At 43.2% G+C, this 230686-nt stretch carries 211 protein-coding genes, 3 tRNA genes and 2 pseudogenes (2 of these 216 cut by a window edge); 121 read left to right on the top strand and 95 right to left on the bottom strand.

Annotation, left to right across the window (positions count from 1 at the left end; all coding sequences use genetic code 11):
* From AAEO56_RS01530 to AAEO56_RS01540, 3 genes are all read right to left on the bottom strand, one after another.
* A protein-coding gene (locus AAEO56_RS01530) for a DUF4142 domain-containing protein (RefSeq protein WP_341695249.1) crosses the window boundary here: on the bottom strand, positions 1–271 show its 5' portion. The gene continues 329 nt to the left of window position 1, outside the view; 271 of the gene's 600 nt are visible here — the first part of the coding sequence; the start codon lies at positions 269–271; its stop codon lies beyond the left edge, outside the window.
* Between the two features lie 103 nt (positions 272–374).
* Positions 375–740 (bottom strand): helix-turn-helix domain-containing protein, encoded by a 366-nt coding sequence (locus AAEO56_RS01535; RefSeq protein WP_341695250.1) that lies wholly within the window; start codon positions 738–740, stop codon positions 375–377.
* Between the two features lie 5 nt (positions 741–745).
* Positions 746–1039 (bottom strand): type II toxin-antitoxin system HigB family toxin, encoded by a 294-nt coding sequence (locus tag AAEO56_RS01540; protein WP_341695251.1) that lies wholly within the window; start codon positions 1037–1039, stop codon positions 746–748.
* A 188-nt stretch (positions 1040–1227) separates the two neighbouring features.
* On the opposite strand from AAEO56_RS01540, the gene AAEO56_RS01545 reads away from it, so the two are divergent.
* Positions 1228–2427 (top strand): LETM1-related biofilm-associated protein, encoded by a 1200-nt coding sequence (locus AAEO56_RS01545; RefSeq protein WP_341695252.1) that lies wholly within the window; start codon positions 1228–1230, stop codon positions 2425–2427.
* A 121-nt stretch (positions 2428–2548) separates the two neighbouring features.
* On the opposite strand, the gene can is transcribed toward AAEO56_RS01545, so the two are convergent.
* The 4 genes from can to AAEO56_RS01565 all read right to left on the bottom strand — a co-directional run bounded on the left by can (position 2549) and on the right by AAEO56_RS01565 (position 5763).
* Positions 2549–3187: a carbonate dehydratase gene (gene can / locus AAEO56_RS01550; protein ID WP_341695560.1), complete on the bottom strand. Its 639-nt coding sequence runs from the start codon at positions 3185–3187 to the stop codon at positions 2549–2551.
* Between the two features lie 49 nt (positions 3188–3236).
* Complete coding sequence (locus tag AAEO56_RS01555; RefSeq protein WP_341695253.1) at positions 3237–4853, bottom strand: SulP family inorganic anion transporter; 1617 nt, start codon at positions 4851–4853, stop codon at positions 3237–3239.
* Between the two features lie 79 nt (positions 4854–4932).
* Positions 4933–5217 carry a hypothetical protein gene (locus AAEO56_RS01560; RefSeq protein ID WP_341695254.1) on the bottom strand — a complete coding sequence of 95 codons (285 nt, stop codon included), beginning with the start codon at positions 5215–5217 and terminating at the stop codon, positions 4933–4935.
* A gap of 45 nt (positions 5218–5262) precedes the next feature.
* Complete coding sequence (locus AAEO56_RS01565) at positions 5263–5763, bottom strand: Dps family protein (protein ID WP_341695255.1); 501 nt, start codon at positions 5761–5763, stop codon at positions 5263–5265.
* 108 nt (positions 5764–5871) lie between these two features.
* Between AAEO56_RS01565 and AAEO56_RS01570 the strand changes: the two genes are divergently transcribed.
* Positions 5872–6819, top strand: coding sequence for a LysR substrate-binding domain-containing protein (locus AAEO56_RS01570; RefSeq protein WP_341695256.1), 948 nt, complete (start codon positions 5872–5874; stop codon positions 6817–6819).
* A 286-nt stretch (positions 6820–7105) separates the two neighbouring features.
* Here AAEO56_RS01570 and AAEO56_RS01575 read toward each other — a convergent pair whose 3' ends face one another.
* From AAEO56_RS01575 to AAEO56_RS01590, 4 genes are all read right to left on the bottom strand, one after another.
* Positions 7106–7300 carry a hypothetical protein gene (locus AAEO56_RS01575; RefSeq protein WP_341695257.1) on the bottom strand — a complete coding sequence of 65 codons (195 nt, stop codon included), beginning with the start codon at positions 7298–7300 and terminating at the stop codon, positions 7106–7108.
* A gap of 135 nt (positions 7301–7435) precedes the next feature.
* Positions 7436–8098, bottom strand: coding sequence for a tRNA (5-methylaminomethyl-2-thiouridine)(34)-methyltransferase MnmD (gene mnmD / locus AAEO56_RS01580; RefSeq protein WP_341695258.1), 663 nt, complete (start codon positions 8096–8098; stop codon positions 7436–7438).
* Positions 8099–8551, bottom strand: a complete 453-nt coding sequence (locus AAEO56_RS01585; protein WP_341695259.1) for a hypothetical protein — start codon at positions 8549–8551, stop codon at positions 8099–8101.
* The gene (locus tag AAEO56_RS01590) at positions 8551–9192 is read right to left on the bottom strand and encodes a DUF4920 domain-containing protein (RefSeq protein ID WP_341695260.1); all 642 of its coding nucleotides are present in this window, start codon (positions 9190–9192) and stop codon (positions 8551–8553) included. The genes AAEO56_RS01585 and AAEO56_RS01590 overlap by 1 nt, the downstream gene beginning before the upstream one ends.
* Positions 9193–9392: 200 nt before the next feature.
* Between AAEO56_RS01590 and AAEO56_RS01595 the strand changes: the two genes are divergently transcribed.
* On the top strand, positions 9393–10460 hold the full coding sequence (locus AAEO56_RS01595) for a branched-chain amino acid aminotransferase (protein ID WP_341695261.1): 1068 nt from the start codon (positions 9393–9395) through the stop codon (positions 10458–10460).
* 235 nt (positions 10461–10695) lie between these two features.
* Here AAEO56_RS01595 and AAEO56_RS01600 read toward each other — a convergent pair whose 3' ends face one another.
* A complete protein-coding gene (locus AAEO56_RS01600) occupies positions 10696–11082 on the bottom strand; it encodes a nucleoside triphosphate pyrophosphohydrolase family protein (RefSeq protein WP_341695262.1) in 387 nt (128 codons plus the stop codon).
* 57 nt (positions 11083–11139) lie between these two features.
* Here AAEO56_RS01600 and AAEO56_RS01605 point away from each other — a divergent pair, with 57 nt between their 5' ends.
* From AAEO56_RS01605 to AAEO56_RS01650, 10 genes are all read left to right on the top strand, one after another.
* Positions 11140–11352 (top strand): hypothetical protein, encoded by a 213-nt coding sequence (locus tag AAEO56_RS01605; RefSeq protein ID WP_407934942.1) that lies wholly within the window; start codon positions 11140–11142, stop codon positions 11350–11352.
* Between the two features lie 103 nt (positions 11353–11455).
* Positions 11456–12007 carry a hypothetical protein gene (locus AAEO56_RS01610; RefSeq protein ID WP_341695263.1) on the top strand — a complete coding sequence of 184 codons (552 nt, stop codon included), beginning with the start codon at positions 11456–11458 and terminating at the stop codon, positions 12005–12007.
* Positions 12004–13812 (top strand): tetratricopeptide repeat-containing sensor histidine kinase, encoded by a 1809-nt coding sequence (locus tag AAEO56_RS01615; protein WP_341695264.1) that lies wholly within the window; start codon positions 12004–12006, stop codon positions 13810–13812. Before AAEO56_RS01610 ends, AAEO56_RS01615 begins: the two co-directional genes overlap by 4 nt.
* A complete protein-coding gene (locus AAEO56_RS01620; RefSeq protein WP_341695265.1) occupies positions 13809–14426 on the top strand; it encodes a response regulator transcription factor in 618 nt (205 codons plus the stop codon). The genes AAEO56_RS01615 and AAEO56_RS01620 overlap by 4 nt, the downstream gene beginning before the upstream one ends.
* Before the next feature lie 113 nt (positions 14427–14539).
* Positions 14540–14851 carry a hypothetical protein gene (locus AAEO56_RS01625; RefSeq protein ID WP_341695266.1) on the top strand — a complete coding sequence of 104 codons (312 nt, stop codon included), beginning with the start codon at positions 14540–14542 and terminating at the stop codon, positions 14849–14851.
* A 158-nt stretch (positions 14852–15009) separates the two neighbouring features.
* Positions 15010–15612 (top strand): penicillin-binding protein activator LpoB, encoded by a 603-nt coding sequence (locus AAEO56_RS01630; protein ID WP_341695267.1) that lies wholly within the window; start codon positions 15010–15012, stop codon positions 15610–15612.
* A 16-nt stretch (positions 15613–15628) separates the two neighbouring features.
* Entirely contained in the window at positions 15629–17956 is a 2328-nt protein-coding gene (locus AAEO56_RS01635; protein ID WP_341695268.1) for a hypothetical protein, read from the top strand.
* Positions 17957–17965: 9 nt separating this feature from the next.
* On the top strand, positions 17966–18346 hold the full coding sequence (locus AAEO56_RS01640; RefSeq protein WP_341695269.1) for a hypothetical protein: 381 nt from the start codon (positions 17966–17968) through the stop codon (positions 18344–18346).
* Positions 18347–18394: 48 nt separating this feature from the next.
* The gene (locus AAEO56_RS01645; RefSeq protein WP_341695270.1) at positions 18395–18880 is read left to right on the top strand and encodes a hypothetical protein; all 486 of its coding nucleotides are present in this window, start codon (positions 18395–18397) and stop codon (positions 18878–18880) included.
* Between the two features lie 70 nt (positions 18881–18950).
* On the top strand, positions 18951–20240 hold the full coding sequence (locus AAEO56_RS01650) for a GyrI-like domain-containing protein (protein WP_341695271.1): 1290 nt from the start codon (positions 18951–18953) through the stop codon (positions 20238–20240).
* Positions 20241–20482: 242 nt separating this feature from the next.
* On the opposite strand, the gene AAEO56_RS01655 is transcribed toward AAEO56_RS01650, so the two are convergent.
* The 12 genes from AAEO56_RS01655 to guaA form a co-directional block, all read right to left on the bottom strand.
* Positions 20483–21199 (bottom strand): tRNA threonylcarbamoyladenosine dehydratase, encoded by a 717-nt coding sequence (locus AAEO56_RS01655; protein ID WP_341695272.1) that lies wholly within the window; start codon positions 21197–21199, stop codon positions 20483–20485.
* A complete protein-coding gene (locus tag AAEO56_RS01660; protein WP_341695273.1) occupies positions 21192–21836 on the bottom strand; it encodes a TatD family hydrolase in 645 nt (214 codons plus the stop codon). The genes AAEO56_RS01655 and AAEO56_RS01660 overlap by 8 nt, the downstream gene beginning before the upstream one ends.
* A 42-nt stretch (positions 21837–21878) precedes the next feature.
* Positions 21879–22250: a hypothetical protein gene (locus AAEO56_RS01665; protein ID WP_341695274.1), complete on the bottom strand. Its 372-nt coding sequence runs from the start codon at positions 22248–22250 to the stop codon at positions 21879–21881.
* Between the two features lie 128 nt (positions 22251–22378).
* Positions 22379–23566, bottom strand: a complete 1188-nt coding sequence (gene mnmA, locus AAEO56_RS01670; RefSeq protein WP_341695275.1) for a tRNA 2-thiouridine(34) synthase MnmA — start codon at positions 23564–23566, stop codon at positions 22379–22381.
* 251 nt (positions 23567–23817) lie between these two features.
* Positions 23818–24519, bottom strand: coding sequence for a toxin-antitoxin system YwqK family antitoxin (locus tag AAEO56_RS01675; RefSeq protein ID WP_341695276.1), 702 nt, complete (start codon positions 24517–24519; stop codon positions 23818–23820).
* Between the two features lie 112 nt (positions 24520–24631).
* Entirely contained in the window at positions 24632–26527 is a 1896-nt protein-coding gene (gene yidC / locus AAEO56_RS01680) for a membrane protein insertase YidC (protein WP_341695277.1), read from the bottom strand.
* A 63-nt stretch (positions 26528–26590) separates the two neighbouring features.
* Positions 26591–28204: a CTP synthase gene (locus AAEO56_RS01685; protein ID WP_341695278.1), complete on the bottom strand. Its 1614-nt coding sequence runs from the start codon at positions 28202–28204 to the stop codon at positions 26591–26593.
* A gap of 168 nt (positions 28205–28372) precedes the next feature.
* Complete coding sequence (locus tag AAEO56_RS01690; protein WP_407934946.1) at positions 28373–28621, bottom strand: DUF3820 family protein; 249 nt, start codon at positions 28619–28621, stop codon at positions 28373–28375.
* Positions 28621–29025 carry an OsmC family protein gene (locus tag AAEO56_RS01695; RefSeq protein ID WP_341695280.1) on the bottom strand — a complete coding sequence of 135 codons (405 nt, stop codon included), beginning with the start codon at positions 29023–29025 and terminating at the stop codon, positions 28621–28623. The genes AAEO56_RS01690 and AAEO56_RS01695 overlap by 1 nt, the downstream gene beginning before the upstream one ends.
* Positions 29026–29027: 2 nt before the next feature.
* A complete protein-coding gene (locus tag AAEO56_RS01700; protein ID WP_341695281.1) occupies positions 29028–30950 on the bottom strand; it encodes a LysM peptidoglycan-binding domain-containing protein in 1923 nt (640 codons plus the stop codon).
* 99 nt (positions 30951–31049) lie between these two features.
* On the bottom strand, positions 31050–31454 hold the full coding sequence (locus tag AAEO56_RS01705; RefSeq protein ID WP_341695282.1) for a hypothetical protein: 405 nt from the start codon (positions 31452–31454) through the stop codon (positions 31050–31052).
* Between the two features lie 151 nt (positions 31455–31605).
* Positions 31606–33135, bottom strand: coding sequence for a glutamine-hydrolyzing GMP synthase (gene guaA / locus AAEO56_RS01710; protein WP_341695283.1), 1530 nt, complete (start codon positions 33133–33135; stop codon positions 31606–31608).
* Between the two features lie 208 nt (positions 33136–33343).
* Between guaA and AAEO56_RS01715 the strand changes: the two genes are divergently transcribed.
* From AAEO56_RS01715 to AAEO56_RS01735, 5 genes are all read left to right on the top strand, one after another.
* On the top strand, positions 33344–33553 hold the full coding sequence (locus AAEO56_RS01715) for a zinc ribbon domain-containing protein YjdM (RefSeq protein ID WP_341695284.1): 210 nt from the start codon (positions 33344–33346) through the stop codon (positions 33551–33553).
* Between the two features lie 79 nt (positions 33554–33632).
* Complete coding sequence (locus tag AAEO56_RS01720; RefSeq protein ID WP_341695285.1) at positions 33633–34415, top strand: glycine-rich domain-containing protein; 783 nt, start codon at positions 33633–33635, stop codon at positions 34413–34415.
* A 216-nt stretch (positions 34416–34631) separates the two neighbouring features.
* On the top strand, positions 34632–35642 hold the full coding sequence (locus tag AAEO56_RS01725) for a DHH family phosphoesterase (RefSeq protein ID WP_341695562.1): 1011 nt from the start codon (positions 34632–34634) through the stop codon (positions 35640–35642).
* Positions 35643–35646: 4 nt separating this feature from the next.
* Entirely contained in the window at positions 35647–36204 is a 558-nt protein-coding gene (gldI, locus tag AAEO56_RS01730; RefSeq protein ID WP_341695286.1) for a gliding motility-associated peptidyl-prolyl isomerase GldI, read from the top strand.
* A 15-nt stretch (positions 36205–36219) separates the two neighbouring features.
* Positions 36220–37317 (top strand): peptidylprolyl isomerase, encoded by a 1098-nt coding sequence (locus AAEO56_RS01735; RefSeq protein ID WP_407934943.1) that lies wholly within the window; start codon positions 36220–36222, stop codon positions 37315–37317.
* 74 nt (positions 37318–37391) lie between these two features.
* Here the strand turns inward: AAEO56_RS01735 and AAEO56_RS01740 are convergent, their stop codons facing one another.
* The 3 genes from AAEO56_RS01740 to AAEO56_RS01750 all read right to left on the bottom strand — a co-directional run bounded on the left by AAEO56_RS01740 (position 37392) and on the right by AAEO56_RS01750 (position 39821).
* The gene (locus tag AAEO56_RS01740) at positions 37392–37829 is read right to left on the bottom strand and encodes a hypothetical protein (RefSeq protein WP_341695288.1); all 438 of its coding nucleotides are present in this window, start codon (positions 37827–37829) and stop codon (positions 37392–37394) included.
* A gap of 6 nt (positions 37830–37835) precedes the next feature.
* A complete protein-coding gene (locus AAEO56_RS01745; RefSeq protein ID WP_341695289.1) occupies positions 37836–38567 on the bottom strand; it encodes a YqjF family protein in 732 nt (243 codons plus the stop codon).
* Positions 38568–38642: 75 nt separating this feature from the next.
* A complete protein-coding gene (locus AAEO56_RS01750; protein ID WP_341695291.1) occupies positions 38643–39821 on the bottom strand; it encodes an AIR synthase related protein in 1179 nt (392 codons plus the stop codon).
* Between the two features lie 210 nt (positions 39822–40031).
* Between AAEO56_RS01750 and parS the strand changes: the two genes are divergently transcribed.
* The 5 genes from parS (at position 40032) to AAEO56_RS01770 (ending at position 42472) form a co-directional block, all read left to right on the top strand.
* Positions 40032–40532 carry a type II RES/Xre toxin-antitoxin system antitoxin gene (parS, locus tag AAEO56_RS01755; protein WP_341695292.1) on the top strand — a complete coding sequence of 167 codons (501 nt, stop codon included), beginning with the start codon at positions 40032–40034 and terminating at the stop codon, positions 40530–40532.
* The gene (locus AAEO56_RS01760; protein WP_341695293.1) at positions 40532–40990 is read left to right on the top strand and encodes an RES family NAD+ phosphorylase; all 459 of its coding nucleotides are present in this window, start codon (positions 40532–40534) and stop codon (positions 40988–40990) included. Before parS ends, AAEO56_RS01760 begins: the two co-directional genes overlap by 1 nt.
* 91 nt (positions 40991–41081) lie before the next feature.
* Positions 41082–41324: a hypothetical protein gene (locus AAEO56_RS01765; RefSeq protein ID WP_341695294.1), complete on the top strand. Its 243-nt coding sequence runs from the start codon at positions 41082–41084 to the stop codon at positions 41322–41324.
* Positions 41315–41551: a type II toxin-antitoxin system RelE/ParE family toxin gene (locus AAEO56_RS19270; RefSeq protein ID WP_407934944.1), complete on the top strand. Its 237-nt coding sequence runs from the start codon at positions 41315–41317 to the stop codon at positions 41549–41551. The genes AAEO56_RS01765 and AAEO56_RS19270 overlap by 10 nt, the downstream gene beginning before the upstream one ends.
* A gap of 195 nt (positions 41552–41746) precedes the next feature.
* Entirely contained in the window at positions 41747–42472 is a 726-nt protein-coding gene (locus tag AAEO56_RS01770; protein ID WP_341695295.1) for an SIMPL domain-containing protein, read from the top strand.
* A 49-nt stretch (positions 42473–42521) separates the two neighbouring features.
* Here the strand turns inward: AAEO56_RS01770 and AAEO56_RS01775 are convergent, their stop codons facing one another.
* The 4 genes from AAEO56_RS01775 to AAEO56_RS01790 form a co-directional block, all read right to left on the bottom strand.
* Positions 42522–43421, bottom strand: coding sequence for an OmpA family protein (locus AAEO56_RS01775; RefSeq protein ID WP_341695296.1), 900 nt, complete (start codon positions 43419–43421; stop codon positions 42522–42524).
* Positions 43422–43566: 145 nt separating this feature from the next.
* Positions 43567–44088, bottom strand: a complete 522-nt coding sequence (locus AAEO56_RS01780; RefSeq protein WP_341695297.1) for a C40 family peptidase — start codon at positions 44086–44088, stop codon at positions 43567–43569.
* A 71-nt stretch (positions 44089–44159) separates the two neighbouring features.
* Positions 44160–45212, bottom strand: a complete 1053-nt coding sequence (locus tag AAEO56_RS01785) for an isochorismate synthase (RefSeq protein WP_341695298.1) — start codon at positions 45210–45212, stop codon at positions 44160–44162.
* A 92-nt stretch (positions 45213–45304) separates the two neighbouring features.
* Complete coding sequence (locus AAEO56_RS01790; protein ID WP_341695299.1) at positions 45305–45751, bottom strand: PaaI family thioesterase; 447 nt, start codon at positions 45749–45751, stop codon at positions 45305–45307.
* A gap of 214 nt (positions 45752–45965) precedes the next feature.
* On the opposite strand from AAEO56_RS01790, the gene AAEO56_RS01795 reads away from it, so the two are divergent.
* Both AAEO56_RS01795 and AAEO56_RS01800 read left to right on the top strand, forming a co-directional pair.
* Positions 45966–47552: a hypothetical protein gene (locus AAEO56_RS01795; protein WP_341695300.1), complete on the top strand. Its 1587-nt coding sequence runs from the start codon at positions 45966–45968 to the stop codon at positions 47550–47552.
* 108 nt (positions 47553–47660) lie between these two features.
* Positions 47661–48311 carry a DUF1579 domain-containing protein gene (locus tag AAEO56_RS01800; protein ID WP_341695301.1) on the top strand — a complete coding sequence of 217 codons (651 nt, stop codon included), beginning with the start codon at positions 47661–47663 and terminating at the stop codon, positions 48309–48311.
* A gap of 253 nt (positions 48312–48564) precedes the next feature.
* On the opposite strand, the gene AAEO56_RS01805 is transcribed toward AAEO56_RS01800, so the two are convergent.
* The gene (locus AAEO56_RS01805; protein ID WP_341695302.1) at positions 48565–49353 is read right to left on the bottom strand and encodes a DUF3592 domain-containing protein; all 789 of its coding nucleotides are present in this window, start codon (positions 49351–49353) and stop codon (positions 48565–48567) included.
* 209 nt (positions 49354–49562) lie between these two features.
* On the opposite strand from AAEO56_RS01805, the gene AAEO56_RS01810 reads away from it, so the two are divergent.
* From AAEO56_RS01810 to AAEO56_RS01830, 5 genes are all read left to right on the top strand, one after another.
* Positions 49563–50240: an OmpW/AlkL family protein gene (locus AAEO56_RS01810; RefSeq protein WP_341695303.1), complete on the top strand. Its 678-nt coding sequence runs from the start codon at positions 49563–49565 to the stop codon at positions 50238–50240.
* Between the two features lie 65 nt (positions 50241–50305).
* Positions 50306–50878 (top strand): hypothetical protein, encoded by a 573-nt coding sequence (locus AAEO56_RS01815; protein ID WP_341695304.1) that lies wholly within the window; start codon positions 50306–50308, stop codon positions 50876–50878.
* 172 nt (positions 50879–51050) lie between these two features.
* Positions 51051–51755 carry a hypothetical protein gene (locus AAEO56_RS01820; RefSeq protein ID WP_341695305.1) on the top strand — a complete coding sequence of 235 codons (705 nt, stop codon included), beginning with the start codon at positions 51051–51053 and terminating at the stop codon, positions 51753–51755.
* Between the two features lie 365 nt (positions 51756–52120).
* Positions 52121–55807: a phosphoribosylformylglycinamidine synthase gene (gene purL, locus AAEO56_RS01825; protein ID WP_341695306.1), complete on the top strand. Its 3687-nt coding sequence runs from the start codon at positions 52121–52123 to the stop codon at positions 55805–55807.
* Between the two features lie 103 nt (positions 55808–55910).
* Positions 55911–56795, top strand: a complete 885-nt coding sequence (locus AAEO56_RS01830; protein WP_341695307.1) for an STM4504/CBY_0614 family protein — start codon at positions 55911–55913, stop codon at positions 56793–56795.
* 287 nt (positions 56796–57082) lie between these two features.
* Here the strand turns inward: AAEO56_RS01830 and AAEO56_RS01835 are convergent, their stop codons facing one another.
* Positions 57083–57562: a zinc ribbon domain-containing protein gene (locus tag AAEO56_RS01835; protein ID WP_341695308.1), complete on the bottom strand. Its 480-nt coding sequence runs from the start codon at positions 57560–57562 to the stop codon at positions 57083–57085.
* A 7-nt stretch (positions 57563–57569) separates the two neighbouring features.
* The gene (locus tag AAEO56_RS01840; protein WP_341695309.1) at positions 57570–58067 is read right to left on the bottom strand and encodes a zinc ribbon domain-containing protein; all 498 of its coding nucleotides are present in this window, start codon (positions 58065–58067) and stop codon (positions 57570–57572) included.
* Positions 58068–58239: 172 nt separating this feature from the next.
* On the opposite strand from AAEO56_RS01840, the gene AAEO56_RS01845 reads away from it, so the two are divergent.
* Both AAEO56_RS01845 and AAEO56_RS01850 read left to right on the top strand, forming a co-directional pair.
* Entirely contained in the window at positions 58240–58425 is a 186-nt protein-coding gene (locus tag AAEO56_RS01845) for a hypothetical protein (RefSeq protein WP_341695310.1), read from the top strand.
* 87 nt (positions 58426–58512) lie between these two features.
* Positions 58513–59010: a hypothetical protein gene (locus AAEO56_RS01850; RefSeq protein WP_341695311.1), complete on the top strand. Its 498-nt coding sequence runs from the start codon at positions 58513–58515 to the stop codon at positions 59008–59010.
* A gap of 69 nt (positions 59011–59079) precedes the next feature.
* Here AAEO56_RS01850 and AAEO56_RS01855 read toward each other — a convergent pair whose 3' ends face one another.
* From AAEO56_RS01855 to AAEO56_RS01865, 3 genes are all read right to left on the bottom strand, one after another.
* On the bottom strand, positions 59080–59664 hold the full coding sequence (locus AAEO56_RS01855) for a dual specificity protein phosphatase family protein (protein WP_341695312.1): 585 nt from the start codon (positions 59662–59664) through the stop codon (positions 59080–59082).
* Positions 59661–61589: an LTA synthase family protein gene (locus AAEO56_RS01860; protein WP_341695313.1), complete on the bottom strand. Its 1929-nt coding sequence runs from the start codon at positions 61587–61589 to the stop codon at positions 59661–59663. The genes AAEO56_RS01855 and AAEO56_RS01860 overlap by 4 nt, the downstream gene beginning before the upstream one ends.
* A 243-nt stretch (positions 61590–61832) precedes the next feature.
* On the bottom strand, positions 61833–62720 hold the full coding sequence (locus AAEO56_RS01865) for a hypothetical protein (protein ID WP_341695314.1): 888 nt from the start codon (positions 62718–62720) through the stop codon (positions 61833–61835).
* A gap of 100 nt (positions 62721–62820) precedes the next feature.
* Here AAEO56_RS01865 and AAEO56_RS01870 point away from each other — a divergent pair, with 100 nt between their 5' ends.
* The 8 genes from AAEO56_RS01870 (at position 62821) to AAEO56_RS01905 (ending at position 70414) form a co-directional block, all read left to right on the top strand.
* Entirely contained in the window at positions 62821–63855 is a 1035-nt protein-coding gene (locus AAEO56_RS01870; RefSeq protein ID WP_341695315.1) for a formimidoylglutamase, read from the top strand.
* Positions 63856–63973: 118 nt separating this feature from the next.
* Positions 63974–65236: a DEAD/DEAH box helicase gene (locus AAEO56_RS01875; protein WP_341695316.1), complete on the top strand. Its 1263-nt coding sequence runs from the start codon at positions 63974–63976 to the stop codon at positions 65234–65236.
* A 125-nt stretch (positions 65237–65361) separates the two neighbouring features.
* On the top strand, positions 65362–67083 hold the full coding sequence (locus tag AAEO56_RS01880) for a WG repeat-containing protein (protein ID WP_341695317.1): 1722 nt from the start codon (positions 65362–65364) through the stop codon (positions 67081–67083).
* A 76-nt stretch (positions 67084–67159) separates the two neighbouring features.
* Positions 67160–67684 carry a hypothetical protein gene (locus tag AAEO56_RS01885; protein WP_341695318.1) on the top strand — a complete coding sequence of 175 codons (525 nt, stop codon included), beginning with the start codon at positions 67160–67162 and terminating at the stop codon, positions 67682–67684.
* A 128-nt stretch (positions 67685–67812) separates the two neighbouring features.
* The gene (locus AAEO56_RS01890; RefSeq protein ID WP_341695319.1) at positions 67813–68628 is read left to right on the top strand and encodes an EcsC family protein; all 816 of its coding nucleotides are present in this window, start codon (positions 67813–67815) and stop codon (positions 68626–68628) included.
* On the top strand, positions 68629–68907 hold the full coding sequence (locus AAEO56_RS01895) for a hypothetical protein (protein WP_341695320.1): 279 nt from the start codon (positions 68629–68631) through the stop codon (positions 68905–68907).
* 1 nt (position 68908) lies between these two features.
* Positions 68909–69577 (top strand): ATP-binding cassette domain-containing protein, encoded by a 669-nt coding sequence (locus tag AAEO56_RS01900; RefSeq protein ID WP_341695321.1) that lies wholly within the window; start codon positions 68909–68911, stop codon positions 69575–69577.
* 3 nt (positions 69578–69580) lie between these two features.
* On the top strand, positions 69581–70414 hold the full coding sequence (locus tag AAEO56_RS01905; RefSeq protein WP_341695322.1) for an endonuclease/exonuclease/phosphatase family protein: 834 nt from the start codon (positions 69581–69583) through the stop codon (positions 70412–70414).
* A 65-nt stretch (positions 70415–70479) separates the two neighbouring features.
* On the opposite strand, the gene AAEO56_RS01910 is transcribed toward AAEO56_RS01905, so the two are convergent.
* The 10 genes from AAEO56_RS01910 to AAEO56_RS01955 all read right to left on the bottom strand — a co-directional run bounded on the left by AAEO56_RS01910 (position 70480) and on the right by AAEO56_RS01955 (position 80214).
* Positions 70480–70908: a protease complex subunit PrcB family protein gene (locus AAEO56_RS01910; RefSeq protein ID WP_341695323.1), complete on the bottom strand. Its 429-nt coding sequence runs from the start codon at positions 70906–70908 to the stop codon at positions 70480–70482.
* 241 nt (positions 70909–71149) lie between these two features.
* Positions 71150–72283 (bottom strand): N-acetyl-alpha-D-glucosaminyl L-malate synthase BshA, encoded by a 1134-nt coding sequence (bshA, locus tag AAEO56_RS01915; protein WP_341695324.1) that lies wholly within the window; start codon positions 72281–72283, stop codon positions 71150–71152.
* Positions 72284–72396: 113 nt separating this feature from the next.
* Positions 72397–72549: a hypothetical protein gene (locus AAEO56_RS01920; RefSeq protein ID WP_341695325.1), complete on the bottom strand. Its 153-nt coding sequence runs from the start codon at positions 72547–72549 to the stop codon at positions 72397–72399.
* A gap of 78 nt (positions 72550–72627) precedes the next feature.
* On the bottom strand, positions 72628–73083 hold the full coding sequence (locus AAEO56_RS01925) for an iron chaperone (RefSeq protein ID WP_341695326.1): 456 nt from the start codon (positions 73081–73083) through the stop codon (positions 72628–72630).
* 75 nt (positions 73084–73158) lie between these two features.
* Complete coding sequence (locus AAEO56_RS01930) at positions 73159–76068, bottom strand: glycoside hydrolase family 3 N-terminal domain-containing protein (protein WP_341695327.1); 2910 nt, start codon at positions 76066–76068, stop codon at positions 73159–73161.
* An 86-nt stretch (positions 76069–76154) separates the two neighbouring features.
* The gene (locus tag AAEO56_RS01935) at positions 76155–76637 is read right to left on the bottom strand and encodes an ABC transporter ATPase (RefSeq protein ID WP_341695328.1); all 483 of its coding nucleotides are present in this window, start codon (positions 76635–76637) and stop codon (positions 76155–76157) included.
* 11 nt (positions 76638–76648) lie between these two features.
* Complete coding sequence (locus tag AAEO56_RS01940) at positions 76649–77443, bottom strand: (Fe-S)-binding protein (RefSeq protein ID WP_341695329.1); 795 nt, start codon at positions 77441–77443, stop codon at positions 76649–76651.
* 3 nt (positions 77444–77446) lie between these two features.
* Positions 77447–77899, bottom strand: coding sequence for an LNS2 domain-containing protein (locus AAEO56_RS01945; RefSeq protein ID WP_341695330.1), 453 nt, complete (start codon positions 77897–77899; stop codon positions 77447–77449).
* Positions 77899–79230, bottom strand: a complete 1332-nt coding sequence (locus AAEO56_RS01950) for a (Fe-S)-binding protein (protein WP_341695331.1) — start codon at positions 79228–79230, stop codon at positions 77899–77901. Before AAEO56_RS01950 ends, AAEO56_RS01945 begins: the two co-directional genes overlap by 1 nt.
* Before the next feature lie 36 nt (positions 79231–79266).
* On the bottom strand, positions 79267–80214 hold the full coding sequence (locus AAEO56_RS01955) for an MlaD family protein (RefSeq protein WP_341695332.1): 948 nt from the start codon (positions 80212–80214) through the stop codon (positions 79267–79269).
* A 524-nt stretch (positions 80215–80738) separates the two neighbouring features.
* Between AAEO56_RS01955 and AAEO56_RS01960 the strand changes: the two genes are divergently transcribed.
* A complete protein-coding gene (locus AAEO56_RS01960) occupies positions 80739–81620 on the top strand; it encodes a hypothetical protein (RefSeq protein WP_341695333.1) in 882 nt (293 codons plus the stop codon).
* Positions 81621–81688: 68 nt separating this feature from the next.
* On the opposite strand, the gene AAEO56_RS01965 is transcribed toward AAEO56_RS01960, so the two are convergent.
* Together AAEO56_RS01965 and AAEO56_RS01970 are read right to left on the bottom strand one after the other, a co-directional pair.
* On the bottom strand, positions 81689–82837 hold the full coding sequence (locus AAEO56_RS01965; protein WP_341695334.1) for an N-acetylmuramoyl-L-alanine amidase family protein: 1149 nt from the start codon (positions 82835–82837) through the stop codon (positions 81689–81691).
* Positions 82838–83062: 225 nt separating this feature from the next.
* A complete protein-coding gene (locus AAEO56_RS01970) occupies positions 83063–84163 on the bottom strand; it encodes an N-acetylmuramoyl-L-alanine amidase family protein (protein ID WP_341695335.1) in 1101 nt (366 codons plus the stop codon).
* Positions 84164–84221: 58 nt separating this feature from the next.
* On the opposite strand from AAEO56_RS01970, the gene AAEO56_RS01975 reads away from it, so the two are divergent.
* Complete coding sequence (locus AAEO56_RS01975) at positions 84222–86939, top strand: putative LPS assembly protein LptD (RefSeq protein ID WP_341695336.1); 2718 nt, start codon at positions 84222–84224, stop codon at positions 86937–86939.
* A gap of 450 nt (positions 86940–87389) precedes the next feature.
* Positions 87390–87770, top strand: a complete 381-nt coding sequence (locus tag AAEO56_RS01980; RefSeq protein WP_341695337.1) for a RidA family protein — start codon at positions 87390–87392, stop codon at positions 87768–87770.
* 75 nt (positions 87771–87845) lie between these two features.
* Here the strand turns inward: AAEO56_RS01980 and AAEO56_RS01985 are convergent, their stop codons facing one another.
* The 4 genes from AAEO56_RS01985 to AAEO56_RS02000 all read right to left on the bottom strand — a co-directional run bounded on the left by AAEO56_RS01985 (position 87846) and on the right by AAEO56_RS02000 (position 95545).
* Positions 87846–88697 carry an N-acetylglucosamine kinase gene (locus AAEO56_RS01985; RefSeq protein WP_341695338.1) on the bottom strand — a complete coding sequence of 284 codons (852 nt, stop codon included), beginning with the start codon at positions 88695–88697 and terminating at the stop codon, positions 87846–87848.
* Positions 88698–88849: 152 nt separating this feature from the next.
* Positions 88850–89851 carry a type I glyceraldehyde-3-phosphate dehydrogenase gene (gene gap / locus AAEO56_RS01990; RefSeq protein ID WP_341695339.1) on the bottom strand — a complete coding sequence of 334 codons (1002 nt, stop codon included), beginning with the start codon at positions 89849–89851 and terminating at the stop codon, positions 88850–88852.
* A gap of 36 nt (positions 89852–89887) precedes the next feature.
* A complete protein-coding gene (pfkA, locus tag AAEO56_RS01995; protein WP_341695340.1) occupies positions 89888–90874 on the bottom strand; it encodes a 6-phosphofructokinase in 987 nt (328 codons plus the stop codon).
* A 207-nt stretch (positions 90875–91081) separates the two neighbouring features.
* Positions 91082–95545 carry a translocation/assembly module TamB domain-containing protein gene (locus AAEO56_RS02000; RefSeq protein ID WP_341695341.1) on the bottom strand — a complete coding sequence of 1488 codons (4464 nt, stop codon included), beginning with the start codon at positions 95543–95545 and terminating at the stop codon, positions 91082–91084.
* Positions 95546–95701: 156 nt separating this feature from the next.
* Between AAEO56_RS02000 and tsaD the strand changes: the two genes are divergently transcribed.
* Both tsaD and AAEO56_RS02010 read left to right on the top strand, forming a co-directional pair.
* On the top strand, positions 95702–96724 hold the full coding sequence (gene tsaD, locus AAEO56_RS02005; RefSeq protein ID WP_341695342.1) for a tRNA (adenosine(37)-N6)-threonylcarbamoyltransferase complex transferase subunit TsaD: 1023 nt from the start codon (positions 95702–95704) through the stop codon (positions 96722–96724).
* Positions 96724–97428 carry a 16S rRNA (uracil(1498)-N(3))-methyltransferase gene (locus AAEO56_RS02010; protein WP_341695343.1) on the top strand — a complete coding sequence of 235 codons (705 nt, stop codon included), beginning with the start codon at positions 96724–96726 and terminating at the stop codon, positions 97426–97428. Before tsaD ends, AAEO56_RS02010 begins: the two co-directional genes overlap by 1 nt.
* An 11-nt stretch (positions 97429–97439) precedes the next feature.
* Here the strand turns inward: AAEO56_RS02010 and AAEO56_RS02015 are convergent, their stop codons facing one another.
* Positions 97440–99425: an ankyrin repeat domain-containing protein gene (locus AAEO56_RS02015; protein WP_341695344.1), complete on the bottom strand. Its 1986-nt coding sequence runs from the start codon at positions 99423–99425 to the stop codon at positions 97440–97442.
* A 186-nt stretch (positions 99426–99611) separates the two neighbouring features.
* Between AAEO56_RS02015 and AAEO56_RS02020 the strand changes: the two genes are divergently transcribed.
* The 4 genes from AAEO56_RS02020 to AAEO56_RS02035 all read left to right on the top strand — a co-directional run bounded on the left by AAEO56_RS02020 (position 99612) and on the right by AAEO56_RS02035 (position 103230).
* Entirely contained in the window at positions 99612–100250 is a 639-nt protein-coding gene (locus AAEO56_RS02020; protein WP_341695345.1) for a DUF4159 domain-containing protein, read from the top strand.
* 133 nt (positions 100251–100383) lie between these two features.
* A complete protein-coding gene (locus tag AAEO56_RS02025; protein WP_341695346.1) occupies positions 100384–100833 on the top strand; it encodes a GNAT family N-acetyltransferase in 450 nt (149 codons plus the stop codon).
* 139 nt (positions 100834–100972) lie between these two features.
* Positions 100973–102055: an AI-2E family transporter gene (locus AAEO56_RS02030; RefSeq protein WP_341695347.1), complete on the top strand. Its 1083-nt coding sequence runs from the start codon at positions 100973–100975 to the stop codon at positions 102053–102055.
* A gap of 2 nt (positions 102056–102057) precedes the next feature.
* A complete protein-coding gene (locus tag AAEO56_RS02035; protein ID WP_341695348.1) occupies positions 102058–103230 on the top strand; it encodes a class I SAM-dependent methyltransferase in 1173 nt (390 codons plus the stop codon).
* 387 nt (positions 103231–103617) lie between these two features.
* Here AAEO56_RS02035 and AAEO56_RS02040 read toward each other — a convergent pair whose 3' ends face one another.
* Positions 103618–105051, bottom strand: coding sequence for a PQQ-dependent sugar dehydrogenase (locus AAEO56_RS02040; protein WP_341695349.1), 1434 nt, complete (start codon positions 105049–105051; stop codon positions 103618–103620).
* A 151-nt stretch (positions 105052–105202) separates the two neighbouring features.
* Here AAEO56_RS02040 and AAEO56_RS02045 point away from each other — a divergent pair, with 151 nt between their 5' ends.
* The 5 genes and pseudogenes from AAEO56_RS02045 to AAEO56_RS19275 all read left to right on the top strand — a co-directional run bounded on the left by AAEO56_RS02045 (position 105203) and on the right by AAEO56_RS19275 (position 108261).
* Positions 105203–105775 (top strand): hypothetical protein, encoded by a 573-nt coding sequence (locus tag AAEO56_RS02045; protein WP_341695350.1) that lies wholly within the window; start codon positions 105203–105205, stop codon positions 105773–105775.
* 152 nt (positions 105776–105927) lie between these two features.
* Positions 105928–106011 (top strand) — tRNA-Ser (locus AAEO56_RS02050).
* Positions 106012–106022: 11 nt separating this feature from the next.
* A tRNA-Pro gene (locus AAEO56_RS02055) sits at positions 106023–106097 on the top strand.
* 297 nt (positions 106098–106394) lie between these two features.
* Positions 106395–107651: a site-specific integrase gene (locus tag AAEO56_RS02060; protein ID WP_341695351.1), complete on the top strand. Its 1257-nt coding sequence runs from the start codon at positions 106395–106397 to the stop codon at positions 107649–107651.
* A gap of 40 nt (positions 107652–107691) precedes the next feature.
* Positions 107692–108261 (top strand): annotated as a pseudogene (locus AAEO56_RS19275) (DUF1016 N-terminal domain-containing protein).
* Positions 108262–108365: 104 nt separating this feature from the next.
* On the opposite strand, the gene AAEO56_RS02065 reads toward AAEO56_RS19275, so the two are convergent.
* From AAEO56_RS02065 to AAEO56_RS02090, 6 genes are all read right to left on the bottom strand, one after another.
* Positions 108366–110234 (bottom strand): OmpA family protein, encoded by a 1869-nt coding sequence (locus AAEO56_RS02065; protein ID WP_341695352.1) that lies wholly within the window; start codon positions 110232–110234, stop codon positions 108366–108368.
* 28 nt (positions 110235–110262) lie between these two features.
* Entirely contained in the window at positions 110263–111198 is a 936-nt protein-coding gene (locus AAEO56_RS02070; RefSeq protein WP_341695353.1) for a PorP/SprF family type IX secretion system membrane protein, read from the bottom strand.
* Positions 111199–111326: 128 nt separating this feature from the next.
* On the bottom strand, positions 111327–114617 hold the full coding sequence (locus AAEO56_RS02075) for an Ig-like domain-containing protein (protein WP_341695354.1): 3291 nt from the start codon (positions 114615–114617) through the stop codon (positions 111327–111329).
* 111 nt (positions 114618–114728) lie between these two features.
* Positions 114729–118112: an Ig-like domain-containing protein gene (locus tag AAEO56_RS02080; RefSeq protein ID WP_341695355.1), complete on the bottom strand. Its 3384-nt coding sequence runs from the start codon at positions 118110–118112 to the stop codon at positions 114729–114731.
* A gap of 337 nt (positions 118113–118449) precedes the next feature.
* Entirely contained in the window at positions 118450–119901 is a 1452-nt protein-coding gene (locus AAEO56_RS02085; RefSeq protein ID WP_341695356.1) for a tetratricopeptide repeat protein, read from the bottom strand.
* Between the two features lie 646 nt (positions 119902–120547).
* The gene (locus AAEO56_RS02090) at positions 120548–122485 is read right to left on the bottom strand and encodes a sigma 54-interacting transcriptional regulator (protein WP_341695357.1); all 1938 of its coding nucleotides are present in this window, start codon (positions 122483–122485) and stop codon (positions 120548–120550) included.
* Between the two features lie 465 nt (positions 122486–122950).
* On the opposite strand from AAEO56_RS02090, the gene AAEO56_RS02095 reads away from it, so the two are divergent.
* The 3 genes from AAEO56_RS02095 to AAEO56_RS02105 all read left to right on the top strand — a co-directional run bounded on the left by AAEO56_RS02095 (position 122951) and on the right by AAEO56_RS02105 (position 125312).
* Positions 122951–123772, top strand: coding sequence for an alpha/beta fold hydrolase (locus AAEO56_RS02095; protein ID WP_341695358.1), 822 nt, complete (start codon positions 122951–122953; stop codon positions 123770–123772).
* 123 nt (positions 123773–123895) lie between these two features.
* A complete protein-coding gene (locus AAEO56_RS02100; RefSeq protein ID WP_341695359.1) occupies positions 123896–124807 on the top strand; it encodes an alpha/beta fold hydrolase in 912 nt (303 codons plus the stop codon).
* Positions 124808–124874: 67 nt separating this feature from the next.
* Positions 124875–125312, top strand: coding sequence for a Rid family detoxifying hydrolase (locus tag AAEO56_RS02105; RefSeq protein WP_341695360.1), 438 nt, complete (start codon positions 124875–124877; stop codon positions 125310–125312).
* A 100-nt stretch (positions 125313–125412) separates the two neighbouring features.
* Here AAEO56_RS02105 and AAEO56_RS02110 read toward each other — a convergent pair whose 3' ends face one another.
* From AAEO56_RS02110 to AAEO56_RS02125, 4 genes are all read right to left on the bottom strand, one after another.
* Entirely contained in the window at positions 125413–127662 is a 2250-nt protein-coding gene (locus AAEO56_RS02110) for a histidine kinase dimerization/phosphoacceptor domain -containing protein (RefSeq protein WP_341695361.1), read from the bottom strand.
* A 201-nt stretch (positions 127663–127863) separates the two neighbouring features.
* Entirely contained in the window at positions 127864–128784 is a 921-nt protein-coding gene (locus AAEO56_RS02115) for a hypothetical protein (RefSeq protein WP_341695362.1), read from the bottom strand.
* 77 nt (positions 128785–128861) lie between these two features.
* Complete coding sequence (locus AAEO56_RS02120) at positions 128862–129182, bottom strand: nuclear transport factor 2 family protein (RefSeq protein WP_341695363.1); 321 nt, start codon at positions 129180–129182, stop codon at positions 128862–128864.
* Positions 129183–129209: 27 nt separating this feature from the next.
* The gene (locus AAEO56_RS02125) at positions 129210–130004 is read right to left on the bottom strand and encodes an SDR family oxidoreductase (RefSeq protein ID WP_341695364.1); all 795 of its coding nucleotides are present in this window, start codon (positions 130002–130004) and stop codon (positions 129210–129212) included.
* Between the two features lie 123 nt (positions 130005–130127).
* Between AAEO56_RS02125 and AAEO56_RS02130 the strand changes: the two genes are divergently transcribed.
* Entirely contained in the window at positions 130128–130508 is a 381-nt protein-coding gene (locus tag AAEO56_RS02130; protein WP_341695365.1) for a winged helix-turn-helix transcriptional regulator, read from the top strand.
* 103 nt (positions 130509–130611) lie between these two features.
* Here AAEO56_RS02130 and AAEO56_RS02135 read toward each other — a convergent pair whose 3' ends face one another.
* Genes AAEO56_RS02135 through AAEO56_RS02145 form a run of 3 tightly spaced genes read right to left on the bottom strand, consistent with a single transcriptional unit; the run spans position 130612 to position 132190 of the window.
* The gene (locus tag AAEO56_RS02135) at positions 130612–130905 is read right to left on the bottom strand and encodes a GNAT family N-acetyltransferase (RefSeq protein WP_341695366.1); all 294 of its coding nucleotides are present in this window, start codon (positions 130903–130905) and stop codon (positions 130612–130614) included.
* A 32-nt stretch (positions 130906–130937) separates the two neighbouring features.
* Positions 130938–131807, bottom strand: a complete 870-nt coding sequence (locus tag AAEO56_RS02140) for a pirin family protein (protein ID WP_341695367.1) — start codon at positions 131805–131807, stop codon at positions 130938–130940.
* Between the two features lie 5 nt (positions 131808–131812).
* Positions 131813–132190: a DoxX family protein gene (locus AAEO56_RS02145; RefSeq protein WP_341695368.1), complete on the bottom strand. Its 378-nt coding sequence runs from the start codon at positions 132188–132190 to the stop codon at positions 131813–131815.
* Positions 132191–132283: 93 nt separating this feature from the next.
* Between AAEO56_RS02145 and AAEO56_RS02150 the strand changes: the two genes are divergently transcribed.
* From AAEO56_RS02150 to AAEO56_RS02170, 5 genes are all read left to right on the top strand, one after another.
* On the top strand, positions 132284–132643 hold the full coding sequence (locus AAEO56_RS02150; RefSeq protein ID WP_341695369.1) for a winged helix-turn-helix transcriptional regulator: 360 nt from the start codon (positions 132284–132286) through the stop codon (positions 132641–132643).
* A gap of 231 nt (positions 132644–132874) precedes the next feature.
* A complete protein-coding gene (locus AAEO56_RS02155) occupies positions 132875–133390 on the top strand; it encodes a hypothetical protein (protein WP_341695370.1) in 516 nt (171 codons plus the stop codon).
* Between the two features lie 2 nt (positions 133391–133392).
* Entirely contained in the window at positions 133393–134685 is a 1293-nt protein-coding gene (locus AAEO56_RS02160) for a hypothetical protein (RefSeq protein ID WP_341695371.1), read from the top strand.
* 150 nt (positions 134686–134835) lie between these two features.
* A tRNA-Arg gene (locus AAEO56_RS02165) sits at positions 134836–134909 on the top strand.
* A gap of 235 nt (positions 134910–135144) precedes the next feature.
* Positions 135145–136203 carry an NAD(P)-dependent alcohol dehydrogenase gene (locus AAEO56_RS02170; RefSeq protein WP_341695372.1) on the top strand — a complete coding sequence of 353 codons (1059 nt, stop codon included), beginning with the start codon at positions 135145–135147 and terminating at the stop codon, positions 136201–136203.
* A 72-nt stretch (positions 136204–136275) separates the two neighbouring features.
* Here the strand turns inward: AAEO56_RS02170 and AAEO56_RS02175 are convergent, their stop codons facing one another.
* Both AAEO56_RS02175 and AAEO56_RS02180 read right to left on the bottom strand, forming a co-directional pair.
* Positions 136276–139038 (bottom strand): BspA family leucine-rich repeat surface protein, encoded by a 2763-nt coding sequence (locus AAEO56_RS02175; protein WP_341695373.1) that lies wholly within the window; start codon positions 139036–139038, stop codon positions 136276–136278.
* 80 nt (positions 139039–139118) lie between these two features.
* Complete coding sequence (locus AAEO56_RS02180; protein WP_341695374.1) at positions 139119–140099, bottom strand: GlxA family transcriptional regulator; 981 nt, start codon at positions 140097–140099, stop codon at positions 139119–139121.
* A 122-nt stretch (positions 140100–140221) separates the two neighbouring features.
* Here AAEO56_RS02180 and AAEO56_RS02185 point away from each other — a divergent pair, with 122 nt between their 5' ends.
* The 3 genes from AAEO56_RS02185 (at position 140222) to lpxD (ending at position 143349) form a co-directional block, all read left to right on the top strand.
* Positions 140222–141283: an SRPBCC family protein gene (locus tag AAEO56_RS02185; RefSeq protein ID WP_341695375.1), complete on the top strand. Its 1062-nt coding sequence runs from the start codon at positions 140222–140224 to the stop codon at positions 141281–141283.
* A gap of 186 nt (positions 141284–141469) precedes the next feature.
* Positions 141470–142165, top strand: coding sequence for a VIT1/CCC1 transporter family protein (locus AAEO56_RS02190; protein WP_341695376.1), 696 nt, complete (start codon positions 141470–141472; stop codon positions 142163–142165).
* Positions 142166–142356: 191 nt separating this feature from the next.
* A complete protein-coding gene (gene lpxD, locus AAEO56_RS02195) occupies positions 142357–143349 on the top strand; it encodes a UDP-3-O-(3-hydroxymyristoyl)glucosamine N-acyltransferase (protein ID WP_341695377.1) in 993 nt (330 codons plus the stop codon).
* 285 nt (positions 143350–143634) lie between these two features.
* On the opposite strand, the gene AAEO56_RS02200 is transcribed toward lpxD, so the two are convergent.
* Positions 143635–144606 carry a hydrogen peroxide-inducible genes activator gene (locus AAEO56_RS02200; RefSeq protein WP_341695378.1) on the bottom strand — a complete coding sequence of 324 codons (972 nt, stop codon included), beginning with the start codon at positions 144604–144606 and terminating at the stop codon, positions 143635–143637.
* Positions 144607–144723: 117 nt separating this feature from the next.
* On the opposite strand from AAEO56_RS02200, the gene AAEO56_RS02205 reads away from it, so the two are divergent.
* Complete coding sequence (locus AAEO56_RS02205; RefSeq protein ID WP_341695379.1) at positions 144724–145140, top strand: OsmC family protein; 417 nt, start codon at positions 144724–144726, stop codon at positions 145138–145140.
* 98 nt (positions 145141–145238) lie between these two features.
* Here the strand turns inward: AAEO56_RS02205 and AAEO56_RS02210 are convergent, their stop codons facing one another.
* Positions 145239–145598, bottom strand: coding sequence for a hypothetical protein (locus AAEO56_RS02210; protein ID WP_341695380.1), 360 nt, complete (start codon positions 145596–145598; stop codon positions 145239–145241).
* Positions 145599–145926: 328 nt separating this feature from the next.
* Here AAEO56_RS02210 and AAEO56_RS02215 point away from each other — a divergent pair, with 328 nt between their 5' ends.
* The 5 genes from AAEO56_RS02215 (at position 145927) to AAEO56_RS02235 (ending at position 150348) form a co-directional block, all read left to right on the top strand.
* Entirely contained in the window at positions 145927–147105 is a 1179-nt protein-coding gene (locus AAEO56_RS02215; RefSeq protein ID WP_341695381.1) for an acetyl-CoA C-acyltransferase, read from the top strand.
* A gap of 91 nt (positions 147106–147196) precedes the next feature.
* A complete protein-coding gene (locus AAEO56_RS02220) occupies positions 147197–147571 on the top strand; it encodes a four helix bundle protein (protein WP_341695382.1) in 375 nt (124 codons plus the stop codon).
* 15 nt (positions 147572–147586) lie between these two features.
* On the top strand, positions 147587–148348 hold the full coding sequence (locus AAEO56_RS02225) for a C40 family peptidase (protein WP_341695383.1): 762 nt from the start codon (positions 147587–147589) through the stop codon (positions 148346–148348).
* Between the two features lie 319 nt (positions 148349–148667).
* Positions 148668–149510, top strand: a complete 843-nt coding sequence (locus tag AAEO56_RS02230; protein WP_341695384.1) for an alpha/beta hydrolase — start codon at positions 148668–148670, stop codon at positions 149508–149510.
* Positions 149511–149646: 136 nt separating this feature from the next.
* Positions 149647–150348, top strand: coding sequence for an alpha/beta hydrolase (locus tag AAEO56_RS02235; RefSeq protein ID WP_341695385.1), 702 nt, complete (start codon positions 149647–149649; stop codon positions 150346–150348).
* A gap of 31 nt (positions 150349–150379) precedes the next feature.
* On the opposite strand, the pseudogene AAEO56_RS02240 reads toward AAEO56_RS02235, so the two are convergent.
* A pseudogene (locus AAEO56_RS02240) lies at positions 150380–150853 on the bottom strand (putative polyvalent protein kinase domain-containing protein); the annotation flags it as partial.
* 342 nt (positions 150854–151195) lie between these two features.
* On the opposite strand from AAEO56_RS02240, the gene AAEO56_RS02245 reads away from it, so the two are divergent.
* The 7 genes from AAEO56_RS02245 to AAEO56_RS02275 all read left to right on the top strand — a co-directional run bounded on the left by AAEO56_RS02245 (position 151196) and on the right by AAEO56_RS02275 (position 156832).
* The gene (locus tag AAEO56_RS02245; protein WP_341695387.1) at positions 151196–151933 is read left to right on the top strand and encodes a carboxypeptidase-like regulatory domain-containing protein; all 738 of its coding nucleotides are present in this window, start codon (positions 151196–151198) and stop codon (positions 151931–151933) included.
* Positions 151934–151943: 10 nt separating this feature from the next.
* The gene (locus AAEO56_RS02250; protein WP_341695388.1) at positions 151944–152636 is read left to right on the top strand and encodes a carboxypeptidase-like regulatory domain-containing protein; all 693 of its coding nucleotides are present in this window, start codon (positions 151944–151946) and stop codon (positions 152634–152636) included.
* Between the two features lie 12 nt (positions 152637–152648).
* Positions 152649–153338, top strand: coding sequence for a carboxypeptidase-like regulatory domain-containing protein (locus AAEO56_RS02255; protein WP_341695389.1), 690 nt, complete (start codon positions 152649–152651; stop codon positions 153336–153338).
* Between the two features lie 9 nt (positions 153339–153347).
* Entirely contained in the window at positions 153348–154058 is a 711-nt protein-coding gene (locus AAEO56_RS02260) for a carboxypeptidase-like regulatory domain-containing protein (protein WP_341695390.1), read from the top strand.
* 11 nt (positions 154059–154069) lie between these two features.
* On the top strand, positions 154070–154753 hold the full coding sequence (locus AAEO56_RS02265; RefSeq protein ID WP_341695391.1) for a carboxypeptidase-like regulatory domain-containing protein: 684 nt from the start codon (positions 154070–154072) through the stop codon (positions 154751–154753).
* Positions 154754–154763: 10 nt separating this feature from the next.
* Entirely contained in the window at positions 154764–155501 is a 738-nt protein-coding gene (locus tag AAEO56_RS02270) for a carboxypeptidase-like regulatory domain-containing protein (protein WP_341695392.1), read from the top strand.
* Between the two features lie 68 nt (positions 155502–155569).
* Complete coding sequence (locus AAEO56_RS02275; protein WP_341695393.1) at positions 155570–156832, top strand: glycoside hydrolase family 5 protein; 1263 nt, start codon at positions 155570–155572, stop codon at positions 156830–156832.
* Positions 156833–157246: 414 nt separating this feature from the next.
* Here the strand turns inward: AAEO56_RS02275 and AAEO56_RS02280 are convergent, their stop codons facing one another.
* The 4 genes from AAEO56_RS02280 to AAEO56_RS02295 all read right to left on the bottom strand — a co-directional run bounded on the left by AAEO56_RS02280 (position 157247) and on the right by AAEO56_RS02295 (position 161317).
* On the bottom strand, positions 157247–157684 hold the full coding sequence (locus AAEO56_RS02280) for a hypothetical protein (RefSeq protein ID WP_341695394.1): 438 nt from the start codon (positions 157682–157684) through the stop codon (positions 157247–157249).
* Positions 157674–158813: an AAA family ATPase gene (locus AAEO56_RS02285; protein ID WP_341695395.1), complete on the bottom strand. Its 1140-nt coding sequence runs from the start codon at positions 158811–158813 to the stop codon at positions 157674–157676. The genes AAEO56_RS02280 and AAEO56_RS02285 overlap by 11 nt, the downstream gene beginning before the upstream one ends.
* Positions 158814–158901: 88 nt before the next feature.
* The gene (gene dnaK / locus AAEO56_RS02290; protein ID WP_341695396.1) at positions 158902–160794 is read right to left on the bottom strand and encodes a molecular chaperone DnaK; all 1893 of its coding nucleotides are present in this window, start codon (positions 160792–160794) and stop codon (positions 158902–158904) included.
* Between the two features lie 382 nt (positions 160795–161176).
* Positions 161177–161317, bottom strand: coding sequence for a hypothetical protein (locus AAEO56_RS02295; RefSeq protein ID WP_341695397.1), 141 nt, complete (start codon positions 161315–161317; stop codon positions 161177–161179).
* A gap of 139 nt (positions 161318–161456) precedes the next feature.
* Here AAEO56_RS02295 and AAEO56_RS02300 point away from each other — a divergent pair, with 139 nt between their 5' ends.
* Positions 161457–162959: a sensor histidine kinase gene (locus AAEO56_RS02300; protein WP_341695398.1), complete on the top strand. Its 1503-nt coding sequence runs from the start codon at positions 161457–161459 to the stop codon at positions 162957–162959.
* A gap of 377 nt (positions 162960–163336) precedes the next feature.
* On the opposite strand, the gene AAEO56_RS02305 is transcribed toward AAEO56_RS02300, so the two are convergent.
* Entirely contained in the window at positions 163337–163576 is a 240-nt protein-coding gene (locus AAEO56_RS02305; RefSeq protein ID WP_341695399.1) for a hypothetical protein, read from the bottom strand.
* Between the two features lie 52 nt (positions 163577–163628).
* Between AAEO56_RS02305 and AAEO56_RS02310 the strand changes: the two genes are divergently transcribed.
* The 3 genes from AAEO56_RS02310 to AAEO56_RS02320 all read left to right on the top strand — a co-directional run bounded on the left by AAEO56_RS02310 (position 163629) and on the right by AAEO56_RS02320 (position 167553).
* Positions 163629–165149 carry a sensor histidine kinase gene (locus AAEO56_RS02310; RefSeq protein WP_341695400.1) on the top strand — a complete coding sequence of 507 codons (1521 nt, stop codon included), beginning with the start codon at positions 163629–163631 and terminating at the stop codon, positions 165147–165149.
* A 521-nt stretch (positions 165150–165670) separates the two neighbouring features.
* Positions 165671–167155: a sensor histidine kinase gene (locus AAEO56_RS02315; protein ID WP_341695401.1), complete on the top strand. Its 1485-nt coding sequence runs from the start codon at positions 165671–165673 to the stop codon at positions 167153–167155.
* Positions 167152–167553, top strand: coding sequence for a response regulator (locus AAEO56_RS02320; protein ID WP_341695402.1), 402 nt, complete (start codon positions 167152–167154; stop codon positions 167551–167553). Before AAEO56_RS02315 ends, AAEO56_RS02320 begins: the two co-directional genes overlap by 4 nt.
* 178 nt (positions 167554–167731) lie before the next feature.
* Here AAEO56_RS02320 and AAEO56_RS02325 read toward each other — a convergent pair whose 3' ends face one another.
* From AAEO56_RS02325 to AAEO56_RS02345, 5 genes are all read right to left on the bottom strand, one after another.
* Positions 167732–168703: an endo alpha-1,4 polygalactosaminidase gene (locus AAEO56_RS02325; protein ID WP_341695403.1), complete on the bottom strand. Its 972-nt coding sequence runs from the start codon at positions 168701–168703 to the stop codon at positions 167732–167734.
* 14 nt (positions 168704–168717) lie between these two features.
* The gene (locus AAEO56_RS02330) at positions 168718–169170 is read right to left on the bottom strand and encodes a hypothetical protein (protein WP_341695404.1); all 453 of its coding nucleotides are present in this window, start codon (positions 169168–169170) and stop codon (positions 168718–168720) included.
* A 1-nt stretch (position 169171) separates the two neighbouring features.
* Positions 169172–171670, bottom strand: coding sequence for a M14 family metallopeptidase (locus AAEO56_RS02335; RefSeq protein ID WP_341695405.1), 2499 nt, complete (start codon positions 171668–171670; stop codon positions 169172–169174).
* Positions 171671–171836: 166 nt separating this feature from the next.
* Positions 171837–172367, bottom strand: a complete 531-nt coding sequence (locus tag AAEO56_RS02340) for a hypothetical protein (RefSeq protein WP_341695406.1) — start codon at positions 172365–172367, stop codon at positions 171837–171839.
* Positions 172364–172828 (bottom strand): N-acetyltransferase, encoded by a 465-nt coding sequence (locus tag AAEO56_RS02345; RefSeq protein ID WP_341695407.1) that lies wholly within the window; start codon positions 172826–172828, stop codon positions 172364–172366. Before AAEO56_RS02345 ends, AAEO56_RS02340 begins: the two co-directional genes overlap by 4 nt.
* A gap of 165 nt (positions 172829–172993) precedes the next feature.
* Here AAEO56_RS02345 and pheT point away from each other — a divergent pair, with 165 nt between their 5' ends.
* Positions 172994–175420, top strand: a complete 2427-nt coding sequence (gene pheT, locus AAEO56_RS02350; RefSeq protein WP_341695408.1) for a phenylalanine--tRNA ligase subunit beta — start codon at positions 172994–172996, stop codon at positions 175418–175420.
* Between the two features lie 66 nt (positions 175421–175486).
* On the opposite strand, the gene AAEO56_RS02355 is transcribed toward pheT, so the two are convergent.
* Both AAEO56_RS02355 and gyrA read right to left on the bottom strand, forming a co-directional pair.
* Positions 175487–176794, bottom strand: coding sequence for a tetratricopeptide repeat protein (locus AAEO56_RS02355; RefSeq protein WP_341695409.1), 1308 nt, complete (start codon positions 176792–176794; stop codon positions 175487–175489).
* Between the two features lie 16 nt (positions 176795–176810).
* Complete coding sequence (gene gyrA, locus AAEO56_RS02360; RefSeq protein ID WP_341695410.1) at positions 176811–179402, bottom strand: DNA gyrase subunit A; 2592 nt, start codon at positions 179400–179402, stop codon at positions 176811–176813.
* A gap of 278 nt (positions 179403–179680) precedes the next feature.
* Between gyrA and AAEO56_RS02365 the strand changes: the two genes are divergently transcribed.
* The 15 genes from AAEO56_RS02365 (at position 179681) to AAEO56_RS02435 (ending at position 191399) form a co-directional block, all read left to right on the top strand.
* On the top strand, positions 179681–182230 hold the full coding sequence (locus AAEO56_RS02365; RefSeq protein WP_341695411.1) for an ATP-dependent Clp protease ATP-binding subunit: 2550 nt from the start codon (positions 179681–179683) through the stop codon (positions 182228–182230).
* A gap of 151 nt (positions 182231–182381) precedes the next feature.
* Positions 182382–182813: a thioredoxin family protein gene (locus AAEO56_RS02370; protein WP_341695412.1), complete on the top strand. Its 432-nt coding sequence runs from the start codon at positions 182382–182384 to the stop codon at positions 182811–182813.
* A 12-nt stretch (positions 182814–182825) separates the two neighbouring features.
* Positions 182826–183749: an FAD:protein FMN transferase gene (locus AAEO56_RS02375; RefSeq protein ID WP_341695413.1), complete on the top strand. Its 924-nt coding sequence runs from the start codon at positions 182826–182828 to the stop codon at positions 183747–183749.
* Between the two features lie 5 nt (positions 183750–183754).
* On the top strand, positions 183755–183964 hold the full coding sequence (locus AAEO56_RS02380; RefSeq protein ID WP_341695414.1) for a DUF4266 domain-containing protein: 210 nt from the start codon (positions 183755–183757) through the stop codon (positions 183962–183964).
* A 21-nt stretch (positions 183965–183985) separates the two neighbouring features.
* A complete protein-coding gene (locus AAEO56_RS02385) occupies positions 183986–185167 on the top strand; it encodes a DUF3570 domain-containing protein (protein ID WP_341695415.1) in 1182 nt (393 codons plus the stop codon).
* A gap of 303 nt (positions 185168–185470) precedes the next feature.
* Positions 185471–186838, top strand: coding sequence for a 30S ribosomal protein S6--L-glutamate ligase (rimK, locus tag AAEO56_RS02390; RefSeq protein ID WP_341695416.1), 1368 nt, complete (start codon positions 185471–185473; stop codon positions 186836–186838).
* A gap of 135 nt (positions 186839–186973) precedes the next feature.
* Complete coding sequence (locus AAEO56_RS02395) at positions 186974–187339, top strand: DUF1304 domain-containing protein (protein ID WP_341695417.1); 366 nt, start codon at positions 186974–186976, stop codon at positions 187337–187339.
* 2 nt (positions 187340–187341) lie between these two features.
* A complete protein-coding gene (locus AAEO56_RS02400; RefSeq protein ID WP_341695418.1) occupies positions 187342–187671 on the top strand; it encodes a hypothetical protein in 330 nt (109 codons plus the stop codon).
* 17 nt (positions 187672–187688) lie between these two features.
* Positions 187689–188087, top strand: coding sequence for a hypothetical protein (locus AAEO56_RS02405; protein WP_341695419.1), 399 nt, complete (start codon positions 187689–187691; stop codon positions 188085–188087).
* A gap of 54 nt (positions 188088–188141) precedes the next feature.
* On the top strand, positions 188142–188708 hold the full coding sequence (locus AAEO56_RS02410) for a hypothetical protein (RefSeq protein WP_341695420.1): 567 nt from the start codon (positions 188142–188144) through the stop codon (positions 188706–188708).
* Entirely contained in the window at positions 188698–189243 is a 546-nt protein-coding gene (locus tag AAEO56_RS02415) for a GNAT family N-acetyltransferase (RefSeq protein WP_341695421.1), read from the top strand. Before AAEO56_RS02410 ends, AAEO56_RS02415 begins: the two co-directional genes overlap by 11 nt.
* Before the next feature lies 1 nt (position 189244).
* Positions 189245–189670 (top strand): hypothetical protein, encoded by a 426-nt coding sequence (locus AAEO56_RS02420; protein WP_341695422.1) that lies wholly within the window; start codon positions 189245–189247, stop codon positions 189668–189670.
* Between the two features lie 7 nt (positions 189671–189677).
* Positions 189678–190091: a DUF1801 domain-containing protein gene (locus tag AAEO56_RS02425; protein ID WP_341695423.1), complete on the top strand. Its 414-nt coding sequence runs from the start codon at positions 189678–189680 to the stop codon at positions 190089–190091.
* A 150-nt stretch (positions 190092–190241) separates the two neighbouring features.
* Positions 190242–190484, top strand: a complete 243-nt coding sequence (locus AAEO56_RS02430) for a hypothetical protein (protein ID WP_341695424.1) — start codon at positions 190242–190244, stop codon at positions 190482–190484.
* Between the two features lie 21 nt (positions 190485–190505).
* On the top strand, positions 190506–191399 hold the full coding sequence (locus tag AAEO56_RS02435; protein WP_341695425.1) for a carboxypeptidase-like regulatory domain-containing protein: 894 nt from the start codon (positions 190506–190508) through the stop codon (positions 191397–191399).
* Between the two features lie 92 nt (positions 191400–191491).
* Here AAEO56_RS02435 and hutH read toward each other — a convergent pair whose 3' ends face one another.
* Positions 191492–193000: a histidine ammonia-lyase gene (gene hutH, locus AAEO56_RS02440; protein ID WP_341695426.1), complete on the bottom strand. Its 1509-nt coding sequence runs from the start codon at positions 192998–193000 to the stop codon at positions 191492–191494.
* A gap of 492 nt (positions 193001–193492) precedes the next feature.
* Between hutH and AAEO56_RS02445 the strand changes: the two genes are divergently transcribed.
* The 5 genes from AAEO56_RS02445 to AAEO56_RS02465 all read left to right on the top strand — a co-directional run bounded on the left by AAEO56_RS02445 (position 193493) and on the right by AAEO56_RS02465 (position 203693).
* Positions 193493–197383, top strand: coding sequence for a T9SS type A sorting domain-containing protein (locus AAEO56_RS02445; protein WP_341695427.1), 3891 nt, complete (start codon positions 193493–193495; stop codon positions 197381–197383).
* Between the two features lie 402 nt (positions 197384–197785).
* Positions 197786–198223 carry a hypothetical protein gene (locus AAEO56_RS02450; protein ID WP_341695428.1) on the top strand — a complete coding sequence of 146 codons (438 nt, stop codon included), beginning with the start codon at positions 197786–197788 and terminating at the stop codon, positions 198221–198223.
* Between the two features lie 75 nt (positions 198224–198298).
* Positions 198299–200038 carry a tetratricopeptide repeat-containing sensor histidine kinase gene (locus AAEO56_RS02455; RefSeq protein ID WP_341695429.1) on the top strand — a complete coding sequence of 580 codons (1740 nt, stop codon included), beginning with the start codon at positions 198299–198301 and terminating at the stop codon, positions 200036–200038.
* A complete protein-coding gene (locus AAEO56_RS02460; protein ID WP_341695430.1) occupies positions 200031–200777 on the top strand; it encodes a LytR/AlgR family response regulator transcription factor in 747 nt (248 codons plus the stop codon). Before AAEO56_RS02455 ends, AAEO56_RS02460 begins: the two co-directional genes overlap by 8 nt.
* Before the next feature lie 279 nt (positions 200778–201056).
* Positions 201057–203693 carry an Ig-like domain-containing protein gene (locus AAEO56_RS02465; RefSeq protein ID WP_341695431.1) on the top strand — a complete coding sequence of 879 codons (2637 nt, stop codon included), beginning with the start codon at positions 201057–201059 and terminating at the stop codon, positions 203691–203693.
* Positions 203694–203746: 53 nt separating this feature from the next.
* On the opposite strand, the gene AAEO56_RS02470 is transcribed toward AAEO56_RS02465, so the two are convergent.
* Positions 203747–205246 carry an NAD(P)H-hydrate dehydratase gene (locus AAEO56_RS02470; RefSeq protein ID WP_341695432.1) on the bottom strand — a complete coding sequence of 500 codons (1500 nt, stop codon included), beginning with the start codon at positions 205244–205246 and terminating at the stop codon, positions 203747–203749.
* A 281-nt stretch (positions 205247–205527) separates the two neighbouring features.
* Here AAEO56_RS02470 and thrA point away from each other — a divergent pair, with 281 nt between their 5' ends.
* From thrA to AAEO56_RS02525, 11 genes are all read left to right on the top strand, one after another.
* Positions 205528–207975 carry a bifunctional aspartate kinase/homoserine dehydrogenase I gene (thrA, locus tag AAEO56_RS02475; RefSeq protein WP_341695433.1) on the top strand — a complete coding sequence of 816 codons (2448 nt, stop codon included), beginning with the start codon at positions 205528–205530 and terminating at the stop codon, positions 207973–207975.
* A 3-nt stretch (positions 207976–207978) separates the two neighbouring features.
* Positions 207979–208899 (top strand): homoserine kinase, encoded by a 921-nt coding sequence (locus AAEO56_RS02480; protein WP_341695434.1) that lies wholly within the window; start codon positions 207979–207981, stop codon positions 208897–208899.
* On the top strand, positions 208896–210176 hold the full coding sequence (thrC, locus tag AAEO56_RS02485; RefSeq protein WP_341695435.1) for a threonine synthase: 1281 nt from the start codon (positions 208896–208898) through the stop codon (positions 210174–210176). Before AAEO56_RS02480 ends, thrC begins: the two co-directional genes overlap by 4 nt.
* 298 nt (positions 210177–210474) lie before the next feature.
* On the top strand, positions 210475–211557 hold the full coding sequence (gcvT, locus tag AAEO56_RS02490) for a glycine cleavage system aminomethyltransferase GcvT (protein WP_341695436.1): 1083 nt from the start codon (positions 210475–210477) through the stop codon (positions 211555–211557).
* A gap of 4 nt (positions 211558–211561) precedes the next feature.
* Positions 211562–213595, top strand: a complete 2034-nt coding sequence (locus AAEO56_RS02495; RefSeq protein WP_341695437.1) for a carboxy terminal-processing peptidase — start codon at positions 211562–211564, stop codon at positions 213593–213595.
* Positions 213596–213605: 10 nt separating this feature from the next.
* Positions 213606–214628 (top strand): LIC11966 family surface protein, encoded by a 1023-nt coding sequence (locus tag AAEO56_RS02500; RefSeq protein WP_341695438.1) that lies wholly within the window; start codon positions 213606–213608, stop codon positions 214626–214628.
* Positions 214629–214822: 194 nt separating this feature from the next.
* On the top strand, positions 214823–215533 hold the full coding sequence (locus tag AAEO56_RS02505) for a YebC/PmpR family DNA-binding transcriptional regulator (RefSeq protein ID WP_341695439.1): 711 nt from the start codon (positions 214823–214825) through the stop codon (positions 215531–215533).
* Between the two features lie 473 nt (positions 215534–216006).
* A complete protein-coding gene (locus AAEO56_RS02510; RefSeq protein ID WP_341695440.1) occupies positions 216007–216558 on the top strand; it encodes an RNA polymerase sigma factor in 552 nt (183 codons plus the stop codon).
* Positions 216558–217112 carry a hypothetical protein gene (locus tag AAEO56_RS02515; RefSeq protein ID WP_341695441.1) on the top strand — a complete coding sequence of 185 codons (555 nt, stop codon included), beginning with the start codon at positions 216558–216560 and terminating at the stop codon, positions 217110–217112. The genes AAEO56_RS02510 and AAEO56_RS02515 overlap by 1 nt, the downstream gene beginning before the upstream one ends.
* A complete protein-coding gene (locus AAEO56_RS02520; protein ID WP_341695442.1) occupies positions 217093–218160 on the top strand; it encodes a DUF4097 family beta strand repeat-containing protein in 1068 nt (355 codons plus the stop codon). Before AAEO56_RS02515 ends, AAEO56_RS02520 begins: the two co-directional genes overlap by 20 nt.
* Before the next feature lie 182 nt (positions 218161–218342).
* Complete coding sequence (locus tag AAEO56_RS02525) at positions 218343–219071, top strand: head GIN domain-containing protein (protein ID WP_341695443.1); 729 nt, start codon at positions 218343–218345, stop codon at positions 219069–219071.
* A gap of 150 nt (positions 219072–219221) precedes the next feature.
* Here the strand turns inward: AAEO56_RS02525 and AAEO56_RS02530 are convergent, their stop codons facing one another.
* The 3 genes from AAEO56_RS02530 to AAEO56_RS02540 all read right to left on the bottom strand — a co-directional run bounded on the left by AAEO56_RS02530 (position 219222) and on the right by AAEO56_RS02540 (position 221384).
* Positions 219222–220661, bottom strand: a complete 1440-nt coding sequence (locus tag AAEO56_RS02530) for a ligand-binding sensor domain-containing protein (RefSeq protein ID WP_341695444.1) — start codon at positions 220659–220661, stop codon at positions 219222–219224.
* Positions 220662–220918: 257 nt separating this feature from the next.
* Positions 220919–221161: a hypothetical protein gene (locus AAEO56_RS02535; RefSeq protein WP_341695445.1), complete on the bottom strand. Its 243-nt coding sequence runs from the start codon at positions 221159–221161 to the stop codon at positions 220919–220921.
* 28 nt (positions 221162–221189) lie between these two features.
* Entirely contained in the window at positions 221190–221384 is a 195-nt protein-coding gene (locus tag AAEO56_RS02540) for a hypothetical protein (RefSeq protein WP_341695446.1), read from the bottom strand.
* A 203-nt stretch (positions 221385–221587) separates the two neighbouring features.
* Here AAEO56_RS02540 and AAEO56_RS02545 point away from each other — a divergent pair, with 203 nt between their 5' ends.
* The 5 genes from AAEO56_RS02545 to AAEO56_RS02565 all read left to right on the top strand — a co-directional run bounded on the left by AAEO56_RS02545 (position 221588) and on the right by AAEO56_RS02565 (position 225349).
* Positions 221588–222523, top strand: a complete 936-nt coding sequence (locus AAEO56_RS02545; protein WP_341695447.1) for a ring-cleaving dioxygenase — start codon at positions 221588–221590, stop codon at positions 222521–222523.
* 124 nt (positions 222524–222647) lie between these two features.
* Positions 222648–223283 (top strand): alpha/beta hydrolase, encoded by a 636-nt coding sequence (locus AAEO56_RS02550; protein WP_341695448.1) that lies wholly within the window; start codon positions 222648–222650, stop codon positions 223281–223283.
* A gap of 66 nt (positions 223284–223349) precedes the next feature.
* Entirely contained in the window at positions 223350–224243 is an 894-nt protein-coding gene (locus AAEO56_RS02555) for a pirin family protein (RefSeq protein ID WP_341695449.1), read from the top strand.
* A 10-nt stretch (positions 224244–224253) separates the two neighbouring features.
* Positions 224254–224529, top strand: a complete 276-nt coding sequence (locus tag AAEO56_RS02560) for a GNAT family N-acetyltransferase (protein WP_341695450.1) — start codon at positions 224254–224256, stop codon at positions 224527–224529.
* A gap of 19 nt (positions 224530–224548) precedes the next feature.
* The gene (locus AAEO56_RS02565; RefSeq protein ID WP_341695451.1) at positions 224549–225349 is read left to right on the top strand and encodes an alpha/beta hydrolase; all 801 of its coding nucleotides are present in this window, start codon (positions 224549–224551) and stop codon (positions 225347–225349) included.
* 48 nt (positions 225350–225397) lie between these two features.
* Here AAEO56_RS02565 and AAEO56_RS02570 read toward each other — a convergent pair whose 3' ends face one another.
* The 5 genes from AAEO56_RS02570 to AAEO56_RS02590 all read right to left on the bottom strand — a co-directional run bounded on the left by AAEO56_RS02570 (position 225398) and on the right by AAEO56_RS02590 (position 230346).
* Positions 225398–227668, bottom strand: a complete 2271-nt coding sequence (locus AAEO56_RS02570) for a cation:proton antiporter (RefSeq protein WP_341695452.1) — start codon at positions 227666–227668, stop codon at positions 225398–225400.
* A 117-nt stretch (positions 227669–227785) separates the two neighbouring features.
* Positions 227786–228505 carry a LytR/AlgR family response regulator transcription factor gene (locus tag AAEO56_RS02575; RefSeq protein WP_341695453.1) on the bottom strand — a complete coding sequence of 240 codons (720 nt, stop codon included), beginning with the start codon at positions 228503–228505 and terminating at the stop codon, positions 227786–227788.
* Complete coding sequence (locus AAEO56_RS02580; RefSeq protein WP_341695454.1) at positions 228474–229223, bottom strand: histidine kinase; 750 nt, start codon at positions 229221–229223, stop codon at positions 228474–228476. Before AAEO56_RS02580 ends, AAEO56_RS02575 begins: the two co-directional genes overlap by 32 nt.
* 217 nt (positions 229224–229440) lie before the next feature.
* Positions 229441–229824 carry a rhodanese-like domain-containing protein gene (locus tag AAEO56_RS02585; RefSeq protein ID WP_341695455.1) on the bottom strand — a complete coding sequence of 128 codons (384 nt, stop codon included), beginning with the start codon at positions 229822–229824 and terminating at the stop codon, positions 229441–229443.
* Positions 229825–229827: 3 nt separating this feature from the next.
* Positions 229828–230346 carry a thioredoxin family protein gene (locus tag AAEO56_RS02590; RefSeq protein ID WP_341695456.1) on the bottom strand — a complete coding sequence of 173 codons (519 nt, stop codon included), beginning with the start codon at positions 230344–230346 and terminating at the stop codon, positions 229828–229830.
* Between the two features lie 199 nt (positions 230347–230545).
* Between AAEO56_RS02590 and AAEO56_RS02595 the strand changes: the two genes are divergently transcribed.
* A protein-coding gene (locus AAEO56_RS02595) for a response regulator (RefSeq protein ID WP_341695457.1) crosses the window boundary here: on the top strand, positions 230546–230686 show its 5' end (the start). 294 nt of this gene lie beyond the right edge of the window; 141 of the gene's 435 nt are visible here — the first part of the coding sequence; the start codon lies at positions 230546–230548; the stop codon falls past the right edge of the window.

The following is a 230686-nucleotide window of genomic DNA, read 5'->3' on the forward strand; positions in this document are numbered from 1 at the left end:
CTAAAGCCTGTACATCGGCGTTAGTGCTTTTCTGCTGTGCCAGTTTGCCAAGCTCTATTTCTTTCATATCCACTTCGGCAGCTGAAACAAGATATTCGGAATCATCCTCTTTATCATCGTTTACATCGTCAAATTTAGCTTCGTTGGCATCTTCTGCTACTTCTTTGGTATCTTCTTCTTTATTTTCTTTTTTACAGCTTACGGTACCAAGTGACATTGTAAGTACAGCAGCACCTAAAAGCGTTTTACTAAACATTGAGATCTTTTTCATGACAGGTTTGTTTGATTATTTGTTATCATGCTAAATTAAAGCATAATAGCCTGTCAAGTTGTTAGCGTTATCACAATAAGTGTTAGCGAAATACTAAACATGATTAAACACCCAATACAATCATAGGGTCGATATCCAACTTTTGACTTATATCCCTGGCTATTTTTAACGGTGGCTCACTCTTGCCTGTCAAATATTCACTAACCCTTGATGTACTAACCCCTAATAGTTCAGATAAGCGTTTTTGATTTAAGCCGCGCTCATACATACGCAATTTCATAGCTTCAATAAGTGTAGGGGCTTTTACAGGTTCATGCACTTCTTCATAATCAGCGACAAGGTCAGAAAGCAAATCCAATTCAATAAAATTTTTATCGGTAATTGGGGTATCGTTGTTTACGATAGCTAACAGCTCTTCTATCCGCTTGCACAAAGCCTCATATTCTTTTTTTGTTTGTATTGTTCTCATAATTTCTAAATGTTTGAGCAATCTATTTTGTCATATTCCGAATGTGTTCCGATAAATCGAATATATACCTTTTTTGATGCAAAAATAATAATGGCTACTAGCCTGTAATCATTTCCTTTTATATTAAAAACATAACGGTTATTGCCAACATAATTTACACTATTGAATGTTTGCTTTATGTCACACAGATTATCCCATTCACTTCTTTTGGTTTTAAAATACCAGTCCCTTAAGGCAATATCAGCAATAGGATGTTTTTCTGTAAAGTCTCTAATCCTTGTAAACGTTACTATTCTCATATGCTAAATAATCTATTACAAAAATAAACAACAAATTTTTATTTACAATATTAAATTACAAAAAATGGAATTTTATCATAAGCGATAAAACCGACAGTCTGCTTTTTCGAAATGTTTTCATGAATATTTAATCAACAGGAATTATTTAACTTTTATCCAATACCCGAAAAATTCCATAGATTTGCCACATGATAAACCCTTCTGCCAGCGGCTGGATTGATAAGTTTTTAGCGCAGCTTAAGAACAAGCGGCCATTAGCCCAAAATTCGCACGAATTTTACAGGGCCGTCAGGGATACGGGGTTCATTTACGGGCATGTTGTATCATTCAACGACCTGGATGAAAACGAGACAAAAGGCTGGTCTACTGAGGAGGCTACGAAGGCGGCTCTGCTAAACACGCTTTATGATGTGCATACGCTGATAACAAATGAACAGGATAGCAAGGCGTTTGTCAGCAGAGCTGTTGCGTTTTATAAGCAAATGACACCCGGCGGCTCAGGCCTGTTACAAAAAGTGCTTCCCACATCGTCCAGGAGCCACCAGCTGGAAGAAATACTTGAAGAACGCATTAAGACCAACGACAACCTGTTCAGCCGCAGCTTTTCGCATATACTCACCAATGCCCTCATCGTAATGGATGTGCTGGCATTCCGCCAATACCTGCTTAACCGGGAAATCCCTAAAGATTACCTTAAGAAACTAGAGGAAACGGTACTCAGCATTGTTTCGCTTGCGCTAAAGAGCAAAAGCAGGACATCGGAGTATGACGAGCTCCTTATCAAGCTGTTCGAATCTTCTGTACGTTATACGAAGTTCTCAAAAATAAAGGCAGATAATTTCAGCAAGCTGGAACTGGATTATTTCCAGTCGAAGTCCGAAAAGAACTACCTTCTTGATATGGCCGGAATGGCGATATGGACCGATGGCAACGCAGAGCAAAGCGAGATCGAATTCCTGTACCGCCTTGCGGGGGAGCTTGGCATTGATGATGAGATCGCCGCCGAAAGTATCGCCTCATTTGATGTCTTCATCCGAAGGAACAGAAAGAATATACCGTATTTCAACTATTCTAACCCTGTAAAGCATTTTTACGACCATGCGGCACAAAGTGTAAAGCTGCTGATCAAACGCAATAAGAACAGGCTCATAAAAGAACTTTCGAATAATGGCGAGCTGGTGCTCCTCATCACCCACTCTACCCACCGAAACCTTGACGAAAAGGAAAAGAAAAAAGTTAAGAAGCAACTGCTTGAGATATGTAAAACGGTACCATCATTAACCATATTTCTTTTGCCCGGCGGAAGCCTGCTGCTCCCATTGCTCATTAAATTCATCCCACAGCTGCTGCCTTCTGTATTTAATGAAAATCTTGAGGACAATGAGTGAAGATAAAAAAGAATACGAGACAGGAAGAAAATCCGGTTTTTTTGAAACACTGATGGAATTTCTTGCAGCGTTACTTGAGTAACATAAAAAAACCGCCCGAAGGCGGTAACTATAAACATAACTAAAATTTCAAGCGGTCTACTTTTGCAAGCTCTTCATTGTCGCAATAGTTTACTTCAAGGTCTTTTACGATACCGGTATCCAGTCCGTACACCCAGCCATGAAGGCAAAGCTGCTGCCCGTTCCTCCATGCATTCTGTACAATAGATGTCTTTGCCAGGTCGGTTACCTGTTCTTTTACATTTAGCTCCACAAAAGCATTGAACCTGTCTTGCTCATTTATAATCGAGTCGAGGTATTGCTTGTTGTGCCTGTAGACATCCTTTATATGCCTGATCCAGTTGTCAATAAGCCCGATAGAATCGTTGCCCATAGCTGCCTTAACGCCTCCGCAGCCATAATGCCCGCATACGATAACATGTTGCACCTTTAATACATTGACAGCATAATCGAGTACACTAAGCATGTTCATATCGCTATGTATAACCATATTGGCAATGTTCCTGTGGACGAATACTTCACCCGGCTGCGCCCCTATTACTTCGTTGGCAGGAACGCGGCTATCGGAGCAGCCTATCCATAATAATGGCGGCGACTGGCCCTTTGAAAGCTTTTGGAAATAATCAGGGTCGGTTGCCAGTTTGGTTTCCGACCATATTTTATTGTTATCTAATATTTTTTTATAAAAATCGTCATTCATTGTCATTGTAAACTATTTTATATTACCCCAATTGCCGGGACTTTTATGTTTAATTTTTCTTTTCTTTTTTTTCTACGTGTTCAACAAACACATTCTGCCTGCCGTGGCCGGTATTGGCAAGTTCATAAGCTTCTTTAAACCCTACCAGCTTTACCTGCACATTAATCTCTTTCGACTTTATATCCCTGAACTCTTCTATCAGGTCCAGCACATCGTGTGCAATATATACAGTATCCGAAGCATCTATAACAACATTGGAATTTTCAGGTATGTCATTTAACGTATTCTTAATAGCCGCCTTGTTAAGGAACGAAACCTCCTGTGCAAGGTCAATATGGATCACATCGCCCTCGGCATATTCTTCCTTCCTGAAGTTATAAGCTCTTTTTAGATTGCCCCTGAGTACGAATATAATGCTAATTATCATACCAAGCGCTACGCCCTTTAGTAAGTCGGTAAATACTACTGCGATCAATGTAGCAATGAAAGGCACGAACTGGTACTTGCCTTTTTCCCAAAAATGCTTCACTGTAGCCGGTTTCGCCAGCCTGTAACCTATAAGTATAAGCACGGCAGCAAGTGTTGCCAGCGGTATCCTGTTAAGTACTGCCGGTATGGCAAGTACACATATCAACAGCAGGACACCATGGATGATGGTCGACATTTTTGTCCTTGCACCAGCGTTGGCATTCGCCGACGACCGTACTACTACCGAAGTAACCGGAAGGCCACCAATAAGGCTGCTGAGCATATTGCCTATACCCTGCGCCTTAAGTTCATTATTAGTATCGGTATAACGCCGCTGTACATCCATCCTGTCCGAAGCTTCTATACAAAGCAGCGTTTCAATGGAGGCGACAATAGTTATGGTAGCGGCAGTAATCCATACCTTGGTATTGGATATTGCCGTAAAGTCGGGCAGTACGATGAAGCCTTTAATATCTTCAAAAGACTGCGGCACAGGAAGGGTTACAAGATGTGCCGGGCCGAGCGCAAGGTGGCTGCCTGTAGCTATAAAAACCTGATTGGTAATGATGCCTGCTACAACGGCTACCAAAGCACCCGGAAGCAATTTGAGGTTTTTCAATGCAGGTATTTTATCCCACATGATGAGGATGGCGATCGAAACAAGCGCAATGATAACGGCTCCTCCTTCAAAACGGCCAATGATATCCGGAATGTCCGAAAACGGATTACCGCCATCTAGCCTGAAGAGTGATTCGTCACCCTCTTCGCCCTTGTCATAGCCAACAGCATGCTCAAGCTGGTTAATGATAATGATAATACCGATACCGGCAAGCATTCCCTCGATAACATTTGAAGGAAAGTAATTGGAGATGCTTCCTGCCTTGATAAAGCCGAGGGCCAGCTGGAAGATACCCGCCAGGAAGACAGCCATCAGGAAAGCCTGAAAGGAACCTAATGTACCTATCGCCGTCAAAACTATAGCGATGAGCCCTGCCGCAGGGCCTGAGACGCTTACATGCGATTTGCTAAGAACGCCGATAACGATACCCCCAACAACACCTGCAATAATACCCGAAAGCGGCGGCGCACCGGAAGCAAGAGCAATGCCCAGGCATAAAGGCAGCGCTACTAAAAAAACCACGAGGCCCGACGGAAAATCGGCCCTGAGGCTGCCAAAAAGATTTGTCTTTTTTGTCATACCGAAAAACTATATATAATGCAATTATGCTTTCAAATACCCGTGTATTTAAATAGCCGCCTGTAGAGGCAAAACTGGATTATATAAATTCCGGTGGCGGTGAGCATATCTCCCCTGCAACATTGTTGTGTTTTTGGAGGTTTGCCGATTGTATAAGCAATGTTTCTTTCGATTCTTTAAAAAAAGAAACCTGAAATTCCGTATACGGGGCGCCCTTTACTTCTTTTATGTCCTTCTGTATCTCTTCTTCAGTAAGGCTGTAAACTACAGACATATCTGCATCATCTTCTATAAGGCTCACAATTGTAGGAGCTGCAAGAAATGAGATAAATAGGAAAAGTACTATGTTTACAAGAATTTTCATTCCTGCGAAGGTATGAAATTTTTACTTGTATCGGTTTATGGGGTATTATATTTCTTCCTCGCTCCAGGCCTTCATCATCCACATGGTCTTCTCCTGCTCTTTTATAAAGTCGCTCATCATAGAGTTAGTACCCTCATCATTTATCTTTGCCGTTTCGTCAAGTATAACCCTTTCAATTTTCAAAAGGTCGGCCAGGGAAGTCATGATCAGGTGTACAGCCTCAGTATCCCTTGATATATTTTTACCTATCTGAAGCTTGTTGTTCTTAATATAATCCTCAAAAGTATGTAATGGGTTTCCGCCAAGCGTAAGAACGCGCTCAGCAATCATATCAATCTTTAATTGTGCATCATTATACAGCTCTTCGAATTTAACATGCAGGTCAAAAAAGCGCTTGCCGCGAATGTTCCAATGGATGCCGCGCAGGTTTTGATAATACACCTGGAAATTAGAAAGAAGTATATTAAGCTCTGCAGAAATAACTTCGGTTTCTTTTACAGGCAGGCCTAAAATATTTGTTGCCTGTTGTTTTTGGTCGGTTTTCATATTAAAATAGTTGTAGGTTTTTACATCGTTAAAAGTAAGGTAAATTTAACCATAAAATGTATAGTTTATATCAATCGTTTTTATAATTTTATCATAAAAATCTATACAATGACAATAACGCAGTTATATTATGTGCTGGCTGTCGCCGAACATAAAAATTTCACCCTTGCTGCCGAAAAATGTTTCGTAACCCAGCCAACGCTGAGCATGCAGATACAAAAACTGGAAGAAGAACTTGATATCCAAATATTTGACAGGGGTAAAAAGCCGATACAGCTTACAGAAGTTGGCCAAAAAATTGTTACCCAGGCCAAGAATATTGTAAACGAATCGGGCCGTATAAAAGATATTGTAGACCAGCAAAAAGGGTATGTAGGAGGTGAATTCAGGGTGGGCATAATCCCTACAGTAATGCCGACACTCCTGCCGATGTTCATGTCGAATTTTATCAATAAGTACCCAAAGGTCAACCTCATTATTGAGGAGCATACCACCGAGGAAATTATAAAAATGCTAAAAAACGGACAGCTCGATGCGGCTATTGCTGCAACCCCGCTGGAAGAAGAAAGCATCAAGGAAATTGTGCTTTATTATGAACCCTTTGTGGCTTATGTTCCTGAAAACAGCCCCGCTTACAGCAAAAAAGAGTTTGGTGTTGAAGACCTCGAAATGAACCTCAGCAATGTATTGCTGCTCCAGGACGGCCACTGCTTTACCAATAATGTATTAAATATCTGCAAGGCATCGATACTTCCCGAAGACAACCATTTCCAGATAGCGAGCGGAAGTTTTGAGACCATGATACGGCTTGTGGATGAAGGGCTTGGAATGACATTATTACCTTATCTCAACACCCTTGATATGAATACTAAATCGGCAGCCAAGCTCCGTCATTTTAAAGAACCGAGGCCATCGCGTGAGGTAAGCCTCATCTATTCTAAAAAGGAACTGAAGCTGCACCTTATAGAGGCATTGCGCAATACTATATCCGGTGTGGTGAAAGGCGCTATAACATTCCAGAATGTAGATATTACCAGCCCGCTGCATAAAAAATAGGCAGTATCACTTGTCAGACCCCAAAGGTCTTTGAGACACAAGTGTTTCGGAAGAGCTTGAATAATTTATATGCCGCTCTTCCGGAGCTCTAAATCGGTCATATTCAAAATTGCTATAAACATATCGCCCCGCTGGGGCTGCATTGATGAGTCCCGGAGGGATGGAATATTTATAGCAAAATTGATTGAAGTTCTTTCAAGCTCCGGAGGAGCGACATGTAAGACATTGCGATCGAATTCAAACTATACCTCATAAAAAAAGGAGCAATACAGCTCCTTTTACTTTATTATTCAACATAGATAAGACAGGCTTTTAGCTCGGGCTTTTCAGTTGTGAAATTATGAAGCCAGTCTATCAGTTGTTCAATCTCGTAAGGCAACAGTACTTTAATTGCCTTTTCGACTTCTTTACAAAACAGCTTGGGGTCAAAACTCACACTCTCCAAGATTTGCTTTGTATAGGTAAACATAGGTCTGGGCATAATCCTTTTTAGTATTAAAGGTGATTAGGTGATAAGAACGAATATGTAAATGTAGCAAAAAAATCATCACTAAATCGAAATAGCAATATATTTTATTTTGTTAAATTGAAAACTTGTTAAATATTTAACAATAACTTAAGGTTTTTTCGCACGAAGTATTTCTCTCTTCCCTGGTGGCCCCGGCAGTTTTTCGGTGGTAAATCCTGCTGCCTGCATGGATCTTTTGATAACCCCGCGGCAGGCATAAGTAACTAATATTCCGTCTTTTTTAAGTGCAGAATACATCTTTTTAAAAATTGCATCGCTCCACAGTTCCGGTTGGCTTGGATAGCCAAATGCATCAAAATAAATAAGGTCGTATGCATCTTGGTCAGTAATATCCTGAAACAGCTGCCGGCGTTTAATTAACGTAAAATTATCATCGATACCTATAGCCGACTCCCATTGTGAAGTATGCATAAGGGTAAATTTCCCGCTGAAGGCATCAGCATTAAGCTCAGTTACATAGTTCAGCAAAGCAGCTTCGGCCGGTTCAACAGGATAGGCTTCCACCCCGGTGTATTCTATAACCTGGCCGCTTTTAGCAGATTCCAGAAAAGTTATAAAAGCATTCAGGCCGGTACCGAAGCCGATCTCTAAAACAGCAATGGGCCGGCCTTTGGTTAAAGCCAGCCCATTTTGTATAAATACGTGATATGCCTCCTGTATAGCACCAAATTTCGAATGGTACGTTTCCTGCATTTCCGGCAGGTATATGGTTACCGAGCCATCATCAGTGGTGATAATTTCCCTTTTCAACTATTTTATGTAAAGTTTTTTGATCCTGGGTATAGGGCCCTCGCACTTTTGCTCATGGCATTTTACGCAGGTAGAAACAGCTTCATTAAAATGCTTTTTCGCATTGAGCGAATCCTTGTATATGAGTTCCTGCGCCTTAATAAACTTTGCGGCCTGCTCTTTAAAAAAGGCATCATTGTCGCTATCGTCGGTCATTACAGAAGCATGGATCTTTAAAAAATGCTGCGGAAATACACCTATGGTATCCCCTGCAACAATGCGCTCTTTAAGGCGCATATTATCCACATACATCTGCTCCATGAGGCCTGCCATTTCTGACATCTCATACATTTTGAATTCCTTCTTAGCGCATGCCTCTTTCTTTTCAGGCTCCGCCTTAACAGCCTCTTCCGCCTTTTTTTGGCAGGCAATAAAAGCGAGGGAAATTAAAGGGAATACAAATAGCTTTTTCATTATTTGCTGATTAGCACGCCGTCTGCCATGAATTTATACTCCATTTCAGGCTGGGTTATCTTTGCTATCTCTGCTTCCGACTTTCCGCCGTCTTTGGCGTAATGCCTAAGCTGTGCCACCGATGTTTCGCTAACAAAGGCCTTTCCGCTAACGATAGCTTCCTGTGCTGTTGCATTAAGCGGCACAAAAAATGCATAATCCTTAAACTTCACAAACGATTCTTTTCCACCCGGAAGCTCCATCGCCATCCAGCAGCCTTTTTTCTGGCACACATCCTTGATCTTCGATTTGAATTTCACGGCAACAGTATCTCCTACTTTGAGGCTTTTATATTTTTGGATCATCTGCTCTTTGGTAAGCGCCTTGTCTGCTTTAATCTTGTCGCCAAAGGAAGCATACGCCACTTTTACTTCTGCTGCAGGCGTTACTGCTTCTATCTTTTTTTCTTCAACAGGGGTAGCGCCGGCAGCCATATCTGTTGTATTTCCGGTTTGAACAGCTGTAACGGTGTCGGTATCGATGTGTACGGTATCCTTACCGGTCTCAATAACCGTTTCTTCAGTCTTTACTTCTGTTTCCTTGTTTTTCTGGCAGGCCGTAAATGCGATTAAAGCCATAGTCAATACAATTGATTTTTTCATTTTGAGCTGAAATTAATTTTCATTGGCAAATATACAGAAAGTTGAAACCTGCAATAGCAATCTGCCAATTATTTTGCATATTCTTCTTTCATTCAATGTTTTAATTTTTAATTCCCTATTATTTGGCGGAAAAGCCCCTGAGAGATGTTTTTTTATTAAATTTGCTTTAACACGACTAACCCTAACAACACTTACTTATAATGGGCGATAACTCTACTTCTGATATTATTATTAACAAGTCGGCAACCAGCCATATTGGCGCTGTTGATTTTGAAAACCTCTCATTCGGGAACACCTTTACAGACCACATGCTGGTTTGCGATTTCCGTAACGGAGCATGGGAACAACCCATTATAAAACCCTACGAGCCTTTCCTTATAGACCCTTCGGCTAAAGTATTCCATTACGGGCAGGCCATTTTTGAAGGCATGAAAGCCTACAAAGACACCAACGACGACGTATGGCTTTTCCGACCGGAAGAAAATTTTGACCGCTTTAATAAATCTGCCGAAAGGCTTGCCATGCCATCAGTACCGGAAGAGGTATTTATTGGCGGCATGAAAAAGCTCATTCAGATTGAAAAAGAGTGGGTGAAAAAAGGCCCTGGCAACTCGCTTTACATCAGGCCGTTCATGATAGCGATAGGCTCTGGCGTAATAGCAGCCCCATCTACACAGTACCGTTTCATGATCATACTCTCCCCTGCCCGCTCGTATTACTCCGGCGAAGTTAAGGTGATCATTGCCGAGCACTACAGCCGTGCCGCTAATGGTGGTATAGGCGCTGCAAAGGCCGCAGGTAACTACTCGGCACAGTTTTACCCTACCAAACTGGCCAATGACATGGGCTACCAGCAAATAATATGGACTGACGATGCCACGCATACCAAACTGGAGGAAGCCGGGACCATGAATGTATTCTTCAGGATAAATGACACATTATATACAGCACCTACCAGTGAGAGAATACTCGACGGCGTTACGCGTAAAAGTATCATCGAACTTGCGGCAAGGGAAAATATTAAGGTAGAAGTACGTTCGGTACTGGTATCGGAATTGATCGAGGCTGCCGATAGCGGATCACTGAAAGAGATATTCGGGGCAGGCACCGCTGCGGTCATCAACCCGATCGTAGGCTTTTGCTACCAGGACAAATACCACGAGCTGCCAAAATTGGAAAATTCCATGGCGCTGGAACTTAAAGAAAAGCTTACCAACATACAATACAAAGTAGCCGAAGACACTTTTGGTTGGACGGTGAAGATATAAGTTGCAGTTTTCATCTATATTGGAACGCGGATGACGCGGATCGGGCGGATTTTCGCAGATTTTCATCCTGATGTAAAAAAGCCCAAAGGTTTAAGAAATCTTTGGGCTTTTTTGTGCCTATAAATTTTGCCTGAATTGAAAGATTGCTTCGTCGTTCCTCCTCGCAAAGACGTATGCAGGTAGATTTACGTTCATCCTACTGGAAACTGAGACTGCGACTGCGACTGAAAACTAACTAATATTCCAATATCTTCGTAAAATCGGGTTTAAAATAATCCGGGCCTTTCATTACTTTGCCGTCTTCGCGATAGATAGGCAATCCGTTAGCGCAAAGCTTGCTCATGTTACTGCGCTGTATTTCATCAAAAACTTCTTCTATTTTATATTGCAGGCCGTGTTCTATAATTGTACCGCACAAGATGTAGAGCATATCTCCCAGTGCATCGGCAATCTCCACAAGGTCATTATTCTGTACTGCTTCCAGATATTCTTCATTTTCTTCCTTCATAAGATTGTAGCGCAACAGGTTTACGGCTTCGCCAAGGTCGGCTTTAGGGATCTCGCTAATGCCCAGCCCGAAAGAAGAATGAAATTGTTTTACAGAGTCAAGTTGTTTTTTCATGGTAATGTTAATTTATCCCTCCAAAATAAATAGAAATACACGCGTAAAATTGTAGCTTTGCAAAAAGATTTCAACATGTTTACAACAGGCCAATGGATTTTTGCAGGCACTTTTTTAGTGGCATTTATAATAACGATGATCTATGTATACCGTAAAGACCTTGCCCTTCACAAAATATATTATAAGGGCAGCTATTGGATACTTGTGGGCTTCCTTGCTTTTATAGGGATACTGTTATTTATCAAATATTTTGTGAAAGACAATTCTTAAAATTTCCTTAAAAATAAAAATCTCCAAATCCCCATTAATGGGGATTTTTTATTTAATTTAAGTTCCTGAAATTTGTTTTATTAACCAATAAAATATCAAAACCATGCCTACCAACGATTTAACGTACACCGTAGAGGGAACATTTTCAACGACGAAAATTAAGCTAAGCGCCAAGCTTCCCAGACTAGGAGCACATGAAAGCTATGCTTTCCCGGAATTTCACAACATTTCGAAAACTACCCCTACCGGCCAGGTAAATGCTGTACTCATTTACATGACCCGCAGCAACGAGAACGGCACTGCACTGGTATGGAACAGCACCACCGACCCGCTTGTGCCGTTACCCAACATCACGCCAACTACAGCAATGGTGCGCCATGCTTCTGCCCCAACTTTTGACTGGAATGCACAAAAAACACTTATTATACTTTACCATGAGCCAATAAAACAGGCCGATATCAATGATATGCAGGATGAGGCTGATACAATATTTGAGACGGTAAAAGAAGAAGGGCCTTTTTCTACCACCTGGCTGATGAATGCCGTCCAAAAAAGCAGGGGCCTGGAAAGTGCCCGCCTGAAAAGTGCACTGCTGTTTTTCGACCCCCGCAAAGCAGGAATGACGATTGTTAGCAAACCTAATATCAAACCGTGATAAAAACAGTAAATCCACTTTTTAAAATTATTATAGTCCTGCTGGCAGCCATTGGGTTTGCCGGCAGGGTTTATTCACAACATTCCGGACTTGCATCGATAGAAAACGCCATCCACACAGGCGAACATAAAAAAGCAAAAGCAGCGCTGGAAAACATGAAAAATAAGGCTTTTACAAAACCGGATAAGGCCCTATATAATTACCTCCTTGCACAATGTTACAATAAGAACAATCAGGAAGACAAGGCATATAGCCTTTATCTTGCCGCAAAAAAACTATACCTGGCCATTGACAGCACCGATAGGGCAATGGATATAAATTTCGACCTGGCCTACATGCTCCATGCCCAGGAAAAAAACAAAAGCGACTATAACAAATACCTCGACGAGTATATTGCTTACACCAAAAAAACGAACAATCCAAAAAAGCTGTCCGAACGCTATGCGAGGCTGGCGGTTTTTAAAATAGATACTGAAGAATATAAAGAAGGGCTGGCTTATTTTAGAAAGGCCAAATACTATTTAAAATTTTCCGATAACCCTGAGGTAGCGTCGACAATCGACATTAATCTCGCTTCTTTGTATATCAACGACCTGAATAAGCCGGATTCGGCGTTATTCTATCTCAAAAAAAACTTGCGTTACCTGACTGGGAATAAAGACCGTGAAAAACAAAAGATAACCCAGATATGCCATAATTACGTTAACCAGGCCGCGGCTTACTATTATCTTAATGACCATAAAAATGCGATTTCCTGCCTGAAAAAAGCAGACAGTGTGCCCCTTAAGGATGATATCCTGAAAACAAAGATGTTCATTTATGAATTCCTGTATAAAAACTATGAAGCCGCCGGAGATTACAGTAATGCGTACAATTACCTGCTGCTCAATAAAAAGTTTTCGGACAGTATAAAGACCGAAGACCAGAACATTGCCATAAATGATATACAGACAAAATACAGGACAAAAGAAAAAGAACTGGAGAACATTAAGCTAAAGCATAAAAATAAAAACAAGACAATTTTGCTATATATTTATACAGGGCTGCTGCTTTCTGCTATCGTAATCGGATGGCTGATCCTGAAAAATGCACGGCGAAGGGAAAAAATTTCCCGCCAGGAGAAGCTCATAGAGGAGCAAAAGTTTGAAAAGGCCCTGAAAGACTATGAGCTGAACAGTATAGACATTATGCTGGAAGGGCAGGAAAAAGAAAGGCAGCGCATTGCCAACGACCTGCACGACAACCTGGGGAGTATGCTGGCAACACTGAAGATCAACTTTGAAAACCTCAAGCTGCGAAAGAACGAGTTGAGGGATGAAGAAACAAGGCTATACGAGAAAACCGATGCGCTGATAGAGGAAGCCTACCAAAAGGTACGCCGCCTGGCCCACGCCAAGAATGCCGGTGTATTTGCCAACGAAGGGTTGATACCGGCGATAACAAAGCTGGCACAAAAAATTTCGGTCCCCGGTAAGCTGGTTATCCAGGTGTCGCCTTTCGGTTTTGATGAAAGGCTTGATAATACGCTCGAGATAGCTATATTCAGGATTGTGCAGGAACTTGCAACCAACATCATAAAGCATTCGCAGGCAACTGAGGCGACCATCCACCTCACCCACCATGATGACAACATCAATATAATAATTGAAGACAACGGGACAGGCTTCGATAAGGAAGCGATTGAAGGTTCGGATGGAATGGGGCTGCAGTCCATCCAAAAGAAAGTGGGGCAGCTGGGCGGGACATTCACAATAGATTCCACCCCGGGCAACGGTACAACCATTATAATAGACTTACCACTATGATAACAATAGCAATAGCAGAAGACCACCAGTCGCTTATAGACGGTATTAAGCTCTTCCTTGAATATGAAGATGATATAAAAGTTGTAGGCGAAGCCAATGACGGCGAAAGGCTATTGGAAATCGTACGCCTGAAAAAACCGGATGTGGTGCTAACCGACATCAGGATGCCAAAAATGGATGGAATAACCGCCACACGGCACCTCAAAAAAGAATTCCCTTCGTGCAAAGTAATAGCTTTCAGCATGTTTGAGCAGGATGAAGCTATTGCACAAATGGAAGCTGCAGGGGCATCAGGATATATCCTCAAGAACTCATCGCTTAAAACCGTACTTGCTGCGATACATGCCGTCATGAAAGGCGAAACCTTTTTTGACAGTTCCATTAAAAAAACCGATTACCGGAAAAAAGATACTGACGATATCCCTTTAAGCAAGAGGGAACTCGAAATCGTAAAGCTGATTGGGGAAGGCAAAACATCGCAGGAAATTGCCGACTTACTGTTCATAGGTAAAACTACGGTAGATACCCACAGGAAAAACATCCTGAAAAAACTAAGCCTCCAGGGCAAAAGCGAATTGCTACGCTATTCGATGGAAAAAAAGTATGATTTCTAGGTAGTTCGTTAAGACAATATTTGTAGTAAAAATACCCTCTGTTGGGTATTTTTTTGCTTTAAGCAATGACCCAAATTTGTTGAAATAATTAACAACCTTAAAAATCACCACTTATGAAAAAATTTAAAAAACTTTCGTTGGCATTCGCGCTTTCGGCAATGACCATGTTTGCAGTAGCGTGCGAAGAAGAAGAGGCAGCACCGGTAAATAATGCTGATTGCTATGAAGGGCTTGTAAGCTTGTCAGACATCCTTGTTGCGAAAAGCAATACATTTTCTAACAGCCCGACTACTTCGAATTGCAGTGCACTGAGGACAGCGGCGCTAAACCTGCTGGACGCAGCACAGGATTGCGATGAATACGGTTATTTATATGAAGAGACTGCCCAATACTGGATAGACCTGGATTGCAGCGAGTTCGATTAATAACCCCTCCATTAAGTAAAAATGATTAATTAGGGTAGCAAAAAAAATTAATGAGAATTTTCTATTATTTTTAAATTTTGGTACAACCTTTGCGTTGTGGAGAAATTAACAATAAAATTATTAGTATTTTTACCCTAATTAATCAATAAAAAGACATTATGAAAACAAATCCAATTAAATTCATTGCTGCCCTTGCTTTAGGTTTTACCCTTATCAATTGCGGATCTCCAAATGTTCAGCGCGTAAGCGAAACAACTGTAACCGACCTTAGTGGAAGGTGGAACGAAACCGACTCCAGATTAACCGCAGAAGAAATCACCGCCGAGCTTATGGACCACTCATGGTACAGCACCTTTGCTTCTGAAAATGGCAGCAAAAAGCCTGTAATCATTGTAGGCATCATCACTAATAAATCGCACGAGCATATCCCTGCCGAAACTTTTTCGAAAGACATTGAAAAAGCCATCATCAATTCAGGGCGCATAAAACTGGTGCAGGGCGCTGACAAACGCGAGGAAATAAGGGCGGAAAGGGCCGACCAGCAAAACTATTCGTCACAATCGACCATGAAAAAATTCGGCCTTGAAAACGGCGCTGACTTCATGCTTCAGGGAACGATCAACTCTATCGTTGATGAAAAAGGAAAAGAGAAAACGATTTTCTACCAAATTGACCTTGAGCTTACTAACATCCAGACGAACGATAAAGTATGGATTGGCGACAAAAAAATAAAAAAATATCTTGGCAACAAGAAAATGTAATTACTGATACTTATTCATGAAAGCATCCAAAAACACTATTACTACTATTCTCAGGACAGTACCGGTACTGTTGTTGCTTGCCTTTCAATCCTGCGGAACATACAACTCCAAAACTTCAGATATTGAAAATGACCTGGTAAACGGCAACTTTGATGGTGCTCTGGCCAACATTGACAAGAATAAATTTCTGCTGAAAGACAGGAACAGGCTTTTGTACCTGATGGAAAAAGGGAAACTGGAGCATTTAAAAGGCAATTATGAGGCGAGCAACAACCTTTTGGAAGAAGCTTATATCATGATTGACGACAGGATAAAAACCAATGTAGGGCAGGCCATTGCGGGTAAATTTACAAACCCTATGGCCGAGCCTTATAAAGGTGAGGACTTTGAAAAAGTTACCATCCATTACTACAAGGCGCTGAATTATTTCCAGTTGGGAATGCCCGATGAGGCGCTTGTTGAAGCCAAGAGGATCAATATAAAGCTTCTTCAATTCAACGAAAAATACACCGAAAACAAAAACAAATATACCGAAGATGCCTTTTCGCAAATTTTGCAGGGCATACTTTATGAAAGCACCGGAGATATCAATAATGCATTTATCGCCTACCGGAATGCTGAAGAAATATACAATAAAGACGGCGGCCGCTTTTTTGGCGTACCCATGCCGGAACAGTTGAAGCAGGACCTGTTGAGGACCACAAAACAACTGGGCTTTATTGAAGAATACAACCAGTATCGCAAAAAATTCAATGTAGCGCCGGATCCTGTCCCTGCCAAAAAAGAGGCACAGAAAAAAGGAAAAGGTAAAAAAGATGTAAAAGAAACACCCGCACCCGAGCCTGTAAAAATACCTGAGCCAACCGGCGAAGCCATTGTATTCTGGGAAAACGGCCTCGGCCCTGCGAAAGACCAGATCGTGATAACGGCATCCGGCGGAAGTGGTGTATTTTTTGGCAGCTATATGGACGGCGATGTTATGGAAGAAATATTGATCCCTATACCTCCCGGCGCAGACATAGGCAACGTTAATGCGATAGCCATACCAAAATACAGGCAAAGGGAAAACTACTACAGTAAGGCGGCGATAGTTGTCAATAATAAAGAGCAGCCCTTTGAACTATCTCAGGATTTTTACCCGATAGCCAAACAGTGCCTTAAAGACAGGATGCTAAGGGAAACCATAAATCTTGTTTTACGTTTTGCAACCAAAAAAGCAGGTAGCGCTATCCTTGGCGCATTGGCAAAAGAAGCTTTTGGCAGTGACGCCGGCGACCTTACCAAGCTGGGTGCCGATGTGGCAGGTGCTGCAACCGAAAAAGCAGATACGCGCAACTGGCAGTCGCTTCCGGCAACAATAAGCTATGCCCGTGTCCCCCTGAAAGAAGGAGATAATAAATTCCTTTTGCGAAAATATGGACCTAATGGTGTTATTGATACCGATACTCTCAGTATCCCATACAGAAGGGGACTACAGATCGTGAATTACTTCGACCTTGGCCGTACGCAAATTATACCTGCGGATAACATGTATGCGCATTCGGGTATGGTAGGAAGCTCATCAGGCAATAGCCAAAATGCTGTCAATACTACAAACAACAGCACTACTGTTGGACTGGTTGCCACAAACAATGCTAAACCTGTAACTTCGTCACCTGCTGTTGCTGTAAATTATAAACCTGCTCCCGCAGGTGTGAGTGTTGCAACGGTTGTAGACAAATATGTTGCAGCTATTGGCGGTGTTGAAAAAATACAGGCTGTGAAAACACAATATATGCGCGCTACTATGAACCACACGGTCAACGGGCAGCTGTACTCCAACGAAGTAGTTGTAAAAATTAGCGGAGATAATAGCTATACAAATGTTTTGACAAATGGCAAGAGTATCATGACAACCCTTATTAATAGCGAGGGAGCGTATACCATCAATGAAAAAGGCAAACGCAAAAAAATGGATAAATCCATGGCTGAAGCAATGAGGTCAGGGACTAAAAAAATATATGATACATGTATAATGCCGCTACAGAATGGTGCGAAACTTGATGGTATTACAACTATAAACAATGAAGACGTGTATAGCGTAACCTTTACAGAACCTATCTCGGGAGGTGCAGTGACAAATTATTACAGCATTAAAACCGGACTGATAACCGCGTCATCTTCGGAAGCAAGGGCTGTCGGGATAACTATTAAATCCACAAATCATTTCTCTGAATACAAAGATGTGAATGGGGTACTTTTCCCTTTCAAAATGACAACAGTATCTGACAAGGATACGTCTTCCGAAATGATTTACAGTGAAGTGAAATTCAACGAAGGCGTTTCAGATGCCGACTTTCAATAAAAAAATATCATGAAAAAAATTCTGACTTTATTATTCATTCTCGCCACAATGACAATGTCTGCCCAAAATCAGGGCGACTGGGAACCCTGGCAAAAAACGAGCTGCTACAGCAGGATATCCTTCAGGCTGAAATATGAAGGGATGAATGGGGAGCAACACAAATGGAAAGTGCAGTTTAAAAATGATTATCCGGAACTTATCTCTTTCAATTACAACATTACCGATAAGCTGCAGGAATACACCATTACTACACACAGGAAAACTCTTGATGCAAAAAAGACAAGCCCTGAGATAGAGCTTTTTACCAAAGAGGAAGATATTTTTCTTCTTGTGGATAAAGTTAGCCTTTCGCCCTACCCCGAGGATTTTGTTGACTGCGATACAAAATAATAATAATAATTAAGGCCGCTAAGGCCTTATTTTAATTTTAATTACCCCATGAAGAAAATACTATCGGTAGCACTTTTGTTTATTGCTGTTTTCAGCGGGCATGCACAGGAAGCAAAAAATTACAAAACATTGTTGAAAGACCTGAACAAGATGCTGAAATCTGCCGAAGAATTCAGCTGGATGTATGATGCGGATTTTGAAATCATACAACCTTATCAAATAGATAACCATGGGCACCTCTCTGTCATTATAAAAGGTAAAGCGCAGGATACTGTTGTAACTCATAAGTATGAAGCCCCGCTGAATGATATTTACGACTTTGTTATGGATATTTACTACGTAGCATCTTTCAAATCGGACGTTGTAATTGTATCGGAACTTCAGGAAGGTAAATGGATTGAGATTGACAAAAGAAATATCTTCCACTTGGGGAAGCCCAAGGAGAATGATGCGCACAAGTGGTCTTCGAAATTAAGGACTGATTTTAATGATCTTTTTCCGGACTTAAAGAATGAATATGAGTGGATGGATTAGCCTCCGAAAGTAATTTAGTTTCATAAGGGAAATATTTATAATTTTACGACAAACTAAAATTTTCAATTTTATGAAAATTGTAAAATACATATTTCTCCTGCTGCTATTGTCTGCTATAGCAGTAACTGTATTTATTGCTACCCAGGAAGGAAAATATGATATTCGAAAAGAGCGGGTAATTAATGTGCCTAAAGCGTTGCTTTACAACTATATAAATGAATACCGAAATTGGGAGAGCACAGGTATAATAACTAATACCGACACTACTGCAACGTATTCCTATTCAGAAAACACGTTTGGAAAGGATGCTTCCATGACCTGGAAAAAGGACGGAACGGAAGGCAAAATCAGCACCATAAAACTTATTGAAAACGACTCCATTTTACAAAAAGCAACCATCGACGGACTTGATTCAGAACTCGCATGGGGTTTTAAGGATACAATTGGGGGAACAAAAGTGACTGTAAGGATGCAGGGGCAGCTCAGCTTTAAAGAAAAGGCCTACGCCGTACTTAATGGGAATGTAAATGAGAAAATGGAGGCAGCACTTGACAATGGCCTTAAAAATCTCAGTACGTATCTGGTTGAGGAGCTTGGCAAATATAATGTCGAAGTAAAAGGCCTGGTAACAAAGACCGGTGTATCTTATGTTGGGCAACCTGTAAAATCAAAAATATCGGAACTGCAGAAGAAATCGGGAGAAATATTCCCTAAGCTGCTATCTTTTGTAAAAACCAATAAGATTGTGACTAATGGCGCGCCGTTTATACTTTATAAGTCATTCAGCAAGCAAAAAGACAGCGCCTCCTACGTTATCTGCATACCGATAAAAGAGGAAATGTATACAATGCCGGGAAGCGAATACGAAGGCGGTAAGGTTGCCTCGTTCCAGGCACTGAAAACCACGCTTAAAGGTGATTATTCCCACTTGGCTAAAGCATGGGATGCCGCTCAGAAACACGTAGCTGAAAAAGGCCTGCAGGAAAACACGACCGGGCAATATATCGAATTGTACAGTAAAGGCATACAACAGACAAAAAGGCCATCGGAATGGGTTACGGATATTTATATCCCAATAGGAGCACCGACGATAGTTCCGCCTACAGAAACGATGACAGAAACGCTTCCCGGGGGAGTACCCGCAGCTAAACCTGGCACTACAACTCCTAAACCGGCGGTAAACAAGCCTGCTACAGATACACAAAAGCCAGCAGCGGCTACATCAACCGGAAACAGCGCTACTGCACGACCGGCTGCAAACAAGCCCGCAGGGACAAAATCTGATGCAACAACAAAACCTACGGCCAAAAAACCGGCGCAATCAACAGCTACACCTGCACAAAAGCCTGCTAATCCATAAAACAAAAAAACCAAAGGTTTTAAAAAGGCGGTTGTTCGGAAGATTATTGACGAAGTCAAAAAAAGGTTATCTATGTCATTCTGACGAAGGAAGAATCTCTTTAGTATTCGATAATTTGAGATTCTTCACTCCGCAAGCTGTATTCAGAATGACAAAATGTGCTACATTCGGTTATAAAAAGTCTTTCGAACAATTATGTTGAAAACCTTTGGGGCTTGAAAAATAATTCCCAGGAAATATCCTTATTTCTTTATCAGGTACTTTACTACAGTTTCGGCAGAATGTAATCCAAACACTGCGGGTATCCAGCTATTAGTACCAAAGAATGATTTTTTGAAATTACTGCCATCCGTCATTTTAAGGCTTGTCTGGTCAGGCGCTTCGGTAGAGTAAACCACTTTCACCCCTTTGCTCACCCCTTCTTTACGAAGGCGCTTGCGAACGGTTTTTGCTAACGGACAAACATCCGTCTTACTGATGTCGGTCACTTTAACCTTACCTGCTTCATACTTGCCTCCCGCGCCCATGTTGCTGATGATCTTTACCTTTTTCCTTCGGGCGGAAATAATAAGGTTCAGTTTTGGCGTGATACTGTCAATGCAGTCAAGCACGTAGTCATATTCTTCCGTAACAAGCTCATAAGCACGTTCGGGTGAAAGGAATTCTTTTATGCGTATAAGGTTCAGTTCCGGGTTAATATCCATTAGCCTGTCCCCTACGATATCCACTTTCGGCTGCCCGACTGTAGAATGCAGTGCCGGAAGCTGGCGGTTGATGTTGGTAATATCAACCACATCGCCGTCAACAATGGTCATCGTGCCCACTCCTGCGCGTGCAATGAATTCGGCGGCAAACGAGCCTACGCCCCCCATGCCTACCACCATTACATGTGAATTCTTTAATTTCTCAAGGCCTTCCTTCTTAAATAAGAGTTCGGCGCGCTCTGTCCATTCAGCCATTATTAAAAACGGTTTTAAAATTAGTGCTTATCGTATTTTTCAAATCTTCAATATCTATTTTCCGTGCCAAAGCTGCTTTCTTATACACTTCGGCGATACCTTCTTCAATGGTGTCGGTCTCCAGAAAGAACCTGTCCTGCGGCACTGTTGCCAAAACCTCCGACAGTTCCGGGTTACGTAGCAGGTATTTTCCAAAGGAAAGATAAAAGCCGTTATCCAGCAGCTGCTTTGCCACTTGCGCATTTTTCGAAAAGCCATGAACGACCATGGGCACATCTGGCTGTATCCTGTTCTTTATTTCGATCAGTTCCTGGAACGCGGCAACAAGATGCAAAATTACGGGTTTTTGGTGTTTTTTAGCTAATAACAATTGTTTTTCGAAAACACTTATTTGGATATCCAGTGGGATTTCAATCCTTTTATCCAGTCCGCATTCGCCAAGAGCAAGGCAATTTGGAAGTTGCAGGCGCTCTTCAATTATTGAAAGATGTTCCTCCAGCTTATCTGTATCAATATGCCAGGGATGAATGCCTGTAGAAAAATAAGGCACATCAATAACTTCGTAAGGATAGCGGTTGACGACCTCAAAGACATTACTGTTCCCTGATGATGAATGGGTATGAAGGTTGTAGAGCATGTTGCAAATTTACTGCAAGATAGCAATTACACTTTGAAAGCATCACATCACATCTTCTTCCTTAGGTATTGCAGGTGCGCTTTTGTAATTCGTAAGCAACCAGACTAAAAATATAGCACCCGTGAAACCGATATAAAAATTACGTGCAGCATGCCCCTCAACAGAATCAATATAAAATGTCAATGCACCCAATGCTATAACTACAAAAAGCTCAATCCATCCATGGATTCGGAAAGGTATGATCTTCAGGGTACCTGGCTCATAGGCTGTAAGCATAGTAAGTACCAGGTGCATAGCCGCTAATCCGTAAGTAAATACCGTAGTTTGTGGTGGAAGGTGAAATATTGAAGGTGAAGCTACGAGGAACGCTACGACCAGATAATCCAATATCCCATGCAATTTCGAGTTTATCATAGTATTGATTTTATTTACAAGGTAATCAATACATTATAGATAATGAATTGTCTTATGAAAAGTTTAAAGATCAGAATAAAAAAGTCCGGGCACCAATGGTAACCGGACTGTATACCTATTTTTTACAACTACGATATCACGCCGCTACCCACAAGCTCCTCCCCGATATACCATGCAGCGAATTGCCCCTCGGTAATGGCGGACTGGGCTTCTTCGAACGATATGTACATACCGTTATCGAATTTGTGCAATGTCGCTTTCTGCAACGGCTGGCGGTAACGGATGCGTACCATTACATCCATAGTTTCGCCATCATTTAGTTGCAGGTCTTCGCGTACCCAATGGATCTCGCTTTCCTGTATGAACAATGCCTTGCGGAAAAGCCCAGGGTGGTTGTGTCCCTGCCCGGTGTATATGGTATTGGTGACAACATCGGTAGCGATGATGAAGAGCGGTTCTTTGGTGCCGCCCACATTTAGCCCTTTGCGCTGCCCTATGGTATAATAATGCGCGCCTTGGTGCCTGCCTACCATCTTGCCCATTTCGGGACTGTAGTCGATGTTCTTTGCCTCATAAGCCAACTGCTCTTTTATCGAGGTAAATTGCGGATGAGCACCGGAATAGGTTTCCGATTCTGCGCCCACTTCATATATGATGCCTTCTTTCGGTTGGAGCTGCTGCTGTAAAAATTCTGGCAGGCGAACTTTACCAATAAAGCAAAGCCCCTGCGAGTCTTTCTTTTCGGCGGTAACGAGATCCATTTTAGCAGCTATTTCGCGAACCTGCGGTTTGGTCAGTTCGCCGATAGGGAAAAGCGCTTTGCTCAACTGATCCTGCGAAAGTTGGCATAAAAAGTAGGACTGGTCTTTATTCCCGTCAGCGCCCGCAAGCAACTGGTATATTTCTTTTCCGTCTTTTTCGATAGTCCCTTTACGGCAGTAATGGCCTGTAGCCACGTAGTCGGCGCCAAGGCTGAGGGCTATCTTCATAAAGACATCGAATTTTATCTCGCGGTTACACAGCACATCCGGGTTGGGTGTCCTGCCTTTCTCGTATTCATTGAACATATAGTCAACGATACGCTCTTTGTATTGCTCGCTAAGATCGACGGTCTGGAATGGGATTCCCAGCTTTTCGGCCACAAGCAGTGCATCATTGCTGTCTTCCAGCCACGGGCATTCATTGGATATGGTTACCGAGTCGTCATGCCAGTTCTTCATGAAAAGGCCTATCACTTCATACCCCTGCTCCTGCAACAGATATGCTGCCACACTTGAATCCACACCACCCGAAAGACCTACTACAACACGTTTCATCTTAATTCCTTTCTTCTAAATTTTGTGCAAAAATACGGAATTTTTATTGGACACGGCTGACGCGATTTCTAAATTAGAAACCCCAAAGGTTTTTGAAACATTTGGGGTTTTACATTAATGTAAATATGACTTGAAACGCGCGTGAGGGATCGCAGCGGCATCCACGAGTCCCGAAAGCTTTCGGGAGAGGGATATATCCGCCGCGGCGGACCGATGCCGCAGCCTGCGGAGGTGGCACGCCCAAAAAGCAATTAGTTTGCTCGCTTGCCCTTATTTGCAGTACGCTTAACACTCATGTTCTCTTCCTTGACCACTTTATTTTTTTCGTAAAATTTCCAGATGCCGGTCTTTTTACCATTGGTAAACTGGCCTGTCGCAACGATTTCCCCCTGCCCGTTCCTATAAGTTGCCGGGCCGTGGTACTGGTCGTTTTTATATTTTGCATCTTCAAGGAGTATGCCCGTTTCGGTATATTTTTTATAGATGCCATCCTTGATGCCGTTCACAAAAGTGGTTTCCTCATTGATGTTGCCATTCGGGAAAAATACTTTCCGTATCCCGGTCAGCTTGCCTTTTACATACCTTTCAGTTGACATTAGTGCTTTGGAAGCGGGATGGTAAAATTTCCATTCGCCTTCATTAAGCCTGTTTACTTCCCTTCCTTCGCTTACCTTATTGCCTTTCTCATCGAAAAAAGTGGTATAGCAGGAACCATCGACAGCAAATACACGTGTCGCCATTAATGTTGATGCCTCATTATCTTCAAAGAATCTAAACGTACCGGTTTCCTTACCATGATTGAAAGTACCTTCATAACGCGGCTTTTTACTCACATCATAAATGCCTTTCCAAACCCCGTGGCGCTTGCCAGCTGCATCCATCTGATTTTCCTGAGCAGATGAGCCAAACGTTATAAGGAAGAATCCGAGAAGAACAAAAAATACATTTTTCATAATAAATGATCAATTTAAAATATAACCAAAAAAGGCCTTCTTTAGTATAGCCAAAAGTACGCCAAAAACACTGTATCATAAAAACATCCGCCGGGGCGGATGCTTCATTAATTTATTTTTTGCCTTTTGCTTTCTGCTGTTCCTGCGCCTGCTCCATCATTTCCTGCATTTTTTTCTGGAAACGTCCCTGCGTTTTAGGCTTTGCTTTATTGGCCTGGATCTGGGCATGTATCTTGTCGTCTTTCACGATATAGTTTTTGATAACAAGCATGATACCTATTGTGATAAGGTTGGATACGAAGTAATACAAACTTAGTCCTGATGCGTAGTTATTGAAGAAAATAAGCATCATAACCGGCGATATGTATATCATTATCTTCATGATCTTGCTCATATCCGGCATACCTTCCTGCGGCGGCGCTGCCATACTCTGGTCGCCTGTGGTCATTTTCATGTAGAAGAATATCGCTACCGAAGCCAATATAGGGAAAAGGCTCACGTGGTTGCCATAGAACGGAATGTAGAATGGCAGGTGGATTACCGCATCATACGATGAAAGGTCGTTTGCCCAAAGGAAACTTTGCTGCCTTAAGTCAAAATACGACGGGAAGAACTGAAAGAGCGCATAAAACACCGGAAGCTGCATCAACGCCGGAAGGCATCCCGCCATTGGGTTTACCCCTGCGCTGTTGTACAGTTTCATGGTTTCCTGCTGCTTTTTCATCGGGTCTTTCTTGTACTTCTCGTTCAGCTCCTGAATTTCAGGGCGAAGCACTTTCATTTTAGCCTGCGACAGGTACGACTTATAGGTTACCGGCGACATTACCAGCCTGATCAGTATCGTAAAGATTATGATACCAATACCGTACGGCAGGAATGTGCTCAGGAATGTAAATACCGGAATGAAGATATAACGGTTGATCCAGCCGAAAATACCCCAGCCCAACGGCATCACCTCATCAAGGTTTTTGTCGTAGTCATTCAATATCTTGTAATCAGCCGGGCCGTAGTACCAGTTCATGTTATAGCTCACTTCGCCGCCTTTAAATTCCAAAGGCATTTTGGCAGTGAACCTTTTGGTAAAAATTGTATCGGTCTTATCATCATTTACAAGGTTTTCCGATGTAAGGTCGGCAGTCTTGAACGGTGTGTCCGTCAAAAGTATCGAAGTAAAAAAGTGCTGTTTGAAAGCTACATAGCTCACATCCTCCACTTTTTCAGTATCATTCTTTCCTTGCCCAAGTTTGTCATCCTTACCATCTTCATATTCATAAACAAGGTCGGTATAGCGGCTTTCGTACGAAACGCTTTTTTCATTCCTGAATGCTTTTAGTTGCCACTCCAGGTCAATTGGTTTCGAAGTATCCAATACCTGCGCCATCCCTTGTGTACGGATGGAGAAATCAAGCATAAACTCATTTGGCTTAAGCACATAGCGGTACTCCAAAAACTGATCGGCACCGGCTTTAAGCCTCATGGTAAGCACCTGGTTTTTACCTTCTTTGGTAAGTACCGGCTCAAAATACATATCCCTTGTATTCAATATGCGGTTATCCTTGGTTTTAAACTGGAGGTTTAAATGCGCATTATTTTCTTTAATAAGTTCTACCCTTTTGTTAGAGCCTTTTTCAAATTGTTCAAAATTGTTCAGGTTTGCCTCGCTGATGTAACCTCCTTTGTTGGAAATGTGCAGTGTAAGCAGCCCATTCTCTATTTTGGTGGTATTGTCTTTGGCTGATGGCAAAGTAGCGCTGTAAGCAAAAGCCCCAAGCGAACTTTTTAGGCCGGCGATCTTTAAGGAATCATTTGCTATGGAATCCTGCGGCAGGGCAGCTGTCTTTTGCTCCGGGATTTGTTTTTCCTTTGCTTTGTCTATCTGCTCTTTTTTAGCTTTTTCTTTTAGCTCCGCTTCACGGTTCGATGACTGGTTATAAATCATCCATAATAGCAGTAATGCTATTATGCCAAAACCAACGATCGTTTTTAAATCTAACTTCTTTTCTTCCATTGAGTTTAAATTAATTCACTTAAATATTCCGGGCCGCCCGAAATTATAGTGCATAGCACTTGTTTATTCACTTTTTTTAAGCACTGCCGCCTTTACAAAACTAACAAACAGCGGGTGCGGATTGGCCACCGTACTCTTATATTCGGGGTGGTATTGTACACCGATAAAGAAAGGATGGTTTTCAATCTCTATTATTTCAACAAGCCCTGTTTCAGGGTTAATACCCGATGCTTTCAGGCCTGCTTTTTCCAAATCGTTTATGTAAGTACTGTTGAATTCATAACGGTGGCGGTGGCGCTCCATTATCTCTGTTTTTCCATATATCTTATGGGCAAGCGTACCTTCTTTAATATCGCATTTCCATGCCCCGAGGCGCATTGTGCCGCCTTTATCGGTTATGGTTTTCTGCTCTTCCATAATGTTAATTACAGGGTGCGGCGTGTGCTCGTTCATTTCTGTCGAATTCGCGTCGTTCCAGCCAAGTACATTCCTGGAATATTCTATAACCGACATCTGCATCCCGAGACATATCCCGAAGAAAGGGATCTTATGTTCCCTGGCATAGCGCACGGTCTCTATCTTTCCTTCTATTCCCCTGCCTCCAAATCCCGGGGCAACAAGGATACCGTCGAGGCCCGAAAGCTTCTCATCAACATTTTCTTTATCGATATATTCAGAGTGTATGCTTATTACATTCACCTTCGTCTCATTGGTCGAGCCGGCATGTATAAAGGCTTCGAGTATCGATTTATACGAATCCTGAAGCTCTACGTATTTGCCCACAAGGCCTATGTTTACCGTATGCTTCGGGTTCTTAAGCCTGAAAAGGAACTGGTTCCATTGCTTCAGGTCCGGTGTTTTCTTTTCAGAAAGGTCCAGTTTTTTCAGCGCTACCTTATCCAATCCTTCCTCAAGCATCAGGTTCGGTACATCGTATATGGTAGATGCGTCAATCGACTGTATTACCGCTTCCCTTTTTACGTTGCAGAACAGAGCCAGTTTTTGTTTAAGGTCCGATGATAATTCGTGCTCTGTACGGCATACCAGTATATCGGCTTTGATACCGCTTTCCATCAGCGTTTTTACCGAGTGCTGCGTAGGCTTTGTCTTCAATTCTCCTGCTGCGGCAAGGTACGGTACCAACGTAAGGTGGATAACGATGGCATTGTTCTCTCCCAAGTCCCAAACCAACTGCCTAACCGACTCAATATAAGGAAGTGACTCAATATCACCCACAGTCCCGCCGATCTCGGTTATCACAATATCATATTCGCCGGTATTACCCAGCTGCTGCATGCGCTCTTTTATCTCATTGGTAATATGCGGCACCACCTGTACCGTTTTTCCAAGGAATTCGCCGCGACGCTCTTTTTCTATAACCGAAAGGTACACCCTTCCTGTAGTAACGTTATTGGCCTGGGATGTAGGAACATTAAGGAAACGCTCATAGTGGCCAAGGTCAAGGTCGGTCTCAGCGCCATCATCAGTAACATAGCATTCGCCATGCTCATACGGGTTTAGCGTTCCGGGATCGACGTTAATATACGGGTCAAATTTCTGTATTGTGGCCCTATAGCCCCTAGCCTGCAATAGTTTTGCCAGGGAAGCTGCAATTATACCCTTCCCGAGGGAAGAGCTCACGCCTCCTGTAACAAAAATATACTTTGTCTGCTTCATTATTAGTGTTGTTGTTGTGTTGTAGTTGTTGTATCGCCGACCTAAAAAACGTGGCAAAAGTACGAAATTTATTAATTGTTCAATGTACCAATTTCTTAATATACCAATTATTTGCAGAACGTTCACGCACTGCGAATTGTTACATTATATAATTGATCCATTGCTAGTTTATTTGGGCTTAGAATATTGTGCTTTAATATTGCGTACAATATTCTCCAGCCCGTTGAGCTTAAGCTCATAGACTAAATGAAGCTGCTCTCCCAACAGCCCCTTAGGAAAGCCTTTGTTGTGGTACCACACGATATAATATTCAGGAAGGTCGATAAGGTAGCGGCCTTCATATTTGCCGAAAGGCATTTTGGCATGCGCGAGCTTTATAAGGAATTGTTTCTGCTGGTCAGGGGTGTGTTCCAAAATTAAGAAGGCCAGTTAATAACTACGTCCTGTTCAATATCGGGATGAAGGCTCAAAGATACAGGGCAGGTCATGGCGACACGCTCCATAATAGTCCTCGTTTTCTCGTCGGCCTGCAGGGTCATGTTGACAACGATGCCTATTTTAGCAATTTTCCTTGGTTCGGCCTGCATTACTTTGGTTACCTCAACGGTAGAGCCTTTCATGTCAAGGCCCATATCCATGGCCTTTATACCCATAATGGAGATCATGCAGGAACCCAAAGCATTAGCTACCGTGTCTGTTGGCGAAAAGGCTTCACCTTTTCCCCTGTTGTCTTTTGGCGCGTCGGATAAGATCTCAGTCCCCGATCCGATATGTATTGAAGAAGTCCTTAACTCTCCTAAATAAGTGATCTTTGATGTCATGGTTATTCTGCCTGTTTTACTGTTAGGCCCTCATCATATTGCATGATGTAAACGCCTGTATTATAATTCCCCCCGTTTTGGGAAGTGTAACTAAATTTATTTTCAACCTGTTCGGATGCTTTGGAGGCAATTCCTTCCGCAAAATCTTCCTCCTGAAAAAGCCTCAGTATCGTATCAAAGGTAACATCAAACCCACGCGTTGCAAACTGGCTTGGCATGATGCCGTTCTTCTCCTTGAACACCTTTGCAAAAATTGCCGCTTGCGGTGTATTATTATCCCGTGTTACCGACGGGTATAGCATTTTCAGTTTAACAAGCCTGTCCATTGGCATTTCGTCATTCTCAAGGGCATCGGTCAGTTCCGGGACTACAAGCTGTATCTTATAATCAGGAAGTGCGGCTGCCAGCAATTTCGTAGCCGTAAGCACCATGCCTGTATTTTCGGTTTCAAGGAAAACATAGTTCATCCTGTCTTTAACCAGATGTGTCCGTAATATGGCATCTGTCGGCGTGCCATCGATAAACCTTGCGGAAGGATAGTTGGCCCTAATAAAATCACGTGCAGCGGACTTTTTAGGGTCAACTATAGCTATCACATTCGCATCTTTCGATTTAAGGTAGGTCATCATTGCCATCCTGATCGTTTCATTTGAAGGGATAGAATTGAAAAGGTTGCTGTACGGCTTGCTTTTATCTTTGGATAATGGTGAAATGACCGGGATATTTTTAGAAGCCAGCAGCGCCGCCGCATTTTCAACATTTCCCTGGAAAAACGGTCCTATCACTGCGTTTGCACTGCCCAGGCTCGCTGCAAGGCCATTTACATCCGAGGTGTTCTTTGTTTCTTTAGAGTCCATTATCCTTACTTTTAAAGGAAGACCGAGCGCTTTCGCAGAATCGATCGCTATAAGTGCGCCTGCGTAAAAATCAAGTGTCATGTTCAGGAACCGGTCAGAGCGGAGCATGTGTTTGCGTAGGGTATCGCTCTCCAGTCTCGCCATATTGAATGGCAACAGTATAGCAATCTCTTTTTTACCCGATTTTTTAAGCGTTTTGGTAAGGTCAGTCACGCTTCCCGGGGCGCCTTTGCCTAATGTTACAACAATGTCCCCATTTGTACTGACAGCTTTTTCCAACGGCAACTGTAATACCATACCGTCTTTAAGCCCGTTTTTTAATTCGGGATTCATGGCAATAAGCTGCTCTTCGCTGATTCCTGCCTTTTTAGAAATGCTGTAAATTGTCTCTTTGGGCTGAACCGCATATTGCGTATAACTTTTAGTTTCCGGAGTAGTGTCCGGCTTCATAACGCTGTTATCAACCAACTTCAGGTTATATCCTAATGGCAGCGTATCCTTCACTTTCGGGTTGAGGTCCTCAATTAGCTGAACCGTGATACCGTGCTTTCTCGCAATCGAATATTTGGTCTCGCCTGCTTCAACAACATGGTATATATAGGCGTTGCTGTCTTTTTTGGCATCCTCTTTCTCAGCAGCTTTTACCTGTGCTGCTACACCACTGCCTTTAATAGGTATTATGATCTGCTGGCCCACTTTCAAGCCATCCTTAATCGCATCGCCATTAGCTTTTTGTATATCGTCAACAGTTACATTATACTTTTTGGAAAGGCTGTATAGCGTTTCCTTCGCAGTAACTTCGTGAATAGTATTTGCAACTTTAGTCGGCTTTTCTTTTGGTGCGGCAGCTTCCTTACCAGGGGCAGGTATAAGCAGCGTGGCATTTTCCTTTATTCCGTTCTTAGCATCAGGATTTATCCTGTAAATATCGTAGGGGGTGACTTTATATTGCTTGGCGATGCTTGCAACAGTCTCGCCTTTTGCAACCGTATGTTTCTTATAATCCTGTGCATAAGCAGATGTTGATAATAGGGCAAGCGAAAAAAATAAAACTACGAGATACTTCATACTAACGAGCGTTTATAAAACAATTAAGTCGTTACAAAGTTAGCTTTTGTAACGACTTATCGTATAAGTAATCTCTATAATTTTCAGTTAAAATATAAACTACATTACCCCTATTTTCATACGCTTCTGCGGGGCGGCAACCTGGGGCGTGGCGCCATTTTTCTTTTCCAGTTCTTTTATAAATCCGTCAAGGTCTTTCTTTTTAGATTTATGCAACGGAATCTTTATGGTCATTCCTTTTGTAATCCCGTTCACTGCATCATTATTATAAAGGTATATATCCCCGGGTGCAACCATATATTTTCGCGATATCATCGCCATCTGCTCTCCCTGCATCACTTTGTGGTCAATAAAAAACGCTCCCGGTTCAGCCTCCTCTTCCACATATACATCTTCGCTGCTCCTGTCGTGGATATTCGCAATATTTCCTGAATCATTTTCCACATCCTGCGCCATTGCACCGTACCCTAAAAAAATCAAACACATTAAAAATATCCTCTTCATAGTATAACTTTTTTACGTTTAAACTCTCCTGCATTTCCAAATTTAATCATAAAATAAATAGTACTAATATGAATAAAAACATTTAACAGCGTGTTAAAGTGTTAAAAATTAAGCCATAAAAAAAGCCCCTGTAATCACAGAGGCTTTCCAATTATTCCCACTCAATAGTGGCAGGCGGTTTCGAGCTGATATCATAAACAACCCTGTTTACGCCTTTCACTTTATTTATAATTTCATTAGAGATCTTCATGAGGAAGTCATACGGCAGGTGAACCCAGTCGGCGGTCATACCGTCTGTTGATTCTACGGCTCGCAATGCCACTACCTTTTCGTAAGTACGCTCATCGCCCATAACGCCAACACTGTTCACCGGAAGCAGTATCGCCCCCGCCTGCCATACTTTATCGTAAAGACCGTGATCCCTGAGCCCTTGTATGAATATATAGTCCACCTCCTGCAGTATGCGTACTTTTTCCGGTGTGATGTCGCCCAAAATGCGGATAGACAGCCCCGGCCCCGGGAATGGGTGCCTGCCAAGGAGTTCCGGGTCGATGCCTAAAGTAGCGCCTACTCTTCTCACTTCGTCTTTGAAGAGCATTCGTAAAGGCTCGACAACCTGAAGTTTCATGAAATCAGGAAGCCCGCCTACGTTGTGGTGCGACTTGATCGTTGCCGATGGCCCTTTTACCGAAACCGATTCGATAACGTCGGGATATATAGTGCCCTGTGCCAGCCATTTCACGTCGGTAAGCTGGTGCGCCTCATCGTCAAAAACCTCAATGAATACGCGGCCTATGGTTTTACGCTTGGTTTCAGGATCGTCAATTCCCGCTAATTGTGAAAGGAACCTTTCGGAAGCATCAACGCCTTTTACATTAAGCCCCATATCCTTATATTGGTGGAGCACGCTTGCAAATTCATCTTTACGAAGCAGTCCGTTGTTTACAAATATACAATACAGGTTTTTACCGATAGCTTTATTCAATAGCACTGCCGCCACGGTAGAATCTACCCCGCCGGAAAGGCCCAGCACGACTTTATCGTCCTGTATTTTCGCCTTAAGCTCTGCCACGATATCCCCAACAAAGGTATCCGGCGTAAAGCTTTGCGGAACATGCGCGATCTTCACAAGAAAGTTTTCGAGCATCTGCTTACCATCGGTAGAATGGTACACTTCCGGGTGGAACTGTATCGCATAGGTGGTTTCGCCTTCGATCTTGTAAGCCGCATTTTCCACATCCTTAGTACTGGCAAGTACCACGCCGTTTGATGGCAATTTCTTGATGGTGTCACTGTGGCTCATCCAAACCTGGCTGTTTTCTGAAACGCCCTCCAGGAACGGCTCACCTTCCTTAATGTAGGACAGGTTGGCACGGCCATATTCGCGAATGTTGCTTGGCGCTACTTCTCCACCACTGAAATGCGCGAGGTACTGGGCACCATAGCAAACCGCCAGCAAAGGCAGCTTACCGCGAATTTCAGCCAAATCGGGATGCGGGGCATCGTCGGCCCTTACAGAGAATGGGCTTCCTGAGAGGATTACAGCTTTATAACCTGATAAATCTTTTGGTGGGTTGTTGAAGGGGAAAATTTCGCAGAAGATATTCAGTTCGCGAACCCTTCGCGCAATAAGTTGTGTGTATTGCGACCCGAAGTCTAAAATAAGTACGTTGTGTTGCATGGGCAAAAGTAAAACAATCTATGGAAATTTGAAAATAGATTTTTAGAAATTTGGATTATGGATGTTTTTGCTACGAATTCAATAATCATATTTACTCCTATTACTATAACTTATAGTTAACCAGTGAATTTTTTGTAATTCGTAGCAAAGAATTTTCTTTCTCATCTATAATACTAACTTTGCATTTGTAATAAAACTAATAACAACCATGGACGTAAAAGACAGCAACGGAAACCTTCTTAGCGAAGGCGACAGTGTAACGGTAATAAAAGACCTGAAAGTAAAAGGGTCGTCATCGGTAATAAAAAGAGGCACGGTAGTTAAGAATATCAGGCTAACCGATGATGCAAAAGAGATTGAAGGAAAGGTAGGAGGCAGCATAATAGTGCTGAAGACCGAATTCATGAAAAAAATGTAACAAGCACACAAAAGAATGCAACGAAACGGCGACTCGAAATGGGCTGCCGTTTCGCGTTTTTAGTACCTTTAAAACAAAAATGACAACAGTTGAAAAACAACTTTGGGACAAGCTCGGTAGGTTCGGGTTTGACAGTGAAGGAACCCAATTGACATTTGCAAAAAGACTGGCCCGCGAGAATGGCTGGAACGATTACTACACCAAACGGGTAATCGAAGAGTACAAAAAATTCATCTTCCTGTGCTGCGTGTCCCCCACCCCGGTCACGCCCTCCGACCCGGTAGACCAGGCATGGCACCTGCACCTGACGTACACCAAATCCTACTGGGACGATCTTTGCGGAAACACCCTCAGCAGGAAAATCCACCACAACCCTACCAAAGGCGGCAAAAGCGAACAGCAGAAATTCGACGGATGCTACACTACGCTTAAAGAAACTTACACAGAGAAATTCGGTACTCCTCCCCCGCCGGACATCTGGCAGGACAACGATGAGCGGTTCAGCGACATCAATTTTCAAAGGGTAAACCTGCGCAACTACTGGCTGGTGCCAAGGCCGGGAAAGGCATTTTGGGATATCGCGGTCCAGTCATTATTGATTGCTGGTGGTTTACTGTGCATACAGGCATCTCCGGGAAATGTTTTCATAATCATCTTCGTAATTGCCTTCATCGTCTCTGCCGTACGCAACCGCAATAACAAAGGTAACGGAGGAAGCGGGAGTGGTGACATCGGGGGTGGATGTGCTGCTTCGTGTGCATCAGGAGACAGCCACGGCCATAGCGGATGCTCTTCCCATGGCGACAGCGGTTGCAGTAGTGGCTGTAGCGGCTGTGGAGGAGGTTGCGGGGGAGGTGATTAAACTCCTAATTTAAAAAATGAAACAAAAATTTGTACTATTCGGACATTTTGGGCAATCGCCCAATTTTTTTTGTGTTTTTATGTAGTTCTAAAATATCAGAATTAAATATATGGAGTTTGTGATTTGTTTTTGGAATTTACTCTTTGAAATTTGGAATTTACAGCTTTGGCACTGTTATTGGGCATTACGATAAAAAAAATGTAAATTCGCAGAATGATGACACCCGAAGATATCGCATCGGTGAAGCAACTGCTGGCTTCACCCAGAAAGATTGCTATAATACCTCACAGGAACCCCGATGGCGACGCTATGGGTTCTACCCTTGGCCTTTACCATTTCCTGAAACAGAAAGGCCATGAAGCCGCTGTAATTGCACCGAATGAATTTCCCGATTTTCTTGCATGGCTTCCCGGAGCGGATACCGTTAAGGTGTTCGAACGCGAAAATGATGTTGCTGTAAAAATACTGCAGGAAGCGGATATTATATTTACGCTCGACTTCAATACGCTGGGGCGCATTGGCGACCAGATGGAAAACCTGCTTAAAAGCCTTACGGTGCCTTTCATCATGATAGACCATCACCAAAAGCCCGATGATTATGCTGCCTATATGTTTTCGGACACAAGCTATGGCTCTACCTGCGAAATGATATACCACTTTATAAGCGCGCTTGGTGAAAAAGAATACCTCAATACAGCCGTAGCTACCTGCCTTTATACCGGTATTGTTACCGATTCCGGCTCGTTCCGCTACCCTTCCACTACCGGGACAACCCACAGGGTGGTTGCCGAATTCATTGATTTAGGGATTGATAACAGCAACATACACAGCCTGCTTTTCGATAACCACTCGCATGCACGCATCCAGATCCTGGCAAAGGCTTTGCAGAATCTTAAAGTGCTCCCTCAATACAAGACATCTTATACCGCACTGAGCCAGGAAGAGCTGGCCAGCTTCGGGCATAATAAAGGAGATACCGAGGGTATTGTAAACTACGGGCTAAGCATGAAAGGCATAAAGTTCACAGCATTTTTCACCGAAAATAAAGAAGAGGGCATTGTGAAGATATCTTTCCGGTCGAAAGGCGATTTTGATGTGAACCAGTTTGCAAGGGATCATTTTAGCGGTGGCGGCCACATTAATGCAGCCGGCGGAAAAAGTACTGAGCCGCTGGAAGCTACCATACAAAAATTTATTACTATTTTAGCGCACACGAAAATTGACTGATATAATGAAGAAGACAATAATAACCGCGATCTTATTGGGAGCCATTCTGGCCGGGTGCTCGCAGCAGCAGGCAAGGCAGCCCCTGAACAGGAGTTCCGGTACATTTATGAAAGAATCTATCGAGCGCAATAAAAAGCTTGTAGCTAATGAAGAATCGCAGATAGACTCTATCATAAAAAGCAATCCGCAGATTAAATATATCGCTTCGGATAAAGGCTATTGGTACCATTATGATATAGAAAATACTACCGATACCATTACCCCGAAACGTGGTGATGTTGCCTATTTTGACTATGAGATTAAAGACATTAAGGGCAATATCATTTACAGCGAGACAGAGTTGCGCCCGCAGGTATATTATGTTGACAAGCAAAATATAATGATGGGGTTGCGCGACGGCATCAAGCTCATGAACGAGGGCGAAAAAGTAACATTCCTTTTCCCGTCACATATGGGCTTTGGCTACCACGGCGACAACAAGAAAATTGGCACTAACGAGCCGCTTATATGTACCGTGATGCTCAATGATATAAAAACAGAACAGGAAGTAAAGCAGAATTAATTAATAATGAAATCAATGACAAGTCTTTTTTTAAGCTTAGTTGCACTGTTTTTTTCGTGCAAGAACACCAACACACCGCCACCTGCAGAGCTTGGTGATGGGCTATACGCAGAAATAACAACGAATAAGGGTGTTATAGTCGTACAGCTGGAATACCAGAAAACACCGCTTACCGTGGCCAACTTCGTGAGCCTTGCCGAAGGCAAAAACGATATGGTATCGGCCGACCTTAAAGGAAAGCCTTTTTACAATGGCCTGAAATGGCACCGTGTTATCAAGAGTTTTATGATTCAGGGTGGCGACCCTAAAGGCGATGGTTCAGGCGGGCCGGGTTACAAGTTTGCCGACGAGATCACTGACCTGAAACATGACAAACCTGGAATCCTTTCTATGGCAAATGCCGGAAAAGGTACCAACGGGAGCCAGTTCTTTATAACCCACGTACCAACACCGCACCTTGACGGCATACACACCGTTTTCGGGCATGTAGTCCAGGGCATGGATGTGGTGAACAGCATTGAGCAGGGCGATTCTATGGAGGCCGTTAAAATACTCCGCATAGGAAAAGAAGCTAAAAAATTCGATGCTCCTAAGGTTTTCAAGGAATATTACTCGAAAGCAGCTGCCGAACAGAAGAAAAAAGAGGAAGCTATAGAAAAAGTGAAGGCTGAAAAAGCTGCTTATTTCGTTAAGGAAAAAGCAGGAGCAACAAAAACAGCATCCGGCCTTTCTTATAAATTCCTTAAAAAAGGCAACGGTGCAAAGGCTGCCCAAGGTACAGAGGTTTATCTTGATTATGCAGGCTACCTTGAAAACGGATTCCTTTTCGACTCCAGCATTGCACAAGTGGCAAAAGACATGAACAACTATATTCCGCAGAAGGATGCTGCCGGTGCCTACAAGCCGATGCCGTTTAAAACAGGTACTAAAACGGGCATGATTCCTGGCTTTATCGAAGGCCTTGAGCTTATGGCGCCGGGCGATAAGGTTATCCTTTTCATTCCGTCACATCTTGCATGGGGCGAAGCCGGTTCACCAAGGGGCGGCATCACACCGAATGCCAATGTGGTGTTTGAGCTTGAAATGTTCAGCACAATGCCTGTAAAAAAATAATATTTTTGATATACAAAATAGAAAAAAGGGATTCCGCGAGGAGTCCCTTTTTTATAACTAATTATTAGAGATCATTACCCTTTAAACTTCCAGTCAAACTCATCTTTAGCATTAATGGTAGCACCCATTTCTATCTTTACTACTTCGCCAAATTCAGTTTGGAATATCACCCAGTTGGCTTCATTGAAATGGTTGTCCACTGTATCAAAATTCTCCTTTTCGAACGACTTTATTCCCTTACCTTCCAGTTGCTTCTCAACTTGTTCCCACTTCTCTCCTATTACCTTACCAGAAAATAATTCAGCATTCGGGTTTGAAGTGATCAGGTAGCCCAACCGGAACTCCTCATCCTGATAAAAGGTAAGCCTCAGTTTTTTGTCATTATATACGTAAATGACATTCGCATCTTCATCTTTATACTTCCTGTCGGGTTCGCCATATAGCGCTTTTACATCCTTTTCCTTCATCCCGAACAGTAATCCGTCTATCCCGTTTTTTAAATTTATTTTCATAATTGCTTATTTCTTTATTTTAATTTTCCGACCCTGCTTTACCAGTATTTCCGATCCTTCGGCAAGATACACCGATACAGGCTTCTCATGTTGCAGGAAGGCAAAATCGCTCCCGTATACTTTTTCAAAGTCAACATTCACCTCATGGCTTTTTATAGGGTAGATTTGCCACCTTGGGTGGGCCACCTCATATTCAGATGTCACCCTGTCATTGATTTTCGTATAACCCCAAAAATGCTCGGTGATGAATTCTTCCTCGCTCTCCGGCTTTATATCAACAGGGGTTTTATCAGTTACAACCTTTATTGTGTACCACTCCCCTTTCTTCCACCCATATTCCACAGTAAGGGTATCATCCTTTTCTTCCCACGAATGGCGGGTTTTCATGGTTTCGTAGTTTTCATTATACAACATATTAGCCACAAAGGTCAGTGCAGGTTGCGGGACAATTTCCTTTATGAAAACCACTCCCCTTTTATAGCCTTCGGTATCCTTATACTTTACGTAAAAGCGCAGGTTAATCTCCTCAAAATTTATATGGAAAGGAATGCGCAGCCCCAGCATTTTGGTATCTACAAACATAAAACCGATAAGGCTGACATAGCAGGTACCGTTCCAAAGGTCGAGTTCGGTTTCAAAGGGCAGGTGCTTTTTGAGTTTTTCAGGATCTACAGCATAGTTGATCATGATAAGTTTGCGCCATTGGGCATCAAGAAAGGTACGTTTTTTAGTTTGCATAATATTGCTGCGAATTATCTTCAATTACAGACTATAAAATTAGTGCAATTGGTGCAATTCGTGGCAAAAAGAACTTTAATATTCAAAAGTACCGTACTCACTCTCAATAGTCAGTTTTTTGGAATCAGAAGGTTCTACCCTTCCCACGATCTGAGCATCAACATTAAAGGACTTGGAAATAGCAATAATATCCTGTGCAATACTGTCAGGAACATACAGCTCCATCCTGTGGCCACAGTTGAATACCTGGTACATCTCTTTCCAGTCGGTGCCTGACTGCTCCTGTATCAGCCTGAAAAGCGGCGGGACAGGGAACAGGTTGTCTTTTATAATATGGACATTATCTACAAAATGCAGCACCTTGGTCTGGGCGCCGCCGCTGCAATGCACCATACCGTGAATATCCGCAGGCGTATATTTATCTAATATCGTTTTAATGATAGGCGCATACGTCCGCGTTGGCGAAAGCACAAGCTGTCCCGCATCTATTGGGCTGCCTTCAACGGTATCGGTAAGTTTTACCTTTCCGGAATATACCAGGTCAGATGGCACTGCCGCATCAAAGCTCTCCTGATATTTTTGTGCAAGGTAATTATCGAATACATCATGTCGCGCCGAGGTAAGCCCGTTGCTGCCCATGCCGCCGTTATAGCCTTTTTCGTAAGATGCCTGCCCGAAGGAAGCAAGGCCCACAATAACATCGCCGGGCTGTATGTTGGCATTATCGATTACATCGCTGCGTTTCATGCGTGCAGTAACCGTGGAATCGACAATTATTGTACGAACAAGATCGCCTACATCCGCCGTTTCACCGCCTGTAGAATGGATAGTCACACCAAACGACTTTAGCTCTTCAATAAGCTCTTCAGTACCGTTTATAATTGCAGAGATAACTTCACCGGGAATTAAATTTTTGTTCCGGCCAATGGTCGACGACAGCATGATGTTATCTGCAGCGCCCACACAAAGGAGGTCGTCTATATTCATGATAAGGGCGTCCTGCGCAATGCCTTTCCATACCGAAATATCTCCGGTTTCCTTCCAGTACATATACGCCAATGACGATTTTGTACCTGCGCCATCGGCATGCATGATAAGGCAGTAATCATTATCGCCGGTAAGGTGGTCGGGCACTATTTTACAGAAAGCTTTAGGGAAAAGGCCTTTATCGATATTCTTTATGGCGTTGTGCACATCTTCCTTGGAAGCCGAAACACCGCGCTGGCTATAGCGTTTACTGGTATCAGAACTCATGTAGTGTAGTTTGTGTTGTTACGGCAAAGATAAGGGAATATCATTTACTATTTTTTATTGATTATTGATTATTGATTATTGTTACCTCCATTAACTCGCATTCTGAATATTAAATTCAAGTACATTTCGCGTTAAAAATAAATTGGAGAAAATTTGCTTTATAAGGATAAAAAGTATAATTTTATACTTTAGTAAATATACTTTTATACTATGGCAAAAAGTAAAGCATATAAGCTTCCCGAAGAAAAACCCAAAACTGTGAGCGAGCCAGTGGCGACAGCTATACGCGGCAGCCGTGGCATTATGTTTTTAGGTGCTTTGGAAAAACCCGAATACAACATGACAGCCCTCGAAAAAATGGAAAAGCTGCGTTTGGGCCTTAGCAAACACGATCTTGAAAAATTAAAATCCAGGACAGAGCTCGACTATGATAAGCTTTCAAACGCCCTTTCCGTTACCCGTGCAACCCTTATCAATAAGAAAGGTACCGAAAAATTCAGCGCTACCATTAGCGAAAGGATGATAGGGCTTGCCGATATTTATTCTTATGGTTATGAGGTATTCGAGGATGAAGCAAAATTCAACGATTGGATGTTCCGCCCAAACCGCGCCCTTGGCGGCAAGCTTCCCTATGATGTCATAGACAACCAGTTTGGGCGAGAAGAAGTGAAGAATATCATTGGCCGTATTGATTACGGCGTTTATTCATAATGGTCGTTTTCAGGATAGGCAGGACAAAATACAGCCACGACCTTACCGGTGAAGGCGCCAGGCTGCATGGCGGGCGGTGGAATCATGTGCTTGTACCGTGCATTTATACTTCCGAAAGCCGTGCATTAGCGCTATTGGAACTCACTGTTAATGTGAATATCGATGATATTCCAAGGGCTTTGAGCATTTCCACTATCGAGATCCCTGAGGATATTATAAAAGAGCTGAGCGTTGCTGAGCTCCCAGGAGACTGGGACTATTCGCCATCTCCAACCTCCACAAAAGATATGGGGAGCGACCTGTTAAAGACAGCAGAAGCCGCTGTGCTGAAGATCCCGTCTGCGATTTTACCACTGGAATTCAACTACATCCTTAACCCATTACATCCTGATAGCGCTAAATTCAAATTGATTTTTGTTGAGGACTTTGTATATGATGTGAGGATAAAAACGAAATAGGTATACGCATAGTTCAGGTCGTTTAATGAGTGGTCAGAGTATTCATTAAATATTATTCAAATTTTGTACATTTGGACAAAGAGATCAGATCATGGATTTAGAAGCAAGAAAAATAACATTCGTACAGGAATTTCTCAGGCTCCAAAATGAGGAAATTATAAGTGCACTTGAAAAATTCATGCACACCCGAAAGGCTGAACTGACAGAGAGAAATATGTCACCTATGTCATTGGAGCAACTGAATGCAGAAACAGACAGATCACTGGATGACGCAAAAAGTGGCAGGATCATTAAAGCATCAGACCTCAAAGATAAGATTAAAAAATGGGGCTAACTGTTTATTGGACACAATTTGCAGAAGACAAGCTTGAAGATATATTCAATTATTATGCCTTTAAGGCTAGTACAAGGATTGCCGAAAATTTAGTGAATAACATTGTTGAAATTACGTTAGATTTGGATAAAAACCCTCTATCCGGGCAAATAGAAGAAAATCTATCACATCGTATTCAGGAATTTAGTTACCTGTATACAAGAATTACAAGATTGTATATTGGATAGATACTATTAATGAAATGGTTTTAATTTCAAATGTATTTGATACCCGTCAAAATCCACAGAAATTGAACCGGACACCTTAGTATGTGAATTGTCTATAACTACTTCCCTTATTATATATCCATAGGCAAAGTTTACTACATACAATATTCCTCGTTTACTCCCCGTTATCCTTTTCATAACCAAACCAATAAACATATGAAACTACACATTACGCTGCTTTGTGCACTTCTTTCCCTATGGAGTTTTACGATGGATGCCCAGGATATCAACGCTACTGATTCTCCCAAGATACAGGTGGAAGGCGTGGGTACTGTGTCGGCATTTCCAAATGCGGCTAACATTACGCTCGCCCTGAAATTTGTTAAACCTACCCTCAAGGAAGCTATTGCTGACAACGAAAAAGCCACAAGGCAGGTGCTTGCGGTTGTGAAGAAATATGTTGTGGATACTACCGGGATCAAGGTCAGCCTTATATCGACCGACAAGCAGATGCGCTGGAACAACCAATTGAAGAAAGATGTGTTCGTGGGGTTTGAATCAGGGCAACGCATCATTTTTACGCTAAACGACCTGAACCGCCTGCAGGATTTTACTGAGGAGGTAATGAAAACCAAAATTTATGAGATCGAGCAGGTTTCTTATTTCCATACACAGGGTGCCGATTTCATTAAGCAGGCACAGGAAATAGCCGTAGCCGATGCGATGGAAACTACGAAACGTCTGGCTAAAGCAGCGGGGGTACGGCCTGGAAAAATAGTACAGATTAGCACCAATTCTTCTCCCGCCAATGCAGGCGAAACTACCGAAGATTCCTATCGCATACAATCATACAGTAAAGCCATTGAAGTACGGACGGTAAGCTCGAGCGGGCAATTGCTCAACTTTACGGTAAGGGTAGCGTTACAAACACTAATTGAGTGATGCCAGTCTCACCATTGCTACATTTCAAAATTGAAAAATTGATACATTATTAAGGATTCTCCACAATAAATATCTCTACCCTCCTGTTCTCTGCGGCCTCTTGTGCGCTTTTTTCAGGGATGGGATGGATCGGTTTTGACACGCCGAACCCTTCAAAAGCCAGGCGGTTCTTTTCTATGCCATTGGTATTGAGGAACTGCATTATGGCCTTCGCCCTCTTGGTAGAGAGGTCCTGGCGGTCCGCTTTCATGCAGCATACGTGTCCTTGCAGCTTTATTTTAAGATAAGGATTGGCGCGCATGGTCTCCAGCAGCTCGTGCATACGATTCCTGGATTCCTTTACAACGGCAAAGGTATTCTCATAAAAATTAAGGTTATTGATCACGATCACGTCGCCCTGCTTTGCGTCGCCCACTTTTTTCATGAAGGCCACGTCCAGTTTCAGGGTTTCCTCCTTGCCGTCCGGATTGTGTACCGTGATCTCCGAAGGATATTCTATTATTTCCTTTACTTTCGGCTTAGGCGTTTCTTTAGGTTTTTCAGTAATACCCAAGATTTCATTCTCTTTGGACAGATCTTTTTCCAGAAGGTAATACAACGTCACTTTACGGTTCTCCGCTTTTACACGCGACATCTTATGTAATTTACCGAAACTGCGCGTCCTGAAATCCTCACGGGTATTTACCTTCCCTTTTATTTGCGAAAATACCGTCAGCACCCTGCGCTGCGCAAGAGAGTCATTCAGGCCAATGCTTCCGTCCTCATCCGTATAACCATTGATAGCTAATATTTTTGAAGCTTTGTTCCCTGCCATCCATTCCGAAAGCCTTTCCTGCTGGACTTTGGTCAGTTCGTGTTTATTAGTTTCAAAATAGACTGAGAACTGTTCCTGTGCGGTCAGCGTTAGAGGTAAAAGGAAAAGTATGGCGAATGAAAGCAGCTTTTTCATGAATGGTTTATTTATAAAACGAAAATAGGGAATTATTTATTATGAGTGGAACACTGATAAGACGGATGAGAGGGATTTATACGGATTTCTCATCGTTATTTATTGTCATTTCGCTGTGACTGAAAACTGCGACTGAGACTGAAAACTATTTCCCCCCGATCACATCAACACACTTATAAAACCGGCGCGTGTACATTTCGGAACCCAGTTCGCTAATGGTTACCGCCATTTCCTTTCCGGATGAGGAGTGTATGAATTTGGACTTCATCCCATTGGCTTCACAAATAATGCCAACGTGCCCGATCGATTTGCTGTCCTGATAGCCGTAAAATACAAGCACATCCCCTATTTGGAATTCCTCCGGCTTCAGTTTCCTGCCGATGTTGGCAAACCCTGAAGAGCTTCGCGGCAGGTCAATTCCAAAATTATTGAATACAAAATTCACAAACCCCGAGCAGTCAAACCCCTTTTTCGGGTCGGAAGAAGCGTAGCAGTACGCCGTGCCCATATATTTTTTAGCGAAAGCAATGATCTCGGCACGTTTTATCTCTTCGGCTTGCTTTTCGGTATTCGCAACAACGGGTGCCTGCACCGCAACGGGCCTGGGTTTTTCTTTGGCGCAAGCCAAAAGTATCAGGGCTAAAAAAGGTATGGCGAGTACTTTCATATAAAAACTTTGAAAGGCAAGTTAACAATTACTTCCCGGCCTTAAATGGGTTTTAACGCTTTTAACAGGATTTAAAGCACCCTTCGCATGGTCATGCTTTTGTTTACCGTCTCTATAAATTCCTTTTCGGGGTTACTGTCTTTGGTGATGCCGCAGCCAATGAAAAGCTGCGCTGTAGTGCCGTTTACCTTCATGCAACGCAGGTTTACGAACAGGTCGGTGGCTTTATTTCCGGTAGCAACGTCAATATTCAATTCACCTAAAAAACCCGAATAGTACTCACGGTCGTAGCCCTCATTATCCAAAAGAAATCGCTTTGCGGCTTGTTTAGGAAGCCCGCAAACGGCAGGCGTTGGGTGAAGGGTATTGATGATATTTTCAAGGCTTCCCGGACCGCTCAGTTTTGCAGAAATATCCGTTTTGATATGCACGATATTCCCTGCCCTGAACGTATATGGGCCGTTTGTTATGACATCAGACACCAGGCCTTTCAGTTCATAAAGTATGTAATCGGTTACAAATTGCTGTTCCTGCTGTTCCTTGCTTTCCCAAACCGCATCTTCCCCCTCTTTATACGGCTGTGTTCCCGCGAGTGCAACGGTTTGTATCGTTTTTCCATCCGACTTCAGCAATTGCTCGGGTGTCGCGCCCATCCATAAGCCTGTTTCGGGCGAATAAAAGCAATAGCGATAAGCATTAGGATAAGCGCTAAGCAGCTTTGTGTAGATCGTTGTTACATCAGTAGTGATTGGAACAAATTCCGTTCGCGAGCACACCAGTTTTTCGAAATCTCCCGACTGAATAGCAGTAACACTTTTCGCAACAAGCGCCTCAAAAGCAGTTTGTGCATTAGCGTCAATTTCAGTATGTTTTACTTCGGGTACAGTTGCAACTCCATTAAATTCTACAGTTATTACCTCTGAAAAATTGAGAGGTATCAAAACACGTTTTTCGTCAACAAAGGGAGCAAACACAAATCCGCTGTCGTTATAATTTTCCAAATAATGCACCCCGGGTTCCTTTTGGAAAATACCGTTAACCGCGTTTTTACCCGGCTTGCAAAAAACTGCAAACGGGAGTTCTGCACTGAGGTGGGATTCTACTTTTGAAAGAAGTTCTGTCAACTTTAGATTTTTGGATTGTTAGATTTTAGACTGTCAGACAAGATACAAATGTAACTGCCTTTTGGACTGAAAACTGTGACTGCGACTGTCAACTACTCCCCTTTCGGGGCTTGGGAGGCTCTTCTGGGAAGTATCATATTCGTGATCTTACATAGCGATATCAGTTTCCCCTGCTCATCGGTCACCCTTATTTCCCAAAGGTGCAGGCTCCTCCCCTGGTGGATGATCCTTGCCGTGCCGGTAACCACACCTTCACGCTTACTGCGCAGGTGGTTTGCCGATATCTCGATGCCTCGCACCTCCTGCAATTCGGGATTGACGAACATCAGCGAGGCAGCGCTGCCAACGCTTTCTGCCAAGGCTACCGTTGCCCCGCCATGCAGCAGTCCCATCGGCTGGTGTACCCTCGAATTCACCGGCATTTTGGCTTCCAGGAAACCTTCACCGGCATCGGTATATACGATCTCAAGGGTTTCCATCAGGGTATTCTTAGCGAAGTCATTGCACATTTTCAGCGCTTTTTCTTTATCGAAGGACATAGTGTTGATTTAGATTTGTAAAGATAGTAAAGCTGTACGAAGTATGGAAGCTTAATGTCGGAGGTCCGATGTCCGATGTCGGACGCAATGGCATCGGACTTCCGACATCAGACTTCGGACCAGTATAAACTAAAATCCATATTCCTGCGTTAGTAGTACATCGTTTTTAAATATTAAACGGAATTAGCTACTTTTACCAAAAATTGTTCCCGCTATGCGCCGAATCTTACTATTGCTCTTCATAGGCTTTGCCCTCTCGCTTACTTCCTGCCGCAACGACTTCGAGTTTGAGCGCAGCACGGGAGGCCTCGAATTTTCTAAAGATACTGTTTACCTTGACACTGTTTTCACCAATATCGGGTCGAGCACCTACACCCTGAAAGTGTACAACCGCAGCGACAAGGATATAAAGATACCGAGCATACGTCTTGGGGAAGGCGAGGCATCAAAATACCGCCTGATGGTCGATGGCATACCCGGAAAAGTTTTTAACGACGTTGAGCTTTTGGCAAAAGACAGCATGTTTGTTTTCATAGAGACGACCATCAATTATCAGGACTATGCCAATAACACGACTACCTTTTTATACAACGACAAAATTTTCTTTGATACCGGCGCCAACGAGCAAAAGGTGGAACTGGTAACTCTGGTACAGGATGCTATATTCATAAAACCCGACAGGCCATTGCCAACGGATGCTAAAGAGCTGCTTACAATAAATGGCATGGCATCCGACATACTTGGCCATAAACTACAAACCCCGGATGAGTTGCACTGGACGAATGCAAAGCCCTATGTGATATACGGTTATGCGCAAGTGCCAAACGGCAGTACGCTGAATATCGATCCGGGTACCAGGGTGCATTTCCATGCCGACTCAGGAATAATTGTAGATAATAACGGTACGCTCAAAATAAACGGCCTCCCATCTGCCGATGCTGACCTGCTTGAAAATGAGGTTATCTTTGAAGGCGACAGGCTGGAACCCGGTTTTGAAAATGCACCGGGACAATGGGGTACGATCCTGGTAATGTCAGGCAATGCAAATACCATCAGGCACCTCACGCTGAAAAACGCAGCGGTTGGCATAATTGTGCAGCGTGTAGAACCCGAGGCACCTACGTTACCACGACTGGATATTAGCGATTCGCAGATATACAATTGCTCTAATGTTGGGCTGCTCGGGCGCGGGGCTGTTATTAACGGGGACAACCTTGTTATGAACAATGCGGGCGAATCGGCGCTTGCCTGTACCTTCGGTGGCCTGTACCGCTTCAGGCACTGTACTTTTGCCAATTACTCCAATAACTTTAACCAAAGGCCGGTGGTGGTGACTGATTTTTTAAGGACAGAAACTGCAACATATGTATCGGCTGTCGATGTGCGTTTCGACAACTGTATCCTATACGGTTCTTCCAACTATGGTATTTATTTCCAGAAGGAAAGCGGCGATGACGTAACCTTTAAAACAGTACTGAATCACTGCCTTATCAAATTCAGCGACTTCAGCAATCAATATGCAGGCAACGCCTTTTATAAATTTGATGCCAGTACGGAGACCGACCCTGTATTTTATAGACAATGCATAAGGGCAAACAATTCAACTGTGCATAACCCAAAATTCTTCGACCCCGGCAATAACGACCTACGCATAGCGAAAGATGATGCCGCCCCGGGTGGTGCTGAAAATGCCGCCGACAACGCCGTTGCTGCCCAAATACCTTTGGACCTCGCCAACCAGTCCAGACTGATACCTGCCGACATCGGTGCGTACGAGAGCCAGGTTGCCCCTGAAGATTAGACTGCAAATTCAAAATATTTATCCGGCCCTGTGCCGGATTTTTTATGTCTTGCTTTTCGGTATAAAATTTCATAATTTTAACGTTACAAACTTTAAAACCAAACAATTATGAAAAAAGTATTTTTATCAATGCTAGTACTTTCGCTTTGCCTTGCTTCGTGCAAAAAAGAGACAAAAACAGAAACCGAAACCGATGTTACCACTACAAAAACCGACTCTGTAGCACCTGCAGAGGAAGCTCCTGAAAAACCGATGGATTCGGTAGCAATGCAGGAAGCCTGGAAAAAATATGCCACACCGGGTGATGCCCACAAAATGATGGCAGAAGAAGTCGGCACATGGAACTGCGAAATGACCTATTGGATGGAACCGGACGGAAAGCCTGAAAAATCGACTTCGGTGGCTGAAATTAAGATGGTACTGGGTGGGCGCTACCAGGAAGCAATTTATAAGGGTACAATGATGGGGCAGCCTTTTGAAGGGAAATCCACAATGGCCTACAACAATGCCAATGGTGAGATAACTTCTACTTTCATAGATAATATGGGCACCGGGATGATGGTAGGTATGGGTACCTATGACGAGGCAACTAAAACCACCAACATGAGAGGCGAAATGGTAAGCCCTGTGACAGGCAAAAAAACACCCTACAGGGAAGCTTATACTATTGTAGATGCCAATACCCGCACAATGGAAATGTTTGACACCAAAGATGGCAAAGAGTATAAGAGCATGGAAATTACTATGAAGCGAAAGTAATTTCGATTCGGATCATACTAAGTAACTGTTTAAATTTTGCAAAGATTAATTTTTAACCACATAGACATAGCTTTTAGATGACGGATATAGTGTGGAATTGAGTGACACAGAGCCTGAAGCTACGCTTCACTATGTTAGCTATCTCCACTTAGGATTAATAAAGAATTACAAATGCTATGTTTCTATGTGGTAAAATAAATTTTTAAACAGTTACTAAATGTACCAAATTATCCGGCTTCTATGCCGGATTTTTTTATACCCAATTGAACCTTATTGCTTCCGCCCGGGGAACAAGGCAGGACAATTTTTCATCTTCCGGGGACACAAATATCTTTACGGTATCCCCTACTTTTTTCTCGCCGAGGATAGAAAAATCGTTTGTCCGCGAGTTGCCATATATACGGTTTCCGTTTTTGTCCGTATAAAAATAATCCACCATGACAGCTCTTCCGATGCCTGTAATCGGCAAGCCAGAATTGGGAACCATAGCAGTGATTTGCGCTTCATTTATATCACCATTTTTATAGAGCCTGTATATTTTTAATGCCGGGATCACACCTATTACTAAAAATACCACACCAATAATTAAAAATGTAAGTGGCAGGATGAGAAATAAGAAGTAAGGAAAACGGAAAGGCTCCAACCCTGTTACAGTCGATTCGCCATCAAGTACCTTTATGCTGATGTTGCTTTCTTCTTCTATTGCATCAAGGTTATCCAAATCCATTGTTTGGAATCTATCGATTTTCTTTTCGCCTTCATTTCCATAAGCATAAGCTATAACCTTTGGGTGCCTGCCGTTAACAGATACATTATCCATACTGGAAATACTCTTAACCTCTGCAGTTGCCGAAACGCCATTTTCCTTTATATCGTCATGGTCGTACCTTTCATAGGATTCTCCCATAAAAGATAAAGATATAGTTATTGGAAATATTACAAGAACAGATATTGCAGTAAATAATATACCTATAAGACCTATTGGCCCCCTGCTCCTGATCAATTTAAATAGCGTCAATTTATTAACCTGTCTTTTATCCATCTTCGTGCAATTTAGTCTTCCAAATATAGAATATTTGTTCTTCCTGACACCTTGTTTTATTACTGATTCACATGTTCGTATTCCAAACATTCCTGACAATGACCTATGTCTCTTTTTTAATTTTAAAAACCTACCGGCCTATGACCACGATCATGTTTTATACAAATGCCCGCCTCTACTTTTGAGGTGTTAATTAAAACAAATACACCATGAAAAAAGTAGCTTTTATCGCACTGTCCCTGTCTTTGCTATGCACAGGATTTGCGAATGCCCAGGAAGAAAACAGTAATAGTTTTAAAAAATGGATGGTACGGGTACGCGGCGTAGCAGTAATTCCGTCAGAGTGTGCAGATATCGGAATTATCGGTGGAGATGCCAGCATTTCGAATACCGTTATCCCCGAACTTGACTTTACCTATTTTTTTACCAAAAATATTGCGGCTGAGCTTATCCTGGGTACCAGCAAGCATGATGTGCATACAACCGCATCAGACATTTCTGCTATAGGGGGACCTTCTAAAACCGATGTTAACCTGGGTAGCGTGTACCTGCTGCCTCCTACGCTGACACTGCAATACCATTTTATGCCTGAGAAGTGCTTTAAACCTTATGTGGGCGCAGGTATCAACTATACGATCTTCTATAATGTAGATGGAGGAAATACCGTAAAAGACGTAAAATACGACAATGCTTTCGGTTTTGCACTACAGGCAGGCCTTGACTACAAGATCAACGACAAATTTTTCATTAACATCGACGCAAAAAAAATATTTCTGAAAACCGATGTCACTGTTGATGCTTCAAATCTGTCACCGGGCCTTAGCATACCGGCGAGCGTGAATATCGATCCATGGCTGCTTGGGGTTGGCGTAGGGATGAAGTTTTAAACTAGATTTGTAATAGTTTTTATAAGGGCTGTCCAGTGGGGCAGCCCTTTTTTTTATATTTGTCTATGCTAATAAAATTTGAAGAACAGATAATCGATAACTATTTAATTCCGGAATTTACATTATCGGCCGGTGAAATTGTGGTAATTAACCTTCATGGCCATTTTTACGATCTTATCAAGAAACTAAATGATTTACTGGCTAGTAAAGTAACAAGTAATAAGGTCCAAATTACCGTTCCCCTCACTTATGCCCCGCACATAAAGTTTAACCGCTTTTGGCATTTCCTGTTTCCCATGACGGTAGGAAAATGGATAAATAGACATGCGGATAAATCAAATCCCATTTATAAAAAAATATATGAAAATGATGATTGGTTAACTTCAAAAACGAATATTGATAACCTTGCCGGAAGCCCGAGAAGATTTTTGTCTGTTTGTTGTACGCTATCCAAAACCAATACCATTATTTTCGATTTGGCCGGCGTAGATCCCGTCGGGGGAAAGCAGATCTATGAACTTGTTAAGGCTGAAGTAGAAAAAGGCGGTGCAGCAATCCTTTACGACATTTGCAATGAATTCAGGAATGACTGTACAACTTATTTGGAAGCGAAACCTACGATGATAAGGGCAATATAATTCCATTTAAACCTCACAAACCAACGATAAATTTTAAATTATAAGCTATAAATTCAACGCTGCAATCTCGCGCCCGATTAAGAGTTAGGTACAGTGAGAGATGATCTTATTGATATCAATTAGCCTTTGCGCCTGATTTTTTGGTACTATTGCAATATAAAGCAAAAAGAAAATGGGACGTGAAACGATCCTTCATGGCAGGATAGCCTTAACCTATGATAAAGCGGAACAAAACGCATCAAGGAGTTTTATCAGCACATTAAAGAATGATGATAGCTATCCATGGATACGAAAAGGGATGTTCGGTTTCGGCCCCAAAGAACGCCCTTATTATTACGAAAGGCCGATCATTGGCTTTGCAGCTAATTATAAAGCGTTGGAGCCACATTTTACAGCATTCATTATTAAGTTTGAGCATGTGTTGCGGAATATTCATTTTCTGGATGTAAAACTCCAAATGGAAACTGAATATTTTGGTACTTATAATTTCTATTGGAGGTCGAAAACGCACTATGCAGATGCTAAAGTTGAAGACAAGCTTGTCGAAACCGATGAGTGGTTTTTTGGCCAGGGCTATAGAAGTATGCATGGTACTTTAGGTGATGATGCAAATGAATACTTTGGTGCCGATCTTGGTTTTATTTACCCTGTAATTTTCGAGAAGGAAGTCCTTGACCATTTTGATAAAGCTTTTGAGGATTCGGAAAATCTAACCGTTGGGGAAAAAATTTATATTCCGCGCCTATTTGAATATAAACCAGACACTGAAAAGTCAAAAGATGATAAATTGTATGATGTCATTGTAAATTACGCTGTAAGCACAGGGACAGAATATGGGTGGGAGCCGGGAAAAGGGTATTGGGTAAAAAAGACCTGACGGAGATAAATAAGCCTATGGGGGAAACTGGCTCTTATCCATCCCGAGTGAAGCTCCGCGTGAGGGACAGCAGCGGCATCCCCGGTGCGCAGCGGAGGAATATATTCGCCGCGGCGAACCGACGGCGTAGTTTACGGAGCCGGCACGCCCAAAAAAGTTTTCAGTCGCAGTTTTCAGTGGCAGTCTTTATTTGTAGAGTTGGTCTAAGTTTTCAGTTTGCCAGGAAAGATCGCTTCATCATTCCTCCTCGATGACGGTGCGGAGAGAATTTGTGGAAATTAGTGTAATTCGTGGCAAAATAATATCTTGTCACTTTGGTAACAATTGCCTAATTTTGCACCTCACAACTACAACACAACAACACAATGATCCATTTCTTCGGAAACCAGACCAAGACGGTTTTTGCGGTACAGGCGCAAGGCGAACTTTCGGCAGAAGACACATCAAAATTAAACTGGCTTTTTGGCAACGCACATAAAATAGAAAAATCCGCACTGACGGATTTTTTTGTTGGCCCCCGTGCCACCATGATCACCCCGTGGAGCACCAATGCCGTGGAGATCACACAAAATATGGGCATTGCCAGCATTATCCGTATAGAGGAATTTGAGCAGGTGCAGGAAGCCGATGCAAAGTTCGACCCGATGCTTTCGCAGAAATACAACGGGCTTACACAGGATATATTTACCATCAACATAAAGCCGGAAACGATCCTTGAAGTCACCGATATCGAGGCCTATAATAACAGCGAAGGCCTGGCCCTGAACGCTGAAGAGGTGGATTACCTGCGTAAACTTGCCCTTAAATTGGGCCGCCATCTGACGGATTCGGAAGTATTCGGGTTCTCACAAGTGAACAGTGAGCACTGCCGCCACAAGATATTCAACGGCACGTTTGTGATAGACGGTGAGGAAAAACCTTCGTCGCTGTTTAAAATGATCAAGAAGACGTCGCAGGAAAATCCGAACGACATCGTTTCGGCCTATAAAGACAACGTAGCATTTGTAAAAGGGCCACGCGTGGAGCAGTTCGCCCCGAAAAGCGCCGACAAGCCTGATTTTTACGAAATAAAAGAATTTGATTCGGTGATTTCCATTAAAGCCGAGACGCATAACTTCCCGACCACAGTAGAGCCTTTCAACGGCGCAGCGACGGGTTCGGGTGGTGAGATACGCGACAGGCTTGCAGGTGGGCAGGGGTCGCTGCCATTGGCCGGAACAGCGGTCTATATGACTGCCTATTCCCGCCTTGAGGAGAACCGTCCGTGGGAAAACGGTATGGACGAGCGCAAGTGGCTCTACCAAACCCCAATGGATATCCTGATAAAAGCATCTAACGGTGCGTCTGACTTTGGGAACAAATTCGGACAGCCGCTGATCACGGGGTCGGTGCTAACCTTTGAGCATGAGGCCCCCTCCGTCTCCCCCGAAGGGGGAGAGAAGCTGCACAGGCTGGGATATGACAAAGTTATCATGCTTGCCGGTGGTATAGGCTATGGCAAACAGGAACAGGCAGTTAAGAAAAAGCCGCAAGCCGGCGACAAGATCGTAATACTGGGCGGTGAGAACTACCGTATCGGGATGGGCGGAGCAGCGGTATCGTCGGCTGATACAGGCGCTTTCAACAGCGGTATCGAGCTGAATGCCATACAACGATCCAATCCCGAGATGCAAAAACGGGCTGCCAATGCCATCCGTGGCATGGTGGAAAGTGAGAATAACCCTATAGTTTCGATACACGATCATGGTGCGGGTGGACACCTCAACTGCCTCTCCGAACTGGTAGAAGAAACAGGGGGTAAAATAGACCTTGACAGGCTGCCGGTGGGTGACCCTACCCTCTCTGCTAAGGAGATAATAGGTAACGAGTCACAGGAACGAATGGGACTTGTAATAGGACAAAAAGGACTTGACACCCTGAAACGCATTGCCGACCGGGAGCGTTCGCCAATGTATGAAGTCGGAGACGTGACCGGCGACCACAGATTTACTTTTCAGTCGGCGACCACGGGTGCGAAACCTATGGACTTCGCCCTCGAGGATATGTTCGGCAGTTCGCCAAAAACGATCATGACCGATAAAACGGTTGCCGTCAACTACAGCGCGCCGGAGTATTCGCAGGACAGGATACACGAGTACCTCGACCAGGTACTGCAACTGGAAGCCGTAGCCTGCAAAGACTGGCTGACTAACAAAGTGGACCGCTGCGTGGGCGGGAAAGTCGCCAAACAGCAATGTGCCGGGCCACTGCAGCTTCCCCTGAACAACGTGGGCGTTATGGCGCTGGATTATGCCGGGAAAGAAGGCGTTGCCACCACCATAGGCCACTCCCCTATTGCCGCACTGGTTGATCCCGTTGCGGGTAGCCGCACTGCCATTGGCGAGGCGCTGAGCAACATTATCTGGGCACCGATGAAGGACGGCCTGAAAGGCGTGTCGCTATCAGCCAACTGGATGTGGGCGTGCAAGAACGAGGGCGAAGATGCAAGGCTGTACGAGGCCGTGCAGGGCTGTTCGGAGTTTGCGATTGAGCTGGGTATCAATATCCCGACGGGTAAGGACTCCCTTTCTATGAAACAGAAATACCCTGATGGCGATGTGATCGCGCCGGGAACGGTGATCATATCGGCGGCAGGCAACTGCAACGATATTACCAAAGTAGTCGAGCCGGTACTGAAAAGAAATGGTGAGAATATTTACCACATCAACCTTTCGGGGGATGCGTATAAACTGGGAGGTTCATCGTTCAACCAGGTGTTGAACAAAGTGGGTAATGAAGTGCCTACGATTACCGATGCGGCTTCATTCAAGAATACATTCAACGTAATACAGGACCTCATTAAAGCAGGCAAGATAGCAGCGGGTCACGACATCGGCAGCGGCGGATTGATAACTACCCTGCTGGAAATGAGCTTTGCCGAAGTGAACCTTGGCGCGGAATATGACCTTACCGGATTGGGTGAGGCTGATACCGTAAAAGCGTTGTTTGCCGAGAACATTGCCATCGTGATACAGGCAGATGCTTCGGTTGAAGTGGAACTAACTGCAAAAGGCGTGGCATTCACCAAAATAGGCCAGCCGAAAGAAGGCAACACCATTACCGTGAAAAATGGTGATGCCAGCCTTGAATTTGACATCATAAAAACACGCGATACCTGGTTTAAAACTTCCTACCTGCTTGACCAGAAGCAAAGTGGTAAAGAGAAAGCGACCGAGCGTTACAACAATTATAAGAGCCAGCCTTTACGATATACATTCCCTGCACATTTTCGTGGGAAGAAAGTCGCAATTGATGCATCGAAGCCAAGGCCAAAGGCAGCCATCATACGTGAGAAGGGTTCGAACTCGGAGCGGGAGATGGCCAACGCCATGTACCTTGCCGGTTTTGATGTGAAGGACGTCCACATGACCGACCTCATATCGGGCCGTGAGACACTGGAGGACATCCAGTTCATCGGCGCGGTGGGCGGCTTCTCCAACTCGGATGTACTGGGTTCGGCGAAAGGATGGGCGGGCGCGTTCCTTTACAATGAAAAAGCGAAGACCGCGCTGGAGAATTTCTTTAAGCGTGAGGATACGTTGTCTGTAGGTATCTGCAACGGGTGCCAGCTGTTTATTGAGCTTGGGCTCATCAACCCTGACCACGAGCAGAAACCGCGCATGCTGCACAACGACAGCCGTAAGCACGAGAGCGGTTTCACCTCGGTAAAAGTGCAGGAGAACAGCTCCGTGATGCTGTCGACCCTTGCGGGAAGTACGCTGGGTGTTTGGATTTCGCATGGTGAAGGTAAGTTCGACCTCCCTTACGAAGAAAGCCGCTATGACGTGGTTGCCAAGTACGCCTACAACGGCTACCCGGCCAACCCGAATGGCTCGCACTTCGACATCGCCATGATGGCCAGCAATGATGGCCGCCACCTGGTAATGATGCCGCACATAGAGCGCTCGATGTTCCAATGGAACTGGGCCTACTACCCGGAAGGCAGGAACGATGAAGTGAGCCCGTGGCATGAGGCGTTTGTGAATGCGAGGTTGTGGATTGAAAAACGTTGATTTGTTGATAGGTTGATTTGGTTATTTGACGGATAGATATATGAACGCTCTCAGGAATGGGGGCGTTTTTTTTGTAAATTTGAATTTCTAAATGTTAATTTATATGGCAATATTCAATATTTTTTCAAAACGTCAAAAATCTTTAAGGGGGGAAATCCCTGAAGTTTATCAACATAATAATATTCCTCAAAAATTGCGCATACAAATTGGGCATATATTTAACGAACTAATCACTGACAAACATTATATATATGATGACGCACATAATATTTTATGCAGAGAATATGGTAAATACACTTTAGATTCTAATGCAAATAGTGGATTTGAAGCTGTTTTGAATTATTTGGTAATCACTAAAAGTACTGAAGAGGTAATAGATATTGTTGAAGTTGTATTAAAATCTATTGAGATTTTTAATTATTCATGCAATATTTGGGATAGGATTAACCCACAAGATGCTATTGAAGAATTAAATATAAGATTCAAAGAAAGTGGCGTTGGATATTCTTATGAAAATGGTGAAGTAATCCGAGTTGATTCAACATACACACATATTGAAATTACAAAACCGACAATAGCTTTATTGTGGAATAATAAATTTTTGGGAGCAAATGAAGAATATATGAAAGCTCACCAACATTATAAAGACGGACGAAATAAAGAGTGCTTAGCAGACTGTCTTAAAGCATTCGAAAGTACACTTAAAATTATTTGTGATGAAAAAGGTTGGATATTCGGTGCAACTGATACTTCCAAAAAACTTATTCAAATATGTTTTCAAAACGGCTTAGTTCCAACTTTTACACAAAATCAATTTACATCCCTCCAAAATTTGTTAGAAAGTGGAATTCCTACCATTAGAAATAAACTAGGTGGTCATGGACAAGGTAATATACCACAAAAAGTCGATGATGAAATGACTAGATATGCTATGAATTTAACGGGTAGTAATATTATATTTTTAATAGAACAAAGTAAAATAATATAGCCGTTTCTCGCGTTGTGGTTACATTTTTGCAACAAAATCAGTGTCAACACATGAATGTCAAAAGCCTTAAAATCGCTTTGTTCCAACACTGCCTGCAGCTCACTCAACTCACCAAACACACTCCCACCTCTCCTCTTTAGCCCTGATTGCAGCGGCATCCCGCGCCTTTTTCGGCGCGGATAGAGCGGAAAGCAGGAATGACTACTGCCGGTAAAGCCCAAGCCATTCGCTCCTTATAAAGAAAGATTGCTTCGTGCCTCGCAATGACCGCACGAGAGCGTGTAGATTTACCTCAACCCCTTCTTACACTCATCCGTCCAAAAGACAATAAGGAATAGGATTGCCGGTACTACAAACACGGCTGCAATGGTAAGCAAAAGCCCCGTTGCATCTCCGGCTTCTTCCATATATACTGATGTCGCCCAAAAGCAAGTGAGCAGGTAAATTATCTGTCCTACGGTATAAAGGTACAGTCCGTTAAGCTGTTTTTGGAGCATCATTACGGCCCCGGCAAGTGTCATTACACCGGTTATGCCGTATATCCAGCCGCGGATGTATTCGTTGTTGTTACTGTCGTTGGCTACCATTTCATAGATCAGCCCCCGGAACAGCTGGAATACGGAACCAACGATAGTCAGGATACAGAGCACTTTAAGCGTTATAGTGGTCGCTTCGGGTCTGTAAACAAAGCGTTGGTCGGTGCCGCAAACCGGACAGAAATTTGTTCCGGGTTCAAGGGCGGCATCGCATCGTATACATTTTTCCATAATTAATTTAAGACAGTACTTTCCTGTTTACAGGCAGCCAGTACATTACTAAGAATCCGATAGGGAAAATAAGGGAGAATATAGTCAGTGCAAGTCCAAAGTCACTACCCATACCTACACCGCCTGCTAAATTAATAGCCGACCACAGGCCGACACCGATTGTCGCAACGCCTGCCATGGTATAAATATAAAGGCCTATCACCTTTTTCTGGAGCATGAATATGGCCCCGACCAATTTACCCAAAACGGTAAGAAGGCTGATTCCCTGAACGAGATATAAAGAATTGTCATATAATTGCAATCCTTTTAACATACCGATAGGTATGGAGATAAGGCTAAAGCAGGCGCCCACAATGGTAAGTACATAGAGTACCCTCAGGAACGTATCGTCCTGGCGTGGCTGCGGGAATTGCATTTTAAAGTCGGTTGGCTGGCTTGTTCCGCAATAAGAGCAAACGGCAGCGGTATCGGCAATGGTGTTTCCGCAATTGGTACAAAATTTCATAGGCTTGGTTTATGGTTACGGTAAATATAAGCATTATGCCTACAGGGCGAACGCAGCAAGTGCGTTTTAGGAAAGTTTAGCCACGAATTACACTAATTTCAACTGATTATATTTCTTTCCGATAATTTCATGAGGCAAGTAAAAGGAAATATTGCCTTATTTTTGCCGTGCCATGGTTTACAAATATCTTCTTGTCATCATTATTATCTTTCTCCTTACGCTGCTGCTATCGGTTGTGCAAAGCAGGAAGCGGCTGTGGCGTGCCAATGCTTCGCGCAACGCCAGGATATTTACGCTTCGTGCCATCTTTGTGTTAGTGATACTGGTAATCTTCCTGTTTTTTTCGCTTGCACGTTAAGCATCTGCTAAAGCATGTGGCTCCGGACGTCAGGGAAATGTATGGGTATTGCATCAAAAAATACTACTTTTACAAAAATACAGTTCTATGCGCATTCAAAAATTAATGCTATTATTAGTAAGCGTTCTCCCTGTCCTTTGCCATGCTCAAAAATTTGAGCTGAAACAACCGGATATCAAAAAGATAGTGGCTGCGGTTAAAGCATCTGAATATACCAACGATGAAATGCTCATTTACCTTAAGCAGAATTACAAAACAGCAGAAAAGCCCACCGGCGTTAAAAAGGATGTGGAATTTGAGAACCAGCCAATATGCTCGTTTAAGCAAAAATTTGAAGGAGGCATCGAATATTTTATAGATAGCTGTGGCGAAAGTAAAGGAACTAATGTATTATTGACACTGCCTAAAACCGATACCGCCACTCTTAAGAAATGGATTGAAAAAATGTATAAAGTAAATGGTACTGAAATAAAAAATGTGTGGGACGGGCTAATTTACCGGCCGGAAGATGAAGGGGCGGGGTGCTATTATGAGATAAAACAATCGAAGAATAAAACCGTTGTGGAAATGTACTGCGGCTGCTAAGCTGCTTTTAGTTACCTTGAAAAATATTAAATGAAATAAACGAAAAACGCCCCATTCCCGGGGCGTTCATTATTTTTTAGCTTCTTCCTCTTGCTGCTTCCGTGTCTTATAATTCAGCAGGTACTCGCCTTTCTCTTTGCCTTTCGCAAAAGGGCTCAGGTCAACAAACCAGCGCGATTCCTTTCGCGCCTCGTCATTGGGCACCCCTTCGTATTCTATTTTATATATCGCGCTGAACAAAGGCGCCCTGCCCTCTCCGTGGTAACAATGGATAAGTACCGGGTAATTGTCCGGGTTGTCCATTACTGCATAAAATTTATCCAGTGTCACCTGGTTGGGTATCTGCTCAGAGCCAACGTCAAAATATTTTGCACCGGCAACACTTTCTACCGCCTTTTTTTCGGCAACAAGCTCCGGGCTTACTTCAGGGTTGTTTATAAGGTCGTTAGTGCCCGGCTTGCGAAGGTCGACAACGCTTTTGATATTGTATTTTTTAATATAATCAGTCAACTCATCCGGTGGAATGGTAGCTGACCGATACACCTTACCTTCAACTACAGGCTCAAAGTTATGGTCGATATTCACATCATACACATATTTCCCCACAGCGGCGAGGATAATTATGCCAAGTACGATTAAAATCTTTTTTTTCATCTTTTATAGTATAATTTTTTATCAATAATCCGCTCAAAATAATCCTGCAGGAATGCTTTACAGGCTATCTCAGTTTCCTCCATTTCCTTATTTTTTTTATCAATAAGGTTATGTTCCAAGCCTTTGTCGTTAATGTCGTAAAAGCCAACCACGTTCTTCCCGTCAAAGGTACAAATGTATTTGCCGCGCTGCAGCATAAAAAGGTTCCCGTTATAGCTAATCGCAAAAGGCTCCACCTGCTTATCGCCCACCAGGCTCCTTCCCCAGCTCATAAAAGGCTTGTCATACCCTATAAGATCGAGTATTGTAGGATAAATATCAATCTGCTGGCATATCTGGCTGTCGACACCCTTCAGGCTGCCATCAGGCCTAAATATCAATATTGGCGTTGCAGAGCGGTTCAGTACCTTGCGGTATTCGTCATACGCTATCTGGTTCCCATGGTCGGCCGTAATAACAAAGATCGTATTCTTATACCACGGTGATTTTTTGGCCGCTTCAAAGAATTTTTTAAACGCATAATCGGTGTATCCTACAACCTGGTGCATCGGCACAGTGCCTTTCGGGAATTTCCCGGCATATTTTTCCGGCACTATATAAGGCTCGTGCGAGGATACTGTAAAAATCGTGCCAAAGAAAGGCTGCTTCTTCTGGTCGAGCGTATTCTTCATGAACTGCATGAAAGGCTCATCCCAGATACCCCACGACCCATCAAAATCAGCATCATTGTTATACTCTGTTTTTCCGTAATAATGGTCAAAGCCAAGGATGTTGCCAAACCCAAGGAAACCCATAGAGCCGTTTGGCGCCCCATGGAAAAACGAGGTGTCATACCCCATACTTTCAAGTGTAGATACCAGCGATTCTATCCTTTGCTTAGGGTATGGCGATGAGGTAAACGCATCTTTAAACGAAGGGATCCCCGCTAAAATAGACGACATCCCGTGTATCGACTTACTGCCGTTTGCATAGCTGTTATCAAAAATAAGGCTGTGCTGCGAGAGCGAGTCCAGGAATGGTGTATAGCTCACAAATCCCGGGATGTTACGGCTTCGGTTCATGCAGCCCCAGTATTCGCGGCCCATACTTTCGGTAATGATAAGCACCACATTAGGCGTTGTCTTCGGGTTGTTATTGTAAAATTTTATCGGGTGGAAATCGTCCATTATTACCTTCTCATCCACAAAACTGACTTTCTTAAAGCTTGTAACATTGAATGTCCTGATTATGGAAAAGGGCGTATTCAGCACAATGTCGGCATGCTCAGGCTGGGTCACATGGCGGTTGGCATCGATTATATTGATGGGCCTGGTGCTCTTTTTGAAATCACCCCGTATGCCCCCGATTATCATGGTTCCGATGAATATAAAGGCAACGGCAGAAAAGGCGAAGTACTTCACTTTGCTGTCAGGCCTGAGCCCCGGCTGCACTTTAACCTTCTTATAGAGCCATATCCAAAGGAAGGCCATAATGAAAAACAAAAGGAAAACATGCCAGTAGCTTATCATGAACCGGAAAAGCATACTGCCTTTGTTCTCTTCATTTTTAAGTACGTCGATAACCGCGACGGTAGTACGGGCATAAATATATTTATAGTAAATAAAGTCGCCAAAATTAGTCGCGTACGAAATCAGGTTCGTTATAAAATACAGCCACATCAGGAATTTCTGATAGCCTTTCCTGGTGTTTACCGTAAGTGGCAGTATCGAAAAAAGTATAAAAAGGAGGTTGGTATACAGGATGGCTGTTGTATCAAAAGCCAGCCCGTGGTAAGCGAGCCTGAGGTATTCGGAAACCGAGTCCACCTTCAGCAGCTTATAATTATAGATAAAAAAAAGCAGCCTTACGATAAAATAGAAAAAGTATGCTAAAAAAAGCCTGTATAACAGCGCTTTATACTCCCCCATACGGTATGTACTATTCATTGAAGATGTATTGTTTAACAGCAATTTAACAAAACCGCTAAATTAGTGAATTTCGGTTTTAAATTTCAATTATTATTTTAAATGAAGTGAGCACATTTTTTATTCAGTACCAAAACCGCTATCAGGCGACCTGTTGTGCATTCCAGACATTTCTGGCGGAAAAACTCATTTTGATAATGCCTGTAGCAAAAAACAAAAAAAGGGAACCGAACCCGGCTCCCTTCTTCACTAATAAACAATATTTTATCGTAATGTAAATGTCGTGTTGGCAACAAGCGTGCCTTTATCGAAAATATTTACAGTGTAAAGCCCTTTGGCAAAATCTTTACCTGCAACAAGTTCATTAACCGTAATTGTTTTATTTTGGAAAATAGCATTGGTTATGAAGCTGTAGGTAAGCGTTTGGTCGCCAAATACTTCTGTAGCTTTATCACCTATCACATTATTTTTGCTGTCGATGATCTGCACATAATACGTCCTGTTACCGGCTGGCGCAACTTCGTTTGCAGCGATAGTAAAGGAAATCTGTATCTTGTCTACTCTCCTAGCCTTATCGGTCTGTATAAGCTTACCTGAACTTCTTTCTTTAAACGGTTGGGTATGCAGGTTAAGTATCTGTAATTTCTGCGCCTTCTCAACTGTTTTGGAAAGGTTTTCGTTTTGGTTAACCAACGTGTCGTTGTACCTTTTAGACTCACCCAAAGCAGTCCTTGTACTATCGCGCTGTGTAGTCAGTGTCGCGTTCTCGCCTTTCAGCTTGTCATTTTCAGCCAGCAATGCATCATGCTCACGTTTTAGCCTCCTGTAGTCATCTTTAAACTGCTTGATAGCTACTTTATTATCGTCCTTGGTTTTCTGAACCTGCGTCAAAAGGTCAACAACTTTTGCCCTTTCGGCTTCAAGTTCTCCTTTTATGCTTGTGTTATCAGCAATAGCCGCATCATAACTGGCTATCTTCTCTTTTAAGTCAATTTCAAGTTTTTGCTTTTCAGAAAGCGTAGTTTCCAGCTTTTTCTCAACATCCTTATTATCGGTACTCATTTTGTACATAAAGATGAGGCTGCCAACCAACAAGATAGACAATACTATTATTATAGCTTTTAAACTAGAATTATTTTTTTGATTCTCCATGTTAAAATATTTTTTCCAAATTTATATATATTTTAATTTACCATCATCTTTTTAACGCAAAATTAAGTGAAAATAGTACTTTTGAAGTAAGAAAATATAAATGGAAAATATCATCCTGTTTACGGTCAGCGACCTGGCAAAATTCACTTCATACAGAAGCGGCGAGATAAAATTTGGTGAGAGAATTCACACGCTCCCCAAAGATACGGCTACATGGGACCATGTAAGGGCAGACGAGGCAGAATTTGTTTTGTTCGGAATACCCGAGGATATAGGCGTAAGGGCAAACCACGGCCGGCCGGGGACAGCGTCGGCATGGGAATCGGCTATTAAAAGCATCATAAACCTGCAGCATAACAAATTTTTTAAGGGTGGCAGGCTGCTGATATTGGGCAGTATAGATGTAACCGTGGCAATGCAGGAAGCAGCGAGCCTGGATGCAACATCAATAGAAGGCCGCAAAAAGCTCTCAGCGCTCATCGAAAAGATCGACAAAGACGTTTCGCATGTGGTGCGCCAAATACTCCTTGCAGGCAAAACCCCCATAATCATTGGCGGAGGCCACAATAACGCATACGGAAACATTAAAGGGACGGCACTGGCAAAAGGAAAACCGGTAAACGCGATAAATTTTGATGCACATACCGACTTCAGGATGCTCGAAGGCCGCCATAGTGGCAATGGCTTTTCGTATGCCTTTGAAGAAGGCTTCCTTAAAAACTACTATATTTTCGGGCTGCATGAGAATTATGTCTCAAAGGGCGTTATGGAGACCATCAAAAAAAACCATGACCGTATAAAATACAATACCTACGAGCAGATAGCCATACGGGAGGAAAAGGTTTTTACTGCCGAAATGCACCATGCGATAGATTTTATTAATAATGAGCCATTCGGGGTAGAGCTGGATCTCGACTCGTTGCCTGATGTAGCCAGCAGCGCCATGACGCCAAGCGGGTTCAGTATCGAAAAGGCAAGGAAATTCATCCATTATATGGGGCGGCATGAAAACGCGGCCTACCTGCACATTTGCGAAGGCGCACCGGAACTGGGCAGCGAAAGAAACCCACACCTGGCAGGCAAGCTGATAGCCTACCTGGTAACCGATTTTATGAAGGCAAAGTCACATATCTAATTTTGATACCCGGCATCGCACCGCAACATCATTGTAATGCCGCTGTTTCACCTTAATTTTAAAAGCGTATCTTTGCAGCTTCTTAGCGCACTAACTATAAGCGCTTAATACATTTAAAATGACATTTGAAGATCTTAATTTAATTAAAAATATCCATCAGGCCCTGATCGAAGAAGGGTATGAATCACCAACCCCGATACAGGAACAGGCAATACCGATTATCCTTGAAGGGACAGATTTAGTAGGCTGCGCACAAACCGGTACCGGTAAAACGGCCGCTTTTGCAATCCCTATACTGAACTCGCTGCACCGCATTGTGGGCTCTATAAAAAAGGTAAAACATATCCGTGCCCTGGTAGTAACGCCAACACGTGAGCTTGCCCTGCAGATAGGCGCCAGCTTTGACACGTACGGAAAATATACCAACATCCGCCAGCTGACCATTTTTGGCGGCGTAAACCAGGTTTCGCAAACCGACCAGCTGCGCAAAGGCGTTGATATCCTTATCGCTACGCCCGGAAGGCTGCTGGACCTGCACAAGCAGGGATTCATCAACCTTGACCACCTGCATACATTGGTACTTGATGAAGCCGACCAGATGCTGGACATGGGCTTTATCAACGATGTGAAGAAGATTATCAAGCTTACGCCAACCAACAGGCAGACATTGCTGTTCTCGGCTACCATGCCGATAGCGATACGCGAACTTGCCGATACGTTCCTTACCACTCCGAAATACGTTTCGGTAACGCCTGTATCATCTACGGCTGAAAAAGTAAAGCAGCAGGTGTATTTTGTAGATAAAGGCGACAAGCGCAAACTGCTGTACCACCTAATACGCAATGAGAACCTTTCGAACGTACTTGTTTTTACCCGTACCAAGCACGGTGCCGATAATGTGGTAAAAGCCCTTAAAAAGAACGGCGTGAACGCTGAAGCCATACACGGTGACAAATCGCAGAATGCAAGGGTACGTGTACTGGAAGGCTTTAAGAACAAAGAAGTATCTGCACTGGTAGCCACCGATATTGCCGCACGTGGTATCGATATCGAAAGCCTGCCGTATGTAATCAATTTCGACCTCCCGAATATCCCTGAAACGTATGTACACCGCATTGGCCGTACAGGCCGTGCCGGGAACGAAGGCCTTGCAATATCATTCTGTGCGAAAGATGAGCAGCCTTACCTGAAAGATATCGAGAAGCTTATCCGTATGAAGATCAAGGTGATCGAAGGCCACCCCTATCCTTACGGAATGGGAGAAGATGCAGAAAAGCCGGATGCCGAGAAGAAGCCCGACCTTCGCAACAAGAAAAAGACGGGCCAGGGCAATTCCAGAAAATCGGAAGCCTCAAAACAAAATAAAAAACGCTGGTATTAACCGGCGTTTTTTGCTTTATGTATTTAAGCATTATGGATCAATGGCACAAAGTTTGAGTGTTGCTTAGTCTATGTGGGCCTATGCAGGTTGAATATCATTAAATTATTTTGTTAATCGCTTATTACATGAAAAACATTCTGCTCGTCCTGCTGTCGATCCCCTTATTCTGCGCCGGGCAGGACGGTTTTCCTTTTTCTGTCGGAAAAGAAATAAAGCCTACAATAATTTATTACAACTTCTACAACGGTACGCAGATCATAAAGGTCGATATGCTCAACTATTCGCGTATGCAGGTTGCGCAAATGCCACCACGCGCCCTTCCGCCCGAAATGATATTGCGAAGTATGCCGACTTTAAATATTTATTTTATCCGCGACACGTCAGGAAAAATACTTCAACGTTATGTCCCTTATCCCTTTGATGAGGCGCAGCTGCTTGCGACCGGAAAGGTAAAAACGGTGGCGCATTCGCAGAATCTGCTGCCTGGCATGAGGGGCTCCGAGGAAGAATTGGGCAGCTCCATTTACTATATACACGATGGCGCAAAAACAGGCGTGATGGACACACTGGGAAGGGTATTATTAGAACCAAAATTTGACAGGCTTGTCCGGACAGACTCGATGTATATCGTAACAATTGCCGGCAAACATGGTGTATACAGCAATGAATACAAGGTAGTACTACCGCTGGAATATGACATTTTGGAATACAAAGGCCACGGCATGTTCCTTACTTATAAAGACGGACTTTATACTTTCATTGACCGAAACGGCACGGTTCACCGCAAAATGGAATATGACGACATTGATATAGTCAATTATCCTATAGGAGATAACAACCACTACATTTACAGGAAGGGCGACAAGTTAGGGCTGCTCGATTCGCTTTATAACGAAGTGACACCCTTACGGTATGATGCCATAGAACATTATGAAAATGGGTTCGGTGTAAGGAATGAGGACAGGTTGTGGGCGCTGATGGACAATGAAGGGAATCAGCTCACCGATTTTAAATACTACGAGGTTTACAATTCCATTAACGGTGATGCACACCTTGCAGCAAAAGAATATCAGGGAAAACGGTTTTTTGGCCTTGTGGGTAACGACGGGAAAGAAATATCCGAATTCATTTATGACAGGATCGAAGCTTTCAGCAGCACGCATTTCTTAGTGGCAGTTGATAACAAATATGGATTGATGGACCGGAATGGCAAGGTTACAGTAGCGATGATGTATGACAAGATTGACAAGCTGGACGATTATATCGTTGCAGAGTTGCCCGAAGGTATGTATGGCATTATTGACGGAAACGGGAAGGAACTGCTTCCGTTTAAAAACCAAAGAATTAAAAGAGTGTATAACGGCTTTGCGCACGTGTCTGTTGATGACAAACAATTCCTCGTGAACCTGCAGACCAAAAAAGAATACCCGTTTCCTTATGAGGACATAAGGTGGTTTGAAGGCGGCCTGGTGGGGGTCTATCATGATGGGAAACTTGGGGTTGTAACGCTCGACGGCAAGTTTATAGTCCCGATACAATACCAGGGAGCGTACGCTCCACAAAACGGCCTGCTGCGGCTGGTACTCAATAATAAGTTTGGCTATGCGGATATTTCGGGAAGGATCGTTATACCTGTTAAATATGATGAGGTATACGAGCGCGTGCAGGAGGGAACGATAATTGCACGGCTTAACGGCGATTGGGGCTGCCTGGATTACAAAGGCAGGATACTGATCCCATTTAATTATGAAAGCTTTATCTACACCGAAAAACGCAATATGCTGTTCCGAAAAGGAAGTGAAACATTCCTGTTCAATTCAAAAGGAAAACTTATCACCAAAGAATAGGAACATTCCTTACGCATTTTTTCATATCAAAATAAATCCTACTTTTGACGTTATATAGTAAATGCCAAAAAAAGCAATGAATAAGATCATAGTACTGTTTTGCCTACTGATATCCGGTTTTGCCCATGCGCAAAATCCTGCCCCGACAAAAGTCACTACCCAAAAGGAATGGGACGAACTTGATAAAAATTTCATAGCCCTTGTAGATGCTCTTGTAAAAGGCAATAAAACAGCATTCCTTGCCCTGAGCTGCAAAGAAGTCGACTGCGTAGATTGCGTTGGCGCTGTCGAAGCTGCAAAAGGAGCGGTATTTGTTCCCGCTGAATTTTTCTTTACCGTAATCTCCCAAAAATTCACTGAGTCACCTGTGTATCTGGCAATGGCTAAGAAAGGCTATTCTTTCAGCTCCGTAATTGTAGAGAATTTTAAGCCGAAAGTCGTGCCGAAAGATTACCCAAAGGACCTTAAAATATATGAGGTATGGGTCGAGACGTATAAGAAAGATGAGTTTGCCAAAGGCCATACCGGCACCAGCCACAGTTTCCGCTTCATAAAGATAAACGGGAAGTTCCGGTTTTACGGGATGACATCGATACCATAGATATAAGTTAAATGCCGCTTCAGAGCGGCATTTTTTATTCAGCTAAATCCGGTACTTTTTATAAAGACAATGTATTTTAGCTATATTTGTTTTGATGCTAAAAATCAACCGCAAACAATACATACGCTATGACAATTGACACAAAAGACAGCTACGAACAAAGGCAGCTACAGGAAATACAGAACTGGAAAGATGAAAAGCCCGGTGTGGTAAGCGAATTCATGGGTTCGCTCTTCAAGCCACTATCAAGGCTGTTCGATAATGCATTGCCCACAAACACAATACAAAACGCGATCGAGAGTTGTAATGGCGCTTCGAAATCGCTCATTGATATGGAAGCCTTCAAAAGGGAAGCAAATGTGACTGAAGCTGCCGAGTTACGTTCGCGGTCACTTCCCGAAGTTGATATGCTGGCCAACGAGGCGCACAACTGGGCAATCGGTATTGCTACTACCGAAGGTGCGGCTACAGGAATGGCCGGACTGGCGGGTATGGCGATTGATATCCCTGCGATTATAACCCTTTCGTTCCGTACCATCAACAAAATAGCAATGTGCTATGGGTTTGAGAACAATTCTGACGAAGAAAACCAGATAGTGCTTTCGATATTAGCTGTAGCGGGTGCGAATTCGACCGAAGAAAAAGAATTGGCGCTTACCTCACTTCAAAATATGGTTTCTAAAAATCCGCATAAGCAAGTAGCCGGAAAAACCCTTGAAAATGAAGTGACCAAGGAAGCAGCCAAGATTCTTATTAAAGCCCTGACCAAACAACTGGGCGTCAACCTGACCAAACGCAAGGCATTACAGGCAGTTCCTGTCATCGGGGCAGCTGTAGGCGCTTCAGTAAACGGTTATTTCATTAAAGACACAGGCTGGGCTGCCCGTCGTATTTACCAGGAACGATGGCTGAAAGAAAAATATAACAGCGGACAGGCCTTATAAATGAAGGCTTTCTGGAACTATTATATAACTGTAAATGTCTTCAATTGCTGTTTTAGTTTTATTGCAGCATTCTTTTCGGCGAAAGCGGTATGGTTTCCAATACTTTTTTGTTCGATGGGTATTGCAGTGGGTATACTGGCGTTCAATACGTTTTACAAAGCCCAATATTACTTTTACCATAATTTAGGCTATACAAGGCAACGGATGGCTTTTATGACCTTTGCCGTTAATCTTGTTCCGGGGCTTTTGATACTGCTTTTAATCCTGCAGTTCTCTTAATATGCATACGCTCAGCGCAACTAATATTGTAAAGGCATTTGGCACTAAAAAAGTGCTTGACAATGCAGTTCTGGAATGCAGCACCGGTGAGGTAGTGGGTATTTTCGGTCGAAACGGTTGCGGCAAGTCCACAATGCTGAAAATTCTTTTCGGTACTGTAAAAGCTGATTCTATTGACCTGGCTATAAATGGGCAACCTCTCCCGGTAAATGAAGTAATACCACAGGGTAAAATCGGGTACCTTCCACAAGATCCTTTCCTTCCTAAGAACCTTAAAATACGGGATATAATTCCACTTTATTACAGCGGAAATGAGCAGGACAAGCTCTTCTATGCCCCCGGAATGGATAAAATAGCCAATACCCGTGCCGGCAACCTGTCGATAGGTGAGCTGCGGTATTTCGAATTGCTGCTGGTAGGCAACCTCTCCCATCCGTTCCTGATGCTGGATGAGCCATTCTCTATGATCGAGCCTTTATATAAAGAACTCATCAAAAGTTTTTTGACCGGGCTTAAAGCAAAAAAAGGCATAATCATTACCGACCATTATTATAATGATGTATTTTCGGTAACGGATAGGAACCTCCTGCTTAAAGACGGCAAACTTATCAATGTTAAAAATGAACAGGAACTGGCAGCCTACGGTTACCTGCCATCTGAAAAACCATAGATTATGAAACGATTTTTAATTATTCTCTCAATGATTGCAGCATTTACTGCCACCGCGCAGACGTACAAGGTTATGACCTACAACATCCGACTGGACATAGCCAGCGATGGCGAGAACCGCTGGGACAATCGCAAGGAAATGCTGGCAAAGCAGGTGCAGTTTTATGAGCCTGATTTCCTCGGGGTACAGGAAGCGTTGCCGCAGCAGATGCAGTACCTTGACAGTACGATGACGGACTATAATTTTATAGGCGTAGGCCGGGATGACGGGAAAAGCAAAGGCGAGCACTCAGCAATTTTTTATAAAAGTAAAAAGTTCAAAGTGCTGCAGCAGTCAACGTTTTGGCTGTCCGAAACGCCTGCTGTGCCTTCTAAAGGCTGGGATGCCGCGTATAACAGGGTTTGTAGTTATGGGCTTTTCGAAAACAGGGACACCAAACAGAAGATATGGGTCTTCAATACGCATTTCGATCACATAGGCGATGTGGCAAGGGTGGAAAGCGCAAAGCTTATCCTCAAAAAGATAAAAGAACTCAATAAGGAAAACCTGCCATTCATCGTGATGGGCGACTTCAATCTGGAACCGGATGCCGTCCCTATTACGGTAATTAAAAAAGAACTGCTGGATACCCGGGACGTATCCGAATTTGTATTTGGTCCAACAGGCACGTTCAATGCATTCGAATTCAATAAGCCGGTTACAAAACGTATCGACTATATTTTTATCCCAAAGACTGGTCTTGAAGCTAAAAAATATGCGATCCTGAGCGATTCTAAAGATTGCCGCTATCCGAGTGACCATTTACCTGTTTATGTTGAATTGATCGTAAAAAAATAAAACCCCTGACGAATTAGGGGTTTAAATATTTATTCAGACTGTCCAACAATCCAATATCTAATAATCTATTCCACTATCACCTTTTCCGTTTTCGGGATGAGCGCAATGCAGTAAGGGTTGGTGATCGCCATGGTCGCCATTCCGCTTGGTACGGTTTCCAGTACCTTGATGGTAGCAGTGTCATCATTGATATTAATGCTTTTCACGCTAATGCTATAACCTCCTGTACTCTTCTGGCCCATAAATAGCGCTACAACATTCTGCTTTTCAAAATCTACGGGAGGTACATCGCTCCATCCAAGCTCATTATATAAAGCAATGAACTGGCTTTGCGAAGTGATGACCGCAGCCGATTCTTTGTCACGGCCGCCATAGGCTTCCTGTTTCAGTATCTCAAAAGTAATCGGGGCAGCAACTGCAATGTGGTTCACAACGTTGATCTTGCAGCTTGCAAATGCCAGTGCCAGTAAAGCGAGAGTAAGTAATTTTTTCATAAGTGTCGTTTATTTAATGATTGTTGTAAGGAACAATACAAATACAATACCAAAAATTTTCTGACTAAATATACATCTCCCCAAATCACAGCAGGCACAATCAAACAACGTTAATTCCACTTGCGTGAGCGATCGCAGCGGCATCCCCCGCTTTTTCTGCGGGGATACAGCGGAGAGCGCGACGGCTTGTCCCGATAGCGATCGGGAGAGCCGACACGCCCGAAAATATAGCTGGCAAGTATTACAAATTCATCTTCAATGCCTTCCTGTACAGGTTCTCATACATCGGAAGGATATTCTGTATATCAAACTCCTGTGCCACTTTCAGTGCATTCTCCTTGAATTCCAACAGCTTTTCATCGTCCGATAGTATTGATATCGCTTTTTCGGCCATATCCTGTATATCGCCCACATCGCTAAGGTAACCGGAGTAGCCTTCGCGGTTCACTTCCGGAAGCCCGCCTGTATTGGTCGATATTACCGGCACACCGCTCGCCATGGCCTCAAGTGCTGCAAGCCCAAAGCTCTCCGTTTCCGAAGGCAGCAGGAACAGGTCGCTAAAGCAAAGTATCTTATCGATTTCGTTGCTGTTGCCAAAGAAAATTACCTTGTCGCTGATACCCAGCTCTTCACATAGCTCTTCGGCTCCAGCCCTTTCGGGGCCATCGCCCACCATCATTAGTTTGGCAGGAAGTTTTTTCTGTATTTCAAAGAATATCTTAACGATATCCGGGATACGTTTCACCTTGCGGAAGTTGCTTATGTGGGTAACTATCTTTTGCGTTTCGGTCGCCATCATCGATCGGTGGCAATCCGATTTTGCATCCAGCTTATTCTTATCGATCTCAATAAAATTCGGGATCACATAGATCTCGCGTTTAATATCAAAAAGCCTGTAAGTGGCATCCTTCAGGTCCTGCGATACTGAGGTCACAATATCCGAATGGTTGATACTGAAGCTCACCGCAGGCTTGTAAAACGGGTGGTTACCCACCAGCGTAATATCGGTTCCGTGCAGCGTGGTCACCATCGGTATCCTGATGCCCTGCTCTTTCAGCATTTTTTTAGCCATGTATCCGGCATAGGCGTGCGGAATGGCATAATGTACATGCAGCAATTCTATCTTATGCAGTTTTACCATATCCACCAGCTTGCTCGACAGCGCCAGTTCATATGGCTGGTAATGGAACAGTGGGTATTCCGGCACGTGTACTTCGTGGTAATGGATATTGGGGTTCAGCAAGGCCAGGCGTACCGGCTGGCTGTAGGTGATAAAGTGTATCTCATGGCCTTTTCGTGCCAGTTCCAATCCAAGTTCGGTAGCAACAACGCCGCTTCCGCCAAAGGTTGGGTAACATACTATTGCGATTTTCATATAATTTCAAAATAAAGCAACGAAATTAAATAAAAAAAGCAGGCGAAAATTCGCATTAACACGAATTAACGTAATAATTATTGTGACAATTTAATGCGTTGGAAACAGCCGGCTTAGGGCATTTTTACTATCATCGTCCCGCCATTCGCTTTATCAGCTCCGTGCCTCCGCAGGATATCGCTGCTGTCGGGGTTAAAGGGAAAGGCTTGTTTTGTATTTGGTATCTTTGTCATTCTGAACGCAGCCTGCGGAGTGAAGAATCTCAATTTATAAATTTTAGAGATTCGTTGTTCGTTAGAATGACACAGCGGAACTGAAAAATGTGATTGAGACTGAAAACTAAATTACCCTTTCAGGTTTTTCTCATACAGATCGATCCACTCCTGCATTGTGATTTTGGAAACCAGTTCGCCGATAAGTTCAAAAGGAATTATCTCCGGCTTTTTAAAACGGATACAGCTTTTACCCATATCCAGCTTTGTATTCACGTGGTTCGGATATTCTGCCACAAACCAGTCGTGGAGCTTCTTGTTGGCGTAAACACCCATGTGGTAAACCGCAATAAAATTCTTTTGTGAAGCGATGCTTAAAAAAGGCAACGGCAATTTAGGGTCGCAATGATACCCTGCCGGATACGCCGAATGCGGCACTACCCAGCCCAACATACCATAACCCATGCCCTCCTTAAATCCTTTTGGAAGGTTTTTATTTATGGTATCCCTGAGCTTTTCCATAGCTGCTCTCCTGTCTTCAGGAAGTGAAGCAATATATTCGTCCGGTGTTGCTGCTGGTGACTGCATTTTTTGGTTTATTTGTTGGTATTCTGATTTGGTTGATTGGGTATCGCATAAACAAATAACCCATCAACAAATCAACTACTCTATAATAGCCTCTTCTATCACCTTCTGTATATCTTCCCTTATATTCTCTTTCGAAAGGCGGTTCTCCCCTGCTTCGGGATAGGTCCTGTTCGATAAGAATACATAAACGATCCCTGTTTCGGGGTCGGCCCAGGTCATTGTACCCGTAAAGCCGGTATGCCCAAAGCTCGATTTAGATACGCACCCGCAGGTCGGGCCGGGGTTATTGCCTATCTGCGGCTTGTCGAAGCCCAGTCCTCTCCTGTTGCCTTCCTTGCAGGCATAGCAGGTATTAAAGGTATCAAACGTTTTAGCAGAAAAATATTGCTTGCCGCCATAATTGCCTTGCTGCAGGTACATCTGCATGATCTTGGCTACGTCCATTGCGTTAGAGAAAAGCCCTGCATGTCCTGCAACACCGTCTTCCATCGCGGCAGCCATATCGTGCACATACCCCTGTATCACCTGGTAGCGGAAATATTTATCGATCTCCGTAGGCGGAATAACAGCCATATCGAATTTGCGCAACGGGTTGTAAGTGGTATGGGCCGCACCCAAAGGCTTGTAGAATTGCTGGTCGCTCAGCACATCGATCTTCTTACCGGTATGCCTTTCTATATATTCCTTAAGCAGTATGAACGAGAAATCACTGTACTTGTATTCTTTCTTTTTCAAAAGCTTGCTATCTGCAATGCGGGCTATTATGGTATCCGGATAGTCTTTCCTGAGATAAAGATTCTCTGCCACCTGGTGGGGGAATTCGTCACTATAGCTCCTGCGGTAGTACAGCGAGTCAGGATGCTTTTCACTATCCAGTGTTTCCTGGTAAAAAGGTATCCACGCCTGGAACCTTGCCTGGTGCAGCAGCATGTCTTTTAATAATATCTTCCTCTTGTCGGTTTTGGCAAATACAGGGAGTAGGTCGCCAAGCCTGTCGTCCAGCTTCAGCTCTCCCTTATCAAACAATTGCATGATGTTCGGCAGTGTCGATAATACTTTCGTCAGCGAAGCCACATCATAAATATCCGTGTCTTTCACCTTCATATCGTTCTCGTAGGTATGATATCCAAATGACTTCTGGTAGATCACCTTGCCCTTTCTCGCAACGATCACCTGCAATCCCGGGGTCATTTTCTCGTCTATCGCTTTTTTTGCCAAAAGGTCGATCTTTTGAAGCACGACCGAGTTCATGCCTGCGTTTTCAGGCGTAGTAAAGCCCAGTCGGTTCGTTGTCTTCGTAAAGATTCCGTGATTCACTTTATACGCCGTCCCGATAGATACCGGCAGTTTACCTTTTGAGCCCAAAGCACCGAATACGATCTCAGCCGCTACGGTTTGCGAAATGGCATTGTTCTGGTAGGCCAGCACTACGCTCTCGATATTGGCAAAATTCTTTACGGCATTCAGCGTGTAAGGCTTTGCAAAAACCGTGAATATCACCCTTTTATTTTTGGCAATGGTATCCAGCCAAACCAGTTCTTTGGCAGAAAGATCATGCTTTTTCCAGGCGCCATCGGCTTTATGGTAGCCCACGATAACCGTGCTGTAGTCCTTAAGCCTTGTAGTAAGCAATTGGAGGCTGTCTTCCTTCACTTCGGTTACATCCGCATATTTCTGCAGGGTGCTCAGGTAAACAGAACCATCGTCGTCACCTAGTTTTACATAGGCGATCTTCTCGTTCTCGAGTTCCATGACCGGTACTATTTCCTGGTCGTTCTTCAGTACAGTTACTGCATTTTCATACAGCTGGTAGTTCAGGTCGTCATACTCATGCCCGTTCAGGTCACTGTAAAGGTTATTTATGTCGATAGGTGTGTACTTATTAAGCCCAACCCTGTATTTGTAAGCCAATATCTTTTTTACCGAATGCTGCAATCTTTCTTCCGACAATACACTATCGGTATACGCCTGACGGAATTTCTCTATCGCTACCGGAACATTTTCGGCGAACAGGAGCACATCATTACCGGCAAGGAATGCCTCAAGGTCAATATCGCCCGGCGCCATAAAGTTACTGGCACCTTTCATGTTGAGCGCATCCGTAAATATAAGGCCTTTAAAGCCCATTTCTTTTTGCACAATATTGGTTATCACATTGTACGAAAGTGATGTGGGATAGTTGGGCGTAGGCTCTATGCTGGGCACATTAAGGTGCGCCACCATAATGCTCGACAGCCCTTCTTTAAACAGTTTTTTATAAGGATAAAACTCTACATCTTCCAGCCTTTCTTTAGAAAAAGGAAGGTATGGCAATGTGGTATGTGAGTCGGTACCGGTATCGCCATGGCCCGGAAAGTGTTTGCCGGTAGCAAAAACGCCTTCACTCTGGATGCCTTTCATAAGTGCCAGAGCCCTGTCGGTTACGTTAATTTTATCTTCTCCAAACGAGCGGTTACCAATAATCGGGTTGGACGGATTCGTATTTATGTCGAGCACCGGGCCAAAGTTGAAATGGATGCCCATGCGCTTCGCCTGGATCGCCATTTGCTTACCCTGCTTTTCGATGAGCTTCATATCCTGTACTGCCCCCAGTGTCATATTCCACGGATAGCGATACGTAGAGTCAAGCCTCATGCTAAGGCCCCATTCGGCATCAATACCAATAAACATCGGCACTTTCGATTCTGCCTGGTAGCGGTTAGTAAGCCTTGCCTGCCGCGTTGGGCCGCCCTGAAAAAAAATTAGCCCGCCTACTTTGTAATCCCTTACCAGCTTATCAATGCCTTTTATGTGCGTGGAATCTTTATTAGAATAGGCCGCAACCATAAACAGCTGCCCTACCCGTTCGTCAAATGAAAGGCTGTTGTAGATGCTGTCTACCCATTTCCTTTCCCCTGGCGACGCGTAATCGTCAAACCCTGCCGCCTTCTGCGCCGATGCTGCCCCAATGACAAACAGGAATAGTATAACCAATAATCTCTTCAAAACTGTTGTATTTTTTTAAATGATAAAATCACCATTACCTTTTACATAATGATGATTCCTTACTTGTCCCGACTATGCAAAGCCTGTTAAAAAAAACGGCTGTGCCAGCTCTCGCCTGCGGGTACTTCCCAGTATTCTTCCCACTCGCCTACGGTGTTTACCAGGTTGTTAAAAACTATAGTATTGGCCGAAACTGATTTCTCTTTGGCCATTTTCTTAAAATCAATAAGCGGTTTATAAGCAATATGCTCGCCATTCTTAAAGGTGACGTTCATCTTGTCAAGCAGGTCAACGCCGTATTTCTGTTCGATAGACTGAATGAACTGTACCGATGCATCAATAGAGCAACCGGTGGCAGCCTGAGTATCCTGGTTAACAGCAATAATAATGAATCTGTTGTATTTTATCTGGTACGAAGCTTCAAGCCCGGCGCCATGTGCCTCCCAGTTTTCAAGGAAGTGCTTAAGCGCCGACTCTATTTCGGCAATTTCCTCATCGGAAAATTTTCTGTTCGACTGGTAAATCCATATCCTGGATTCTTCAGGCAGTGTATCAAAAGGAACGTACATAATTGTTTTTCTTATAAATCCTTAGCATTAGCGATCAATTCCGCCACATCCATTACTTTAATATCGTGTTCCCTGTTCTTTGCCTTAACGCCATCTGTGAGCATGGTATTGCAGAAAGGGCATCCGGCCGCGATTATCTCAGGCTGCGTTTCCAGGGCATCTTCTGTCCTTTCCACATTCACATCCTTATTACCCGGTTCCGGTTCCTTGAACATCTGCGCACCGCCTGCACCACAGCAAAGGCCGTTGGCACGGGAACGTTTCATCTCAACCAACTCAGCATCCAGCTTCTCAATGAGGTCGCGTGGCGCTTCGTAGATATTGTTTGCCCTTCCCAAATAACATGGGTCGTGGAAGGTTATTCTCTTGCCTTTAAACTGGCCTCCTTCTATGGTAAGCCTGCCGTCATCCAGCAGTGACTTCAGGAACTGCGTGTGGTGAACCACCTCATACTTTCCGCCCAGTTCCGGATATTCATTCTTTATAGTATTAAAACAGTGCGGGCATGCCGTCACTATTTTCTTTACATCATAGGCATTCAGCACTTCAATGTTGGTCATTGCCTGCATCTGGAACAGGAACTCATTGCCTGCCCTTTTTGCCGGATCGCCTGTACAGCTTTCCTCGGTCCCTAATACAGCGAACGGCACATTGGCACGGTTTAGTATCCGCACAAATGCCTTGGTTATCTTTTTGGCCCTGTCGTCAAAACTACCCGAACAGCCCACCCAGAATAATACTTCCGGCTGCTGCCCTGTAGCCATCATTTCGGCCATAGTAGGAACTATAATGTTTTCCTGTGTCATAACTTAATCTTCATCGTGTTTGCCATCATCAAAAACCTGAATGGTAACCTCTTTCTCAATCAGGTCGGTAAATTTTCCCCTGTAACGTGTTGCCTTTACAAGGTGGTTGTCTATCCAGTGGTAATTTCCACCGCGGGGTTTGCCCATAAGCATCCCATGGTATTTAAATCCGAATTTATTCAGCCATGCCTCTGTTATTTCCCTGTGTGCTTCGGTACGGGAAGTAAAGAAATAGATTACATGCCCCTCGTCATACCACCTGTTCAGGGTTTCAAGGGCATCGGGATAAACCGCAGCGGTTACCATCCTTTCCGGCTCCTCATTTGGTATGTCGTCACAAATAGTCCCGTCTATATCGATCAGGTAATTCTTTATACCCGGCGGAAGTATCGGGCTCAGGTGTTCGCCGTTCTCTGTTATCGGCTGTAAATTTTTGTCTATATCTTCCGTATTCATTATGCTTCGTCTTTCCAGTTTAACCTGTCCATCTGGCTATACTGCCATGGCGCACCATTGTTCTCTATATTGGTCATCATACCATTCAACTCTTTAGGCGCAGCGCTCTGCTCCATAACAAGGTATCTCCTCATATCCATAATAATGGAAAGCGGGTCTATGTTTACCGGGCAGGCTTCCACACAACCATTACAGGTGGTGCAGGCCCATAGCTCTTCGGGAGTGATATAATCATTGAGGAGCATTTTGCCGTCGTCTACAAATGTCCCTTTGTTTTTATCGATGTTGCGGCCTACTTCTTCAAGCCTGTCACGGGTATCCATCATTATCTTCCTTGGCGAAAGTTTTTTGCCGGTCTGGTTCGCCGGGCATACCGATGTACACCTGCCACATTCCGTGCATGTATAGGCATTCAGCAATTGCACCCAGTTCAGGTCCTGTACATCGCTTGCGCCAAATTTTGCAGGCGCTTCGCCTTCTGCCATAGGAGGCGCTGCCGCAAACGGGTCGGCATTCGGGTCCATCATGAGCTTTACCTCATTAGTAACCGATTCCAGGTTTTCAAGCTGCCCTTTAGGTTTAAGGTTGGCAAAATAGGTATTAGGAAACGCAAGTAATATGTGCAGGTGTTTAGAGAAATAGAGGTAATTCATAAAAATTAGAATACCTATAATATGCATCCACCATGCAGTTCTTTCAATGATCATTACCGTACCGGCATCCATCCCTTCAAAAAGCTGTGCTATAAATCCTGAAACAGGAAAAGCCCCTGCATGCGTGTAATGTTCTGCATTAATGGATTGAAGATAGCCGTCGGCGCCGTTCATTGTTAAGAACAGCAGCATCAATACGGTTTCAAAATAAAGGATGATATTCGCATCGCTTTTCGGCCAGCCTTTAAGGTCGCCGTGAACAAAGCGTTTAAGTTTTACCACGTTCCTGCGCAGCCAGAAAATGACAACCGCAACGATTACGCCAAACGCAAGCACTTCAAAAAAGCCGATAAGAAAGCTGTAAAAGCCGCCCATAAAAGAAAAGAGGCGGTGTGTACCGAATATACCGTCAATAATTATCTCAAGCAATTCGATATTAATGATCACGAAGCCGACATATACTATAATATGCAAGATGCCCACAACAGGCCGCTTCATCATTTTTGACTGGCCAAGGGCAATCATAGCCATGTTGGCCCAGCGTTCACCGGGGTTGTCGCGCCTGTCGGTATCACGCCCAAGCCTGATGTTGCGTACCAATTTTTTTACATTGAGGGCAAAGTACCCAAATCCTAATGCAAGGACTATAACAAAAATAATATTGTCTATATAAGCCATAATAACAAGGTGATCGGTCGGTCTTTATCCCTCAAGCTATTTCTTCGGGGCCTCCTCATAAGGCGTACCTTTCTTCCCGAATACAGAAAAATGAACGTAGCGTTTAGGGTTATTCTTCAAATCTGCAAGCAACAATTTCAACTCATTCGACGCATCGGCGAGGTTATTATACATAGCCTCATCCTTCAGCAGCTTACCCAGTGAGCCTTTGCCTGACTGTACATCAGCCACCATCTTGTCTACTTCTGCCATAGAATGCTCCAGGCTGTTTATTGCCGATGCCAGCTGCTCAGGGTTAACAGAGTCTGATATTTCAGCAAAGTTAGCAGAAGTCTTATTAAGATTTGCCATAGTGGCATCAATATTTGATTTATTTCCTGAAATTACACCATTCAGTGATTTGGCTGCCTTATTAAATTCCTGCATGGTAGCGCTCATTGCGGCAATACTGCGGCGCAGGTTTTCCTGAGTCTGCTTGTCCACAACATTATTAAGGTTGTGCAAAAGGCTGTCTGCTGTAACTACGGTTGCCTCTACTTTTGTTTGTAACGGCGAAAGTTTTTCCCCTACTACAGAGAGCATGCCCGGCTTAAGCCCTGCTTTCAGCTGGTCGCCATCTTCTGCAGGCGTCTGGTTTTTAAGATCGGGAATAATCGCGATCTGCTTGCCGCCTATAAAGCCCGGCTCATACAACGTTGCATAGCTGGATTTAGATATCGGGAAATCTGTCTTCACCTGCATCTCTACTTTCAGCAGGCCCGTTTCATGGTCCGTAAAAGTTATACCGGTTACTTTTCCAACTACCAACCCGTTAAGCGTAATTGGTGCAGATGGCGAAAGCCCTTCCACATCCTTATATATAACATAATAGGTCTTGTAAGAATTAAAGAGGTCCCTTCCTTTCAGGAAGCTGTATCCCCAAATAAATAATAGTATAGCGCCTATAACTAATATTGCCGTTTTTGCTTCTCTTGTTACTTTCAAAATAGATTATTTTTTAACAAATGTAGGGCAAATATAAATATTACAATGTGAATATTATGGTAAAAGCCTTATAAAAGAAATTACAAAAATTTAACGGTATTGTTTTTAAGGATTTGAGATTTAAACCCAAAATAGCTAAGGCAATCTGTAAATAGTAGCCTATTGAATAATACATGCAACGACTTTCAGATGCATCTATTCAACTGCCGTTTATTCACGTTGCATTTTATGTTTTTGACGCTAAAAAACATAGACAAAGCATAGATACGATGCGATAATGCATAAAACGAATATTTATAAAACACTGATTACCAATAACTTTGAACCTGTTATCAGGATGCAGATGATCAGGCACTAAAATGCATCGACGTAGCTCCAGAGTATCATGGGTTACCCCAAAAATCTCAAGTATTTTCTTTTTTTAAAGATTCTATAGTCAAAAAAAGTGAAGTTCCTGAACACTATAAAAACGGGGGCGGAATCCGAAAAGCCTTATGAGTAGGAAAAATTAAATCATAGTAACCATGAAAAATTTACAACAAAAACTAGGAATCAACCTAAGCCACAAAAGCTTTAAAGCGCAGCTGGGAGAAGCTGAAGATTTTTTCAATGTTCCTGAATTTGCCGGCAAAGAACTTGCCTTTGGAGGAGACGATCCGTACGCGGATAAAGACGGACTGATCCAGTTTATTTGCGGTGTCGAACTGCTGCAAGACCCTATTGTAACGGCAAAGCTGGCCGAATTGAAATCACTGCTGATTTCACTGACATCGGTGGTAACTTCTTACATAAACCGGTATGCTGCGGCAAAAGGGCCTCAGTATAAAACCGATGCCGATCTTTGGGAACTGGCCCTCTCAAAGCTTCCGCTGATGGGGCCATCCAAAATAGATATGCAAACTTACACCAGAAGGACGAGAGGTGTAGAGATAGCGGGGGATTTCATCAACCTTGTACTGGACATAGCTACAGGCGAAGGCCAGGCGCTGCAATCCTTTAAATCGTTCCTTGAAAAACAGGGTGGAGCCCTGAGAGCCGGAATCGAAGCCAACAAGGATAGTTATAAAACCATCACCGTTGGCGTTTGCGTGGAAGTACTAAAGATCGGCAGCCAAATAATGTACATTCCAAAAATAAAACAGTACAAAGTACTATTTACACGTGAAAACACTAAGTGGAGCTCCTCCTGCGCCAGCTATGAGGAAGTCGACATGCATTTCGAATACCTGTATGCCAGCAATGTTTTTGACTATGAAGCATTGAACAACCCGGATATAAAACGTGACTTCGAAAAATTTGTCACCGGGGCCCAAAAGGCACAGATAGAAGATGCCTCAACCTTCTTTAACGATGATTTTGAAGATGTGAAAAGCAAAACGGCGAATGCGATGCAGGCTTCGGAATAAAAACAATACATAATAATAAAAGGCTGCAAGATAGATTCCTGCAGCCCTTTATCAATTTCAGATCATATCTAATTGACCTTTTTACCGTCCTTAAATGTAGCTATGAAAGCAGAAGTATATCCTTTTGCTTTTGCTTCCGCCAAAAGTGTTTTAGCTTCTTCACGGTTGTCCGTCTCCCCATAAAAATATTTTATAACAGATGCGCCCTTTTCTTTGGTAATATTGCCAAGCCCGTTGAAATTAGAAGGCACGGTTTCGAGGTCTTTCCCACTGGCAGCGATCTGTACCCTGTAGCTTTGGCCTTTAGACGATGCAGGAGTATTGTCAGTTGCAGGTTTCGTTACAGGTTTATCGGCCTTTGGTGTCGCTTTTGGCTCATTAACAACAGCCGGCTCTGAGTAATCAGAAGTTCCCGGGATGAAATATTCTTTTTTATAGGCAAGGATCGCTTTTGCTATCGATTCGGCAAGCTCGTCCTGCCCCGCGTCGGAATTGAGGTACTCCCCTTCCGGCTGGTAAGAAAGGAATCCAAGCTCTATCAGTATGCTGGGCATCGCTGTTTTATGCAGTACTAAAAACGGAGCCTGCTTTACGCCGCGTTTCTTTCTTTTAAGGTTGTCTGTAAAGTTCTCCTCTACTTTGCTGGCAAGGTCGATGCTTTGGTTGATGTATTCTTCCTGCTGGAGCATGAGTCCTATCATGCTTTCGGGCCTGTTGGGATCATAACCTGCATATTTCACCTTATAATCCTGCTCGAGGCTGATAACAGCATTCTCCTTTTTAGCCACCTCAAGGTTGGAAGCATTTTTGGTCGTACCAATAACAAATGTCTCGGTGCCATAAGCCGTCTTCTTGCTTTCGCCATTACAGTGTATTGAAACAAAAACGTTGGCATCGGCCCTGTTGGCAATATTGCAGCGCTCACCAAGTTCAATAAAAACATCGGTCTTTCGGGTGTATATAACCTGGACACCCGGGTCTTTTTCCAATATCTTTCCTACTTTAAGCACTACATTAAGCGCTATGTTCTTTTCGATGAAACCATGGTAAACGGCACCGTAATCCTTGGCGCCATGCCCCGGATCCAAAACAACCCGGAATTTCGAATTACCCTGCGCAAAAGCAGCGCTGCAGCATAAAATAAATGTAAAGAAAGCCAGTTTTAGCTTCATGTTCCCTGTCATTGCAATATCCATTTTCCTGATCGTGTTATGCATTTTATAGCTGATTTCGATTAAAATTGATCAACTTCCTCCTTAAAAATAAGCTATTTTTTACAAAAATAGTATTAATCATATTGGCTGCAAACAAATTTAAGACCCTTTTATAAGTAAATTTCCTATAAATTGCAGTCGGCACTGCCACACTTTACAGGTATCTTCTGAATAACAACGCACTAGGATTATCTTTATTATTTGATAAGTGCCATACTTCACGCTACATTAAAAAGCCACTATAAATGCGTCGCGATATCCCTTTGCCTTTGCCTCCGCCAAAAGTTTATCGGCTTGTTCCCGGTCTGTGGTTTCTCCGTAAAAATATCTTATGGTTGACGAACTCTTATCCTTAGTGACATTCTTAAGACCCTTAAAATTGGATGGCTTCAGTGCCAAGTCCTTGCCTCCTGTGGCAATCTGTATCCTGAAGCTCTCCCCTTTTTTTGGGGCAGCGGCCACTTTGGGAGCCGCCGCTGCTTTGGGAGTCGAAATTTTCGGTGCAGGCTTTAAATCCTCATCATCGCGCGTGTCTGTATAACTAACATCCCCGGCAATAAAATATTCTTTTTTATAGTCCATTATTGATTTTGCTATCGCTTCGGCAATTTCGTCCTGGCCCGCATCAGAGCTCAGGTATTGCCCTTCCTGCTGGTAAGAAATAAAACCAAGCTCAATCAGTACGCTTGGCATGGCCGTTCTGTGCAATACCCAAAATGGCGCCTGCTTCACTCCCCTGTCCTTCCTTTTAAGGCTCCTGTTGAAACCATCTTGTATCTTTATGGCGAGATCAATACTTTGGAACGCCGACTGTTCATTTAACAGTGTAAGGCCGATGATCGTTTCGGGCTTAGCCGGATCAAAACCTTCATATCGCGTTTTATCTGCCTCGAAACTAATAACCGAGTTTTCCTTTTTTGCCACTTCAAGGTGCGACGCATTTTTCGCAGTACCCATTACATACGTCTCGGCACCATACGCTGTTTTTTTAGTTTCGCCATTACAGTGGATGGAAACAAACAGGTCAGCCTCTGCTTTGTTGGCAATATTGCAGCGCTCGTCTAACTCAATAAACACATCGGTTTTACGGGTATATATCACCTGCACGCCTTCCTTTTCAAGTAGCTTGCCCACCTTCAGCGCTACACTCAGCACGATATCTTTTTCTTTAAAGCCATGGTATGATGCGCCGGTATCCTGGGAACCATGCCCCGGATCCAGCACCACCCTGAATTTAGAATTTCCCTGCCCAAAAACTGTACCCATGCATGCAATAAAAGCAAGGAAAGCCAGTTTTAATCTGTTATTTGTTATTATTGCAATATCCATAATACCTTGCTTGCGTTATAATTACATTTAATGGTTAATTGACAAAATTATTGTAAGTTTGACACTTCAAAAAACAGGCCGCATTTTTACAAAAATAGCATTAACACCGTTGCGTACGAACTTATTCCATATCGTTTTATCAGCAATTTTCCTAACAATCGGAATTTTCGGGGCTTCGGCTCAGGAAGTCCCGGTAAAGCCGGCAACCACGACCGCTACAGAAAAACCGGTTGACAGCCTGGTAATTAACCCTGTAGCCTTCGCTGAAGGGGATTCTGTTAAGAAAAAGAAAAAGGGCCTTGATGCAATTGTAAAGCGTACAGCCAAGGGTTACGAAAAGCTTGACCAGAAAAATAAAATGCTTATCCTTCATGATGAAGCCGAGTTGAACTATACAGATATACAACTCAAATCGGGGCAGATTATTATGAAATATGATAAAGATGAAGTCTTTGCCGGAAGGCTTAAAGATTCATTGGGCAACTATACACAATACCCCTATTTTAAGCAGGGCAACAACGTAGTTGAAGCCGATTCGATACACTTTAATACCGTGAGCAAAAAGGCCCGGGTATGGAACTCCCGTTCCGACCAGGGGGAATTCAGGGTACGTGGCGAACTGACAAAAAAAGAAAACGATTCGGTTTACTTTATAAAGGGTGCACGCTTTACTACTGCCAAAGACATCAACAATCCGGAATATTATTTTTATTCGCCCAAGATCAAATTCGTTCCCGGCAAAAAAGTAGTCGTAGGGCCTACCAACCTTGTTATTGCCGATGTTCCTACGCCATTAATGCTCCCTTTTGCCTTTTTCCCAATGACCACCAAGGCAGAATCGGGCTTTATTGTACCAACATTCGGAGATAACAACCGGCAGGGCTACTTCCTTCAAAATGGCGGGTATTATCTTGCACTCAGCGAATATTATGATCTTGCCATTCTCGGAGATTATTATACCAACGGAAGCTACGGCCTCCGGTTCCAGTCCAGCTATGCCCAACGCTACAAGTTTAACGGTAACGTAAACCTGCGTTTTGAAAATAACCTTCAAAGTGAAAGGGGTTTCCCTGATTATGCCAAGTCAAAGCAATACAACATCCAGTGGTCCCACAGCCAGGATGGAAAGGCCAACCCAAATTCCCGCTTCTCGGCCAGTGTGAACCTCGGTTCCAGCCAATATTACAGGCAGTCGCTTAACCTTAATAATATAGGTGCAAGCCTTAATAATACAATGCAGTCTTCGGTTTCGTATTCGAAGACCTTCCAGACCGTTCCACAGGTAAACTTTTCCCTTAGCGCCACACACAACCAGAATACCAATACCAAAGCCATCAACATGACCCTGCCTACCCTGCAGGCCAGCGTTGACAGGATTTTCCCTTTCGCACCGGGCGATGCTCCCAAGAAAGGCCTTATAAAAAATATCAACCTACAGTACAACCTTCGCGGCGAGAACAGGATAGCCACTTACGATTCGCTTTTCTTCAAGCCGGAAATGTTCCGCGACGCAAAATCAGGGCTGCAGCATACCATACCGCTGAGCACGAACTTTAAAATATTCAAATATTTCAGTGTTACGGCAAGCACCAACTACCAGGAAACATGGGTAATGAATACTGTAAAAAGGGAGTTTAATGCCGATAGTGCAAAGGCGCTTACAAGGGATATTAAGGGGTTTGACTCCTTCCGTACCTATAACTTTTCATCAAGCATCGGTACAACGATATACGGTACGTTCCCTTTTGGAGAAAAAAGCAAGATACAGGCCATACGCCACGTAATGCGCCCGTCGGTATCATATAGCTACTCCCCGAGTTTTGACCAGTATTATGATTACTACCAGTATGATGCATCAGGGGCATTAAAACAGTACAGCCGTTTTGACGGAGGCCTTTTTGGGGCGCCCGGCCAAAGGTATGCCAGCAATGTAGGTATAGCGGTAAACAATACATTTGAGGCAAAGGTGCGCAACGACGACGAAAAAGACAACAAGGGCGAACCAAAAAAAGTAATGCTGCTTAACAACCTAAACTTCACTACCAGCTATGATATGGCTGCCGATTCACTGGCATGGCAGCCGTTAAGGGTTTCCGCGGGTACCAACCTTTTTAAGGAAAAAATGAATATCAACTTTGGTACTACACTCGACCCTTATGCCATAAACAATGCCGGAAATCGAATCAATACCTATAATATTGATAATGGCGGAAGCCTCTTCAGGATGACCAGTGCCAATGTAACGCTTAACTACTCGATCACGAGCGAAGACGGCAAATCGGGCGATGGCGAGGATGAAGACAGCCAGACGGCGCGCAACGGTGGACGCGAAGATGACCTGTTTGGACGGGCAACCGACCTTAGCGATAGCCGTAAGAGCATGTTTAACGAAGAAGACGACACGAAGGAAGGCAAAACCGAAGGAGGCTTTTTTAATGCGAAACTCCCATGGGACCTTAAGTTCGCCTATTCCCTTACCTATTCTAATAATGCCAGGGAACGAAAGATAATAGGCAACTCGATCATGCTTTCGGGCAACCTTGACATTACGCCAAGGTGGAAAATGGGCTTTTCTTCGGGATATGACTTTGTACAGAAAGGCGTTACCTATACCCAGCTCCGCTTTGAGCGCGACCTCCTTAGCTGGAGGATGGATTTCAACTGGATCCCTATTGGACAGAATACTTCCTGGGGGTTCTTTATTGGAATAAAATCGTCGGTACTTAGCGATATCAAGTGGGATAAGCGCCAGGTGCCTGACAGGGTAATCAGGTAGTATGAGGACTTTTTACAGAGGGAATCCATATGTAAATGGTAACACGATTATAGTGGCTTGTCTTTCTTCAATGCATATATATATTATTTTTTCCGTTTCAATTAAATCTCTGCTAACCAGCATTTTTGTTTTATCATTACCATGCATCGCAATGTTTTTTATCTTCAGTTTTGAAATGTATTATTTTATAATTGAAGATAATTCCTTAATAATAAGAAACCATTATCTTTCCTGGATAGATGTGACCATCCCTTTTCAGGACATACAGAGAGTAAGTTTTGAAAAACGCTACAAAAGGGCATATTCACTCAAATTGACCGCAGAGTCCGAATCAACTCATTATTGTGGCAGTACACTTACGACTAAAACGTGGCTAATGCTAAAAAGAGATTTAGAAGAGAAAGGTATAATGGTCAGCAACGAATGTATATCTGAATAAACTTAAATAATATGAAAAAAATAATATTTACAGAAAAGGCAACGGCTCCAATAGGGCCTTACAGCCAGGCAGTATTGGCAGGCAACACACTTTATACCTCAGGCCAGATAGCGCTGCACCCCGAGACAGGTGACCTTATTACAGGCGATATCGAAACCGAGACTAAACAAGTTATGGAAAACATGAAAGCAGTACTTGAAGCTGCGGGCATGGGTTTTGGCAATGTAGTTAAGGCGACCATATTCATTATGGATATGGATGACTTTGCGAAGATAAACGGCGTTTACGGAAGTTATTTCGATGAAAGCAACGCACCCGCTCGCGAAACGGTACAAGTGGCAAGGCTGCCTAAGAACGTGAACGTAGAGATTTCGATGATAGCAATACTTTAAAAAACATTGAATGTTTCATATCAAAAGGCCCCGCTAATGCAGGGCCTTTGTCATTTGTTATATTGGTATACCGTATCAGTTAACCTCGTGATATTCAATAAGTCCATCGATAGGCCTCCTGAGCACATTGCCCAATTTCAGGTTATTTTTGCTTAATACCTCGGCCAGTTCGGCTTTCAGGTAAAAAGCTATCGAGCCTACAAAGTGAACAGGCACCTCATGGGCGTTCTCATATTGTGTAATGTAGTTGTCTACAAATGTCTGCATGGCATCAACGATAAGCGATTTAAAAAACGGCTCTTCGCGGTGCTGTATAAGGAACTTTGCAAAGGTAGCCAGATACGCATTCGGGTTAGGTTCTTTGTAAAGATTGTGTTTTATAGTATCCGGGTCAAGTTCATATTCCGCTTCGAATTTTTTAGCCAGGTGGGCAGGCATTTTATTGAAGTAGTAGGCACGTAATAAGTCCCTGCCAAAACGGTTACCGCTGCAATCGTCCATCGCTATGTAGCCCAGCGATTGTACCTTCTGGTGTAGTTTCTCGCCGTCAAAATAACTGCAGTTAGAGCCTGTACCAAGGATACAGATGATGGCCTTATCGTTGGTGGGATTGGTAGCATAGGCGGCAGCGTAGGTGTCTTCTTTAACGCTTATCACTTCAGCATTCGGGAAAAACTCCTCGAAAATATCCGTCATAAAGTCCTTCATCCTGTCGGTACCACATCCGGCACCGTAAAAATAAAGGCTGCTTACCTCCATACGGTTGTTATAAATATCAAAACGGGCTTCAAGCCTTTCTATGGCCTCTTCCCTATTGATGACTTCAGGGCTCAGGCCCAGCGTTTGTGTGTTAAAAAGCCTGTTGCCATCATCATCCAAGGCAATCCAGTCAGCTTTTGTGGCACCACTGTCAACTAGTAATTTCATAAATATATTGGGTTTGTTTTGGGTTAGTCGCTTTTGTGTTTGCTATGAAAATTACCTTATAGTTATGTTTCCGCCATCATAAGGTTAACTCCCTTTATAAAAAACAATAAGTCCCGGCCTTCGAAAAGAAAACCGGGACAAATATAAAAATATTACAAAGATGCAATATGCACCGAAAGGTCGATAAGTTTGCTGGAATAGCCGTACTCGTTGTCATACCATGAAACAATCTTGAAGAACGTTGAGTTAAGCCCGATACCTGCTTTGGCATCAACAATGCTAGTCCTTGAATCGGATATGAAATCCTGCGATACCACATCGTCTTCTGTATAGCCAAGGATCCCTTTCAGGTTGGTTTCAGAAGCATTTTTAAGCACTGCCATGATCTCCTCATAGGTAGTTTCTTTAGCAAGCTTCACGGTAAGGTCTACTACCGATACGTCTGCTGTAGGAACGCGCATCGACATACCTGTAAGTTTGCCGTTAAGTTCCGGGATTACTTTCCCTACTGCTTTTGCAGCGCCTGTACTTGCAGGGATGATGTTAAGCAATGCCGCCCTTCCGCCACGGAAATCTTTTCTTGACGGTCCGTCAACGGTAAGCTGTGTTGCTGTAGTAGCGTGTATTGTCGTCATAAGGCCTTCCACAATACCGAAGTTGTCATTGATCACTTTTGCAAGCGGTGCAAGGCAGTTGGTAGTACATGAAGCATTCGACACGATAGTATCAGCAGCAGTAGCTTTGTCATGGTTTACACCCATAACGAACATTGGCGCATCTGCAGACGGAGCCGAAATGATCACTTTTTTAGCGCCACCTGTAATGTGGGCCTGTGCTGTTTCAAGTGTTGTAAAGATACCGGTACACTCTGCAACCACATCAACACCAACCTCATCCCATTTAAGGGTCGAAGGGTCTTTGGCAGCAGTTACCCTGATATGTTTTCCGTTTACATAAAGCTGGTTGTCTTTTACTTCAACTGTGCCTGCAAAACGGCCGTGTACTGAATCATATTTTAAAAGGTAGGCCAGGTGATCTACATCAAGCAGGTCGTTTATGGCTACCACTTCTACATTATCCCTATTAAAGGTTTCGCGGAAAACGATACGGCCAATACGGCCAAAACCGTTTATTCCTAATTTAACTTTTGTCATTTTAAATAGATGTTTTTTGGATTTTTTTATTTGAATTTAGATAGAAACAATGTCAGAAACGCGAATGAGTTCCTTGTCCACCTGAGTTTTGCCTTTCACAGCCTGCTCAAGTGGTGTAAGCGTAATCTCGTCTTTTATAAGCCCTACCATGTAGTTGGATTTTCCTTCAAGAAGGGTTTCCACAGCTTTAACGCCAAGCCTGCTGGCCAGAACCCTGTCAAAACACGATGGCGACCCGCCGCGCTGCATGTGTCCTAATATGGATACACGAACGTCATACTCCGGCATATTCTCCTCTACATAGTCTTTGAGTTCAAAGGCGCTTTTGCCTATTTTATCACCTTCGGCAATCACCACAATACTTGATGATTTGCCCGAAGCCTTACTTTTCCGTAACGAATCCAGGAGCCTGTCAAGCCCCATGTCTTCCTCTGGGATCAATATCTCTTCTGCACCTGCTCCAATACCGGCATTAAGCGCAATATGGCCTGCATCGCGCCCCATAACCTCTATAAAGAAAAGCCTGTTGTGCGAGCTTGCCGTGTCCCGTATCTTGTCGATAACTTCTACTACAGTATTAAGTGCAGTATCGTAGCCAAGCGTAAAGCTGGTACCGAAAATATCATTGTCAATAGTGCCGGGTATTCCGATCACGGGGAAGTTAAACTCTTTGTTGAACAGCAATGCCCCAGTAAAGCTGCCGTTCCCTCCTATTACTACAAGCGCATCTATATTGTTCTTTACCAGATTGGCATGGGCTTTCTTACGGCCTTCTTCAGTCATGAATTCTTTAGACCTTGCCGATTTTAATACAGTACCTCCTTTATTAATGATGTTATTTACGCTGCGGGGGCCCATTTCCTTAAAATCCCCCTCAATCATTCCCTGGTAACCCCTGTAAACACCTGCGCATTCTATGTTATGAAAGGCACACGTACGAACAACGGCCCTGATGGCGGCATTCATTCCCGGGGAGTCACCACCGGATGTCAGCACACCTATTTTTTTTACGTTAAGTGACATTTTTTAGTATTTGATTGTAAAATTAATAATTTAATATCAATTATTTATTTGATTTTGCATTCCATTATTAAATCTGCAACATTTCAAACGTTTTCGTTAATAAGTTTTTCTTTATGATATGTTAAAAAACATAAAAAGCAGCTGCATCACTAAAATACAGCTGCTTTTTTTCCACATTACAAAATTTTAAACTGTTATAATTATGGATTAATCAGTCTCAGGTACCCTGGCAGGTTCGCTATTATCTCCCGAAGGCTTCTTTTTACGCCTGTTACTGTCATCAAATTTTATGTAATCCGGAGCAAGGTCAGAGTCAGGCATGTCATTTTCATTATTAGTGGTTGCTTCAACCTTTTCTTTTTTACTGAATATCTTACGCATCAGCTCGTTAAAGGTATCAAAATCCACATCATAAGTAAGGCCGATACCCTGCGTATAGTTGATGCCCTCACCCAGGAAGTTAATATCATTCTCGCGGTTAAACGCCCGTCCTTTCAAGGTTCCGTCTTCATTAATACGGTATTGCACCTCAAAATTCCCAACAATGCCTGCATCGTTTACACCGTTTACCGGCACCCCAAGCTGCCCATTAACAGTAATGCGGTCGTTTATCTGCGACTGGAGCGTAAGCCCTATCTGCGAATTTGTTTCTACATAAGGGTTTTTATCTGCCTGTACATAGTTTACACCTACCTTAACTTTGCTGTCACCATCGGAGAACAGGTCATTGAACAGGCTGCTCGCCCTTTCGAAAAGGCTGCCATATACCGCTGTATTGGCATTCGTAGGGCTAAGGAAACTACCTGTCGAAAGCAATGCAAGCGCCTGTGTCTGCCGCGTATCCATGTCGCTAAGCCTGTATTCAAGGTCGGCTTTAAGCACAGAGCTCACTCCCGGGAAGTTAATTACAAAGTCGGGCTCTGGCGCCGTGATGTTACCGTTCAGGAGGATAACCACCTCTACCGGTATATTCCTGCTAAAAGTAGGCGCTTCCAGCAGTACCGATGGGTTTGCCTGGGTTTTATAAACCGCTTCAAGATTTAGCCTTGCGCGTGTAGGGTCGCCTTCCCAGTTTATAGATCCGCCGGGCTTCACGATAAATTTCTTGTCAAGCAAACCTGCATACTTAAAGTTATATAGTCCCTGTACCACACTAAAATCCCCATACATATTGAATTTTCCCAGTGTGTTGATATCAAGAAGCAATAAGCCGTTTCCTGTTGCCGTAAGGCTGTGGCCGGTATTCTTATCAATGATAACCTCCAGTTTTGCATCCGGGGTTACATCAAGGTCGAATTTCATCTCAAGGCCTTTTATCGTCTTCGTTTCCTTAACAATCCCATTTAGATTATTTTCCTTTTCCTTAGGACTCAAAAAGTGGATAAAGGCAGCGGTATTTCCCGAAGCGCCGGCATTGTTTATCGGTATTTTTATATCCGTTCCTTTTTCCGATTTCGCCTGTACTTCTATAAACAATCCGGTAGCAGGCCCATTAATGGTTGCCGTACCTTTTATAAAGGCAGTTCCATAATACATGGCATCATCAGAATCCTCGGTGTCCAGCACCAGCATCCTGTCCGATTCTATTTTCAGGTCCAGCGCCCAGTCTTTAAACACCTTGTGCTGAACGCTTCCGTTAAGCCTGCCTTTTGTTTTGTATTTTGTATCTGTAAGCTCCACATTCCTGAAAAAGATTGTCTCTTCGGTAATATCTACTACAGCATTCTGCTCAAAGTTATAGTCTGTATTCAGGTAGCCGACTTTCAGCCCCGCGTCTTTCAGGTAAAGCCGCCCATCTATCTCCGGCTCCTTCACATTGCCCACAATGGCCGCACGCCCGGAAGCCTTGCCCCTTATCTCGGGGAAAATGGATTTGAGGAAAACCCCAAGAGGGGAAATATCGAAGTTAGTGAACCCGGCATCTATAGATAACAGGGTCTGCTTGTCGACTATTTCTATATTTCCGTTAGCAAAAAAGGTTTCTTCCTCATTCCTGATCAGCGAGGTATTAACATTAAATTTCCGGAATGCCCTGTCGCCGGTAACCTGCAGGCTCATATCGCCAAGGTCGAACTTATTAATGCGCAGGCTGTCGATAGTGAGCGATGAGGCCGGCTGGAATTCCTGGTCTTCCTGCTTAAGGCTTACCTCGCCGTTTAACCTGCCTCCAAAGCTGAGGCTATCCAGGTTAGGGGTAATCTTGTGCAGGTCTACATCATCAAACGTGAGCTTGAGGTCTTTATAATCCTTACCTTTTATCACGCCCATAAGCTCCACCATCTGGTCGTTGTGAGACATAGTAAGCTTATCGACAGAGAAATCGGTTAGTTTTTTATTGAAAACAATTTTATTATCATCTGTGTCATGCTCATTGATAAACCATTGATAATTCTTGAAATTGATCTCTGATTTCTTAAACCCTACAACCGAATTATTATTTTTATCAATCGTGTGGTACAGGTTCAGGTTAAAGGCATCTTTAGCCTGGTTGCCCCCTTTAAACTCGGAGCGCAGGAAGAGGGTATCATTTTGTGTTACATTAATCAGGCTAAAATCGGATATCTTATAATTTTTCATCCGTATGCTGTCCATACTCACGTAGGCATTGTACAGCGGATTCTTATTATTGATGTCGATCGCAATATTGCTGAACTGGTTATTGTAGGCGGTTATATTTGGCGAATCGAATGCCAGTACAAACTCACCCTTATCGGCATTTATCCGCCCCCGCAGCTTGGTGTTTGGCCCGACAATAACGTCCGGAAGCACAATCTCGATTATCTTATTATAAATGGTAAGGTCAAAGTCAATAAACTGCCCTTTCTTAAGCCTGTGCGGCGAGTAGTTCGTATAAAGGCTGCCCAGCGCATTCTCAATTAGCTTGGGAAGTTCCTTTGTATCATATTTACCCGTAAACCTGCCCTCAACAATATCGGTAGAGTTAAATGTTATTGTCCGCACATTATCAGCATCAAAGGCCGATTCTATAAAAAAGTCCTCAAAATAATAGCTGTCCCTGTTGTTTTGGTAGGACAGCCGTGATATCTGGAGTTTACCCGCCATATCATTAAGGTTGTTTCCGTTAGCATCAAAAAGCAGGTCACCCTTAAATATAGAAATAGAGTCATTTTTCATGAAGTTAAGCACCTTCAGGTCGGCATAATCAATCTGAGCATGAAAGTCGTAACTGTTCCTCTTCCTGCTCATATCCACAAGCCCGTCAAAGCTCATAAGCAGGTTAGTATCATTGCTGTTAACTGTCCCCTGGAAAAACGGCCATTTCAGCCTTCCGTCAATCGTTATGTTTTTGTAGTTATACCTGTTCAGGGCCAGGCGGGAAATATCGCCTCTCAATGTGGTATTAAGCGATTCCTTATTAAATCCTTTCCCGTCGATATCCAGGTGCAGCGTGGTAGTGCCCACTATCTTTTGGCCGGTAAGGCTGCCTACATTAAAATTATCAAGGTCTATAATACCTTTATAGGTGGCGATATCTTTTTGGTTATAATTTTTCACGGCAAGGTCGGCCTGTGCCTCCCCAAGTTCTGACATTATATAGAGATTAGTCGTGAGGTCTTTTTTGGTCAGCATCACATCACCCACAAGGTCTATGCGGCCAAATTTCTCAAGCATTTCAGGAAGGCTCTTGCCAAGTATCCGTGGCATTATGCCTTTAAGGTTGGTGTAATTCGAGGTTACCCTGTCGAAATTACCATTCATATAAAAGCCGGGCCCTGCCTTATCGAACAGGTGCCGGAAATTGATGGTGCCTATGATTTCAGATTGTCGCGAATCCAATAATTTCAGATCATGAAGCACAAAGTTATTCATAGGCCCGGTAAGCCGGGTAGAAAGATAAAATTTCTGGTTTTTGCCGAATTCGTTATAAAACATATTCAGCTCGTTAGACGATATTGTAGCCCTGTTCACATTAAAATCGAATTTAACGCGGTTCACAAAATCCTTCATATCGTCCTTACCATAGGTAAGTGTCACCTTGCCTTTGAGCGCCGACTGACTCGTGGCCAGCTCAAGGTTTTCCAGCTTCATGTTGGTTTTGGTATAGGTAAACGCTGCCTTCAGGTTTTCGACAAATAAACCCCTGTGATCCAGCAAAGAGAGCTTTTGGATATTTGCGGTAATGTCGCTGCCTTTTATATAGAAATCTTCAAGCTCTCCATTAAGTTTTTTAAAATCAAGTATACGTGGAGTAACCGCATTTTCATTCGTCAGCCGGAAACGCCCATTGGTTACGGCAAGGTCGCCTGCCCTTAAGCGAAATTTACCCTTACCAGGCTTTCCGTCATCAAATATTTTTACAAAATGATCCAGGTTGGATGTCTTTTCGCCCTTATAGGTCTTCATGTGGAAATTCAGCCTTTCCGCTTTCAGTGTACCAAAACGCAGGTCGCTGTTGGCAACAGCCTTGAAATTGAGTATATTGGTTTGCAGCCTGTCGGCAGAAATGAGGGTATCTTTATGATGGTCGAGTATGAGTACGCCCTTCAGCTTCACGCTCCCGAATATTGAGATGGCTATCTTATCGATCTTTATATTGGTTCCAAACTCCTTATTGACCTCACCGGCAGCATAATGCGCTATTTCTGTCTGGACAAACGGAAGGGATAAAGCGATGCCCAGCAGTAACAAAAACAGGACGATCCCTATCAATGTCCGAACAAGTATTTTTTTAAGTTTTTTGATACTGCTAATTGTTTTAAATTTGTCGGCTGGCGCTTAACGGCAATTTTGAACAAAAGTAGGAATTTTTACTAATGTTAAATTTGCTTTAACCCTTTTTTATAACTCAAAATCCGTGCCTTAATTATGACCGAGCAGCCTGTTTACATTTTAGCCATTGAAAGTTCGTGCGACGATACCGCTGCAGCCGTGCTCCAAAACGGCAAAATGCTGTCGAATATCGTGGCCAGGCAGGATGTACACGAGCAATACGGCGGTGTAGTTCCCGAGCTTGCCTCACGTGCCCACCAGCAAAATATCGTACCCGTTATTGATGTTGCGCTGAAAAAAGCAGGTGTAGAAAAATCACAGCTTTCCGCAATTGCCTTCACACAGGGGCCAGGGCTTATGGGATCGCTTTTAGTAGGAAGTTCGTTTGCCAAATCGCTTGCCATAGCGCTTAACATTCCCCTGATAGCCGTAAACCACATGCAGGCGCACATCCTTGCCCATTTTATAGATGAGGAAGGATTCGACAAGCCGGAGTTCCCGTTCCTTGCAATGACCATTAGCGGCGGGCATACGCAGATCGTGAAGGTGAACGACTTCTTCGATATGGAAGTCATAGGCGAAACCACCGATGATGCCGTGGGTGAAGCCTTCGATAAAAGCGCCAAGATACTCGGGCTGCCTTATCCCGGCGGACCATTGGTAGACAAATATGCCAAAGAGGGCAATCCGAAAGCGTATGCTTTTACCAAACCAAAAATGCCCGGGCTTGATTTCAGCTTTAGCGGACTGAAGACACAGATACTTTATTTTGTACAGAAAAATGTTGCGGAAAATCCCAATTTTATTGAGGAGAACAGAAACGACATCTGTGCCTCGATACAATATACGATCATCAATATCCTGATGGACAAGCTGAAACTGGCCGTAAAAGAGACAGGCATTACACAGGTGGCTATAGGCGGAGGTGTGTCGGCCAACAGCGGCATCCGCAATACGCTTAAAGAAGCCGAAAAGAAATATGGGTGGAAAACCTTCATCCCAAAATTTGAATACACGACCGATAACGCTGCCATGATAGGCATAGTAGGCTACCATAAATACCTGCAGCACATGTTCAACGATGCGGCTGTGGCATCAAAAGCAAGAATAGAATTATAATGCAGTTATTTTACAACCCCGACATACAGCCCAAGGCAAGCACTTTTGTTTTTGATAAGGAAGAAAGCCGTCACATAGTGAAGGTACTCCGCAAAAAAGAAGGCGATAAGATCCAGATAACTAATGGTGCAGGCCATGTGTTCACATCTGAGATCGTGTTTGCTAATGAGAAAAAATGCGAAGTAAAGATCACCGCCGAGCAAGCGTTTGATCCTACTCCGTATTCACTTCACCTGGCTGTAGCCCCTACAAAGCTTAATGAACGCTACGAATGGTTTTTGGAAAAAGCGACAGAGATAGGCATCCACGAGATAACACCCATCATCTGTGAGCACAGTGAGCGCGTTAACTTTAAAGCCGAAAGGTTTGAGAAGATCGTGCAAAGCGCCATGAAGCAGTCGGTGCAGTTTTATTTGCCAAAGCTAAATGAACCTATAGCCTATAATACTTTTGTAAGTGAGCAGCGTGAAGGCCAGCTTTTCGTAGCCCATTGCGAGGAAACAGAAAAGCAATTGCTTAAGAATGCTTTACAGCCAAAGCAAAAGGTTACCATCCTCATCGGTCCGGAAGGTGATTTCTCTTCAAAAGAAATAAAGCTGGCACTGGAGAAGGATTATGTTCCGGTATCTTTAGGCAACACACGGCTGCGTACGGAGACGGCAGCTGTAGTTGCGGCGCATAGTGTGGCGTTTGTGAATGAGTGAGTAATTCCCCGTTACAATAGCACTGCCTCATTACCTATCATTGCGGCAATTTCTGCGGCTGTAGCCCCGGCAGGAATTTTAGCCTTGGCGTAAGTCCTTTTTTTCTTTGCCTGTATCGTTTCATCAATGCCTTTATCCCTCAATAGCTTAACGAGGTCCCTGTTTTTATGGAAAGCGGCATAGTGTAAAGGCGTCCACCCAAATTCGTCGGTAAGGTTGATGTTACCTGTTTTTTCAAGGCATTTGGCCAGCATGGCGGTAGTGTTCATTTTAGCGGCAAGGTGCAATAGTGAAAAGCCTTTTTCCTCTGTTTCATAAGGATCAAGCCCGTACTCCAGCATTTTAAATATGGCATTCGTTTCAAAAGGCTTCAATTTTGCAGGTTTTTTCAGGCTTTTGAGGAATTCCGGGGCTATAGGTTCAGGGTTTCCTTCGGGATAAAGCGTGTAGCCTTTGTTCATTAGGAATTTTATTTTTTCCAATGCAAGGGCTGTAGCCTCTTCGGAGAAATTAAGGACAATGTCGGTAACTACCTGCATGGTGCTCCGTCCACGATAATCAGGCCTGTTGATGTCGGCGCCAAGCCTTATCATTGTTTCAAGGCTTTCTATCGAACCACTACGCAACGAGTAATGCACCGGGATAAAGCCGTCTTTTTCCTGCGCATTGATGTCTAATCCAAGCCGGAACAAATATTCGATGGTTTCGGGTGTACCTTTCCAGGCCGCCATAGACATTGGTGTGCGCCTGCTTTTATCAAAATCCAGTGTTGCGCCTGCTTCTAAAAGCAGGTCTATGATCTCTATCGCATTTTTCTCTGCAGATGCCGCATCGTGCATGGGTGTATGGCCATTTTTTGATACGGCGTTTACATCCATGCCTTTTGCAATGCATTCCTTTACCAGCCACGTAAGACCGCTCGTGCATGCCGATTGCAGTACCGTATGGCCATCCGTATCCCGGGACAGGGTTATATCTACGCCAAACTCCATGAAAAGGTGTATCATTTCCTCCCTTTGGGGCATGTAGCAAATGCTCAGGAACATTGGCCCATACTGTCCTGTGTTGGGATTGGCGCCATGCTCAAGCAACAATCGCGAAATGGCAATGTCCTTGTCGGTTACATCCCTCCAGTTCTTGGATGCTTTTTCGAGTACGGCTGTTTTATATTTATCGAGACAGGTATTGGGGTCAACGCCTTTCTCCAAAAGCTGCCTTACTGTTTCTACATCTTTATCTCCTACAGCTTTGAACATAGCGTCTATATCCGCCTGGCCCGACTTTTCCCTTCTTGCCTGCCGCATGGGTGCCAGCACTTTGTCCTCAAAACTATAATCGGTTTCAAAATTCTTATAAACTAATGTATATCCTTTGGCCAGCTTTTCATTCACCTTTTTCAGGGCGGATTCCGCATTTATCCTTTGTACATTCTCAGTGCCTTCAGAGCCGATCCTGCCGTAGGTAAACCTCCAAACATCTACCGCCCTCCGGGTCGCACGGTAAAATTTACGGCTCGTGTCATCCTTCAACTCCAGGTAATAGGTAAGACCGTCAATATTATAGGATTTGGTCTCCCACACATCTCCCGGCTGAAGGTGCTCTATCCAGCGGGCATCCTTTACTTCTAAAGTATAAACTGCGCCCGGCAAATATTCTTCTGCATGGAACTTGCCGCTATCCTTATTAAACCCATGCCAGTCCTTATTCAAAAACTTATCGCTAAGCGGGAAATTTTCAAAATTATCCACTTCCAGGCTTTTAATGTAATGTTGTGCGACTTTAAAGCTGTTATTAATATGGTTTTCTTCCTCCTCATAATCCTTTTCTTCGATATCCTGCTTCAGGGGAAAGCTACCCGGCCTGTCCATAAGGAGCTGAAGGGCAAAGCCATGAGTGCGGGGAAGTTCTTCTGCGCCGTAATAAATAAGATAGGTTTTGAAAGTAAGTATTGTTCCCTGCTTTGAAAGCACCCGGATACCGTGAGGCATAAATGACATAATAGTTGTTTTTTCTGTTGGAAAAATAGGAAATATATCACAACTATCGCTTTATTACACATCAAATTTTTAGTAAATTTTCTTTGAAAGATCAAAAGCTGCTCTTTTACGAGCAACTAAAAACACGACACTGCAAATACTTTTGTTTTCCTATATTTACATTCGAATTTCCACGTTATACCAAACATGAAAAAACTTCTCTATATACTACTGCTTTCCCCTGCGCTGCTGATGGCGCAGGAAATCGCTGTTTTAAAATACTCCGGCGGGGGCGACTGGTACGGCAACCCGACCTCCCTGCCCAACCTCGCTAAGTTCTGCAACCAGAATATTCATACAAAAATAAACGCCAAAACCGGTGTTGTAGAAGCCGGGAGTTCCGACCTGTTCTCCTACCCTTTCGTACACATGACAGGGCACGGCAATGTGGTATTCAGCGATAATGATGTCATCAACCTGCGCAGCTATCTTACTTCAGGTGGTTTCCTGCATATCGATGACAACTACGGTATGGACCAATACATCCGCAAAGAGATCAAAAAGATATTCCCCGATAAGGAACTGGTACAGGTGCCTGTAAGCCACGAGATATACAAAGGCCCTTACGCCTTTCCGCAAGGGATGCCGAAAATACACGAACACGACAACAAGCCGCCGCAGGCATGGGGCATTTTTGTAGAAGGCCGGCTGGTACTGCTCTACACGTATGAAACCGACCTTGGCGATGGCTGGGAAGACCCCGAAGTGCACAACGACCCGCGCGAAGCAAGGGAAAAAGCGTTGAAAATGGGAGCGAATATATTGAACTACGCTTTTAATAATTAGGCCATTGGTTATTCCGCAAAGTCGCACAAAGAAGACACAAAGATTCGCAAAGGAGTATTGAGTTCTTAATTTCTATAAGTTGCATTTTTCTTTGCTCTCTTCGTGCATCTTTGCGAAACAGCAATCATTAAAAATGACAATCGAAAGAGCCATCCCATCCGACCATACCACCCTGACAGTAATCACGAAGCAGTCGAAAGCCTATTGGGGTTACAGTACCGAACAGATGGAAGACTGGAACGCGCTTCTTACTATTACTCCTGATTATCTTGCCAATAACGAAGCCTGGAAACTGGTTTCAGGCGGGGAAATTATCGGCTATTATTCTATTTTTGAAATTGACCCGCAAAGCCTCAAGCTTGACAACCTTTTCATTTTACCTGAATTTATTGGCAAAGGCCTTGGCAAAAAACTGATGGACAATGTTTTTGAAAAGGCTGCCTTAAACAACTACTCCTCGATTACTCTCGATGCCGACCCCAATGCAGAAAGCTTTTACCACCATTTTGGTTTTGTTACTATTGGGCAGATTGAGACTTCTGTACCCAACAGGTTTTTACCGGTGATGAGAAAGTTGCTTTAGCTATTTTCACAATACCGCCCGGCATCGGACTCCGGACATCCGACCTGCAACTACCGAATCTCCTTTCTTAATCTTGTATTAAAGCAAAAGGCATTCGTGAAATTTTTCATACATTCGGTGTAACAAACACCGACACTATATGATTACCTCTAAGATTATTGCCAACGGCATACTTCGCGCCCTCGGTATTATTGCCGCTGTATTTTTGCTTTTGCTGTTCCTTTATAAGGTACAGTCGGTGATCATTTACCTGTTTGTGGCGCTTATAGTGAGTATGATCGCAAGCCCGATAGTCTATTTCCTGAAGAGGAAACTTAAGTTTCCCCATATATTGGCGGTCATCACTACATTGCTATTGTTCCTAGGGATGCTTGCCGGGTTCGTGATGTTGTTTGTCCCGCTTATCGTTTCGCAGAGTGAGAATTTATCGCTGCTTGATACTGCCAAACTGGAGCAGGATTTCAACAGCCTGCTGCTGGAAGTCAATAATTATTTCGGCATCGATACGAAAAAAATGATGCAGGAAGCGGACTTTACCAAAAAACTCAATTTTACGTTCATACCAAATTTTATCAATTCCCTGCTGGGCATTCTTAGCGGCTTCGGGATGGGGTTAGCCTCTGTATTATTTATCACCTTCTTTTTCCTTAAAGACAGGAAACTGTTTACCGTCAGTGCAAAAAAGATCCTGCCTGATGCCCATGAAGACAAGATACTCAATTCGTTCCGCAAGATCAATTACCTGCTGAGCCGTTATTTCATTGGCCTTATAGTTCAGATGGCCATACTTTTCACGATGTACCTTACGGTGCTGCTTATCTTTGGCGTGGAGAATGCATTTATCATTGCGTTTACAACGGCATTGCTTAACATAATCCCTTATATCGGCCCGATCATCGCAACTGCATTGGTTATAATCCTTACCCTGCTGGGTCACCTCGGCCCCGACATGCAGGCCGATATGTTCTCCACCACACTGTATGTGGTTATAGGCTACTGTGCGGCGCAATTTGTAGATAACAACATAAGTTCACCGCTCATATTTTCTAACAGCGTTAACTCCCACCCGTTGGAGATTTTTATTGTAATTTTGGCAAGTGGTTTTGTTTTCGGGATACTCGGCATGATCATCGCCGTTCCGGTTTATACTATTATTAAAGTGGTAGCAAAAGAATTTTTCCCTAAAAACCCGATAGTCAAGATACTTACAAAAGACATATAGCTTTGTTTCCACAGCTTTTAGACCCAAAGGTCCAGCAATTTATAAAGGATAACACAGGCAGCCCGCTGGATAAGCTGGCGCTGCAAAAGAACCCGTTTCCCGATATCCCCTGGCCGGAAACCCTGAACCAGATCGCTGCCCGCAAAAGGGCAAAGGACAAGCTGCCTACCTGGTTTGCAACCGAAAATATCATTTACCCGGCTACGATTTCTATTGAGCAAACCTCATCAGAGGCTGCCGCACAGTATAAAAGTGAAGTCGTTAGCGGCAATAGCCTTATCGACCTGACTGGCGGCTTTGGTATTGACGATTATTACTTTTCAAAAAAAGTGAATCATGTAACCCACTGTGAGCTCGACCTGGAACTATCGGCTATAGCTAAACACAACTTTCAGATACTGGGCGCAGGCAATATCGAATGCCTGCCCGGTGACAGCCTTGATGTGTTAGAATTGCTCGAAAGGCAATGGGCCTGGATGTACGTAGACCCGTCGCGTCGAAGTGATGCCAAAGGCAAGGTATTCCTGCTGAAAGACTGCCTCCCGAATGTACCTGAATTACTGAAGACTTACTTTAAATACACCAATAATATCCTGATAAAAACCGCACCCCTGCTCGATATAACCGCCGGGCTGGGCGAGCTGCACTCTGTTAAAGCGATACATATTGTAGCCGTTAATAACGAAGTTAAGGAACTGCTCTGGATATTGGAAAAAGGCTTTACAGGCCCACCAATGCTGTATGCCATCGCCTTAGGTAAAGACAGCCGCGAAGTATTTGAAACGCATTATGACACCGAAGAAGAAGCTTTCTACGAACTTCCCCGCAACTACCTGTACGAACCCAACAGTGCCATTATGAAGTCGGGCGCATTTGATGCAGTCAGCCGCCATTACAATGTTGCAAAGCTTCACAAGCATTCACAGTTATATACGTCTGATGTACTTATCGATTTCCCCGGAAGGAGGTTTGTTATTAATGAAATTATCCCTTTCCAAAAAGCAGGCATGAAGCAAATGGAAGGCAAAAAGATGAACATCACAGTACGTAACTTTCCTGTCTCTGTAGAAGAGCTCCGCAAAAAATGGAAGATAAAAGATGGCGGGGATGTTTATGCCTTTTTTACTACCAATAAAAAGGATGAAAAATTGGTACTTGTTTGCTCAAAAGCCTGATTTTTTTGGGCGTGCCGCTTCCGCAAGCTCCAGCGTCGGGCCATCGCTGTATCTGCTCCGTTCCTCCGCAGGATGCCGCTCCTGTCCCTCACGCGGGCTACACTCTTGCCGGATTGTTACGCCCTTTCAGGGCTAACGTAAGCTCGCTATAAATGTCCACGGGCGATGCCCATGGCTAATTTGTTTAACCCCGTTGGGGTTGTGGAATCGAAAACCTGAAATTATTGAAAATTTGATGAATGTCCGTCCTGGCTCCCCTCTCCTTTGGAGAGGGGTTGGGGGTGAGGCCCGCGTGAGGGACAGTAGCGGCATCCCCGACGCAGGAGGGATACAGCGGATGACCCGACGGCGGAGGCACGGAGCCGGCACGCCCAAAAAATTATCGTATTATTCTACCGGAATTAATTTATAAATTGCTGCTGCCGGAGCCTCTACAGCAACATAGATATAACCGTCGGGTCCCATTCTTACATCGCGTACACGCCCGATATTTTTGAGGAGCTTTTCTTCTTTTACAATTTTAGTGCCGTCCAGCCAGGACAGGTTAAGGTACTGGAAACGAAGCGAGCCTGAAAGCACCGCGCCCTTCCACGGCTTATATTTATCTCCTGTTACAAACGCCATCCCCGATGGGCCAATAGACGGAATCCAGTAATGCTGCGGGTCGGTTATACCAGGTGCGGTGGTTTTATCGGTAATAGTCGTACCGTTATAATTAATGCCATAACTCGTAACGGGCCAGCCATAGTTTTTACCGGCCTGCATTATATTGATCTCGTCACCACCGCGGGGACCATGTTCATTCTCCCATAATTCTCCCGTAAAGGGGTTAAGCGCTAATCCCTGAGGGTTACGGTTGCCATAGGTGTAAAGCGATGTTACTTTCCCAGATTTGTCCTTTATAGGATTATCAGCGGGAATGCTGCCATCATCATTGATACGGTGTGTCTTGCCCAACTGGTTATTATCGGTAGTCTGCGGATTTTCTTTTTCATTGCCCCGCTCCCCTACCGAAATAAACAAATGCCCCTTGCCGTCAAATACCAGGCGGCTGCCATAATGGTGACGCGTTGGCGCATAAGGAAGCGCTTCGAAGATTATTTTTTGTTCTGACAGTCCGCCCCTGCCCAGTTTGGCACGCATTACAGCAGTTGTGGCGAGGCGTTTGTTATCGGGATGGGGTTTTGAGTAGGAGAAATAGATCAGCTGGTTTTTTCCGAAATCGGGGTGCAGGGCAATATCCAGCAGCCCGCCCTGCCCTTCGGCAACTACATCCGGCACTCCTTTAATTTCCTGTTTCTGCTTATTAAAGACTTTGTAAAGCTTACCGCCCCTTTCGGTAACGAGCATGCCGCCATCAGGGAGGAAGGCCATACCCCACGGCACATCGATGCCCGTAGCAACCGCTTCGAGCTTTACCGTCATGCTTTCGCTTTTAAAAATATCGGATGTGGGCCTGTCGTTGAAATCGTATTCTTTACGGTTTTTAATTCCCGTAAGGATATATTCCGCAAGTTCCTGTACCTCAGCATCATTAAAAGTTTCTGCAAACGCAGGCATTCCCTCATCGGGCCATCCGGCCTTTATGCTTTTCATTAAATCTTTCAGACCATTGCCGTGCTTCCAGTCGCGATCCACGAAGGCATTCATTTTTTCGCCATGGCATCCGGCGCAATAGGTGGCATAATTTTCTGCCGGGTTGGCAATAGAAACCATCGTTTCGTTACTATTAGCAACGGTATAGCCCTCATTCCTCCTGATATAGAAAATTGACGTAACCGCTATGAATAATGTGGCAGATATAAAATAATGACTTCGCATAGAATAAGTTTAATGAATTGGAACCTTTGATAAAACTACCACATTCTGCGGTAATTGCCAACCCGGCAAAATTAAATTAACATTGGCATTACATTTGCCATTTGCAATACGCGCTAAATAACTATATTTGGCACCTATACATAGCACATTAATGAAAAAAATCTTACTATTTACCCTTCTTTTCCTATCATCATTTGCCGTAACCGCACAGGAAGAATGCAAAACCAATGAAGTGACCAATGAAGATGGTACCATCGTAAAATCGACAACTGATTACATGATGTACGAAAAAGTGTTTGCAGGCACTTCGCAATTCATATTCTTCTCGCTCTCTAATAGTGACGGCGTACCGATGCTTAACTTCCAGATGCTCTTTAAAAGCAAGGAATTCCCAAAGGCCTATTGCCTTGACAAAGCCTCCAGGATATATATACAGTTGAATAATGGCAAGATCGTGACCCTCATTAGCGCGCTAGACGAGCAATGCGCCGGACTGGTTTATGATGCAGCCGAAAAGAATAATATCAGGGTGCTTACAGGAGTTTTCCTGTTTACTATGGGATCGCTTGAGGACCTTGAGAAATTCCCAATATCATTCATAAGGATCAAGTATTCTAATGAAACTGTAGATTATCCCGTGAAGAAAGAGCTGAATAGCGAAACGATGTCAAAAAAGTACTATCCGGAGAGTTATTTCATCAATTCGCTGAAATGCATAAAATAAGCGGGCGTCAATTACAGATGTATAGCATTGACTGTTAAATACTTTAAAATAGTATTTCAAAAAAATCAAAAAAACCTTAAAAAATAGTTGCAGATAATAATATCAACTGTTACATTTGCAACCGCAAAAAGGCTAAAGCTTTTGAGCGAGCAGGAGAGGTGCCGGAGTGGTAACGGAGCAGATTGCTAATCTGTCGACGTGCAAACGTCGCCAGGGTTCGAGTCCCTGTCTCTCCGCTTTTTTCTTTCGGGGTGTAGCGTAGCCCGGTCATCGCGCCTGGTTTGGGACCAGGAGGTCGCAGGTTCGAATCCTGCCACCCCGACAAAATAGAGGTCAAAATACCTCAAAACCCGTAAATTGTAAGTATTTACGGGTTTTTTTGTGCCTTTTTGGTATCAAAATACCCCATAATAATCAAAGTAAATGTGAGTTATTCGGTGAGTCTTTTTCAAGTTTAAAAAAAGACTCACAAAAATGCGTTTAAAATACTGCTGTACAAATTGTTACATCCGTTTCTTTAACACTTTTTAACGCCGTATAATGCCTATCAAAGCCACCTGATGTGAGCAATTAAATTGAATCGGTACTTAATGTAAGTTTAATTTAATAGTACATTGGTATGAAAAGCACAAACACCTTCGGTATTCAATTTATCATAAGATTACCGAGAAATGAAAACAACTTGCAGGCTCTCGTATACGCCCGCATTACAGTAAATGGCCGCAGGGCCGAAATTTCCTTAAAACAAAAAGTCGATCCAAAAGCCTGGGATGAGGCTAAGGGCCGCGCTAAAGGAAAGAGCGAAGAAATTATAAAGCTAAACAACCATCTTGAACGTATACGTACGCTTATTGCCGATGGCTACAACGACCTGGTGCAGCAGCGAAAGCCTGTAACGGTTGATACTGTTAAGGCTCTATTCCTTGGTTGTGACGAGGAAATAATGACTCTAGTGAAACTTATGGACTACCATAGTGAGCAGTCAGTACATAGGCTCGCTCCCGGTACCATGAAGAATTATACAACAACACAGAAGTATCTAATTAAATTCATCCGTGAGAAATACTACAGGAACGATATCGTGCTCTCAGAACTTAATTATAAATTCTTACTGGACTTCGAGACCTACCTGAATAATTATACTCCCAAAGACCATCAAAAGCCACTTAATAATAATGGTATTATGAAGCATATTGAAAGGCTTCGTAAAATGATAAATATGGCTGTATTATTAGATTGGCTGCCCAAAGATCCTTTTGCCAACTTTAAAAAACATTATGAAAAGGTAGAACGCCACTGCTTAAATACAGCTGAGATAAACACATTAGCACAAAAGGAATTTAAAATAGACCGTTTAAAAAACGTCCGTGATATGTTCCTTTTTAGCTGCTATACCGGGCTTGCCTATATTGACCTTGCGAAGCTGAGAACTGAAAATATCGTAACCGGCGTTGATGGTGAGCTTTGGATATACACCAACCGGGCAAAGACCGATACGAACGTACGCGTACCGATACTGCCACAGGCAAGGGAATTGATGGAAATGTACTTTGATGACCCTCGGGCACAAAGCAACGGTACAGTCTTCCCTGTGATCTCTAACCAGCGTATGAACGGCTACCTTAAAGAGATTGCTGACCTAGGCGGCATAACTAAGACTTTGACCTTTCATATCGCGCGGCATACCTTTGCCACTACTGTTACCCTTAGTAATGGGGTGCCAATTGAAAGCGTATCGAAAATGCTGGGCCACACTAGTATCCGCACAACGCAGATCTATGCAAAGGTTGTAGAAGCTAAGCTTAGTGAAGATATGGGAAAGCTAAAAGATCGTTTGTCACAGAACATGGCTTATAATGTTAACCTTAAAAATTAGCCATGGAAAATATAGCTTCAAATGAATTGGCGCAAAGAATATCAGGTTTACTAATGATGCTAGGCACAGAATTGTCCAATCGGTCAATCACACAATGGTGCTGACGTACTTTGAAATTGGGCGCATGATTGTCGAAGAAGAGCAGAACGGAAATGTTCGGGCGGATTATGGAGCCCAACTATTAAAAAACACTGTCAATAAAGTTGACGGTAGATTTTGGAAAAGGTTTTTCACAGCGAAATCTTGAGCAGATGAGGGCAGTTCTACCTTGTATACTCAAAAGCGCAGACACTGTCTGCGGAATTTGAGTACGATAACGAAACTGTCAAAAAAATTCCAATTAAGCTGGTCCCACCATCTCAAACTGATGCGTATCGAGGATGTAAACGAAAGAAATTTTTATGAAATTGAATCCTATAAGAATAACTGGAGCCTCAGGGAACTGGAAAGACAATATAATTCGGCACTTTATACACGTCTGTCACTAAGCAGAGATGGACCGCAGGTTCGAAGGCTAGCCAAAGAGAGCCAATTCTTGAAAAAACCTCAGGATGCAATTAAGGATCCCTACATCTTAGAATTTATAGGCCCGCCGGAACAATTTATTTAAATTACTTATATCAGGTGAGCATGTAATTTTTTTTGGAAAATGAAAAAACCGCCTCAATTGAATATTGGGACGGCTTCACAGGTATTGAATCGGTTTGCTAAGAACTATTTCTTCACGATAATGAACTCTGAGCGGCGGTTTTGTGCGTGCTGCTCTTCGGTACACTCGGTGCAGGCAACCTTAGGCTGGCTCTCACCATAGCCTTCGCCGGAGATGCGCTCCTTAGCAATGCCTTTGGAGATCACATACTGCACGGTTGATTTCGCCCTGCGGTTAGACAGCGCCATGTTGTATTTGTCGCTGCCACGGCTATCCGTGTGCGATTTAGCCATGATAACCATTTCAGGATTAGCTTTCATTGCTTCCACTAGCTTGTCAAGTTCGAAAGCAGCTTCTTTAGTGATGTTGCTTTTGTTGAATTCGAAATAGATTTCATTAAGCACCACTGCTACCGGGGTCACGATATCCTGTATCGGCTCAAGGTCAAGGTTTATGTTAGCCTGTGGCCCTTTGCCCGCAGGTATCTTCGCTGTGCCGTTGCTGTATTTCTCCATGCTGCCCTGAAGGCCATAGCCCCTGTTGCAGTCTACATTGTAGGTCACCATACCTTTAGCATCGGCTGTCCTGGTTTCAATAACATTGTTCTTTTCGTCAAGTATCGCTACCCTTGCACCCGCAATTGGCTGCATGGTCTTTTTGTCTCTTACCTGTACGATCGCTTCTACTGCACACAATGGTGTTGCGCTGTAGATCTTGTCGAAGCCGTCACGGTTTGAGGAGAAGAAACCCATGTTGTTCTTGGTATTGAAGGTAAAGGCGAAGTCGTCTTTAGGGCCGTTTACAGGAGCCCCTACGTTGATGGCATCAGTGCCTTTATTCAGGTCGATCATAAATACATCCAGTGAGCCAAAGCCTTTGTGGCCGTCCGAAGAGAAGAACAGTTTGTTGTCATCGGTGATGAACGGGAAGCTCTCGCGTCCTGTGGTGTTTACTTTAGGGCCAAGGTTTACCGGCTCGCCAAAAGTGTTCTTGCCCGTCACTTCTACTTTCCAGATATCGTTGCCCCCCATGGTGCCTTCCCTGTCTGATGAGAAGTATAATGTCTTGCCGTCTTTACTGATGGCAGGGTTGCCTGTTGACCATTTCTGATTATTGAACGGTACGGGTTCTATATTCCCCCATTTGCCGTTTTCTTTGGTGGCTACATACAAATAGACCTGCCCCAGCTTAAGGTTGTTTTCCTTATCCCTTTCGTATTGCTTGCGCTCCTTGAAGCTCTCGCTCGAGAAGTACATGGTGTTGCCATCGGCGGTTACCGATGCCGGGCCGTCATGGTAGCGGCTGTTCACCTCCGGCAATAGTGCCGGCTCGCTGTAGGTACCGTTAGCATTGTAGGTTGCGGTATACAAGTCAAGGAAGGGCTCTTCGCTCCATCCGTAGTTCCTTCTTGCGGTATTCCTCGCGCTGGTAAAGTACAGGGTGTTGTCATCGGCAAGCACTGCCCCGAAGGAACCGTATTTCTTGTCGTTGATGTCCAGGGCTTTCTCATCATAAAGCTTCGCCTGGTTCCTTAACTTTGGAAGGTAGTTCGGGTCTTTTTTGAACTCCACCGCCCTTGTATCACCAGGGGCCATTGATGCAAATTTCTGCATTTGTGCATTGGCTTCCTCATACTTGCCTTCGGCTTTCAGCATCTGGGCATAGCGCCAGTACACTTCGGCGTCCGTGCTGCCTTCAATGGCTTTTGGGTACCATTTTACGGCTTCCTTGCTGTTGAATACATTGTAGTAGCTGTCGGCTATCTGACCGTAAACATAAGTATCTTTCTGGTCCAGCTTTTCGTAGGCCTTGGCTGCATCCACGTATTCATAACGGGCATACAGCTTGTCGGCTGCTTCCAGGTCTTTGTTATCCTGTGCCGTTACTGCCATAGTGGCGAGCATAAAACTAAGGGTAATATATAATTTCTTCATTGTCTTATCTTATTATGTCGCTTTTAGGTTAGAAATAACGTGGGGAACGGGATACTTTTTTCGGGAAGTTCACATCAAACAAAAGCATGATCTCGTGCGAGGCAGGGGTCGTTACTTTCAGGTCTGATACGATGTGGTCGTACGCATAGCCGATCCTCAGGTTAGGGGTGATCGCATAGTTCACCATCCCACCGTAAGAATCGTCAAGGCGGTAGGTCGCGCCTATCTCAAATTTGTTGAAGAACAAGAAGTTCAGCGAGCCGTCGATCGATGGATCTACCCCAAAGGCCGACTTGATCATGAACGTGGGCTTCATCTTAAGGTTGTCGGTCAGGTCGAATACATAACCTCCCGTAAGGAAGTAATGCGATACTTCTGACCCGAACTGGTAAGCTGTGCCGTTGTTGGTCACATCAAGGTGCTTGCTCTTTAGCATGTTCGGTACCGAGAAGGCCAGATAGTATTTGTTGGTATAGTAAAACACACCGGTTCCTATGTTCAGGTAGGTATTATTAACGTTTTCCTGGAAGGCAGGGTCACCCGGATCCGGCACATAGCCGTTACCGATGTCGTCATACAGGCCTACATTGTGCATCGTGGCGCCTGCTTTTAATCCAAGGGCCAGCTTGTGCTCGCCGCCTAATTTAAGGGTGTAGGAGAAGTCGGCATAAACGTTGGTTTCCTGTACCGGCCCGATCTGGTCGACAATCGCCGATAGGCCCAATCCTACGTTCTTCCCTACAGGGCTGTGCCCTGAAAAGGTACCCGTGCTCGGGGAATCCTGGATGTCTACCCATTGTTTGCGGTACAACAGTCCAAAGGCAAGGTTTTCCTTTGAGCCTACATACGCCGGGTTGATCACGTTCATGTTGTACATGTACTGCGTGTAGTGCGGGTCCTGCTGGGCGCTCGCGTCCAACAGCCCTCCTAGAGCTAATAATGCTGCAAGGTAAAATTTCTTCATGTGGTTAATTTTGTTATTTTACTATAAGCAATACCGGCCGCAAAGATCTTGTTATTACAAAAACTACTACATAAATATAAAACTGATCTTTCCTTGCGGCCTGGGTATTACAATTCTTTTTTTATAATTTAACGCAACAGCGAGAAATGAGCCCTGAATTCCCTGTTGTTGCCATCAACCATAAATGTTACCGTGAACCAGTAATCAGTTGCAGGAAGCGTGTTGCCGTTATAGGTACCGTCCCACCCTTCTCTCAAAGGGTCGAATTGTTTTATCAGTTTTCCATAGCGGTCGAAAATATTGATCTGGGCTTTGTATTCCCGTGTGAAGCCCCAGATATTCCACAGATCATGGAGCCCGTCTCCATTCGGGCTAAAATAGCGCGGATAATCGATCACTCTTATTTCTGTCGTAAATATCTTGGCGCACTGATCTGGATCCGGTATAAAAGTATAGCTCCTTTTTCCCGAAACGGCCATGTCAATATAGGGGTCGTACCAGGTACCCGATACCCCATTGTTGGAAACGGTGGGCAATTCCTGCGATGCTCCTTTAAAAAAATACACGGCCTCCAAATTAAATTCCGGTGTTATATTCTCTGTTACCTCAACCTGCAATACTACCTGTTCGACCGTACATTGACCAATATCGGGGGTAAATATATATGTTAGTATACCTGCATTCGAAGTGTTGATTACAGCGGGGCTCCAGGTCCCATGGATTCCGTTGTCGGATATAGCTGGCAATCGTATTGGCTGAGAGCCTAAACAATATACCTGCTGCAGATCAAAAAGCGAAGCCGCTCCCTGTATCACGATAACTTCTATTTCAAGTAGTCCTGAAATACATCCCTGCGGGCTTACAGCCTCTACCCAATAGCTTGTAGTTGCTGAAAGTGCAGGTGTGGTAAATACTATCCCTGTCGCTACCGGCAGCGCAGCGGTTGCATCGCTGTACCAATTTATAGTATTTCCAGGTGATGATGCAGTAAGCACTGTTGTTTCGCCTGTACAGATGGTAATATTGGTGTCTTCCACCGTTACATCAGGAGTGGGTTCGACGATAACAGAAACTTCTGCCCTGCCCGAAAAGCAGCCCTGGGGAGATCTTGCTTCTACCCACCAGGATGCGGACTGTATTAGCTGTGGGGTCGTGAAAGCCGTTCCCGTCGCTACAGGCTGGGCTGCTGTTTCGCTGCTGTACCAGTTTATGATATTTCCCGTAGAGGATGCACTAAACATTACTACCGAACCTTCACATGCTGTAACATTGACATCCGCTACCGTCACAATAGGCAATGCATTGACAGTAACAGAGACCTGTGTCCTGGCTGAGAGACATCCTGAGGGAGCTACCGCTTCTACCCAGTAGCTAGTATTTGATGTGAGTATAGGCGTAGTAAATTGCGTTCCTGTTGCAACAGGCAGGACTGCTGCTGCACTGTTGTACCAGTTTATAGTATTTCCTGGTGACGATGCTATTAATATAGCTGTAGTACCGGAACAGGTCACTGCATTTTGCGTGGAGACTGACAGGGAATTGACCGTAACAGTAACCTTTGTCCTTCCGGAAAGGCATCCTGCCGGGGATACGGCTTCTACCCAATAGCTCGCGTTTGCGGTAAGCACAGGGGTTTCATAATTATTCCCTGTAAAAATGGGCGTTGTCCCGTTTTGTGTAGCATACCAGTTTATGGTGTCAGATGGCTGTGCAGTTACCTGCAATACCACTGTGTTCCCGCTACATAAAGTGACAACGGCCTGTGTGTTTAACACCGGGGTTTCGTTCACTACCAATTGCATCTGCCTGATCGTATAACATCCATGTTCATTTTCTATTCGTATCCATAAGCTTTTAGATACTGGTGTCGTATAGCCCGAAGGCAATGCATCTTCTTTATCTTTTGCTTTTTGTTCTGTAGCATGAAAAGTGATCGTTACATCTTCATTGTTCGGGTTTATCTGCGAATAACTCTCTGTAAGGTTAAAAGTATGTGTTGCCCCCTGCGGGACACATATATCCTGCTCAGCATTTTCAGCTTCAGGAGCAGCAATAATAGTAATTTCCGTAGCGGAAATATAGGCTTTTCCGCCAATGGTCACGCTTAAGGTAACAGTATATGTCCCTGCTGCTGCATAGGTATGTTCCGGCGCTTCATCTGTTGAAGTATTGCCGTCGCCAAAGTCCCAAAGCACGGTCGAAGTGGTCGTGGCCCGGTTCACGTGGCAGTAACTAAAAGCCAAAGATGAACCTTCACAAGCTTCGGTAATAGTATCAATATCATTTATAAAAAGCTTTACATGGTACATGTAAGGAATAAAATTCGGCAACCCGAAACCCCGCCTCCGCCCCAGCGATACAGCATCGTGCACATAGCCCGGGCTGCCAAAATTATCGGGGTCATTGATCACAGAAAGATATTCATCAATAGCATATTGCTTTTTATCAGCATAATATATTTTATTATCCGGCCCTAATTGTAAAGCCCCCTGCATATTACCATTGTTGGTAGCTAAAGTAACTTCAGAATTTACAGGCATCGAAGTAAGGTCATACTGGAGCAGATTATTAGCGGTAGAAGCATATAACACCGTATTATCGGGGGAGAATTCCACACCATAGTATTGCCTTGGAAGCGCATACAATATGTTTTCATTACTCACGGTGCCATCGTTATTATTAAAATCATACACCCTTAGCCCACCGTTTTCTGTAAAGGAAGTATAGGCAATTTTTTTACCATCGTGTGAAGCCCGAAGGTATCCGGCACCGGGAAGTATTGAATTTGGTCCTCCTGCAGACACCACAGGATTTGCATCAACCCCTCCTGAAGTTACAGAAAATGAGTAGAATTTCCCAAAATAACTGGTAATTACCCAGTAGCCGGAACAGTCTGCCCTGGCAACGGCAGTAAGCTGTTCATTACATCTTTGCAAACCGCTAAGCGGTAAAGGGATATTTTTTACAGTTACTTCCCCATCGACCCCAAGAGACATATCTACAATACTATAGTTCAATCCTTTCGATTGCGATCCCAGGGGCAATTCCAAAAAACGCTCAATCGCATCGGTTGTAAAAATATAATACAAACCGGCAGTATTGGGGGCCGGTACGATAATGGATGACTGTGTACTCGACCTATGCCCGTGCAACCCTGTCCCGTTTGGCATGATGGCATGGTTACGGGTATATACAGTACTGCCATCCGTATAAAAAAGTAAGTTCCCAAATTCATCTGAAAAACTTGCTGTACCTTCATTGGCATCCATCTGGCTGCTGTTATCTATAACTAGTACGCCCGATGTAAAGTCCAGGCCTGCATTTTTGCCAAAATACCAATGTGACGTTTCTAACTGCCCATATACAGCACTATGAGCGCATAGCAGCAACACAATTGCAATACGGTATTTATGTATCATTTTCATTAGGTTACTATTAAAACCTTTACTTTTTTATAAGCGGGGTATTTGGGAGCTTTTGTGCTCCCATTCCCGCTAACAACTACAACGTAATTAAAAAAACTGCTGTCTTTATTTTTCCCTGTTGATGTAAATCCAGCCCGTAAGCTGTCGCCCATCATTTTTGCTGATGCAATAAAAATAAGTGCCAGAGGGCAATTCGTTACCGCTCTTATCCTGGCCTTCCCACTCTTTAACATAGTTCGACGCGCCGTACACTTCCTGGCCGTAACGGTTAAAGATGGCAAGCTGCCTTACTCCGATGCCTGTCAGGTCTAAGGCCTGGTTGTAGTCATCTCCATTAGGGGAAATACCCCTCTGAATACCGTCGCAGGCTTCAATAATTACCTGTGTTTCAAACCTTCCGTATAAGATGCACGATTCCTCATCACTAACTTCATAGGCAATAACATAATTACCGGGCTGGCTGTTGCGCAGGTCAATCTCTCCCGTAACTGTATCCAGCGACAAGCCTGATACAGAACTGAAGGTACCTCCTTCGGTAAAACCTGCTGCGAGTGCAGGCAAGGGGTTATCGGCACTGAAACAATAAGTGCTTTCAGGATAGTGGAACTCTGCCACGGGTACCGTATTGTTTGTAATTGTTATAACAAATCCTGTTTTAGCCGATATACAATTCGTTTGCGGATTATAAGCCGCGGCCCAATATGTTGTTGTTTCCGTAAGCACAACTGTAGTATAGTCTCCCCCGGTTGCAATAGGTTGCGTATCATCTTCATTGGCGAACCAAAGTATTGTGTTTCCTGCTGAAGTTGTTGCCGAAAGCACTGCACCCGAACCCGAACATACGCTTACATTGAGTGCGCCTGCACTCAATATTGGCAGCGGGTTGACTGTAACAGTAACCTCTGATCTGGCCGAAGTACATCCTTCAGCGGATACTGCTTCGACCCAATAGCTGGTAGATGCCGACAGCGCGGGGGTAGTATACGCTGTGCCCGTAAAAAACAGTGTAGTGTCCGTTTGAGACGTATACCAGTTAATCGTATTTCCTGCAGAAACTGCTGTAACAGTTGCTGAAGATCCTTCGCAAACCGACGTGCTTTGTACCGTGAGCACCGGCTGGGCATTTACAGTCACAGTAACCTCGGCCCTGGCAGATGTACACCCTTCCGGAGATACCGCCTCTGCCCAATAGCTTGTATTTGCTGATAACTGTGGTGTGGCAAAATTAGTGCCTGTAAATAAAACTGTTGTATCTGTCGCGCTGCTGTACCAGTTGATGGTATTGCCTGCCGATGACGCAGTAATTGCCGTTGCATTGCCTGCGCAAATGGCTGGTGGATTGCTTACTGTTAGTACCGGAATACCATTTACAGTCACAGCAACCTCAGCCCTGGCAGATGTACACCCTTCCGGAGATACCGCTGCTGCCCAATAGCTTATGTTTGCTGATAATTGCGGTGTGGTAAAGTAAGTGCCTGTAAATATTATAGTTGCATCTGTCGCGCTGCTGTACCAGTTGATGGTATTACCTGCCGATGACACTGTTATTACCGCCGAACCACCGGTACATACGGCTGTACTGGCAGGTACTGCAACAACAGGCAGGGCATTTACGGTTACAGCTACCTCCACCCTTTCTGAAACGCACCCCTGAGGGGATACCGCTTCAACCCAATAGCTTGTAGCGGAAGAAAGTGATGGCGTGGTGTATGCAGACCCGGTAAACAGGATGGCAGTGTCGGTTTGATCCGTGTACCAGTTAATTGTATTGCCTTCCGATACAGCCGTTAGCGTTGCCGGCGTACCTGCGCACACTGAAAAAGCCTGGGCAGTTACCATCGGGACCGGATTTATTGTTACAGTAACCTGTATCCTTGCCGAAACGCAACGGCAGTTAGTTACCTCTACCCAATAGCTGGCGTTAGCGGTAATATTGGCCAATGTCCATGAGGCTCCGGTATGTACGGGCACAGTAGCATCTGCACTGTCATACCAGCTTACCTTTTGGCCGGTAGTTGCTACAGAAAGCGTTATATCGCCGCCGTTGCATACATCCACCGAAGTATCTGTGGTAAATTGGGGCACCTCACAATCAGGGCCCAATTTTATGATCCAGTTGTCATACGTACCAAACCATTCCGAATATCCCGGCCATAACTCATAGTAACCGTACACCGAATTGTTCCCTGTTGCCTCTCCGTCGGCAGAATTGGTATTCCCAACCGTAACAAAGCCACCGTCGGGCGTTAGGGCGAAATTCCATATTTTATCATTTTGGTAGCCTCCCATAGTTTTGACCCAGCCCAACGTGCCATCTTGCCCTATCTTCATTAAAAAGCCGTCGCTTGGTATTAAGGTAGGAGCTAAAGGGTCGGTCCTGTTGGGTTCGCCTTCAAAAGCATTGTAAAGGTAAAAACCTCCCACGGCATACCCGCAGTCCGCTGTAAGGTGTATTTGGTAAGCCGCTTCGTTGCCGGTACCTCCGTAAGTTTGTTCCCAAACTATATTTCCTGTAGTGTCCAGTTCTGCAACCCATACGTCCCGTAGTGACCAGTTGCCCGGTGCGGTATGGTTAAAACTTATATCCCCGTCATTGGAATCGGTTAATCCTGCAGTGATATAATTTCCGTTTTCCGTTATCTTTATGGATGTAAAGCTGTCTATACCGCTTCCCCCATAAAGCTTAGACCACTGAATGGTACCCGTATTATCTGTTTTTATCACCCAGGAGTCGAGCAGCCCATGCGGCGTTGGAGGTACATCGCCTCCCAAGGCCTCGGTTTCTCCTACAAATACATAGCCTCCATCGGGAGTAGGTTGTATCGCTGTTAAGGTCGTAACTCCCAGCCCTCCATAGCATCTTTGCCATTCTATATTGCCTGCACCGTCCAGTTTTACCACCCATCCATCTGTTGCAAAACCTGAAAAATTGTGGTTCCCCACTACATCACCATTATTGGAGGCTGCTGAACCTGCCAGAATGTAGCCGCCATCTTGGGTAGCTATCGCGTCAAACAGATATTCATTGGATGTGCCTCCCAAATTTTTATCCCAAATGAGTACCCCGTTTTCATCGATTTTTACAATCCACCAGTCGGAAAAGATGTCATCTCCGTAATGCCCTGCCACATCACCGTCACTGGATTGTGAAGTCCCGGCCAGAAGATATCCCCCATCAGGCAATTTTACTATTCTTTTTACCTGGTCAGATCCGCTTCCCCCATACGTTTTCTGCCAAATGATAGCGCCTCCTGCATCTAACCTGGCCACCCAATAATCCACCTGGCCAACTTCGGTATTTATATCTCCCTCCCACTGCTGGCCCGAAACCATATACCCACCATCCTCCAAAGGCAGGATATCCCAACTCCCATCACCGTCATCCAGTCCCGATCCAAGGGTCTTTGCCCATTCAATAGTTGGAACAGTATTTTGTGCATTTGCAAATACACAAGCAAGCATGATCAATAGCGTAATTATTTTTTTCATAAGTAAGTAATGTTGCAATGATTGGTTATATAATAGTCCAGCAAAAATAACCACTACGCCGAAAGTCCATAAAAAAGGAATACCTCACTTACACCTCATTATATCTTTTTTTAAATTAATGTTCATCAACAGCATTATTTAAGTAATATTTATATATTGAATATGTAAAAAACAAAAAAATATCACACAGGTATCAGGAAATTAATATAAATAACAACAAACCCACATAACACACAGAAGTGGATCGCAGGAAGCGTGCATTGCCGAAAAGTGTTTTTTAGCAATGGGAATATGGTGATGAGGTGCAAAAGCAGTCCCGTGATGAGAAGGTTCCGGGTTAAAATTTATTGAACCAAAAATAAATATCCACGTCATCCGGGATATTTAGTTTTTTCCGGATGCGGTATTTTTTATTCTGGACCGACTTTGGTTCTATATTCTTATAGCGTGCGATATCCTTTGTCGATAGGTTAAGTTTCAGCAACGCACAGAACTCTATTTCAGACGGCACGATCGCAGGGTGTATCGCCCTCAGTTTTTCCAAAAAAGTTGGAAAATGAGTATGGAAAGCCGTCATAAACACCGCGTCATTATTTTTAACCATTTCCATTAGCCTTGACAGGGTGGTCTCATCAACGGTCTTAACTTCCGGGTGTTCTTTGAGGTACTGCTCACTGGCCTTTTCCTGTAGCCTCAAAAGCCTGTTCTTCCTTTGCAAATGGACTAAAAAAACAAGCATAAGGATAATTATCACCACTGACCCGATAACAATATACAGCGAGTAATTCTTTTCTTTCAGTAATTCGTCATCTATTATTTTGTGCAGCGACTTATTTTTATTCTGCTCCTGCTGTAGCAGGCTGTGCTGTAATTTTTGAAGGTATTGATTAGCCTGTTCCAGGCTATCCATGCTTTTATAAATTTCAGCCAGGTCGCCATAGATAAGATTAATATTCTCCAGGGTAGAATTTATGTAAGGCAGCTGGCTTTCTGCTTTCTTATAATTCATTATCGCCTGCCCATAGTCCTTTCTCTTCTTATATATATAGCCTAAATGAAGATGATTGTTGAACTGGATAATATCCGATCTTCCATCTCCATTTCCCAATAACACAGATCTGTTCACATAATATTCTGCCGAATCAATATCAAATCCTATATACCCACCTGCAATATTTGTGTAATTAGCCTTTAAAATGAATTGTTTCCTTTCCGAATCCTCAAGACTTTCGATCTCTTTATTCGCTTTCAGCAATACCTGTACGGCCTCACGGTATTTTTTCTTCGCGGTATAGGCTTCGTTAGCTATTGTATAAACATTTACCTTATGCATGACAACATCGTGCCTTTTAGACTTGTCACTTACCTGGTCCAGCAATTTTATAGCAGCTTCAGATTCTTCCAAAGCTTTATCCGGCAACTCGCTCCTTGCATATATCACCGAAAAATATTCATGCACTATACCCCTATAATAAGTGCTTTCATACTCTTCAGCTTTTACCTGCAGCTCTTGGGTGGCGGTGATCGCTTTTTTTAAGTCCTTATTGGTAAAATACCAGCATTTGATCACTAATAGGGTAAGTTCCCCTTCCCTGTATCCCTCTTTTTTAACTTCCTGCATCAAGCCATCGATCTGAGAAAAAGCTTTGTCAGGATTTTTTGTACTTAATTTTTGGATCTCGGTAATTTTATCCTGCAATATTTTGATCTTTGCAGCGTTGCCTTCCTGGGCAAAAGCAAAGATCGTACTGAAAAATATAAAAATAAATATTGCCAGTGTCCTGTTCATTCTTTCGATATAATATAAGGTAATTTACTTGATCTTTTTTGTTAAAAGCAAATATCATTATATATATTGGAAGAGTAAAATTTATTTAGTAGTTATGACGGGCTTATTTTGTCTGTTTGTGCCTGTTTTATCTCATCAATGCAGCTTCTTACTGCAAATCTTAATACACAAGTAAGCTGGGTTTGGAATGATTCTTAAATATCCCTGGCGGCAAACAGATACCACCTCTTAGGAAGAGTAGTGCGCAGCAAGGAAGTTGCCTGCTATTAGCTATCTCTTTCATTATTTCAGATAGTAGTTGCACGGACCTTACACAATGATCGGTTGCTTACGGCCATCAATTCATCGATAAATGTAGCGATAACAAATTTATTAAGTTGTAGCGACTGATCCCTTCCTGCCCCACAAATGACTATCTGAGCATCTCGTATACCGGAGGGTTTGTGCCGTACCATCATCAGTCCATCGGTCATTACCATTGGTAGCTGCAACCACGTTTAAGGGTAAGTCCCGCCAGGAACAAGCTTCTAAAGTTGGTGTTTTGATTTGAAATTGAAATGCCAATTGCAATACATACGAATATTCATACAATTACTCTGTATATCGCTCTGTCAAAACAGCGATCGTCGTTTCCGGCAAACAGATACTATGTAAAATCACGCTTAATACCCAGCTTTTTTATTTTGGAATTTAGCGTGGACGGCGGAAGATTTAACAGTTCGGCGGCGCCTCCCGCTCCCCATACCTTTCCTTTACATTTTTTAAGCGCGTTTAAAATATGATCGCGCTCATTCTGTACTATGGATTTGAATACGTCAGCACTGGATTCATCCACAGCCGCTTCAGTGTTAGCTGACACGGGAATGGCCAGTCTTTTTATATTATTTGCCTGTGAAACAAGTACAGCTCTTTCTACCAGGTTTTCAAGTTCCCGTATATTCCCGGGCCAATCGTACTCCATGGCATCCTGTAACCCACGAGCGGAAATGCCGTTAATATTTTTTCCAAACCTGAAATTAAAACCACATATAAAATGGTCTATCAATAACGGGATGTCGTCTTTTCTTTCTCTTAGAGACGGGAGTGTAATAGGAAAAACATTTAGCCTGTAATATAAATCGAGTCTGAAGCGACCGGCGGCAACCTCCTTCTCGAGATTACGGTTAGTTGCTGCAATTACCCTGACATCTATCTTAATTGGTGCGTTACCTGCTATCCGTTCAATTTCCTTTTCCTGTAAAACCCGTAGTAATTTGGCCTGGAGATCATAAGACATATCACCAATCTCATCCAAAAAGATGGTTCCTTTGTGTGCGCGCTCAAATTTTCCGATATGCTTGTTTACCGCTCCGGTAAACGCTCCTTTTTCGTGTCCGAAAAGTTCTGATTCTATAAGGCTTGAGGGCAGGGCTGCACAGTTAACTTTTACAAAGGGGCCTTCCTTACGTCCCGAAGATGCATGTATACTATGGGCGATTCTCTCCTTTCCCGTGCCGCTTTCGCCTAAAATTAGCACCGCTGTATCTGCGGGAGCCACCTGTGTAATATTGTCAAATACATTTAGCAGTAAATGGCTTTTACCTACTATGCCCTCAAAAACCGGTGCTGTATTCGCGTTCCTGCCAGTAAGCTTTTTTTTATGTGCAATGGTATCGGGGGGGCGCTGGGCATCAAGTGCCAAAACTTCGCAAATAGCAAAAGATATACTTGCATTTAGCCTGTCCAGTAATGCAACATGGCCGGAATTATAGGCATCTGCCCGACGGCTGTAGAAATATAAATGAATATTTGAATACCCGCGGCAATCCAAAGGATATGCTACCAGCGAATTGACAAGAAAGGTATTGGCAATCTGGTTTCGGAGTTTAAATTTACCCAGCATCTTTTTAAAATCATCGCAGATGAAAAAAGATGGCTCTTTACCTTCTCCGGCGTCCTGCACTACATATAATTCAACAAAACTGGTTTTTGTAATAACATGAAATTCCTCAAGCCCAATAAATTGATATTCTTCAAATCCGCTGCGTAAATAACTCATCAGGTTGACAGCCACCCTACCGTTATCTATGCAAATGGCTAAATAGTCATAAGGAAGTACTGCCTGCATGGCTTTGGAAATTTGGTACATTTTATCTGTAACAGATCCCTCCGTCTTAACAATATCCTGTAGCGATTTCCGAAATTTATCTTCTTTTCCCAGGGCAGCTTCGAGGCTGTTCTCATGTCTGTATTGTGCTATTTCAAGCGTTACTATCAAATCACGCTCCCTGAATGGTTTCACTATAAATCCGTAAGGATGTGTAGCCTTGGCCTTTATAAGGGTATCGTGATCTGAATTGGCTGAGACATAGATGAAAGGTATATTCCTCTGCTGTAAAGTTGCTGCTAAATCTATACCGGACACGCCTCCTTTAAGTTGAATGTCTACCAGTGCCAGATCAGGAACCGTCTTGTCGATCATCTTTATCGCTTCCGGAACAGACTTTGCCATGCCACATACTAAATAGCCAGCCTCTTCAAGCATAATTTCCAGATTATTGGCCTCAATAAACTGGTCTTCAACTATTAGAATTTTTAATGCCATAAGTTCATCAAAGAGGTTAAATACTGAACAGGTTACCTGAAGTTTGATTTTGCTGTCACAAATATAAATTCAATATCGCGATTTACCACGCTCCACTATATATTAATCAACGCCGAACTATAGTTACTATTATATGAGCATAGTTGACGCAAAGAATGTTTAGTAGGTGTCTATATTTTTTTGTTCCTTTCTCACACTGGCGGTGCTAAATCTTTATGAAATTTCGCTGTTTTATTAGCGATATATAACAAAAATAAAAAAGTCAAAAATCTAAATTACTGAATTTTAATATTTTAAGAAATGGGTTTAATTATTGCCTATCCGTGGTTGTATAGATAACCTGAAAATATTAAAAGAAAAAAGCAGCTAAGGAAAAATGTGCAATTCAAAGAGAAAAGCATCCATTGTTGCCAAATCAGTATATCCGCAACTTTGCAATAAATAAACAACATTAAATATAAGATCATGAACAAATTTACATTAAAAGACGGGACGGAAATTTATTTTAAAGACTTTGGAGAAGGGCAGCCAATTTTCTTCCATCACGGGTGGCCATTGTCATCAGATGATTGGGATGCACAGATGATGTTTTTCTTAAACCAGGGATACCGGGTAATAGCCCACGACAGACGCGGCCATGGCAGATCTACCCAAACATACAAAGGGAATGCCATGGACACTTACGCATCAGATGTGGCCGAATTAACTGAATTCCTGGACTTAAAAGATGCCATCCATGTTGGCCATTCTACAGGAGGAGGCGAAGCAATCCGCTATGCCGCCCAATATGGCAAGGACAGGGTAGCAAAAGTGGTGCTTATCAGTGCCATTACACCTTACATGATTGCAGATGACAGAAATCCAGACGGAGTGCCATTGTCAGTATTTGATGATATCCGGTTCAATACGCTAAACAACAGGCAGCAATTTTACCACGATCTCACTGTTCCATTTTATGGCTACAACAGAGAAGGAGCCAATGTAAAAAAAGGGATTCAGGACAACTGGTGGCGACAGGGAATGATGGGCGGTATAAAAGCGCATTATGATTGTATCAAAGTGTTCTCTGAAACAGACTTTACAGAAGATCTTAAAAGCGTGGAAATACCTGTATTGGTCCTTCATGGAGATGACGATCAAATTGTGCCCTACGCCACAACTGCGGTGAAAGCGGCAGAACTTTTAAAAAATGGTAAACTCATTATTTATCCGGGGCTGTCTCACGGGATGCCGACAACTGACGCCGACACTATTAATACCGACATTTTAGAATTCATTAGATCATAATATAACTAATGGAAAAAGTGCAGTGCAAAGCCTCCATTGTCAGCCCGCACAAATACGAAAAACATACAATATCAAATTAGTAACATAATTATAACCAATAAATAACATCTTAAAATTCACAAAATGAAAAATCTAATTTTATCAGTAGCGCTGTTTACTACGCTATTATTCAGCATCCAATCCATTGCCCAAACAAAAAGAACTCCAGCTTCTTACGGAAGGGAAGAGTACATAGAGGTTGAAAAAAATGTAAAACTTCACGTAACCGACCTTGGAGAAGGGCAACCGATAGTTTTAATTCACGGATGGCCGTTAAGCGATGCCATGTATGAATACCAGTATGCCTACTTTGTTGAAAAAGGATATCGCGTAATCGGTATCAGTTTAAGGGGGTTTGGACTATCTGACAAACCGGGCGGCAAGTATGACTATGATGTTTTTGCCGACGATATCAAAGTAGTACTGGACAAGCTTAAAATTGAAAAGGCAACGCTGGGTGGTTTCTCAATGGGAGGCGCAACAGTAATTCACTATGCCGCAAAATACAATGCAGCCCACATTTCTAAATTAGCCTTATTTGGGGCAGCAGCACCAATCTGGAGTAAAAGGCCTGATTTTAATTATGGCTACTGGAGCAAAGCTGATGTTGACGGATTGATTAAATTAAACAATACGAACAGGCCACAACTTTTGGAGAATTTCGGGCAAATATTCCCGGCAAATGCAACCAGCGTATCTCCCGGATATGGCGCATGGTTAGGAACAATTCAGGCACAGGCATCTCCTTACGCAATGGCTGAATGTTTAAAAACTCTTCGAGACACTGATTTGCGTGATGATTTGAAAAAAATTAAAATCCCAACCCTAATACTGCACGGTAAACTGGACAAAATTTGTTCTTATGAATTGGCGGAGCAAATGCACAAACTGCTGCCAAACGCTACATTGGTTCCGTTGGAAAAAAGCGGCCATGCTTTATTCATTGAAGAGTTAGAAAAATTTAACTCAGAGTTACTGAATTTTATCAAAAAATAAAAATCTTTAAAAGGGGGTACTTTAAAATGGTTACCCCCTTTTTTAACTACCTAATAGTTATATTAACATGAATAAAATCGCATCGCTTTTTCTCCTGATCGTTTTTTCATCTTGTGGCAATACTAAAGATATAGTAAGTGTTAATCATTCCAATTTACCAACGGCCATCGGTCCGTACAGCCATTCTGTAAGTTATGAAGATTTACTATTTATTTCAGGCCAAATTGGAATTGACCCCCAATCAAACATCTTAAGAGAAGGGATTCAGGAGCAGACCCTCCAGATTTTTGAGAATTTAAAGACTATCCTTAAAGACAACAACTCCGACCTGGATCACATTGTCAAAACAACTATTTTCATTAGGGACATGAAACAGTTCGAGGCTGTCAATAAAATATATGGCAGCTACTTTGACAAACGCTTTCCAGCCCGGAGTACGATTGAAGTTGTGTCATTGCCACGGAATGCAGCGATTGAAATAGAATGTATTGCTATTAAAAAGTAGTTGTAGCTTACTGTTTTAAAGGATAAATTCGGCTATCTCAAATTGCAATAATAATCGTAGATTTTTGGAAAATCAGCTACAATAAAATGTAAAATTCCAGTTACTGATGGTATGGGAATTCAATGTCGATGAGCAGTCCATTTTCACTATTTATCAATAGTTTAGCGTCCAAATCTGTACTGAAACCCTGAATCAGCTTCATCCCTAATGATGTAAAATCTAAATTCTTAAGATCTGCTGAAATTCCGACTCCATTATCCATGATGGACATTCTTATGTGATCCGGACCGGAACGTTTAAAAAATAAAGTGATCAAACCGCTTTCCTTATCTACAAACGCATGTTTTATAGAATTAGTAATGGCCTCATTAAGTATCAGCCCTAAAGGAACCGCCTGGGAAGTATCCAGGTCGATCGCTTCCAGATCCAAACTGAATTGGATTCGTCGGTCCATATCAAAGGTACTTTGAAAATACGCTACCAGTTCCTGTATATAAACAGCCATGTTTACTGACATTACATTCTCAGACTGATAGAGCTTTTTGTGGATTAGCGACATAGAATGTATCCTGTTCTGGCTCTCTTTAATGGCATGTATCACGGCAGGATCTTTGAGATGGTGAGATTGTACTTTTAGCAGGCTCATTACCATTTGAAGGTTATTCTTTACGCGGTGGTGTATTTCTTTAAGCAACCATTCTTTTTCAGACACTAATTTTTGGAGCGCCATGTTTTTCTGATTGATCTCTCCTTTTTGCGATTCCAGGATCCTATTGGTTTTATGCTTAATTCTGTAACCTGCAAACAATAAAACAACTATAATCAGTAGCAACATCATGCTTCCAAAACCAATATTCTTTAAAAGGTTTGCCTTGGAGAGTTTGGTTTTTTGGAGTTCACCCTGTTTTCTCAGCAGCTTGTTTTGCTGATCTTTGAGCACTAGGTCTTTGTCTTTTTTTTCTGTTTCATATTTAATTTGCAATTCAGCGATTTGCCTGTTTTTTTCCTGGCTGAATAGCGAATCTTTATAGGCTTCCTGTAATTTATATTCGCGGATAGCCGAAACAAATTTAGATTCAATTGAATCAAGCTGGAATAATATTAGGTGTATTTCCTGAAGTCTTTTCCTGTCTTTGTTTTTTTCGCTTATCTTTTTATAGTTTGCCACATAATTACGTGCTTTGTCATATTGTGCAGATTTGATGAAATACCTGATAATTGAAGGATATAATATTAGTTTGATGTTATTGCCTGATCCCTGTTCTCTTGCCTTCTTTATTGCTTCATCGTTATATTTTTTGGCAGATGTAAAGTCAGATACCTCCGTATAAACCCTGAGTGCCCTGGCAATTAGCATCGTACGCGATGATTCGTCCATTTTGTCGATATCCTTTTCTAATTTTTTAAGGTAGTGAATTGCTTCTTTGTCCTTGTTTAAGTTGATGAACGTTTGAATAATATTGGTAAGGATCATCGTGTTTAGTTCCCTCTCATTAAACCTGCCTGATATGCGGTACGCTTTTTGAAAATATTCGTTCGATATTTTAATTTCCTTTAACTGGTTGTAGGTAATTGCAACATAATTATAGATTTCTGCAGCTAAAACAGAAGTGTCATTGTTGTCCTCTAAGATTTTAACTGCCTTAAGGCTATTCTCTAACGACTCTTTGTACGCGCCCATTTGTGAGTAGGTCACGCCTAAAAGCGAATATGCACGCTGGGTTTTCTTGTAATTGCATTCATGGTAAAGCGTCAGGCTGGACTCTAAATCTTTTTTTGCGGCTTCCATATTTCCAAGCCCCATTTTTAAATAGGCAATTTCAACTAGTGCGTGCGCCTGTTCTAGTTTTTTCCCCGATTGTTTATATAATGTATATGCTTTTTTCGCAAGCGAGATACTTGCACCCATATCCTCCTGAGTACCTCTTGCTTTTACAAGCGCCATATAAGATCGTGCTATGTTGCTTTTGTCTTTCAGCTTAGAAAATAGGTCTACAGCTTGCTGTGCGCATTGTATCGCCTTATTTGCCTCGCCGGTGTTAATGTAAATTTTACTGCTAAGAAGATATGATTCTCCAATCCCAATCTTGTAATTTATAGCTTCGCTAAGATCTGCCAGTCTTTTTGCGTAATAGAAGGCACTATCAATGGACCTGGCATAAATATGTTGATTGGATATTGAATAATGATATTCTCCCAATTCTAATAACGCTTTTATTTTTTGCCTGGAATCTTTTGCTTTTAATACTTCGTAGTGGCTTTTAACAGGGGTTGCCTGTTTGTCATTTTGACCCCGTACCGGGGAAATGACAAAAAAAAGGAATGTAAAAATCAGGATAATTTTACCCATTGATAATTATATTAAGCAACCATGGTTAAGCGTACATTAAAGGCATATAATAAGAATAAAATTACAAATAAAACGAGTTGAATTAATATAATAGGGTATCTAAATTTAATAAGTAGTATTGTTTAACAAACAATGTTAGATATTATGACGCTCGACACTGATTAATATATTTTTCCCGGTACAGAAAACTTACAACTTGTGTTATGCATAAAATATCGCCAGATTAGCTTGCCTTTCTACAACCTGTTTATTGGAAAAGGGCTCATAAGTAAATATGCTAAGTCCATTTTTTTTAACTGTTATTTTATAGGGCTGGTTCATCTTCTGGGTTAAATGGTAAATAGTAAGTATTTCTGCAAGGTCCTCATGCCATGAGGCCATACTGTACAATGACGCAAATGGTGTTTTATTAAGTGATTCGTAAACAGAAGCGGCAGATGAAATTGGTAACGGCTTACCGCTCCTGAACCGTGTTGTTTCTAAAAGTGGACTTGTGGCATTTTGCTTTGGCTCGTTTATCGTATCCCAAACATCTGCGGTAAATACTGTAGGTGCCAAATTTGTTTCTCCAGCATCGGAATGTGGCGTAATATTTAAAACGCCATCTACAACATGGGTAGCCTCATGAAGTAAAACGTACACAATGGCATCCAGATTACCGGCATCAATAATTACCTCATAGGCGTTATTTTCAGACGAAACATAACAGGTATTTTCTTTCCATGTTGCCCACTCAGAAATGGTTTCGTTTAAGATCTCAGCCCTAAAAGTTATATTAAACATTTTTTCAGGGCCGGAAGTTTCTACCGGCGATGTAAGTGCGGTGTTGGGCATATTATCCATAAAACTAATACTATGCAAATGACCCTTTAAAATTTTTTGATGTAAGGGAGGCAAATAAGATAACGCTTTGCTTAGCTTTTCTTTTTCGGTAGCTGTTAGTGTATGGTTAACGGGCTTCATACCGGCCTCACGAAATTTTTTAAAAACGCTTTCCGGAGCAGGTTGGGTACGTTCTGCTAATGCTTCGTTTAGCGAACTGTCAACCTGCTGTGCGTAAACATTAGTTGCCGCTAAATACAAGTACAGAAATATGCGTAAAATTTGTTTTCCTGCCATCATTATAATTCTTTTTTAATTGCACTGCCAATTTACATACATTCTATGCAAATAAAGATCAGATCATTATACTATTTTTATCAGCTAATTTCTAACGACTTAATTTTCTCCCCATCAAATTCAAAATTGTAAGTAAAGATAAACGGACTTCCGGGAAATGTTCCGGATACTTCTGTCTTTAAAACACCTTTTTCGTTATCGCCTTCAAAGGCTAGAGGTTTCATCACCGTTTTATATTCCGCTGTGGTTTTTTCTACCCAGTCTTTTATTGCTGCTTTACCTGTGTGGGTTCTGGCTTCATCAAACACCTTGGCGTTTTCTGTAAATAAATTGGCGTAAGCTGCGCTATCAGTGTTGTTTTGAGCGTTCACTAATTCCTGGATCAATTGTGGTAAGTTCATAATTTATATTTTTTTAGTTACTATTTTTTATACGGTTGGTATGGTGCCGCCATCTATTACAAATTCGGTTCCTGTTAGATAACCAGCCCGCGGTGAAACAAGAAAACCCACCAGCTCGGCTACTTCTTCCGGCATTGCAGGCCTGCCGTAGGGTATCCCTCCTAAGGCATCCATTACACTCTTCTCTGCTTCTTTAACAGATGTTTGGTTACCTTCAGCAATACGCTCCATCATTCTTTTGGAGGCTTCGGTCATAATCCAGCCCGGAGAAACAGTTAACACACGCACACCATTAGGCGCTACTTCTTTAGACAGGCCCTTGCTGTAATTAATTAGTCCGGCTTTTGCAGCGGCATACGGCAGTGTAGATTCATGAAGGGGCAATTTTCCCTGAATTGACGCTATATGAATAATTACGCCGCTTTTACGCTCAAGCATGTGTGGTAAAAAAGCCCTGTCTAACCTTACCGGAGCCAGTAAATTGGTTTGCAATGTATCTTCCCAGTCCTTATTAGTTAGGGCAGCGAAACCTCCTGCGGGCGTTTCCGATCCCCCAAGGCTGTTAACAAGAATATCAAGGCTGCCGAATTTTTCAATTATCTGGTTAGCAACGCTGTCGGCACTTTCCGGATTGCTTAGATCTGACGAAATAAAGTGTAAATTATCATCAGCTCTTTCCGGTTGCGTTCTTGCAGTAATAATTACAGTGGCGCCTGCTTGTTGTAAGCGCTGCGCAATGGCCCTGCCAGCACCCTTTGTGCCTCCGGTTACCAAGGCAATTTTACCGGATAACTCATTGTTATAATCCATGTTATTGTGCATATCGATTTCTTTTGTACAAATTTCGGAAGTATGTTACTTCCTCACAAGTACGGAGTTACGATTCGTATACGGATAAATTTTTCCCCTATTGTACATATAGGAACATAGGTTTACTTTTGTAATATGTATGAGAGAAAAACAATACCCAATTTAAACTGCGGGCTTGACCTGATTGGTGAAGTACTGTATGGCAAGTGGAAAATTCGCCTGCTCTGGTTTATTAACGAAGGACATAAAAGACCGAGCGAACTGCAACGTAAAATACCCGATGCCACGCGCAGGGTACTAAACATCCAATTAAAAGAATTAGAGGAGCATGAACTTGTTATTAGGAAAATATATCCGGTTGTGCCACCAAAGGTAGAATACACCCTTACTGATTTTGGAGAGAGCCTTATTCCTATTATAAGCAGCTTAGGGAATTGGGGGGATACGCACCAGGAACGCCTGAAGACCTTAATTAGTAAAAAATTTCCCCAGGCAGGCAACGGCATAATTGATTGATGCAATCAGCAACTAAGATATACAGCAAAGGCTTTCAAACCAATGGGATATACGTATACAACATTCATTCAAAGAACCTAACTAAAGGGTATCCCCCCATAACTTAATAGCCCTCCGCCAAAAGATGTTTTAGTTCGGGATGCCGGGCAAATGTTTTGGCTACGAATGGGCATTGCGGCTGGATCCTGACGTTCTTTTCTTGCGCAAAATCCACCAATCTACTGAAAAGCGGCATACCCAATTTTTGGTCCCTGAACTCTTCGTAAACCCGTGTACCACTTGCAAGCAGGTTGCCGTCCTCCAACCATTGATATTGGATCCATCCGGCTTCCATTCCATTGTCTAATAAGATAAAAAACCTTCCTTCTTTACCATCGTCATACTGTTTGAAATTCATTGTATTTTTCTTTATAATTGATAATATATTTCTTATTCCCCTTTTATCCCAAAAGTGATCTTTTGTTCGGGAGAAAGATCGTTCAAATGTGGGAATCCGCCATTGCGAAAATCCCTGTAGAGTTGTGTGATATCTTCCATTGAATCCGCTACAAAAGGTCCGTGATGCACAACAGGAACATTATGGGGCTGCCCTGCATACAGCACAAAATGAGTATCGTTATCTAATGCCTCAAACGTAATTTGTCCGTTGCCTGTTTCTGATGTTGTCTCTAGCCAACCGGCCTGTTCGGCTCTGATCGATTTGTCGCCGACTTTTACGGTGCCTTTCAAAACATAAATAAGGCCGTTGTAGTGCAATGGAATTTCCTGTGTTACAATTGCACTTTTAGCAAGCCTAAAATCAACGAGGGTAAAAGGAGTGAGATTTTTTAGTGGTGACGTTAGCCCGTTACTGCTTCCACTGTAGATGCGAATTTCGTAGGCATCGGCTATAACTTTAGGCACGTCTTCCAACAGTATTTTTTGCAGGAACGGCTGTGCATATCGTCTGTCGGGTGGCAAAACCAGCCAAACTTGCAGGATACGCAGTTTCTGCTTTGATGTGATCTCTTCGGTGTGGATAATACCTTTTCCAGCAGTCATCAGTTCAAAACTTCCCGTTTTCCAATCTTTCTCATTGCCTTCCAAAACCAGGGTTAAAGTTTCAAATCCTGCATGTGGATGTGCACCGCCTACAGGCTCTCCGCCCGGTAGGTTTAAACTATCATCCATAAACAAAATGAAAGGGTCGCTGTATTTATAACGTACACCCTCCAAAACAGCAAGTGCTCTGTGCCCTGCACCCAAAAATCCTTCATGCCAATGATTTTCGGTAATCGTAGAAACGTTTCTTACTTTCATAATTATTATATGCTTTTACTTAAAAAAAGCCTTTGCTTCAATTCCGGGAAACGGACAAATGCAGTTATCCAAAGTAGAATTTGAATAGTTATAGCCATTGCTACCGGTTGTTGGTGCTGCAGGTGGGTTACGATAGCACCACCCAAATAAGCCACTAACAGCATAGTTCCCAATACTCCTGTTCTGGGTATAATGAAAAGTAGGAGCGAGATGATCTCCAAAACCCCGATGAACCGGTACGTTGTGGCATTTATCCCGAAGGAAGAAGCTTGTTCTAAAGCTGTTTCGTTTAGCGAAATTTTCATAAAAGCGCTCATTGCAAATAGAAGTCCTAAAATGGCAGTAAGTGACCATCCTGTAATTTTGATTGTTCTTTGTGACATATTTTTAAATTTGATTAGCAACAAAGTTCTAAATAAACACTATACCTTTGTTATCTGTTACAAAAAGGATAGTACTTACAAAAAGAATAGCACATGGAAAAACACACTGCTGAAAGCTGCTCAAAAGCGAGGATGGCTATACGGGATACATTGGATGTAGTAGGTGGAAAATGGAAATTGGTATTGATTGCGGTATTACAAAGTGGCAAGAAAGGGTTTAATCAACTGTCAAGAGAAGCTGAAATTTCTCCACGCATATTGTCTAAAGAATTGCAGGAAATGGAAATGAATGGATTGGTTAGCAGAAAAGTTTGTGATACTAAACCCGTAACGGTACAATATGAACTTACACCCTATAGTGAAACGCTAACGGATGTATTACTTTCTCTGGAAAAGTGGGGCTATCAGCACAGGAACAAAATTATTCAGGGAATTGAATTAACTTCAAAGTGATTTACCAATTTAAATCGTTATAATTTATGCCAATTGCCTCATTGTAAATTATATATGGATAAAAATTCCGAATTCTTTACTGAAGGGAAAGTCACTTTACATTTTATTTAGCATCTAAAAATGCTGATTCTGCAACAGGCAAAACTAATAATCTCCCTGTAAGGATACCCAGTCATAAAATGAAAAAACATAAAAAATAATCATGGGAATTTAACTTATTAAGAACCAATCATGGGAATATACGCACATAGTTTTTACTACAAAGAGCGGCTGCCTAAAGTCAAAGAAATAAAAAAGAAATTTCTTGAGATTACGGGCTTGCAGCTAGACTACCATTCAATTGTCGAGGTAAACGATCTGGCAACCGAGCATGATGATATTTTATATGCCATCATGAAAGTAACTGAAGAATTAAAAAACCCATTTCCTCTGGGCCGCCCCCGCTTTACCTGCCAGGAGTTCGAAACGGTCTACCTGGATGAATATATGCAACCTGAATCAAGGTCATTTTCTATTATATGCGGGATACGGACTGAAAATATGTATTTTTTTAACGCCCTGATCAAAACCTTTCTGGAATTGGGTGGATTCACCTACACTTATTACTGCCACCCACCGCCTGAAAACCTTGATATTGACAAGCATTTAGAGCCTTATAATCCACATGAAAGAGAATGGAAAAGGATTAAAAAATGGAAGGAGATGTGTGATGTTGAAAAGGCAGCTTTTAAAGGAAAACACAGTTAGTTATGAAAAGTATTATTAACGATAGATTGAAAAGTTTCTTATTAGGGCTTCTTGTAAGAGAAAAAGAAACACAGGCAGAAACATGGAAACATCTGAAAATGCTGGATCTGGATTGTGACGATCTGTATATTGTCATTACCGAAACTGCATTTGCCGATGAGGCCTGGGAATTGTACCAAACAAAAAATCCCACCAAAGATGATTTATTGTATTTAATGGAAGGGACATCGAAAAGTCAGGAAGCCGAAGCCTGTCTGATGGAACGTTTTGAATTGAAAAATGAAGACTTAGACTGGCTTGTTGAGAAAACCGGCCAGGATAAATTTGCCCAACTATTGCTTCGGCAAAACCCAAATAATGAGCAACTTGTAACTATTATTAAGCATAGCAGCCTTAAAGAGGAAGCTGCAATAGAATTATTGAAGGGACCTTTGGACAATTATGATCTGCGGGATATAATTTATAATTCCAATTTAAAAAAAAGAGAAGCCCTGGAACGGCTGTTTCAACAAAACCCAACGAATGAAGATCTGAGCGAGATGATATGCTATACAGACCTTGGAGATTTGGAAGAACTGGTATGGAATCAGTTTTTATCACAAAACCCTAATAATGAGGAACTATTATACTTTGTGAAAGATTATTCAGAAAGAGGCAGGAAGAAAGAAGAGGCTGCGGCATTGCTGATAGAACGGAATCCTGACGCAGATGCATTAGCTGAACTTATCGTTGCGGATCAATTTGCTGATATAGCATTAGAAAAATTGAAAGAAATAAAGCCTGATCCCGAAGAACTGGAATTTGTAATCCGTCTAAGAAAAAGAGGGATGAATGAAGTGGCAGAACTGTGTTTGTCGTTGAACCCCAACAAAGAACAATTATTTGATATCCTGGAAAACAGCGATAAAAAAGCAGAAGCCGCCTTACAACTCATTCAGTTGCCATTGGAGTTGCATGAATTAGCAGACCTGATTGTAAACACTAGTATAGAACCTGTTCTTGAATTGATAAGCGAGCGCGTACAGTTTGACCGAAGCCAGGTAAATGAAGATGACTTACTACGGGAGATCTCTCAAAAAATCGTTAAAAACCCTGAATTATTAGATGTCAATCATTGGCACAACGAGGAAAGACATTGCCTGGGAGGTTGGGCAATCACTTTAAATGAAGCGTCACAAAAAATAGAACAACAATTTGGTTCCGAAATTGCTGCCGGTCTTTTGCTGCCTAATTACACTCACCTGTTTTTTGCAGATAAAGAAACTGTTATGGAGGTGCTGAAAAAAAATGCATAGCATAGTTTAACGTGTACAGGATCTTTAGTATTTTGTTCTGCATAGCAAAAATCGAATTCTGCCTGTCAAAACCTAAGGTCCGCGATTTATGAAATCTTATTATCCGTTAGCTTATATCAAATCTTTTACTATCTTTGCACCCGCAAACAGGGTCGCGTAGCTCAGCTGGATAGAGCACCTGCCTTCTAAGCAGGCGGTCTCAGGTTCGAATCCTGACGCGATCACTTTGTAAACCCACTCCAATCAGAGTGGGTTTTTTATTGGATATTATTTATTCATAGCTCAACCGGATAGAGTATCCCGCTCCGGGCGGGACGGTCTCTGGTCTGAATTAATTATCAGTAAATTAACATCTGTCCAGCATAGTAACAATACGTTTTTCTTTCTTTTCTCACTACCTTTATTTTTCCAAAATTTCTGCCTTTAACGGAAATAAATTCTAATACATCATTACACATTATGAACACAACACAAGTAAAAGCCTTTGGTACAGAAAATACCACAGCGCCTTTAGAACAAATGAACATTGAAAGAAGGCAGGCTACTGCAAAAGATGTTGAAATCGACATCTTGTACTGCGGCGTATGCCACTCCGACCTGCACACGGCACGCAACGACTGGGGCGGATCGGTCTACCCTGTTGTTCCCGGCCACGAGATTGTAGGTAAAGTGACCTCCGTTGGCAGCGATGTCAGCAAGTTTAAAGTGGGCGAAATGGTAGCAGTAGGCTGCATGGTAGACTCCTGCAAGCATTGCTCCAGCTGCGATCAGGGACTGGAACAGTATTGCCTTAACGGATTTACAGGGACGTATAACGGCAATGACAAACACCTGGGTATCCAGACCTTTGGAGGCTATTCTGAAAAAGTGGTAGTTGATGAAAGTTTCGTACTTAGCGTACCCGCAAATCTTGACCCTGCTGCTACCGCTCCCCTCTTATGTGCCGGCATTACTACATGGTCGCCGCTACGCCACTGGAACGTGGGCGAAGGCAGTAAAGTTGCTGTTGTAGGACTTGGCGGACTTGGCCACATGGCGATTAAGCTGGCAAAAGCCCTCGGCGCACACGTTACCCTGTTTTCAAGGACACCGGGAAAAACGCAGGATGCACTGGATCTTGGTGCCCACGAGGTAGTTATCTCTACCGACAAGGATGATATGGCAAAGGTTACAGGCAAATTCGATGTCATCATCGATACCGTACCTTATGTGCACGACCTAAACCCTTATGTTTCGACACTTGCTGTCAACGGAACACTTGTGGTAGTGGGTTACCTTGGGCCGTTGGACCCTATGCTCAATACTGTACCGATGATACTTGGGCGCAAGACAGTAGCGGGATCTGTAATTGGCGGTATCGCTGAGACACAGGAAATGCTCGACTTCTGTGGTAAGCATAATATCGTATCTGAAATAGAAGTGATAAAAATGCAGGACATCAACGAAGCCTATGAGCGTATGCTGAAAAGCGACGTTCGGTACCGTTTTGTGATCGATATGGCTTCGCTGAAAGGATAAAATTACATTGCTATAATAACCAAAAAACCCACTCTGTTACGAGTGGGTTTTTATGTATAAACGAATAGTATATTATTTCCTTACCAGTTTGTGTTTTACTATTTCGGCATCGGTCTTTATCACCAGGATATAAACGCCGGAACTTAAATTTTCAACGTTAATGCCTTCTGTACTATTGGTGAAAGACATTAGCTCACGTCCCTGCAGGTTGATAACTTCCACCTCTTCAATAGTAATCCCGTTTGACGCGTGGAGGTAAAGCACATCGCTAACAGGATTAGGGTATATTGTAACACGGTTTGCAATGTTGTCATTTATCCCTGCGGCATCCATCACTTCAGTTGTTGCGAAGTTAGTTACGATAGGCAGGTTATAATCAAAATAGATTTCGGCATTGCCTGTAATGATATCGCCAAAAGCTATGGTCTCCAGAGGTTTAATTTTATAAGCAATAAACCCATGGCTTCCCGGCTCGTCAGCTGCCTCATGAGGAAGGTTGATGTTGTCAAAGATAAACTCAACAGTATTGTCATCCTTTAGCTTTAACGTGTAAGGATGGCTTGAGCTTACCGGCCTTAGCGTAGTCCAGTCTACATTTTCAGGAAGATTATCCTCTATACGTACTGTAATGGCACTGGCGCTACCTGTATTCTGGAACCTGATAAGGTAATCCAGATAACCCTCGGCCTGCTCAAGGGATATCTCATCGCCCTGCAGCACCTGCTTATCATTCGGGTCGAATGAATTCACTACGGTTTGTGCAAGTGCAAAGGTATTATCGGCAGCAGTGAAATCTCCGGTATTAGGGGTGACAGATGCCGTAAAGTTTATCACTTCTCCCCCATTTACAGTAGGTGGTGCAAGAGTTTGCATAGTGATGGCTATAACCCTGCTTTCAAAAGGCTGCAGGTTGGTTAGATCAAATGTCAATTGCCCTGCTGTTGCAGATGTAGCAGCCGGAATAGCACTTGCAAATGATTGTATAGCATTATCATAAGCAAGGCTTACCGATGCATTAGCAACGGTTTGTGTACCAATGTTCTGTGCTATCAATTGGTAATGGGATGTAAAGCCGGGACGTGGCGTGCCGGTTATAGGCAAGAGGGTAATATTCAAGTCCTGTACGGATTGGTTAGCGGTTAAACAGAAATTCACTTCTTGCTCGCCTCCAAAACCTGTAAAAGCTACAGTTTGTTGTTGCGGGGTTACTGTGTAATAATTGGGTACATTGATAAGTGTTGTGGTGTAAGTGTTTTCCATTACCCTCACATTGTAGGCTCCGGTAGCATTTGTTGAAGATGCATAATCGAAGGTACCATCATTGGCTTTTATCAGAAAATTTCGCACGGGTATATCAGTTGCTTCACAGCCATTATTATTCTGATCAAAATGCACGGTACCGGAAATAGTATTACCCTGGCATTCTGCTCCCAAACTGTCTCCGACAATGTTCCAGTTCAATGTATTAATTAAGTAATCCCGGACACCAACATTGCAATAATGTAGTCCAGTTGCATCAAAGAAAGTATCATTTTCAATCTCTAACTGTGCGAATTTCAACAATACTGCGTCATAATTATTAATATCTATTCCACTTTGTGCCAGAAAGCCAGGGAGATACACATCGCTATTAAAACTCCAATCTGAAATATTTTGATTAAAAATTAACGCGTAAAAAAACATAGAATTCATATATATTACATTCGAAACGTCCCAATTGTTTAATGGCTGATTGAACGCGGTTGCTGATCCAAACATACTTTCCATGTCCGTAACATTAGAAACATCCCAATTATTCAAAGGCTGATTAAACGAATCCGCACCATAAAACATTGAATACATGCTAGTTACATTTGAAACGTCCCAGTTATTTAACGGTTGATTAAATTCTCCATTTGCAAACATATGAGACATGGTGGTTACATTAGAAACATCCCAACCATTTAACGGCTGATTAAACGGTGAACCACCAAGCATGCCACTCATATCGTTTACATTAGAAACATCCCAATTATCCAGCGGTTGATTAAACGATGTACCTCCCAACACAGATCTCATATTGGTTACATTAGAAACATCCCAATTATTTAATGGTTGATTAAAATCATGTGCTTCACCAAACATATTGCTCATATTTGTAATATTGGAAACATCCCAATTATCTAAAGGCTGATTAAAATCATATGCATAATTGAACATACCACTCGTATTTGTAACATTAGACACATTCCAAGTATTTAGAGGCTGATTAAATCTGTATGCATGACTGAACATACCGCTCATATTTGTGACATTGGACACATCCCAATTATCCAAAGGCTGATTAAAGTTAAATGCGTTACTGAACATATCACGCATATCTGTAACATTAGAGACATCCCAATTATTTATGGACTGATTGAAGTTAGTGAAACTAAACATTTCTTTCATACTGGTAACATGGCTTAAATCAGGACTATCGGCGGCATTGATAACCATATTGGCACAATTTTTAAATGCCTGCTCCATGGATGTCCACTGTGCATCCCCCCATTGTTCTATTGTTTTTAATCTGAACGAATAAGAATCACTTTCAGATTTAAATTGATAATAATTTCCGGATATAGTTACAGTGTAAGTTCCCGAAATAGTATAAGTATGGTATATTGGCCCGGTTATATTATGAAGTATAGTTCCATCGCCAAAATTAACTGTATAGTTTACGCCTGTACCCGCTTGTATTGGAACTGATATCCCCGAATTATTATCTGGTACCTCCCACGTAGTAATAAAAGGCTCCTGCCCATAAGCAGCACTAAAAAACACAAAAGCAAAAAGCAAGTATAATTTTCTCATAATAAGGTTGGGTTTGACGGCGCAAGATACTATTTATCCAATAGTTAATTATGAGAAATATTCTTACGGTAAAAAATAATTTATACTGCCGCCTCCCTGTTGTATTTATTTCGGTATTCCAACGGCGATATTCCCGTGATCTTTCGGAATACCTCACGGAATGCCTTCATATCCGAATAGCCAACATCATACATCACCTCATTGATGGTTTTGCGCGTGGTCTCAAAGGCGCGCTTTGCAGACTCCATTTTTAGCCGTTGCAAATATTCGAGGGGTGTGTTGCCGGTCGCTTTTATAAAACGCCTGTCGAAGTGCCGCCTTACCACTGAGAAACGTGATGAAAGTTGCTCTACCGATATTTTTTCCCTGAAATTCTCTTCCATATAGGTTTGCGCCTCGGCCACTATCGTGTCGCCGTGCTCCTTCTGCCCTTTGAAGATAATGAATTCCGACTGGCTGTTCCTGTCCATCCCGATTTGGAAAACTTTCGAGCAAAAAATCGCTGTCTGCCTGTCGAAATATTTTTCGACGAGATAAACCATAAGGTTCAGGAAGGAATAAGCGCCGCCATTGGTATAGATACCGTTCTCATCGGTAATGAGCTTGTCGGCCTGTAGCTTTACTTTCGGGAAACGGCTCCGGAAATTATCGGTAGCCAGCCAGTGCGTAGAGCAGTTTTTCCCATCAAGGATTCCTGCCGATGCCAGCAGGTAAGCCCCGGTACAAACACTTGCTATCTCGGCGCCGTCTCTATATTGTTTAGCTATCCAGTTGATAATTTCGGAGTTATCTTTTACAGCCTGGTCATAGTTATGGTTCAGCGACGGGATAATCACAAGGTCGGTTTTACTTACGGTATTTATATGCACATGCGGCTTTACGCTGAACAGGCCACCGTAAAAATCTACTTCCGTAGAAATTCCCGCCAATTGTATTTTAAACTGTCCCTTGCCTCCATTGGCGGCCCAGTATTCATAAGCCCTTGTAAGTATTTTATACGAACCCACTATACTGCTCAGGTTGTTCGGGCCGTCCGGTACGAGTATGGTAATATGTTTCATAGTGCAACTGGTTTACGGCAAAGATAAAATTTTACTTTGTCCAAATCAACCCGTCACAAAGTCTATTTTACACCCTCATCAGGCTATTCAAAGACAATACCTTTGCTTTAAACAAATTACTTATGAAAGCAAAACTGCATCCCTTATTAATTTTTGTAATGCTGCCGTCTCTGAACAGCATTGCTGCTAACGATATGAACAATAAAGACATACTAAAAACTACGACCATGGAAAAACAGAATTTCACAAAAACATTTTTATTTGAAAAGACACCGCAACAGGTATTTGATGCCATAAACAACGTATCGGCGTGGTGGGCTGAAGATCTTCGCGGAAACTCTACAAAACTGAACGATGTATTCGAAGTGCGCTTTTTTACCGATGTACATATATCAACCCAAAAGCTTACAGAAGTTATCCCTAATAAAAGGGTGGTCTGGCTTGTTACGGACAGTAAGCTGAATTTTCTGAAAGATAAAAGCGAATGGACCCGCACACGCATTATTTTTGACATTAGTGAAAAGAATGGCAAAACTGAACTCCGCTTTACGCACGAAGGCCTCCAGCCACAAATTGAGTGCTATAAGGATTGTACCAATGGCTGGACACAATTCCTGGAGCACAGCCTGGTCCCATTGATCAATACAGGAAAAGGCAACCCCAAAGTCCTGGAAAAAGAAGTTGCTGAAAAAGCCGTACAGGGTTATACTACATCCTTTGCTGTGACGCAAAGCCCTGAGAAAGTTTTTGATGCCGTCACCAATGTTCGCGGCTGGTGGTCAGAACAGGTAGAAGGCGGCACAGCAAAGCAGGGCGACGAATTCACCTACCAATACAAGGATGTCCATATCGCCAAGATGAAGTTGGAAGAAGTGATCCCGAATAAAAAAGTAGTTTGGCATGTGCTGAATAATTATTTTGATTTTACAAAGGACAAAAGTGAATGGACAGACACCAGGATCATTTTCGAAATAACGGAAAAGAATGGAATGACCGAACTTCGCTTTACCCACGAAGGGCTTGTACCGGATTACGAATGCTACCAGGTTTGCAATGATGCATGGACAAGCTATATTCAGGGCAGCTTGAAGAACCTCATCACTACAGGCAAAGGCCAGCCTAATACCCGTGAGGAAGGCCTCAGCAACGAACTGGTAGAAAAGTGGGGACTGCCTAAAAAATAGACCCTACACACTTACTCCAGATCAACCCGCCACGAGCGGGTTTTTTATTGGTGGTCTAATGTGTAAGTTGCCATAAAAACGTACTAAATTGCTTACTCACATAAATATTCATGAAGGCATAATTTTAATTGCAATTATAAGGCTGATTGTAGTAAATTGCTTTAATTATAAAAACAACTGTAACCCATGAATATCCCTATCGAAAAGCATTTTATCACTCGGAGCGGCTGGTTACGGGCGGCCGTTTTAGGCGCTAATGACGGTATACTGTCCACTACCAGCCTTGCTATAGGTATCGCAGCTGCCAGCCAGACAAGGGATCCTATTGTACTTGCTGCCGTTGCAGGTGTGGTTGCCGGCGCTTTGTCTATGGCGGCGGGTGAGTATGTTTCGGTAAGCTCCCAGTCAGACATCGAAACATCGGATCTGGAAAGGGAAAAGAATGAACTTGCCACTATGCCAGAGTCGGAGTTGCTGGAGCTCACGGAGATTTATATTAATAGGGGGCTTGACAAGGAACTTGCAAAAGAGGTCGCTATACAGCTCACAGCACACAACGCTTTGGAGGCGCACGCAAGGGACGAACTCGGCATCAATGAGATCACCCAGGCAAGGCCACTCACAGCTGCTTTCGCTTCCGCCGTAGCATTTACAGTGGGCGGCGCGCTTCCCCTATTGGTTGCCTTCTTCGCACCGGTACGCGATATGATATTTTACCAGTATGGGTTCTCTATCATCTTTTTGGCCTTTTCAGGTGCGGTTGCCGCAAAGGCAGGTGGGTCCAATCTCCTAAAATCGATTTTACGCATTTGTATATGGGGAACTTTTGCGATGGGTATGTCAGCGTTGGTCGGCCATCTTTTTGGCGTGCAGACGGCATAGCCAAAATCCGTTGAGATTATAGGACAGTCCGACACCTCTTTAGCATATCATGTGTATGATTCCTATATTGTTTTCCGTTAAAAATCTCCAACCCAAACATTTTCTCATTTTTTGTACTAAAACATTATATTTTATATATTTTAGCCATCACATAAAACATACAATAAACAATTATTCTAAAAATCCCCCTCATGAGATCGTATTCGTTAAAGGAAATTAGTGAGCTGCTGGAAGGAGAAGTCGTAGGTACGACAAATGATGCTATCACTGCGCCGGAGCAGGTAGAGCTGGCGAAAAACGGCCAGATAACATTCATAGGCAACAAAAAATACGAGAAGTTTTGGGAAGGATCCAAAGCTTCTGTCGCCGTTGTCAATGAAGATATAAGCATTGCACCAGGCGATGGTCGGGCTTTTATAAAAGTTAAGAATGCAGATCTCGCTATGTCGAAGGTGCTGGAGCTTTTCAACCCTCCCCCACCGCGATTTGACGAAACCATCCACCCTACCGCTGTAATACATCCTACAGCTACAATCGGAGAAGGCACAAAGATCGGCGCGGGCTGCTATATAGGCCCCAATGTAAAGATCGCAGAAAATGTGACTATATATCCCAATGCCACGATACTTGACGATTGCACGATCGGCAAAAACACGATTATATGGTCGGGCGTTGTGGTGCGCGAAAGGTGCCACGTAGGCGCTTACTGTACGCTTCATCCAAATGCTTCTATAGGAGCCGATGGTTTCGGCTTTACGCCATGTGCCCAGCGCGGATTGGTAAAAATACCGCAAATAGGTAACGTGATCCTTGGCAATGGCGTTGAAATAGGCGCTAACTCATGTGTGGACCGCGGTAAGTTCAGTTCTACGATCTTAGGCGATGGCTGTAAGATCGACAACCTGGTACAGATAGGCCACAACAGCATTTTAGGCAAATTCTGCATCATGGCGGGCAACAGCGGGCTTGCGGGCTCGGTAACGCTTGGCGATGGTGTGATTATTGGCGGAAGCGCTTCGATAAAAGACCATAGCACATTGGGTGACGGCGTAATTATAGGCGCCGGTTCCGGAGTGACCGGTGATGTGCCTGCCGGGAAGACAATGCTGGGCTATCCTGCCGTAGAAGCGCGTACTGCCTTAAAACAATGGGCTGTACTGAAAAGACTGGCAGAGAATAGATAATTTTATAAAACTTTGTTGAAATTTCTCCTTCGTCGAAATGGAAATACGTTGTTCCATTCAACGAAGGAGAAATGTTTTTTAAGATACTAAGTAACTGTCTGAATATAAAAGAATAAGATTAACCACATAGGCACATAGCCTTAGAAAATCATTTAAGGCTCTCTAAAGCAACACAGAGCATGAAGCTTCGCTTCACTATGTGCGAATATGCCTCCTTCTGTAGTAATGAATCGCTATAAATCCTATGTATCTATGTGGTTAATTAAAAATTTAATCAGTTACTAATTATTTCAAACCACTCACCGCATTGATAAAATGAGGCGAATCGTTCCACTGTATCCTTCGGTATTTCTTCCCTTCTTTTAAGGAATCAGGCAACGAATCCCAAATCGCTTCCTTCATTTTTTCGAGCAACAGCTTGCGGATAAAATTATCAGAAACTACAAGACTTATCTCCCGTGATGGCACAGGTTCCTTAAAGCGTTTGTACTGCAGGGCGGTATCATTGGCTAATGAAAGTTCGGGTACGATGGCAAAGCCTAAACCCGCACGCACCATATTCTTAAGCGTCTCCACCGAACTTATATCATAATTGAACTGCTCGCCCATAATATTGTTCCCTGCATTGATACCGCAGATGTCGAGTAGCTGCGCGTTAAAGCAGTATTCCTCCCTTAAAAGCAACAGGTTTTTCGTGTCACCCGGTTTTATTTCGTAAAATGCATTATCCCGATTGGGATGGCCTTCATTAAGGAATGCTACGAATGGCTCGTTGAAAACCACATGCTCCCTAAGCAGCGGATACCCTGTAGGCGTGGCCATCAGCGCGACATCAATAGCCCCTGTCAATACGCTTTCAATAAGCTGTCCTGTGTTCATTTCTTTTATTACGAATTGCATTTTCGGCGCTTTGGCACGCACAGCCTTCATGAATTGCGGAATAAGATAGGGCGACAGCGTACTAATGACACCAAGCGTTACCGTACCTTCAAGGTTGTCCTTCTGCCCTATCACAAAATCACGGATACCATCGACCTCATGCAAAGTCTTTTTCGCCCGGACTATAATCTCTTTGCCTGCTTCTGTGGGTTTTAGGGGCACTTTATCCCTATCGAATATTTTGATACCCAGCTCCTCTTCAAGGTTCTTCAGTTGTATGGTTAGGCCCGGCTGTGTAACCAGGCATACCTCGGCAGCCTTGGCAAAATGCCTGTGTTCATCTAAGGCTACTATATATTTTAATTGCTGAAGTGTCATGATTATAAAATTTATTAATAAAGATATAAAATTATTAATTTGATTACATAACATAACTGCCGTAAATTTGTCTTGTTAATAGCAAGTAATTAATCAATAATTATAAAAACTGATATCATGAAATTTACAAGAAGAGCAAACGCAAACTGGAAAGGAACAGGAATGGAAGGCGCAGGGACTATCAGCACCCAAAGCACAACATTAGACAAAGCACAATTATCGTTTAAAACACGCTTTGCAGATGGCGTAGGCACCAACCCCGAAGAGCTTATCGCTGCGGCACATTCAGGATGTTACACAATGCAGTTGAGCTTTTTGCTTAGCGAGCTTGGCTTTACACCTGAAAACCTTGACACCGAAGCACAGCTTACATTTGAGGACGGAACGATCACAACAATCCACCTGAAACTGGAAGCTACTGTTCCCGGAATCACCGAGCAGGATTTCCAAACCGCAGCACAAAAAGCAAAAGAGATATGCCCGGTATCGAAACTGCTGAAAGCAGAGATTACACTATCTGCTACACTGGTATAACCGTTGTCATTTATAACGTAGTGGAGAAATCTCAGGAGCCACGAATTACAAATTTCACAGATGTGACATTGCGTAATTCGTGGCTATTTTAATAGTCGCTAAATGTATTTGAACTCAAGTGTAACCACATCGCCATTGATGGCATATATCTTAGCTTTGGCCCTGTTGGTGCTAACTTTGCTGTAAAGTTCGTAGTCGATAATATTGCCGAGGTGCACCGGGGTCCATGAGGTACCGCTGGCATGCACACTTACAGTTTGTATTTCCCCTGTCAGCTGAAGGGTGACCGGATCATCTGCCTCGATACCCGACGCTTTTACGGTTTCTACAGGCACTTTGAGATTGGCGGTTACAAAGTATTCTTTCGGCTTAGCTTCGTGTTTATCCCCGCCGCTTACCAGTTTTGCGATCCCAATACCAAGGGATATGACTGTAAGTATGATCGAAATAGCTTCCATAATAGTCGATTAGTCTGCAAGTATAAGAAGAAAAATTTTAAATATTATCTGAAATTAAAATTGCATCCATTCAATTGTTCATTCGTAAAGGTTTTTCTTTAATTCGCCCAAAACCCTGACATATTCGCTTTGCATATCTTACACTACCTTATTTCTCTACCCTGATCGTACAGATCAAAATGAAATCAGCATACATAATTAGTACTTGGGTTTTTACCCAATATGCAACAAACCAACGTTTTCACACAATATTTTTACACACTTTATTTTTATCTGTACCAAAATTCATTAATTTCGCAACTTAAACAACAAATAGATACGTAATATTATGAATAAGAAAGTAGTTATCGTTTCGGCGGTGCGTACACCAATAGGAAGCTTTATGGGCGCTTTATCAACCGTTACGGCTTCACACCTTGGAGCGGCTGCCATAAAAGGAGCGCTTGAAAAAATAAGCCTTGACCCTAAGCATGTTGACGAAGTATATATGGGCAACGTGGTTCAGGCTGGTGTAGGCCAGGCTCCTGCACGCCAGGCTTCACGCCACGCAGGCCTTCCGGACAGCGTTATTGCCACTACAGTAAATAAAGTTTGCGCATCGGGTATGAAAGCCGTAATGCAGGCTGCACAGGCCATTCAGCTTGGCGATGCTGATGTGGTTGTTGCCGGCGGTATGGAGAACATGAGCCTTATACCACACTATGTTCAGATGAGGACAGGCGCTAAATTTGGCCCTGCCACAATGATCGACGGTATGCAGAAAGATGGCCTTAGTGATGCGTATGACAACAACGCCATGGGTGTTTCAGCTGACCTTTGCGCTACAGAATACAAGATTTCCCGCGAAGACCAGGATGCTTTTGCTATCGAGTCATACAAGCGTTCTGCTAATGCATGGGATGCCGGAAAATTTGATAACGAAGTAGTCCCTGTAGCGGTTCCGCAGCGTAAAGGCGACCCGATAATGGTTACCAAAGATGAGGAATATACTGCTGTTAAGCTTGACAAGATACCTGCACTAAATGCTGCTTTCACTAAAGAAGGTACCGTTACGGCTGCCAATGCTTCTACCATCAACGATGGCGCTGCGGCATTGGTACTGATGAGCGAGGAAAAAGCAAACGAGCTTGGTCTTAAGCCACTGGCTTACATTAAAGGCTATGCCGATGCTGAGCAGGAGCCAAAATGGTTTACCACATCACCGGCGAAAGCATTGCCTAAAGCGCTTGACAAAGCAGGCATCTCTAAAGAAGATGTTGATTTCTTCGAATTTAATGAGGCATTCTCTGTAGTGGGCCTTGCCAACATGCAGATATTAGGCCTTGATGCCAGCAAAGTGAACGTGAACGGCGGTGCTGTTTCCCTTGGTCACCCACTGGGATGCTCTGGCGCGAGGATCATCGTAACGCTTATCAATGTACTTGAGCAAAACAACGCGAAAATCGGCGCAGCAGCTATCTGTAATGGCGGCGGTGGTGCATCTGCAATAGTGATCGAAAGAGCATAATAATTGATTATTTTTTATTTTCTATTTTTTATTGGCCGGTCGTTGTCTATAAATTTTTAATTTATTAATTTGTACCTACAACTACTGGCCAATGAAAAAAATACTTTCGCTAAGGACAAAAACATTTGCACACGAATGTGTCAAGTTTTCCCTTCAGCTTCCAAATACTTATCTTGGCAATCATATAAAAGGGCAGCTGATACGCTGCGGCACTTCTGTTGGCGCAAACTATCGGGCCAGTTGCATTGCCCAAACAAAAAAAAGTTTTATTTCCAAGTTAAGCATTGTCATTGAAGAAGTTGATGAAGCCGCTTTTTGGCTTGAATTCATTGTTGATGAAAATCTTCTTCCCAAAGAATTTTGCGCCACTCTCCATAAGGAAGCTTCAGAATTAACCGCTATATTTGTTGCCTCGAGAAAGACAGCATCATTAAGCATTCCACCGCCAATAGAAAATAAAAATTAAATAATAATAAATTAAATGTTTGGTATTTGCAATCTTGCCATTGTCCCATTAAGGTTAGAGCCTAACGACAGGAGCGAAATGACCTCTCAGGTTTTATTCGGGGAGCATTTTAATATCCTGGAGCAAACCCATAAATGGTCACGCATCGAAATGGGTTTCGACGGCTACAACGGATGGATTGACAACAAGCAGTTCAGGATCATCTCTGAATCCGATTACAATACCCTAAACAACACCCCGGCTGTACTCAATGCCGACCTGATAGAATACATTACCGGGCCGGACAACGGGCTTATGCCTATACCACTTGGAAGCGCAATCACCTTTTTGGACATTCCTTCGTTAAATACTGAAAAATTCACTTTTGAAGGCCTCAAAGCCTCAGGCGTTACCAACAAGGAAAGCCTTATCCAGACGGCCTATATGTACCTCAACACGCCTTACCTGTGGGGTGGCAAGACACCTTTCGGCATCGACTGCTCCGGCATGGTGCAGATGGTGTACAAACTCAATGGCTACAACCTGCTCAGGGATGCCTCGCAGCAGGCCACACAAGGCGAAGCGCTCAGTTTTATTGAAGAGAGCGAACCCGGTGACCTTGCGTTTTTCGATAACGAGGAAGGCCGCATAATCCACGTAGGCATCATTATGGAGGACAACCACATCATCCACGGGCATGGCAAAGTGCGTATCGACCGCCTCGACCACCTTGGCATTTATAATGTGGATACCAAACGCCACACGCACAAGCTTCGGGTGATAAAGAAAATTATATGATTTTGTTTCATAGTTAATTTCGGACCCGAAAAACACCTCTTTAATCCCAATTCGGGCAAATCATTTTTGAAACAAAAATTTGTACTATTCGGACATTTGCTTTCCGAAATTTGAAACTGCATGTAAACATTTTTTTTCAAAACCCCGAATGCGACACTATCCGGACCTGGATTTACCCTAACCGCCTCAAAACAAATTTTTGGTTTGTGTCCATTGCGAAAAACTTTGTGCAACGTGGTAAAATTTAATCAGCAGCTATTATAAAACAAAAAGGCACGGAGTTTGTTATGGTTACGTTGCTATGAAAATTCAAACAACTATGAAAAAATACCTTCATTTTATACCGGCGCTGCTATTATTCCTGATAACGGGATGCAGCTCTGACGACATGACAACCGCTGCACCGCTTACCGCAAGAAACATTACAAATGTTGCCTATGGCACCGATAGCGAACAGACCATGGACGTTTACCTTCCTGCCGGGAGGAACAATGCAACAAAAGTTGTCGTGCTGGTACACGGTGGCGCATGGGCATCGGGAAGCAAAGATGATGTAACGTCCTTAGTCCCGATTTTGCAGCAGCGCTTTCCCGACCATGCCATCGTGAATATCAACTACAGGCTGGCAACGGACACGAGCCCTGCCATGCCTAAACAGATCGATGACATACAAAATGTGCTGGACTACATTGCCGGCAGCGATTACCATGTCTCTGATGATTACGCCTTTATAGGCTTTAGCGCCGGGGCGCACCTTGCCATGCTGTACAGCTATGGATATGATAATGAGCATCACGTAAAAGCAGTTTGCAACGTGGTAGGCCCTGCCGATTTTACCGACCCCTCCTACCTGTCCCACCAGCTGTATCCCATTGCCTCACAGTTCCTTTTAGGAACCACTACCCCTACTCCTGCGCAGATTGCGTCGATCAGCCCAACAAACTATATTACACCACAGTCACCGCCAACCATAACCTTCTATGGCGGGCAGGACCCATTGGTACCCGCAAGCCAGGGCCCTAGGCTCAGGGCAAAGCTGGATCAGGAAAGCGTGTATAACGAATTCAACTTTTATCCCAATGGCGGCCATGGTGATTGGGATGCTGCGACTTTTCAGGAAGTATACGCCAGGATAGATACCTTTTTGAGACAAAGGCTGTAATAACCTGACGCTGATATTGTAGAAAGATCAGTAGAAAGAAAACGCTATTTACAACTATTTTACACATACCTATCTGGAAAATATACAAACACAAACACTGTCGGATATCCATTACGGGAATGACCCCCAACAGCGAATGGATATTTACCTGCCCGCCAACAAGAATGAGGGCACCAAAGTAATTATCCTGCTGCATGGCGGGGGATGGAGCGGCGGTTCGAAAGTGCAGCTGAATTATCTAATACCAATAGTACAGGAGGAATTTCCGCAGCATGCCATAGTAAATATGGATTACAGGCTCGCATCCTTTGACAGCCCCGCCTTTCCGAAACAGCTGGAGGACATCGAAAAAGCCATCGCTTTTATACAGGACAGTGATTATAACATCGGGACGAAATATGCTTTCATAGGACTGAGCGCAGGAGCCCATCTTGCCATGCTGCACAGCTATAAGAATAATAGTAACCATACCATTAACGCCGTATGCAGTATTGTTGGCCCCGCCGATTTTACCGACCCGTTTTATGCAAGGCACCCATATTACAACTATGCGGCCATGTATCTGTTAGGCAATTCGAAAAACGATAATGAAGCCATTTTAGGTATAAGCCCAACGAACTATATCAACCCGAAATCGCCTGCCACGCTACTGTTCTATGGTGGCAAAGACCCTGTAGTACCGCAATCGCAAGCCACAAGATTAAAAGCAAAACTGGATGAGAACGGTGTTTATAATGAATACTACCTCTATAAAGAAGGCGGCCACAGCAACTGGAATGCAAAAGCGATGGATACCTTCAGGCAGAAGCTGGTAACGTTTTTGAAAAACAGGTTTTAAATCTTTTAATGATCCTGATTCTTTCGCGTCTTTATTTTTGCCAAAATCTTTCGGTTAAATAAAACACCGTATCAATAAAGTACAGTATATCATTCCGGGTTAGCACATTTTCGTCGTGTAAGTCTTCCAGTATGATTTGTAGTTGTGGATTGAAGTAGTCATTGTTTCGTGTATTTTCAAATCCATTTTCCTCAAGGAAAGTTTTAACACGTGACAGATCCGTTTTATCGGTGATTGACACATACGCTTGTTTAACAATAGCATATAAAACATTTTTATCTTTGGTGAATCCAAGTAAATTGTAGGCTGTGTCCGGGAAGAAGTAATTGTGTAGCAACAAATTATAAAAATAATCCTCCCACGATTCATAGTAAATTGCATCATTTAATTTTAGCACATGCTCTGCATCTTTGAGATACACTTTTTGTTCCGCACCTTCACTAACATACTGGGAAAAATCCATGTCCTCAATCCAAAGATTTGCCTGAAAAATGTAATCCTCTAATCGCGCTGTTTCCTATTTTTTGTAGTGCTCATCGCTTTTAATTTCTTCACTTGCCGGAGCGCCATTTTTAAGGTTATGGGTGATTGACTGGATAATTGTTCCATACCTAACCTCGCTCTTTCCTGAAAGGACATCCTGTAGTTCATTTTTCAGGGGTTACTTTACATCTGCAAATATAAGAATTGTATTTGAGATCGGACTAATTGATGTCCCGGCATGATACACATAATCTGTTTGAGAAAAGCTTTGTTAGCTCAGGCTCAAACCTGAAAAATTGGGAGGGATGAAAATATATTTTTCATCCCTCCCAACCTTTTTACACATAATAGTATCTGTATATATATGAAGAAGCCGATACAGATATCCATCCCCACCCCGTGCCACGAAAACTGGGCAACAATGACACCCGCCGAAAAAGGCCGCTTTTGTGGCATGTGCCAAAAGAACGTACATGACTTTACTAAATCGTCCGATAGGGAAATAGCTTCGGCATTCGCCAAAGAGGCCGATCTCTGCGGGCGTTTCCTGCCATCGCAGCTTGAAAGGGATTTGTTTATTCCGAAAGAAAAAAGTGCGGGTTGGGGCATTGCTGCTGCCGTAAGCCTCCTGACATTAGGAGCGACAGAAACTACTGCCCAGACACCGGTGCAAACAGAGCAGTCGACACAAGTTAATGAAGCCATGGTAGGCAAAGTGGCCATGCCCGCTACAGTGGTAACCGGTACCATAAGAGATGCTGCCGGACTGATGCCCGGAGTTGTAGTAGCGATCGAAGGCAGCACCGTAACCACACAGACTGATTTTGATGGCAGGTATTCCATTGAGGCTAGGCCGGGGTTTACGCTGGTATATTCCTTTCCGGGTTATGTATCGCAAAAACAAATTGTCGATTCTAAAACAAGTGTTATTGATATTATCCTAAAAGAAGAAAATATGCTGGACGAAGTAGTGGTTACCGGCTACACGACTTCTACACGTCCCATTTCCGGAAAACCGGTATGCGTCCTCCAAAGCGTAGAAGAAAAAAAACGCACCTTCTTCGGGCGCATCTTTCATTCTATAGGCAATTTATTCCGTTAAAACATATACTATGAAAAAACCAATCCAAATATCCATCCCCACCCCCTGCCACGAAAACTGGGCAAACATGTCCCCTACAGATAAAGGCCGTTTCTGCGCTTCCTGCCAAAAGACCGTTCGCGACTTTACACAGGCATCCGACAGGGAGATTGTCGAAGCCCTTAAGACTGGTATACATGCCTGCGGGCGCTTTCGGGCTTCCCAACTGGGAAGAGACCTGGTTATCCCAAAAGAAAAAAGCAAATTTTGGGCGGCAGCAAGCGCGGCGGCTATAAGCCTGCTGGTATTAGGAACCAATGAAGTTTCGGCGCAAACTCCTGTAAATACAGAACAGCATGAAACTAAAACCGGAAATACAGATACAAACATTCTGCCGGAGGGCATAAAAATAATTACAGGCACTGTACTTGATGAACAGCATATGCCTATCCCGGGTGCCAATGTGAAAGTAAAAGGAAATTTGGCACCGGGAGTCCAAACCGATTTTGACGGCCTGTTTTCAATCAAAGCAAAAGATGGCGATGTCCTGGTGATTGAATTTATTGGAATGAAAACCCTGACAATAAAGGTGTCTGAAAACGGAAAATATTCTGTGGTAATGAAAGATGACACATACCTTGGAGATGTTTTTGTTGGAGGTATATCTTCAGGATATGACAGCTCCAAAATTTCCGTAGCATCCCAATATATGTTTGACTATTAATATTTCTAAATCATGAAACACCCGATCCAAATATCCATCCCCACTCCATGCCATGAAAACCGGGGCAAAATTAACCCTGCTGATAAAGGCCGCTTTTGTGTTTCCTGCCAAAAGACCGTTCGCGACTTTACACAGGCATCCGACAGGGAGATTGTCGAAGCCCTTAAGACTGGTGTACATGCCTGCGGGCGCTTTCGGGCTTCTCAACTGGGAAGAGACCTGATTGTCCCAAAAGAAAAAAGCCAATTATGGATTGCGGCAAGTACAACGGCTATAAGCCTGTTGGCATTAGGAACCAATGAAGTTTCGGCGCAAACTCCTGTAATCACATACCTGCAGGAACCTGGTCCAATAGACATAAACACAAATAACTTACCCGACGGGTTTAAAATAATAGCCGGCATTGTAGAAGATGAAATGGGCATGCCTATACCAGGAACTGATGTCACAGTGAAAGGAAGCGATGCGCCAGCAGTCCAAACTGATTTTGATGGAAGGTTTTTTATAGAAGCAAAAGAGGGTGATGTTATAGAATTCAAATATATTGGAATGAAAATGGAAACGATAAAAGTGTCCGAGCATGCAAAATTTTCTATAGTAATGGAGGAAGCCCAGCCAAATCTTGAAAATGTAATTGTAGAAGGCTATATGCATTATAATTTTCACATTTCAGTCGCTTCAGAATTTTTATTTAATCGTTAATCTGTTGCCATGAAAAAACCAATCCAAATATCCATCCCCACCCCCTGCCACGAAAACTGGGGCAAAATGACCCCAGCCGATAAAGGCCGCTTTTGTGCTTCCTGCCAAAAGAACGTACGGGACTTTACACGGTCATCCGACAGGGAAATTGCAGAAGTGCTTAAGACCGGCGGGCATGCCTGCGGGCGCTTCCGGGATTCGCAACTGGGAAGGGAGCTATATGTCCCTAAAGAAAAAAATAAATTTTGGGCAGCGGCAAGCGCGGCGGCAATAACTTTACTGACTGTTGGCGTTACCGAAGTTTCAGCACAAACTCCTGTGCAGACAGAACAGCATGGAAGCAAGACTGATGATACTGGCAAAAGTGTTCCGTCAGGTGAGCTTAAAATGATAACAGGTACTGTATTGGATGAACATGGATTCGTCATACCTGATGCGAAAGTGAAAATAAAAGGGCATAATGGGCAGGGAGTGCAAACGGATCTTGACGGCAGATATTCTATCAATGCAAAAGATGGCGATGTCCTGGTGTTTGAATATATTGGTATGAAAACCCAAACAATGACAGTGATTAAAACGCCTGCATCTAATGTGATATTGGAAGATGAGCTTATATATTTGGGCGATGTTTCATTTGAAACCGTGCCTGAAGTTTCCCCTGAAGTTGAAGACAAAAGACTCCGTATTTCTGTAGCATCTCAATATATGTTTGATCGTTAATACTCCCAACCATGAAAAAACCAATCCAAATATCCATCCCCACCCCATGCCACGAAAACTGGGCAAACATGTCCCCTGCAGATAAAGGCCGTTTCTGCGCTTCCTGCCAAAAGAACGTGCGGGATTTTACAAGGTCATCGGACAGGGAAATAGCAGACGTGCTTAAAAAAGAAGGAAAGCTTTGCGGGCGTTTCCGGGCTTCGCAATTGGAAAGAGAATTATATGTTCCGCAAGAAAAAAGCAAATTTTGGGCAGTAACAAGTGCGGCAGCAATAACGTTATTGACCGTCGGCGTTACCGAAGTTTCAGCACAAACTCCTGTACAGACAGAGCAGCATGAATCTAAAATTGATGATCTAAGCAAGAAACCCAATGGTCTTAAAACAATAACCGGAACCGTTACAGATGAACAGGGTTTTACCCTGCCTGGTGTTAACGTGACGGTAAGAGGTACAAACAGAGTGGTTCAAACAGATTTCGACGGGGTATATTCAGTTGAGGCAGAGAATGGGCAAATTCTGGAATTTGCTTACATAGGAATGAAAACCCAGACTATTACAGTTTCAGAAAAGGCGAATTATAAATTTGTTATGAGAGAAGAATATGGTGAACTAATAGGCGAAATAATTATCAAAAACTCTGGTGATACAAGGCCTCATATTTCAGTAGCATCCCAATTTATGTTTGGCTATTAATGTGTCAGCTATGAAAAAGCCTATTCAACTATCCATCCCCACCCCCTGCTACGAAAACTGGGCAAACATGGCTCCGGCAGATAAAGGCCGTTTCTGTGCTTCCTGCCAAAAGACTGTTCGCGACTTTACACGGTCATCGGACAGGGAGATTGCATCGGCATTCGCTAAAGGAACAGACCTTTGCGGGCGCTTCCTGCCATCACAGCTTGACCGAAGCATCTCTGTTCCCGAAGACAAAAGCCCTTTATTGGCGGCAGCTGCTGCTGTTGTGGCAATGATGTCGCTTGGCACTTCGGGGGTATCGGCACAAACTCCTGTAGTTACTGAGCAGCAGATTTCCTGCGATGAGTCATCATTGGAAACAACTGCATCATCGACACTGCTTGTAAGTGGCACGATAACTGATTTTTCAGGGCCATTGCCAAATGTAGCTGTAATTGTCAAAGAAACACAGGCATGCGAAATGACGGATAGTAACGGCAGGTATTCGATTGCAGCCTGTTCGGGGCAAACACTTATATTTTCCCGCCAAAGCTTTGTCCTGCAGGAAAGCAAGATTGCAGATTCTGAGACTGGGGATTTAGACATTTCTTTTGAAGCAGGACAAATATTACAAGAAATAGTTGTAAACGGCTATGGGAATTCAAGGCGACAACTATCAATCGTAGGTGTTGTTTCACTTACCAGCACAAAAAGGCGCACTTTCTTCGGGCGTATCTTTCATGCTATAGGAAACGTCTTCCGGTAATCATATCACTACATTTTATATCTTTAAGGCAAATTTTCCAACTATTCTATTCACAAATTTGCTTTACAATGACAAACAAAACCAAACTGATCCTTTTATTATTAACCTTCGCAGGATTTCTTACATCCTGCAAGACCTACTCGACCTATGGCGATAACGGCAAAGTGTACAAAGGCGCTATTTCAAAAACAAAGGGTACAGATATCCTGGATTCTGAAGGGAAACCCATTACCCTGAAAGGTACCAACCTTGGCAATTGGCTGGTTCCGGAAGGCTATATGTTCAAGATGGGAAAGGTGAGCTCCCCAACTAAAATAGACGAATTGCTACACGAAATGATTGGTCCCGACAGCCTTAAAGTGTTTTGGGATAAATACCTTGACAATTACATTACCCTTGAGGACATCAAATACCTGAAACGAACCGGATCCAACCACATACGCCTCCCCTTCCATTACAAGCTGTTTACAAAACAAACCTACATGGGTGGGCGCAATGACGGTTTTGAATACATGGACCGCGTGATCGAATGGTGCCGTCAGGAAAACCTCTATGTACTCCTAGACATGCATTGCGCACCGGGCGGTCAGACGGGCGATAATATCGACGACAGTGCAGGCTATCCCTGGCTGTATTTCAGCAAATCGGCTCAGGACGAAATGAGCAATATCTGGAAAAATATCGCAAGCCATTATAAGGACGACCCTGTAGTATTGGGCTATGACGTTATTAATGAGCCGTTTGCGCATTATTTTGCCAAAGACATTCCCGACTACAACCACAGGCTTTTCGTGTTGTATGAGCGCATGGTGAAAGACATCCGCTCGGTAGACACAAAGCACACCATATACCTCAACGGCTCCATGTGGGCAGGCGATTTTGGCGTCTTTGAGCGCGTGCTGGATGACAATGTAGTATATGAGTTCCACAAATACTGGTTCGACGTAAACCAGGAAGCGATACAGAAATACATCGACTTCCGTGATAAATACAACGTGCCCATATATATTGGCGAGACCGGCGAAAATACCGACGAGTGGGTAATGCAGTTCCGTAAACTTCTTGACGACAACAAAGTGAACTGGGCATTCTGGCCCTACAAGAAAATGGACAACCTGCGCGGCATCATGAACTTTAAGCAGCCGGAGGATTACCCGCTTATAACAAAATACGCCGATAGCGACCGCAGCTCCTACGAAAAAGTACGCGAAAACATGCCCGACAGGATTAAAGTACAAAAAGCCCTGAATGAGTTTTTAGAGAACTGCAAGTACAAGAACAACTTCCAGAATAAAGGGTATATCGAAGGATTAGGGTTTACGGTGGAGTAGTTTTTTGTTTATTTGTTTATTTGTTGATGAGTTGATGCGTTGATGCGTTGATGTGTTGATTTGGCCTCACCCCCGTCGCTTCTCCGAAGGAGAGGGGAGCAAAGCTACACCCATATTTATGCCAGGGTGGATATTAGATTATTTCGTTACGTGTGTCATTCTGACGAAGGAAGAATCTATACCATCATGGTCTTTTTTGAGATTTCTCTCTCTGCAAACTCCGTTCGAAATGGAAGAACGTTTCATTATCAGATGCGTGTGTCATTCTGACGAAGGAAGAATCTCAATACCCATCCCTGCGCTCGATGTGACAACTGTACATTGTATGAAAATGTAAACAAGAAAAACCGTTGTCAGTTCGAGCGCAGTCGAGAACAGTAAAAAGCAAAACGCTCCACAATTGCGGGGCGTTCTCTATTTTGGCGGACATCTTAAATCCTTATTTTTTATTTCCAGTATTTTCCCATACTTCTTTGCGAAATCCTGCTTTAGATTATTAACGTCAGTGCCACCCGGTACTTTAGAACTTACTATTATACCTATCCGTTTGTTTTTTGGTATATTGACGAGGTGCTGTTGGAAATAATTAATTGTAGTTACCAACTGGTCATACCCTTTTTGAATTCCTTTCCCTTTCAATTCAATGAAGTAAAAATCGTCATTGGATATTCTGTGTATCCCATAATCGCATTTTTCGGTCTCATGAGAAACTATTACACAGTTATCTATCTTGATCTTTGTAAAAGATTCGGATGATTCAATTTCAAATCGCTTTCCATTTTCTTTAACCACCCTGTTACTTTCACAGCAATTTGGATATGTACCAATAAATTCTTCAATACTACTGTGCATACCTCAACTCGGTTAGTTTATCAAACTCCTCAGAAATAATATCCGAAACCCCATCAATAGCATTAGTATCAATACTCCTGAACTCCTCATTTTTAATCGACTTTATCGTACCATCATTCTTAACTTCATAAACCGAAATATCGTTGTAGTCAATCCATTTATCTTCAGAAATAATGGCGCTTATTTCTTCTTTCAATTCCGGATGCTCGTTATAAGTATTTTTTGCAAGTATTAAAGTATCGAGAACAGAAAGGATGTAAGGGCTGTGTGTGGTGATTATTAATCTATAATCAGTTGAAGACATTTTATTAATAACATGTTCAATTAATAGCTTTTGCTTTATTGGGAACAAATTAAGCTCTGGTTCTTCTATCAAAACATTATTACGAAAATTTTTAAATTCCTTAGATTGTAAAAAATTGTCAAATACTAAAAGTAATGGAGTTAATGACTGAATACCTGTCGAAGAATAATTCATTTTGACCTCAACATCATTATATCTAATATAATCAGTCCCACTATCAAATCTATAATTCAAACCAAAGTCCTCATAATGTATATTTTTTATTTCTTTTCTGGCTACTTCATATTTAGCTGCAAAATCTTTAAAACATTCTGGCAAGGCTATATTATTAGCCCAAAGCCCTGATAAAGAAGTAGAAATAAAAGAGTTTAAAATTCTTTCAGCGGGTATATAAGTGGTTATGTTAGTTTGTTCTAACTTATATAATGATTGTTTTATTAAAGATTCTATATCAATATTAAATTTATCATGTTGAGCTAAAAACTCTTTAATATCTTTCTGCAATTTAGCAACAAAATTATCTTCAACCAATTGTTTATCAGAGGTTATTACCCCATTTACAAGACTGGAATTATATTCGCCAAATGAATAATATATTTCAGACTTTTGAAACTCAAAATCTATATTATAAAATTTAAGTTCTTTCTCAATATCTATTTTGCTAGTATCCCTGGAAAAACGATATAATGTATCCCTAAATATCGCTATCAACTTCGCCAATACACTTTTCCCCGTAGAGGTATCCCCAATAAACACAACATACTTTGTCAGGTCAATCTCTGCTTCTTTAATTGGGCCAAAGTTTTTGACAATCAATTTTTCCATTGTAAGTATTTTATAATGTAAATATAACAAAAACGCCCCACAATTGCGGGGCGTTCTCTATTATCTAAAAGTCTATTATCTAATAGTCTTATTTCACTTCTTCAAAGTCAACATCCTGAACATTGTCGCCTTCCGATTGCTGCGCTTCAGGTTGTCCCTGTTGTGCACCGCCCTGGTCGCCGCCTTGCTTGTACATTTCCTCTGAAGCATTTTTCCATGCTTCGTTGATTTTGTCAAGCGCCGGCTGGATAGTTGCAACATCTTTGCTTTCGTAAGCCATTTTCAGCTCGGTAAGCGCCATGCCGATAGTATCTTTGTTTGTTTGTGACAATTTATCACCAAACTCTGTCAGCTGCTTTTCCGTTTGGAAGATCATGGCATCAGCCTCATTCAGTTTTTCAACTCTTTCGCGTGTCACTTTGTCCGCATCGGCATTTGCCTCTGCTTCCTTACGCATCCTGTCGATCTCTTCCTGTGTTAATCCGGAAGAAGCCTCGATACGGATATCGTGCGATTTGCCCGAACCTTTATCGGTAGCCGATACTTTGATGATACCATTGGCATCGATATCGAATGTCACCTCAATTTGCGGGATTCCCCTTTGTGCCGGTGGTATACCGTCTAAGTGGAAACGGCCTATAGTCTTGTTATCTGTAGCCATTGGCCTCTCACCCTGCAGTACGTGGATCTCAACAGACGGCTGGTTGTCAGCAGCAGTAGAGAATACCTGCGATTTTTTGGTAGGGATCGTAGTGTTCGACTCAATAAGTTTGGTCAATACACCGCCCATTGTTTCGATACCAAGGGAAAGCGGGGTAACGTCAAGAAGCAATACATCTTTAACATCGCCCGAAAGTACACCACCCTGAATCGCTGCGCCAATGGCAACAACCTCATCCGGGTTAACGCCTTTCGATGGTTTTTTACCAAAGAATTTCTCTACTTCTTCCTGGATCCTTGGGATACGTGTTGAGCCACCTACAAGGATAACTTCATCGATATCTGATTTCGAAAGGCCTGCATCTTTCAGCGCTTTTGCTACAGGCTCCATAGAGCGCTTAACAAGGCTGTCGGCAAGCTGCTCAAATTTAGCCCTGGTCAACGACTTTACTAAGTGTTTTGGTCCTGAAGCGGTAGCCGTAACATACGGCAGGTTTATTTCGGTCTGTGTAGATGACGAAAGCTCGATCTTAGCTTTTTCAGCAGCTTCTTTCAAACGCTGAAGCGCCATAGGGTCTTTACGAAGGTCTACACCTTCTTCACTGTTGAACTCATTAGCAAGCCAGTCGATGATCACCTGGTCAAAGTCATCACCACCAAGGTGCGTGTCACCGTTTGTAGAAAGCACTTCAAATACACCGTCACCCAATTCAAGGATCGAGATATCGAAAGTACCGCCTCCAAGGTCATATACAGCGATCTTTTGGTCTACGCCTTTTTTGTCAAGCCCGTAAGCAAGCGCTGCAGCAGTAGGCTCGTTGATGATCCTCCTTACTTTAAGGCCTGCAATTTCACCGGCTTCTTTGGTAGCCTGGCGCTGTGCATCGTTAAAATAGGCCGGAACGGTAATAACCGCCTCGGTAACTGTTGTGCCAAGGTAATCCTCAGCTGTTTTTTTCATTTTCTGAAGTGTCATAGCTGACAATTCCTGTGGCGTATATAGGCGGCCATCGATATCAACACGCGGGGTGTCGTTGTCGCCTTTTACAACACTATAAGGTACATTGCTTGCTTCTTTAGCGCTTTCGGTAAATTTATTACCCATAAAACGTTTGATAGAAGCGATGGTTTTTGTGGGATTGGTCACTGCCTGTCTCTTAGCAGGGTCGCCAACTTTGATCTCTCCGCCTTCAACAAATGCAATTACTGACGGGGTTGTTCTTTTTCCTTCAGCATTAGGAATAACCACCGGCTCGTTACCTTCCATTACGGCAACACACGAGTTGGTTGTTCCTAAGTCAATTCCGATTATTTTACTCATCTTGTCTGGTTTTTATTTTTGTTTCTGATTCCTTGTTTGTTAAACCTGTCGTACAAAGACAATCATTGTGCCAATACTTGCATGGCATTAAAAATATGACAAGATGGCATTTGTTGCACATTTCGCAATACTGTTCAATAAGCGTTTTTAAATGTTAAAATCAATACAAAATAAGAGGCTTTTAGATGAGGATACACTATTTTTCAAAAAAGGGGGAATATCATGATAGTCCGCCACTTTACTGTTACTTAATGGAACGCACTTACCCAAACTTGCAAGAGTATAAAAGTTTTATAACGCTGGTCACCCTATCAGTCATTCTGTTATGTTTCTATACTTTTTTTTATGACTACCTGCTACAAATAACACTGCTTGGTAATTTTTATAGTGTACCAATAGGTATCGATTTGGCTGTTTGCTTTATTTTTATCATTGTGGCCCTCCTGTTCCATGCCCTGAATACTAAACGCAAATGGGTCTTTATCCCAAAAGGCTTTGCAGCAGGCTGTTTGATATGTGCCATTATACCTTTTGAATATGAACATCCTATTTTTAGCCACAATGTATTTACATATATGGACTCCCGTATGTCGCCGCAAACAGCGCTATGTTTTATATTGCTGGGAATAGCTGTTTTTTTCCTGAAAACACAAAAAATAAAATTGCTGATACAAATTCTGCTTCATTTTGTAACATTGATCGCAATTGTAGTCATCATCGGTTACACCATAGGCATACCGCAATTTTATACCTTTTCTTCCATACCAATGGCGCTGCCGTCTGCCCTGGCCTTTTTATTTCTTTCCGGTGCAGCCTCTCTTGCAAATCCATCGATTGGGATCACCGGCATTTTTACAGGTAAAATGATAGGCAACATCATGGCGAGGAGGGTTGCAGTAAAAATGATCGTTGCCACACTGATATTAGGCCCGTTATGGGTTTTTGTCCACAGGAATAACTGGATGAGTACCGAATTTTCTATGGGGCTGGTTGTAATTTGCATAATGCTGATAAACATATCGATTGTATGGACTACTTCACATACGCTCAATAAGATCGACCTGAAACGGAAAATTGCTATGGAGAATTTCAGTACAGCATTTGAAACGGCTCCCTATTCTTTAATGGTTTCTGACAATAATGGAATCATAGTGAACGTAAACAGTCAGACTGAAAAAATATTCGGCTACCGGCGTGACGAACTTATAGGGCAAAACCTTGAAACCATAATCCCGGCAAAACTACACAAACAATATTTTGAGAGAAGGGAATCTTTTTCCGCATCGCCGGAAGTAAAGAATTTCGGGATTGATGGCGAACTCTTCGCCATGAGGAAAGACGGTCGCGAATTCCCCATCGAATTAGTGATGGCCCCTGTAAAAACGAGCGCAACTACTTTCTTAATGTCTACAATTACTGATATTACCCAAAGGAAAGAGCAGGAAAATATTATTAAGAAGCAAATGGAAGAGTTAAGGTCAAAAAATGAAGAGATGGAGCAGTTTAATTATATCTCCTCGCATGACCTCCAGGAACCACTGCGTACCGTTTTAAGCTATATCGAATTGCTTGAAGAAGACTATCCCGAGCAAGTAAAAGGGGGCATAAAAACACACCTCGACGCAATGCACGCGTCTATCACACGAATGGCCAGGATCGTTGGTGCTTTACTGGATTTTGGTAAGTTGGGCCGTACGAGAAAACTCGTAATTACCGATTGCAAAATAATGGTTGACTATGTAATTGCCGACCTGCAAAGTCTTATTACTAAAAGTGGCGCGATAATATCCGTAAAAAATGACCTACCTGTTATTTTTGCCTATGATACAGAAATGAGGCAATTATTCCAAAACCTGATTAATAATGCTATTAAGTTCCAGCCAAAGGGTGCTGGTGCTATAATTGAAATAGGTGTAAAAGAAATGGGAGAATTCTGTGAGTTTTATGTTGCTGACAATGGCATTGGCATAGAGTCCCGGCACCTGAAAAAGGTATTTAATATTTTTGAAAGGCTTAACAAGGCCGAAGATTATGCGGGCTATGGTATAGGCCTTGCCAATTGCAGGAAGATAGCCGAAATGCATGGAGGTAAAATATGGGTCGAATCAGAACCCGGTAAAGGCAGTACTTTCCGGTTTACCATTTTAAATTTAAAAAAGATATAGGCATACAAAACGTACAGAATCCCTGATCGCCTGAAGGCGAAATTAATACCGACAACATTTGTTTAAATGATAAATTAATAATGGACGTAGTATCAATATATTCACTAAGACCGGTGCACTAAATACCATTACATAAGGCCTGTATAAACCCCGAAAAACACAATAGCTTGTTTTTAAATAATTATCTATCAAATAGATAAAGGGGAAATGATGTAATAATTCAGGGAGATTATACTACAAAATTACAAATAGTTGATTTATTTTCGTAGGCCGAAAATTGTCAAACTATACATAATACCGCGCTTAAAACGCATGTACAAAAATCTCATCCTGTTTTCATCAATAACTGTTGTTTTCTATAGTATATATGTATTATGCTACGCGTGGGGAATCTCGAACGACATTTTTGCCCCGCCGGCATCAGGGAGGCTCCCTATGGCTACTGACTCCGCTGCTTGCTTCATACTCGCAGGAATGTCATTACTATGCCGTACATCCAGAAGGCCGAATGTTGCTTTTACAGTCCCTCGAATTTTAGCAATGGCAATATTTTTTTGGAGCGCTATGCATCTTGTACGCGATTTTACTACGATAAATGTGCCTTTTATTTTCGGCATGTCCCCGCAAACAGCGTTTTGCTTTTTATGCCTTTCATGCAGTTTTCTCTTTATGGAAATTACAAAACGAAAGTACATCATCCAGGGAGTACTGCACCTTGTAACCCTTATCGCCGCTGTAGCTATTATAGGCCACTTCCTGAATATCCCGTTATTTTATAAAATGACGTTTATACCCATGCCTATTTATTCTGCCATAGGGTTCGTACTGCTGTCGGTCGCAGCATCGCTCATCAATCACAATGTAGGTATAACAGGCTTGTTTACGGGAACGCATATAGGCAACATCATGGCACGCCGCCTGTTCTCAAAAATGTTTATAGCGATATTGGTAACAGGCTTCTTTCATATCCTGGCCCAAAGGCGGGAATGGATAAGCCCGGAACTGGGAAGTGCATTAATCATCGTTGTATTTATCGTTATAACACTAACGCTTATCTGGAAAACATCAACCAGGCTTAACGCAATTGACGATAAAAAGAGGATGGCCAGGGATAACTTCAGCATTGCTTTTGAAGCTGCTCCCAATGCCTTAATACTTTCCGACAGGCACGGAACCATAACACTGCTGAACACTGAAACGGCGAAGCTATATAAGTACAGCAGGGAAGAACTGACAGGAAGCAACATCAGAGGACTGATTCCGGAACGGCTGCAAAGAGATTATAATACAAAAAAGGAAGCGTTTTTTGATTTCCCCAATGTGCGGAAATTCTATAGTGAAGACAATCTGTATGCTGTGAAAAAAAATGGCGAAGAATTCCCGATCGAACTTATTCTGACACCTGTTAAAACCAGCGAAGAAACGCTACTGCTGGCCACCATAATTGATATAACCCAAAGAAAGAAACAGGAAGAGACCATAAAAAAACAACTGATTGAGCTACAGGTCAAAAACAAGGAGCTGGAACAGTTCAATTATATCTCGTCGCACGACCTCCAGGAGCCGCTGCGCACTTTATCCAATTATATAATGCTGCTCAAAGAAGATTATGCGGACCAGCTTAATGAGGAAATGAGAATGCACCTGGAAACAATGGGGGCATCAGTCAGCAGGATGAGCCGCGTAGTGCTTTCGCTGCTTGAGTTCGGTAAGCTGGGAAGAAAGAAAAAACTGGCGCAGGTAGATTGCAGCATATTGATAGGCAATGTGCTTACCGATCTTGGCGGAAGTATAAAAGAAAGCAGTGCAACTATTACAGTACATTGCGACATCCCTGACTTTTATGCCTATGAAACCGAGTTGCAGCAGCTTTTCCAGAATCTTATTAACAATGCCATCAAGTTTAGGAAACAGGGCGTTACGCCACAAATAACTGTTACCGCCAGTCGGCTACCGGGATACTATGAATTTGCTGTTACAGATAACGGCATAGGCATACCCCGGCAGCATTTCGATACGATTTTCCATATCTTTCAGCGGCTGAATAGCTCTGAAGATTTCGAAGGCCATGGTATAGGACTGGCTAATTGCAAGAAAATAGCCGAAATGCACGGTGGAAGCATTTGGGTGGAATCAGAGCCGGGCACAGGCAGTACATTTAAGTTCACTATTTTGAATTTGAAAAATTAATGCTTAATTTTTTTCGATAAAAATAATTTTTAAACTTATTTACATCGATATATTCAAAAATTAACTAATTTCGTGTCTTAAATTTTTGTTAAAAAATGTCAAGAATTGCCCCCGTTGCCATTAAACGCAGATATTACAACATAGGAGTTTTCACATCATCATTAATTATTACATATTCTGTTTACGTACTTTTATTCGGTTGGGGGCTCAAAAACGGCCTTTTCGACGCCCGGATATCAGGGAACCTGCCTATTGCAATCGACAGCGCGTATTGCTTCATATTTGCCAGTTTATCGTTATTTCTTTCGCTACAAAACAAAAGTCGTTTTAAATCTTTACTGTCCCGCTTGTTGGCAGTCTCTGTATTTACCTGGACTATCCTCGTTATGATAGACAATTTTACAAGTATAAGGATACCCTTTACCATTGGCATGTCACCCCAAACTTCATTTTGTTTCCTGTTACTTTCCCTTTCATTATACCATCTAAATAAGGCAAACCGAAAATTTATTATCCAGGGAATGCTGCATGTCGTCTCGTTAATTTCATCAATTGTGATAATAGGCCACCTGCTGGAAATTCCTGAGTTTTACAGGATGAGTTTTGTACCAATGGCTATATACTCTGCAATTGGCCTTTTTCTGCTTTCCGTCTCATCTTCTTTAGTCAATCGCAATATCGGCCTTACGGGACTTTTTACAGGGAAGCTGATCGGAAATATAATGGCGAGGAGGCTTTTTATCCAAATGGCACTAGTAATAATAGCACTGGGTTATTTGAGGCTGCTCTCGCACCGCAGGGCATGGATGAGCCCAGAGCTCGGTATTGCATCCATTACCGTCGCATTTTTGGTAGTGTCGCTGTTATTAGTATGGAGCACATCAAAAAAGCTTAATGCCATACACCAGAAAAGCAAGTTGGCCGAACAAAATTTCCGGACTGCAGTAGCTGCCGCTCCTTATGCCCTGCTAATTGCAGACAGGGACGATAAAATACTCATGGCAAATAACGAAACACGAAAACTTTATGGTTATAAAAAATGGGAATTATTAGGCCAAAATATAAAAATGCTCATCCCTGAAAAATTACATGAAGATTATAGTGTAAAAAAAGCAAATTTCTTTGCCTCCCCGTCAGCAACAAAATTTGACTTTGACGATGAACTGTTTTCTAAAAAGAAAGACAACTCGGAATTTCCGGTCGAAATCATCCTGACACCAGTAAGGGTAAACGCAGATACTTTTATGCTTCTTACTATAATCGACATTACTTCTAGAAAACACCATGAAGAAATAATTAAGCGGCAGGTAATACAATTGCAGCAAAAGAATGAAGAACTCGAACAGTTCAATTATATTTCTTCGCACGACCTGCAGGAACCATTACGCACAGTTTCCAATTATATCAGCCTGCTTCAGGAAGATTATCCTGAAAACCTCAATGAGGAGATGAAACTGCATTTGAGCACAATGAGTTCCTCAATAGAAAGGATGAGCCGTGTAATACGGTCGCTGCTCGATTTTGGAAAACTGGGCAGAAATAAAAAGCTCGTGCTAACCAATTGCAGCTCTTTGTTAGAAAGTGTTATAACCGACCTGGGAAGCCTTATAAAAAACAAACATGCGCTTATCTCCATAGAGCCTAACTTTCCTGAATTTTATGCCTATGAAACAGAACTGCGCCAATTATTCCAGAATCTTATAAATAATGCCATCAAATTCAGCAGAGATGACACTCCGCCCCATATTAAAATTTCCTGCAAAAGGAAAAAAGGCTTTTACAAATTTGAAGTTGCCGATAACGGCATTGGCATAAATCCTGCAAATAGTGAAAAAATTTTTCATATCTTTCACCGCCTGAATAGTGACGAAAAATATGAAGGTCATGGCATAGGCCTTGCCAATTGCAAAAAGATCGTTGAGATGCACGGCGGCCAGATATGGGTAGAATCAGAACCCGGCAAAGGCAGTACATTTAAATTCACAATATTAAAATTCAAAACATGACCAATCAGGTAAAATCTGTTATGATTGTTGACGACAACAAGATCGATAATTTTTTCAATGAACGTGTCATAAAAAAAAATGATGCATCATGGATCGTGATCGCAAAAGAATCGCCATATGATGCCCTCGATTATTTGAAAGCGGGAGAGCAAATTCCCGATGTCATTTTTTTGGATGTCAACATGCCCGGAATGAGCGGCTGGGATTTTATCGAAGAATATAAAAAACTTGCGATCAGCCATAACGATGTCCTGATAGTAATTTTTACCTGCAACCATAAAGACCCTGATGACGAAACGCTCGAATTAGTAAAGGGTATTTCCTGTCATTTCAGCCCGAAGCCCCTGACTATAGAAATACTCGAACAGGTACAGGAAAAATACAGCAGCCTTAAATAAAGCCCCGGGCTGTATCTTGGCTTTGCAATTCGCATTTCACATTAGCGATTAAGAACATCAGAAAGCGCACATAGTGAAGTAAAGCTTCATACTCCGTATTACTTTGCTGGATTTTAAGGTCACCTTCTAAGGATATGTCCTATGTAGTTAAATACTGGCTTCATTGAAATTTAGGCAGCTACTCAAAATACTCGAAAGCATCAATGATATCGAGGTACACGCCGTCAAAACCTGCATTGGTAATTTTCGTTAGGTATGAATCGCTATGTCCATAAATGAGGCCCTGCCATTCGGTGTCCCAGTATTTCACTTTATAATTGCCGGGCCAGTCAGGATTTTCGGCGGCTATCCATGACGGCCTGGTAGTGTTCCAGCTATCTTGCCAGTAGTACCTGTAATCTTCAGCCTCCCCTATCGACATGTAGCAGATAACAAGCCTCTTGCCACCATTAGCTTTATTCCTGAGCTGGTTCACTTCAGCCGCTGTAAAGGGTTCATCCTCCAGGAACAGGTCCATGATCACGACATCATAATTGGTGGCAGTCACCGCATTGATAAACTGCTGCTTCGTATTATAATTTTCAGGGTTGATCAGGAAAATATGGTTCTTCGCCTGGGCCAGTGAAGTGATCACATTTGCATTCTCATTGTGCGGGGCAGCTGATGGTATCGTTGTGAGGTCGCGCTCTTCAGCGGCATACGAGATATAGCCCGCAGCTTCATTGCGGGTGTAGGAGTTGGAAATTTTGCCCGCTGTCCAGCAGTAATCCGTCACCAGTATTTTTTTTCCTGCATTTTTAGAAACATCGAGAAAGCTTTTCAGGTAATTGGTTACGTCCGTTGGTGTGGCCTGGTTGTCGTCATCATAACCATACAAAAGATCTTCCTGCCCGTTACCATCAATTGCGTTCAGGTAAGCCGTTGCCGGTGCGCCATTCTCTTCGCCATTCAGCGTAACAAGCTCAATGCCATTTTGTGGAATGACCGCAAAGTTAGGGTTTACCACTTTTGCTGTCTGGCTGATGCCAATGACAAAATCGCGCATATCCTGCCTGTAATCGCGGTCTTCATTGTTATTGTTTGAAGCGGAATCATCGCTGCCGCAACCTGCAAGCAGCAGCAGCAAAAGGCATGGAAGGAAAGTTTTCATAGGGGTCTTTTAAATTATAACGTAGTCTTAGGTCTTTTATTTCCGGCAATTATAATGAGCAACGCCTGTATCGCAAGGTAAGCGTAGCATCCCCAGCGAACAATGTAAAGCATATCATTGCGGTACATGAATATCAGCACAGAAAATAATCCGGCAAATATAAATATAGCCGTATAGAGTACGATACGCCCTTTCATAGCCATTGCACCTGCGAACTGGACTAAAGCCGCAATACCAAAGACAATTATAAGTAATACCATAATACCCTCTCCTGATGAAAAGTTTGGCTGTCCATAGGCCATCGCGGTTTCTATGACAACGTCATATCCGCTCAGCCTGTCATACATTACGTGCATGTGTGATCCATTATCTATGGTTTCGCCGGGGATTTTAAGAAAAGGGCCGCCAAGCATCAGCACAGCGAAAAGCGTTGCGACCCGGACGGTTTTTGGCATATATCTTTCCATACTAATCTACAAGGAATAATGCATTGCTAAACAACAAATTCCCATTCTCCCAGAATCCCCTGAACAGTGGATTGTCTACCATATAAATTATCGCGCCCCTGCCCTTTTGCTCTACCGCAAAGGTTACCGTGTTCTCCAGTTTCTTTTTCAGGCTGCGGCCAATGAACCCAAAGTTCTTATACCCTGCCGGGACATAGGCCACATTCCATACGTTCTTCAAAAGCTGGTAGCGGGTGTCGGTTGTCTTAAGGCTGAAATACCTTTCGCCCAAACCATACGACAACGGATGCGTCTTGTCAAGCATATTCTCCACTATCGCGCCCGGCACCGAACCCGATATGGCACGCCTCTCGGCATTCTCGTAGTCATAATAACGGGCTTTCAGGGCTTCCTCATCCTCCTCTTTTGTTGCCAGGTCTTTGTCGGCATCTGTGGCAAATCGCGTGAGGCTGTAGCCTGCCCTGTCTTCAAAAAGGTTCAGTGCACCGGCTATAGCTATCACCCTGCCGCCATCGTTTATAAAAGTGTCGATGCCTGTTTTTTGCCCGTCGCTAAGCTCATAATAACCGTCCGGGAGTATGATAGTATTGAAATCGGAAAGCTTTATCCTGCCGAGGTTTTGCGTATCCACAATGCTTACAGGGTAGTCTATAACTTCATCCATGTAAAACCAGGCCTGCCCAAAATCGGTCGCGCTTACACCATTGCCTGCAAGAAGCAACACTTTTGGAGCTTCGAGCAATGGGTAATATTCCCCGCCAAGGTCGGCGCCGCTTAGCGAAAAACCGCTTTCTATCACCTCATAGTCGGGCTTATCCTCAAGTAAGGCATTCATGGTTTCCTTAAAATTATTTATCTGCGGGTTGTCGCCTTTCAGTATAACCAGATCGCCCGGGCTTACTTTTATCCCCCTGAACGCCGATACCTTCCTTGACGAACGCACCTTTATATTATTTTTGAAAAGCAGTGACAGCACCTTTGCCGATGCCCTCCCATTCCACGGCACATAATAAGCATATATCCTTTCATATTCAAACTTGCCTTTTTGCGATACCAGTGCCTTTGTTTTGATAGCAATGTCTTTCTTCAGGGCATAGCTTTCAACGCCATAGGCATGCGGCAGCGCCCAGGCCGTAATGTCATACGACAGGCTGTCGGTAAGCCGCTGTGCGGGCTCGAACAATACCTGCGCCAGCACCGACTTCGGTTGGTTCGCCGAAACGATCATGTCATTAGGCTCTATGGTGAATTCTTTCTCCTTATCGCTTTGGTAATTGTAACCCGACAGCTTTTTGCTTTCATCGGCGTATGCGAATTGTATCCTGTTGCGTTTCAGCAATAGTGCCAGCTCTTCGTTCTTGCCGCTGTTCTTCACGACATACGTCCTGTATTTTCCTTTCGGGTTCTCCCTGCTATCCTTAAAATAAGCCCGAAAATTGCGCACCAGCTTGTCCTTTTGCCACGATGCGGTTTCTACGGCAGTAAGCACAGCGGTAGTATGGTGGTTTATCCTGTCCTGTAGTGTCAGCAGGTTGCCGTTTGACATCGTGATGGCCCTGCCTGCACCAATGCCGCCCTGCTCATACGTCATTCCCACAGCGCCGTTAAAGCTTGGGTACGTATCGCCATAGCTTGGGTAAAACAGGTCGAAGCGTTCGCGGGTGTAATAATTCCACCCCTGTGCATCAAACTTTTTAGAGGTCATCTCCCCTATCGCATTATGGAAATCCTTTTGCCCCTGCGTAATAAAATCATGCATCGGCTCTGCAGCAGGCGGGAAAAAGTACGGTTCGTTATACCCCATCTCATGCACATCCACATGCACCATTGGCATCCAATCGTTATATAGCGTCACACGCTGCTGTGTTTCAATCTGTGTCTGCCATGCCCAGTCGCGGTTAAGGTCATAGGCATAATGGTTCTGCCTCCCGCCCGGCCACGGTTCCATGTGCTCCCTGTCGGATGCATTGGGGTTAGGTTCTTTCCCCGAAATATCCCTGAGCCAATTTCCGTAGCGGGAATAACCGTCGGGGTTAAGGCATGGGTCGAGTATCACGATAGTATTCTTAAGCCATTCTTTGGTGGCAGCATTTTTTGGGTTGACCAGTTCGTAAGCAACGCTCATGGCGCTTTCGGCAGCAGCGGGCTCGTTACCATGCACATTGAAGCTCAGCCATACAATGGCTTTGTCGGCTACATTTACCTGCTTGCCTCCCATCCCGATGCTGTACAGGTGGTTAAGGCGTATGTTTTCAATTTCTTTTAAATTTTCGGGTGTCGAAATGATATAGGCATTCAGGCCGAGCTCCGTGCTGGTCTGCCCGTACGGCTTGTGCTGCATCATCCCGGAATTCTGCACCAGGTAACCGAAATAATTCTCCAGTTGGTAGTAATAGCTTACCTGTTTTCCATAATTAGGAAGGAATTCAGCAGGGCTTTTAAGCTGTGCCTGTAACGTAATGCTGAAAAATAAAGCGAGGGCATAAAAATAATGCTTCATGGAAGGGATATTAAAAAACCAAATGTAAGGAATTTATGAATGTTTCTTCTGATGATAAATTGCCTGTTTGATAATTTGTTAACTTGTAGTATCTTAGTCCAAGCAGCTAATTTGATTCATAAAAAAAGCTCCCAAAACAGGAGCTAATCTATTCGATGTGTAATTATTAAACTACGTTTCCAAATTCAAGACGGTTTTTAACATGTTTGTTTTGTTCCTGCCTGAATTCAATATCTTTTTCAAGTTCATGTTCCCGCTGTTTTTCTACAACTTTAAACCAACTCAAAGCCGGAATAAGATTGTTGGAATGTATTTCCAAACGCACAATCACTTTTTCAGTTGGCAAACGGCGTTCCCTTAAAATTAAACTCAATTCAGTTTCTTTTAGGTCAATATCCTGAGCAAACTTTTTATTTACTTTATAAATGAGTTTGATATATGTTTTCAGGAACGATGCAAATGTTCTTGTTTCATCATATACATCTGAATTAGCGTAATCCTCCATTAAGAATCGTAACTGAAGGACTTTAGCATACAGCTTATCTTTTTCACTTAAATTTGCCCTGTTTCTTTTCCTTGCTTCTGCCAGTTCATTAGAAGCTTCCTGCTTTTCTATGTCAGGGATGGGATTTTTAAAAACTATTGAATCAGCTATTTCTTCAGGGCTATATTTTTCTAATATTTTATCGGTTTTCATATTTTAAATTTTGTAAGTAGGTTAAACAATGCAACACCATCAAGGAATATTTGTATTCCTGCATTTTCAAATCCATATTGTTTTATGTAATGCCTTCTTATTTCGGTTTTTGGATGTAGTGAAACACACGCATCTATATCGAATAATTTATTAGCTTCCCGACACGCAAATGCAATCAAATTCCCTGCTATCCCTTCATATTCTTTACCTTTCCCTGTATTTTTGACCGATGATGCCAACAATACTATTTCAATCCTCTTTTCTGCTGCATAAACCTTTAGTGACATTAAACCCAAAATTTCATCATTATCAGGAAATTTCAATTTATAAACGTCGCTTCCTTTCTCTGATAGCCAATCGAAATGGTATTCAGCCTCTGTCAGAGACCCGTAGTCTGCTTCTTCTACTAATTCTATTACAACTTCCTTATTTTTGGATGTTGCCAGATGAGTTATTTCCATATGTAAATATACAAAAATAATTTGCAAATTTGTAAATTATTATTTTGTATTTTAATTAATAAGAGGCTCCGGCCTTTTTGTTTTTTAGCAGAACTTTCACTACTTATATATAGCCAATCTTTCCCCCGTAATTATTATCTTTGCGTGCTTTAAAAACATTTACTGATGCGTATATCCTATAACTGGCTAAAACAATTTATAAAACTCGACTGGAAATCTGAAGAAACGGCTGCCCTGCTTACCGACCTCGGCCTTGAGGTAGAGGGAGTTGACAAGTTCGAGTCACTTAAAGGCGGGCTCGAGGGTGTGGTTGTAGGCCATGTGCTTACCTGCATACAGCACCCGAATGCCGACAGGCTACGCATCACTACGGTTGACCTTGGCGACGGCACACCGGTACAGATCGTTTGTGGCGCACCCAATGTAGCCGTGGGCCAGAAAGTCCCTGTGGCAACCATCGGGACAACATTATATGATAAAGAGGGCAATGCCTTCCAGATAAAAAAAGGAAAGATACGCGGCGAAGAAAGCCACGGCATGATATGTGCCGAAGATGAGCTGGGCATCGGCGAAAGCCACGACGGCATCATGATCCTGAAGGAAGACCTGAAGCCGGGTACGCCTGCCTCGAAAGTCTTTAACATTGAAAGTGACGAGGTTTTCGAGATAGGGCTTACGCCAAACCGCGCTGATGCCATGAGCCATTGGGGTGTGGCGCGCGACCTCCGTGCAGGGCTTACCCAGAAAAATGTAAATACCGAGCTGCTTACACCATCCGTAAGCAACTTCCGCATCGACAAGCGCACCCTGAAAATGGACGTGAAGGTGGAAGACAGCAAGCTGGCGCCAAGGTATTGCGGCGTGACCCTTTCGGGAATAACCGTAAAACCGTCGCCATCATGGCTGCAAAACAGGCTGAAAGCGATTGGGCTTACGCCAAAGAACAATGTGGTGGATGTAACTAATTACGTACTTCACGAACTTGGCCAGCCACTCCACGCCTTTGATGCTGCAAAAATAAAAGGCAATAAGGTTATCGTAAAAACGCTTCCGGCAGGCACCAAATTCACAACGCTTGACGATGTGGAAAGGACGCTCCACGAAGAAGACCTGATGATCTGCGACGAGAACGGCCCTATGTGTATCGCGGGTGTTTTCGGAGGGAAAAATTCGGGGGTAACAGAAACTACCTCTACTATCTTTTTGGAGAGCGCTTACTTCAACCCCGTATCTATCAGGAAGACCGCTAAACGCCATGGCCTCAATACAGACGCTTCTTTCCGCTTTGAGAGAGGCATCGACCCAACCATTGCAGAATATGCGCTTAAAAGGGCTGCCATCCTTATACAAGAGACCGCAGGCGGAGAGATTACATCAGACGTGGTAGATATTTACCCTAAAAAACTCGAAGACCATTCGGTATTGCTTAATTTCAGTAATGTAACCCGCACAATCGGCCAGGAACTGCCAAAAGAAACCATCAAAAAAATACTGGTATCGCTCGACATCAAGATAAGCACCATGTCAGACGCAGGCCTTGGGCTTGTCGTTCCCGCCTACCGTGTGGATGTGACCCGCGAAATTGATGTGATCGAGGAAATACTAAGGGTTTACGGCTATAATAACATCAACTTTACCACGAAGCTGAATGCTTCGATATCCAATGCCAGCCGTACCGAAGATTACAAACTTCAGAACATTGTGGCAGGGCAGCTGGTATCGCTCGGATTTAACGAGATGATGGCCAATTCATTGACCACACCGGATTATGTAAAACTGTCGGAAAACCTTAAAGAGGAATTCAATGTAATGATGCTGAACCCATTGAGCAACGACCTATCTGCCATGAGGCAGTCGCTGCTGTTCAGTGCGCTGGAGGCGGTGTCTTTTAATAGCAACAGGAAGAGAGCCGACCTTAAACTGTTTGAATTCGGTAAAAGCTACCACAAGATGCCGTCCGGTTATGATGAGAACAAGCACCTCACGCTTACCGTTACCGGCAGCCGCCTGCCGGAAAGCTGGACACAAACCGGACAAAGGCCTTCCGATTTCTTTATGTTCAAAGGCTATGTGAACCTTATACTGACAAGGCTTGGCATTAATAAAATCCAGGCGCAACCGGTAACGTCCGACATTTATAGTGAAGGTGCGGCATTTGCATCAGGAAATGATGTGCTGGTGGAATTCGGTTCTATAAAAAAGAATGTACTCAAGCAGTTCGACATTAAGCAGGATGTATTCTTTGCCGATTTCAACTGGGGCGCTATCATAGGCCTTGTATCCGGCAAGATAAAATATACCGAAATATCCAAATTCCCCGAAGTACGAAGGGACCTTGCGCTGTTGGTTGATACGGATGTCACTTTCGACAGCATCTATACCATTGCAAGGCAGGCAGAAAAATCGCTGCTTAAAGATATCAACCTGTTCGATGTTTACGAAGGCAAAAACCTTCCGGAAGGCAAGAAATCCTACGCAGTGAGCTTTACATTACAGGACAGCGCTAAAACACTTACCGATGAGCAGATCGATAAAATCATGGGCAAGATAAGGCAGAGCCTCGAAACACAGGCGGGAGCGCAATTGAGATAATCCACCGATATTATACCAAAAAAAATCCACCGCATGCGGTGGATTTTTTGCTTTATAAGAAAGTCATTACGCTTTCATTTTTGCTTTCATGGCTTTATAGTCATCATTTCTTTCCAGCGCCTGGTAGATTCCCGCAAGCAGGGAAATCGTGTACTGGTTATCCGGTTTTAATTTATGCGCTTTTTCAAGAAACGGAAGCGACTTCAGGTAAAGGCCATCCTTTTGCTTTTTCAGAACATCATAACGCTGGTTGTCTTTAGCAGTGTTGCCAAGGCCGTTCATTTCATCAACGATCTTTTTTTCATCTGTAAGCACAAGGCTTCCCATTGCAACAAGTGCAGGCTCAAAATTAGGGTCAATCTCAAGGGCTTTTTTATACTGCCTCTCCGCTTCTGCAATATCACTAGTCGAAGCAACCACACCTAAATTAAAGAACAGCTCTGCATTAGTAGGGTTTTTGGCGGCAGCCTCGGCAATAAGCCTCTTGTAACCTTCCATATCCTTAGCCTGGTAATAGATATTAGCTTCAGATACAATAAGGCTTACATCATCAGGATTGTTTTTCCTTGCTGCAGCCATTGCCTGTTTGGCTTTATCATTTTCACCCTTCTGAACGTAAATAAGCGCAATGTTCTTAGTGATCTCTCCTTTTAAGGATGGTAGTTTTTCTTCTTTAGGCTCAACATACTCACCTGCCTGTACGGCAATATCGCGCGAAGCTTTATTCGGGAAACCCTCTACCTGGCCTGTTTTTTTATTTTTTGCTACAAATACGGTACCTTCGCCTGTAAAACCCGATTTATCAAGCTCAAGATAATATTCAAGGGCATTGTCATAATCCTGTCCGTTCACAGCCATAGCTGCTGCATTATACAATTGTGCTTTGTCATTGGTATCAGCTTTGTAGGCAATTTGATATAACGAAGCTGCTTCCTTATACATTTTTTGATCTACAAGCTGCGCAGCTATCGTACCAACCAATCCTTTTAACCTGGGAAGAAATTCTTCCTTAATTGTGATAGTATGCTCTTTTTTACCAGTTCTTTCCAACTCAATGACTTTATTCATATCATCGACAGCAGTACCGATCAATTTTGAAGCCTGTTGAAGGTTTGCCAAAACCATAGGATTCAACATCATTTCAGTCGTTGCTCCAGAAGCTTTATAGTAGTAAAAATCCGCCTTCTGCTCATTAGTTGCTGTAGCCATTTTTGGCTCACCAGCCGCTATCAGTTCCCTGAATTTCTGAAAATCCTCTTTCGTAGGGGGAGTGTCTTTTTCTATAATTTTTTTCAGCCCTTTAATCTCATCCTTCTGTGCAAAAGCACTAATTGAAAGGAGTAAAGCTGCTGCTATTGCATATTTACTTTTCATATAGTTATTTTTAATATTACTCTTCGTTTTGTTCTTCTTCAGGAGCATCGCCTTCTTCGTCAGCGTCCTCGTTATCAACACCTTCTTTCGCTATGTCGAGCATATCTGCCGGAAGGGCGTCTTCTCCTACTTCGCCAATGATCTCTTCGATAGCTTCCTCAATGGCATCTTCTTCCCGAAGCACCTTGGTTACCGCGGCAATAGAGTCGCTGCCTTTTATATTGATAAGGCGTACACCCTGTGTGGCGCGTCCCATAACCCTGAGGTCGGAAACCATCATCCTAATCGTAAGCCCTGACTTGTTGATGATCATAAGGTCGTCCGCATCGGTAACGCTGTTGATCGATACCAGTCGGCCAGTCTTATCAGTGATGTTTAGGGTTTTTACACCTTTTCCACCCCTGTTGGTAATCCTGTAATCGTCAAGGCTCGAACGCTTGCCGTATCCATTTTCGGACACCACAAGTATCTCACTGCTCATGTCATTTACAGAAACCATGCCAATTACCTCGTCGTTATCGTCAGCAAGTGTTATACCACGAACACCCGAAGCGCTACGCCCCATCGGCCTTGTCTTGCCTTCTTCAAAGCGTACCAGCTTGCCCGACTTCACTGCAATAAGCACCTGGCTCTCGCCTGTGGTCAGTTTTGCTTCCAATAGCTCATCATCCTCACGTATAGTTATGGCGGCAATACCGTTCAGCCTTGGGCGTGAATATTGCTCCAGCAGAGTTTTCTTAACGATACCCTTCTTGGTAGCCATGATCACATAGTGGCTGTTGGTATATTCTTCATTTTTCAAGTCCTGTGTACAGATGAATGCCTTCACCTTATCATCATTCTCGATATTGATAAGGTTTTGTATAGCACGGCCTTTGCTGGTCTTTGTACCTTCAGGGATTTCGTAAACACGCATCCAGAAACATTTTCCTTTTTGGGTAAAGAAGAGCATGTACTGGTGGTTGGTCGCTACATACAGGTGCTCCAGGAAGTCCTGGTCGCGTGTTGTAACACCTTTCTGGCCCACGCCTCCCCTGTTCTGTGTTTTATATTCCGAAAGCGGCGTACGCTTAATATACCCTGCATGGGATATGGTAACGACAACGCTCTCATCGGCAATAAGGTCTTCAATGCTCACATCGCCACCGGAATATTCAATCTGCGAACGGCGTGCATCGCCATATTTGTCCCTTATCTCCACAAGCTCCTGCTTGATAAGCTCCATCCTTAGGTCTTTGCTTTCCAAAAGGGCTTTCAATTCGGCGATCAATTTCATTATTTCTTCATATTCTGCCCTTAGCTTGTCCTGCTCCAGTCCGGTAAGCTGCCTCAAACGCATCTCTACGATAGCACGTGCCTGGATCTCGCTCAGGTTAAAGCGCTCCATCAATTTGCCACGCGCTTCTTCACCATCTTTAGACCCACGGATAAGACGGATAACCTCATCGATATTATCCGAGGCTATGATCAAACCTTCTAATATGTGTGCCCTTTCCTCTGCCTTACGAAGGTCGAATTTGGTCCTCCTCACAACCACATCGTGCCTGTGCTCCACAAAATAATGGATAAGGTCTTTCAGGTTAAGCATTTGCGGCCTTCCGGCAACAAGCGCAATATTGTTCACACTGAAAGACGACTGCAGTTGCGTGAACTTATAAAGTGTATTAAGCACTACATTTGGCACCGCTTCCCTTTTCAGGATATACACGATACGCATACCATTACGATCAGATTCGTCACGTATGTTGGCAATGCCCTCTATCTTTTTCTCATTAACCATGTCAGCCGTCTTCTTGATCATGTCGGCTTTGTTAACCTGGTACGGAATCTCTGTTACAATGATGCACTCTCTTCCGTCAACTTCCTCAAAACTGGTTTTCGCACGGATAACCACACGTCCACGGCCTGTCTTGAATGCCTCACGCACGCCTTCGTAGCCATAGATGATACCCCCTGTAGGAAAATCGGGCGCTTTTACGTGCGTTATAAGCTCGTCTATCTCAATATCCGTGTTGTCTATATAGGCCAGCGTACCGTTGATAACCTCGGTAAGGTTATGCGGTGCCATATTGGTTGCCATACCTACCGCGATACCCGAAGCGCCGTTGATAAGCAGGTTGGGCACCCTTGTAGGCATCACGGTTGGCTCGTAAAGCGTATCATCAAAGTTTAACTGGAAGTCAACCGTTTCCTTATCAAGGTCAGCCATGATATCTTCTGATATCTTGCGCATCCTTGCCTCGGTATAACGCATTGCCGCAGGGCTGTCGCCATCTACGGACCCAAAGTTACCCTGCCCGTCTACCAAAAGGTAGCGAAGGCTCCATTCCTGGGCCATACGCACCATGGCATCATATACTGACGTATCACCGTGCGGGTGATACTTACCTAATACTTCTCCTACGATCCTTGCGGATTTCTTGTGGGCCCTGTTAGAAAGGACTCCTAATTCATACATTCCGTAAAGTACCCTTCTGTGAACCGGTTTCAACCCATCTCTCACATCCGGAAGCGCCCTTGAGACAATAACCGACATTGAATAGTCAATGTAGGCTGATTTCATTTCGTCTTCTATGTTAATGGGAATTAACTTTTCTCCTTCAGACATAAGTAGTTATATTATAAAATTATAGTTAATACAAAACGTGCCAATATACACAATTTAAACAGCATCTAAAGGCTTTACAGGTAATTTTTTTAGCGTTTTATCAACAGAATAGCGTCAGGTAATAGTTAATAAAGTAATATTAAATCGTTTTTATTTTCCGGATTTTTTTTGTCAATTAGCCTGACAGTGCTTTTTCAGGCTGACACTACCGATTGTTAGGTATGGTTTTTGCAAAATCCTGTTTAATTGCATAAATTTACATTATTAAAAATAACATTATGGATGACAATTTTTCTCCAAGGGTCAAGGACGTGATCACCTACAGCAAAGAAGAAGCGCTGAGGCTGGGCCATGACTTTATTGGAACGGAGCACTTAATGTTAGGAATTTTGAGAGACGGGAACGGAAAAGCCATTTCGATACTGAACAGCATTTCTGTAGACCTTGATCATTTACGCAGAAAAGTAGAGATATTAAGCCCTGCGAACCCAAATGCCGAGCGCAATAATGAAAAAAAGAACCTTCATTTGACCCGCCAGGCAGAACGCGCCCTGAGGACTACATTCCTTGAGGCCAAGGTATTTCAGAGCACATCAATAAGCACGGCGCATTTGCTGCTTTGCATTTTACGTAATGAAAATGACCCTACCACAAAGTTGCTTAACAAGTTAAAAATCGATTACGAAACAGTTAAAGAACAATTTATCAGCATGACATCAAACGAAGAAGAATACCTGGAAAACCTTCCTAAAGCAGAGTCGTATAACGACGATGCAGGACAAGATGACAGTCTGCGCGAAAGCACCTTCAATAATCCTTCTTCAGGCGCCAAAGCCAACAAAAAATCCAAAACGCCTGTACTTGACAATTTCGGCCGTGACCTGACCGAACTTGCCGAAGAAGGCAAGCTGGACCCGGTGGTTGGCCGTGAAAAGGAAATTGAGCGCGTGTCGCAGATATTGAGCCGCAGGAAAAAGAACAACCCGCTCCTTATCGGTGAGCCCGGCGTTGGTAAATCGGCTATTGCCGAAGGACTTGCCCTGCGCATTATACAGAAAAAAGTATCGCGCATACTGTTCAACAAACGCGTGGTTACGCTTGACCTTGCCAGCCTGGTTGCAGGGACAAAATACCGCGGCCAGTTTGAAGAGCGTATGAAAGCGGTAATGAACGAACTGGAAAAGAATGACGATATCATCCTTTTCATAGACGAGATACACACTATTGTAGGTGCAGGTGGGGCTACGGGCTCACTGGATGCCAGCAATATGTTCAAACCGGCTTTGGCAAGGGGCGAGATACAATGCATCGGCGCTACAACGCTGGATGAGTACCGCCAGTATATCGAGAAAGACGGTGCACTCGAAAGGCGTTTCCAGAAAGTGATCGTGGAGCCTACATCGGTAGAGGAAACCATCACGATCCTGAACAACATCAAGAACAAATACGAAGACCACCACAGTGTTACCTACACCGATGAGGCTATCGAGGCGTGCGTGAAGCTGACGAACCGCTATATGAGCGAGCGTTTCCTTCCGGACAAGGCTATCGATGCGCTGGATGAGGCTGGATCGCGCGTGCACATCACCAATATCGATGTGCCGAAGCAGATACTCGACCTTGAAAGGCAGCTGGAGGAAGTACGCGAACTGAAAAATTCCGTAGTCAAAAAACAGAAATACGAAGAGGCAGCCAAGCTTCGCGACGATGAGAAACGCATCGAAAAAGACCTTGCCATTGCCCAGGAGCAGTGGGAAGAAGAGTCCAAATCGAACCGCATCCTTGTAACCGAAGATAATGTTGCCGATGTAGTATCGATGATGACAGGCATACCGGTAAACCGTATTGCGCAGACCGAAAGCAACAAGCTGGCAAAACTGCCGGAGCTTATTAAAGGTAAAGTTATCGGGCAGGATGAGGCTGTAGCCAAAATTGCCAAGTCGATACAGCGTAACCGTGCAGGACTGAAAGATCCTAACAAACCGATAGGATCGTTCATCTTCCTTGGGCAAACCGGTGTTGGTAAAACACAGCTGGCCAAAGTACTTGCCAAAGAGCTATTCGACAGCGAAGATGCCCTGGTACGCATCGACATGAGCGAGTATATGGAGAAATTTGCCATATCAAGGCTTGTGGGAGCGCCTCCGGGATATGTTGGCTACGAAGAAGGCGGGCAGCTTACCGAAAAAGTGCGAAGGAAACCGTATTGTGTGGTACTTCTTGACGAGATCGAGAAAGCCCACCCGGATGTATTCAATATGCTTTTACAAGTACTGGACGATGGTTACCTTACTGACAGCTTAGGCCGTAAGATTGACTTCAGGAATACTATCATCATCATGACATCCAACGTTGGTGCACGCCAGCTGAAAGATTTCGGGCAGGGTGTAGGATTTGGTACTTCGGCCAAAAAATTACAGGCAGACGACCATACCAAAGGTGTTATCGAAGCCGCGCTTAAGAAAACTTTTGCTCCGGAATTCATCAACAGGATCGACGATATTATCGTATTCAACCCTCTTGAGAAAGAGCATATCGACCAGATTATCGAAATCGAGCTGGCAAGGCTGTATGCAAGGGTTAAAGACCTTGGCTACACCGTTTCCCTTTCCGATAAGGCAAAGGCGTTTATCGCAGATAAAGGCTTTGACAAGCAATATGGAGCAAGGCCTTTGAACAGGGCTATCCAGAAATATGTGGAAGATGCGCTTGCAGAAGAGATCATTACATCTAAAATTTCAGGAGGCGACGAGATTTATCTGGACCTTGATGATAACGCAACCGAGCTGACAGTGACAGTGAGAAAAGCCGAAAACCCGGCGAGTTAAGAATTTATATCCGTTTTAAATAGTTAAATCCCTGAAGCATAATCGCTTCAGGGATTTTTTAATTAAAAACACAGCTCATTTTTTAATCGTAAAATATAAAATATTCACAAATAATCTTCGTTAATTTACAATAGCAATAAAACTCTGAATTATGAAATTACTTGCCCTTCTGCTCCTGGTTTCGATACAGTTACAATGGGAGCCGGACTTTGAGAATGCAAAAAAAACCGCTAAGGAAAAGCACGAGCTCATCCTGCTGAATTTTTCGGGCTCCGACTGGTGTGCGCCCTGCATACTTACGCGAAAGGAATACCTGGAAAATGAGGATTTCCTGAAAATGGCAAAGACAAATCTTGTTATGGTGAATGCCGACTTTCCGCGAAAAAAGAAAAACCAGCTGGCCCCGGAACAGGTAAAAAGAAACGAAGCTTTGGCCGAAAAGTATAATAAGGACGGGAAATTCCCTTACACACTACTACTGAACGCTGACGGCAAAGTGCTCAAATCATGGGAAGGCAAGCCAGCCGTTACTGTAGATAAATGGACAAAGGAGATTAAGGGCATTTGTGATGCCAATAAATAATAATTCCTGAATATGCCGGATTATTCGCAGTCGCTGAAGCTGATGGGTAACAATTTTACCATTACTGTTGTAGATGAAGACAATACAGCAGCCCAACAGCATATCGATACTGCAATTGCTGAAATACGAAGGATTGAAAAGCTGCTCACCACATTTAAAGAAGACAGCCAGACAAGCCTTATCAATAACAATGCAGGTATACAGCCAGTTATTGTAGACAGAGAGGTTTACAGCCTTATCGAACGAAGCATAGCTATCTCTAAGATCACACAGGGCGCATTTGATATTAGCTATGGCAGCCTCGATAAAAGCCTTTGGAATTTTGACAGGGAGATGACCGCGCTGCCTTCTAAGGAAGAGGCCCTAAAAAAAGTATACCTTATCAACTATAATAATATTATCCTGAATCCCGAAGACGGTACTGTGTTTTTGAAAGAGAAAGGTATGCGCATCGGGTTTGGGGGTATCGGTAAGGGCTATGCTGCCGAAATGGCTAAAAACCTGCTGGCCGCTAATGGAGTTACGAGTGGCATCATTAATGCAAGCGGCGACCTGACAGCGTGGGGACTGCAGCCTTCGGGCAAGCCATGGCGCATTGGGATATCCAACCCGGACAGCCCGGAGAAAGTTTTTTCCTATATGGACATTTCAGGAAAGGCAGTAGCTACATCGGGAAACTATGAAAAGTATGTGATGATCGGTGGAAAAAAGTATTCGCATACCATTGACCCCAAGACCGGGCTACCGATTTCGGGAATAAAAAGCGTGACTATAATATCGGACAATGCAGAATTTGCCGATGCCATGGCAACGCCTATTGCAGTAATGGGGATAAAGTCGGGGCTGCACCTGGTAAACCAGGTCCCGGGGCTTTATTGCATTATTATAGATGACAGCAACAACATGTACACTTCGAAAAACATTAACCTAAAATAAAGAACATGAAATACGTATTGACAGGGTTGATACTCTTTACCTCTTTGGTTTCATGCACATCCGTAAAGGAATACCAAAAAAACAAGATCAATGATTCAGAAATGGCGCTCTCTAACCGTAAGATCCAAAAAACGGAACTTAACTTCGAGTCGTACCGTGAAGGGTCTTCAGGCGCTAACAGTGGCAAAAGCGGCGGTGGCTGCGGCTGTAATTAATAATTTCTTAAAAACAGTTCAATGAAAAGGATATTCATTACAGGTTTTGCCCTTTTGGGATTAATGCGTGCCCATGCACAGGAGCCGAGCGCTGATTCTACAGCCTATAAAGCCAAAAAATTAAAGATAGAAGAGATCAACCTTATCTCCAGCTACTACAAGCAGGACGGTAATAACGCAGCTGTGACGGGCGGTATAGGAACGCAGGAGCTAACCGATATATCAAACAATCTGGATGTTAAGCTGGTAAAGTATGGGGAGACCGGCATAAAGCATAATTTTACGATAGAAGCCGGGATCGACCAGTACACATCGGCCTCATCCGATATGGTCGACCTGCAGGCCAATTCATCAGCATCATCATCGGATATACGTTTTTATCCGTCTTTAAGTTATTCAAGGGAAAACGAAGAAAAAGGGACTACTCTTGGCGTTGGCGTTTCATCTTCCACGGAGTATGACTACCAGTCATTTGGCGGAAACATCAACTATGCTAAAAAAACCAAAGACAGGAACGGGGAATTCACTGCAAAATTACAAACCTACCTTGACCAGGTGAAACTGATCACCCCCATAGAGCTGCGATCGGCCAATGGCTACGGCGGTACAGAAGGGCGCAATACATTTGCAGGGGCACTGGGCTATTCGCAGGTAATCAACCAAAATTTCCAGGTAATGGTCATGGCAGACATAGTCACGCAGCAGGGCTACCTGAGCCTGCCATTCCACAGGGTGTATTTTTCAGACGGGTCGGTACACCAGGAAAAGCTTCCGGATAGCAGGCTTAAAATTCCATTGGGCCTTCGTGCGAGTTACTTCCTGGGGGACAACATAATCATAAGGGCCTATTACCGCTATTATTCCGATGACTGGAAGCTTACCTCCCACACCGCCGACCTGGAGGTGCCCGTTAAGATCTCGCCATTCTTTTCGATAAGCCCTTTTTACAGGTACTATACCCAGACTGCGGCCAAATATTTTGACGCTTACAAAAAACATGACAGCCAGGACGAATTTTATACCAGTAACTATGACCTCTCGAAATTCGACAGTAGTTTCTATGGCGCCGGTTTTAGGTTCAACCCTGTAAATGGCGTGTTTGGTATAAAACACTTCAATATGCTTGAGATACGGTACGGCCATTATACACGGTCAAACAGCCTCACTTCAGATATCATCAGCATAAATATACGTTGCAGGTAAGGCCTGTAAAACACTAATAGAAATCCCAAAATACACTTTTGGGATTTTTTTATTTTTAGCTGATGCTAGCCATACCCTTCTGGTGAAGATGGGACTAACGCCATAAATGTACAACCCGATATTCCGGATAAGGGCCTATTGGAAGTGACTGTGGCTCCTCCCTGCTTTGCTTTGCCGGTCCGGAGCGTCAGCATCGTGTGGAGAGGGACGGGATGAGGCCATATTATTTTTTTGATAAATAATTACCAATCCCCCGCCACTATTAAAAAAAGTAGTAATTTAGGTTAAATAATAGATCAAAAAATGCTTGATAAAGTTATCGTAGGCAGTGAAGAGTGGTGCTCGTTCCCGCAGCTTGGTATTCACGCCATTAAGGCTCGTGTAGACTCAGGGGCAAAGACCTCTGCCCTACATGCTGTGAACATAGTGCCCTTTGAAAAAGAAGGGGAAAAATGGGTAAAATTCGACATCAATCCCATCCAGAAAAATGTAAAGACCGTAATACACTGCGAGGCGCCATTGGTAGACAAGCGCGTTGTGAAGAGCTCCAGCGGTTTCCGGGAGCAGCGCTATGTAATACGGGCAGAGACACAGGTAGGCGAAACCCGCTGGGAAGTGGAACTGACACTGACTAACCGTGACTCCATGGGTTTCCGGATGCTGCTGGGCCGCGAGGCGATGAGCGGGCGTATTTTGGTCGATCCAGAGCAAAAATACCTGCTTGGCCAGCCAACAAATGAAAAGCTACAGGAATACTATGACAAGGGTGAAGAGCCAAAAAGGGGCCTCCGCATAGGGCTATTGGCAAGTAACCCGGAGCTGTACAGCAACAAGCGAATTATGGAAGCAGGCGAATTGCGCGGGCATGAAATGCACTTCCTGAGCCTGAAAGACTGCTACATGAAACTTGACGCACACACCCCGGAGATACATTACCGTGGCGGCAGGGTACTGAACAACTTCGATGCTGTAATACCCCGAATCAGGCCAAGCATGACGTTTTACGGTTGTGCGCTTACACGCCATTTTGAGGCGCTAAAGGTATTTTGCCTCAACTCCTCTATGGCCATAAGCCAGTCGCGCGACAAGCTGTATTCACTGCAATTGTTATTAAACAGTGGTGTTGACATCCCCACAACAGGATTTGCCAACTCCCCGCTCGACACCAATGAGCTTATCAAAATGGTTGGGGGTTCGCCTCTAATCGTTAAGCTATTGGAAGGGACACAGGGCAAAGGCGTTGTTTTGGCAGAGACAAAAAAAGCAGCCGAAAGTGTTATCAATGCCTTCAAGAGCCTTAATGCCAATATATTGGTACAGGAATTTATAAAGGAAGCCAACGGTAAGGATTTAAGGCTTTTTGTAATCGATGGAAAAGTGGTTGCCACGATACAACGCGAAGCATTGCCGGGCGAGTTCCGGGCAAATATCCACCTTGGAGGAACGGCATCAGTTATAAAGGCAACCGCTGACGAAAAGCGCATTGCCATAAAAGCCGCAAAAGCCATGAACCTGAAAGTCGCGGGCGTGGATATTATCCGTTCGTCAAAAGGGCCGTTGCTGCTCGAAGTGAACTCGTCGCCGGGACTTGAAGGCATAGAGGGTGCGACCAATAAAGATATTGCAGGAGCAATGATAAGCGCTATTGAGAAGAATTTTAAATGGAAATAAAAAAGGTCTAGCCACGAATTACACGAATTTTCACAAATTTATTAAGGAACGGCTTTAATTTTATATAAAATTGACTTAGGGTTGCTTTTTAAATTAGTGTAAATTAGTGTAATACGTGGCAAAAAATCCTCACTTATGGGCATCATTTCAAAAATAATAATCGGTTTTGTAGCGGTGATACACCTTTACATTATGTGGCTCGAAATGTTCGGATGGATGACCCGTGCGCGCAAAGTATTCCGCAAACTGCCTACTGATATGTTTGAAAAAACAAAAACTATGGCAGGCAACCAGGGACTGTACAACGGTTTTCTTGCCGCCGGGCTGATATGGTCGCTGCTCATAACTAATACAGACTGGAGCGCTAATGTGGCGATGTTCTTTTTGGGATGCGTGTTCGTAGCAGGCGCGTATGGCGCGGCAACAGTTCAGAAAACAATATTATATGTACAGGCGGTCCCGGCATTACTGGGGCTGTTGGCTGTTTATTTTAAATTGTAGTAATGAAGATATTAGTGACAGTGATACTTACGGTATTATTGACATCCTGCGGGATGTACAGCTATCGATATGATGAAACCTCAAGGGAGATTATGTCTGAACAAGAAATTTATATAACTTCTATATTTATAGATGGGGATAACGGTATTGGAGCAAGTTTCATCCAAAAGCCGGATAAAAAGGTTTACAGGGTTAGTATAGACAGCCTCAATTATTATTTTACTTGTAGGCAAGGTGGTTGTCCGTTCGCATTTGAAAAAGGTAAGGAGTATAAAATATCTATCCTACCTGCTGGTGACAGACACTTAGCACCATTAGTTATTAAATATTGAAAAGCAAAAAATAATTTATGATTCAAAAAATTACTTTGTTATTTGGACTACTGCTTTCTTTTGCTACTTTCTCGCAGGAAACAGGCTGTGCCAAATTCAAGAACGGTACCTTTAAAGTAACCGACCCCGCATCCAAAAAAGTATGTATCATCAAGCGCGATGGCAATGTGCAGACCGAAAGGATGGAAGAAAGCGACGAGACCTATGATTTTGACCTTGTATGGATAGACGACTGCACTTATACCGTGACTCCCACTGCTTCCACGTCCGCCCGCAATAAAGAGGTACTGAAGGCCGGAACTATGACTGTGAAAATTACCAAGGTGACGGACAGCTCTTATGTCCAAAAGGTTACGGTGGCAAACAACCCGAAATTCAGGCGAGTGGATGAGGTGTTTTTGATGGAAAGTAAATAGTATCTGCAACGTACTACAGGAATGTGTTTTTACGTTTAACAAAAAAGACCTTACATGAAAACACAAAACATCATACGCCTACTTGCGGGGCTTAGCTTGCTGATATTATTTTGCCCATTTTTTGAAATGTGCTCTTTTAGAAGGGAAGAAGCTAATGAAGTAGAGACAGAAATTTCTGAAGTTCAAAGTGACACCGGCGACTTGAAACATTCCCATCTTACCAATACTGCCGAAATCAAAGGGCAACCTGAAGAAAGTAAAGCCGATAGCAGGACTGCAATAGAAAAACGACACACTATTGATATTAGCGGATGGGAGTTTGCAACTATCCCATTTGAAGATTTTCCCGATAACCTTTTTAATTTCTTTCTATTTTTTACAGGTTGTGCAATTTCTTCCATAATGTCACTTGTTTTTGCTATAACAAGAAAGTTAAAGTTAATAAACATAATGGCCTGGATCTCGGGATCGCTTGCATTATTGCCACTCCTCATTACCGTGGTTATGGATGGCAATATTAACATTGTCAGCGATATAAGATACGGCTACCTCTTGTATATAATCAATTCAATCGCTATTATTGTATTCAGTAAGAAAGCAATAAAGCAAAATGCAATTTGAAGAACTCCATACCGAGCGGCTGATCCTCAGGAAACTTACACCAGAAGTTTATGACCATATCCATGAAACGATGGGCAATAGTGAGCTCATGGAATTCCTTGGGCTGGCTTCCGCCGAAGACCTTGCTATCGAAAAGGATAAATACAGCAAGGGCCTTGCAACGCATAACCGTACCTTCGTGCATTTCCAGCTGATAGAAAAAGTATCGGGCAGGATAATAGGCGGCTGCGGCTACCATACCTGGTTCCCAAAACACAACCGCGCGGAAATTGGCTACGACCTGAAACATGAAGGCGACAAGCGCAAAGGCTACATGACGGAAGCCCTCGCCACAGTGATTGACTATGGCTTTAATGAGATGGGACTGCACCGCGTCGAAGCGCTTGCCGCCCCTGATAATGAGCCATCGCTACAGCTCCTCAAAAAGTTTGGGTTTGTGTTTGAAGGTACACTGCGGGAGCATTATAACGTAGGCGGCAACCTGGAAGACTCTGTGATGTACTCGTTGCTGAAGCAGGAATATAAAAAATTATAAAATGAAAAAATCAGCCTGGTTAATCCTTATTTCCTTTGTATTGTTATCCTGCGCTTCGGAAAAGCATATAGTGGATGCCATTGTTACGCAAAATGACGAAATAGAAGCAGTTGCCCGGAAACTCTTTAAAAGGGATTTTACCGAAGCATTATACAGCATTGATGAGATAAAGGACGATGTTTCTAAAAAAGAAATGCGGTTGCTGAAAGACCGGCTAAAATGCGAAGATATTTTCCTTATCTATGACAAGGACTCCCTGAGCATTGCCGACAGCCTTGTGGTCTTCACCCGTGGAGGCACGTGGGATAAAGAGCATACCATCGTAGTGGATATGAGGAAAAAACCAAGGCAAAGCCTTCCGTACGGGCTAATGAACCTAAAGGGACGGGTGTATTACAGGAACGTAAAAAGCACAATTAAATATTAGGTTAAAAATGGCAAAAGCAAAACTATCGCCCGAAGAGGAGGTAACGCAATTCATAACGGCGTCCGAACATCCGATGAAGGATGTAATGCAGGTTTTGCGGGAAGCCATCTTAGGCACAAACCCCGAAATAAGCGAACACATCAAATGGAATTCGCCCGCGTTTTATTACAATGGCGAAATGGCACCGTTCGACCCAAAGGAATACAAACGCGATATTGTAGTGTATAACGTCCGTAAGCCGGGTGAGATACTGCTTGTTTTTCCTACGGGTGCGAAATTAAATGATGCAACAGGAATTCTCGAAGGAAAGTATACCGATGGCCGCAAGATAGTAACGGTAACCGGAATGGAGGACTTCAATTCAAAAAAAGAAGCCCTGCAAAATGTTATACGGCAATGGCTGGAACTTATAGAGAAATAAACATCTATGAGAAATATAAAAATAGTTTTAGCCTTATTGGCAGTACTGCTGTTGATGTCCTATTCAGTCCCTCGAAAAGTCGACATTGAAATGATCCAGGGTTGATGGGTGTATAAAAATTATTACAATGAAGCTTATACCTGGGAAAAAGTGCGCAAATTCAAAAAGAATGACGGCGGTTATAAATTCGGGAAAAATGGCGTATTAACGGTAAAGCAAAATTCGGGGTGGTGTGGAACGTCGCCCATAGATTATGAAATTGTTGAAGGAACATGGAAAGTTGTAAATGATTCTGTCATACACGTTGAACACAAATACTGGGGTGGGACAATTTCAGAAGACCTGCATATCATCAGCCTTAGCAAATCGGAAATGGCTTTTAAAGTTTTATAAAGAATTGAAATGACAAGATAAATGATCCAAAAAACTCTATACTTTGCCTTTTTGGTATGGCCACTAGTTTTTTTAGCCCAGATCAAAGGCACTATTTTCAATAGCTCCACAAAACAGCCCGTCCCTCTTGTGAATATATGGATCGCGGGAGAGGACAAAGGCACCACTGCAGATAAAAATGGGAATTTTACACTGCCACAAACAAAGGGTAACGAAACCATCATCTTCAGCGCGGTGGGCTATGCCGATGTCAGCCTGAACGCCGCTGCGATAAACGGCACAGTAATAATGGAAGCAAAGGCCATTGAACTTGATGAAGTAAATATACAAAAGAAGAAAAACCGGATGTTCAGGATCGTAAATCCACTGGATGAGGAGACTGAAACCTATTTCGCTGCATCTGCCACGGTCAATCCACGCATGGTGGCACGGTTTATACCCTATAAAAAGGAATATGCCGCAACGCCTTTTTTGAAAGATATAAAGTTCGTTACCATAAGCCGCTCTCCCGGGTCGACTTTCAATGTGCGGCTTTATGCGGTTGCCGAAGATGGCAGCCCCGGAGACCTATTGTATGATGAGAATATCATTGGCACCGCCAAAAAGAAACGACATATTACCCCGGTCGATCTTTCGTCCCTGAACATCCGGATACCCAAAAAAGGTTTTTTTGTAGCAGTAGAGTGGCTTATCATCGACAGCAACAGGTATGACCTGTTATCGTTAAAATATGGCAGGGCACTCGACAGAGAGGGCAAGAACTACAATATTTACTATGACCCGCCCTTTAAATCCTGCTATACTGATAAGCGGAGTTCGCAATGGCTGTATGAAAAAGGCACGTGGACGAATAAATTTAATATCCATGATAAGAAATACTATAACATCATGGCAGAGGTAACGTTATCGGATTAATACTTGGGAACACAGATAACACAGATCCAGAAGATATTCACTGATTTTATGAGCGATATCAATTAAGGGTTGTAGCCTGTAATTATAATTACCTACTCAAAAACACTCTCATCGATCTGCATGTTATTGAGGAACGCAATGGTATTCTCAATGTCATAATGCAGTATGCGGTCCTCGGTTACCAAGGGCACCTCTTCCCTGTACGACTTCAGGAACATCTCAATAAATTCGCTTGATTTCAGCGGCCTCCTGAATTCAATAGCCTGCGATGCGTTCATCAGTTCTATCGCCAGTATGCGTTCGATGTTGTTAATGATCTTCAGTGTTTTGGTAGCGGCATTAGCCCCCATGCTAACATGGTCTTCCTGCCCGTTAGACGATACAATACTGTCGATACTAGCCGGTGTTGCCAGCTGCTTGTTCTGGCTCACGATGCTGGCTGCGGTGTACTGCGGGATCATAAAACCGGAGTTAAGCCCAGGGTTGCTTACAAGGAATGGCGGTAGCCCGCGCAGGCCTGAGATAAGCTGGTAGGTCCTTCTTTCGGAAATGCTGCCAAGTTCGGCCAATGCAATACCTAAAAAGTCAAGTGTCAAAGCCAAAGGCTGCCCGTGGAAATTGCCCCCTGAAATAATCTTATCGCTTTCAATAAATATATTAGGGTTATCGGTAACCGAATTGATCTCGGTACGGAATACCTTTTTTACATAATCAAGAGTGTCTTTAGTCGCGCCATGTACCTGCGGGATACAACGGAACGAGTACGGGTCCTGCACATGCTGCTTGGCCTGCGCAATGATCTCGCTGCCTTCCAGCAATTCGTTGTAGCGCCTTGCCGTAACGATCTGCCCTTTGTGTGGGCGCACCATGTGTATCAGCTCGTCAAAAGGCTCTATGCGCCCGTCAAAGCCTTCAAGTGATATTGCCCCGATAACATCGGCGAGGTAGCAGTATTTTACAGATTTCAATAGTATATACACCCCATAAGCGCTCATGAACTGGGTGCCATTGAGTAATGCCAGCCCTTCTTTGGATTTTAGTTCGATAGGCTTCCACCCCATTTTATCCAGCACTTTACCTGCCGGCTGTCGGAAACCATCGGCGTACACTTCGCCCATTCCCAGTAAAGGCAGTGAAAGGTGTGCCAGTGGTGCAAGGTCGCCCGACGCGCCAAGAGAGCCTAACTCATAAATAACAGGAAGGACATCATTATTGTAAAAGTCGATGAGCCTCTCTACCGTCTCCAGCTGCACACCCGAATGCCCGTAGCTGAGCGACTGTATTTTGAGCAGCAGCATGATCTTTACGATATCCGACGGAACCTCATCGCCCGTACCGCAGGCATGCGACATTACAAGGTTTTCCTGTAATTTGGTAAGGTTCTCATTAGAAATTTTTACATTACATAACGAACCGAAACCGGTGTTGATACCATATATGGCATCATCATGCGATTTCATTTTTTCATCCAGATACATCCTGCACCTCTCGATATTGGCCCTCGCCTCTTCAGATAAGGCCAGTTTTTTATCCTCGGAAAGGATGGTGTGCACAATTTCAAGGGATAAGGCATCGCTGCTGATATAATGTATAGTTTCCATTATGAAGTCTGTTTGAGTGTTCAAAATTCACTAAACAATAATTAAAAAACAACATTTTTGGCAACTTTTCATTTTACGGAATTTTTCTCCACACTAATACAATTGCCTGTACCTGAATTTCACGACAAATGTCGTGAAAGTGATTTTACATTTTTTGAATAAATAGTTACTAGATAATTAATTATCAGTCATAAAATAACTATTTATAAAAAATCACAAAAAAAGCTGGATAAAGCATAGACAAAATAGTTAAAGTACTGAAAATCAATTTAAAATTATTTATTTTTAAACCAGTCTTTCGGGTTCCACCTATTACTTCCCGACCTAATGAACTACGAAAACTGCCTTTTACATTCTTAGACATCAGTATCAATACTAAAATTTAAGCGATGAAAGAAATGCTGCTGCCCGATAATCCTGCAAAAGTAGTGCATTCGTTTGCAGCCATACGGGCTCCTTATCACCTACGCAACCAATTTAATTATAATAACTATGAAAAAAGCAATTACCTTAGTAATGCTGCTCTTTGGGGCAGTAACCGCCATGGCCCAAACCTGGCAAAATGTAGGCTCTCCCGGATTCTCGGCCGGGGGGGCGGGCTATAATTCTCTTGCCCTTGATCCTGCAGGCATACCCTATGTAGCCTACCGGGATTCATCAAACGACAGTAAAGCTACCGTTATGAAGTTTAACGGAACCTCTTGGGAAACTGTAGGTGAGCCGGGATTTTCGGCAAGTAGTGCATATTGGTGCTCGCTTGAGATCGATAGTGAAGGTGTACCCTATGTAGCCTATTGGGAAGGGGAGTCGGAGACAACCACAGTGATGAAATTTAACGGAACCGCGTGGGAAAGTGTAGGGCCGCCCCAATTTGTGTACGGAGGAGATTTTCTGTCTTTTACCATTGATGCCAATGATGTCCCTTACGTGGCTTTTTCAGATTGGGGAAATGGCATGAGGGCTACGGTAATGAAATTTAACGGAACTTCATGGGAATATGTGGGCATTCCCGGATTTTCATTAGGCGATAACATAAATACAGATTTATTCGGTACTTCGCTTGCTGTTGATTCCGCCGGTACTCCCTATCTGGCTTATACAGTAATCGAATACTTGGTTGAACATAAACTTACGGTAATGAAATTTAACGGTACCTCATGGCAGGCCGTGGGCGCCACGGAATTCTCAGCAGGAGAAGTACAGAACATCGATCTAACCTTTGATGCTAATGATGTACCTTATGTGGCATACACCGATATAGCCAACAATTATAAAGCCACAGTAATGAAGTTTAATGGGACTTCATGGTTAAATGTAGGTACTCCCGGATTCACAGGGGCGGCTGCATATTCCCCTTCCCTTATGTTTGACCTTTCGGGTAATCCTAATGTGGCTTTCCAGGATCAAAGCAATGGCTTCAAGGCATCAGTAATGAAATTTAACGGAACGTCATGGAACTATTTAGGAACTCCCGGATTTTCGGAAGGCATAGCAGGCGCAACCTCACTTGCATTTAACGCTTCCGGCACCGCTTATGTGGGGTATAGCGATGGCGAAAATGGTGGTAAGGCCTCGGTAATGAAACTTGTGGAAGTAGTATGTGAGAATTGCGCGCTCACACAACTTGCTCCTGCCTATTGTAACATCACCATAGCAGAATTTAGTGATAACCTTGCTGCTGTAGCTGTACCGGATGCACAACAATACCGGTTCAGGGCATCTGATGGTACCACGGCTACTATCGTTACCAGGAATGATACTACATTCCGCATAGATATGCTTCCCACCTACAATTATAACACTGTCTATACTATTGACGTCGCCGTAAAGGTTGACGACCAGTGGAGCGACTATGGCACAGCATGTACCGTTACAACACCGCCCGTTTGTGAGGGGTGCTCTCAGACAACAGAGCTTGCACCGGAATATTGTGGTATAACGATAGCGCAGTTTAGCGACGACCTTGCTGCCCTACCTGTTGAGACAGCACAGCAATACCGCTTCAGGGTAACCGATGGCACTATTACAAATACCGTGACCCGCAATGATACTATATTCCGCGTAAACATGCTGCCTTATTATACTTACAATACTACCTATACTATTGATGTAGCCGTGAAGATTGATGACGAATGGAGCGCGTATGGTACAGCTTGCACCGTTACAACGCCACCTGTAAAACTTGCACCTGCCTATTGTGGCATAACGATAGCACAGTTTACCGATGATCTCGCTGCCATACCTGTACCCACTGTACAGCAATACCGTTTCAGGGTGACCGATGGCAGCACTGCCAATATTATTACCCGAAATAATAATATATTCCGTGTAAATATGCTTCCTTCCTATGCATACAACAAGACCTATACTATTGATGTAGCGGTCAAGATCGATGACGTATGGAGCGATTACGGGCCAACATGTACCGTGGCAACTCCTGCCCCTCCGGTGACCCAATTAAGGCCGCAGGATTGCGGAACTACAGTTGCCAGCTTTGGCACGGGTATCTCTGCTACCGCTGTACCACTGGCGGAAGGCTATCGTTTCAGGGTAACTATCGGGACATATGTTCAAACTGTAGACAGGCCCGATAACTCTTTCAGGCTGAATCAGCTGGTAGAGTATAACTATGTAACGACCTATCAGGTAGCCGTCGCCGTAAAGATAAACGGCGTTTATGGCCCTTATGGCCCCACATGTAATGTCACCTCGCCTGCCATTCCTCTGACCCAACTAAACCCCGGATTTTGCAACATTACCATCGAAGGCTTCAATTATGGCATATACGCCAATGCAGTAAGCCAGGCCGAGGCGTATCGTTTCAGGGTAACCAATGGGGCGAACGTGCAAATAATAACTAACGGACAATTTAACTTCAGGCTCAACCAATTATCTAACTATCAGTATGCCATTACCTATACGGTAGAGGTAGCTGTAAGGATCAATAACGTTTATGGTGCTTACGGAAATTCATGTACAGTTACCGCACCACCATACCCGCTGACCAAACTTACAACGGCATCCTGTGGCAGTACTCTAAGCAGTTTTGATACGCCTTTGCTTGCCAATACTGTTTATCTTGCCGAAAGCTATCGCTTTAAAATAACCAACGGGGCAAATGTGCAAATTTTAAACAGGAGCGTCAATCATTTCAGGTTAGATATGCTGCCATCTTATCAATATGGGGTTACTTATACCGTAGAGGTTGCTACTCTTTTTAATGGCGCTTACGGGCCTTATGGGCCTGCTTGTACAGTCAACGCTCCTGCTGCCCCGCTAACACAGTTAAACAATGCATCCTGTAATACTACCGTGGACAGCTTTAATACAAGCCTGAACGCCATTTCTGTTGCTTCTGCCGAAGGGTATCGTTTCAGGGTAGTGAATGGTGCCAATGTGCAGACAATAGAAGGGACCAACAGCTATTTCAGGCTAAACCAGCTGGAATCGTACCAGTACGACACTACCTATACGGTGACGGTAGCAATAAAAACCGACGGCGTTTACGGGCCATACGGGCCGGCATGTACTGTTACTTCTCCCGCTGCACAGCAAACCCAGCTGAACAGCGCATCGTGTGGTATTACTGTCCCTGGCTTTAATACTAATCTGTACGCCACAACTGTGCCTTCGGTTACGGGATATCGTTTCAGGGTGGCCAATGGCGCAAGTGTGCAAACCATAGAAGGCAGCGCCAGCTATTTCAGGCTAAACCAACTGGGATCCTATCAATACAGCACGGTTTACACGGTAGACGTAGCTGTGAGCGTGGGTGGTGTTTACGGCGCATACGGCCCTGCATGCACTGTAACCACCCCTGCCCCGCCGGTGACCCAACTGAGGGCGCAAGACTGCGGCATTACAGTTGCAGGTTTTGGTACGAACCTTTATGCCGATGAGGTGATACTGGCAGAAGGCTACCGTTTCAGGGTAATGCATGGTGCTACTACAGATATTGTGGACAGGCCGAACAGGAATTTCAGGATAAAAATGCTGCCATCGTATACCTACAACACTACCTACAGTATTGAGGTAGCCGTATTGATTGATGGTGTTTACGGGCCGTATGGCGCTGCCTGCGAGGTTTCGACACCTGCTTCGGGGACACGACAGAATATGGCGAACGATGAAGAGTCGGTACGTGAACTTACTGCTTTTCCTAACCCGTATGAGACATCGTTTACACTTTTATTGGAAACCGAAAGCAATGAGCCTGTACACATTCAAGCCTATGATATTATGGGTAAAATACTGGACAATAGCACGGTATCTCCTGAAGAGCTTTCAGGCCTGAGGATCGGTGAAAATTATGCTGCAGGTATCTACTCGATAATTGTTTCGCAGGGAAGTTATACTAAAGTAGTGAAGATGGTTAAGAAATAAATCACACTTCCATATCGCTTATAAAACCGCAGTTAACGCTGCGGTTTTTGTTTTCAAAAAAGTGTATTTACAGGTTGGAAATAAACAGTATTTAATTTGGTTTTGAACTGTGAATATAACTTTCGTAATTTAGTAGAAGTCAGTAAAAATTGCCTAATAATATTATCTTAGTATATATTATATTGCCCTGCCTTTTTTTTACTAAAACGGCAGCCATCAAAGCTCACACTATAATTGTCCCCTATTATGATTTCAAATTATAAAGTATAATCCTTACGCGACAGTTATTGTAATCCTTTGGGGATCAGTCGTATTAAATTATTGTAAAGTAAGAATTTTATTATTTAATTTATTACCTTAGCAAAATAATATCCTATTTAATAATTTAAAAACCAAATTATTATGAATTTAATTCCTTTAACCATTCCCGGAGTATCCATCGCAATGGAAAATCAGATCGAGCCGATCGGTAATATAATATTTACGGTGCCGCGGTCAAAAACACCTCTCGTGCCTTTAGTTGATGCAATGTATGTTAAAGAAGCGATACAAATTTGTATAGTAGTATTTATAGATGCTACCCTAAGCCCTAACTTTACAGTTTACCAGCATAATGCTATTTCTGATGATGGGAGCGCTATTGTACAGTTTTTCATACAATATGATGGAAAGGAATCGCAACAGATAAATTTTAATGCCTATCAGTTAAGTTTTCAGCTTAATGCCATGCACTTACCTAAAGATTTCCCTCTGTTCGGCATAGATCAGATCCAGGCATTTTTATGGGATTCAGATCCTGTTGCATCTCGAGGGACTATAACTAATGTACAGCGTAATTAATAGCGGTATCTATAAAAATAATTCGCGAATGATAATGCTTTGCGCAGGCAGGCCTTATTGGTAAATTACTCGGTTTTGGCAAGGATCAATTTTACAATAGTAATGCTTTTGTGCTTTCAGTGCTTTCTTTCGGCCAAAGAAAAGCCTACTGACCCCACTATGCTTAACAGGACTATAAAAAATAAAGCCCTGAAGTATAAATCAGAACCTGATTTTTATAAAGCTCATACATTTTTTTTAGCAAAAAACTGGGATTCTACGCTTGTATACAGTATGAGGCAGCTCAGCAATGACAATAACAGCGAAATTGCCGATTATTGCCATTATTTCAGGGCCATTAGCTTTCTTGAGAAAAAACTTCTTGAGGAAGCTAAAAAGGAATTTCTACTTACCTCCGGGAAATTCATCTTCGCCAATAAGGTAAAGCTGTCACTGGGCGAAATATTGCTGGAACAAAAGCACTATTGGGAAGCGATTTCCAAATTCAATGAAATAGAAAAACTACCTGAAAACAAAGGATATGGATTTAAGAGGAGTAGCGTTTTGCATAATTTGGGCTTATGTTACCTCCACCTTCAAAAATATAGCATTGCTGAAAAATTTTTGTTTGGCAGCCTGAAATTGCAGGAACGCGATAAAGACACGCTGCTCATTACCGGCTCTTGTATGGATATAGGAACACTGTATTACGAACAGTATAAAGACCAGCAGGCTATTGAGTACTTTAAAAAAGCGTATGATCTGTCAAAAAAAACGAAGGACTTTGAAATAAAGCGAAATGCAGCCATAAATATGGCGGTCGTAGAAGAAAACCGAAATGATTTTCAAAAAGCCCTGGGTTATAGGAAAGAATATGAAAACTGGAAGGATTCTCTAAATAACCAAAATAAAGTATGGGAGCTCGCCGAATATGAAAAACGTTTTGCCATCCGGCAAAAACAAAAAGAGCTAAATGTGCTGACTGCCGAAAATAAACTAAAAAAAACAGAGCAAACCGTTCTTTTCATTATATTGGTGGCGGTACTTCTATTTCTTGCAGGCGGAATTTATGTGTACCGCCAAAAAGTAAAAACAAACACAATAATATCCATCCAGAAAGCAGAACTGGATGAATTGAATTCGAGCAAGGACAGGCTTTTTTCGATAGTAAGCCATGACCTGCGCTCATCAGTCAATGCACTAAAGCAAAGTAACAAAATGCTGTTGCAAAATTTGGAGACTAAAAATTTTCATGAACTGGACAAATTACTGCAAAACAACAGTACAATTGCCAACGGAGCCTATAATTTACTGGATAATCTCCTTAACTGGGCTTTACTGCAAACCAGGCAGTCCTATTTCAATATAGAGCCGGTAAGGATTTATTATGTTGCCGAACAGGTTATATATAACTACAAGCCTTTAATGCTTGACAAGCATATTAATTTCGAAAACAGCCTGCCAAAAAATATTCTTTTAATGGCTGATACCGATTCTTTAAAAATAATTTTAAGGAATCTTCTGGATAATGCCATTAAATTTTCCTATCCGGAAGGTATCATCAGGATATATCTGGATGATGATAATGATGGCTTTAGCAATTCTATTGTTATAGAAGACAACGGCAGGGGAATGAGCGAAGATTTAAAACAGTCGCTGCTGAAAGAAACGGTGCAGTTGTCCAAAAAACAGGGAGAGGAAATTGGTACAGGGCTTGGCTTACAATTATGCAAATCGCTCATAAAAAAGAATAAAGGAAAATTTTCGATCAAAAGCCGGGAAAATAAAGGAACTAAAATGATTGTATCATTACCGAAAAGTGCCGTCAATGGATAATATAAATGTGCTCATTATCGAAGATACGCCTGCCGAAGGCAAAATGCTGGAAAAAACCCTGCTTGATAATAATTATACCGTAACGGGTATTGCAAACAGTTATAGTGACGCACTGGCACAGTTTTACAGCAAGGGGGCAGATGTGGTTATCATAGATATATTCCTGAATGGCAACCCTGAGGGGATCACCTTTGCCGAAACCCTTAATGCGGTTCCGGACGCTGCAAGGCCATTTGTATTTTTAACGAACAGCAAGGACAGGCATATTTTTGAAAGGGCAAAGCTTACGCGCCCTTTTAGTTTTTTAATGAAGCCTTTTAACGAATTGGAGGTTATCTATGCCATCGAAATGGCTGTAGAAAAATTTTACGGTCAGGACAATGTTTTTCTGGATGATGCACAGGATACGGTTATAAGCAACGATCACCTTTTCATCAAAAAGAACAATTCTTTAAAAAAAGTATTGATAAGCAACATACTGTATATTGAAGTTGAAGAGCGGTACAGTACTATAACAACCACAGACGAAAAGTTTTTAATACTGCTTTCCTTAAAAAAAATAACTGAAATTTTAGATAAGACTAAATTTGTAAGGACACACCGTAACTATTTGGTGAACAGGGATAAAATAGAAGAAATTATACCCAATGACAATCTGGTTATACTCACCGGCAACCATAAAGTTACCCTAAGCGACAACTACAAGGATTTTATAAAACAAATAAGGATTATTAAATAACCCCGATACATTAGCTGCACATAAAAAATCCTTCAGGGCCCTGAAGGATTTTTTTATGCATTGTTTCATGCTTCTTATAACATGTTTTTGCCTACTCGTGACATTAATAGGTCCAGGCGAAACCTGCCACCTTACTTTTACTGTAATAAAGGTAGCCGGTATCCTTTGTCAGACAATTATAACCACTATTTAAAGACCAACTTCCTGTCCGCACAGGTATAAAAAGCGGGGAGTAACCCGAAAATCCTTAGAGTAGGGAACCTGTAAATTAATAAAGTCATGAAAACAAAATTACTGTTATTCGTTATGTTGTTGGGTTGCGGCTTTGTGTCCTTTGGACAAACTGCCACGCTCCCATATACAGTTGGCGCCGGGGCTACGGCCTCACAGTTCGTCACCGATGGACTTGAAATCTCATCCTCAAACTTCTCATCATGCCAGGATTCTGCAACACTTAACGTTACATCCCTTAACTATGGTGCAGGGTCATGGACTGACGGGGATTTTGAATATTATGTAAACGGGAACCTTATCGGATCAGGTCAAGGCAGTATGACCTTTGACATAAGTGAATATGTCCCGATAACAACGGTAACTGCAAAAAAGACCGATATAGGGAACTGGAATGAGATCCATTTTACCGTAAACATTACATCACCAGTTTCCTCTATGCCTCCTGCTCCGCTTATAGTTCCGGATGTTACCTATGTAGAGGGAGCTTTATCATTACCATTATCAGCGTCTGTTTCGGCACCCGGCTTAGCTTTAAAATGGTATACATCGCCGACTGGGGAAAATTACACTGCGACCGCACCGTCACCTAATACAAGTTCAATTGGCGACACCTCCTACTGGGTATCGCAGGCCACAGCAGAAGGATGCGAAAGCCAGAGGGTGCAAATTAGAGTTCATATTGTAGACCATAATGCAGTGGCTACGCTTCCATACACCAATGGTGGGGGCGCTACAGCCGCTCAGTATAGCAGCGACGGGCTGGAAACATCACTTTCAAATTTCACTGCCTGCCAGGATTCTGCAAGTTTAAGGGTGGCCTCTCTGGATTACGCATTTGAAGAATGGAGCGATGGAGATTTCGACTACTATGTAAACGGGAACCTTATAGGTTCCGGAAGCGGCATTATGACTTTTGACATAAGCGCCTATAGACCCATAACATCGGTAAAAGCCGTTAAAACGAATATGGCAAACTGGAATGAGATTCATTGTACGGTTACTATTACATCCTCCGTTGTATCTATGCCTTCACAGCCCCTTGTGGCTTCAGATGTTACCTATTCACTTGGGGCAACAGCAACACCATTACAAGCCGCCGTTAGCGGAACAGGGGCTTCTTTGAAATGGTTTTCATCGGCTTTCGGAGAAAACTACAGCACTACTGCTCCTACGCCAGACACTGCAACACTTGGGGATACTACTTATTATGTATCGCAGGCTACAGTAGAAGGTTGCGAAAGCGAAAGGGCTCAAATAGTCGTACACGTTACAGATGATACGCCTGTGGCACCCACAACACAGCTTGCACCAGCCTATTGTGGCATAACCGTAACGAATCTTAACGCTAACCTTGAAGCAACACCGGTTGCCGAGGCAGAAAAATACCAGTTCAGGGCATACGATGGGGTGAATACTTATATTGTAACCCGCAATGATAATATATTCCGCGTGTCTATGCTTCCATCTTATGCTTATAGCACCACCTATACAGTAGACGTAGCTCTTAGGATCGATGGCGAATGGGGGGGCTTCGGATCTTCATGCACCGTATCTACTCCTGATATATCGACAACACAACTAAAAGCGGATAATTGTGATATTATTATTCCCGGCTTCGGCACTAATTTATATGCCAACCCTATAATTCTTGCCGAAGGTTACCGTTTCAGGATAACCAATGGCGCTGAAGTACAAACAATAGACAGGCCTTCACGATACTTCAGGCTAAACCAGCTGGCATCCTACGAATATGGTACTACGTATACTATAGATGTTGCAGTCCTGTATGATGGCAATTATGGCGATTATGGGCATGCTTGTACGATTACTACTCCAGAGTTACCGGTAACATCGTTAAATGCGGCATCATGCGGCAGTACTGTAGAAAGCTTTAGTACCAATCTTTATGCTACTGCTGTAAATCTGGCGCAGGGCTATCGTTTCCGGGTGACCAACTCCAGTGATATGAGCATACAGGTTATAGAAGGCACAGCGAGCTACTTCAGGCTGAAACAGCTTGCAGCCTATGAATATGACATTATCTACGTAGTAGAAGTGGCCGTGAAGATCAACGGCACTTACGGCGCATACGGCCCTGCATGCACTGTAACCACCCCTGCCCCGCCGCTGACCCAATTGCGCGCACAGGATTGCGGCATTACAGTTGCAGGTTTTGGCACTAACCTTTATGCCGATGAGGTGATACTGGCACAAGGCTACCGTTTCAGGGTAACGCATGGTGCTACTACAGATATAGTGGACAGGCCAAACAGGAATTTCAGGATAAAAATGCTGCCATCGTATACCTACAACACTACCTACAGTATTGAGGTGGCAGTAATGGTAAATGGAGTTTACGGGCCTTATGGCGCTGCTTGCAATGTTTCGACACTTTCTTCGGGAATGCGCCAGAATGTGGCGAACGATGAAGACTCGGTACGTGAGCTTACTGCTTTCCCTAACCCGTTTGAAACATCGTTCACCCTTTCTTTGGAAACAGAAAGCGATGAGGCTATAACAATACAGGCTTATGACCTTACCGGCAAAATGCTGGATAACCGCACCGTATCTCCTGAAGAACTTTCAGACCTGAGGATCGGGGAGAATTATGCCGCGGGTATTTACTCTGTAATTGTTTCGCAGGGAAGCTACACTAAAGTGGTGAAGATGGTTAAGAAATAAAAACCTCTTGTTTATAGATCAAACCGCAGTTAACGCTGCGGTTTTTTCATACCTTATTTTTGCGCCTTTTCTGCTTCTATCTTAAGGTAGGCAGCACCAAGGTAATTGATGATATCCGAAGCGGTAAAAGCCTGCTTGCTGGTTTCGCATACGCCAATATCGGCAGCAAGCCCATGCAGGTACACCCCGAAAATTGCAGCATCGGCAGGGCTGTAGGATTGCGCCAGTAACCCGGTTATAATACCGGTAAGCACATCGCCGCTGCCTCCGGTAGCAAGGCCTGCATTGCCGGTAGAATTGATATGCACCCTATCGTTGCAGGCCACAATGGTAAAAGCATCTTTAGCCACGAGTATGATCTTATGCTCTTTGGCGAATGCCCGTATCTTCTCCATTTTCTCAAAATCATCCTCCCAGGAACCCATAAGACGTTCAAGTTCTTTGGGATGCGGAGTGAGGATGGTATTTTCCGGCAGCATGTTGAGCCATTCATTATTATAGGACAGGATATTCAGGGCATCGGCATCAATAACCATCGGGGTTTTCTGGTGTTTTAAAAATTCCAGCACCGCCTGCTGCGTTTCGGGCTGCTGTCCTAGCCCCATCCCGATACCGATAGCTTTCGGCTCAATATCAAAAGCGATAGTGTTGATATGCTCCTCCCCGCCCGTCAGTACCATGGCTTCGGGAAAAGCAGTCTGTACTATAGTGTAACCGCATTTGGGGATGTAGGCTGTCACCAACCCGCAACCCGATTTAAGCGCTGCCTTTGAAGACAAAGTCACTGCCCCTATTTTGCCATAGCTTCCGCCAATAATAAGCGCATGGCCCTGTGTCCCTTTGTGCGCGTGGGCAGGCACAGGCCGGTAGCGTTGGTGCGCCTCGGTCCTGTCGGTAAGGAAAAATTGGGTAGGTTCGTTCGCGATAAAATCCTTGTCAAGCCCAATGTCGAGTATTTTTATTTCTTTGATAAAATTGCAATTGCCGGCCAGATAAAAGGCCAGCTTGGTAAACTGAAACGTAAGAACCATATCCGAATGAACGGCTATATCGCTCTTCCTGTCCATGAACATCCCCGACGGCACATCGATAGAAATGATCTTTACAGCACTGTTATTTATCCTCTGTATGGCTTCTTTTGCTTCTGCTCCCACTTCACGATTGAGTCCTATCCCGAAAATAGCATCAAGGAATATTATCTTATGCTTTTTATATTCATAAGCCTCATTAGTATTACAGGCAAGGTTATTTTGCTCCAGCTTTTCGAAATTGGCAGTAAAATCTTCCGAAGGGTTGCCTGTGCCTTCTACAATATCTACTACTACCTTATAATTATCGTTATGCAATAGGCGCGCCACCACCAACCCGTCGCCGCCGTTATTCCCCTTTCCGCAAAACACATGGAAAACCGTCTCTTTATCAGGAAATCTTTTTTTAAGCCATAAAAACACCTCGGTTCCGGCACGCTCCATGAGTTCGCCGGTGGTTATACCCTGCCGGGAAATTGTGGTTTCGTCAGCTTCCCTTATTTTTGATGCGCTAAAAATTTTCATCCTTTAGTGATAAACAGTGATTTATAAATATTTCGTAAAAGTGGTGTGGCAGTGTTTGCCGCTACGTAAATTTATTACATTTGCCTGTATATGACAGTTAACAGCAACAAATATTTAACTCCTTCAAACCTTACTACAGGGTTTGCCGCTGCTGTTACGACAACTACTACAACTACAACCCCGTTCGGGGTATAATTTCTACATATAATCCATTTGCTGGTTATTCCCACGGGAATGACAAAAAGCCCGTGCTCTCAATCCTTTACTTTTAAAAATCATCTATGAATATTATAAAATTCGGCGGTACTTCGGTAGCCAATGCCGACAGCATATCGCAGTGCACTGCCATAATCAAAAACAAAAAAAGCCAGTCCTTAATTGTAGTAGTCTCTGCCCTGGGCGGCGTGACTGACCTGCTCCTATCAGCCGCGGTTGAGGCCTCGCATAAGAATGAAAATTACCGCAGCCTTCTTGCTGAAATTGAGAACCGCCACATGGATGCCATCAGGGAACTGCTCCCTGCAACCGGCCAAAGCGGCATTTTGAGCCATGCAAAACGGATACTCAACCACCTGGAAACACTGCTTGACGGCTGCTTTCTGCTCGGCGAACTATCCGAACGTACTAAAGACCTTGTGCTGTCATTCGGTGAAGTATTGTCTTCTTATATTATCTCGGAAACACTGAAAGCGCAGGGAGAGAATTGTGCCCTGGCTGACAGCCGTGAACTGATAAAGACCAACAGCCGTTTCGGGAAAGCCGTTGTCAATTTTGAAATGAGCAACCTGCTGCTCCAACACTATTTCGATAAAAATAAAGCCGCTATTACCGTAATGCCGGGTTTCATAGCCGAGTCGGAAGACGGGCATACTACAACACTCGGACGTGGCGGCAGTGACTATACCGCAGCCATAGTTGCCGCAGCGCTCGATGTGCCTTCACTGGAAATTTGGACCGACGTGAATGGCATCTATACCGCCAACCCGAAACTCGTTAAGCAGGCCGAACCGATACACGATATTACTTTTGAGGAAGCGATGGAACTTTCGCATTTCGGTGCCAAAGTGCTTTACCCTCCAACCATCCAGCCGATATTAAATAAGAACATTACACTTCATATAAAAAATACTTTTGAGCCGGATGCGCCCGGAAGCATCATTCGTAAAAATCCGCAGGCCAAAAGCAGCAACCCTGTAAAAGGCATCAGCAATATCGACGGTATTACGCTGGTAACTATCGAAGGCCCGGGTATGGTGGGCGTTGCGGGATTCTCAAAGAGGCTTTTTGAAGTGATCTCGAAAGAAGGCATCAACGTTATTTTCATCACACAGGCCTCATCGGAGCATTCCATCTGCCTCGGAATTGTTGAATCGGAATCTAAAAAAGCGAAATCGGCCATTGACGAGGAATTCCGTTTTGAGATACAGCAGCAGAAAATAAAGCCGGCGATACTTGAAAGTGGCCTTTCGATAATTGCAGTGGTTGGCGAGAACATGAAAAACCACCAGGGACTTAGCGGAAAAATGTTCAGCACCCTTGGACGTAATAATATCAACATACGCGCGATTGCACAGGGCGCTTCCGAAAGGAATATCTCTGCGGTTATCGACAGCAAGGATGTGAAGAAAGCACTCAACAGCCTCCATGAAACGTTCTTTGAAGAAAAAGCCGTACAGCTCAACTTGTTCGTGATGGGCGTTGGCAATGTAGGCGAAAAGTTCCTGGAGCAGATACAATCGCAAAAGAAATACCTGAAAGAGAACCTAAAGATTAACGTAAGGGTTATAGGGCTGGCCAATTCCAAAAAAATGCATACCGATGAGGACGGCATCGACCTGAAGGAGTGGAAAAGCCTTATGGCGAATGGCGCAGCTGCCAATCCAGGAGATTTTATCAGTGAGATAAAAAGTCTCAACCTGCGCAACAGCATTTTCGTAGACAACACCGCCAGCGATGATGTAGCGGGAACGTATGCCGACTACCTGAAAAACAGCATTGCCGTGGTAACCTGCAACAAGGTGGCCTGTGCGTCTGAATATACTAATTATAAAAACCTGAAAAACCTATCACGCCAGTACAACGCACCGTTTTTGTTTGAAACCAATGTGGGTGCCGGATTGCCGATAATCGACACACTGAAGAATTTGGTGGCGTCGGGTGACCGTGTACATAAAATACAGGCAGTGCTTTCGGGAAGCCTTAATTTTATTTTTAATAACTTTAATGAGGAAAATTCCTTTTATGATGTTGTGAAGCAGGCACAGGCGGAAGGCTATACTGAACCCGACCCTAAAATTGACCTTAGTGGTATAGACGTAAAGCGCAAGCTGGTGATACTGATACGCGAAAGCGGCTATGAAATGGAAATCGACGATATCGAGAACAACTCCTTCCTGCCGCAGGAAAGCCTTGACACCACAATTGTTGACGATTTTTTCGAATCATTGAAAACACATGCAGCGCACTTTAATGAACTTTATAAAAAGGCTGCTGCCGAAGGTTCAAGACTGAAGTTCGTTGCTTCATTTGAAGATGGCAAAGCTAACGTTGGGCTGCACTTTATTCCGCAGTGCCACCCGTTCTACAATCTGGAAGGCAAGGATAATATAGTGCTGTTTTACACTGACCGCTATGCGGATCAGCCTTTGCTGATAAAAGGTGCAGGCGCTGGTGCGGCGGTAACAGCTTCGGGTATTTTTGCAGATATTATACGCATTGGCAACAAGTAAGTTATGGACGAAATACGAATATTCAGCCCGGCCACTATTGCGAACGTTTCCTGCGGGTTTGACGTGCTGGGCCTTTGCCTGGACAGTGTGGGCGATGAGATGGTTGTAACAAAGTCTGCCGAAAAAGGCATCAGAATAAAGCAGATCATAGGTGCCGGCCTCCCCCTTGCCGCAGAGAAAAATGTGGCGGGCGTGGCGGCACTGGCACTAACTGAAGCACTGGATCCGGAATATGGATTTGAAATAACCATCTATAAAAATATAAAAGCCGGCAGCGGTATAGGCAGCAGTGCGGCCAGTGCGGCAGGAGCAGTTTTTGCCATCAACCATTTGCTTGGCAGCCCGTTATCCAATAAAGAGCTCGTCCCTTTTGCAATGCAGGGCGAAAAGCTGGCCAGTGGCAGCGCCCATGCCGACAATGTAGCCCCTGCCCTACTGGGTGGTTTTACGCTGATACGCAGCTATGAGCCTTTGGACATTATAAAAATAGATGCGCCAAACGAACTGTATGCTACTGTGATCCATCCGCAGATAGAACTGAAAACAATGGACGCACGTTCGGTACTACGGGAAAACATTACCCTTAAAAAAGCTACGATACAGTGCGGCAATATTGCCGGGCTCATCAGCGGGCTATATACCAATGATTATGATTTGATAGGCCGCAGCCTGCACGACGAACTGGTAGAGCCGGTGCGCTATATCCTGATACCGAAATTTAAGGAAATCAAGGCCGCAGCAATGAAAGCAGGAGCGCTTGGCGGGGGGATTTCGGGGTCAGGCCCGTCGGTATTTGCATTGTCACGAGGCGTTGAAACTGCACAAAAAGCAGCACAAGCTATGGCAGCAGTTTTAGAAGGCACAGGCATCCCGTTCGAACTGCACGTTTCGCCCATCAACCCAACCGGAATAAAAATACTATGAGATATTACAGCTTAAACAACCACGATATAAAGGCCTCTTTTAAAGAAGCGGCTATTACCGGGATAGCCAGGGACAAAGGACTTTACTTCCCTGAAAGCATCCCACATCTGGACAAGGATTTTATTGAAAATATCGAAACCTACAGCCACGCAGAAATTGCACTGAAAGCCATAACGCCTTTTGTGGGTGATGCCATTCCGCAGGATGAACTGAAGAAGATTGTAGAGGAAACCCTGTCTTTTGATTTTCCGCTTATTGAAGTAGAAAAGGATGTGTATTCGCTGGAGCTTTTCCATGGCCCCACAATGGCTTTCAAGGATGTCGGCGCACGATTTATGTCGCGCTGCCTGAATTATTTCACGAAAGGCGAAAACAAAAAGATAACGATACTGGTAGCCACTTCGGGCGATACCGGCGGGGCTGTGGCGAGTGGCTTCCTGGGTGTCGAAGGTATCGATGTGGTGATCCTCTATCCTTCCGGCAAGGTGAGCGCTGTGCAGGAAATGCAGCTTACCGCGTTGGGTCAGAACATTACCGCACTGGAAGTATCCGGCACATTTGATGACTGCCAGGACATGGTGAAACAGGCATTCCTGGATGATGAGTTGAAGGATGTGAGCCTCACTTCGGCGAACTCGATCAATATAGCGCGCTGGCTGCCGCAGATGTTCTATTATTTTTTTGCGTATAAAGAGTTGAAAGCGAAAGGCAAACTCTTAGTTATTTCTGTGCCAAGCGGGAATTTCGGGAATATCTGCGCCGGGATGATGGCGAAGAAGATAGGGCTGCCGATAAGCCATTTCATCGCTGCCACCAATGCTAACGACACTGTGCCGCGCTTTATGCAAACGCACGAGTACACGCCCCAAAAAACCATTGAAACGCTTTCCAACGCGATGGATGTGAGCAACCCCAGCAACTTCGTACGTATACTGGAACTCTTTGGCGAAAGCCTTAAAGATGAGCTGACCTCCTACAGCTTTAACGATACGCAAACCCTTGAAACCCTTAAAAAACTTTATACCGAAAATAATTATTTAGCCGATCCACATGGCGCTGTTGGTTACCTTGGGCTTAAACAATTCATGCAGGATAATCCCGGTTATACCGGCGTGTTCCTTGAAACGGCGCACCCTGTGAAATTTCCCGAGAGTATCGAGAAGGCATTGGACATTACTATCCCGGTGCCTGAACAGATAAAGAGTGTAATGGAGGGTGAGAAGAAATCGGTAAAGATTTCTGATTATAATGGATTGAAAGAGATTTTGAAGAAATGAATTTGGAACGCGGATTGGGCGGATGACCACGGATTTTCCCAATTACGGTGATGTACATCACGGAAATGTATATATTATTATACCTCAATCCCGCGTGAGTGATGGAAGCGGCATCCTGCTGAGGCACGAAGCAGATAGAGCGTACAGCACGACGGTGGAGCGCGCGGAACCGGCACGCCCAAAACTTCACTAAATAATTCTTAATTGTTAAAGTTAACCTTCGGATAGTGTAGTTTTTTCAATAAATTAGCGCAATCAAACAAAACAAACACATTTCAAACTTATTCTTTACGCTACAATGAAAAATACTGCGCTTACGCATATTCATGAAGGCCTTGGTGCCAAAATGGTCCCGTTCGCGGGCTACAACATGCCTGTACAATATGAAGGGGTTAATGCCGAACACGAAACCGTACGCAATGGCGTAGGGGTTTTTGATGTTTCACACATGGGTGAATTCCTTTTGAGCGGACCTAAAGCACTGGACCTTATACAGAAAGTGACCAGCAACGATGCTTCAACCCTCACTATCGGCAAGGCACAATATTCCTGCCTGCCGAACGACAATGGCGGTATCGTGGACGACCTTATTGTTTACAAAATGAAAGAGGAACAGTACCTGTTGGTTGTAAATGCCTCGAATATTGATAAAGACTGGGACTGGATATCCTCTAAAAACGACCTTGGCGTAGACATGCGCAACATCTCTGATGACTATTCGCTGCTTGCCATCCAGGGGCCTATGGCTATGGAGGCCATGCAGGCACTGACATCTATAGACCTTGCCGCTATTAAATACTACCATTTTGAAGTAGCGGATTTTGCAGGCATCGAGAACGTAATTATCTCTGCCACGGGTTATACCGGAAGCGGCGGTTTTGAGATCTATGCGAAAAACACCGAGATCGAACAGATATGGAATAAGGTTTTTGAAGCGGGAGAAGCTTATGGTATTAAGCCAATTGGTCTTGCAGCACGCGACACGCTTCGCCTCGAGATGGGCTTCTGCCTTTACGGGAATGATATTAACGATACCACATCCCCGCTTGAAGCAGGCCTGGGATGGATCACTAAATTCAATAAAGATTTCACGAATTCTGAAGCATTAAAAATGCAGAAAGAAGCTGGTGTTACACGTAAATTAGTAGGCTTTGAGCTTACGGAAAGAGGTGTGCCAAGGCATGATTACGAAATTGTGGACAAAGACGGCAACGTAATAGGCATCGTAACATCGGGCACGATGGCGCCGTCGCTCAACAGGGGGATCGGGCTTGGCTATGTCCCTGTGGACTATGCCGCGCCGGACAGCGAGATATACATACGCATCAGGAAGAACGACATCCCTGCCAGGGTGGTGAAGCTGCCGTTCTATAAAAAATAAATTTATGAGAAAAATATTCGCACTTGCTTTCCTGCTGCCACTGGTAATGGGGGCACAAAATAACAATGAGAAAGCATGCGAAATTTTTTCGAAAGTCAATACTGTGCTTCAAACGAAGCATTTCAAGCCTAAACCGATAGACGACAGCCTGTCGGTTTATGTTTTTGAAACCGTTATGGAAGGGCTGGACGACAACCGGGTCCTTTTCCTTAAGGAAGAGTACGACCAGCTGGCGCGCCACAAATACGGCATTGACGACTACATCAAAAATAAGGACTGTGCTTTTTTTTCGGACTTTATTACCGTTTACAAAAAAGCGCTGGAACGGAATAAGAGTTTTGTAGAGGAGATAGGCCGCGAGCCACTGCCTTTCAATACGAAGGATACCATTTATTATTCGAAGAGTTCCTTCCCGTTCCACACTAAAGCAGAACGTATAAAGAATTTCCTTCGCAAAAAAATAACCTTCGACATACTGGAGGATATTGCGCAGCAAAGCAAAAACAAGGATTCACTGAAGCTAAACCTCGAGGCGCTTGGCAAGATTGCAAGGCCTAAAGTAATTGAGAGTTACCTGTGCAGGGTGAACTCGCTGCTGGATCCTACAGAAGGCTTTGACAACAGCATTTATAATGCATTTTACTCTGCGTTCTGCTCCTATTTCGACCCGCATTCCACGTATTTCAATTACAGTGAAAGGGAATCTTTCGTTTCGTCAATTTCTACCGAAAATTATTCGTTGGGGCTTTATGTAAGCCAGAACGACAAGGAAGAGATCATCGTGGAAGAGATCGTTCCGGGCGGGCCTGCTTACCACGCGGATAAAATTGATAAGGGCGACCAGATCATAAAACTGGCAGCGAACAATACCGAATATACCGTTTCGTGCGCTTCTATGCAAACTATTGGCGAAATAGTGAATTCGGACACCTATAAAAAGGTAGAGCTTACCCTCCGCAAGAAGGACGGCACTATTTACTCTGTAAACCTCGAAAAAAAAGTGATGAAGGCGGAAGACCACAGTGTTTACAGCTTTGTGCTTGGCGACAATGAGCCTGTAGGCTATATTAAGGTACCGAGTTTTTACACCGCATTCGATTCTGATAGCAAACAGGGCTGTGCCGATGATGTAGCCAGGGAAATAGTGAAGCTCAAGAAAGAGAATGTAAAAGGCCTTATCATCGACCTGCAGTTTAATGGCGGCGGCTCGATGGACGAAGTGATACGTATGGCGGGTATGTTTGTCAACTTTGGCCCGGTTGCCGTAGTGAGCGACAAGGATAAGGACTACAGCGTTATTAAGGATTTCAACCGGGGAATGATATTCAATGGGCCTATGGTGGTTTTGGTTAATGGCTTTTCAGCATCGGCAAGCGAGTTTTTTGCAGGCGTAATGCAGGATTACAACCGTGCCGTGATCGTGGGTAATACAACTGTTGGTAAAGCAACCATGCAAACCATACTTCCATTGGAAGATGAAAATCCCCAGGATTTCGTAAAAGTGACGATAGATAAGTTTTACCGCATAACGGGCAAGAGCAGCCAGTATATCGGGATAGTTCCCGATGTAGAGCTGCCTACCTTTTTCGACAAATTGCTGCCACGGGAAAGCAGTATGCCTACCGCTATTAAAAACGACAGCATACCAAACCTGAACCTCAGGTTTACCAAACTGCCCGATGCACCGATAAAAAAAGCGGCCGGGCTTAGTAAAACACGCGTGGATGCCGATGCCGGATTTGCACTGGTAAGCTCTGTAAACGACAGGATTAATGCCTTGTACAATAATGCCAAAAAGCCATTGCCTATTACTTTTGACAAGGTATTTGATGACGTGCATTCGATGGACCAGATATGGAAAGACATCAATACAACATCTGATAAGGAGCAGGCATTTACCATACGGAATACCACTTTTACCGATGTGACAGCTTATGATGAATATGCTAAAAATGCCAATGATTATAAGATAAAGTCGGTGAAGACCGATATGTATATTAATGAAGCCGTGAATATCCTTAAAGACCTTAACCAATAACCACACACCAATGAAACAAACTTTACTCGGCATACTATTTATAGTATCGCTTACCTGTGCAGCACAGGATTTCAAGACCCCTATTGATTATCTTAATTTTATCAGCAAAGAAAGCAAGCCAATCTCCGCAAATACCTGGAAGTATACCAAGGCCGTGGCACACAGCAAAAGCGCCCGCAAAATAGATGCCACCCGGAAAGCGCTTATCAAGTCATTACAGGCCGCCTCAAAAAAGATTGGCGCCACCAACGGGTACAAGGGCGACGTAGAATACCGCGACCAGATTCTCGCCTATTTTTCTATTTCTGAAAAATACATTAACGACGAATACGACAAGATCATCAACATGCAGGAAGTGGCAGAGCAATCGTATGACTTTATGGAGGCGTATATCACTACCCGCGATCTGGTAAACCAAAAGATAAATGAAGAGGAAGAAAAGCTGAACGCGAATGAAGAGGCTTTCGCTAAAAAATATAACATCACGCTAAGTGCCGATGAAAGCGAGATGGGTAAAAAAATGGCCATATCGAATGAGGTTTTCAAGAACCAGAGCGATATGTACCTTATTTTCTTTAAGGCTTACATTACCGATGCCAACCTTATGAAAGCGGTAGAAGCAAAGGATATCGGTGCAATGCAGCAGAATGCATCGGCGCTGGAAGCATTCGTTACAGAAGGTTTTGAGAAATTGAAAGAAGCCAAACCCTATAAAAACGACCCAATGCTTGTGAATGCAACCAAAAAAGCGTTGGAGTTCTACAAAAAAGAAGCGTTGGAGTTTGCCCCTGCCGTGGCCGATTTTATGATGCTGAACCAAAAGGCAGAAGACAGCAAAAAAGCCATGGACAGCAAAGGTAAACCGACCCCGGCAGAGATCGATGCCTATAATAAGACCGTAGGTGAGCTCAATAAGGCCGTAGGCAACTTCAACAAACTGAATACAAAATATTTCAACGACAGGAATAATGCCATTACTGCTTGGAATACCGCGAGCGATGGTTTTGTATCGAAACACGTACCAAAAGATTAATTTTTTTGCCACGAATTACACGAATTTCACAAATTAAGAAGAAGAAGAAATTAGGTGCTTCTTCACTATTAAGCTTAATCCAAATCGAATTAGTGAAATTTGTGTAATTCGTGGCTAAACTTTTATATGTACTGATGTAATTTTTGCAAAAAACACGGAATAAGTTTATTTTTGTGCCTGCAAACAAAATAATTATGGGAAGAGCGTTCGAATTTAGGAAAGCAAGAAAGATGAAACGTTGGTCGGCAATGGCCAAAACGTTCACAAGGATAGGCAAGGACATCGTAATGGCCGTTAAAGAAGGCGGCGGTAACCCGGAGAGCAACGCACGCCTCAGGGCCGTTATCCAGAATGCCAAGGCAGCCAATATGCCGAAGGACAATGTTGAGCGTGCTATTAAGAAAGCATCTGATAAAGATACGGCAAACTTTAAGGAGGTATTGTTTGAAGGTTATGCACCGCACGGCATTGCAATACTTATAGAGACCGCGACAGATAATAACAACCGTACTGTAGCCAACATACGGAGCTATTTTAATAAATGCAACGGTACCATGGGTACACAGGGCTCGGTGGAGTTCATGTTCGACCATACCTGTAACTTCCGCATCCCTGCTGAAGGCCGCGATGTGGAGGAACTGGAACTGGAAATGATCGACTTTGGCGTGGAAGAGATATTCGCCGATGAGGATGGCATCATGATGTACGCCCCTTTTGAGAGCTTTGGAGCCATCCAGAAAGAACTGGAGCACCGTGGGATAGAAATCCTTTCTTCAGGATTTGAGCGTATCCCGCAGGTTACGAAGGAACTTACCGAAGACCAGGTTGCTGACGTGGAAAAACTCCTTGAAAAAATTGAGGAAGATGACGACGTGATGAACGTGTACCACACAATGCAGGAGTAATTTTTATTTTTTATTTTCTATTGATTATTTTTTATTGAGGAAACTCAAGACGATATAAGGCATCCTTCGGGGTGCTTTTTTATGTTTACGGTCTAATACACCTGACAGGTTTTTAAAAACGCAGGCTACCTTCGACCAATGCCGAAGTAAGAGGTTATGCGTGTCATTCTGACGAAGGAAGAATCTCTATTAGTCAATAATTAAGATTCTTCACTCCGCAAGCTGCGTTCAGAATGACAGAACGCTACATGGTTTACAAAAGGATATTCCGTTCAGATATCTCTAAAGACTGTCAGGTTCGACCTCGTAGAATTAAATTCGTGAAAAATATTTTAAACTCCAAAATCCCTTTATTTTCAGCACTTATCCCAATAATCGCTACATTGGTACATTTAAAAATTAAATTTTTTTTTGCCCAACTGTAACAATTCAAATATGGTGGCAGTCATTATATCAAACCAACAGATCAAACGTTGACAAACGCAAATCCGGATATCGATGCATTGATAGCGCTCTGCAAGGAGGGCAGCCGCAATGCGCAGTTCGAGGTGTACAACAGGTATTATAAGCCTATGTATAACACCGCGCTGCGTATCGTGAAGGATAGCCATTGGGCAGAGGATATCATGCAGGAAGCGTTCCTGAAAGCGTTTACCAAGCTGGACTCGTTTAAAGGTGAGGTGACATTCGGGGCATGGCTGAAAAGGATCGTGATAAACCATAGCCTGGACAATTATAAGAAGATCAATAAGAACGCCATGGACCCGCTGGACAACGTACTGTATAAGGTAGAAGACGACAGCCATGCTGAAGATGCTCAAATGGATTTCCAAAATATGCAGGTACAGCAGGTAATGGCCGCGATACAGTCGCTAAAAGATAATTACAGGGTTGCGCTCACCCTCTTCTTTATAGAAGGTTATGACCAGGAAGAAATAAGCGACATAATGGGAATTACACACGGCAACTGCCGTACAACAATAAGCAGGGCGAAGGAAAGCCTGCTCAAAAAACTACATGCATAATGGACAACGAAAAAGAAAATACCAATAACCTGTTTGCACACCTTAACGGGCAGTGGGATACCGAAGAACCTTCAAAAGGCCATCACGACCGCTTTTTGGACAGGCTTGAGGGCAGCAAAAAGAAAAAGAAGAAAGGCCTGCTGTTGAGGCTGGCAATGCCAACGGCGGCGGCAATACTGATACTGTTCGGTATCTGGACGATGTATAAGCCGGGAACTGATGAAAATGCCGGGATAGCAAAAGTATCGCCGAAAGTACAGGAAACGCAGATGTATTTTGCAGGTATTATACAAAAAGAGCTTGCCAAGGTAGAAAAAGAGGACAGCCCCGAAACTAAAATGCTGGTGAAAGATGCACTCCTTAGAATGGATGCCCTTGAAAAAGACTACGACAAGATCACTAAAGAAATGCTGGCCAAAGGCGAAAATAAGCAACTCATCCATGCCATGATAACCAATCTGCAGACAAGGATATCATTTTTGGAGGATGTGCTTGTAAAAATTGAAAACATCAAAAAACTGAAACAAAATTACAATGAGAACAATCAGACATAATGTAATCCTGCTGTTACTGGCACTTCCCGCACTGGCTTTTGCCAACGGCGATGGTGATGGCTGCATGAAAGGGAAAATTATAAAGGAAAAGAAAATAAGCAAATCGTATTTGGTAAGCAACAACGCTGGGCTTAGGATCACCAATAAATTTGGCAGCGTATATGTTACCACCTGGGACCAGGACCAAACGGTTATAGACGTCGTAATAAAAGTAAGCGGTGATAAGGAAGAGCTTGTAAACAAAAGGCTGAATAGCATTAACGTCAATTTTGAAGCGACTAAAGCAATGGTATCTGCCAGGACTGAGATAGGCAATTTCTCCGGAAGGAACACTAATATGGAGGTCAATTACACGATCAAGATCCCTAAAAAAGGCGCTATTGATATCAGTAACCAATACGGCAATACCATTGTTGGCAAAATTTACGGAAGGGGCCAGATCAATTGCCAGTATGGCGACCTGACTATTGATGAACTCAATAACGATATGAATTCTATCAACCTGCAATACAGCGGCACTTCCAAGATCAATTATATTAAATCGGCCGACGTGAATGTACAGTACTCCGGCTTCAGCCTTACGAAAGCCGGCTCATTGAAACTAAAAGGGCAATATACCGGTATGACCATAGGCGAAGTACAGGATATCACTTATAAAACGGAATATGGCGACCTCAATATCAAAAAAGGCGGCAAGATCACAGGGGGCGGCGATTATTCTGCGCTGCGTTTCGGGTATGTAACGGGAATCGTTAATGCGACCTGCAATTATGGAGAAGTACGAATAGGCGGCATGGACAATGATGTAAAGAACATCGCGATAAATGCCAGTTATTCTTCCGTTAGTGTAAACTACAACAATGCTGCCCCATTCGATTTTGAATTGAGTACCGAGTATGGCGGTATCACGGGTATATCCGGATTCAGGATCACCGATAAAAGAGAAAAGGACAATAAACTCTATTACAAAGGGTATTACAAAAACAGCGGCGTAAACAAGATCTTCATCAAATCGGAGTACGGCGATATCAACCTGACGAAGGGTTAAAGTGTTAAAATAAAAAAAAAATATAAACCGGTGCAACCATTTTAAACGTGAGTGCGTCTATAAAGTAATCAACGCCCACAGGGGTTCAATCATCAAAAAAAATACCTGCTCATCACAGGGAATATTTAAAATCAATCAATAATCAATCTTTGCCGAAAGGCAGAAAAAAACGAACAATTATTATGAAAAAAGCAGTAATGTTTTTAGCAGGGCTATGCTTTACCCTTACGGTAGCAGCCCAGGAAAAAAAAGAAGCCGTGCAAGGCAACGGTGAGACCACCAAAGAAAAAAGGGAAGTAGGCCCTGATTACAGCAAAATTAAAATTACCGGCAATTTTGAAGTCAGCCTGGTATCGGGCGAAACCGGCACCCTTAGCCTCGAAGGCGAAGAAAACCTCCTTCCTCTTATCACCACAGAAGTAAAAGACGGCACACTGGCCATCGGCACTGAAAACGACAAATTCCTTTCCCCATCCAGAAACCGTAAGATCACTATTAAAATACCTGTAAAGGCTTTGAACGAAGTTTTTCTTAAGGGCAGCGGCACGATAAGCGTAAAAAACAAAGTGAAGAATGACCTAAAAGTGCTTCTTGACGGCTGCGGCTCGATAAACGTATCTGTAAATGCCAGCACAGTGCATGCCTGTGTACTTGGCTCAGGGGAGATTAAAATTGATGGTGAAGCACAAAGCTTTGAATGTAAGGTTGTAGGCTCTGGCATTATAAAAGCATACGACCTGAAATCACCTAATGTAAATGCCGTTGTGTCCGGAGCGGGCGATGTAGAGGCCAACAGCTCTAAAAAACTCAAAGGCAGGATAAGCGGCTCAGGTAATATCGCTTTTGCAGGCGAACCTTCTGAAACCGACCTCAAACATTCCGGCACCGGGAAATTTAGCTTCCACCAATAAAAATAAGAAATAACGTTTCATACTCGTTATTAGGTTGGGCCTGTTCGCAGTTTGCGGGCGGGCCCTTTGCGTTGATCAACTATATGTTCGCACATGTCATTTCAAGCAATAGAAAGCAATCTTTTCTGAACATCCCGATAAACAAATACTCTATTTATTCAGTTTGATAACTCCTGCAAATGTCGCAATCCAAATTGCTCCGTCTTTATCTTTAGTTATTCTGTTACAATGGATGCTTGGCACATTTGAGTTTTCATTGGTGTAAATTTCCCATTTCTTTGAATTCAGGTCATAATCCAGGACACCAACGCCATTTAACGTTATCCACAACAAGCCGCTTTCTTCATCCAGATAAAAATCATTAACCGCATTTTCACTAAACATTTTAGAATTTGAGTGTACTATCCTTGTCCATTTTCCTTGTGCATCCAATACATAGATTCCTGCAGCATCAGATTTATCTTTATAAAGGTAAAACCATAAATTCCCCTTGCTGTCCTCATGCACTTTTGAAATAAAAGCTTTTGATAATGGCGAATTTTTCTCATTTAACAACATAGTTTTCCCTTCTTGAATAATTACATTTCCTTCAAATGTCCCAATCCATACCCTATTTTGTTTATCCGCATAAACACCAAGAGTTTTGTCGGTAGGCAAATTTGAATTTTCTTTGTTTATTACCGACCAGTTCTTTCCATCAAACTTTGCAACTCCATCCCAGGATGTAAACCAAATATTGTTTGAATTGTCAACAATGATTTTTCGGGCCCAGTTTATAGGAGAATTTAATGAATCATATTTGACCCAATTTGCATTGTCATATTTATAAACATCCCACCCAATAACAAACCACTTATTATTGTTTTTGTCAATTTCCATCTCACGTACAGATTGTGTCTGATCTTTATTATATGGTTTAGCGGAAATTGTAGTATTTTTTGAGTTAAAATGTATCCATTTACCATCGTTTATTTTAACTATTCCATTATCTGTTCCTATCCAAATATTATTATCCAAATCATTAGCTATTGCCCTTGTCATATCCCATGGCAATTCGGAATTTTCCTGGGTAAAAACAGTCCAGCTTTTTGAAAGCCTGCTTTTATCGGTTCCTTTAATATCAGGAGTTCCAGCTGATTTAAAATTTGATTGATTTGCAGTATCGAACTGCCTGCGTTTTACTGACAGGCTTGTATTTTCAAATACAAATACTAAAGAAACAGAGCTAGAGATTTTTTTGTTTTTTGAAATTGCCGGCTGCCAATTTGATGTGACATTAACTGCTTTTTGCAGTCTTATCTTCTTTGATGAGATATTCGATTGGTTTGCTGAACTTAGCAGACAAGGCTTACCATCTTCGTCAATTAAAATTTGTACTTCAATCGTTCCGCTTATTTTGGTCAGGCTCTTTTTATCAAAGTTGTTTATCAATTCATTAACGAATGATACGGGCGGTTCAGCTTTAGTTTCTCCACAATCTAAGCAGAAAGTCGTCAAGCTACAGCTATTATACTTTTCAGGATACAAATGCTGTGAGTAACAAAATGTAAAGGTAAATTGAAATACTAAAACGAGAAATAATTTTTTCATTGCTTAGGTTCTTGGAAATGTTTTTTACTTCCCAAATAAACAAAATAAACAATACCTAAAGAAACATATACAGATTTTGTTACTTTTTATTTTACACACATAAGGTTGCATAGTATAAAAAAATAATCCATTTATAGGTCCTATTTGGCAATGGAGGCTACAATTACCTTAGCAGGGTATCTTACAGATATCGTTTTAGGAAAAGAAAAGAAGCCGTCTCAGTTTTGAGACGGCTTCTTTTCTATAAACAGATGTTTTTATGGTACTTGTTCCTGTGCCGGGGCGGGGTTATCCTCTCTGCCCATTTTTACTACGGTATCGTTGCCTTCAACAACCGTATCGCGCACGCCTTTATCAAAATCTTCTTCGGCATCTACGGATTCTGTAGTAGTTGTTGTTTCAGTATCGGTAGTAGTTTCCTTTTTACCACAGGATGTAAAACTAAGCGCGGTGACAAGCAATGCGCTGAACACGGCTTTTCTTAAGATTGTCTTTTTCATAATTGTATATTTTTAGGTTAAGTCCCCCCTATGGGCCCATTATGGTATCCGGATTTATTGCAGTAGTATCCTTAGTGGATCCCATATCCGATTTTTCCGATTTGACCGAGTCGGATGTCATGTCCATATCGGTAGTGTTTCCTTCAGGTTTTGAATCTTTACATGACGAAAGCGCCAGTGCGGCAGCGGCGGCAAAGACATATAATGTGTTGGTTGATTTCATGGCGGGACGTTTTTTTTATTCTATTCAAAATTAAGCCTTTGCCCTGCGCTACTATCCTATAGATATATTAAAGTTATGTTGGTAATGTCTTAAAGTTTGAATAAATCAATAAAGCTTACCAAAATGCTTTCTTGTCCCAGTTCAATGTTTTGAATTAGGGATGCATGTAATTTTACACTATCAAATTTAAAAAATCAAACATCATGGAAAATACAATTTTAGGCCTTCACCACATTACAGCTATTGCCGGTGATGCCAAACGCAATTTCGATTTTTATTCTAAAATACTAGGCCTTCGCTTCATCAAAAAAACGGTGAATTTTGACGATCCGGGTACGTACCATTTTTACTTTGGCGACGAAACAGGCAGCGCCGGAACCATACTGACATTTTTCCCTTGGGGCAATGGTATACCACAAGGTAGAAGGGGTGCAGGAATGGCAACTGAGATCGGCTATTCCGTACCCAAAGGCAGCCTTGAGTTTTGGGTAGAGCGCTTTGAAAAACACAACGTCATCTATAATAAGCCTGCGGAGAAATTCGGGGAACGTTACCTTACTTTCATCGATCCGGACGGCCTTAAGCTGGAACTGACAGAAGTTGCTAACGACAGCCGCAAGCCATGGACTACCGATGAAGTAAGCGCAGACAATGCATTACGTGGATTCCACAACATTACCCTTACACTGAATAATATGGAAGGGACTGCGAGGATACTGACCGACGTTTTCGGGTATCGCCTGGCAGCAACGGAAGTGACACGCAACCGTTTTGTAACCGATGCTGTTGAGAACGCCGCCATTGTAGATATCGTAGAACTGAAAGAGGAAAAACGGGGCCATGTTGCTAATGGTACTGTGCACCACGTAGCCTTCAGGGTGGCAAATGATGAGGTACTGATGCATTTCAGGGAAAAAGTGGCTGCTGCCGGACTGAATATTACACCCCAAATAGACCGTAATTATTTCCACAGCCTGTATTTCAGGGAACCGGGAGGTGTACTGTTCGAAATTGCTACAGACAATCCCGGCTTTACCGTTGATGAACCACTTGCAGAGCTTGGTAAAAACCTGAAACTGCCCGCACAATACGAATCACGCCGTGAGGATATCGAGGCGCATTTGGTACCTATAAATTAATTACTGTATGTCATCCTGAACGAAGCCTGCGAAGTGAAGAATCCCGATTTTCAAGGAGATTCTTCCTTCGTCAGAATGACAAAGAATGACGACAATTTATTCAAATTTTATAAAACTTTTACTCATGGACTTTCAACCATTAAAATACATTTATAAAGCATCGGGCAATCCTGCTGCCTACACCCTGCTCCTGCTCCACGGCACGGGCGGCGATGAAACCGACATGCTTCCGTTGGCCGAAAACTTTGGCAACAGCTACAATATTTTAAGCCTTCGCGGCAATGTCTCCGAAAATGGGATGCCGCGCTTTTTCAAAAGGCTTGGCATGGGAATATTTGACGAAGACGACCTTCATTTCCGGACGGATGAAATGGTGGCGTTTGTAAAAACCCTTGCATCGAAAGAAGGTTTTGACCTGGCTAAAATTATTGCGCTCGGCTATTCGAACGGAGCCAATATTGCGGGCGCTACACTTATTAAATACCCTGATTTTTTTGCAGGGGCTATACTCTACCGTGCTATGCAGCCATTTAAAAAAATATCAGCTGCAGGTGTTGCAGGCCGTTCAAAGCTATTCATCAGTTCCGGAAGTTTTGACCCTACGGTAAATCCTGCTGATACCGCGGCTTATATTGAGATCCTGAAAAATATTGGATCCAGGGTTGATTTCCACCAAATTGCCACAGGTCACGGCCTGACTTCAGAAGATATTTATTTATCTGCCCAATGGCTGTCGGAAAATTTTGGTGCCAAACAATAAGCTGCTGTTAATCAATAATCACTATAACAATAATATTACGTATCTTAGGCTGTAAAAGATACAGCTATGTCAAATATTAATCTCATTATAGAGGAGCGCCCCAGTGATATAGGCAATTTTTTGGTAGGCAGGCTTCTGCCGTTCCGGAAAAAGCGTACGGTGGGGCCTTTTGCCTTTATAGACCACATGGGGCCGGCGGCGCTTAAGGACAATGAGAACCTGGATGTAGGGCCGCACCCGCACATTGGCCTCTCTACCCTCACCTATTTGTTTGAAGGGAGCATCATGCACCGCGACAGCCTGGGCACCGTTATGGAAATTAGACCGGGACAGGTGAACTGGATGACTGCCGGAAGAGGTATTGTCCATTCTGAACGCACCCCCGATTACCTGCGCCATTCGGATAAGAACCTGCATGGCCTGCAGATATGGGTCGCACTGCCAAAAGAACTTGAAGAAATGGAGCCTTCGTTTGTCCATATAACCGAAGAAGAACTCCCGGCATGGGATATGGACGGAGTTTCCATTAAGCTTATTGCAGGCGAAGCATTTGGAAGGAAATCGCCTGTTCCCGTGTACAGCCCTCTTTATTTTATTGAGCTTAAAAGCACCCACAAACAAAAAGTTTCAATCGGACGCAACCTTTTTGGAGAAAGCGGACTATATATATTAGAAGGGAGTATTGAAAGCGACGGGAATACCTTTTTGCCAAAACAATTGCTGGTAGCTAAAGATTCTTCTTTGTGCGAATTTACCCTAAATGATGATTCTGTCGTATATATATTCGGCGGGGAGCCTTTCCCGGAGCCACGCCATATTTACTGGAACTTTGTTGCCTCTTCTCCCGAAATGATAGAAGATGCCAAACAACGCTGGACAAACAGGGAATTCCCTGCTATACCCGGCGAAACAGGGTTTGTACCCTTACCGGAGCAAACAGGATTTAGTATTAAAAAATGAAACAAACCAAATGGAAATAACACATTTTGACGATGGCAAAAAAGGCCATTTTAAAGCCACTGAAGGCGATATACAGGCCGGATTGATGACCTACGTATGGGCAGGGGATGATAAATTCATTATAGAACATACTGTGGGCAACCCCGATTTTAAAGGTATCGGAATGAAGCTCCTTGATAAAGCGGTGGCTTTTGCACGGGAAAAAAACCTGAAGATAATACCCTTATGCCCTTTTGCGAAAAAGATGTTTGACAGAAAAGAAGAAATTCGCGATGTGTTAGCATAACACGTTACCTGATTAAAAAATGATTGCAGCAACTACCACAACTACCACAACAATTGTCTTTATCACAGGGGCTTTTGTTACCCATCATATCTGGGATGGATGGATAAATTATTTTACCGGCAAAGGATTTAATTGCATTGCCCCCGCATGGCCTTATAAGGACGGAACTGCAGAGGAATTGCGTAACCGAATGCCAAACGATACCGATCTTGCCGGGCTGCGGCTTCAGGAATTGCTGGATCATTATAGTGCTATAATACAAAGACTTCCCGAAAAGCCTATAGTCATTGGCCATTCGCTGGGCGGTTTACTGGTGCAGCTACTCGTAAATAAAGACCTTGTAACGGCAGGTATAGCGATACATTCGGTGCCTCCAAAGGGTGTTACGTCATTTAAATGGTCTTTTATAAAATCCATCTGGAAGCCGTTGGGCTATTTTACGTCAGCAAAAAAAACGCACCTGATGAGCCTTGCCGAATGGAAATATGCTTTTACTAACGGGATGAGCGAGCAGGAGCAAAAAGAATCGTATGAAAAGAATGTAATCCCGGAGTCGAAACGCGTGCTGAGGGACATACTTACTAAAGCAGCGAAAGTTGATTTTAAAAAGCCCCGCCCGCCACTGTTGTTCATTTCAGGAAGTACCGACAATATCATACCCGAATCGCTAAACTATGACAATTACCTGAAATATGACCGAAGCCATTCGGTGACCGGGTATAAAGAGTTTGCGGGTAAAAATCATTTTGTGCCGGGGCTGCCTTCATGGCACGATGAAGCTGGGTATATAATTGAATGGCTGCAGATAGCAGGCGTATAAAAAAAGGATAATCTTTCGGGATTATCCTTTTTTTGAATTAACAACACCTTATTTTTTAATGATCAGCAGTGATGGCGTATGGTTAAGCCATGTGCTGCGAGATTCTACGAGTTTTTTCCAGCTGTCAACGCTTATTATCATAAGGTCCTGTTCCTGGAGGAATTCTTTTTCAAGTTTTCTCTGGCTTAAAAGCTTGATGTGGTTTGGCACATTATGCTCTATAGCGCGGATGCTCTCCTTGATTTCAGCATTGCCTTTCACCATACCATCGGCATCCAGCACTGTTACCTGCGAACCCGAATTACTGATAAATTTTTGGGCAAAGTGGATAAGGAACGCGTCTGCAGGGTCAAAGATCGTGATGAAAACCCTATCGGTGCTTTTAAATTCCTTGTCCACCAAAATACCTACCGGCGATTCGGTTTTGCTCAGGATATGCTGTGTTTTTTCATCAAAAGGCGAGTTTTCAAACAGCTTCTCCTTTCCGGTAAACGTATTGAGAAGGCTTTCTGGATTGATTATCCTGGTGGTGAAGCCCAATATCTTGCCCAACAGCGTCCCTTCGAATATCGAGCGCCCTATATCGATAAGTACCAGGTCGAACTCCCCTTTATTGGCAACAGTCGCAATATCGGTATCCATATCCGTAGATGCCTTGAACAGTGTTGTCACTTTTTGATTAAGGCTTTCGGCTTCTGTCAAAACCGGCCTGAAGCTTTCCTTTTCATATTCTTCAAGGTTAAAGGTATGTATCTCGCTGCTTGGCGATATGTGCATTGCCGTTACCATGGCATTGTTCTCCATTTTCCTGACAAAAGCGTTGGCCAGCTTCAGCAAGGTCTTACCGCCTTCGGGACTATCAAATGACACCAGCACTTTGAACTTGCTGATCTGGCGTATCTCTGCGGGTATATAATTCTTCTTTCTGTTGAATATAAACCCTATCAGGTCGAGCGCCGGGCCTGTCATAAAAGTGGTAGCCAGCGCCATTATGACCATCATCGAGAAGATCTCTTTGGAAAGTACACCTAACTCTAGGCCTATGTTCAGTACGATGAGCTCCATCAGCCCCCTGGTATTCATGAGGGCTCCTATAGTAAGGCTGTCGCGCCAGTTTTGCCCTACTACCCTTGCCGTAATGGCGCTCCCAAAAAATTTACCTACAACTGCTACAAGTATAATAACGCCGCATACTTTCCACATGTAAGGGTCGTCCAGCAGACCTATATTGGTATTAAGCCCGGTAAATACAAAGAATAGCGGCAGCAACATTACCTGCGATACGTCTTCTACTTTTTCGATGAATATACTACGGAAACGCATATTCTCCGGCATAATGGCACCTGCCATGAATGCCCCGAATAGTGCATGTATGCCTATGATCTCTGTAGTGTATGACGATATAAGGAGCGTTAGGAAAAAGATTGCCACTACCGGTTTGGTTATATTGTCCTTGTTGCCGTACAGCTCGCCTATTTTTTTAAGGAACGGTTTTACCACCCACAACATCAGGAATACATAGGCTATCGAAAGGCCAATTACATACAGGGAGCTAACGAAGGAACCTGCCTTTACTATGGCAATAACAACTGCCAGTATACACCAGGCGGTAACGTCATCTGCTGCGGCGCAGGTTATCCCCAACGCACCGATACGGGTGCGATGCAGGCCGCGCTCCTGTACTATGCGCGCCAGTACCGGAAATGCTGTTATGCTCATGGCTATTCCCATAAACAGGCCAAAAGCCATGAACTCGATGCCCGGGGGTGCAAACTGGATATAAATGAAATAAGCAAGGCCAAGGCCCAGTGTAAATGGTATAATAATACTGGCATGACTGATGATTACAGCATCTTTTGCCTTATTTTTAAGTACGCCCAAATCAAGTTCCATACCTACAACATACATAAACAGTATCAGCCCTATCTGGCTAAGGAACTTCAGGTTGCCTAATGACTCTTTTGGGAAAAGCATTGCAGAGTATTCCGGGAACATGGTGCCCACCAAGGACGGCCCCAGCACGATGCCGGCAATCATTTCGCCGATAACCGATGGCTGCCCAATCCTTTTGCATATCCATCCGAAGAGGCGGGCCACAAAAATGATTGTGATTATCTGTACCAGCAAAAGGGCCAGCGGATGCGTGAGATTGTCGGTCATGGATGCCATGAAATCTTCCCATTGCCCTGTACCTGTAGGTTTTTGTATGATCGTACGGCCTGCTTCAAGGTCCTTGCCGTTATGCAGCAGCCAATAGATCAATGCAGAAAATACGGCTATAACACTAATATAAAAAAAACTGCTCCTGAAATTTTTCATCTGTTTTTATTGGCTTGCTAAGATGGCGCAATATTACTGAGAAAATTGGAAGTACATAGTACATCTCTTACAGGTGAAAACGCTTTTGTAATAAAGTGGCTAAAATATGTAATGAAACTACTTCTTCAGTTTGGATGTAAAGTCACTACGGTAAATTTCACTTAAAGGAAACGTGTAATGCCTACCATCAGGGAGCAGCATATCGGCGGTAATTTCATCATGTGCATAAAACTGAACATGCTTTAGCGCTATAACTGCCTTTTTATTGATGCGGCTAAACTCATCTTCGGGAAGCATTTCCAGCAATTTTTCAAAAGAACAGTTCTTCACGATGATCTTTGACTTGTCGCCCAGTACAATTATCTTGTCACGGCTGTCGATATCCGATGTCATTACACAAAATATTTTTGCTGTGCTTATGAGTGCCTTACCCCTGTCGGTATTCAGCTGTATTTGTTTTGGGGCCTTGACTGTTTTTGCCAGGCGTGCCGACACTTTCTGCACCGCCTGTAGCAAGCGTTCCTGCTTAACCGGCTTTACTACATAATCTACTGCATCCCTGTCGAAGGCATCAACGGCAAAGTTTTTATAAGCAGTCGTAAATATTATGGCTTTACCCTTTATGGCATCGGCAACCTGCAGGCCGTTCATGCCCGGCATTTCAATATCGGTAATAAGCAGGTCGAAATCCAGTGACTGCCATTCGCGCAAAAGCACTTCGGGGCTGTTGAAGGCCCTTACCACTTCGAGTTCGTCCATCTGCTCGCATATCATTTTAAGGTAGGCCAGCCCCGGAAGCTCGTCATCAAGCAGTAAGCATCTGATTTTTGTATTCAAGGAGGTTTATTTTTAATTGTGCAACATATACATCTTCCTCAACGTAGCGCTCCAATTTGTAGCACGACTTGTATATAATCTTGAGGCGCTGCTCCAGTGTGGCTGCGCCGATACCGCCGTGTTCTTTAAGGAAAGCCGATTTGTTGGATACTTTATTAGATACCGTCAGCGAAAAATAGTTATCCCGGAATTCTATAATGATCGAAATAAAGGCATCGGGACTTTGCAGGTCGGCATGCTTAAAGGCGTTCTCGATAAGGTCAATAGATATCAGTGGGGCGAGAATCTTTTGGGTATAAAGCGGGTCTTGCTCGTCTATCTTTTTCTTTATACTAATAGAGAACAGGGGGCTTATCTTTATCTTATTGATCTCTATAAGGTTCAGGGCAAACTCGATCTCCTCTTTAGGGCTCACAAAGCGGTTCTGGCTTTCGTAAAGGATAAAATCCAATACATTGGAAAGCTTATCCATCGCAAAGTACGTCTGGTAGGCATGTGACTGTATCGAATTGAGTATGTTCTTGAATAAATGGGGATTCAGCCGGGCTTCGAGCGTTTGCAGTTGCAGCGTGTTCGCTTTGTTTTCCATTTCTACAAACTTTGTTTCCAGTTTGTTCCGGACTTTTTCCGACCGGTCAAGACGGATAATAAGCACCACGATGATGATAAAGAACAACACCACGATACCAAGGAGAATTATGTTGAGGGGAGTGATCAATTGATTATTTTTTATTGGCTATTTTTTATTACGACAGAAACACACCCCTAACCCCTCTCAAGAGGGGAACAGCTTCACTCATGCTGGTAAACCGTAACACATTTAGGGTTTGAGTAAGCACATCTGAGTGTTCCCCTCTTGAGAGGGGTTAGGGGTGTGTTCATACCTGCTTCAGACGTCGGACATCGGACTTCAGACATTAAAATCTAAAATATTTTTATTCAAGAGGTTTCCCCGCTTCCTTCCAGGCATCGGTACCGCCATCGAGTTCAACGATGTGCTGAAAACCCTTTGACTTAAGAGACTCTACAGCTTCTGCGCTCCTGCCCCCTGCCTTACAATACACATATACGGTTTTCTTCTTATCGAGCTTATCAATGCGCTGCACGAAGTCGGCATCATACAAATGAATGTTTACCGCACCGGCAATGTGCCCGCTGTTGAATTCCTTTGGCGTACGCACGTCGACTACCTGCCCTTTATCTGCTGCCATTTCTTTGGCAAATTCAGCCGGTGGGACACGCTCAACACCTTTCTTTTGCTGCGCCTCACATGAAAATAATGACAGCGTGAATACCAATAGCACTAACAACTTCTTCATAGCTTATTTTTTGATGGTGAATGTTTCGGTGATCACTGCCAACTGCTTATTGGTAAGCTTCGATGTCTTTTTTAGCTTCTCTGTAAATACGGCTACTTCTTCAGGCGTTGCAGGGCAGCCAAGGTTTTGGCCTTTGGCATCATTCGAATCGGCTAAAAGGTTGCCTTTTGGGTCGAGTATCACGAAATAGGGCAACCCGGATTTTTCACCCTTGAATCTTTTAAGAATTTCATCGCCACCCGGATTCTCGAGGCTCTTGTTTTTTGCCGATTCCTGTACCACTATGTGCGCCACTACATAATTATCATCGAACAGCTTCCTGCAAGCATCGCTTTTCATATTGTTGTCCATTTTCTTGCACCAGCTGCACCATGACGCATGGAACATTACAAATACTTTCTTGTTTTCTTTTTTGGCCTGCGCCGACGCGGTTTCTAAAATTGAAGAAGCCGTTTCCTGTGCCGTGGCGGCAGCGAGGTTCGCTAAAAGAAAAAGACAGGTAACCAGTGTTCTTATTTTCATTTTAAATCGGATTTATTTTGTACCGGCAAGGTAGCGAAAATACTTTTTGACAGATAATATTTTTTAGCGTGCCAAAAATGACAAAATGTATAATATTGGAAACATTTTACCTCAGAACATAAATTGCATTTAGAATAAATTTCTATTTTGCAGAATATTCGCACTAAAAATTTGCCAAACTTAAAAACAGGACTTATATATGAAAATGCACAGGGATATACTTGTTATTGAGGACGATGAGGATGACAGGGATATTTTAAGGGAAATATTTCGTGACCTCGGCTATAAGAATAAGATCGTTTTTTTCTCTGACAGTACCGAAGCGCTGGACTACATCCGC

The organism is Flavobacterium arundinis, from assembly GCF_038289855.1.
Taxonomy (GTDB): Bacteria; Bacteroidota; Bacteroidia; order Flavobacteriales; family Flavobacteriaceae; genus Flavobacterium; species Flavobacterium arundinis.

What these genes read in the sequence shown, in the direction of transcription:
- bshA (WP_341695324.1), bottom strand. Translation starts at nt 72,283, where the DNA reads ATGAAAATCGCAATAGTATGTTACCCAACCTTTGGCGGAAGCGGCGTT.
- AAEO56_RS01815 (WP_341695304.1), top strand. Translation starts at nt 50,306, where the DNA reads ATGCTAATAAAATTTGAAGAACAGATAATCGATAACTATTTAATTCCG.
- AAEO56_RS01575 (WP_341695257.1), bottom strand. Translation starts at nt 7,300, where the DNA reads ATGCCCAGACCTATGTTTACCTATACAAAGCAAATCTTGGAGAGTGTG.
- AAEO56_RS02425 (WP_341695423.1), top strand. Translation starts at nt 189,678, where the DNA reads ATGGCAAAAGCAAAACTATCGCCCGAAGAGGAGGTAACGCAATTCATA.
- AAEO56_RS02515 (WP_341695441.1), top strand. Translation starts at nt 216,558, where the DNA reads ATGGACAACGAAAAAGAAAATACCAATAACCTGTTTGCACACCTTAAC.
- AAEO56_RS02525 (WP_341695443.1), top strand. Translation starts at nt 218,343, where the DNA reads ATGAAAAAAGCAGTAATGTTTTTAGCAGGGCTATGCTTTACCCTTACG.
- AAEO56_RS02275 (WP_341695393.1), top strand. Translation starts at nt 155,570, where the DNA reads ATGACAAACAAAACCAAACTGATCCTTTTATTATTAACCTTCGCAGGA.
- AAEO56_RS01780 (WP_341695297.1), bottom strand. Translation starts at nt 44,088, where the DNA reads ATGAAAGTACTCGCCATACCTTTTTTAGCCCTGATACTTTTGGCTTGC.
- AAEO56_RS01880 (WP_341695317.1), top strand. Translation starts at nt 65,362, where the DNA reads ATGAAAAACATTCTGCTCGTCCTGCTGTCGATCCCCTTATTCTGCGCC.
- AAEO56_RS02560 (WP_341695450.1), top strand. Translation starts at nt 224,254, where the DNA reads ATGGAAATAACACATTTTGACGATGGCAAAAAAGGCCATTTTAAAGCC.
- AAEO56_RS02520 (WP_341695442.1), top strand. Translation starts at nt 217,093, where the DNA reads ATGAGAACAATCAGACATAATGTAATCCTGCTGTTACTGGCACTTCCC.
- AAEO56_RS02150 (WP_341695369.1), top strand. Translation starts at nt 132,284, where the DNA reads ATGGAAAAACACACTGCTGAAAGCTGCTCAAAAGCGAGGATGGCTATA.
- AAEO56_RS01800 (WP_341695301.1), top strand. Translation starts at nt 47,661, where the DNA reads ATGAAAAAAGTATTTTTATCAATGCTAGTACTTTCGCTTTGCCTTGCT.
- AAEO56_RS02250 (WP_341695388.1), top strand. Translation starts at nt 151,944, where the DNA reads ATGAAAAAACCAATCCAAATATCCATCCCCACCCCCTGCCACGAAAAC.
- AAEO56_RS02070 (WP_341695353.1), bottom strand. Translation starts at nt 111,198, where the DNA reads ATGAAGAAATTTTACCTTGCAGCATTATTAGCTCTAGGAGGGCTGTTG.
- AAEO56_RS02295 (WP_341695397.1), bottom strand. Translation starts at nt 161,317, where the DNA reads ATGGCACATATCAAACAGCCTGCTGCAAAGCCTTTTGGGATAAAGACC.
- AAEO56_RS02535 (WP_341695445.1), bottom strand. Translation starts at nt 221,161, where the DNA reads ATGAAAAAGACAATCTTAAGAAAAGCCGTGTTCAGCGCATTGCTTGTC.
- AAEO56_RS02585 (WP_341695455.1), bottom strand. Translation starts at nt 229,824, where the DNA reads ATGAAGAAGTTGTTAGTGCTATTGGTATTCACGCTGTCATTATTTTCA.
- AAEO56_RS01610 (WP_341695263.1), top strand. Translation starts at nt 11,456, where the DNA reads ATGCCTACCAACGATTTAACGTACACCGTAGAGGGAACATTTTCAACG.
- AAEO56_RS01650 (WP_341695271.1), top strand. Translation starts at nt 18,951, where the DNA reads ATGAAAATTGTAAAATACATATTTCTCCTGCTGCTATTGTCTGCTATA.
- AAEO56_RS02030 (WP_341695347.1), top strand. Translation starts at nt 100,973, where the DNA reads ATGATTACCTCTAAGATTATTGCCAACGGCATACTTCGCGCCCTCGGT.
- AAEO56_RS02340 (WP_341695406.1), bottom strand. Translation starts at nt 172,367, where the DNA reads ATGAAAACCGATAAAATATTAGAAAAATATAGCCCTGAAGAAATAGCT.
- AAEO56_RS02085 (WP_341695356.1), bottom strand. Translation starts at nt 119,901, where the DNA reads ATGAACAGGACACTGGCAATATTTATTTTTATATTTTTCAGTACGATC.
- AAEO56_RS02495 (WP_341695437.1), top strand. Translation starts at nt 211,562, where the DNA reads ATGAGAAAAATATTCGCACTTGCTTTCCTGCTGCCACTGGTAATGGGG.
- AAEO56_RS01705 (WP_341695282.1), bottom strand. Translation starts at nt 31,454, where the DNA reads ATGAAGAGGATATTTTTAATGTGTTTGATTTTTTTAGGGTACGGTGCA.
- AAEO56_RS02330 (WP_341695404.1), bottom strand. Translation starts at nt 169,170, where the DNA reads ATGGAAAGATATATGCCAAAAACCGTCCGGGTCGCAACGCTTTTCGCT.
- AAEO56_RS02480 (WP_341695434.1), top strand. Translation starts at nt 207,979, where the DNA reads ATGGACGAAATACGAATATTCAGCCCGGCCACTATTGCGAACGTTTCC.
- lpxD (WP_341695377.1), top strand. Translation starts at nt 142,357, where the DNA reads ATGAGATCGTATTCGTTAAAGGAAATTAGTGAGCTGCTGGAAGGAGAA.
- AAEO56_RS02565 (WP_341695451.1), top strand. Translation starts at nt 224,549, where the DNA reads ATGATTGCAGCAACTACCACAACTACCACAACAATTGTCTTTATCACA.
- AAEO56_RS02080 (WP_341695355.1), bottom strand. Translation starts at nt 118,112, where the DNA reads ATGAAAAAAATAATTACGCTATTGATCATGCTTGCTTGTGTATTTGCA.
- AAEO56_RS02210 (WP_341695380.1), bottom strand. Translation starts at nt 145,598, where the DNA reads ATGGAAGCTATTTCGATCATACTTACAGTCATATCCCTTGGTATTGGG.
- AAEO56_RS01725 (WP_341695562.1), top strand. Translation starts at nt 34,632, where the DNA reads ATGACACCCGAAGATATCGCATCGGTGAAGCAACTGCTGGCTTCACCC.
- AAEO56_RS02230 (WP_341695384.1), top strand. Translation starts at nt 148,668, where the DNA reads ATGAAAAAATACCTTCATTTTATACCGGCGCTGCTATTATTCCTGATA.
- can (WP_341695560.1), bottom strand. Translation starts at nt 3,187, where the DNA reads ATGAATGACGATTTTTATAAAAAAATATTAGATAACAATAAAATATGG.
- AAEO56_RS02540 (WP_341695446.1), bottom strand. Translation starts at nt 221,384, where the DNA reads ATGAAATCAACCAACACATTATATGTCTTTGCCGCCGCTGCCGCACTG.
- AAEO56_RS02110 (WP_341695361.1), bottom strand. Translation starts at nt 127,662, where the DNA reads ATGGGTAAAATTATCCTGATTTTTACATTCCTTTTTTTTGTCATTTCC.
- AAEO56_RS02255 (WP_341695389.1), top strand. Translation starts at nt 152,649, where the DNA reads ATGAAACACCCGATCCAAATATCCATCCCCACTCCATGCCATGAAAAC.
- AAEO56_RS01870 (WP_341695315.1), top strand. Translation starts at nt 62,821, where the DNA reads ATGGAAAATATCATCCTGTTTACGGTCAGCGACCTGGCAAAATTCACT.
- AAEO56_RS02135 (WP_341695366.1), bottom strand. Translation starts at nt 130,905, where the DNA reads ATGAATTTCAAACAGTATGACGATGGTAAAGAAGGAAGGTTTTTTATC.
- AAEO56_RS02010 (WP_341695343.1), top strand. Translation starts at nt 96,724, where the DNA reads ATGCAGTTATTTTACAACCCCGACATACAGCCCAAGGCAAGCACTTTT.
- AAEO56_RS02025 (WP_341695346.1), top strand. Translation starts at nt 100,384, where the DNA reads ATGACAATCGAAAGAGCCATCCCATCCGACCATACCACCCTGACAGTA.
- AAEO56_RS01845 (WP_341695310.1), top strand. Translation starts at nt 58,240, where the DNA reads ATGGTTTACAAATATCTTCTTGTCATCATTATTATCTTTCTCCTTACG.
- AAEO56_RS02570 (WP_341695452.1), bottom strand. Translation starts at nt 227,668, where the DNA reads ATGAAAAATTTCAGGAGCAGTTTTTTTTATATTAGTGTTATAGCCGTA.
- AAEO56_RS02375 (WP_341695413.1), top strand. Translation starts at nt 182,826, where the DNA reads ATGCCGGATTATTCGCAGTCGCTGAAGCTGATGGGTAACAATTTTACC.
- AAEO56_RS01790 (WP_341695299.1), bottom strand. Translation starts at nt 45,751, where the DNA reads ATGTCCTTCGATAAAGAAAAAGCGCTGAAAATGTGCAATGACTTCGCT.
- AAEO56_RS02400 (WP_341695418.1), top strand. Translation starts at nt 187,342, where the DNA reads ATGAAGATATTAGTGACAGTGATACTTACGGTATTATTGACATCCTGC.
- AAEO56_RS02310 (WP_341695400.1), top strand. Translation starts at nt 163,629, where the DNA reads ATGGAAATTACAAAACGAAAGTACATCATCCAGGGAGTACTGCACCTT.
- AAEO56_RS01965 (WP_341695334.1), bottom strand. Translation starts at nt 82,837, where the DNA reads ATGCATAACACGATCAGGAAAATGGATATTGCAATGACAGGGAACATG.
- guaA (WP_341695283.1), bottom strand. Translation starts at nt 33,135, where the DNA reads ATGCAACACAACGTACTTATTTTAGACTTCGGGTCGCAATACACACAA.
- AAEO56_RS02245 (WP_341695387.1), top strand. Translation starts at nt 151,196, where the DNA reads ATGAAGAAGCCGATACAGATATCCATCCCCACCCCGTGCCACGAAAAC.
- AAEO56_RS01745 (WP_341695289.1), bottom strand. Translation starts at nt 38,567, where the DNA reads ATGCAAACTAAAAAACGTACCTTTCTTGATGCCCAATGGCGCAAACTT.
- AAEO56_RS02405 (WP_341695419.1), top strand. Translation starts at nt 187,689, where the DNA reads ATGATTCAAAAAATTACTTTGTTATTTGGACTACTGCTTTCTTTTGCT.
- AAEO56_RS01910 (WP_341695323.1), bottom strand. Translation starts at nt 70,908, where the DNA reads ATGAAAAAATTACTTACTCTCGCTTTACTGGCACTGGCATTTGCAAGC.
- AAEO56_RS02530 (WP_341695444.1), bottom strand. Translation starts at nt 220,661, where the DNA reads ATGAAAAAATTATTTCTCGTTTTAGTATTTCAATTTACCTTTACATTT.
- gldI (WP_341695286.1), top strand. Translation starts at nt 35,647, where the DNA reads ATGAAGAAGACAATAATAACCGCGATCTTATTGGGAGCCATTCTGGCC.
- AAEO56_RS02590 (WP_341695456.1), bottom strand. Translation starts at nt 230,346, where the DNA reads ATGAAAATAAGAACACTGGTTACCTGTCTTTTTCTTTTAGCGAACCTC.
- AAEO56_RS01885 (WP_341695318.1), top strand. Translation starts at nt 67,160, where the DNA reads ATGAATAAGATCATAGTACTGTTTTGCCTACTGATATCCGGTTTTGCC.
- AAEO56_RS01865 (WP_341695314.1), bottom strand. Translation starts at nt 62,720, where the DNA reads ATGGAGAATCAAAAAAATAATTCTAGTTTAAAAGCTATAATAATAGTA.
- AAEO56_RS02450 (WP_341695428.1), top strand. Translation starts at nt 197,786, where the DNA reads ATGAATTTAATTCCTTTAACCATTCCCGGAGTATCCATCGCAATGGAA.
- AAEO56_RS02015 (WP_341695344.1), bottom strand. Translation starts at nt 99,425, where the DNA reads ATGTCATTTATGCCTCACGGTATCCGGGTGCTTTCAAAGCAGGGAACA.
- AAEO56_RS01695 (WP_341695280.1), bottom strand. Translation starts at nt 29,025, where the DNA reads ATGACATCAAAGATCACTTATTTAGGAGAGTTAAGGACTTCTTCAATA.
- AAEO56_RS02500 (WP_341695438.1), top strand. Translation starts at nt 213,606, where the DNA reads ATGAAACAAACTTTACTCGGCATACTATTTATAGTATCGCTTACCTGT.
- AAEO56_RS01720 (WP_341695285.1), top strand. Translation starts at nt 33,633, where the DNA reads ATGACAACAGTTGAAAAACAACTTTGGGACAAGCTCGGTAGGTTCGGG.
- AAEO56_RS02385 (WP_341695415.1), top strand. Translation starts at nt 183,986, where the DNA reads ATGAAAAGGATATTCATTACAGGTTTTGCCCTTTTGGGATTAATGCGT.
- AAEO56_RS01685 (WP_341695278.1), bottom strand. Translation starts at nt 28,204, where the DNA reads ATGAAGCAGACAAAGTATATTTTTGTTACAGGAGGCGTGAGCTCTTCC.
- AAEO56_RS01660 (WP_341695273.1), bottom strand. Translation starts at nt 21,836, where the DNA reads ATGCTCTACAACCTTCATACCCATTCATCATCAGGGAACAGTAATGTC.
- AAEO56_RS02470 (WP_341695432.1), bottom strand. Translation starts at nt 205,246, where the DNA reads ATGAAAATTTTTAGCGCATCAAAAATAAGGGAAGCTGACGAAACCACA.
- AAEO56_RS02415 (WP_341695421.1), top strand. Translation starts at nt 188,698, where the DNA reads ATGCAATTTGAAGAACTCCATACCGAGCGGCTGATCCTCAGGAAACTT.
- mnmA (WP_341695275.1), bottom strand. Translation starts at nt 23,566, where the DNA reads ATGAAACGTGTTGTAGTAGGTCTTTCGGGTGGTGTGGATTCAAGTGTG.
- AAEO56_RS01560 (WP_341695254.1), bottom strand. Translation starts at nt 5,217, where the DNA reads ATGAAAATTCTTGTAAACATAGTACTTTTCCTATTTATCTCATTTCTT.
- AAEO56_RS02160 (WP_341695371.1), top strand. Translation starts at nt 133,393, where the DNA reads ATGAAAAGTATTATTAACGATAGATTGAAAAGTTTCTTATTAGGGCTT.
- pfkA (WP_341695340.1), bottom strand. Translation starts at nt 90,874, where the DNA reads ATGTCACTTAACGTAAAAAAAATAGGTGTGCTGACATCCGGTGGTGAC.
- AAEO56_RS01565 (WP_341695255.1), bottom strand. Translation starts at nt 5,763, where the DNA reads ATGAAAACCGACCAAAAACAACAGGCAACAAATATTTTAGGCCTGCCT.
- AAEO56_RS02145 (WP_341695368.1), bottom strand. Translation starts at nt 132,190, where the DNA reads ATGTCACAAAGAACAATCAAAATTACAGGATGGTCACTTACTGCCATT.
- AAEO56_RS02125 (WP_341695364.1), bottom strand. Translation starts at nt 130,004, where the DNA reads ATGCACAATAACATGGATTATAACAATGAGTTATCCGGTAAAATTGCC.
- AAEO56_RS02180 (WP_341695374.1), bottom strand. Translation starts at nt 140,099, where the DNA reads ATGAAACATATTACCATACTCGTACCGGACGGCCCGAACAACCTGAGC.
- AAEO56_RS02225 (WP_341695383.1), top strand. Translation starts at nt 147,587, where the DNA reads ATGTTTGGTATTTGCAATCTTGCCATTGTCCCATTAAGGTTAGAGCCT.
- AAEO56_RS01945 (WP_341695330.1), bottom strand. Translation starts at nt 77,899, where the DNA reads ATGAATACGGAAGATATAGACAAAAATTTACAGCCGATAACAGAGAAC.
- rimK (WP_341695416.1), top strand. Translation starts at nt 185,471, where the DNA reads ATGCTTGATAAAGTTATCGTAGGCAGTGAAGAGTGGTGCTCGTTCCCG.
- AAEO56_RS02420 (WP_341695422.1), top strand. Translation starts at nt 189,245, where the DNA reads ATGAAAAAATCAGCCTGGTTAATCCTTATTTCCTTTGTATTGTTATCC.
- AAEO56_RS02265 (WP_341695391.1), top strand. Translation starts at nt 154,070, where the DNA reads ATGAAAAAACCAATCCAAATATCCATCCCCACCCCATGCCACGAAAAC.
- AAEO56_RS19270 (WP_407934944.1), top strand. Translation starts at nt 41,315, where the DNA reads ATGGGGCTAACTGTTTATTGGACACAATTTGCAGAAGACAAGCTTGAA.
- AAEO56_RS02090 (WP_341695357.1), bottom strand. Translation starts at nt 122,485, where the DNA reads ATGGCATTAAAAATTCTAATAGTTGAAGACCAGTTTATTGAGGCCAAT.
- AAEO56_RS02095 (WP_341695358.1), top strand. Translation starts at nt 122,951, where the DNA reads ATGAACAAATTTACATTAAAAGACGGGACGGAAATTTATTTTAAAGAC.
- AAEO56_RS02315 (WP_341695401.1), top strand. Translation starts at nt 165,671, where the DNA reads ATGCTGCATGTCGTCTCGTTAATTTCATCAATTGTGATAATAGGCCAC.
- AAEO56_RS01835 (WP_341695308.1), bottom strand. Translation starts at nt 57,562, where the DNA reads ATGGAAAAATGTATACGATGCGATGCCGCCCTTGAACCCGGAACAAAT.
- gyrA (WP_341695410.1), bottom strand. Translation starts at nt 179,402, where the DNA reads ATGTCTGAAGGAGAAAAGTTAATTCCCATTAACATAGAAGACGAAATG.
- AAEO56_RS01840 (WP_341695309.1), bottom strand. Translation starts at nt 58,067, where the DNA reads ATGAAATTTTGTACCAATTGCGGAAACACCATTGCCGATACCGCTGCC.
- AAEO56_RS01850 (WP_341695311.1), top strand. Translation starts at nt 58,513, where the DNA reads ATGCGCATTCAAAAATTAATGCTATTATTAGTAAGCGTTCTCCCTGTC.
- AAEO56_RS01960 (WP_341695333.1), top strand. Translation starts at nt 80,739, where the DNA reads ATGAAAAATTTACAACAAAAACTAGGAATCAACCTAAGCCACAAAAGC.
- AAEO56_RS02020 (WP_341695345.1), top strand. Translation starts at nt 99,612, where the DNA reads ATGAAAAAACTTCTCTATATACTACTGCTTTCCCCTGCGCTGCTGATG.
- AAEO56_RS02435 (WP_341695425.1), top strand. Translation starts at nt 190,506, where the DNA reads ATGATCCAAAAAACTCTATACTTTGCCTTTTTGGTATGGCCACTAGTT.
- AAEO56_RS01820 (WP_341695305.1), top strand. Translation starts at nt 51,051, where the DNA reads ATGGGACGTGAAACGATCCTTCATGGCAGGATAGCCTTAACCTATGAT.
- AAEO56_RS01740 (WP_341695288.1), bottom strand. Translation starts at nt 37,829, where the DNA reads ATGAAAATAAATTTAAAAAACGGGATAGACGGATTACTGTTCGGGATG.
- AAEO56_RS01950 (WP_341695331.1), bottom strand. Translation starts at nt 79,230, where the DNA reads ATGGCTTATATAGACAATATTATTTTTGTTATAGTCCTTGCATTAGGA.
- AAEO56_RS01935 (WP_341695328.1), bottom strand. Translation starts at nt 76,637, where the DNA reads ATGTACGTTCCTTTTGATACACTGCCTGAAGAATCCAGGATATGGATT.
- AAEO56_RS02505 (WP_341695439.1), top strand. Translation starts at nt 214,823, where the DNA reads ATGGGAAGAGCGTTCGAATTTAGGAAAGCAAGAAAGATGAAACGTTGG.
- AAEO56_RS01545 (WP_341695252.1), top strand. Translation starts at nt 1,228, where the DNA reads ATGATAAACCCTTCTGCCAGCGGCTGGATTGATAAGTTTTTAGCGCAG.
- AAEO56_RS02155 (WP_341695370.1), top strand. Translation starts at nt 132,875, where the DNA reads ATGGGAATATACGCACATAGTTTTTACTACAAAGAGCGGCTGCCTAAA.
- AAEO56_RS01640 (WP_341695269.1), top strand. Translation starts at nt 17,966, where the DNA reads ATGAAAAAAATTCTGACTTTATTATTCATTCTCGCCACAATGACAATG.
- AAEO56_RS02170 (WP_341695372.1), top strand. Translation starts at nt 135,145, where the DNA reads ATGAACACAACACAAGTAAAAGCCTTTGGTACAGAAAATACCACAGCG.
- AAEO56_RS01585 (WP_341695259.1), bottom strand. Translation starts at nt 8,551, where the DNA reads ATGAAAAAGCTATTTGTATTCCCTTTAATTTCCCTCGCTTTTATTGCC.
- AAEO56_RS02220 (WP_341695382.1), top strand. Translation starts at nt 147,197, where the DNA reads ATGAAAAAAATACTTTCGCTAAGGACAAAAACATTTGCACACGAATGT.
- AAEO56_RS01805 (WP_341695302.1), bottom strand. Translation starts at nt 49,353, where the DNA reads ATGGATAAAAGACAGGTTAATAAATTGACGCTATTTAAATTGATCAGG.
- AAEO56_RS02115 (WP_341695362.1), bottom strand. Translation starts at nt 128,784, where the DNA reads ATGATGGCAGGAAAACAAATTTTACGCATATTTCTGTACTTGTATTTA.
- AAEO56_RS02185 (WP_341695375.1), top strand. Translation starts at nt 140,222, where the DNA reads ATGAAAGCAAAACTGCATCCCTTATTAATTTTTGTAATGCTGCCGTCT.
- AAEO56_RS02100 (WP_341695359.1), top strand. Translation starts at nt 123,896, where the DNA reads ATGAAAAATCTAATTTTATCAGTAGCGCTGTTTACTACGCTATTATTC.
- pheT (WP_341695408.1), top strand. Translation starts at nt 172,994, where the DNA reads ATGCGTATATCCTATAACTGGCTAAAACAATTTATAAAACTCGACTGG.
- AAEO56_RS01570 (WP_341695256.1), top strand. Translation starts at nt 5,872, where the DNA reads ATGACAATAACGCAGTTATATTATGTGCTGGCTGTCGCCGAACATAAA.
- AAEO56_RS01900 (WP_341695321.1), top strand. Translation starts at nt 68,909, where the DNA reads ATGCATACGCTCAGCGCAACTAATATTGTAAAGGCATTTGGCACTAAA.
- gcvT (WP_341695436.1), top strand. Translation starts at nt 210,475, where the DNA reads ATGAAAAATACTGCGCTTACGCATATTCATGAAGGCCTTGGTGCCAAA.
- AAEO56_RS02215 (WP_341695381.1), top strand. Translation starts at nt 145,927, where the DNA reads ATGAATAAGAAAGTAGTTATCGTTTCGGCGGTGCGTACACCAATAGGA.
- tsaD (WP_341695342.1), top strand. Translation starts at nt 95,702, where the DNA reads ATGACCGAGCAGCCTGTTTACATTTTAGCCATTGAAAGTTCGTGCGAC.
- AAEO56_RS02280 (WP_341695394.1), bottom strand. Translation starts at nt 157,684, where the DNA reads ATGCACAGTAGTATTGAAGAATTTATTGGTACATATCCAAATTGCTGT.
- AAEO56_RS02335 (WP_341695405.1), bottom strand. Translation starts at nt 171,670, where the DNA reads ATGAAGCATTATTTTTATGCCCTCGCTTTATTTTTCAGCATTACGTTA.
- dnaK (WP_341695396.1), bottom strand. Translation starts at nt 160,794, where the DNA reads ATGAGTAAAATAATCGGAATTGACTTAGGAACAACCAACTCGTGTGTT.
- AAEO56_RS02325 (WP_341695403.1), bottom strand. Translation starts at nt 168,703, where the DNA reads ATGAAAACTTTCCTTCCATGCCTTTTGCTGCTGCTGCTTGCAGGTTGC.
- AAEO56_RS02105 (WP_341695360.1), top strand. Translation starts at nt 124,875, where the DNA reads ATGAATAAAATCGCATCGCTTTTTCTCCTGATCGTTTTTTCATCTTGT.
- AAEO56_RS02140 (WP_341695367.1), bottom strand. Translation starts at nt 131,807, where the DNA reads ATGAAAGTAAGAAACGTTTCTACGATTACCGAAAATCATTGGCATGAA.
- AAEO56_RS01675 (WP_341695276.1), bottom strand. Translation starts at nt 24,519, where the DNA reads ATGAAAAATGTATTTTTTGTTCTTCTCGGATTCTTCCTTATAACGTTT.
- AAEO56_RS01595 (WP_341695261.1), top strand. Translation starts at nt 9,393, where the DNA reads ATGGGCGATAACTCTACTTCTGATATTATTATTAACAAGTCGGCAACC.
- AAEO56_RS01625 (WP_341695266.1), top strand. Translation starts at nt 14,540, where the DNA reads ATGAAAAAATTTAAAAAACTTTCGTTGGCATTCGCGCTTTCGGCAATG.
- AAEO56_RS02205 (WP_341695379.1), top strand. Translation starts at nt 144,724, where the DNA reads ATGAAATTTACAAGAAGAGCAAACGCAAACTGGAAAGGAACAGGAATG.
- AAEO56_RS01775 (WP_341695296.1), bottom strand. Translation starts at nt 43,421, where the DNA reads ATGAAAAAGCTGCTTTCATTCGCCATACTTTTCCTTTTACCTCTAACG.
- AAEO56_RS01600 (WP_341695262.1), bottom strand. Translation starts at nt 11,082, where the DNA reads ATGAAAAAACAACTTGACTCTGTAAAACAATTTCATTCTTCTTTCGGG.
- AAEO56_RS01735 (WP_407934943.1), top strand. Translation starts at nt 36,220, where the DNA reads ATGACAAGTCTTTTTTTAAGCTTAGTTGCACTGTTTTTTTCGTGCAAG.
- AAEO56_RS01890 (WP_341695319.1), top strand. Translation starts at nt 67,813, where the DNA reads ATGACAATTGACACAAAAGACAGCTACGAACAAAGGCAGCTACAGGAA.
- AAEO56_RS01810 (WP_341695303.1), top strand. Translation starts at nt 49,563, where the DNA reads ATGAAAAAAGTAGCTTTTATCGCACTGTCCCTGTCTTTGCTATGCACA.
- AAEO56_RS01895 (WP_341695320.1), top strand. Translation starts at nt 68,629, where the DNA reads ATGAAGGCTTTCTGGAACTATTATATAACTGTAAATGTCTTCAATTGC.
- AAEO56_RS01540 (WP_341695251.1), bottom strand. Translation starts at nt 1,039, where the DNA reads ATGAGAATAGTAACGTTTACAAGGATTAGAGACTTTACAGAAAAACAT.
- gap (WP_341695339.1), bottom strand. Translation starts at nt 89,851, where the DNA reads ATGACAAAAGTTAAATTAGGAATAAACGGTTTTGGCCGTATTGGCCGT.
- AAEO56_RS02550 (WP_341695448.1), top strand. Translation starts at nt 222,648, where the DNA reads ATGGACTTTCAACCATTAAAATACATTTATAAAGCATCGGGCAATCCT.
- AAEO56_RS01765 (WP_341695294.1), top strand. Translation starts at nt 41,082, where the DNA reads ATGGATTTAGAAGCAAGAAAAATAACATTCGTACAGGAATTTCTCAGG.
- AAEO56_RS01645 (WP_341695270.1), top strand. Translation starts at nt 18,395, where the DNA reads ATGAAGAAAATACTATCGGTAGCACTTTTGTTTATTGCTGTTTTCAGC.
- AAEO56_RS01925 (WP_341695326.1), bottom strand. Translation starts at nt 73,083, where the DNA reads ATGCAGTCACCAGCAGCAACACCGGACGAATATATTGCTTCACTTCCT.
- AAEO56_RS02120 (WP_341695363.1), bottom strand. Translation starts at nt 129,182, where the DNA reads ATGAACTTACCACAATTGATCCAGGAATTAGTGAACGCTCAAAACAAC.
- AAEO56_RS01535 (WP_341695250.1), bottom strand. Translation starts at nt 740, where the DNA reads ATGAGAACAATACAAACAAAAAAAGAATATGAGGCTTTGTGCAAGCGG.
- AAEO56_RS01855 (WP_341695312.1), bottom strand. Translation starts at nt 59,664, where the DNA reads ATGAAAAAAAAGATTTTAATCGTACTTGGCATAATTATCCTCGCCGCT.
- AAEO56_RS02355 (WP_341695409.1), bottom strand. Translation starts at nt 176,794, where the DNA reads ATGAAAAGTAAATATGCAATAGCAGCAGCTTTACTCCTTTCAATTAGT.
- parS (WP_341695292.1), top strand. Translation starts at nt 40,032, where the DNA reads ATGGCAAAAAGTAAAGCATATAAGCTTCCCGAAGAAAAACCCAAAACT.
- AAEO56_RS02380 (WP_341695414.1), top strand. Translation starts at nt 183,755, where the DNA reads ATGAAATACGTATTGACAGGGTTGATACTCTTTACCTCTTTGGTTTCA.
- AAEO56_RS02370 (WP_341695412.1), top strand. Translation starts at nt 182,382, where the DNA reads ATGAAATTACTTGCCCTTCTGCTCCTGGTTTCGATACAGTTACAATGG.
- yidC (WP_341695277.1), bottom strand. Translation starts at nt 26,527, where the DNA reads ATGGAAGAAAAGAAGTTAGATTTAAAAACGATCGTTGGTTTTGGCATA.
- AAEO56_RS01830 (WP_341695307.1), top strand. Translation starts at nt 55,911, where the DNA reads ATGGCAATATTCAATATTTTTTCAAAACGTCAAAAATCTTTAAGGGGG.
- AAEO56_RS01715 (WP_341695284.1), top strand. Translation starts at nt 33,344, where the DNA reads ATGGACGTAAAAGACAGCAACGGAAACCTTCTTAGCGAAGGCGACAGT.
- AAEO56_RS02320 (WP_341695402.1), top strand. Translation starts at nt 167,152, where the DNA reads ATGACCAATCAGGTAAAATCTGTTATGATTGTTGACGACAACAAGATC.
- AAEO56_RS02270 (WP_341695392.1), top strand. Translation starts at nt 154,764, where the DNA reads ATGAAAAAGCCTATTCAACTATCCATCCCCACCCCCTGCTACGAAAAC.
- AAEO56_RS01630 (WP_341695267.1), top strand. Translation starts at nt 15,010, where the DNA reads ATGAAAACAAATCCAATTAAATTCATTGCTGCCCTTGCTTTAGGTTTT.
- AAEO56_RS01750 (WP_341695291.1), bottom strand. Translation starts at nt 39,821, where the DNA reads ATGAGTTCTGATACCAGTAAACGCTATAGCCAGCGCGGTGTTTCGGCT.
- AAEO56_RS01970 (WP_341695335.1), bottom strand. Translation starts at nt 84,163, where the DNA reads ATGGATATTGCAATAATAACAAATAACAGATTAAAACTGGCTTTCCTT.
- hutH (WP_341695426.1), bottom strand. Translation starts at nt 193,000, where the DNA reads ATGGAAACTATACATTATATCAGCAGCGATGCCTTATCCCTTGAAATT.
- AAEO56_RS01665 (WP_341695274.1), bottom strand. Translation starts at nt 22,250, where the DNA reads ATGATAAACTCGAAATTGCATGGGATATTGGATTATCTGGTCGTAGCG.
- AAEO56_RS02545 (WP_341695447.1), top strand. Translation starts at nt 221,588, where the DNA reads ATGGAAAATACAATTTTAGGCCTTCACCACATTACAGCTATTGCCGGT.
- AAEO56_RS01590 (WP_341695260.1), bottom strand. Translation starts at nt 9,192, where the DNA reads ATGAAAAAATCAATTGTATTGACTATGGCTTTAATCGCATTTACGGCC.
- AAEO56_RS02130 (WP_341695365.1), top strand. Translation starts at nt 130,128, where the DNA reads ATGTATGAGAGAAAAACAATACCCAATTTAAACTGCGGGCTTGACCTG.
- AAEO56_RS02045 (WP_341695350.1), top strand. Translation starts at nt 105,203, where the DNA reads ATGAAAAAAATCTTACTATTTACCCTTCTTTTCCTATCATCATTTGCC.
- AAEO56_RS02190 (WP_341695376.1), top strand. Translation starts at nt 141,470, where the DNA reads ATGAATATCCCTATCGAAAAGCATTTTATCACTCGGAGCGGCTGGTTA.
- AAEO56_RS01770 (WP_341695295.1), top strand. Translation starts at nt 41,747, where the DNA reads ATGAAACTACACATTACGCTGCTTTGTGCACTTCTTTCCCTATGGAGT.
- AAEO56_RS01555 (WP_341695253.1), bottom strand. Translation starts at nt 4,853, where the DNA reads ATGACAAAAAAGACAAATCTTTTTGGCAGCCTCAGGGCCGATTTTCCG.
- AAEO56_RS02260 (WP_341695390.1), top strand. Translation starts at nt 153,348, where the DNA reads ATGAAAAAACCAATCCAAATATCCATCCCCACCCCCTGCCACGAAAAC.
- AAEO56_RS01905 (WP_341695322.1), top strand. Translation starts at nt 69,581, where the DNA reads ATGAAACGATTTTTAATTATTCTCTCAATGATTGCAGCATTTACTGCC.
- AAEO56_RS02465 (WP_341695431.1), top strand. Translation starts at nt 201,057, where the DNA reads ATGAAAACAAAATTACTGTTATTCGTTATGTTGTTGGGTTGCGGCTTT.
- thrC (WP_341695435.1), top strand. Translation starts at nt 208,896, where the DNA reads ATGAGATATTACAGCTTAAACAACCACGATATAAAGGCCTCTTTTAAA.
- AAEO56_RS02175 (WP_341695373.1), bottom strand. Translation starts at nt 139,038, where the DNA reads ATGAGAAAATTATACTTGCTTTTTGCTTTTGTGTTTTTTAGTGCTGCT.
- AAEO56_RS01760 (WP_341695293.1), top strand. Translation starts at nt 40,532, where the DNA reads ATGGTCGTTTTCAGGATAGGCAGGACAAAATACAGCCACGACCTTACC.
- thrA (WP_341695433.1), top strand. Translation starts at nt 205,528, where the DNA reads ATGAATATTATAAAATTCGGCGGTACTTCGGTAGCCAATGCCGACAGC.
- AAEO56_RS02410 (WP_341695420.1), top strand. Translation starts at nt 188,142, where the DNA reads ATGAAAACACAAAACATCATACGCCTACTTGCGGGGCTTAGCTTGCTG.
- AAEO56_RS01795 (WP_341695300.1), top strand. Translation starts at nt 45,966, where the DNA reads ATGCGCCGAATCTTACTATTGCTCTTCATAGGCTTTGCCCTCTCGCTT.
- AAEO56_RS02065 (WP_341695352.1), bottom strand. Translation starts at nt 110,234, where the DNA reads ATGAAGAAATTATATATTACCCTTAGTTTTATGCTCGCCACTATGGCA.
- AAEO56_RS01700 (WP_341695281.1), bottom strand. Translation starts at nt 30,950, where the DNA reads ATGAAGTATCTCGTAGTTTTATTTTTTTCGCTTGCCCTATTATCAACA.
- AAEO56_RS02555 (WP_341695449.1), top strand. Translation starts at nt 223,350, where the DNA reads ATGTCAAATATTAATCTCATTATAGAGGAGCGCCCCAGTGATATAGGC.
- AAEO56_RS01940 (WP_341695329.1), bottom strand. Translation starts at nt 77,443, where the DNA reads ATGACACAGGAAAACATTATAGTTCCTACTATGGCCGAAATGATGGCT.
- AAEO56_RS02285 (WP_341695395.1), bottom strand. Translation starts at nt 158,813, where the DNA reads ATGGAAAAATTGATTGTCAAAAACTTTGGCCCAATTAAAGAAGCAGAG.
- AAEO56_RS02235 (WP_341695385.1), top strand. Translation starts at nt 149,647, where the DNA reads ATGGATATTTACCTGCCCGCCAACAAGAATGAGGGCACCAAAGTAATT.
- AAEO56_RS01985 (WP_341695338.1), bottom strand. Translation starts at nt 88,697, where the DNA reads ATGAAATTACTAGTTGACAGTGGTGCCACAAAAGCTGACTGGATTGCC.
- AAEO56_RS02345 (WP_341695407.1), bottom strand. Translation starts at nt 172,828, where the DNA reads ATGGAAATAACTCATCTGGCAACATCCAAAAATAAGGAAGTTGTAATA.
- AAEO56_RS01620 (WP_341695265.1), top strand. Translation starts at nt 13,809, where the DNA reads ATGATAACAATAGCAATAGCAGAAGACCACCAGTCGCTTATAGACGGT.
- AAEO56_RS01860 (WP_341695313.1), bottom strand. Translation starts at nt 61,589, where the DNA reads ATGAATAGTACATACCGTATGGGGGAGTATAAAGCGCTGTTATACAGG.
- AAEO56_RS02040 (WP_341695349.1), bottom strand. Translation starts at nt 105,051, where the DNA reads ATGCGAAGTCATTATTTTATATCTGCCACATTATTCATAGCGGTTACG.
- AAEO56_RS02060 (WP_341695351.1), top strand. Translation starts at nt 106,395, where the DNA reads ATGAAAAGCACAAACACCTTCGGTATTCAATTTATCATAAGATTACCG.
- purL (WP_341695306.1), top strand. Translation starts at nt 52,121, where the DNA reads ATGATCCATTTCTTCGGAAACCAGACCAAGACGGTTTTTGCGGTACAG.
- AAEO56_RS01875 (WP_341695316.1), top strand. Translation starts at nt 63,974, where the DNA reads ATGACATTTGAAGATCTTAATTTAATTAAAAATATCCATCAGGCCCTG.
- AAEO56_RS02445 (WP_341695427.1), top strand. Translation starts at nt 193,493, where the DNA reads ATGAAAAAAGCAATTACCTTAGTAATGCTGCTCTTTGGGGCAGTAACC.
- AAEO56_RS02460 (WP_341695430.1), top strand. Translation starts at nt 200,031, where the DNA reads ATGGATAATATAAATGTGCTCATTATCGAAGATACGCCTGCCGAAGGC.
- AAEO56_RS02365 (WP_341695411.1), top strand. Translation starts at nt 179,681, where the DNA reads ATGGATGACAATTTTTCTCCAAGGGTCAAGGACGTGATCACCTACAGC.
- AAEO56_RS02075 (WP_341695354.1), bottom strand. Translation starts at nt 114,617, where the DNA reads ATGATACATAAATACCGTATTGCAATTGTGTTGCTGCTATGCGCTCAT.
- AAEO56_RS01980 (WP_341695337.1), top strand. Translation starts at nt 87,390, where the DNA reads ATGAAAAAAATAATATTTACAGAAAAGGCAACGGCTCCAATAGGGCCT.
- AAEO56_RS01655 (WP_341695272.1), bottom strand. Translation starts at nt 21,199, where the DNA reads ATGGCTGAATGGACAGAGCGCGCCGAACTCTTATTTAAGAAGGAAGGC.
- AAEO56_RS02305 (WP_341695399.1), bottom strand. Translation starts at nt 163,576, where the DNA reads ATGCCGAAAATAAAAGGCACATTTATCGTAGTAAAATCGCGTACAAGA.
- AAEO56_RS01635 (WP_341695268.1), top strand. Translation starts at nt 15,629, where the DNA reads ATGAAAGCATCCAAAAACACTATTACTACTATTCTCAGGACAGTACCG.
- AAEO56_RS02200 (WP_341695378.1), bottom strand. Translation starts at nt 144,606, where the DNA reads ATGACACTTCAGCAATTAAAATATATAGTAGCCTTAGATGAACACAGG.
- AAEO56_RS02395 (WP_341695417.1), top strand. Translation starts at nt 186,974, where the DNA reads ATGGGCATCATTTCAAAAATAATAATCGGTTTTGTAGCGGTGATACAC.